This window comes from Bacillus sp. BS1807G30 (assembly GCF_040047675.1).
GTDB lineage: Bacteria > Bacillota > Bacilli > Bacillales > Bacillaceae > Bacillus > Bacillus altitudinis.
Genome location: NZ_CP157353.1, coordinates 3,455,716 through 3,686,401 on the forward strand (window position 1 = coordinate 3,455,716; position 230,686 = coordinate 3,686,401).

A 230,686-nucleotide genomic window follows, 5' to 3' on the forward strand; every position below is an offset into this window, starting at 1 on the left:
CGCAGGTAGAAAAGACATGGATGAGTCAATCCATGTCTTTTAGAGATGAAAGAGCTGCTTTCTCTGACTCGACGAGAGATGTTAGTTCTTCCGCAGCTTTTTTCGGATCAGCGCTTTGGCTAATGGCGCTAATGATGCTAATGCCATCGGCTCCCGCTTGGATGACTGGTGCCGCATTTTCATATGTGATACCGCCGATGCCCACAATAGGAATGTGAAGACCGTGTTGACGTACTTCGTTGATTAAAGAAACACCTTGGACACTGCGTGTATCCTTTTTTGTTTCTGTAGGATAGACTGGACCCATCCCAACGTAATCTGCCCCGTCCTTCATCGCTTGCCTCACTTCATCTAGATTGTGCGTGGACACGCCTAATATTTTATTCCCGATTCTTTGCCGTACATCTTGTGCAAGTGTATCTTCCTGCCCAACATGGACACCATCTGCATCAAGATCGATTGCAAGCTGTACATCATCATTTACGATAAAGGGGATATTCGCTTCTTGGCAAAGTGCTTGAATCTGCCGAGCGATTTTTTTCTTTTCTTCACCTTGCAGAGCACCTTCACCCTTTTCACGAAACTGAAACATCGTGATCCCGCCTTGAATGGCCTCTTTCACCACATCAAGCGGATGCCGGCTTGTATTCGCTGTTCCCATAATAAAATAAACCGATAATTGCTGTTTGATTAGCTGCTGATCAACCTTCGTCATGCAAAATTCCCCCTATTTTTCCTAACGTGATCACATCTTGACCATTTGTATTGGACAGCGCGTTTAGCAATTCGATTTGAAAGGTCCCTGGCCCTTTCTCATCTGTCTGCTGAGCTGCCTTTTCTGCAGCGACACCATAAAACAGCAGAGCTGATGCTGACGCATGAACTGGACGTTCCCCTGTTGCACAAAATGCCCCTATGACAGAGGTGAGTAAACAGCCGGTCCCTGTCACCTTGGTTAACCATTCGTGTCCATTATGAATAGACAGAACCTCTTCTCCATCTGACACGACATCCACTTTCCCTGTAATCGCCACAACGGTTTGAAGTGCTTTTGCCGCCTGCTTTGCTAAAGACGATACATCTCCATTTGCCCCTTTTGCATCAACGCCTTTTGACTGCCAGCCCTCCACTCCAATTAAATGAGCCATTTCAGCAGCATTCCCTCTGACAACAGTGATGTCCACTTGCTGTAACAGCTGTTTCGCCGCACTCGTCCGAAACGTTGTCGCACCAACACCAACAGGATCTAATAGAACTGGTACACCTTTTTCATTGGCCGCTTGTCCAGCAATGACCATTGCCTCCACTGTATCCTTTGTTAGTGTACCGATATTCAGCACAAGTGCATCCGCTAATTGCGCCATTTCTGCCACTTCTTCTTTGGCGTTTGCCATGACTGGAGAAGCACCTAAAGCAAGCAGTCCATTCGCTGTAAAGTTCGTCACAACTTGGTTGGTGATATTATGGACAAGCGGATTTTCCGCTCGAACCTTTTCCAAAAGATGAGACACGCAGCTTAATTTCATCTGTATCGTCCTCCCTTTTACTCTGCATCCCACACATAGGATTTTGTATGCTTTAACCATTCTCTTGCAGCAAAAGACAAGTAGCGGTCCTTTCGCCAAATGACACCCAAATGCCACGGAATAGACGGATTTAAGGAAATGATCCTCACTTTATCAGGATCTAGATCACGGCAAATCCGTTCAGGCAGAAGCCCGATTCCAAGGTTCTCAGCAACCATTTCACTGATGAAATCCCATTGTGACGTTTCATAAATAACGTTCGGCCTGAATCCAGCATTCATACATTCATTTAAGATTCGGCTGTGCAGAACGAAATCTTCTCGAAAGAAAATAAAAGACTCTTCCTTTAAATCAGCCAAATGAACCTCATCACGTCCTGCCATCGGATGTGATGGATGGGTGACAAGCTTCATATTCTCTTTAATGATGGTGTATGTATGAAAAATTTTATCATTTGCAGGCAGAACAATGACACCAATATCTAATGATCCATCCTCTACCCCTTCCTCTACTTTAATGGAGCCGTGCTCCACCAATTGAAAGGTGACATCTGGATACTGCTGGCGGAATTCCCCCATCACATTTGGGAAAAAACTTGATCCAATCATGGGCGGCAGTCCTATTCGGATATGTCCTTTTTTCACATTCATTAAATCATTTAATTCACTCGTTAAGTTCTGAAAGGATTGTGTGATTTCACTCGCCTGTGTATACATGGTTTGTCCAGCATCTGTCATTTCAACCTGTCTGCCATTACGGTAAAACAACTGCACACCTAGCTCATCCTCTAGGTTTTTGACCATCTTGGAAATGGTCGGCTGTGACACATAGAGCGATTGCGATGCTTTCGTAAAACTCTTTAACCGTGCCACTTCTAAGAAATATGTTAAATGTCTGATGTCCACATGGTTCACCCTTTCTATAGACAAAAGGAATACTAACTATTCGATATATGTATTTTACCTATAATAGAACGTGCTGTACACTTTAAAGTAAGCTCACCGATTAGAACGTTGTGTTGTTTTTGTGAAACAGTGAACAATTTATATAGAAAAAGGAGTGAACAGAAAGTGCAATTGCTCAAAACGTCGCTGATTGCTACCCTTCAGATTATGGCTTTATTTGCTTTTGCGAAATTGATGAATGTGCTGGCGGCCTTTTTGCATTTAAGAATTCCGGGCACGATCTTAGGCATTCTTGTCATTTTCTTATTACTTCATTTTAACATCATTAAATTAAAATGGATTGAACTTGGCGCCGTATGGCTGCTCGGAGAACTGCTGCTCTTCTTTATCCCTTCAGCAGTAGGTGTGATTGATTACGGAACATTACTTTCTCAATCTGGCACAAGTATTGTCCTTGTGGTTTTACTTAGTACCTTTGTGGTCATGCTCTCGACTGGCATGATGACGCAGATGATTGCGAAAAGAAAGGAGCGAAAAAAGCTATGTTAGTTGGTGGACTATTTTTGATCTTAACCATTCTGATCTATCTCGGATCAAAAGCGGTTTATAAACGTCATCCGAAAGTCTATGTCTCCCCTTTACTTGTAACACCGGTTGTTCTTGTGGTCTTGCTGTTAATCGTGAACATTCCTTACGATGCTTACAATCAAGGCGGAAAATGGCTGACAAATATGCTTCAACCTGCGACTGTGGCATTTGCCATTCCTTTATATAAGTATTTTCATATTTTGAAGAAGCATGCAGTAGAAATTATTTTGAATGTGGCTTGCGGTTCTATCGTTGCGATTTTATCAACAGCGTTTATCGCTAAATTGTTTCATTTGGACACGAGTCTGATCGAGAGCCTCGTCCCAAGGTCCGTCACAACACCCGTTGCAATGAGTGTGTCTGAAATGATTGGCGGGATGCCGTCCGTTACGGCTGTATTCGTCATTTTAACAGCATTATTTGGTTCAATCATTGGGCCATTGGTTATCCGTTATTTCCGCATTGATAATGACATTGCAATGGGCGTTCTGCTTGGTACAGGAGCACACGGTGCAGGCACATCGAAGGCCTTTGAACTGAGCTCCGTCTCAGGCACGATCTCAAGTGTGTCCATGATCATTTCGGCCATTATTACATTATGTGCAGCGCCTATCCTGATGTCGTTTGCCTTATAGAAAAAGCCATTTCCCCTTATCGGAAAATGGCTTTTTCTTATGCTTGGATGAAGACAACCTTTAAATAGTTCCCCTCAGGATAATTTTTCGTTGTACGGAAGTCCTCAGGAAGTGTATATTCCTCAAGAATACGATACGTTTTCCCAGATTCTTTAAAGGCCTGTGCAATAAATCCTTTAAACTTTTTCATCCCAAATGCACTGCTATTGGTTGACGCCACAATGACGCCGTTCTCAGCTGTGATCTGGATGGCTTCTTTTAATAGTTTCTTATAATCCTTCGCCGCACTGAATGTGTGTTTCTTCGTTCGTGCAAAGGAAGGTGGGTCCAAGATCACAACATCATAGCTCCAGCCTTTTTTCGCCGCAAACGGGAAATATTTAAAGACATCCATGACTTTGATATCCTGCCCGTCTACATCAATGCCATTCACTTCAAACTGCTCGGATGTTTTTTTCAAACTGCGGTTTGCAACATCTACACTTGTCGTACGGCTTGCCCCGCCAAGCGCTGCTGCTACAGAGAAAGCGCCGGTATAAGAGAACGTATTAAGGACGGTCTTTCCTTTTGCATAGCGATCTCGAATTGCTTTTCGCACATGACGCTGATCAAGGAAAATACCTGTCATCGCACCATCATTTAGATAAACCGCCACGTTCATCCCATTTTCTTTGACGATAAGAGGAAATTCACCTTTCTCCCCTTTTACAAAATCGTCATCTTCGATATATTGTCCAGACGTATCAAATCGTTTCTTTTCATAAATGCCTTTATAGTCAGGGTACACCTGCTCAATCGCAGCCAATACATCTTCTTTTAATGTATAAACACCTTCGCTATACCATTGGATGAGATAGAATCCATCATAATAATCAATCGTGATTCCACCAATTCCATCACCTTCTCCATTGAACACACGGAAAGCCGTCGTCTGTGCATCACGAAATAGATGCGTTCTGCTTTTGGATGCCTGTTCAAGTTTAGAAACAAAAAAGGCCTGATCTATTTTTTCGTTAGCGTCAAAGGAAAGCACCCAACCGATGCCTTTATTTTGCACACCATAATATCCTTTCCCTAAAAAAGAGCCTCTTTCATCTACCCATTCAATGAGCTCGCCTTCCTGTACACCGTTCACACGCGACACAGCATCTTTTGAAATAAGCGGATATCCCTTTTTCACTTGTTCTGCAAATGTTTGTTTTAATGAGATTTTTTTCATTTGTGTCATCCTTATCCTAAATTGACTCTCTCTATCCTACCATATGAATGTATACGTTACTTCTATTATGATAAGATGAGGAGAAAAATATCAACTCGACATAGAGGAGGCTCTTTTTTGACAACATTACGCTTAGATCATACAGGGATTATGGTGACAAATATTGATCAGTCCATTGATTTTTATGAAAAAGTGGTGGGCATGAAATTAAAGGATCGCATCACTCATACAAACGGAGTCATTGAACTTGCCTTTCTTGGCTTTAAAGACGAAGCGGAAACGGAAATTGAACTCATTCAAGGGTATAGCAGTGACCTTCCATCTGAAGGAAAGGTCCACCATCTCGCCTTCACAACAGATAATATTCACGCTGAATTCAACCGTATTCAAAAGCTGCAAATTGAGCTAATAGATGAAGAAATCACAACATTGCCCAATGGCTATTGCTACTTCTTTTTCCGAGGGCCAGACCAAGAGTGGATTGAGTTCTTCCAGCGATAATATTTCCTAGGAAATGCATGCGAATCGGTATATTCATTCTCGTCACAAAAGAAAAAGAGTAAGAGCATACCTGCTCTTACTCTTTTTTTATAGCACCTTACTAAGAAATGATTTGGTACGCTCATGCTGAGGGTTTCCAAAGAGTGCTTCTGGTTTGTCTTCTTCGACGATATATCCGCCATCCATAAAGATCACGCGATCTCCCACTTCTCTTGCAAAGCCCATTTCATGTGTGACGACAATCATCGTCATTCCTTCGACTGCTAATTGTTTCATAACAGCTAAAACATCCCCAACGACCTCAGGGTCAAGAGCAGATGTCGGCTCATCGAATAAGAGCACTTTCGGGTCCATCGCCAAGGCTCTTGCAATGGCAACACGCTGTTTTTGTCCACCAGATAATTGGTTAGGGTAACTTTTGGCCTTGTCTTTCAAGCCGACCTTTTCAAGCAAGTCTAATGCTTTATCGACTGCGGCTTTCTTCTCCATCCCTTTTACTTTCACCGGTGCGATCGTGATATTTTCTAACACGGTTTTATGAGGAAATAAATTAAAGTGCTGAAACACCATGCCAACTTCTTGTCGTACTTTATTGATATTCACTTTTGGGTCTGTAATCGTATGTCCGTGGACAACAACTTCCCCAGCCGTAATATCCTCTAATTTATTGAGACATCTTAGAAATGTGCTTTTCCCTGATCCTGAAGGACCAATGACACATACAACCTCTTTTTCCTCGATGACTGCATTAATATCCTTTAAGACTTCGTTATCACCAAAGGATTTCTTCAAGTTTTTCACCGTAATCATACTCATTTCACATCAAATCTCCTTTCTGCGTAGCTAGCCAGTAGAGAAAGTAAATAAATGATCACGAAATAAATGACACCGACAATGAGCCAGACATTCAAAGGATCAAATGTAGCCGATGCTTGAACTTGTCCCCGCTGCATGATATCAGCAATACCGATAATCGATAAGAGAGAGGTGTCCTTCAAACTGATGATGGCTTGGTTCGTAATGGCTGGAAGCATACGGCGGAATGCCTGTGGAAGAACGATAAAACGCATGTTTTGTCCACCTGTGAATCCTAAAGAGCGTGCGGCTTCTGTTTGTCCTTTATCAATGGACTGAATCCCTGCACGAATAATTTCTGAGAAATAAGCCCCTGCATTAATCGCTACTGTAATAATCCCTGCTGGCACTCGATCAAGCGAAATGAATTCAAGTGTATTAAGCCCAAAATAAATGAAGAATAGCTGTACGATAAATGGCGTACCTCGAATGGCATTGACAAAAACGAGTGAAATAAAGTTCAAGATTTTAAATGGTGACAGGCGGAATAGCGCCACAATCAACCCGATGATAAAACCTAAAATGATAGCAACAACAAAGATATATAAAGTGGTTTGCAAACCATCCATTAAATACGGAAATGCATTAACAATCGTATCCATGTTTCTCCCTCCCTAATTCACATACGGTTGACACATAAAGAAAGCGCGCTCTGAGCGCGCCTCGCTTGTGTTATGACTTCAAATATTTCTCAATAATTTTGTCATATTCACCGTTTTTCTTTAGGTTTTCCAGCCCTTTATTGATTTTCTTCAATAAGTCCTGATTTTTCCCCTTCATGACTGAGATCCCGTATTGGTCGCCATTCAAGCGGTCTCCAACTGTTTTCAATTTCAAGTCTTGCTGTGCGATCGCATACGTAATGACAGGATAATCCTCAATTAAAGCATCTGCATTTCCATTAGATACTTCTTGGAACATAGATGGACTGTCATTGAATTGAACTACTTCATACCCATATTTGTCTGCGTTATCTGATGCAAATTTTGCACCTGTTGTCCCATTTTTAACAGCTAGCTTTTTCCCCTTTAAATCATCAATCGATTTGATGCTGCTGTCCTTTTTCACAACAACTGTCAGACCAGCGTCGAAGTATGGATCTGAAAAATCCACTTTCTTTTTACGCTCATCTGTAATACTCATACCACCCATTCCAACATCAAGCTGACCTGCTTGCATCGCTGGAATGATCCCTGAGAAATCCATTGCTTCAAGCTTCACTTTGAAGTCTTGGTCTTTTGCAATTGCGTTAATTAAATCAACGTCTATTCCCTCATATTTACCGCCCTTTTCAAATTCAAATGGCGGATATGTTGTATCTATCCCGATTTTATATGTGCCTTTGCCTTCTCCCGAACCGCTGTCCGATTTTGAACCACAGGCTGCCATGACGAGCACAACAATTAGTCCCATGATCAGTAACATCGATTTCTTCATAAAACACGACCCCCAATTGTCAGTTTTGTCTAAATATTCGCAACAACAATCTTACTATACCACGCTAAAGCTATACTGTGTGATATTTTTTATCAATACCAAAGATCCATACAATTCTAGATCGATAGTCTCTTTAAATTTTACTTTTTTGCGAATAACTCATTTTATTCTGAAAGAAGCATGTTTCACAATATTCATGTGATATAATCTCACAAAAAACCGCGAACACTCCTTTATAAATACCACTTCTTTCTCACCTATGAAAAAACCCTCTTTCACTGTCTCTCTTCCTCTATTGATATCCTGATATATTTTTTTGAACATCCTCTTTTTACCTAAAAAAATGTAAGCGTATACAATTAGATCACTACTCCCTATTTTTTTCACTACTGGTTGAATTTACATCAAAAAACATGTTTTACAAATTGAGATAGACCGCTTAAAATATAAGAAGATACTTAATATGGAAAGATGATTCAGACAAATAAGAATCAGCAGAAATGAATAGGTGAAGAAAGGAGGATACCAATTGGAAGAAACAGGTGTTTTGTCATCCGTTGATGTAGCAAATATGCTAAATGACTGGTATGTCTTGATGAAAAAAAGAGACATACAAGAAGCAATACAGCTAAAAGAAGAGATTCTTCAAGCATTTGATCGAATGGAAGAGAATCAAGATGTCTTACTCTACTATCAACTTTTAGAATACCGTTTCAAAGATTTAGTCGAAGATACAGCTTCGTTAGATCACAGTCTTTTTGTGGATGAAAATGCGATTCGTACAGATGATATGCTCAGCTACTATTTCTATTTCTTTAAAGGCATGTATGAAATGCGCAGAGGGAATCAAGATACAGCATTTCACCATTTGAAATTGGCCGAGGATAAATTAGATCTCGTACATGATGACATTGAAAAGGCAGAATTCCATTATAAAACAGGATGTCTATACTATAATATAAGATCCACACTTCTCTCCATCCACCACTTAAAAAAGGCTTCGTCTATTTACGACGCAGATCCATGTTATGTGAAAAAATCAATCAGCTGTCAAATGATGCTTGCTCTGAATTATGCGGATCAATCTAAATATGATGAGGCAGAAACTTTGTTTCAACAGGTGATTTACTCACTAGAACAGATGGAGGATCCGGATTTACTTGGCCACGCGTATTGCAATGCAGCTTTTATTAAAAGTCTAAGAAATGAATACAGTGAAGCTGTGCCGCTCCTAGAAAAAGCTTTATTGATTGAGTCATTCGAAACTTCTTCCCCAGGCGGCTATTTACTGGCCTTGTATGCCTACACGAAAGCGCTGTTTAAGCTGAAAAAGCCTGGTTTGTTCCACTATTATGTACAGCTTTCACTTCAAAAAGCAGAAAATTTAAAACAACGAAACATTTCACTTAAATTATCCATTTTAGAAACATTGATGCTCCAACCAAACAACATGATTGAGCAGATCATTTCTTATTGTGATCAATTAGAATCTATGAATTTCCTTGTTGATCTTGAGGCTATCTGTCAGGATGTAGCCGCCTACTTAACTGAAAATGGTCTTCCGAAAGAAGCGATTTATTTTCAGAACAAGGCGTTGTCATTCAAAACTTGTTAAGAAGATGGAGTGATGTATGATGAAAAAATGGCTGATCTCAAGTGCGATTTTTACGTTCTTGATTACAGGTGTTTTGATTGGCACTTCTACTCAAAAAGAGAGCCAGTCTGCACAATCGCAAGATGACGGTACGATTATTCAAAAGAGAGATCGAGGCACCAACCCTTAATAAGACTAAAAAGAGTAGCTGTCATTCAAAACAGCTACTCTTTTTTATTGGTTAATCAATTTCTCGTTTGATATTTTGCATTTTTTCATCTAAGTAGTGAGCGATATCTGCCGCTTCCTTTAGTTCATCGGTGAGCTGATGAGGAACATCGTTTTGCAGTTTATAATAGATTTTATGTTCGAGACTCGCCCAGAAATCCATCGCAATGGTCCGCACCTGAATTTCAACCTTCACATGCTCCACACGATTCGTTAAGTAAACAGGAATTTCAACAATTAAATGAAGACTTCGATAGCCATTTGGTTTCGGATGCTGAATATAATCCTTCACTTCAAGGATCTTTAAATCCTCTCTTTGCCTCAGAACATCAATAATGTTATAGATATCTTGAATAAACGAGCAGATGATGCGGACACCAGCGATATCATGTATGTACTCCTTGGCACATTGTGTGGTGATGTCACATCCTTTTCTCGCTAGTTTATTCACGATGCTTTCAAAGGATTTGATCCGTGATTTTGTATGCTCTATTGGGTTGTGTCCATGGATTAAATTATATTCCTGACTAATAATCGAAAACTTTGTATCCATTTCATCTAATGCAAATTTATATACTAATAATTCATTTTTCCAGTCTTCCATGACACTTTTCAAATCTTCTACATGAGTTGCTGACATATTCATTTCTTTTTGTCATCTCCTTTTGGCAAACAGCTGTTACACTGCTTTCCGTTTACTAGACGGAGAGAGAACGCAAATGGTTTTAAAAAAGTACATCTTACCCCCGTTGTTTGTAATAAGTCAGCGCGAGTGCCAGTGCAAGCACAGATCCTTTCACGATATCCATTGCATAATACGGGACAGACATCATCACAAGTCCATTTTGCAAAATACCGATGAGCACCGCACCAATAAACGTACCGAATGCGTTTGGTTTACCTGCTCCCATGACTGAAAACCCAATAAAAGCAGCAGCTACCCCATCCATTAAATATGGCGTTCCTGCGTTAATTTCTGCTGTCATCACCCTTGATGCCAGCACGATACCACCGATCGCCGCAAATAAGGCAGACAACAGATATGCTGCGATTTTGTATTTGTTCACATGAATACCAGATAATCGAGCGGCTTCTTTATTTCCACCAATGATATACATCAATCGCCCATGCTTTGTGTAAGTCATAAAAACATGTGCAAAAAGCACAATGGCCGCCATAATCAAAATGATATAGGGTACCTGCCCAATCTTGCTGAAAAAGGCAGGGATGGTGCCAGTTGAAAAAGTGCCATCAGGCAGCACCATATTTTCAGAAATGGTCGCACCTTTCGTATAGGTTTGTGCCAGCCCTTGAATGATAAACATCATGGCTAGTGTCATGAGCATATCTGGAATCTTCATTTTGACAATCATCCAAGCATTCAGCAAACCGACAATAAGAGAAGCCGCCAGCGCAGAAAGGATCGCAATGAGTGGGTTTTGCGAGAACCATACAAACATGGAGATCACAATTGCATTTGATAACGTAGCAACTGAGCCTACAGATAAATCAAAGCCATTCACTGCTAGTGAGATCGTCAGCCCTACTGCAATGATGGTTACAATCGAGATCGATCGTAAAATATTGATGATATTTCCTGACTGTAAAAATGCCGGATTGGCTGCCGCAAAGACAACAATCAATACGACAATCGTTAAGATGGTGCCATATTGATAAAAGAAATCAAACAGATGAAAGGATGGCCGCTGTTTCTTGATTTGTTGAACTGGGGCTGAAACTTGTCGTTCACTCATGATTGTCCTCCTGTTGAATGATATAAAAGCTCTTCTTCAGTCATTGGTGCCGTCATTTCCCGGGCAATGCTGCCATCATATAAGACGTATACTCGGTCGGCCATTCCTGCAATTTCTGAAAGCTCACTTGAAGCATAAATAACCGCTTTTCCTCTTTCAGCTAGTTCTGCAATGAGAGAGAAAATGTCCTTTTTTGCTCCAACGTCTACACCTTTGGTTGGTTCATCAAAGAGATAGACATCCGCCTCAGCCAACAGCCATTTTCCAATCGCAATCTTTTGCTGATTTCCACCAGATAGATGCTTCACCTTCGCTTCAAGAGAAGGTGTCTTGACGCCAAGCCGCTTGACGATTCCATCTGCTGCCTTCCGTTCCTTAGAACGATGTAAGAAGCTGAACGGCCGTGTAAACGAACGTAGACTTGCAGCTGTTACGTTCCATCCAACAGTTTCTTCTGTTAGAATCCCTTCTTTTCTCCGTTCCTCAGGCACAAGGGCAATACCCGCTCTCACGGCGTGATGAGGCGACTTGATATGAATGGTTTGACCATGCAGCTGCACAGTGCCTGACTTTTTTTCTGAGGCGCCGAATAGGGCTTTGCACAATTCTGTTTTACCAGCACCGACTAGTCCTGCAATCCCGAGAATTTCTCCTTTTTTCACATGAAGATGAATGTTGTTTAATTTATGCTGGTCATGCAACTCTTTCACGTCAAGCACAATCGGTGCATCCTCAAGCGGTGAACGGAATGGGAATTGATCCTCTAATGGCGCGCCAAGCATTTCTTCAATGACCTGCTTTGGATCGGTTTCTTTAATGAGGTGCGCCGCCACATCGGTTCCATTCTTCATCACAGTCAGTTCATCACAGATGTTGAAAATTTCTGGCATGCGATGCGAGATAAAAATGATGCCTGTGCCGTTCTTTTTCAATTGAAGAATCATTGAGAATAGCTTGCTTGTTTCTGCATGACTAAGTGGAGCGGTTGGTTCATCTAAAATTAAAATGCTGCATTTGATCGACACAGCCTTGGCAATGAGCACCATTTGTTTTTCTGCCAGTGTCAAATCACTCACAAGACGCTTCGTCGAGATGTCAATGTCCATCTCTTTTAACAGCTGTCCTGCCTTGCGGTGAATCTCTTTCCAGCGGACGAATGGTTTTTTCTCAATTTCATGGATCATCATATTTTCGCCAACACTTAAATAAGGCACTAGAGCTGTATCCACTTCTTGATGGACGGTCTGCACACCGTATGAGGCCGCATCCTTCGGAGTATGAATGGTCGCCGACTCGCCATTGATGTGGATGGTTCCTTCAAAATGTGAATGAGCACCAGAGAGAACTTTCATTAACGTTGACTTCCCAGCACCGTTAGCCCCAATCAGGGCATGGACTGTGCCTCTTTTTAATGTGAAATTTGCTTGATCTAACGCTTTGACTCCTGGGAATTCAATCGAAATGTTTTTCATATGAACAAGCGGCGTTGTCATAGGTGTCCTCCTTCTCTCCTGATCGTCAATTGAAAAACGAAACACCCTCTATGAAAAGAGAGTGCACGTTGTTTATTTTGCATAATGCTTCTTCAAGGTCTTCATCCAGTCTTCTTCAAAAGCAGTCGATGAACCGAATCCTTTTACTTCATCTGCAAGATTGACCATATTGATGGCCTTTCCTGCATCCTGAAGCTGCTTTTGTGAAATGAGAGAGGCCTCAAGGTCATAGGAAGATGGCGTTTTCTCGCCAGCTAGTTTCTTCGCAAGAATCCTTACGTCGATTGCACCAATGAGCTTCGGATCGACAGCGGCAGTGTACTTCCAAGGACTGTCTTTCGCAGTCATTTCTTGGAGATCGGCATTAGATACATCAATACCGTATATCTTCACTTCGGTTCTCCCTGCTTCTTTTAAAGCTCTTGCGGCACCAATCGCAAATGCATCCCACGTGGCAAAAATCGCATCCAGTTTACCCTTTGGATATTTATTCAGCATAGCCGCAACCGCATTTTGTGTTTGAACTGATGTATCAGAGGCCGCAACGCCAAATCGGTCAAGTTCCTTGATTCCTGTATGCTGTTTGAGCGTTTCTTGGTACACCTTGTTTCGTCTCACCATTGGAGGGAATCCGTCTACCCAAAGATACGCAATATTTGCTTTCCCTTTAAAATCAGCCACTAGCGCGTCTAATGATTTTTTCGCTAATTGTTCATCATCTTGAGACGTCACTGTGACTCCTTTGATATCCTTCAGCTTCGGATTTGAATCAAACGCCACAACTGGAATGCCTTTCGCCGTGATCTTCTTCACATCAGCGACTGTCGCCTCATCATCCCCATGAGAGATGATAAAGCCATCATAGTTTTCTTCTAGTGCTTGAGAAATGGCATCATGAAACTTCGCCGTATCACCATTTGCCGTGTAGACATCTACTGTAAAGCCTAGCGCTTCCCCTTCTGCCTTCGTTCCTGCTAAAAACTGAGCGGTATGATCGTCCCCGCCAATTTTACGGATGACTTTAATTTTTGCTCCCTGTCCTTTTGCAAATCGCTTCGGGACATTGTCAAAGGAGACCTTTTCGTTTGCATTGGCTTTTGAGCCTGCGCTTGATCCCGTACCGCAGCCAGATAATAGCACGGTCAGGACCGTCAATAATACAAGAGATGATGTCCAATATTTACGTTTCATTGCTGTTCCTCCTCAAGTTGTTTTATTTTTCACATCGGAAAACTAGGTAAAAAAGTGGAAATATGCCTGTGAACCCAGTCTTTTGATTCTAAAAAAAGAGATCAAAAAAGCCTCTCTTGATAAAGAGAGGCTTGATCACCGTTGCATGAAACATGTATCGGGAAGTCTTCCTCTCTTATCTGTCAAAGCTGTAACAGCTTTGCAGGAATTAGCACCAATTTCTTAGATAGAAACGGTTGCTGGGCGTCATAGGGCCAGTCCCTCTGCCTCTCTTGATAAGAGATCCGTTATGAAATTTGTTTTAGTTGAAATGTCTTCTTTACTTTAATGTGATGTCTCATCAATGTCAATGACTTTTTTGAAAATTTCTAAAATGATCATTTGCACCGAATGCCTTGTTTAACTGCCGATGATTTTCTTAGCAGGTGATGATGCCTTAAGACGGAAATCATATTTTTTCTCATTCACAAATTGGGGATTGAGGTGTGCTGATCCTTTATCTTGACCGCTTTTCGAGCGATACGTTTTGTAGCCTTCCATCCATTTCTCGCGCCATACCCACTGAGAGGCTTTTGCACCTTTGCGGTCATCGTAGACATTCTTTTGGAATGTATTCTTCTTGTTCACTTCGTAGAGATTCACGACTAAATAATGCGAAGCACTGGCTGTCATGATATTATTCGTGATTCGATTGTTCACCGATTGATATTGCATCAGCAATTGACCGCCTTCTAAGCCGGCTGTGTCATTTTTGTACAAAATGTTATGGGAGATGGTTGTGTTTGTGGTTCCGCCGCGCTTCTTGTCATATCCGCCAATTGAGATGCCTGTATAACGGTTTAAATATACTTGATTGTGCTCAATGCGAATGCGTTCGGCCGTCTTCCCTTTATGTTCACTTGTGACCTCAATCCCAAGGTCATTATGATGGCTGATGTTATGATCGATCACGATGTCTTTCCCGCCATCCACATAAATTCCTCCTGCGGAGATGTCCTTACCGTACGCTGGATTCCCAACACTCGTAATCTCATAAACTTTGTTTCTAGATACGACACCATTTCTCACTTGATCATACTTTTTAGAAGGTGCGACATTCTCAAAACCAATTAAATCAATCCCGATATTGTCCGTATGCCGGACTGTATTATGTGTCACGCGGAATTTTTTAACGTTTCCGTTTAGCACAAGGGCTTCACTAAAACCCAGCTTTAACTTTTCCACAGTGTTTCCTTTGATTTCGATGTCTTCAATGGCTGCTGGTGCTTTCGTTCCATAGACCGCAATCCCATGAGCATTCCCATTTTGATGTGTCGTCTGAATGTCGTACACACGGTTGTTAAGCAGTTTGACGCCTTTTCCGCTGCCTGTGATGAATATACCGATGGGTGTCACATCTTCTTGATTCGTTTTAATATGACCGACTGTCAAACCTTTCAGGGTGACATAGCTTTTTTGATCAATCTTCACAAGACCACCGTCTGCTTGATTTCCTTTAAGAGATGCTCCGCTAATGACAGGCTTCTCTTTTCCATACGCTTGAAAAACAACTGGTGCTTTCTTTGTTCCAGAATGGCGGACAATCAATTTCTCTTTGTATGTACCGCCTCTCATATAAACTGTTGTCCCAGCTTTCGCGATACTTGCCGCTTTTTTCAGCGTACGGAAAGGCTTTTGCTTCGTCCCTGGATGTTTGTCGTTCCCATTTGTTGCGACGTAATAGGCAGTACCTTGCTTCGCACCAGCCTCCTCCGTCATCGCTTGACAGCCAAAACTAATGGCGGTCATCAATAAAATCAAAAAGGCACCTGATATCATTCGTTTCATCTCGTTGTTTGCTCCCTTCCACTCTCTTCTACCTTTATCGGTTTAAAAAAAGAGGATTAAAATATGGCAATGCCCCTTGCAATGTACTAGTCAAAAGGTGTATGGTTGAAAGAATATCTTACAGGAAAATAAATCGCTTTTAAATTGTCAGATTAATCAGTTAATAACGAAATTGGATTTTATTTCTAAGGGGAAACTTCAGTAAAACCACGACAGAGAGGAGGAAAGCGCTTTAACAGATTTTTCTTGTCTGAATTCCAGAAAACCTATTGCTAATATTTTTTGAAGGTATAGAATAGAATCATAATTATTTCATATTATTAGAATTTTCAAATAATCAAACAGCAAGGAGATTTACGATGCCAAAACAACCCATCCGCGTTGAACTTAGTTCAACAAAAAAACCAAAACCTCAATCTGATCAACTTGAATTCGGAAAAATCTTCACAGACCACATGTTTGTGATGGATTATTCAATTGATAAAGGCTGGTATGATCCGAGAATTATTCCTTATCAGGCGATTCCAATGGACCCAGCTTCTATGGTTTATCATTATGGCCAATCTGTTTTTGAAGGCTTGAAGGCGTATGTGTCTGAGGATCAAAAGATTCTCTTATTCCGTCCTGAAAAAAATATGGAACGCTTAAACAGATCAAATGACCGCCTATGTATCCCGCAAATTGATACAGAAACGGTTTTAGAAGGCTTAAATGAACTCATTCGCATTGATAAGGATTGGGTACCTGATGCAGAGGGCACTTCTTTGTATATTCGACCATTCATTATTTCTACTGAGCCCTATTTAGGTGTTGCACCGTCAAGCACCTACAAGCTGATCATCATTTTATCTCCAGTAGGTTCTTATTATAAAGAAGGCATCCATCCGGTCAAAATTGCGGTGGAAAACGAATTTGTCCGCGCTGTTAAAGGCGGAACAGGAAATGCCAAAACAGCTGGAAACTATGCATCAAGTCTGAAAGCACAGCAAGTTGCTGAAACGAAAGGATTTTCACAAGTCCTGTGGCTTGATGGCATCGAGAAAAAGTACATTGAAGAAGTCGGCAGTATGAATATCTTCTTTAAAATCAACGGAGAAATCGTGACGCCTGAACTGAACGGCAGCATTTTAGAAGGGATCACACGGAATTCTGTGCTTGAGCTGTTAAAGCATTGGGAAATCCCTGTAACAGAACGTAAAATTTCAATTGATGAGTTAATTGAAGCACATCAATCAGGTGAACTTGAAGAAATCTTCGGAACAGGAACGGCAGCCGTCATTTCTCCTGTCGGTGAATTAATTTATCACGATCAGCCATACGTCATTCAAAATGGTCAAACAGGTGAAGTATCGAAGAAATTGTACGAAGCGATTACCGGAATCCAAAAAGGAACTCAGCCAGACATCTTCGGCTGGACAGTAGAAGTCGATTCGGTTGTCAAGCAGGCATAAGCAAGCGAAAGAACCTTTCATTTGATGAAGGGTTCTTTTTTTGTTTCTTTATCTCCTCCACTACCTCATAATGGAAAATATGGATCTATTCCACACTTAAGGAGTGATGGTATGTTTTTTACTTATTTACTTGCGTTCTTTGGGATTTGCATCGGATCGATCATCATCGCTACAGGTTTCGACGATTCACCGTTCTTCACCCGTTTTCTATTTAAGTTTCTCGGAATTTCTATCTTTGTTCTTTCCATTACTTTTGTAAAGGTGAGGCGAAAGAGGTTACGCAATAAAAAGGCGAAAAAGACTTAGGTGTCCGTCAGCCTCTCATCAAATCGTGCACCAAAACAAGACCGATATCCCCACAATGGCCCCTGCATATATCCACTGTTTCCCTTTGATACTCCGCTTTCTCTCGATCAGTAAAAAGATCTCTGGTAAAAAGACGATGATGATTTCTAGGATAAAAACAAGATGATAAACTGGCGGCATCGGCTGGAAATCAAAGTCTCTTTCATCTCCACCGATGGTTGCGAAATACATTAACAGATTGGTTACTGGAATGGTAAAACAAACGAGCAAGCGGAGAACATACATCCACACATCCTGTCTATGCCGAATCAGACCAATAAATGAAGCGATGATTCCATACAAAAACAAAACCACTGTGCCGTAACTAAGTAGAGGTTGAACGATAAAGCCGTAAAGCATTAAACCAATTGCCACCATATTCTAACCGTCCTTTCTTTGAAGCAGTACATGTTGTTTTTTCTATCATACACTGCTTTCTCCGGTTTCCATATGAAAAAATCATAAAAAACGACCCCATAAAGGGGCCATTTTATTTTACGCATTTACTGATTTGAAGAACTGCGGTAAATATTCACGGTGCGCTTCAAGCATTTCATCTAAGATTTGCTTTGCAATTTCGTCAGAAGGAACGAGTGGATTGATGGTCATGGCGACAAGAGCCGTCTCGTAATCTCCTGTCACAGCTGCTTCAGCTGCCACACGCTCGAAGGACTTGATTTGTTGAACGAGTCCTCTCACAGCCACAGGCAGATCACCTGTCGCGATTGGTTTTGGTCCGTCCTTTGTAATGATACAGTTCACTTCAACCGCTGATTCGGCCGGAATGCTGGCAATCGCTCCTCTGTTCACTGTGTTTACCGGTTGAATGTCATGTTTATCATTGTAGATGGAACTGATCAAATTACATGCTGCATCGCTGTAATAAGCCCCGCCTCTTTTTTCGAGTTGCGGCGGTTTAATCGATAAATCTGGGTCTTTATATAACTCAAACAATTCATGCTCGACTTGCTGCACAACCTCTGCTCTTGTTCCTTTTTCTTGAGCCGCTTTTTGTTCTTCCTCCAGCATATCTTTCGTTTTATAGTAATAACGATGATACGGACATGGAATGACCCCTAAGCCTTTGACGAAAGAAGGCTCCCAGTTTTTCGCTTCAATATTCCTCATGGACCACTGGCTATTTGGATTTCCTAATTCATCGAGCACTTGATCCATAATGCTGACCCCGTCTAAATACACATCTAAGCCATAGACCATGTGATTGAGGCCTGCAAATTGTACTTCAATGCGTTCGACATCGACATCCAGCGCTTTTGCAATGCCCATTTTGATTCCAATCGGCACATTGCATAGACCGACCACTTTTTTCAGATTCGTGTAGCGTAACACCGCCTCTGTGACCATGCCTGCTGGATTTGTAAAGTTCACCAGCCAAGCATCTGGACAAAGCTCTTCCATATCCTTCACGATGTCTAATATGACTGGAATGGTGCGTAGACCTTTAAATAAACCGCCTGGACCATTCGTTTCCTGTCCAATGACGCCATATTTAAGCGGGATTCTTTCATCCTTGGCTCTGGCTTCGAGCAGTCCTACACGGAATTGTGTCGTGACAAAGTCCGCATCTTTCAAAGCTGCCCGGCGGTCAAGGGTGAGGTGCACTTCAATCGGCAAACCTGCTTTTTCAACCATACGTTTTGCAAGGGCACCCACGATGTTCAACTTTTCCTGACCTGCTTCAATATCCACAAGCCATAATTCCTTTACAGGCAATTCTTGATATCGTTTGATAAACCCTTCGACGAGCTCAGGCGTATAGCTTGATCCACCGCCTATTGTGACAATTTTGATTCCGTCTTTCATGAATTGACACCTCCGAATTGCTTCATTTTTTCATGGAGCTCAATGATTTCAGCTGCAAGCTCCTTGACGGTCATTGCGTTCATCAGATGATCCTGTGCATGAATCATCAAGAGACTGACGTCGGTTTTCTCTCCTCTGATTTCTCCTTGGATCAGCTCTGTCTGTGCGTGATGCGCCTCATTTAACGCGTCTTGTGCTTCCTGCAATTTTTGCTTCGCCTCATCAAAATTGCCTTGCTTTGCACATGTAATGGCCTCCATGGCCGAGCTTCTGCCATTACCACCGTGCAAGATGAGTTGAAACACAATTTGTTCCATTTCCATCGGCCGCATCCCCCTTGTTCCCTCTATTACATGCTGACGACATTTTCATCTGTTGATGCTTTTGCTTCAAGCTCATTTTCTTCTTTCAATTTCTGCTTATCCCACATTCTAAAGAATGGATAGTATAGCGCAAATGACAAGGCAAGGTTAATCAGCTGCATGACCGCGCCAGAGATTTTCCCGCCTGTTGCGAGATAGCCTGAAATGATTGGCGGCATTGTCCACGGGACAGCGATCCCTGCCGGTTTTGCTACAAGTCCTGTGCTCATTCCGATATATGTGGTGATGATCATCATAATTGGCGTAAGGATAAACGGAATGAGAAGCATTGGGTTCATCACAATCGGCATTCCAAAAATGATCGGTTCGTTGATGTTAAAGATGGCTGGCCCAATCGCAAGACGGCCAAGCTGTTTCATTTGTTTACTTCTCGCACGCAAGATCATGGTCAGTACCAAAGCAAGCGTCGCGCCGCTTCCGCCGACATTGATAAAGATTTCAAAGAACTGCGCTGTGAAAATATTCGGCAGCACTTCTCCTGCTTGGAAGGCAAGACGGTTTTCATCCATCGCACCGAGCCAAATCGGACCCATGACTCCGCCGACAATGGTGGCTCCGTGAATACCACATGCCCAGAGGAGCATTTGCACACCGATGGCAACGATACTTCCGCCTAAGCTTCCACCAAGAATGGATAGTGGTGTGCCGATTAAGACCGTGATGATATTATGAATACTCTCAAAAGGTGTCATCTCAATCAGAAGCCTAGCGACCCAGATCAGCGTGATGACCACAAAACCTGGAATAAGTGCGATAAACGATTTACTAACTGCTGGCGGTACACCATCAGGCATTTTGATGACGATATTCCGCTGTACAATAAAGCGGTAAATTTCGGTGGAAAGCATGGCAATAATCATGGCAACGAATAGCCCTTTACTGCCCATCAGTGTGACGGGAATACCGCCATTCACTAGGATAGCTTCTGTTGATCCTTCAGGTGTGAACGGGACTTGATAAGGTGTGGCTAGAAGGAAAGCTGCGACAGCAATTGCACCAGATGACAGTGCATCGACTGCATACTTTTCAGCTAACCTGTACGCGATCCCAAAGGTCGCAACAAGTGCCATAATGTCAAAGGTGGCATTCACAGGATAGGATAGTTTCGTGGCCCATTCGGCTCCGAAGACACTTGCCATAAAATCGCTATATCCTGGAATCGGAAGGTTGGCTAAAATGAGAAACAGTGAACCGACGATAATGAGAGGCATGGTTAAAACAATTCCGTCACGCAATGCTTGTAAATGTCTTTGAGCGGCAATCTTCCCTGCAAACGGCATAACCTTCTCTTCTAGAAATCGGTTGAATCCATTCATCCCTTCCGCCCCCTTTATCCGTTCACTAACTGTTCAGCAGATTTTAAAACCTCAGCACCATTACATACGCCATAATGCACGGTATTAATCACGTCTACTGGAATTCCTTTGTCTTCTCCGAGTTTTTTCATTTGCGGTAATAAATAACGAACTTGAGGTCCTAATAAAAGCACATCGGCTTGATCAATATGATTTTTTGCAGCATCTCCAGATACTGCCCAAATACGATAGTCTTTTCCTTGTTCTTGTGCACTTTTCTCCATTTTTGTGACAAGTAAGCTTGTTGACATACCTGCTGCACAAACTAATAAAATGTTCATTGTAAACGCCCCCTTTTTGAAGTATGAAGCTTTTCTTTACACATTCATCATATTATGAAACCGCTTTCATAAACACCCATACTTTTTCCTTTAGGAAGCGGAAAAAGTTAATATCACACCATTAGTTCTTGTACGAAGGCGCTTTTTTATACATGACATCCAGCATGTCTTCAAAGGTGTCACAGGTGATGAGGTGCTGAATAAATTTCACATGATGGACAAGCTCTCCAAGCAGACGGTACATGCCTTTTAAGTCTTTGGCGTTCTCTTTTTCGACACAAAGCAAGCACACAAATTGAACTTTTTTCTCTCCCCAAATGATCGGTTTTTCTAATGTACAGATCGCCCAAAACGTCTCTTCTGTCAGCGGGGTCATCGGATGCGGAATCGCTGTATAATGTCCAAATGAAGTCGGTGCAGACTCTTCTCTTTCCATCACAGATTGTGTAAGTTCTGCTGGCGCTAAGCCCATGTCAATGACCTTTTGCGTGAGAAAGTGTATGACCTCTTCCTTTGTTTGAAAGGCGCGTTTTGTAAAGACCAATTCCTTTTTCATATATTGCGTGGCTAATGTCACTCTTGTTTCACTTGTCAAAGCTTCTTCTATTTTTAAAAAATCACTGCCTCCTAAAATCGTGTTCACTTGAATGACCGGAATCGGTAAATCCATATGAATGGGAATGGTTGTAATAATTAAATCCAATGCATGTAAAGAGACATGCGGAAGCGAATAAAGCTCTGCTGTGCCTAAAATGGTCAGCTTTGACCCAAATTGTGACCGCAATCGATCTTGAAGTAGCCTTGCACTCCCTGCACCAGACGCACAGACAATCAGGCATCGCTTCGGTGGTATCTCCATTTTCCTGCGCTCTAAGGCCGCACCAAAATGAAGTGCCATATAGCCGATCTCATTTTCATGAATGGACAAACCTGTCTCTTCTTCAATGACCCTGCTCGCCACAATCCCTGCTTCAAAGGCAATTGGATAGCCCGCTTTGATCTCATCAAGCATTGGATTTCTTAAATTCATTCCATACTTACACCGATTGATCGCTGGCTTTAAGTGCAAACTGAGGCCAATCAGCAATTCCGCATCTCCCGCTAAATCCAGCTGCAATTTTTGATCAATGGCTTTCAGCATCAGCTGAACAAGACGGCTCGTGTCATCATCCACAATTTGTTTTTGACCGCCCGTTGAAAAAGACTGTACCATTTTGGCTGTTCCTAGCAAATGAATGGTGATATAAACGATTTCCTCTTGTGGGAATGAGACATCCAGCAACCCTTCAAGACGCTCAACCATTTTTTTGGCTACCTTGTATTCTTTTGCCCTTGGGATTTCGTTGATTTCTTCAGGCAGCACAGATACATAGTTTCCGTGTCTAATCCGTTTACAGGCAATAGCAATATGAACAATTAAATTATTCATGCAAATGTCTGATAGATTCATTTTTTCCTCGTTGATATAATCAATCATGGTTCTCTGAATCAATTCCAGCTCCTGTTTTGGCAAAATCGTAACCGCCGTGTTCAGCATTGTTTGATAGGAACGCCGTTCATTGAATAAATATTCTGACATGCAATAACGGATTTTCATCTCAGATCCTTTGATCCGGCAGCCTTTATTCGGCTTTGCTTCCAGCTTCAGATCAAAGGGTTCGAGCTTACGTTTGACCCATTTCATGTCATTACTCATCGTCGATTTACTAATAAACAGCTGCTCCTGTAAGTCTTCCAGCTTCACATATGATTCCGCTAGAAGCAGCTTTTTCAAAATAAATCGAACTCGTTCTTCTGGAAGAACAGCAAGCGGTTCTTCCTGTTCGACTTCTTCCTTCATAAAACGGCGAAAGGCAATCTCATCGTTGATCAACAGCTCATAGCCAGCGCCCCTAACAGCTGATACAGCTGCTTGATAAGGGGCTAGACGCTCATTCAGTTCCTTGATGTCTGTTCTGATGGTGCGGCTTGTCACTTGTAAACTGACAGAAAGCGCAGCGCTCGTGAGAGGAGTCTCAGCTGCCATCAGCTGACTTAAAATGTGCGCCAGTCTTTTACTCAGCATTAGGTCGGCCTCCTTCATTTAGGGTGGAGAATCTGCCTTGTTTGGACAGGTTGTATACGCTTACAGTTCTCTTCATTACTCATATTCTACTGAAAAGAAATAAAAATTGCCAACTCATTTATATGACAAACGCCCCTATTTATACATCCAACCATATCTAATGACCTATGAATCTTCTTCTAAGATGCTGTTGTGGAAATCATGAAAAAAAGGCGTTACACCTCCGTGTATCCGCCTTTTTCTTATGAGGAAATCAGTTGTGTAAAGACAACCAATCTTTTTTCATGTGTACCGGCTGCATGATCAAAAGTTCCCGTACATGTGATGAAATTGAGATTCCGTGTAAAGGCGTACCCGAAAAAAGCATTTGGTTTCTCTTCGCGCGGATAGCTTTTCACCTTGAGAACCTCAAAGGTTCGCTTTTCCCCTGACGAGGATGTCACAATGACTTTGTCTCCCTTTTTTAGCTCCTTTAGTCGATAAAAAACAGCTGGACCCCATTTATTATCAACATGACCATTTATGACAGCATTCCCTTTATCACCAGGCTTCGGACCATCTTCAAACCAAGCTGTGTGATCTGTATTTTGCGGAACACCCATACTGCCATCCTTTGATAAAGTCGTTTTCTCCACTTTTGCTTGGACATCAATCGCTGGAATGGAGATGTCAGCGGGAACAATACCCGATGGCTCATCTTTTAACATGTCGTGTGAATGAGATTGATTTTTGGCTTGTTTTGCTGTCATTGGCTCAGGAGATGATGCAGTTTCAGAGGATGACTTTTCATCTATTGATTGGGATGCGCAGCCCGTGATGATGAAAAGCGTCAGAATACCAAACAGCCATCTTTTCACGCAAGTCGACCTCCTTTTGAAGAAAGGAACGGCACGATTGTGCACGTTCCCTCTTGTCTTGATATTGTTTAATTTGATGGTTTACGGCGAATGAGGAAGAACGCCCCCACTGCACCTCCGGCTAAGATGAGGCTTGCCATCATCCCAGCAAATGCTTCATATGACATACCTAATGGACCGGCTGTGCCTCCCATACCTGTTTTCGGCATCTCATTTGGCATGTTGGATTTGAACATGTCAGGATGCTGATCGACAATAGCTGATGCGACATCTTGACCAACCATGAACATATGGCCGTATGCTTCTCTGACAGTCGGGTACAGCTGATCATATTCGCCATTGTGATAAGACGTGTACGTTTTGATGAGCTCATCAATATGGGTTTTCAACCCGGCTTCTAAGTCAGCCGCCTTCAAGCGGCCATCTGTCGCTTGATCTAAAAATTTTGCTTGTTTCATACGGTAAGCATCTAAATCTTTAACAGCCTTCTCTTTTGCTTGCTCGTCTCCTGATGCATCCGCTTTAACATAATCAACTAAATATCCGATATGACTTGACCAGATCGTTTTAAATTGTTTTCCTGCATCTTTTCCATAAACAGAAGCGATCGCATCTGATAGATCATTCGTGTTTTCATTTAACGCTGCTGCCGCTTGGTCAAAGTCCTTGCTGCCATCATTCCCTTTTTGCATAGCCACTACCGCGAGTGCCAAATGCTCTGAGAACAAGTAGTTTAAATCCTCACGAAGATCTGCGGCTGGAGTATCCACTGATTTTTGATCAAATTTCCCAGGAAATTGATCTGTAATCGCCCATGATACGCCTTTACCTACTTCAAACATATGATGAATGGATTTTCTGACCGTTTCATAGGTTGTATCAAAATCCTTTTCTGTGTAACTGTCAAAAGCTTTTAGCAGTTCATTGACGTGCATTTTTAAACCTTCTTCAAGTTCACTTGCTTTCAATCTTCCATCCGTTGCTTTATCAAGCATATCAGCTTGTTTCATGCGGTATTGATCAAGCTCTTTGACCGCTTTCTTTTTACCTGCTTCATCTTTTTTCGCTGTTGCTTGTACATAATCAACAAAGTAACCGATATGGCTTGACCAAATCTCTTTGAATTGTTTCCCTGCTTTTTTTCCATACACAGAGGCGATCGCATCTGATAGATCATTCGTGTTTTCATTTAACGCTGCTGCTGCTTGATCAAAATCTTTACTGCCATCAATTCCTTTTTGCATCGTGATCACTGCTAAATAAGCATGCTCTGAGAACAGCTGATCAAGCGCTGCGCGAAGATCCGTTGCTTTATTTGACACCTCTTGTGATGATGACGACTTTTTTGCATCCCCATGCATATGTCCTTCGTGTGCACTTGCCATTTGAGCAGTTGGTAATAATAATGCTGCACTAAGCGGGATCGTTAAAAATGCTTTTTTCATTTTCATCTGTTTTGCCTCCTCTTTCCGTTTGTTATGTACTTAACGGAGAGAGAAGTGAAATGGATCATTCCCACAGCATATTTTTTTGTTTCATTCATTTCATAAAAAAAAGCCGGATTACCCGGCTGATACGTTACGACTTTTGGATGCTTTTCGTTCTTTGTATATTTTCCTCACCACTGGATAAATCACTGGTGCCCATTTGACAATTTGTTTCAGCCACTTTTTCATTTTCTCCCGCGCCTCCTTATTGTCATTCTTACAAGACGATTCCCGATCTTGTCATGAAATAAACAGGTGCGGGAGAGCAGGAGTTAAATGACGCCTTGTGCGATCATGGCATCTGCCACTTTGCGAAATCCTGCAATATTTGCGCCTACCATTAAGTTTCCAGAGTGTCCGTATTCTTCAGCAGTCTCGGTACACTGACGATAAATCGACTGCATCATTTGTTTCAACTGACCATCTACTTCTTCAAAAGTCCAAGACATTCTCGCACTGTTTTGCGCCATTTCTAACGCCGAAACACCCACTCCGCCAGCATTTGCCGCTTTTGCTGGTGCAAACAAAATATCATGTTGTTCAAATACTTTGACGGCCCCAAGTGTGGACGGCATATTGGCCCCTTCTCCTACAGCGATGACACCGTTTGCCACTAGCTGCTGTGCTTGCGACTCTGAAATTTCATTTTGGGTCGCACATGGCAGCGCAATGTCACAAGGGAGAGACCAAATTTGTTCGCAATCTTCAATCAATTCAGCATGCGGGTGAATGTCTATGTAGGCACCAATTCGCTGGTTGTCGACTTCCTTCAGCTGCTTCACTGTCTCAAGTGAAATGCCTTGAGGATCGTAAATGGCTCCGCTTGAATCACTACAAGCCACAACCTTTCCGCCTAATTCCAATACTTTTTCCATCGCATAAATCGATACATTTCCTGACCCAGACACAACAACAGATCGCCCTTCAAATTGCATTCCGTGGGCTTTTAACATTTCTTCCATAAAGTACACCAGTCCATAGCCTGTCGCTTCTTTTCTCGCTAAGCTACCTCCAAAACCAGGACTTTTTCCTGTCAGGACACCTGCTTCATACGCACCACGCATTTTTTTGTACTGGCCGAACATATAGCCAATTTCGCGTGCACCTACACCAATATCTCCTGCCGGTACATCTTGATCAGGTCCAATATAACGACTGAGTTCACTCATAAAACTTTGAACAAAACGCATGATTTCTCCATCAGATTTCCCTTTAGGGTCAAAATCTGATCCACCTTTTCCTCCGCCGATCGGCAAACCTGTCAGTGCGTTTTTAAAGATTTGTTCAAATCCTAAAAACTTGATGATGCTTGCATTGACCGATGGGTGGAAACGAATGCCCCCCTTATAAGGACCGATGGCACTATTAAATTGAACCCTGAATCCTCTGTTCACCTGTACTTTGCCTTCATCGTCTACCCACGGTACACGAAACATCACAAGCCGCTCAGGCTCAATTAAGCGTTCTAAGATCCCCTGTTCTTCATACTCTGGGTGTTTTGCAAAAACCGGGACGAGGGATTCCAGAATTTCTTTCACGGCTTGCTGGAATTCCGCCTCGCCTGGATTTCGTTTTTCTACATCCTCTAGCACACGGTGGATGTAGCTTTGTGCTGTTTGTGCTGCTCGATCTAAGGTCAACATGTCTCATCTGCCTCCTTGTCAATATCTCACTCTTTGGTTGTTAGATTTTCTCACGCATATTGAGATTAATTTAACACCATTTGTAAAAACTGATCAATATTGATAACAGATGAAAACGATGCCGAAATGAGATAGATCAAGCAGGATCACCTTTCATCATGAAGATGACCCGCTCAAAGAATGACTATCGTGCTAGAAATGACGAACTGGACGTTCAACATCCCGCTTTCTTTGACACATTCATGAAACTTTCACTTTTTCTAGATGATGATCATTCAAAAAAAAGGTCAAAAGTTTTACAACGTCTTTCAATCTTTTCTGAGCTTTTCTCCTCTTTTCCGATCAGGTAAGACAACACACAGCCAATATAAAATAGAAGAAGATGGGAAGTTGATTAACCCAATGATGCCCCAGAACCATTTATAACGCCCTCTTTTCTTAGCATCCATAAATAAGAGAAATCCTTGTGCAAACAGTAACGGCAATACGCACAATAAGATGATCATATCTGTCTGACTCATAAGGAGGACCCTCCTTTAATCTGTTGATATTCCTTGATGCCGACAACCACACAGAGCGGCACGCTCACCACTTGGAGAAGAATGAAGATGATGGGCAAATGAGTAATGGCAGCTGCAAAAAGTGTCATGATGGTCAGACTGACGATGATGTACGCCAGCACTTCTTGTTTAAAACGTTTTTTCTCTTTTTCCTTTGCCTGCTTTAGCATCAACATCAAAGCTTGTTCACTCGGCTTTTCTACTTCGATTTGTTCATCGAGCTCCTGCAGCTCCTCTTTTAAACGATCGGCGAAACGGTCTTCTTTCATCAGTCCCACTCCTTTCGAATTTTCTTGATCCCATGATGAACCCTCGATTTCACCGTACCTTCTCTCACCCCGAGTATCGAAGCGATTTCAGGGTAAGTAAAGCCATAATAATAATGGAGAAGGATCGGTGCTCTCTCCTGAGCCTTTAACTCATTTAAAGCATCCCACATGTCATGCCAAGTATGGCCTTTTTGCTGAACATCCCATTTGAACCGGCGGATGGCTTCTTGATTCGCCTTCCCTTCTCTCGTTTGTTCACGTTTTCTTTTCTTTTGATGATCTAAAAATTGTCTAGATGCAATGGACATGAGCCATGTTGAAAATAATGAATCTCCTCTAAAAGAAGAAAGTTTCATGTACGCTTTGAGCATCGTTTCTTGCATGATCTCCTCTGTCAGCTCTTGTTGAAGGGTCAATTTCATCAAATAACGGTAAAGAAACGAATAATGATGCCGATAAAGGGCGGTAAATGCAGCATCATCCCCCTGTTTTGCCCGCTTGATCCATAAAGTCTCCTCGGTCTGCTCCAAACACGTCCCTCCTTCCTTTCTTTCTCTTATTGATTAGACGACACCGGTGATCGCATCGTTTAAAATAGACCTTCTTTTTTTAAATTGGAGCCTTTTCTACCTGCTGTTAAGCGCATGGATCTATTTGATATCCATTTTTTTCTTATGTAATGATTATGACATTTCTTTGTCTCTAACAAAATGACGCTTTTGTAATCATCTTGATTTTCCTTCAAATGGGGAACGTCCTTTTCATAATCACTAGGTTACCCCAATACCTATCGTCAATGATCCTTGTCTCATTTAGATAAATTGAAATAATCATTGCCTTAGTTTCCTTGAAAATCGTGGAATACTTCGTTCCAATTCTTAGCCGATGATACCTTTTTGCGTGCTATGCTCTTCCTACATTCCGAAAGAGGCGATGCTGGCGAAGGAAGGAGGAGCGGTTGAATCGCAGCTTATTTTGGAAACGTTTACATTAAAACAAAATATAGAATGGAGATGTTCATGTTGAAGAAAAAAGTTCCAATGTTAGCTGGTGTGTTAGCGGTTGGTCTCGTGACTTCATTATTTGCGCCAAATGGAGAGGCAAAAGCAGCAACGAAATATCCAGAAAGCCCTTCGATTATGGCCAATTTTAATCAGCAAGGATTCTCCACATTAAATGGCGGTACAACAGGCGGTGAAGGCGGTAAAACGGTGACGGTGAAAACCGGAAATGAACTATTAGCTGCCCTCAAAAGCAAAGGAACAAATGAAAAATTGAAAATCGTGGTAGACGGAACGATTACTCCTTCTAATACTTCAGCCAATAAAATTGATGTGAAAGATACAAACAATGTCTCCATCGTCGGTAAAGGGACAAACGGCGAATTTAACGGGATTGGTATTAAAGTATGGCGCGCCAATAACGTCATCATCCGCAACCTCAAAATCCATCACAGCAAAATCGGTGATAAAGATGCCATCGGAATCGAAGGCGGCTCTAAAAACGTATGGGTCGACCATAATGAACTCTATAACACTTTGAACTCTGGGAAAGATGACTATGATGGGTTATTCGATGTGAAAAATGACTCCGATTACATTACGTTCTCATGGAACTATGTCCATGACAGCTGGAAAACAATGCTGATGGGCAGCTCCGATAACGATAACTACAACAGAAAAATCACGTTCCACAACAACCGTTTTGAAAACTTGAACTCTCGTGTACCGTCTATGCGCTTCGGGGAAGGCCATGTGTATAACAACTATTACAAAAACATCCTAACAACAGCGATTAATTCACGTATGGGCGCGAAAATGAGAATTGAGCACAACGTATTTGAAAACACGAAAAATGCCATCGGGAGCTGGGACAGCAGTAAAGTTGGTACTTGGCATGTCATCAACAACTCTTATATTAACAGCACAGGTAGCCTGCCAACGTCTTCAACAGGTACGTACAACCCTCCTTATAACTACTCTTTGCTTAACGTGAACAATGTGAAATCAGAAGTTGTATCAAATGCGGGTGTAGGAAAAGTAAATCCTTAATCTCAAAAAAACGTTCGGGCAGAAATGTTCTGTCCGAACGTTCTTGTCATCCATTTTTTACACGACCGAAAATGGACGATCCATTTCATACAGGTTTTGATAACGCAGGTTTTCTTTCAGCAAATCATGATGCTGCCCCTGCATCTCAATGCGTCCACCTTCAATAAACATCATACGATCGCATGCCTCACAGCCAGTGAGATGATGGGTGATCCAAATGACTGTTTTTCCTTTTAACACGCGGAAGATCGTTTCAAGCAATTCACGCTCTGTGCGTGGATCAAGCCCGACGGTTGGCTCATCTAATACAACAATCGGTGTGTTTTGCAGCAAAATCCGAGCTAGAGCCATACGCTGCCTTTCTCCACCAGAGAAACGAACCCCTGTCTCTTGTACACCTGTGTGATAACCTTCTGGCAAAGACTCAATGTAATCGTGCAGCTGCACTTGCCGCGCGGCTTCTTTTACTTGCTCTTCTGTCGCTTCTGGTGAGCCTAAACGAATGTTGTTTAAAACAGACGTATCGAATAAATAGGGCTGTTGATTGAGCACAGAAACATAAGAGGAAATCTCCTCTTGAATGCTTTGTACCGGTTTTCCCTGAATGCTGACGACCCCTTGATTTGGCACGACTGCCCCTTCTAACAATTTTAAAATGGTCGATTTGCCTGCACCGCTCTTTCCTAAGAGAGCGAGCGATTCACCTTGCTTCAGGGAAAACGAAAAATGCTTTAATACATGTTGATCTACTTCATATCCGAAGGTGACTTGATCAAAACAGACCGCTTCAGCGCCATAAGAGACGGGTGTCTCGTCTGCTGCCTCCCTCTCAACTAATCCTTCATACGATTGCTTTTCATAATGATTTAATCTGCTGACGGCATGCTGATAAACAGGAATGTCGCCTGCTGCATCTGACAGCGGAAGAAAGGCTTCTGTTAATGGAAACAGCACAAGCACAAAAGCTGCGATCAGCGTGTGCGGCATAGAACCAGCCTGAACGACCGAGCCGCTCCAATACACGAAAAGGACGACTGCTCCTCCAATGACTAGCTGTGCTAAAAATTGGCGCAGACGGATAAACCGATGCTTTGCCGCTTCGAGTGCTAATAGCTTTGCTTCTTTTCGTTCATAGCCTTCAACAAAATCGTTCTGTCTGCCGCTAAACAACCAGTCACTCACGCCCATGACGGCATCTGTTAAATGGCTGTACAGTTCATTTCTGCCTTTCTTCATTTGAATTTGTCTCGCCCGGTTCACAAGTACTGTGATGTATGGGAATACAAATACGAGCAGCGCCATATAAAGCAGCATCAACCCGGCAAATGGCCATGAAAAAAGCCCAAGTGCTCCAATCGAAGCGGCATATAAAAGCAGCGCACCGATAGATGGAAAGATTGTTTTTAGATACGCATCCTGTAATCTCTCCACATCTTCTGACAACAGTCCAAGCATTTCACCTGTTCCCAGCTTAGTCTGTTTGGCACTTCGTTCAGCCATATCATAAAGACGTACCCGCATTTTTTCAATCATCGTCAAAATGAGCTGATGACTCGCCAGTCTTTCTGCATAACGAGCAGCTGAGCGTGAAATACCAAAGGTACGTACTGCCACGATTGGGACATAGACCATCAAGATATTCTCAGGTCTTGTGGCAGCTTTTGAAATGAGGAACCCTGACGTATACATGAGCATAGAAGCAGAAAACACCGCAATCGCCCCTAAAAAAAGCACCAAGGCAAACAGCTTTTGATTCTCCTTGATATAAGGTATAAACCAGCCTTTACTGACCATGTGTGACCGCCCCCATTTGTTCCTGTACCAATTGATAGTACACACCTTTTCTTTCCATTAATGATTCATGAGTCCCCATCTCTGCAATCGTCCCATGATCCATCACAATGATTTCATCCATATCCGTCATCCAATGAAGTCTGTGTGTGGCTAAAAACACAAGTTTATCTTCAAACAATGGAAGCATTGTTTTCTTTAATTCATACTCTGTCTCAATATCCAGATGAGCCGTTGGTTCATCTAACAGCATAATGGATCGCTGGCCGAGCACTGTGCGAGCGAGGGCAATCCGCTGCGCTTGTCCACCGCTCAGTCCTCTGCCCTGTTCGCCAATGACCTCATCCAGTCCATTGGGGAGATCCGCTACGAGCTGAGACAAACCTGCCTCTTTCACCGCTCTTTCGACGTCTTCATCTGTTGCATTCGGTTCATAAAAACGAATGTTTTCTCTCAGTGTCATGTGAAATAAATAAGGATGCTGCGGCATATAAACGACTTCTTTTTGCCATGCCGCCAGCTGTAAATGAGCAAGCGGCTTTCCGTTTAGCATGATTTTACCTGCAGACGGTTCAACAAAACCACCGAGAACATCCGTTAACGTCGATTTCCCCGAACCACTGGCACCGATGATCCCAATCTTTTTCTTTCCTTTCACAATGAGATCGACATCCTGAATCGAATAAGGAGCATGTTCATCATGCAAGACACTGACATCTTGCAGTGTGAGCTCAGATTGCTCATTCCACTCGTTCAGCTGCACGGATTGTGTCTCCTGCTCTCGGAAGCCCTTTTCCTCTAAAATTACTTGAATCGCCTCATTCGCTTCTTTACCGTTTAACGTCGCATGATAATCATTTCCCACTTCACGGACTGGCAAGAAATATTCTGGCGCGAGCATCAGTGCGGTCAAAGCCGGCAATAACAAAAGATCTCCTTCAATTAAGCGCAAGCCGAGAAATACAGCGACAGTCGCAATGGACAGCATAGAAAAGAAATCGAGAGCAAAAGATGAAAGAAAGGCGACTTTCAGTGTGCTCATCGTCGCCTTTCGATAACGCTTTGAGACCTCTGCAATATTGCGAGAATGCTTTTTGCTAATCCCTAAGTAGCGAAGCGTTTCAAGGCCACGGAGAGAATCAGTAAAATGATTGGATAATTTCTCATACGATCTCCATTGTTTGGCCGCTTTACGCTGAGCGACAAGTCCTAGCAAAATCATAAAAACAATTAAAATCGGCAGCGTGACAATCAGAATGACAGCAGATGTTTCATCTAATGTCCAAACATAGACAAGCACCATCACCGGAATAACTGCCATGTTCACCATTTTCGGCAAAAACAGCTGTAAATACTGACGATATTGGGCAATGCCCTCCATCGCCAATGTCACAAGCTTTCCTGTTCCTTTTTTCTTCGTGAAAGCTGGCCCTAAATGAAAAAGTTGGTCTAACAGCTGCTTTCTGACGTCTGCTCCAATTCGGGAAGAATAGGTGAACATGACCTTCTCCCGCATCAAGGTGAGACCGTGCCGCACCAGAAAGGCAGCAAGAAACAGCAAGACATAAGGCGTTGCCTGCATGAGGCTCTTCCCGTCAAACAGCGTTGTTATGGCATGTGCCAGCCACTGTGCTTGAAAAATAATACTTGCTCCTTGGATGATTGACACAATACCTAAGAGGGCAAGAAGCCCCCTCATTCCTTTTAGTTGAAGCAAACGTTTATCCATTAGTAGGTCATTGGCTCCTTACCGCTTACACGTTTACGGAAGACATAGTAGCTCCAGATTTGATACCCAAGCACAAAAGGCAGCAAAGAAATGGCAACAATCGTCATGACCGTCAGTGAATAAGATCCTGATGCAGCATTTTGAATGGTGAGGTCGAATGCATGGTTGATCGAACTAATCATGACACGCGGGAATAATGCTGTGAAAAGCATGGTCACCGTCACCATAATACCTGCACCTGTGAATAAAAATGTCCATCCATCACGCTCTTTTCTCATAAAGAATAGAGCCGCTACATAACAAACCACAATGAGTACAGTTAAAGGGATCGTAATGATCGGACGCACGGTATAAATGTCTGTTTCAAGAATAGACACACCGACAAACACAACAAGAACCGGCAGTGCAATCAATAAAACACGCTGGCCGAGCTTTCTTGCACGATTTCTTAAATCACCCTCAGTGCGGAGTGTGACGAAAATCAATCCATGCAGAAGGCAAAGAACCGTCACGGCTACCCCGCCGATCACTGAATAAAGATTCACAAAGTCTGTAAATCCAGCGTACATATTCATGCTTTGATCAATGGGCATTCCTCGTAAAATACTTGTGAATAGCACGCCTAGTAAAAATGGCGGAAGCAGGCTGCCAAAGAAGATCACCCAGTCCCACGTTTTGATCCATGAAGCCTTCTCGACCTTCCCTCTAAATTCAAAGGCGACCCCCCGCCCAATGAGCGCTAGTAGGAGAACCGTAAACGGAATATAGTATCCGCTGAACATCGTAGCGTACCAGTGAGGAAAAGCGGCAAAAATAGCGCCGCCAGCTGTAATCAGCCAGACCTCATTTGCATCCCAGAAAGGGCCAATCGTATTGATTAAAATGCGTCGCTCATGTGCATCTTTTCCAAGCAGCTGCATGGACATCCCAACACCAAAATCAAATCCTTCTAAGAAGAAAAATCCAACAAACAATACTGCGACAAGAATAAACCAAATCTCGTTAAGATATGCCATGATATGCGCCTCCATCAAATGGATCTGTAGACAGGTCCGTTTCATCCTTTTGATCTGTATTCTCTTCAGAATGTGCACCTTTTTTAATTTCTCGAATGAATAAGTAGGCAAGCACGATGGCAAGAATCAGATAAATGGTCGTAAAGCTAATGACTGAGAATAGCAACATGCCGTAAGATACGTTTGGTGAAATGGATTGTGCGGTTGTCATCATACCAAAGACTGTCCACGGCTGACGCCCGATTTCCGTCATGATCCAGCCCGCTGAGTTTGCAATAAACGGGAACGCAATCATCCATACCATGAAGCGTAAATACCATTTGTTTGATTCTAGTTTTTTTCTAAAGCTCAAATACAAACCAATCATACTAGCAAAAATCATCAACATGCCGGCACCCACCATGATTCTAAAGCTCCAGAAGGTTGTTTTGACTGGAGGAATGTAATCTCCAGGACCAAACTTTGCTTCATATTCTTTTTGAAGGGTCAGCACGCCTGGCACATCTCCACTAAACTTCGAATAAGCCAAGTAACTTAAAGCAAACGGAATATTGATCTCCGCAGAGTTTTCTTTTTTATCTGTGTCAATGTTGGCAAATAGTGTCCAAGCCGCTGGATCTCCACTATCCTTCCAAAGGGCTTCACTTGCTGCCATCTTCATCGGCTGTGATTCCATTAAGTGTTTCGCTTGATCATGTCCAGAGAACGCCACACCTAAGCCAGAAATGAAAGCAAGCACCATGGCAATCTGGAAAGATTTTTTGAAAAAGGCGACTTCTTGTTTTTTGATCATTTTATAGGCACTAACTCCTGCGATAAAGAAAGCACCGGTTGCCAATGCACCAAACAGAACGTGCGGGAACTCTACCCAAAGTTGCGGATTTGTCACGAGCGCCCCAAAGTCATTCATTTCTGCACGGCCATTTTTAATCACAAATCCGACTGGCTCCTGCATAAATGAGTTGGCGAGTAAAATCCAAAACGCCGAAAAGATCGTACCAAGAGAAACAAGCCAAATACATAACAAATGAATTTTTTTCGGCAGACGGTCCCAGCCGAATATCCAAAGACCAATAAAGGTCGATTCAAGGAAAAAGGCCAATAGCGCTTCAATGGCAAGCGGTGCACCAAAGACATCACCGACAAACCTTGAATAATCAGACCAGTTCATCCCAAACTGGAATTCTTGCAGAATCCCTGTCACCACACCTACTGCAAAGTTAATTAAGAAAAGGTGACCCCAAAATTTCGCCATCTTTTTATAAATCTCTTTTTTCTTGACGACATAAAGGGTTTGCATCAATGCAACGATAAATACCAAACCTATAGACATAGGAACAAAAATAAAATGAAATAATGTCGTTGAGGCAAATTGAAATCTTGCTAAAAACAGCTCACTCACAGCCTTACATCCTCCCTTACTTTCGCATGCCGAATGATTCGAGATATTTATGCTCACCATTTCACAAAAAATTCACTATTTGTTCAATGATTCACAAGTAAAAGTCCATTTGATATGGTTCACTCGGTGAAATTTTACTCTTGATTTTCATTCGGTTAGTTATTTATACCTGTACTTTACACCCATACGCTTCAAAAATAAAGTAAATTTTACCTAAAATTTGGATGGGATTGTGTCAGTTGTTTGAATACTTTGTCAAAAATATGTGACGGAAAGAGACAATCACAAAAAAAATAGCGCTGCTTCTTCGCTGCAGCGCTTTTGAATATTTAGGCTTTTTTCTGTAAAGCGGGTCTTGTCACTTGCACTTCATAGTACGTAATTTTGTTTTTTAGCAGGCCTTCTGGTTTCGCCTTTCCATGAGCATGCGCATCACCAAATGCCTGAGATTTTGTCCAATTCACAAAGTCTTCTTTTCGATTCCAGCGGGTGTGAATGGTCACTTCATCGTAATCAGTTGTCTGTTGAGTGACCCATACTTCCATACCTAAAAAGCCTTCCATAAATTCTACTTGTCCCTGCTTGTTAAACCGTTTAACAAGGTGGTCGGCACTGCCTTTTTCTACTCTGACTTGGTTGTTTACAATAATCATGTTTGGTTCATCTCCCTTTTGTTGTTGAATGGAGGCAATGGGGATAATGAGCGGATGCGGTCCGTCTAAGTGAACCTCTGCCTGAATCCCAAAAACCTCCTTGAAAAAGTCTTCTGTTAACACTTCTTTTGGTGAGCCAATTTGATGCACCTGACCTCGCTTCATAGCAATGAGACGGTCACAATATTTTGCGGCCTGCTGCAAGTCATGGAGAACCATTAAAATGGTGATGCCGTGTGTTTGATTCAGCTGTTTGAGCAGCTCCAGTAATTCAAGCTGATGCGCAATGTCTAAATAAGTGGTTGGCTCATCCAGAATGATGGTCTCTGTTTTCTGAGCCAGTGCCATTGCAATATATGCCTTTTGTCTTTCTCCGCCTGATAATGTATGGAGCATTCTGTTTTCATTCATGCGGCTATTCGTCACCTCAAGCGCCCACTCAATCGCTTCATGATCTGACGTGGTGCTTTTTTTCCAGATGGAACGATGCGGACTGCGTCCAAGTGCGACCAGCTCACGTACTGTCATCGATGGAATGGCGGTTCTTGTTTGCATGAGAACCGCCACCTCCTTGGCGATCTCCTGTGCCGTCATCTCTTTTTGCGGGATGTCGTGAATGTAAATCATGCCGCTTTCGATTGAGGTCAGTCGTGCGGCCGCTTTGATAAAAGTCGACTTACCTGACCCATTCGGGCCAATGATTCCGGTCACACTCCCTTTAGGAACAGCTGCTGAAATGGAAGACAGCCGAAAGCCGCCTTGACTGAGACTCACGTCATCCATTGCAATGACATCCAACTTAACCCCTCCCTTTCTTTTTTAATAAATAGAGGAAGAAAGGTGCACCGATGCAGGCAAGCAAGATCCCTACAGGCAATTCAACCGGTGTAAACCAGACCCGTGCCGCTGTATCGGCAAAGACCACAAGCACGCCCCCTCCAAGCATTGAAATCGGTAGCAAATACCGGTAGTCATCTCCGATTAAAAGACGGATAAAATGAGGCACAACAAGCCCGACAAATCCGATTAAACCACTGACACTGACAGCCGCTCCAGCTAAAAGAGCGGCCAGCGCAATGAGAAAAAATCGAGTCCGCTCTACTCGAAGGCCCAATAGCTGAGCCGATTCATCGCCAAGCAAAAGGAGATTGGACGGTTTAATGGCGAAAAAACAAAGACATAATCCAGCCAGCGCATATGGCGACACAAAGCTAAGATGATGCCAGCTCCGTCCGTTTAATCCGCCTGATAGAAAAGGCAAAACAGCCTGCACACGCTCACTATAAAGCACCATAAATCCATTCATCACCGCACCAAGCAACGCATTGACGGCAACACCTGCCAAGATCAATTTAAGCGGTGAAACCCCTTGATCAAATGACAGCATATACACGACAAGAGCTGCTAATAAGGCGCCCAGAAAAGCGGCTGCCGGAAGCAAATACGTGAATTGTGGAAGAACAATCATGCTGAGTACAGCAGCTAACCCGCCGCCCGCAGTCACACCAATGATCCCAGGGTCAGCAAGTGGATTTCGGACAACTCCTTGTAAAATCGCCCCTGATGCTGCGAGACAGGCCCCAACGAGAAAACCAATGAGCACACGCGGCAGCCGTAAATCCATGACAATTTTTTCATGAACAGGCAGACCTGATCCCGTGAAGACAGCCATTAAATCCGTCAGCGATAATTGGACAGAACCTACCGCAAGTCCTAGGCAGACGCCCACACATAAAGAGAGAAACAATCCTGGTAACAGCCATTTTCGTCTTGACTGCCTTTTTTGAAAATCTAGTTCTGCATTCATCTTCATGATGACAATCGCTTCAATTTCTTCTCTAATTCATCGATCGCTCTGATGACTTCTGCGCCTGGATTTGTCCCAAATAGGTCACTTGGTAGAATCTCAACGTGTCCATTTTTGACAGCTGATACATCGTGCCACGCCGCATTTTGCTTCATTTCACTCATAAAGCCTGCTTTGACATCTTCAGGATTGCTGTGTGTCATCAGCAAAATGAGATCTGGATCGGCCTCGATTACCTTTTCTGCATTGATTTGTGCATATTGCGGAAACTTTTCGAGTGCTGGTTCATTTTCAGCAATATTCGCACCACCAGCGATCCGTAGCAGATCACCGCTTAAAGATTGTGGAAGTGCCGCCATATATGTGCCAGGCGCACCGTACACAACGAGCGTCTTTACTTTTTTCTCAGGCTGCTTCACTTGCTTGATCCGCTGATCGATTTGAGCATTGAGCGCTTTGGCCTTTTGCTGCTTTCCAAGTAAATCACCAAATAAAGTAACTTGACGCTGGACGTCCTTCACTGAATTGGCACTTGTCAAAAGAAGCTGTGAACCAATTCCTTCTATAGTAGAGATATCCTTGCTGTTTAATGATTCATTCCCGAGCACCACATCGGGCTTTAAACTCGTGATCAGCTCGACATCAAATTGATGGGTTGTGCCAATTGATTGTACGGACTTTGCCTTTTGTAGATTGTCTGGCAATTCGGCAGTTGGCCGGCCGACAACCTGGCCACCTAAGGCATAAATGATGCTCATGTCGCCAGTTGACAACGAGACGATCCGTTCAGGTGATTCATGAAACGATAATGTTCTGCCGGCAAAATCCTGAATGTTGAGCGCACCTTGCCCGCTCCCATTCTCGGCCGGCGCCGCCTGGCTGCATCCGCCGAGGAGAAGCACGACGACGAGTCCTGCCCAAATCACATGTAAACATTTCAACCGTCTGTCTCTCCTTTTCTAGTAAACTTTCTTTAGCTTCGCCTGTACCACGAGACGCTTGTTTTTAGGTGCCAGCACATGATCACAGGTGGATAATGTGAGAATCAAGTCATCTGTGGATACGTCTGTTTTCGTTTGATAGATGGACTTCTTACGAACAGCTTGCAAGTAGTGTGCATATTCACCAAGATCCTGAAAATCAGTCTGAATATAATCAAAGTCGACTGTCGTTTCATACACAGCAAAAATCTCTGCTTCATAGCTTTGGTACAGCGTATCGTACTGAAATGTGCGATGATCTTGGAAGAAATCTTTTTTTAAATAGTTTGTGAGACCAGCAAACATAGACCCATCCCTCATCCGGTGACCGTACACCACTGTATTGGGACTTTCATGCAAGACGTCATTACGATAATCCATAAAAATACTGCCTGCCCGTGTGTCATCCTTTACATAATTACGAGTTAAATAGAATGCATTATCGTTTGACTGAACAATTGGATACTGAATCATCGTGTCCTTCATATCAATCCAACCGACAATGTCTTGATTCACCTTTCGCAAATCATCAAATGACTGACGGATTTCTCCAGGTTTTCGCTGTTTCATTCCATCCTCGTGTGTGTAAAGTGTCTGAGCCTTTGCAAGCACCTGACGATTTTGATAATAGCCAAAGAGCTCCAAGCCAATGGCAGTACCGCTATATAGAAAAACACCTAAACAGACGATCGTCAGCATTCGCTGCCCGATCCTTTTCCCTCGTTTCACACTGTCTCACCTGCTTTTTGCACAACTTATATGCCTACAGGCACGATATACATCCCTGTTTCTGCATCCTGCTTAATTGTGACGGACACATGATAAATGTGCCGCACCATTTCTTCTGTTAACACATCATTTGGCTGTCCTTCGCGGATAATTTGTCCATCTTTCATGGCGATGATGATATCACTATAGCGAATCGCCTGATTCATATCGTGCAGGACCATCACGATGGTTAATCCATGCTCGACATTGAGCTCTCGAATGAGCTCCAGAATGTCAAATTGATAATACATATCCAAATAAGTCGTCGGTTCATCTAAGAAAAGGATCGGTGTTTTTTGCGCTAAAGCCATCGCAATCCATACACGCTGCCGTTCTCCACCTGACAATGAGGCGAGAGGCACCTTTCGCTTATCCGTCAGCTTTGTACAGGACAGTGCCCACTCAATTGCTTTCTCATCCTCTTCCTTGTCACTGCCGCGCATCGTCTGGTAGGGCGTTCTCCCAAATGCCACGACTCGTTCGATCGTTAAATCGAGCGGCGCTTCATTTTGCTGATGTACGACTGCCAGCTTTCTCGCGAGTTCCCTTGGCTTGAACGCATTCAGCTCTTGCCCATCTAAATGAATCTGTCCTTTATGTGGACAATGGTTATGTGCCATCAAAGAAAGCAGCGTGGATTTGCCCGAGCCATTTGGACCGATAATGGTCGTAATTTTCCCCTTTTCGATGTGCGTGGTGACCGATTGAACAATGTCCCTCTGCCGATCATAGGAAAACGACACCTCACGAATGTCCATGCAGACGATCCCCCCTTCTTAATAAAAAGATCAGAAACGGCCCGCCAATGACAGCCATGATTGTAGAAGCAGGGATTTCATTTGGTGCCACAAGCGTTCTGCCGAGCGTATCAGCCGTCAAAATGAGCAAGGCCCCGCTTAACGCAGAAAATGGAATCAGTACCCGATGGTCCGAACCGACGAGCCTTCTAGAGATATGGGGAATGAGCAAACCGACAAAGGCAATCACACCAGCTACCGCAGCGGTCACCGCTGCTAATAACACCGCCGTGATTGAAATCAAAAGGCGCATTCTGGTCACACGCAATCCTAAGTTTTTCGCCGTCTTATCTTGAAGGGCAAGCAAGTTACACCATCTGCTAAAGAAAAGCGCAACCACAAGCCCAATGAGGCCATAGACACCGATTAAACGGACATCTCCCCACGTTTTCATCGTGAGATTCGACTGTCCCGACTGATTAATGGTGATATTGAAATAGCTGCAAATGGTCACAAACGCTTCTGCCATCCCTGTAAACATGGCATTGATGGCGATCCCCACCAAAATCATTCGAATCGGGCTTAAGCCGCCTTTCCAAGACAACACGTATACAAGGAAGCAGGCAATTGCCCCGCCTAAAACTGAAAATAAAGGAGAGTAGAAATAAAATTGAGGAAGCGCTGTAATTGCCATTAAAGAAAAGAAGCTAGCTCCCGATGAAATACCAATAACACCGGCATCTGCTAATGGATTCCTCATCACAGACTGCAAGAGGACACCGGAGACAGATAAAGCCGCCCCTGTAAACATCGCAATGAGCATGCGGGGGATTCTTAAATCTTTAATGATTTCTACCTGTGCATGTTGACCGGTCATAAGCCCTTCCAATAATTCAATCGGTGTAACATGAATGCTCCCCGTAATGGCGGAATAAATAAATACGCCGGCTAGTAAGAGACTGACTATCAGAAATAAAATCCCTGTTTTTTTCATCTTGAACGTCCTTTTATCATTAAGATTCGCCGCTTATGACGGGTACAACATACGAGTCAATTCATCTAATGCCTCTGCTGCCTTTAAGTTGCCTGTTGTCCCGAATAAGCTTTCTTCGAGGTCGTACACCCGGTCTTGTTTGACCGCATGGAAATGTTTCCAGATGTCATTTGTTTTAAATTCTTGATCAAACATTTTGACGACTTCATCCGGCATCCCATGTGCGGCTCGAAGAATGATATCTGGATTGGCTTTTTGTAAATACTCCGTATTGGATGCCAAATACTCCATTTTCTCACCTTTTACGATGTTCTTTCCTCCTGCAATACGCACAAGATCACCGATATAGGAATTCTCTGTTGCCACTAAATAACTGCCTGGTACACCAAGCAAAATGAGAACGGATGGCTTCGTCTTTCCCTTCGTTCTCTCTTGTATGTCTTTCTTTTTTTGTTCAAAATCATCCACAATGCGTTTCGCTTGTGTCTTTCTATCATATTTTTCTCCAAGCTTTGTGATGGCGTTCTCCATCTTGTCCAGGCTCTCAAGGTTAAGGTATGTCGCAGGGACAGAAGCTTGTTGAAAAGGCGTTTCTAGATCATATTGAAGGGTCGTGACAGACAGGACATCTGTCGGTTGAAGTGATTGGATGATTTCCATGTCCGGGCTCATTGGGTTACCGACTGCTGGGAGTCCTTTGTATCGAGCTGGCAAGGATTTTTGACTTGTTGGCACCCCGACAAGATCCACCTCTAGCGCATCCATGATCTCAGCAGCAGCTACAGTCGTTGCCACAATGCGGGCACTTGATGCTGCGCTTTTTTTGCCTTTCGCTGAGCTTTCAGCTGACTGTGAGCAGCCTGCTAGGAGGACGCACACACATAGAGCAGTAATCAGGGTACATAACATTCGATGCTTCAAAAAACAAAAGCCTCCTTTCGAAAAAAGAGAGTGGGTGCGCCGAGATGAATGGCACACCTCACTTAAAATAGATTCTTTATCTTGTACGAGTTTGATACTTTCTGACGAGCACGAATAGTGACCCGCCGAATAAAAGAATGTACACCCAAAGAAGTGAAGTATCTCCTGTTTTTGGGTTCAGCTGACCTGTCTCAGATTTGGTTTGGTCATCTGATGGTGTAAAGGTCATCTGCTCTGCACCCGTTTCCTCAGGGGCGAGATTCACAAGCTGGCTTGGTTGAGAATCGTGATCATTTGGATTTTTTACAAATCCGATGCTCTCATCGTCTCCGATCACCGTCGCAATTCCGCTTCCTTCACCACTTGCGATGCCTTTCGTATCATAAACAAGTTTGACATCATACTGCTCATGATAATTTGCAGCTGGAATGTCAATTTTTACGCGTGCTGCCTGATCACTGCTTAAACTTTTTGCTTCATATTGAATCACTCGTGTATCTGCTTTTTGATCAGCCTTTGCAACTAGCGTCTCTTCAAATTTACCGCCGGTTCCTACTTGGAACGACGTGATGGCTGAGCTGTTCTTCACAGTGTATGAAACGAAATGGCGGCCATTTTTCACCACCAATGTCGCAGGGCTCACGACGTAATCGTTCATGCGAGAAAGCTCATCTTTGTCTGCTTTCTTCATTGAAAAAGGAAGCTTGTACACCCCGTCTTTTAGCTGAACTGTCTCTTGATTCGTTCCGCCGTTCGTTGTGTCTGGTGCTGGTTTATTTGGTTTTGGTGTTTCTGGTGTAGCCGGTGTTTCTTCCTCTATTTGACCGTCCTTCAGTGGAACGATACTTTTTGAATCAAATTGAAAACGAATATCGTACGTTTGATCATAGTGAGCGGCTGCTACTACAATGTGTACTTTTCCGTTAACTGCTTTTTTCAGATCAGACACTTCAAATGAAACCACTCTTGTGTTCTTTGCTTGATCTGTGCTCACGTTTTTCACTTCTTGATAAGAACCGTTTTTCTCTATTTTCAAAGAATCAACTGACGTATGATCCTTCACCGTAAAGGAAACGGTTTGCGTTCCATTTTTAACGGTTAACGATGCTGGATGTGAGAAGTATTGGCTCATCCGAGATGCCTCATCCTCATCGCCCTTCAGCACACTGTAGTTGATACGATACACACCATCTTTTAATTGGTTCTGAGTCGAATCAACTGGTGTTGTGCCGTTTTGATCATCTGGCTTTGTTTCGCTGTCGCCTGGCGTCGTGCCGCTTTGATCATCCGGCTTTGTTTCGCTGTCGCCTGGCGTCGTACCGTTTTGATCATCTGGTGTTGTTTCGCTGTCGCCTGGCGTCGTACCGTTTTGATCATCAGGTGTTGTTTCACTATCGTCTGGCTTCGCAGGCGTGACAAGTGTGAGACTGCTCTCGTCGAAAGCGAGCTGTACGTCATACGCCTCATCATAAATAAAGCCGCCTAAGTCCCAGTAAATTTTGACCCAGCCATTTAATTTGGCTGATACATCGGCTACATCAAATTTGATCACACGCGTATTTGCTGTCTCATCTTCACTGACCGTTTCAGTGGTGACGAGAGAGCCATTTTGTTCGACCTTGAAATCTGTGATTTCTTTGCTTTGCTTCAGTGTAAGATAGGCAGTCGTCTTACCATTTTCGATGACGAGCTTAGCTGGCTTTTCTGTATACGTATCCATCATGGATGCTTCAGTGCTGCCATTTTTTAAAATGGTGAATCCGGCCGTATATTCACCATCAGCCAATGATGCCGCCTGAGCCGTTCCTTGAGGCAGCTGAAACGCAGTCAACAAACTGAATAAAACGAGCAGAATAGCTGTCTGTAGATGAAAAAGACGTTTCAAAAGATGACACTTCCTTCCGTTAATGCTTGATGATCCACTTTCTCGCTAAAAACCCGCCTGAACATAAGACAAGCACAAGGAGCCATCCCATCTGGCTTGTATCACCAGTTTGAGGATTTTCTTCTTGTTTTGTTTTGGTGGATGAATCAGTTGTTTTGGTTGTTTCTTTTGATGTTTCTTGATGTTTTGCTGCACCTGCTGTTTCTTTTGAACTGTCAGAAGAAAGTGACTTGATGCTGCTTTCATCGAATTTCAGCTGGATGGTATAGTCGTGATCATAATCAGCGGATTTGACTGTGACATGGATTTTTGACTTGATTGGTTTAGACAAACTCTGTGCTTGGAATTGGACAAGCCTTGTATTGGCTTTCTTATTCGTTGATAGAACCGTCGTATCGACATAGCCGCCATTTCCTGGCACTTTAAATTCCGTTACCCAGCTGCTGTTTTTAATGGTCATTTGCACAGTCAGCTTGCCATTTTTCACGATCACTTTTGCCGGCTTCAGCCAGTAATCATTTGCCATCGAAACTGCAGTCCCTTCGGCCTTCATCACAGTGTAATTGACGGAGTATGTACCATCATTTAATGAAGCAGCCTGTGCATTTGAAAAAGGCAGTATAAGTGCCAAAAGCAATGCAGCCATGAAGGCTGGCATCCTGATCCATTTTTTCATCAAATGAATTTCCTCCCTTTTTATTGAACAGTTGCTGCATCAAACTTAACGCGAATGTCGTAATTGCCTGTATATCCAATGACCGGTACAGTCACACTCACTTTTGCTGGTACAACATCTGTCAGGCTGTTGACACTGAACTCTACCGTTCTCTTATTGGCAGCTGTGTTTGTACTGATCACCTTCGCATCTTTGTAGACACCTTGATCCAATGTTTTAAAGCTTGTAATCCAAGAGCTGTTCGTTAACGTGACTTGCGCTTTGATTTTTCCATCCTTCACAACAAGCTTAGCTGGTTTTTCAAAATACGTATTTGCTGTTGATGTTGAATCACTGTCTGCTTTCCATACCACATATTGTGCTGAATATTGACCATCTGCTAAGCCTGCTGCTGAGGCAGAGCTAACCGGGGCTAGAGCAAACAATAGGACAAAGCTAAAGAATAATAAGACGTGTGATGCTGAACGAATTGATTTCATATATATCCTCCTAATTGATATTGATAATTATTCTCAATAGACAATAAAAAAAATAACCTTTATCAGCGTATGAATCACACTCATAAATGATTATGATAATCATTATCAATTGAGTTTAAAAAATAAATCTTTGCTTTCGACAAGTCAAAGATGTCTGCTGCTACATGATGTAGTGATACACGGTTTAGGTAATCTGTCCCATTCATGATACCATGGCATAACCTCCCCATTCCATTACAGGGAAAAGAACCCTCTTCTCCTTGATATTATATGATGAATGAAATTATTGTCAACATCATTTTTCATACTATTGACTTAGATTTCTGGAAAATCACAAAAAAAAATCGATCAGGGACACTGATCGAAGTCGATTAAGAAGGGACATGTTCACCCTTTTCACTATTTTTGCGCTCTAAAGACCAAACATACATTTCCCGTATGACTGGTTCAATTTTCTTTCCTTGTTCTGTTAGTTCATATTCAATCCGCACGGGAATGTCGGGATATACTTTTTTCTCAACAAGGCCTTCAGCTTCTAAATCTTTCAGCCTTTCTGATAATAACCGTCCGCTGATGTTCATTTCATTTTCAAGCTGACAAAAACGTTTTGGCCCTGTCAAAAGCTGATTGATGATGAGAATCACCCACTTCTTCCCTAAAATCTCCATGGCATCTGTAATTGGGCAGCCATCTACTTGAGCCATACTTTACTCCCTCCTGCTTTTCTCTACTTTTTTTCATTATAACATAATTAATTACTTGAAATAAGTTACTAACTATTATATAGTTTAGTTACTAAAAGTAACAAGGTAATCATTTTTATCAATTTTCAATAAACCATTGAACATACAGATGCATATAACATGAAGGAGATGACCGAGCTTTGAATACAATAGAGCAAGTAAGATTAGGTGTAACAGAATTACATGTGTCCAGCTTTGAGCGTTCTTTGCCTTTTTATACAGACATTTTAGGTTTTACTTTATTAGAACAGACGGATTCTACTGTCACGCTTGGCAGCAACGCAAAGGAACCAATCCTTGTGCTGAAAGAAGATGTGCAGCTGAAAGAGAAGCCGGATCATGAGCCAGGACTTTATCATTTTGCGGTTTTATTACCTACCAGAAAAAACCTGGGCACATGGCTGGCGCATGTGATCAAAAAAGGCTATCCTTTAATTGGAGCAAGCGATCACTTTTTCAGTGAAGCCATTTATTTAAGTGATCCAGATGGCATCGGCGTTGAGATTTATGCTGATCGTCCTCAGGACATATGGGTAGGTGAGCATGGAGAGCTGAAAGGTGGCGGAAATGCTCCGCTTGATGGAGATGGTCTCCTGCAAGAAGCCGCTGATTCCACCTGGGAAGGACTCCCGGCTGGTACAGTCATGGGACACTTGCATTTCCATCTCAACCCAGAAGAAGCCGATTCCTTTTATGTGAACACGCTCGGTTTTCATATCCGAATGGCTCCCCCAGCCAGCTTATTCGTTGCTGGTGGCGTCTATCATCACCACCTTGCCTTTAATGCATGGGGACGCGGGAGAAAAGGAGCCATTGATCCACGTTTTTCAGGAATTAGAAGCTATACACTGGTTTTCCCAAAAGAAGACGATAGAACATCCGTCGTCGAACGTCTGACAAAAGCAGGCGCTCACATGAACACGACAGGAAAAAGTAACGAATTTGTTGATCCATTTGGCGTTCTCGTTCGTTTACAGATTGAAGAAACAGACAAAAAAGAAGGTGCAGAATATGGACAAACACACAGAGGTTAAAACAGCCATTTTAAAAGATAAAATCAAACGAGTACAGCAAGAAGACGGATTTATATATATCACTGGACCTATTAAACTGCCAGTGAATTTAGACGGTAGAACGGTCATGTTTAACTGGTATTCATGGTTAAAAGACGATGGGAAAGAACCATTATCAGATGAAGCTTTAATCGAAAGCCTTTCCTCCCGTGAACTTGCAGATCACCAGCAATCAAGCGTCCTTGTTTACGGAGATTTCGAACATGCTGATGAAGCGCTGATCCGCATGCATTCCATCTGCCACACTGGTGATATTTTCGGAAGCAAACGCTGCGATTGCGGGTTCCAATTGAAACAGTCTATGCGGATGATTGAGGACAATGGAGCAGGCGCACTGTTTTATTTAGCCAACCATGAAGGACGCGGGATCGGTCTTTTCAGTAAAGCCATGGCCTACATTTTGCAAGAAAACGGCTACGATACAGTAGAAGCGAACGAAGCACTGGGCTTTGAAGATGATACACGTCAATATGAAGAAGCGATTGCTGTTCTTCAAACACTGCGTACAAAGCCAGTCAGACTCATCACAAATAATCCGAAAAAGACGGATGCCATCAGCCATGCAGGCCTTTCTCTTTCTGGACGGATTCCACTTTGGGGTGATGTCTCTGAGTTCAATGAAAAATACTTGCAGACAAAAATTAACCGCTCAGGTCATATGAAGGCGGACCAAGAGGTGCGTACGATTGCCACATCATGAGCGATATATGAAACTAGCCCTTGAAAATGCTGAAGCAATGAAAGGTCAGACATCTCCCAATCCGCTCGTCGGGGCTGTGATTGTGCGAGAAAATGAAATTGTTGGGGTCGGGGCGCACATGAAGGCCGGCGAACCACATGCAGAAATCCATGCGCTGAAAATGGCTGGAGACAAGGCAAAAGGCGCCACGATCTATGTGACACTAGAGCCTTGTTCCCACCATGGCCGCACAGGCCCATGCGCTGAAGCACTTGTGAAAGCTGGCGTAGAAAAAGTAGTCGTTGCTGCACTGGATCCGAACCCCCTTGTTGCTGGGCGCGGGATTGCCATTTTACAAGATGCAGGCATTCAAGTCATCACAGGCGTCATGGAGCAGGAATCCATTCTCATGAATGAAGTGTTCAACCACTTTATTACGAAAAAAACGCCTTTCGTGACACTCAAAGCAGGTATTACGTTAGACGGAAAAATTGCATCTGCTACGTCTGACAGCAAGTGGATTACATCAGAAACGTCCCGTTATGATGCACATCACATTCGCAGTATCAACGATGCCATCTTAGTCGGTGCCCAAACCGTCATTCACGACGATCCTTCATTAACAGCACGCATTCCAAACGGTCATCATCCGATTCGAATTGTCTTAGACTCTAAACTGTCTATCCCGCTGACAGCAAAGGTGGTCACAGATCAGATGGCACCAACATGGATTTTCACAACAAAACAAGCCGATGAAGAAAAACGAGCCGCTTTAGAAGCAGCTGGCGTCAGTGTCATCATGACGGATAGCGATATCCGGGTGCCCTTACAAGAAGTACTTCAAGTGCTCGGAGAAAGAAATGTCTCCTCCCTGATGATTGAAGGCGGCGGACAAATCAATGCCTCATTTTTGGAGCAGCAGCTTGTCGATAAACTCGTCATCTACATGGCACCTAAGCTCATTGGCGGACGACTCTCTCCTTCTTTTTTCGGAGGCGAAGGCATACGCCTCATGAGTGATGCAATTGAACTGGATCAACTCTCTCTTGAACCGCTGGGAAAAGATATAAAGATAATGGGTTATCCTGTTTATCAATAAACAACAAAGCTTGTAGATTGAGTCTGCAAGCTTTTTTCTCATCATTGAATTTGAGGTGACTAAATTGAACATCAAAGGAATAAACCATTTATTATTTTCTGTTTCTGATTTAGAGACATCTATTGATTTTTACACAAAGGTCTTTAATGCCAAATTGTTAACAAAGGGCAGAACGACAGCTTACTTTGATTTGAACGGCCTGTGGCTTGCCCTCAATGTAGAAAAAGACATTCCTCGTCAAGACATCCATCACTCTTACACACACATCGCTTTTTCTATTGATGAGGAGGATGTAGATCCAATGTATAACAAACTAAAAGATTTGAACGTCAACATCTTACCAAGCAGGCCAAGAGACGAAAGAGATCAGAAGTCGATTTATTTCACAGACCCTGATGGACATAAATTTGAATTTCATACAGGAACCTTGAAAGATCGATTGGATTATTACAAACTAGAGAAAACACATATGGAGTTTTATGAATGAAACGCAAAGAAAAACAGAGAGGAAACAACAAGGTGCTATTCGTCATTAAATAGGAAAGATGGTAAAATATACATAGAAACGTGTTGCAAACGATAGTCCTCCCCCCTTCCATACTAAAGGTGTTTTTATGCCTAGAAAGGAGGGGTCAGTTTGAGAACAAAACTTGTGCGTTCACGCGTTGAGAGACGCAAAAACAAAAAGAAAAAAGCTTGTACCTGTAAGTACAAGCTTTGGTTCCTTATCTTAAATTCAATCCGAACTCTAGTCCAGTTCATCATATGGATTTTAGATAAGAGAACGTTCTGAATGAACCCTTAAGATGATAATGAAAAATAAAGCGGCACCTTCATTACCCCTAGTCAAGGTAATGCTGGTTCTATCTCGTTTCTGTTTTTTGGAGGGCTGCTTTATTTTTTCATATTATTTCAGTGTATTCCTCACATTTTAAATTTATACATAGAAAAAGCACACGGTAGTCAGCCGAGTGCCCAAATTAAATTTCTTTTCAGTTGTATGGTGAACGTTCAAGAAATTCACCTTGAAGCTCTCGTGCTTCAGTTTGAAAACTAGTTCAACTTAGTCCGAGTTGAACAAAAAACTTGTGCAACAATATGTTACCATAAGTAACAATTTGTTACCATAGTTAAGCTTATTTTTTAATCTTACTGATTCATTTCAAATGCAGAATTTTCATTATTTCAAATAAATTATACAGCTTTTTGTTATGCAATGAATCAAATAAACTGAACAACACTCAAAATAACTTTCAAGTATAATAACCTGTACTTTTCTTCTAAGCCCTCCTACTTTCTATTGGCAACTGTAAGACCTTATTTAGTTAAATAAAAAAGAATCAGTATATAAAAACTGATTCTTTCTGCATACATTTATCTCAAACAAATCGTATTTAATCCATGAAACGTGTCGTAAAATGTTTCATGTGAAACATCTGTGATCTAATATTGATCAATTTCCCTCTATCAGCCTGCCAAAGCTTTCGGGTGAAAGTCCCGGTGAAATGCGCAGGCGGTGTAAGGACATCATGCCTTGTTCCTTTTTCGCATGTCCTGGTTCAGTGGTCACAGCCATTTCATATCCTGCTTCCTTCGCCAGCTTCAGTGTGTCTTCGTTATAGCGACCGACCGGATAGCTGACCATGATCGTTTGTTGAGAAAAACGCTGGTCAAAGAATACCTTCGATCCTTTTAATTCTTCTTCCTGCTGCTTCTGTGTTAAACGATTGAGTTCTAAATGATGAATGGTGTGACTCTCTATTGAAATACCATGCGCCACCATATCATCCATTTGGGCATCGGTTAAATGATGCGGACGGCCGATGGACTGCTCGATCATAAAAATCGTGGCTTTCATTCCATATTCCTTTAAAATCGGAAATGCCTTTGTGTAGTTATCCGTATATCCATCGTCAAATGTGATAAGAACATACTTTTCACTTGGTGTCGAATTGGTCGCGAGAACTTGATATGCCTCTTTCGGCGACAGCGTGACATAGCCGTTGTCTTTCAGCCATTTCATATGAGCCGCAAATTCGCTTTTTGGCACACGTAACGAATTACCGCTAGAGATACTGTGATACATCAAGATTGGAAGCGCAACGGGTTCCTTTTGCTGAATCCAGTTTTGTTTGTCTATCTCTGCCGCTTCAATTTGCTGCGTTTCTGTTGTTTCTTTCGTTTGTCCTTGACCCTTTACCTCTTTGACGGCTTGCTGGTTTCCTTCTGTTTGCTGTTTCGTACCCATACAGCCCGAAATGAGCAGCATGACTAAACCAACTGCAAGCCACATACATGTTTTTTTCATTCACCAATCCTGCTTTCTCTTTATCTACCGAATGATTATAACAGAAATTGGTTAATAACTGATATCTATTTTGACAGGGTATTCATTTTTTTACACATTTCGATCATTTCAATGGCAAGCAGATGGATGGTCTCTGTTGTGAGCATTTGGTCTTCTGCATGTATGAGCAGTAAAGAAAAGGGAAGCTGTTCCCCTGCCGCCTCTTTTTGTATCAGTGACAAGTGCAGGTCATGGATGCTTCGAAACGCTTCCTCCCCTTTTTCAATCAACTGCTGCGCTGCTTCAAAGTCATCCGCTCTTGCTAGACGAATGGCTTCTACATAATGGCTTCGTGCCTCACCTGCATGGGCAATGATTTGAAAGGCTGCTCCCTGCATTTCCTCTAATACCGTCATCTGCTTCTCCTCCGATTGCTCAAGATTCATTTGCTAGTTTCAGTGCATGTTCTAGAATTTTTTCTCCATTCGCTGTTCCATATAATCTTACATTTACCACATCGACAGGTATATGATAAGGTGCCGCTGTTTTTTCTGCTGCCTTTCTCATAAAGCTAACTTGCGGTCCTAGCAAAATGACCTTTACATCGTCCCCATGCTCTTCTAGTTCATCCGCAATGGCCCCTTCAGGTATCGCATAAATTTCATAATCCAGCCCTTTTCCTTCTGCGGCTGCCTTCATTTTAGATACCACAATCGACGTTGACATTCCTGCTGCACAAGCGAGAATGATTCGCTTCATATCCCATCACTCCTATTGATAAATAAAATCTGGTTCATCCCTTAATTTCCTCGTTTGGATTAATGTCTTGTACCAGTATCCTGACGCTTTCATCTGACGATTCCGTTCATTCTCCAGCTGGATCTCTACTAATCCGTAGCGATTCTTGAATGCATTCATCGGTGAGACATTATCCGTAAAAGCCCACAGCATATATCCCTTGCAGTTTGAACCTTCTTTTTTCGCTTGAAGGGCTTTTTTTAAATGCTGACTGATAAATGAAATTCGGTACTGATCATCAATGATGCCGTCTTCGTTTTTAAACCGTTCTTCCTGCTCGACCCCCATACCGTTTTCAGCCACAAACCACTCGATATTCCCGTATTCCTCTTTTATTCTCATACCCATATCATAGACAATATTCGGATAGATTTCCCAACCTCTGAATGGATTCATTTTTCTCCCTGGGAGCTCAAATAGATCGTAATAATAAGATGGATGAAACGGTGTATTTTCGTTCCAAGCCTTGCTAGGTGCCTTAACGCGATGCGGATAGTATAAATTAAGACCGACCACATCGACTGTATGATCTTTAATGATCTGAAGCTCTTCTTCCGTTGCATCGAAAAGAATGTCATGCTTTTTCAATACATCAAGCAGTTCTTCTGGATACTCGCCTTTAATGGAGGGATCTAAGAACACTCGATTAAAAAACAAATCATACATGCGGGCAGCTTCTTGATCATGCGAGGCAGTCGATCTCGCATACGTCACTTCTGGATTGAGAATGACCCCGATTTTTGCACCGGCTGATTCCTTCAAGCCCATTTCCTGAAACAGCTTCACCACTTTTGCTGTCGCCAAGGCTTTATGATAGTTCCACTGCATCCATTTCTTCGTATTTTGCTCGAAAGGATAACGAATAGCATCTAGATACACACGAGTTTGAACAACAATTGGTTCATTAAAGGTAAACCAATGTTTGACCCGGTCTCCATAGCGTTCAAACACCTTTTCTGCATAGAGAACAAACAGATCGACAACATGTTTAGATGACCAGCCGCCGTACTTTTCAAGCAAAACGGCAGGAAGCTCATAATGCTCTAAGCAAAACATCGGCTCTACACCCGCTTCAAGTAATTCATTGATGAAATTATCAATATAACGAGCATAGGCCTCATCTACAATTCCATTCTCGTAATCTGTGAGAAACCTCGACCAATTGATCGATGTCCGGTAATGAGATAACCCAATTTCCTTCATAAGGGCTACATCTTCAGGATAGCGCTCGTAAAAATTCGTTGCTCCCGCTGGTCCGTATCCTTCGTGCCATACGTGATACCCCTCCTTATACCAAAGGTCTATATACGAATCCTGATGCGGTTTCTTCCCTTTCCAACCCTCTGTCTGCCAAGCAGAAGCCGCAGCACCTAGAATAAAGTCATTGGGTATGTCGATTTTGTTCATGTTGCCACCTGACCTTTCTTCGTGTGAATTTGAAGTCCTTCCCACATCCCTTGTAAATACATAGCTCCAAGTGCCCGGTCGTATAATCCATAGCCAGGTCTGCCCGTCTCACCAAAGATCATTCGTCCATGATCTGGCCGGACATAGCCAGCAAATCCTTCCTTAAACAATGCGTTCACAATCGCTCCCATATCGAGGCTGCCTGCTGACGACAGGTGTGCCGACTCTTCAAAATCACCGTTTTCATACAAATTGACATTGCGTAAATGAGCAAAGTGTATACGCCCTTTTTGGGCATACTTTCTCGCAAGTGCAGGAACATCATTTTTCGCATTACAGCCTAGGGAACCGGAACAAAAGGTCAGTCCATGCTGTGAGCGTTCATCGAGCTGAAGGATACGATCTATTTGTTCTTCACAACTGACAATGCGGGGTAGACCAAATATGTTCCAAGGAGGGTCATCTGGATGCAATGCCATGTTCATGTTCTCTTCCGCTGCAACTGGAAGGATATTTCCCAAGAAATAGTCTAGGTTCTCAAACAACCCTTCCGCACCCAATGCCCTGTATGCAGCCATCAACTTTCTCATTTCTTCCTGCGTATAAGACGTATCCCACCCTGGTAAGGAAAGTTGATCTTTTTCTATATCCATCTGTTCAAGCTGATGCTGAAAATAAACAAGAGTCGTCGATTGATCAGCTAGTGGGAAATCGAGCTGTGTTCGTGTCCAATCAAGGGCTGGCATGAAGTTATAACAAATGACCTTCACACCATGCCTTGCTAATCGCCGGATATTTTCTTGATAATGCTCGATATAAACATCCCGGCTAGGCTTTCCCAGCTTAATATCTTCATGGACCGGGAGACTTTCTACGACTTCAAAAGCAAGATCGTGACGTTCGATTTCCGCTTTTAAATGAGCAATACTTTCCTCAGGCCACAGATCGCCAGCCGGCACATCATAGACGGCACTGACAATCCCTTTCAAGCCGGGAATTTGCCGAATATATGAAAGGGAGACAGGATCTTCTTTGCCATACCATCTAAATTGCATGTTCATTCATGAGCCCTCCTTCTATTCTGAATCAGGTGCTGCTTCTGGCTTCCGGTTGGACAAGAGGACAAAAGGCAAATAGATGAAAACAGCGACAACAATACAGATAAGCTGTGTGATGACAGCCCCCATACTGCCAGCGGTAGACAGCCAAGCATTCACAATCGGAGGTGTCGTCCACGGCACCATCACCACCGCTTTCCCGGCAAAACCTGTAGCGGTTGCGATATAGCCAATCGTACCTGTCACGAGTGGTGTAACAATAAACGGAATCGCCATCACAGGGTTCAGCATGACAGGTAATCCGAAAATAACTGGTTCATTGATGTTAAACAGTCCAGGTCCCGATGAAAGCTTGGCAATGCTACGCATCTCTTCCCTTCTACCCGCTATAAAAATGGCGATCAACAGACCAATCGTCACACCCGAACCACCAATGCTCATATACACATCCCAAAATGGCATCGTGATAATATTTGGAATCTCTTTGCCCTCTTGAAATGCTGTCATATTCACTGCAATTGATCCTAATAAGAGCGGCTCGCGAATCGGTTTAATCATTTGGTTGCCATGTATACCGATCACCCAGAAAAATTGAGCCACAAACATTAACGTTAAAATACCAGGCAGTCCCTGCACAACACTTTCAAGCGGACGCTGCACGACGTTATACACCGCTTCATGCAAATAAATGCCTGTCAGACGGTGAAACGCAAATCCGAATGAACTAATGATTGTAATCGTAATAATTGATGGGAAAAGTGAAGAAAAAGATGTCGCCACATTTGATGGAACAGAATCTGGCATCTTAATTTGCAGCCACTTCACCTCGGTAAGCTTACAAAAGATCTCTACAGAGACGATGGCAATGATCATACCCAAAAATAAGCTTTTTGGATCGGAGAATTGCCTCGCCAACACATCGACAACCTCACGCATTGATCCATCGACTTCAAGAAGAAGTGTCGTCGGAATAACGGATATAAATGAAATCAATGCCATTAATCCTGGGAACAATGATTTGTGTCCATTGATTTTCCCGAGCTCAATCCCGATAAGGAACACAGCCCCGATCGTTAAAAAGTTCAGCGTGGCATAATTGATTGCCTTCATAATTGGCTGAAGCTCTGCTAAAAACCTGAATATCTCAAAATGGGCAAGCCCCGTTTCCGGGCTCATGATCATATTTGCGACCAGTACAGCAAATGCCCCCGTAATGATAATTGGCATTAATGTGACAAATGCTTGCTTAATCGCCATAATATATTTCTGATTTGTAATACGATAAGCGACATGTCCCATGACGTCGGCCGCTCTCTCTTTAAAGCTCATGATCCGTCTCCCCCTTTACAAAAACTCGTGATCATCCTCCTTTTTGATGTTATTTTAAAAGCGCTTTCATTAACATCCAATCTTTTTCCTCACTGATGCGGAAATGGGTGTCCTTTTTTTTCATCTGGCTGTTCCAACACGTGCAGCGCCGCCGTCAGTTCTTCAAATGAAGCAGCTTTGATGATTTGCTCCACCACTTCCTTCTGCTCTGTCAAACGCACAAGAAATTGATAAAGTGACTGCAATTCTTTCTGATACGTCTTCTGTATACTTAACAAACAGACGACCTGTACCCGATCGTCGCCCCACAGCACTGGTTTCCTCAACGTACAGATCGCACAAAACGTATCATCTGTTGCCGGTTTGATTGGGTGAGGGATCGCGACCAAATGACCGAACGACGTAGGTGACACTTCCTCTCTTTCCAACAATAGCTGTTCAAAATCATCCGGGATTCGGTTTTGTTCCTGCAATACAGTCACGAAAAATTGAAGCACCTCTTCCCTTGTTTGTAGATCTTGCTGAAAAAAAGTCATCTTTGGACTGATATATCGCACGACCCCCATTTCTTGTGACCCCTGCACAAATCGTTTCAGCCTCGACATATCATCTTCACTGAGGATCGTATGTACATCAATCACTGGCACGGGTAGTGTGTTCTGAAGAGGGATGGTACTAATAATGAAATCGATACTTCTCAAGTCATACGACAAAAGGTCACTGACACTTGCAGTTCCAGCAATCTCTAGCCTTTCGCTAAAGGCGGCCTTCAGCTTATGGAGAAGAAGCTGACTGCTCGCAACACCCGTTGCACACACAATCAAGCATTTTTTTCTCACAGTCTGAGTTTTTGTCCGCTCTATGGCAGCACCAATATGCAGCGCCAAATATCCGATTTCATCTTCATGAATCTCTACATTCTCTTTTTCCTTCAGCCATCTTCCCATATAGACACCCGCTTCAAAGGCAATCGGATAATGCCTTTTTATGTCTGATAAATAGGGGTTACGGATGTTCATATCATATCGGAACCGATGAATCGCTGATCTCAGGTGAAGACTTAGTCCCACAATCAATTCCTTGTCTGTCTGAATATTAAGTGACATGTGCTCTTCGACATAACCAAGTAATTGGTGAGTTAAACGGAAATGCTCTTCATCAAGCATGTGAAATAGCGTGTGGCCCGTTTCTCCATACGCCATCATTTTTGCCCCCATTAAATGAATCGCAATATAGGCCATTTCAGATAATGGAAAATCTATACCGAGCACATGACGCATATCTTCTGCCATTTGCCTCGCCACTTGAAAAGCGGGCTGTGTTTGAATGTCTTTGAGTTCTCCTTCCGGCATCATGACCAATTTTTTCTCTTCAATTCGTTTGCACGCAATGGCGATATGTGTCACTAAGTTGCTTAAACCGATCTCTGACACATGAAGACCGCTTGCCTTTGTACGTGAACGCACCATATCTTGAATCAATTGAAACGTTTCTTCAGGTAAAAGGGCAGGGTTCGGATGCTCCTGCTGAAACACATGCTCAGCTAGACAATATCTTAATCTCATTTCATCTCCAGTCAGCCTCAGTCCATATTTAGGTCGGTGTGCAACAGAGAGTCCATGTAAAGAAAATATATGCTTGACTGCTTTCAGGTCATTTTTCACAGTAGATTCACTCACAAATAATTCCTCGGCTAATTCATCTAATTTCATATAGTCTTCAGACAATAAAAGCCTTCTCAATAAATAAGAGATACGATCCTCCGGCTGATTGGGAATGACTTGATTCTTTTTTTCATTTCTTTCTCTCATTGAGTTTTTCAAAAAAGTACGAAATGCTCCATAATCTTCGACAGTCAATGTATACCCTGCTCCACGTTTCATATGAAGTGTTGCCCCATGTGCTTCTAATATTGTTTTAAGCGCTTTCATATCTGTTCGAACTGTTCGTGATGTGACGCCTATCAGGCGTGCAATTTCTTCACCTGTCAGCTCCTGCTCTGCCTGCATTAACCGCCTCAACAGCTCCTCCTGACGTAGAGATAACATAGACTCCCCTCCTTTGGTCAATTACTTTTGCCTATCATCATAAACGAAAATAGAACTCTTTGCCCAGTTTTTCTTTCCGGCCGGGAACTTTGTTATGGCTCAAACGTATGAATATGAAACAAGAGGAGGGATACATCATGTTTGTGATCATGATCATACTAGCTTCTTTAGGCGCCATTGCCGCCCACATGTTTACACCAAAAGATAAGCGTTCATCTTCTAAGCATTCTGCACATCACAGTTCAACAACCAGTAACTATACTGATTCGTATACACATCACGCTTCTGATGCCTCCTGCGGTGGTGATTCAGGTGGTAGCGGCGGATGTGACTAAACCAAAAAAACAGCCGCTTGTTCAGCCGGCTGTTTCGTTTATTTTATTAAAGAGCTTTCCAGCCCCGTTCAATTAAATGTTTGACATCCTTTGCAAAATCCTCGCCTTTTTCCATCACATCTTGGGCTCTTCCTGCAAAATTACTAGCGACAGCGAGTTCCATTTTTTTTAACTCAAAGTGCATAATTTTTTGGTCTATCTCCGTAATATAGGTTTCATACTCATTGTTCACAATGTCGTGTAGCACGTGATAGGCTTCTTTCCGATGACGGTGAAAGTCCGTTCCTCTCTCACCTTTCCATGACGAATCTAGAGCAGGCTTCTTGATTTCCTTTATGTCAGACTGCGCAAGATCTTGTTCTGTTCGAATATTAATTTTGGCTGTCTTTAACCGAGAGATCATTTCGTCAAATTCTGCACGTTTGTTTTCAATCCCCATATGCAGATGGTGCAGCATCTCGGATAAACTCATGTCATCCACCTCTATTAGACCTCATAAGAAAGCACGGCGTCAGAGTTTTTGAAACCGAGCAGATCATCTGCTTTTTCCAGTCCTGACATTTCTATCGTTCGCTTTCATTAAGTATAGTATAAGGTGAAAAGCCTTAGGCTTAAATAGGGAAAAGGTGTCCTTTTAACATGGTGTTTGGAAGAAAAACGGAATAATATAAGGTCATAAATCCTGGATTATATATGAGTCTTTACGACTATATTTTACATCGTACTCAGCTACGTTATCAATAAAACGATTGGGGCTTATGATTTTGCCGCAATCGCTTCATCCTGTTCTTTTAGCGTCTTCACATTTGAGCGTGTATCCTGAACGTTTTTGATCAAGGCTTCTTTAAAACTTGAGACCATTTCTCCCACCTCAGCTTCACGTGCCGTCCACTTGGTCACAAATTCAAGGCTGTTTTCACCAGCTTTATCTGCTGCTTTTTTCATTGTTAAAGCTTCAACTGCTTGGGAGACTTCATCTAGTTTATCCATAACTGTTTGGTAGTTTAACTTAATTTGTCCCATTGTGATATCCTCCAGATTTAGTCAGCATGAAGCTCGCTTACAAGCTGCTCCATGCTTTTGAGATCAAGCGTTTTGCGTCTTCTACTGCGTCTTCTCCTTTTTCAGCCAAACGTGCTGCATCTCCAGCTAAAGAGCTGGCAAAGGATAAGGCAGCCTGCTCTGCTTCTAGTGTACTGATTTTGAATTCGATTCGGCTCACGTAGCGTGGATATTTATCGCTTACGATCGTTTGCAGCGCATCATGCGCTTCATTTCGCTCTGATTTGAAATCTTGGCTCCGCTCACCTTTCCAAGAGGCCCCAAGCTTTGGCTGCTTGATTTGTTTTAGGTCTGTTTCTGCCGCATCTTGTTCACGTTCAACCTTACTTTTTGCCTTTTTGAGTCGAGCAATTTTCTCTTCGATCTCTGCCTTTTTATTTGAAATGCCACCGTTAAGGGCAGACAGCATATCCGATAAGCTCATATGGGTTCCTCCTCCTGTCAAAAATAAAAACGCTGCTTAGAGTCCCTCTAAACGAGCGTAATGGTGAATCGCGCTTTTTCCAATATTGTTATTATAAGGTTCAAAGACTCATGTTTGAATAGGGATTTGTGCCCTTTTTATGGTATAAATATGCTTTCAATCTGCTTCATACCACACCTTAAGCCCTCTTTTATAGGGGGTCAAAATACACAACCACCCTTCTGGAAACACACATAGTCTTACGGTCCTAGGACAAACAAAAGCCGCCCAGGGGAGGGGCGGCTTTTGCAACGGCTTATGATGCCGATTCTTCGTTTTCTTGTTGATTTTTCACGTACCAAATGAATTTCCCTGTATATCCGTAGATGATGGCAAGACCAATGGCAACAAAGCTCAACCACATAAATGGTAAGTACGAGAATGTAGACACACCGAGAATCCCTGCCATGTAAATTCCGTTATCTGACCATGGAACCATACCAGACGTCATTGTTCCACCGACTTCAGCGTTTCTAGATAGAACGCGTCTGTCTATTTTTAATTTATCATAGCTTTTTTCCATAATTTTCGGTGTGAGAATTAATGAAACGTACATCGCACAGCCGAAGATATTTGCGAAGAATGCAACAACAAGTGTAGATAGGGTTACATTTCCTGCATTATATAATTTCTTCTCGAAAGTAGCGACAATTACTTTTAAGACGCCGAGATATTCAAGTACGCCACCAAAACCAAGTCCGAGAATAATGACCACTAGAGATCCAAGCATATTCACAATACCGCCACGATTTAACAGCGTATTTAAGAAATCTACATCTGAATTAATAGAGAAGCCATTGTATGCTGAACCAATCGCATCTGCTGGATTCATTCCTTGGAAAGCCATCGCCCAAATGGCTCCTAAAAGTGCACCAATCGCAATAACTGGCATTGAAGGTTTCTTAAATACGAGCAGTAATACAACCACTACTGCTGGGATGACCATCCAAATGTTGATTGTGAATGTATCATGAAGGGCATTTTTCAAAAATTCTACTTTACCTTGATCAATGTTGCGTCCGCCATACATAAAGCCTGTAACCGTAAACATTATCGCTGTAATCACAAAGGCTGGTATGGATAAAACCATCATTGCTCGAACATGCGCCAGCACGTCCACTTTTGAAAGAGAGGAAGCGAGCACTGTACTATCTGATAATGGGGATAATTTATCTCCAAAATAAGCACCGGATAAGACGGCCCCTGCAACAATCGGAAGTGGAATACCAAGACCTTCACCAATTGCGATCATCGCAATCCCTGCCGTTCCAACTGTACCCCAAGAGGTTCCTGTTGCAACAGACATAATCGCACAGATGACAAGTGTAGCTAATAAGAAAATATTAGGATGAATGAATTCTAGACCATAGTAGATGAGCGTAGGAACAACTCCACCTGCAATCCATGTTCCAACAAGTGCACCTACTGCAATTAAGATCAAAATGGCTTCTAACCCATTCGATATCCCTTTTGTGATCGCATTTTGGAGATCCTTATAGGAATGCCCTAAACGAATTCCTAATGCAATAACCATAAACCATGAGATGAACAATGCTAGCTGAATATCTAATTTGAAGTAAAGAGTGAATGATAAAACAATTGCTAAAAATAAGCCAAGTACAGACACGACTTCTAAAATAGACGGTAGACGTGGTGTTTTCATTTTGTTTCCTCCCTTTGTGCGTGCGTTAAGCGTTTTCAAAATATTGTGAAAAAAGTGTGTCAATTCGAAAGAAAGTGAATTGCCTGTTTTTCTCTTTTTCACAGGCAATTCAACATATTAATAAAATAAAATTTTTGATATTATTATCGCTCTAGGAGCTCTGCACCCGCAATGCCAGGCTTTGTCATCTCGTAAGGATTCAAAATAATATCAAGTTCTTCTTCTGTTAACACATCATTTTGCAGGCAAAGATCTCTGATCGATTGTCCTGTTAAAATGGCTTCTCTTGCGATTCTAGCCGCAGCTTCATAGCCTAAGTGAGGGTTTACCGCAGTAATGACACCTGCACTTTTTTCGACATATTCTTTCAAACGTTTTTCATTTGCTTCGATGTCCGCTAAACAGTGATCTGTGAATGAGCGGAATCCGTTATTCATTATACTAATAGATTGAAGCAAGTTAAAGACCAGAACAGGCTCCATCACATTTAACTCAAGCTGGCCTGCTTCAGAAGCAAGACAGATGGTGTGGTCGTTCCCAATGACCTGGAATGCGATTTGGTTAATGAGCTCTGCCATGACTGGATTGACTTTCCCAGGCATAATGGATGATCCCGGCTGACGGGCTGGCAATGCAATCTCAGCAAGACCTGCACGTGGGCCAGATGCCATTAAGCGAAGGTCATTCGCAATTTTAGACATGTTCATCATGCATACTTTTAAGGCAGCAGATACTTCTGTGTATGCATCTGTATTTTGCGTCGCATCTACGAGGTGCTCTGCGCCTACTAATGGCAGTCCAGAAATATCAGCAAGCTTCTTCACGACGATTTCGATGTAGCGAGGATCTGCATTGAGGCCTGTCCCAACAGCTGTCGCACCCATATTCACTTCATATAAATGCTGTTTTGATTGGTTGATTCGTTTAATATCACGGCTGAGCACACGGCTGTATGCTTCAAACTCTTGTCCTAAACGGATCGGAACAGCGTCTTGTAAATGAGTACGCCCCATTTTGATGACATGATCGAATTCTTTTGCTTTCTTTTGAAATACGTCCTGCATGGCCTGCATCGTCTCAAGTAAAATGTCTAACTGCTTGAGCACTGCAATATGGATCGCCGTTGGGAACGAATCATTTGTCGATTGTGACATGTTCACATGTGTGTTTGGACTTAAATGAATGTATTCGCCCTTTTGATGTCCCATGATCTCGAGGGCTCTGTTTCCAATGACCTCATTGGCATTCATATTCATAGACGTTCCTGCGCCGCCTTGAATCGGGTCTACGATGAAATATTCATGGAATTTGCCTTCAATGACTTCATCTGAAGCTTGAACGATCGCATTTCCAATTCCTTCATATAAACGTCCGACTTCCATGTTGGCTTGAGCTGCTGCTTTTTTGACAATGGCAAATGCTCGAATGAGTTCTTCATGCATGCGATATCCTGTAATCGGGAAATTCTCTTTTGCACGAAGCGTTTGAACACCATAATACACGTCTGCGGGAATTTCTTTTTCACCTAGAAAATCCTTCTCGTAACGATAAGTTGCTTGAACCATCTCGTATGACCTGCTTTCTATAGAATAGTTAAATCACTAAATCTTCTGCGATTGGCGTTTCCATAATCTTTTTCACTTCTCGTGGATCTGTTGTTTTACCTAATGCCCACATGAGCTTTGGCACGATGGCTTCTGTGTTCATGTTTCTTGAACGAGCAACCAGTTCTTGATTGATTTTACGTCCTACTTCATACACACTCATGTCTTCTCCTTCTTCGAGACACTGAGTGGTGATCACAACAGAAATGCCTTCTTCCAGCAATTCGTTGATTTTTTCTAAAAGGTTTCTTCCTTCGAAAGGAATTCCGCCGCTGCCGTAGCTTTCAATGACGACCCCTTTGTACAAACCTTTGATTGAATCTAAAAACTCAGGCTTCAGTCCTGGATGCAGTTTTAATAAACAAACGTCTGTGTTCAAGGATGCATCTAATTTAAGCGGTTTCATTGATGATCTTTTTACTTTGCTATTGTATTCAATTTGATGATTTTCAATCGATGCAATATATGGGTAGTTAATACTTTCAAATGCATCGTAGCTTTTCGTTCTTAGTTTGATTGCGCGAGTTCCTTGAATGACTCTGCCATCAAATACGACGTATACGCCGCCAACACCGTCACATGCAAAACGAATCGCATCTGTAATGTTTTTCTTCGCATCTGTTTTCTTAAACGTAATTGGAATTTGTGACCCTGTAATGACAATTGGCTTATCAGGATTTTGCAGCATATACGATAGTGCTGCTGATGTATAGGCCATTGTGTCTGTTCCATGCGTGACGACAAATCCGTCATATTGGTCATAATTTTCATAAATGGCTGTTGCGATATCAACCCAGTATTCAGGCTGCATATTGGTACTATCTATACTCATTAGGGACTTTGTGTCCATTGTGTAGTCTGCATTAATTTCGTTTAAATAGCTTAAAAGGTCCTCAGCTTTAACACCTGGAGCTAAACCATTTTCACTCTCTACAGATGCAATCGTCCCACCAGTGGTTAAAAGCAATAATTTCTTCAACAGGTCCACCTCTTTCAGTAAAATTACTTCGTTTGTCACACATATTATAAGCCAGCTTGTGCTATTCTATAATATACGCTTTACGCGTACCTTCATTGCCATTATAGTCACATAACGCGAATTAATCAAGAAATTATTACGCATAACGCGTACACTCTTTGTCAAAATATGATATACTGTTGTTGTATATAAAGGAGCGTTCATGTATGATACTCGATCGTTTAACCACCCTTAGAAAAAAGAAAAAATGGTCTCTCCAGCATACGGCAGATCGCCTAGGTATCGCCAAAAGCACCTATGCCGGTTACGAATCTGGGTACCGACGACCTTCGCTTGAAGCAGTGAAACTGCTGGCTGATTTGTATGATACGTCCATTGATTTTTTACTTGGTAGAACGGACGAGCCAGAGATCCAACGCAAAATCTCTGATATCAAAATTGAGCTGACGGAAGCAAAAGAAGGAACCATCCATGTAGACGGCGTTCCACTAACAGATGAAGAAATCAAACAGCTTGTTGCCTTTATTCGGGCGAAAAACACTCTGAAAGTATAAACAACACAAAAAAGAGAGGTCCCTGTCATAGAGGGACCTCTCTTTTTCTGCTTACGACAGCTCACTTAATTCCTCTAACCGCCGCTTCGCTTCTTCTTTATTAAAGGAACTATAATAGCGATAATTCTCATCATCTAAGATGCGGTAATGCTGGCTTAGTACATTCTGCTGAAGACGAAACGTACCTTTTTTCACAGACGTCCGCCACCAAACCTTTCCGCCAATCGTACGTTCAACAGATAAATGCAATTCATCGTGGGCGACGACTTCCAAAATCTCAAGCGGATCATCCCCAAGTGTCCCTTTTAAAATGTCACTATCCCTGAATAATGCACATACGGCCGCAGATTGCGTCCAGTTGAGGCGAAGACGATTCTTTTCTACCTGCTGCAAATGCCGCTTGGATAGACCAAGCACCTCAGCCATACGGTCCTGCGTATAGTCTTTTTCTTTTCGAATTCGTGCCATTTGTTCTGTGACGAGGTCGATTACCATTTCTTTGTCCATCTCTCATCACCTCTTGATTGTTCAGTCTTTACTGACATCATACACGATTTCTTAAAAAAAGTGGCGTCTCACCTCATGGAATGATGGCGAAAACATCTATTGATTCTGCTTTTCACCATGACCATGCTGCTGTTTCCAATTCTCTTGGGCGTTCTCATGTAAATATGGATAAATGTCTTGTTTCACCGTTTGCTCAAATACTTCTTCATCTAAAATACTGTACGCCGGAATCTTGATCAATTTCCCATCTATTTTACGAATGAGCACATCCATGAACAGAAATCCCCTAATACTGTAACGATGCCTGCGCATATCAATAGATTGTATGTCTTGAAAAGGGATTGTTTGTTGCCGGTATAAAACAGCGCCATTCTCTCCACGCTGAATGCGAAAAATCACATTTCCCCTCTTCGTAAAAGCCGGAAGAATCATCAAAAAAGAGATCCACCCATAGACAATGCCTAATAATCCGCCTAAAAATAAAAACAACGTATAATTCGATTCAAATGTAAGAGCTTCTGAAAATAACCAAATACCGATGATGCCAAACCCGCCCGTTGCTAAGAATGCCCATACTCTTAGAAAGGGTCTGCTCCTCACTTCTATTACTTCACTTGGATTCAAGCGCCATTCTCCTTTTCTCCATTAGAATATAGAACGTAATCCGTCCCTATGAGCCGTCTCTATCCGAAATTCATTTTCCTTCATGCCCGACACTAGCCAAGAATGCTTCTGCCCCGGAATAACAAATATCATAGACTCTACATCCGGCGTATTATTTTTATCATAAGTGACCTTCATCAAAGAATCCATTTTTCCTCTTCTGACCCTTACATCAGAAACAAATGCCCGCACAAGCTCTTGGTTCTCGGCTTTATTTAGAAAAGAAGGCCAATCATCATTCCCTTGACTGGCTTGTTCTAACAGCAGTTCAAATTCTTCCGCCTGCAAATTGATGACTGGTGTGAGGTGTTCACTCATGTGTATGTTCAAAAAGGTTGTCACTTGCTCCACAGTCTGCTGATCGTCTTTTAGTTTGTGAATCTGATGCACTTGTTGATCATAAAGCGTATGGTGTGAATACACACCTGCCTGAGTCGTATGAAAGGACGTACTGATCTCTTCATCTAATGCACCAAACCTTGAAGCTTTCACGGTATGTGATGCATCGTTCATGGCCTGAATAAAATGCCGGTATTTTTCTTTATAACGGTATTGTCTATTTCGAAATTCCAGCACGTCTTTTGCCAGCAAAGAGCGACATGCAATTTCAAATAAAAATCCAAGACGTTCATCCTCTACATCTGGATAATAGGCTTCCTTTAAAGACATCCCTTGCTCAAAATAGCCTTCACTGTAAAAACTAAAGATGAGTTCCTCGATACTTAGACTTAGCTGATCCAACTTGATCTCTCCTTATCCAAAAGAAAATGCGCCCTTCAAGAAATCACCTGCACCTTTCAACAGCGAATCTGCGGTTTCTTTTGTTTTTTCTATTCCTTTATGTATCACCTGATTTGCTTGATCAATGGTGTCATTGACTGCTTTAACACCTTGACCTGCCAGTTCAAATGCTTTTTTTCCTTTATCGACAACCGCATGAATTGGGTCTTTTAATTTCACTGCGACCTGTTCTGCAAAACCAGAAGTAAGCTTGGCGACTTTTTCACCAATAAAGCCACCTACTGCTGATCCTATCGCACCGCCAACCACTGTTCCAATCGGTCCTGCAAAGCTTCCAAGAGCGCCGCCCACAACAGCACCTGCAACAGATCCGCCTGCAATAAAGACCGTATTATTCACTGCATTTCCAACAGCCTTTGCATTTTCACGCTTGAGAACTTCTGGCTGATCCCCAAATTCCGCATAGTTCTCCGCAATTTTCAGACCGCAGCCAACCGTTTCTGTTGCACCCGTGACGACCGTTGCAATGATGGCATTTCCTTTCGCAAACCTTGCACCATTTTTCAGAACAGACTTGATGCCAGCTGTGTCCTTCCAATTGATACTTCCTTTTGTGAAATCACGTACACTGTTCGTGAACGCAACTGTATCGCTAGGATAAAATTTCGTAAATTTCTTATGGACCAGGTCAGCCATCGACCAATTGGATCGTTTTAATAATTCTTTTTTACTCAGCCAAATCCTTGCCAGCCGGTCAAATCTCGTACCTTCTACCCGTCCGGTCACATCAAGAAGGAGCTTTGAATGCTGCGCAGCATATCGGCCATTTTCTTTAATAAAAGTCGTCATTCCAAGCCCATAGTATTTTGCCTGCATCATCACAATACCAGCTAGGCTCGTGAGTGTACCATATTGATCATACAGACTGTACATTTTCCTTAAAATATCATCAGCTTCGACCATTTTATCCGTTGCATGACGAATGGCAATGTCGTCACTGCTCAATTTGCTCATTAAGGCTTGTCCAGAACCCCATGCATCTCCTACTCCAGAAAAACAGCTTCGATAACGGGGATCACAGCCTAGGATGAGGCCATCCAGTTCACTATGTAAATCGTGGTGCTTTGTTTCGATGGCCGAAAGCTCTCCTACAAAATCATTCGCCAGCCCTGTCAACTGATCTGGATCTACTACAATGTCACGCGCCATCACATCATCTCCCTTCTCGGTTTCTTTCTCTCCGTTCTTCTCGCCTTTTTCGCTCAAGCTCTTCCATTCTGGCGATTTCAGCTTTACGTTCCTCGATTTTAACAGCAGCATCTCGCAGTTCCTGACTTGTTTCAAGCAAGTCCTTTTCAAATTGATCATAGCGTACCGCTGTTTCCTCAAAGCTTTGATCAAATTTATCTCTTGCTTCCCCTTGCCAGCCTGATCCAACTGCCTTCAGCCGATTCTCAAGCAGCTGCTTCGACTGCCGAATGCCATCAGCGGCTTCCTGGAACTTTTGAGCGAGTGCAAGTGTTTGACTAGAATCCAACTTTCGCACCCCTTTCTCCCAAATTAACGTACAAATGGATGATTTTATATGTCCTCATTATAAATAAAAAGACACCCAAAAAAATCACCCTAAAGAACCATTCAGCACATCACAAAATAAAAGTAGGTCTTTTTCCTCTCTAATTGTCAGAGAAAGCCTTTCTTGTTATGAAGCGCATTCAAGACATGATAAAATGAACATATTCTACAAAAGGAGTGACGTATTGATGAAAGAGGAAATGATCCAGCGATTCACAAGTTATGTAAAAGTGGATACACAGTCTGATGCAGACATAGAGAGCTGCCCATCCACTGAAGGACAGCTGAACTTAGCAAGGCAGCTTGTTGAAGAGATGAAATCCATCGGCATTCAAGAAGTGACAATGGATGAAAACGGTTATGTCATGGGCACGATCCCATCTAACACAGACAAAGAAGTGCCAACCATTGGCTTCCTGGCTCATATCGACACAGCCACTGACTTCACTGGCAAGAACGTGAAACCGCAGATTCATGAGAACTATCAAGGCGGGGACATCACGTTAAACGAAGATCTACATATCGTACTATCTCCAGCACAGTTTCCAAATTTACAAAAATACCAAGGACATACGCTCATCACGACTGATGGCACGACCCTGCTTGGTGCAGATAACAAAGCAGGTATCGCAGAAATTATGACCGCCATGCATTACCTGATTGAGCATCCAGAAATCAAACATGGAAAAATTCGTGTCGCCTTCACACCAGATGAAGAGATCGGCAGAGGACCTCACAAATTCGATGTTGATGCCTTTGGCGCTTCTTATGCTTATACGATTGACGGTGGCCCGCTAGGAGAGCTTCAATATGAAAGCTTCAACGCCGCAGGTGCAAAAGTATCAATTAAAGGAAACAACGTCCATCCAGGGACAGCAAAAGACAAAATGGTCAGTGCTGCAAAGATCGGCATGCTCTTTCACAACAAACTTCCTTCAGATGAATCTCCAGAATACACAGAAGGATACGAAGGCTTTTTCCACCTCACAAGATTTGTAGGAGAAGTAGAAGAAGCAGAGTTGCAATATATTATTCGTGATTTTGATAAAGAGAAATTCAACAAGCGCAAAGCACTATTTGAAAAAATCGCAAACGACTTAAAAGCGGTCTACGGCGAAAACAGCATCACCCTTAGCATTCAGGATCAATATTACAATATGAGAGAAAAAATTGAGCCAGTCAAACATATCGTAGACATCGCTCATGAAGCCATGGAAAACCGCTCAGTGACACCTGTCATTGAACCAATCCGCGGCGGTACAGATGGCTCACAGCTTTCATATAAAGGACTTCCAACGCCAAACATCTTTACTGGCGGGGAAAACTTCCACGGTAAATATGAATTCATCTCTGTAGAGAACATGCTGAAAGCGTCAGAAGTGATCGTGGAAATTGCACGTTTATTTGAAGAAAAAGCATAAACATGTTTACAACCGTTCCTGTTCGGGAACGGTTTTTTAATAAAAGTTTACAATTTTCTGAAACTTTTATGACACTTAATCGTACTAATAGAGACAACCCCAGAAAAATTCTTCTTGACGAGTGAAATAACTGGAAATATAATAGTTAAAAACAACCAGTATTTTAGACCTAAAAAAACAGCTAGAATAAACCTTTAGAACTAAACGCTATTTGCTAACTATTTTCAGTTATAAACATCACTCACCCTGTCTACACTTAAAGAATAGGATGAATTGGAGGAATGTCATATGATGATTTTATTGATTATCGCTTCACTTTGCTGCTACTTACTATTCTCTTTCAAAAAAGATAACCGCACCCAAAAACGAAAAAGCGCAGAGCTTTCGGAGTTTGAAATCTTTCGTATGCGCCGCCACTACAACGGCAAACGCCGTCACCCACTAAACGATGCACCCAAACAAGTATAAATGTAAAAGAAGAGCCTCATCATCAGGGGCTCTTTTTATGTATAAAAAAACGACCAAATTCATGGCCGTTTCTCTTGTTTATTTATACACCTTCGCAGGTACTTGAATCATAGGAATTCCTACATAGTACGGTGAAATTTCATATGGCTGGAAGACAACAGCGATTCCCTTTTTCGTGAAGTAGTACTGCGTGTCGTAGCCGATTTGAATATCGCTTTTTTTCAGATTCGCATAGAATTTACTTTTATGCTTCTTTGTGTAGTTATAGATATAATCTCTTACTTTTGTACGCTTTTTCTTTGTTTTTACCACATCTGTAAAGTACAGTTGCTTTGTTTTTTTCTTTGTTAACACATAGTTCATGCTCGTAACCATCGTATCCCCGTGCATACTACCGTCATTCATGTAATCATAGTTTAGAATACTTAGTTTCTTCCCATTATTAAATTTCGTTTTAAACGATCTCTCGTATGTGATCTTCCCAATACCTTCTTTTTTCGCTTCGTCCTTTAAGAACAAATACGTAGAGTAGGAAAATGCGATATCTTCTTTTAAATCATGATTGATGGTTTTCATATGCGCTTTACTAAGGTTTTTCACCTGTGCATATTTAAACGTTTTTTTCTTTTTATAATAGTGTGTGCTTACTTTTGCTTTTTTCACTTGTTTGGCATCCGCAGATCCAACTGGCGCAAACATTGAAACAATCAGCGAAAAAATGAGCAGGCTGATCGTTAGGCCTTTTTTCATTGTCATAGTAAAAACCCCCATTTTTGTCTATTACCAATTGAGTATACCATGACAAAAGAACCAAAAGAAGTGTTTTCTTCCATATTATTCTTTATTTTTCATGTGAGGTTTGTTTACCGTTTTCATAAGTTCCTGTATGCTTAAGATAGAATGTTAGATGAAGTGTGGTGTTTATCATAGAAGAGAATATTTTTAGTCATATCCGGACAACATTTCATAGTTTGTCCCCTACCCAGAAAAAGATTGCCAATTACATTTTACAAAACCCTCAGAAAGTTGTGCTTCATTCGATTAGTGCACTCGCTGCTGAATGCAACACAAGTGAAACGACGATCTTTCGTTTTCTGCGAAAAATTGGCTATGAGTCCTATCAAGTGTTTCGTGTCCATGTCGCGCAGGATATTGCGACCAATACGCCTCAATCCATATACGGTGAGATCGAAGCATCTGATAGTGTCGCAGATATTAAACATAAGGTCATAGAATTAACAACCAACTCTATTCAGGATATGAAACATATTTTAGAAGACCAAGCTGTGACACAATTTATTGAGCAAATGAAACAGGCTCATAAAACCGTCTTCTTTGGAGCAGGTGCCTCCAGTTTTATTGCCGGAGATGCCTATCATAAGTTTCTCCAACTTGGCTTTGAAGTGAGTCTATGTAGTGATCCTCATATGATGAATATGATTGCAACACATGCAACGGAACATGATTTTATCGTCGCGATCTCACATTCAGGGGAAAGTAGAGAAATCCTTGATGCCGTGCAATTTGCAAAGGAAAAAGGTGCAACGGTCGCCTCGATCACGAGCTATCCGAAATCAGAGCTCGCCAAGAAATCCGACTTTCATCTGCTCAGTTCATCGAGAGAAACAACCTATCGTTCTGACTCAATGATTTCTCGTATTAATCAGCTTGTGATTATTGATGTTTTGTACGTCGCAGCTGTTTTAGAATTAGGATCAAATGCAATCGACAACGTCAAACGTTCTCGATTAGCTGTAGCTAAAAATAAAACATAATCGACCATAGACCGGAGCTGTTTCCGGTCTTTTTTTTGTGACTTTTCTCATATTTTCCGTTGACACATTCCTATTTCGTCATGTACATTAAATGAACAATAGTTTATTTCCTACTATTAAATTAAAAAGATAGTATATATACTAACAAAAAGAAAAGAAAGCGCTTTTTGTAAGGGGTTTCTAAATAGGAGGCGGACAAAATGGCAAAGCAAATTGGATTCATTGGATTAGGCATTATGGGGAAACCTATGGCACTCAATCTATTAAAAGCCGGTCATACTGTGACTGTTTTCGATATTCATACAGAAGCTGTTCTAGCATTAAAAGAAGTGGGCGCAAATGCCGCTGCATCAGCTGCTGAGGCAGCATCTGAAAGCGATATCATCATCACGATGCTTCCAAAAGGTGAGCATGTAGAAGCAGTCGTAGCAGGTGAACAAGGCATATTGGCTGCAGCAAAACCTGGCACGATCATTATAGATATGAGCTCTATTTCACCTGTTACTTCTAGAGCATTAGCGGCACTGGCAAAACAGCATCAGGTCGAATTTATCGATGCTCCTGTCAGTGGCGGAGAGCCAAAGGCGATAGACGGGACACTTGCGATTATGGCGGGCGGAGAAGAAGAGATCTTTGAACAAGTAAAGGATGTCCTCTATGCGATGGGCACAGATGTCGTATTAGTTGGATCAAATGGAAGCGGGACAACCGCTAAGCTTGCGAATCAAATCATCGTCAACTTAAATATCGCTGCCATGTCCGAGGCACTCGTTCTTGCCGCTAAGTCTGGCATTGCGATTGATAAAATGTATGAAGCCATCCGAGGTGGACTGGCAGGAAGTGCTGTCCTCGATGCGAAGGTTCCCCTCATTTTAGAACGAAACTTTGAGCCTGGTGGACGTATTGACATCAACTTAAAGGATTTAACCAATGTCATGGAAACCGCCCATGATATCTGCGTTCCTCTCCCGCTTTCTAGTCAGCTGCTGGAAATCTTCCACGCCCTCAAAGCGGACGGAAAGTCTGGACTTGATCACGGCGGGATCGTTCAATATTACGAAAAAATGGCTCATGTTGAAGTGAAGAAAGGATGAGGTTCTATGAAACAAAGCATTGAGATACTAAATGCCATTCCGAAAGCGGATTCAGACCGCATTCAATCAGCATACGAACAAGCACTAAACCATTTTCACCATAAAGTGATTGTATTAGACGATGACCCAACAGGCATTCAAACCGTGCACGGCGTCTCTGTTTTCACCGATTGGTCAGAGAAAAGCATTGAGGCTGGTTTTCTTGAAGACAGCCGTATGTTCTTTATCTTAACCAACTCTCGCAGTATGACAGAGAAAGAAACGGCGGTTCTTCATGAAACGATCGCATCAACGATTGTGAAAACGGCTGAACAGCTTGATCAAGATTTCATCATTGTCAGCCGGGGGGATTCCACCCTGCGTGGACATTTCCCACTGGAGACTGAAATTCTCAGAACGACCATTGAACAGCAAAGCTCCCGCCAATTTGACGGCGAAATTCTTCTTCCCTTTTTTAAAGAAGGCGGCCGCTTTACGATTGGCAATATTCACTACGTACAGGAAGGTCACGAATTAATTCCTGCTGGTGACACAGAATTTGCATTGGATCGTACATTCGGATTTCAATCTTCTCACCTCGGAGAATGGATCGAAGAGAAATCAAACGGATCGTTCACTAAGGAAAACACTACTTATATTTCTTTAGAAGATATCCGGGCTTTACGTATTGAACAAATCAAGGATCAGCTGATGACCGTGAAGGATTTTCAAAAAGTAGTTGTAAATGCAGTGGACTATGACGATGTCAAAGTCTTTGTCGTTGCCCTCATAGATGCTATCAAAGCAGGTCAGCACTTTCTATTTAGAAGTGCGGCAGCTCTCACAAAAGTGCTTGGCGGTGTTGAGGATCAAGTACTATTAACTAGACAAGACTTAATACAGGAAGAAAGCACGCACGGTGGCCTCATCATGGTCGGTTCCCATGTCAAAAAAACAACCGAACAATTGCGAGCGCTGCAGCAAAATGAAGACATCGCATTTATTGAATTTGATACACACCTCGTGTTAGAACCTGAAGCATTTCAAGAGGAAATTGACCGCGTGATTCAACAAACTGAAAGGCTTTTAACAACCGGGCAATCGGTTGCTGTTTATACAAGGAGAGAACGGCTTGATCTTGGGGACGATCGTCAAGAGGAAGAATTGAAGCTGTCTGTTCAGATTAGTGATGCTGTGACAAGCATTGTTCAGCGACTCTCCATTCGCCCTAAGTACCTTATTGCCAAAGGTGGAATCACCTCAAGTGATATTGGAACAAGAGGACTCAGCGTCAAACGTGCGACTGTCGCAGGTCAAATCAGACCAGGTATTCCCGTTTGGCAAACAGGAGAAGAAAGTAAATTCCCATTCATGTCTTATGTGATTTTCCCGGGAAATGTTGGCTCAAAGGATACGTTAAAAGAAGCAGTAGACATACTTGAAGGATAAAGCAGAGGGAGCGTTCACGCTCCCTTATGCAGCACAAAGGAGGAAAGATCATGTCGTTAGTTTTTATCGGACTTGGCGTTTTGTTATTACTTTTACTCATGGTTGTCTTTAAGTTAAACGCTTTCATTTCGTTGATTATTGTCTCTTTAATCGTTGCCGTTTTAGAAGGCATGTCACCACTTGAAGCGATTGCTTCAGTCGAAAAAGGGCTTGGAAGTACACTCGGCCATCTGGCGTTGGTTCTTGGCTTTGGAGCGATGCTTGGTAAATTGATGGCTGATTCTGGCGGTGCTCAGCGTATTGCCATGACACTCATCGACCGCTTTGGTATCGGGAAAATTCAATGGGCGACGATGCTGACTGGATTTGTTATCGGAATTGCTCTATTTTATGAAACCGGATTCATTATTCTTATTCCATTAGTCTTTACCATTGCTCAAGCCGCAAGACTCCCTGTGTTGTATGTGGGAATGCCGCTCGTCGCTGCACTCATTACAACACATGGCTTCCTCCCTCCTCACCCAGGGCCAACAGCCATTGCCAATGTATTTCAAGCCAACATGGGACAAACCTTATTGGTTGGAATTATTTTAGCCATTCCTGCTGTTTTAGTAGGCGGACTTTTGTTTACGAAACTATTTAAGAAAGATCAACTGCATGCACACATTCCAAAGGACTTGTTTAATCCAAAGGAATTTACAGAAGAGGAAATGCCAAGCTTCGGCATTAGTATTTTCACCGCTATTTTACCTGTATTGCTCATGACATTCAGAGCATGTTTAGAAATTTTCTTCCCGTCCTCTCCACTGCTACCGGCGGCTGAGTTTTTAGGTGAGCCGGCGATTGCCCTATTAATCTCTGTGCTGCTTGCCATCTACACATTTGGTCTTGGCAGAGGAAAGAGCATGCAGGACGTCATGAAGTCGATTACGGATTCAATTGGCTCCATTGCGATGATTCTATTGATCATTGCAGGTGGCGGCGCCTTTAAACAGGTGCTCATTGACAGCGGCGTTGATCAATACATTGCAGGGATTATGCAAGGAAGCACACTGTCTCCTCTGCTCCTCACTTGGCTGATTGCAGCTGTCCTTCGTGTCTCTTTAGGGTCAGCGACTGTTGCGGGTCTCACAGCAGCTGGCATTTCTGCACCGCTGATTGGTTTGACGGGAGTCAGCCCAGAATTAATGGTGATTGCAACAGGCGCCGGCAGTATAACATTCTCTCATGTGAATGATGCAGGTTTCTGGATTTACAAAGAATACTTTAATTTGTCGATGGCTCAAACTTTTAAAACGTGGACATTAATGGTGACTGTTCTATCACTTGTTGGATTAGCAGGTGTTCTCGTCGCTGATTTGTTTATGTAGGAAAATAAATAGTAAAAACCATTGACTTTTTCTCGAAAAGATTGAATAATTGTGTTTATTAAGAAAATTGAATCAAAGGTAACCTTATTAAGAGTGGTGGAGGGACTGGCCCTGTGAAACCCGGCAACCGCTGTTCCTAGGAACAGAATGGTGCTAATTCCTTAAGCAAGCTGATGCTTGTTTGAAGATAAGGCAGAGATCTCACAGTATATGATGCTCTTCCTTATCCAAGGAAGAGCTTTTTTATTTGATTTATAACCTGAAGAAAGAAGGGATTCAGCATGACACAAGTACAAACCATTGGTAAGAAAACAATAAAGCCGCCATTTCGCGCAGATCAAGTAGGGAGTTTACTTCGTTCTGATCGCATCAAAGAAGCTCGTAAGCAAAAGGCAGACGGTACACTGATAGCAGAACAGCTCAGACAAATTGAAAACGAAGAAATCACTCGTATTGTAGAGAAGCAAAAGGAAATTGGATTAGAGGTTGTCACAGATGGAGAATTCAGACGTGCATGGTGGCATTTTGACTTTCTAGAAGGGCTTGATGGGGTCGAAGGATTTGAAGCAGACCAAGGCATTCAATTCCACAATACGACGACAAAAGCGAGAGGCATCAAAGTAACAGGTAAGATTGATTTTACTGATCATCCAATGCTAGAGGATTATCGCTTCCTTCACAGCATCGCGGGTGATCATACGGCTAAAATGACGATTCCAAGTCCGAATATGCTCTTTTTCCGTGGAAAGCTTGAAGAAGGTGTGTACGACAGCTTAGATGATTTTCACCATGACGTGGCACAAGCTTATAAAAAAGCCATCCGTGCTTTTTATGATGCAGGCTGCCGTTACTTACAGCTAGATGATACAGCTTGGGCTGTGTTCTTTTCTGAAAAAGGACATGAACAAATCAAAGCTTTTGGCCGCGAGGAAGATGAACTGCGTGAATCGTTTGCGAAAACAATCAATGAAGCGGTTGCCGATCGACCAGATGATTTAGTGATCACCATGCACATTTGCCGTGGTAACTTTAAATCAACTTGGGCAGCCGAAGGTGGTTATGAGGCAGCGGCAGAAACGATTTTTGCCGGTCTGGATTTGGATGGTCTCTTTTTAGAATTCGACGATGACCGTTCTGGCGGATTTGAACCCCTGCGTTATGTGAAGAATCCAAACCTTCAAATCGTACTAGGTCTTGTCACTTCAAAGTACGGCGAACTTGAACCCGTCGAACAGATCAAAAGACGAATCGAGGAAGCAGCTCAATATGTGGACATCAACCAAATCTGTTTGAGCCCACAATGCGGATTTGCCTCAACAGAGGAAGGGAACTTGTTAACAGAAGAACAGCAATGGGAAAAGCTGCGTCATGTGATTGAGATTGCGGATCAAGTGTGGAAATAACACATCTAGTTCTAAGCTCTCAAAGCCTAGGGGTTAAAAAAAGAACTGCCAATAAGCAGTTCTTTTTTAGTTACGTAATCTTGATACGATATTTTCTTGTGACAGTTCTTTCTTCATACGTTTTGTGATAATGTATCGCACAAACCATTTATTTAATAGAACCAAGACAAGTAGAAGTCCAACAGCTGTTCCGCCAATCCATAGAATGATCTCTCCCGGTAATTGTCCTAGCAGGAAAGCACCCAAGACAGCAATGAATAGTAACGCAACAATATACACTTTTAGGTTCATCTTATCTATACTACGATAGAATTGCTTGATCATATCCTTTGATGACATCCCATTTAAATACAAGGACAACAAATCTCGATTCAAAATACTAATCAGTGTATGCATCTGGCCTCGATAAATAAAAGTAATCACCACAAATAAAATGATCTGAAATACGACAAGCAGCAAAAATGACAATTTTGAATTAGCAACTAGTTTCTCTAGCCCTTGCGCTTGATAGTATACAAAAACATCTTCTTCATCAAACATTCGATCAAACTGGTTCACAAATTCATAAATATCCTCGGTTTTATTTAAATTAACAATGAGTGTTCTAACACCATCGTAGTTCTCACCAATCTTAATTTGATTACTTAGCTTTTTATACAGATCAGGTGATAAGTAACTGTAATCTTTTAAGAAATAGTTCCCTTCTCCTTTGTAGTAATCAATATTCGCTTTTAATGGTTCCACTTCACCATCAAAAACTTTTATTTTTTTACCTTTAAATCTTTCTGGAAGCAGGATAGTGTTTTCTTTTAGATCTCCTTCATAACTAACAGCCTCTTTTGTTGTCGGATTGAATGATAAAGCCGACAATATATCCGTTTCTCCATTTGCTTCAATAGATAACGAGACGTCATATTCATAGACAATGTCTTTGACATTCGGCATACGCTTAATTTTATCTGTATCGTACTGATACTCACCAGTTTTCGAATATCCATTAATTAAAACCATTGATAGACGATCATTAGTCAATACGTTTTTATAAATATTATCAGCTGAGATCAGGATAGTAAATATAGAAAAAAAGATTAACATCAGTAAAACAAAATTCAAAACAGCTAATTTTCTCAGGGTCGGTCGATGTTTCTTTTTTAAATACTCAAAGACGAATGTTGTTTTCATATGGATTGGTCCTTTTTATTCAAGTCTTCAAATCGAAGGACGACATCAGCATGTTGCACAACGGTATCAGAATGTGTAACGACTAAAATGGTCCTCGTTTTCTTCAATTCAGATAACATACCAAGCATCATCTGAATATTATCTTTATCAAGGTTATTTGTTGGTTCATCTAATAGAATCAATGAATAATCAAACAGCATGATTTTCAAAAAAGCCGCGCGCTGCCTTTCTCCCCCTGATAAGTTGCTCACTGTGACATCAATTTTCTCGCTCATTTTGAGCTTCGCAGCCTGTTCTTCTAATCTTTCATTTGAGATTTCTTGTTCGTTAATTAATGAGATAACGTGTAGATTTTCTCTGACAGTTAAAGACTCAATCAAGTTCAAATCCTGAAAAAAATAGGCGATTTTTTTGCGGTAATTATCAATCTGTTCTTGATTTGTAAAATCAATGGGCTGATTGAACAACGTCATCTTCCCAGTACTCGGTTTTTGAATCAATGCAATAATATTAATAAATGTCGTCTTCCCACTACCACTTTCTCCATGAAGGGCATAAAGGCCAGAGCCTTGAATATGTAAAGACAAATTTTTTAAGATGGTTGCATTCCCATATTGAAAGCTAAGATTGTCGACCTTTAAAATCGACGTATCTTCCTTATTATCTAAGTTCACTTGCCATCTCAATCCCTTCTAAATAAATTAAGTGTGTGATTTCCATCAACACCTAATTCAAAATCGTAACTTCCTTTAGATATGCAATAACCTAAGACACATTGAGAAGCTTCTATTTTCCTCCATCAAGATTCTATTAAAAAAGACTCACACAAAACGGAAGATACCACCATTAAACGACTAACTATACATGCTAATTTACCATTATATACACAGTACTTGTTTACAATATCATACATCAATAATGGTTGTTAATAAATATTCTAGTCATTACTTTAAACTATATTAATAACTTTAAACCGTAAAAAACAAAACCACTCATGTAGTTGAGTGGTTTTGTTCTTATATATTTTTTATGCGTCTAAATGCTTTCCATTTGTCTCAATCACTTGTTTATACCAATCAAAGCTTTTCTTTTTCTTTCTATCTAATGTACCGTTGCCTTCATTGTCGCGGTCGACATAAATGAAGCCGTAGCGTTTTTTCATTTCAGCTGTTGATGCACTGACAAGGTCAATTGGGCCCCAGCTTGTATAGCCGATCAGATCAACGCCGTCTGCGATCGCTTCTCTTGCCTCAAGCAAATGACTTCTGAGGTAATCAATTCGGTAATCGTCTTGAATGGAGCCGTCTTCTTCTACTTGATCCACAGCACCCAATCCATTTTCTACGATAAACAATGGTTTTTGGTAGCGGTCATATAGTTGGTTTAGTGTTGTACGAAGTCCTTTTGGATCAATTTGCCAGCCCCAATCACTTGCTTCTAGATAAGGGTTTTTCACGCCTTCAAATAGGTTTCCACCAGTAACTTGTCCAAGAACCTCTGGATCTGTACTTGTCACAAAACTCATATAATAGCTGAAGCCAATATAGTCGACTGTATGGTTTCTTAGAATGTCTTCGTCACCGTCTTGGAATTCAATGTTGATATTATTTTCCAGGAAATAACGTTTCATGTATCCAGGGTAATAGCCTCTTGCCTGTACATCTGAGAAGAACAATGTTTTACGATCTTGATCAATCGCAGCAAACATATCTTCAGGTCTTGAGCTGTACGGATATGTGGTCATCGCTGCAATCATACAACCGATTTTCGCATCTGGAATGATTTCGTGTCCTGCTTTAACAGCTAGAGCACTTGCAACAAACTGATGATGCGCTGCTTGATATTGAATGCTCTTCTCGTCTTCGCCTTCTTCAAATACAAGGCCACCCCCTGTGAAAGGAGCATGTAACACAACGTTGATTTCATTAAAAGTCATCCAATATTTCACTTTATCTTTAAAGCGAGTGAACAATGTTTTAGCGTATGTTTCATAAAGACCCACAAGCTTACGGTTTCTCCATCCGCCGTAGTTTTTCACAAGTGCAAGTGGCATTTCATAGTGAGAGATCGTGACAACTGGCTCAATTCCATGCTTATGCAGTTCATCAAATACTTTTTCATAGAAAGCGAGGCCCGCTTCATTCGGTTCCGCATCGTCGCCATTTGGGAAAATACGTGGCCAAGAAATGGATAGTCTGAAGCACTTGAATCCCATTTCTGCAAACAGGGCAATATCTTCTTTGTAGCGATGATAGAAGTCGATCGCATCATGATATAAGTTAAGGTCTTTCATTGATTCATTGAATGGGTGCATAATACCGTGTGGTGATATATCGGCTGTCGACAAGCCTTTTCCATCTTTGTTATAAGCGCCTTCAATTTGGTTGGCGGCTACCGCGCCGCCCCATAAGAAACCTTTAGGAAATGTTTTTTCTAAATTCGTCATGTTGAATGCCCTCCTCATTTTCTTCTACACTGACTGTAAGCAATGTCTCTTTTACTGTAATCGCCCCATCTGTTTTCGCATCAACTTGTGCAAAATCATTTGTGTTGGTGACGATAATTGGCGTTGTTACATCATAGCCATCTTGCTGAATGCCCTTGATATCAAATTCAACTAGCAGATCTCCTGCTTGAACGAGATCACCTGACTGCACATGACTTGTGAAATGTTTACCGCCAAGTTTTACTGTATCAATCCCCACATGGATGAGAAGTTCTGTGCCTTGATCACTCTTTAAACCAATGGCATGTTTTGTTTGGAAAATGGTTTCAACCCTGCCATTGAAAGGTGCTACTACACGTCCAACTGTTGGGACAATGGCTGTTCCTTTACCCATGATTTCATTAGAGAATGTTGCATCATTTACTTGATTGAGCGGCTTTAGTTGACCTTCAAGCGGGCTTTGTACCACTTCATTTTGAAGCGCTACTGTGTCTTTCTTTTCTTCTGGTTTGTCTGCTTTTGTATCATCTTTCACTGGTACATCTTTGAACCCTAGAACAAGTGTCATGATGGTTGCTACAACAAAGCCGATCACTAATCCAATGATGGAGTAAACAAATGTCGGTCCAATGAACGTTGGGAGACCTGGAAGACCTGCTGACCCTGATATCACATATGACTTTACTTTGAAGATAGACATGAACACGCCGCCTGCTGCTGCACCAATGAGGGCTGCAAGGAACGGTTTTTTCAATCGCATGTTCACACCATACATAGCAGGTTCAGTAATACCCATTAACGCAGTGATACTTGTAGACATCGCCAATGATTTGAATGTTTTGTTTTTTGATCTTAAGAAGACACCGAATGCTGCGCCTGCTTGTGCCATATTCGCTACAAACATCATTGGAAGAATGAAGTCAAAACCGTTTAATGTAATGTTGTTGATCATGATTGGAAGTAGTGCATAGTGCATGCCCGTAATGATCAATGGTGACATAAAGCCACCGATTAAGAGTCCGGCCAAAATACCTGCATGTTTGAACAATAAATCAATTCCACCTGAAAGACCATTTCCGATAATCCCACCAAGCGGTCCAACCGCGATGAGCATAACTGGTACCACGACAAGAAGTGTAACTGTTGGAACAAGAATGATTTTTAGTGATTTCGGACTGTATTTTTCTGCGAATCTTTCCACATATGAGCCGAGCCAGATAGTGAGTAGAATTGGAATCACCGATGAAGAGTACACAACGGCAACCACTGGCAAGCCTAGAAATTCTGTATTTCCTGCACCTAGTAAAGCAGTGAGCTGCGGGTGCAGTGCGGCTGCTGCAATGGCAGCAGCGATATACTGATTTGTGCCAATTTTTTTGGCTACGCTTACAGCGAGCAGAATCGGTAAGAAGTAAAAGGCTCCGTCTCCGATAGCTGTTAAAATCGCATATGTGCTGCTTTTACCTGAGATCCATTGGAACGTCAGCATTAATGCCAAGATTCCTTTGATCATACCAGCTCCAGCGATGGCTGGAAGAATCGGTGTGAAGACACCAGAGATAAAATCGAAAAGCTTTGAAATCACATTTTGTTTTGATGCTTCTTCTGAATCGCCTGACTTTACATCTGTTGATAACCCAGAATCAGCAATCATTGCTTGATAGACGTTTGATACGTCGTTGCCAATAATGACATGGTATTGACCGCCGCTTTGATTCACGCCCATGACGCCGTCTGTTGATTGCAGCTTCTCTTTATCCGCTTTGCTTTCATCGTATAGGTTAAAGCGGAGTCTTGTCATACAGTGCGTGACATGCTTAACATTCTTTTCACCGCCGACAAGCTCTAGAACTTCTTTTGCTGTTTGTTTGTGGTTCATTGTGTTACCCTCCAATCGTTGATTTCATCTTGATATAGAAAAAACCTAAACATCCATTAATGCCCGAAAAATAGCGATTCAGACATTAATCGATATTTAGGTTTTGCCTGCTTAACCAGTAACAATCCTTCATAGCGATTGATCGTTATTCAATTTTATAAGCCTTTAGATACAAAAAAACCTAAATCATGCCTTATCAAAGATAGGGACAATGATTTAGGTTTTGCCTGCTTGACCAGTAACAATCCTAAAAGATTGTGGGTTATTGAGTTTATAGTTATAAATTAGCATGTTAATTTTGATATGTCAACGCTTTCTTTTTGATTTATTTTCTTTTTATGACTCGATCGATGTGCAAAGTTAAGTATAACATCTCATCTTCTATGAGACTTCGGTTGTATTCTTTTTGAACATAGTCATTAATTTTCTCCGCACATTGAAAAGCGGCTGTATTTTTTTCCTTTACCACTTCATACAGAAACTCATTTTGATTTTCCATTTGTGTTTCGTTAAACAGACGCTGTCCAAAAAACTTCAAATGCGTGACAAAACGGAAATAATTTAATGATTCTTCGTCCAAATCAATTTGGAAATGATACTTTACGATGTTCAAAATATCTTGAATCAGTTTTGTAATTTGAATGACATTCGGCATTTCCTCATTCAGTTCTGCATTGACAATATGCATCGCAATAAAGCCTGCTTCATCCTCGGGAAGATGGATGTTGAGCTTGTCCTGTATGATCCGAATCGCTTCTACACCACACATGAATTCCTCTTTGTACAGCCGTTTGATTTCCCAAAGCAAGGCATTTTTTATGTCCATTCCTTTTTGATGACGTTCAATAGCAAAGGTAATATGATCCGTTAATGTGACATAGATGCTGTCATTTAAATTTTTGTTAAGGGTCGTTCTCGCGTAATCGATAATTGCCTCACACACTTGCATATACTCGATCGGAATATCATAAAGCAGGGTTTTGAATTTTTCTGATATATCTTTATTTTGAATGGAAAATACTTTTTCGATACGTTCTTCGTCAATTGGGTCTCCGCTTTTCTTTTGAAACGCAATCCCTCTGCCCATAATGACCAGCTCATGCTGCTCGTCATCATACGCACTGACCACATTATTGTTGATTACTTTCGAAATGATCAATTGATCCCCCCCAGTACATTCCGCTTTTTCGAGCATTTCATTGTTGATTGATATGTCATTTTATTATTATTTTCAAAAAAGAGGACTTTAAGATGATTTTACATTTTTTTTTGATACGGTCAACTAGAAAGAATGACATATTACCTCTCAGAAATGACGATTTAGGGGCAAAAAGGCTAAAAATAGACAAAAAACACTCTTCAAAAAGAGTGTTTTTTACAAAATTAGGAGCAATCCCAGTTATAGACGACATTCTCGAAATGTTTTCGTTTGAGGTCTTCTGGTTTGATAAAAAAGTTAGCAATGCCGCAATCTCCCCACAACATGTCCACTTCATCATCTGAGTCAATTTGCAATAATAGCACAGTATGTTCTTGGTCTACATAGGTACGCGGGTCTTCTTGTGTAAAACCTGGGTATCCGCCAACTTTATGGCCAAAACCACTTGCTGTCTCATAAAATTCATCTAGCAATTGATCTGCTTCATCACCATCAATACCAACAGCATCTTCGAATAGATCCCAGCTTCGCTTTCCTGTGACTTTTTCAAAGCGGAAATCTTCTACACTGATCGTTTCGCTTGATAATTCACCTGTAATCGCGCCTTCCTTCGTAACTGGAAAATAAAAATCGTCAGGAATTTTCACGAATGAAAAATCAGTCAATAAGTCTTCTTCAGCTAAGAAAGGTTCCTCAATAAATTTGATCCGAAAATCTTTTTGCTCTGTTTTATGGTCAATATTCATCCCATAAAGATCATCATGTACAGAAATAAACACTTGCAAAAGTCCTGTTTCTGGGTAATCTTTCAGCTTTGGCAGCTGGCCGAAATTGATTTGTGCCAGCAGCTTCATAGGATGGCCTTCTCCATCAACGGGATATTCGTCGTTTTTTGGGAAATAAGGATCACCTGATATTTTGCTGTCATATGGTCCTGTTTTTCCTTGTTTTATCTGTAATTGAATCAGTGGTTTTTCAGTTTGATCTAACAATGGACGGTAAGGCGCAAGTACTTCTTGCAGCTTTGCTGATTGTGTCAAGATGGGCTTCCTCCTTATGTATAGGTCTAATGATCAAAACAGGTCTCTCTTTTTCTATCATACAGAAGTGTAACTTCCCTGTCAGTGAAAAACCGGTCAATATCATGACAAAAAACTCACTCCAACACGTTAAAAAACCTCCGATACGGCTGGAGGTTTTGTGATTCGTTTATTTATTTCACTTGATAATTCACTAAGTCTGTTGCCAATGTTTTCATCGTTTCGTTCGTTTCGTGCAGCCCCTCAATAATTTTTGTGAAAGTGCCAACGAGTTCTGCTTGATGTTCAGATGAAGCCACGATTTGTGCTATTTCTTCTTCCATTCCTTTGATAGAGCCTTGCACATCTTTTAGCGCTGTTTCAATATCAGTCGTTGCTTGCTTCGCGTGAGTAGACAGCTTTCTCACTTCCGTAGCAACCACCCCAAAGCCTGCACCTGCTTCACCGACTCTTGCAGCCTCAATGGATGCATTGAGTCCAAGTAAGTTCGTTTGATCAGAGATACCTTTGATGAGATTAGACACTTGATTGATTTTAGAGGAATTTTCGACAGTGGTTTTTGTATTTTGTAGAATTTGTTCACTTGTCGCTTGTAGTTCCTCTGAATGTGCAGCCACTTGCTGTACCATCGCGACCAGTTTTTCGGAAGCATCGTTACTTTCCGTCATAATGTGTTCTAATCGTTGTTGATTCGTTTGGTCATATGCTACACAGAAGGCAGCGATTACTTGACCATTGTCATCTTTAATCGGGACGGCGACGATGTCCATAGGAATACCGTACACCTCTTTAGGAATCTGGATAAATGATGGCTCTCTCCCATTTTTCAACATCGAAAAGTTTTGGAACCCGGGAGCTACAACGTCCCCTGCTTTAAACCCTAAGTCAATGTTCCCGTGCTGCTGATAATAAAGAACCTTCTCTTTCCCTAATACAGAAAAGGTTAGCTGCTCTCTCATAGCTAGTCCAACGATTGGTAAAGCGTCTATTATGTTATCAATTCTCTGTGACATTCGCTCACGTTCATCCTCTCTTTTTCTCAGTACACTCTCTTTATCGGTTCTTTATATGATCTATTACAGCCTGCAATGTGTACTAATATCAACCAAATGACCTAAGACATATAAAACAGCCACATTCTATTAAGAGAATGTGGCTGTTTTTAAAAAAAGAACATGCATATCAACACACTGATGACGATGAAAAAAAGATACATGCAGTCGATCCATGAAGTGCTGATGACATGATAATATGTTCTCTCCCTCGTCCCTGTGAAGCCTCTTGCTTCCATCGCAATGGCTAGTCGTTCAGATTTCCGTACGCCTTGCGTGAAAAGGGGGAGTGCATAACGTATAAAGGCTTTCCAGCTGTTTTTTTGCTTGTAACCTCTAATTTTATGTGCAGCCTTCATTTGCTTCAATTCACTTTGAAACAACGGGATAAACCGGAAGCCTGCCAGCATCCCATATGCCCATTTGGGTGACATTCGGCATTGATGGATTAAGCTCATCATAAAGGCCGTCAAATCAGTTGTTGATGTAAAAAGGAGACCAAATGTTACAAAGCCAAGCATTCTAAAAGAAATGGTCAGCCCATTTCTTAAACTCTCCTCTGTGATATGAAACCATGCCCACTTCCAAACTGTATGATCTCCCTTGCCAAAGGCCGCCATCATCCAAAACACGAGAATGAAAAAGAGCAGATAAGGTACAAGTCTGGTGATGAGGTATTTCAAATTCCAGCCGCCTAGGACAAGTCCAATTCCAAGTGCAAACAGCCAGATGATGAACGTCGTTTTAGGATCAGAAATCGCCATCAGACAGCACATCGCAAGGAGATGGGCGAGTAATTTCATGACTGGATTTACAGTGGATAGAAAGGAGTGATTACTTTGCAATCGTCATCACTTCCTTTCTTTCAGCCATATAGCGATAATGTAACGGCACTCTCAGCTCACACGAAGTGACAAGTTCCTGATGAGAAAATAAATCAAAAGGCGAACCATCATATACATGCTCCCCTTGATGAAAAACAAGCACCTGATCAGCGCACTCATCGACGAGTTCCATATCATGTGTGACCATGATAATGGTGGTGCCTTGTCGTTGACGTTCTTTTAAACGCCGGATTAACTCCCTCGCCGTTTTCTCATCCTGCCCGAAGGTCGGCTCATCTAAAATGAGAACATCCTGATCAAAAAGAAGCATCGTGGCAACACTTAATCTTCTTTTTTGTCCTAAACTTAAGGTGAAAGGATGCACGTCTCTATGCTTCTCTAGGCCGAACTCTGCCAATAGCTGATTCGTTTTTTCTTGCACCACAGACTCTGGCCAATTTCGCTGTCTCCCACCAAATGCGATTTCATCAAACACTGTGTCCTGTATAAATTGAAGTTCTGGATTTTGAAATACAAAGCCGGCTTTTTCATATAATGTTCGGTCAGACCACTTTTTCAGGTGTTTTCCTTTTAAGAAAATGTGACCTTTCTTTATTGGTTCTAAACGTATGACATGTTTAAGAAACGTACTTTTTCCGCTTCCATTTTCACCGATGATCGCAACCCAATCTCCTGCTTTTATATCCAGATGCAGGTCATCTATAATGCTTTTTTTTCCGTAGCTTAGTTGTAGATGATCTGTGCGAATGATTGTCTCTCGATCTGTTGATGACACTTTCTCATGCCGTACTTTTCTCGCCTCAAAGGTTTGCAAGAGTGTTTGACTCAATGGATGAAACGGATTTTGTACGACAGTGGACCATTTCTCGGGAAATATTTTCGGACGCCAAATGCCGGCCTCTTTCATTTCTCCCTCAAATGTGTTCATCACATCTTTTGGCGTTCCATCTGCTATGATACAGCCTTGATGATCTAATAAGATCACCCGATCCATCCACTCGATGACACCGTCTAACACATGCTCCACAAAAATCATCGTCTGGTTCTGTTCAGCCGAAAGCTGCTGAAGCAATTGAAATATCTCCATTCTTCCTGCTGGATCAAGCTGTGCAGTCGGTTCATCAAAGAACAGGACATCTGGCTCTAATGCTAGTAAACAAGCAAGCGCCAACCGCTGCTTCATGCCGCCAGATAAGGTATGAATATCTGTATTTGGGTCAATATCCAGCTGTACCTTTTTCATGAGATGCTGAATGATATTATCCATTTGTTCACGAGGGACAGATCGATTCTCTAAGCTAAACGCAATTTCTTCATTGACTCGGTGCATACAAAACTGCGAATCTGGGTCTTGAAACATGACACCAGTATGCCTTTGCCGCATCACTTCTCCCTGTACTTCAGCTTCCATATGCTCTGGAATAATGCCAGCAAGCACAGAAATCAGCGTAGATTTCCCGCTTCCACTTGGTCCTAATATCAGCACCTTTTCCCCCTTTTGAATAGAAAGAGATACTTGATGAAGAACGGGATTCGGCTGTTCATAAAAACGGACAGTGAGATTACTGCACGCGAGAAATGAATCCATGCTGGTCACCCTTACTTCGTTTTTCTTTCATGATGGCATATTGATTCAGCACACCCGTTTTAGATAAGGCATCCACCACCACTTTTGCTAAGCAACCACCGAGTAACATCCCGCTAATGACTTGAGTGACAAGTGTCATGAGTAACACTTGAGGCGTGTAATAGCCGAATCCATTGGCAATGAGGCTATATGCCATTGCCCCTACTGCTGCAAAGGCACCAGACAACATGAGTGTCCACATGCGATATCGCTTATAGCCAAATAGAGCGAAGGCGATTTCTGCTCCAAGTCCTTGGCATACACCAATCAAAAGCGCAGAAAGACCGAAGTGGCTGCCTGTCAGTAATTCCACGGCGGCGGCAGCTGTTTCTGCGATGAGGGCAGCTCCTGGCTTTTGGATAATGTAAGCAACGATTGGACTGGCAATGACCCAAATTCCGAACATGATGTTGCCTCCTGCTGGACCGACAAGGGCTGTAATCGGTAAATAAAGCGTCGACCACCCTAAATAGATAACTCCGCATGCCACTGATAAAATGACAGCGAGAACGACTTCTTTCATCTTCCATGTCATGAAGAATGCACCTCCATTTGGACAGGCCACTCTTCGACAGTAAAGGCCATGTCCCAGAATTTATACTCAAGCTGACAGCTTAAGATGAAGTGCTGTTTCATTTTCTCCTTTTCCTTCTCACTTGCTCCTTCCGCCCACTGATCAAGCCGTTTGCAAAGCTCCACTGTAACAGAGTCCGTTAACCCGCCATAAAACGTGATCCACTCATAGAATGGATGGGCAGGATCGGGCTCTACATCTCTGAGCATTCGTTTGCCTATTTCCCAATAGGTCCAAGGGCAAGGGAGCAAAACCGCAATGATTTCTCCTAGCGTCCCTTCCTCGGCGACTTGCAGCATGTGATGAATATAGTGATGAGCACTTGGCGCCAAAGATGCACCTTGCAGTTCATCATAAGCGACACCTGCCACCCGGCAAAGGTTTTGATGAGGATGTGTCTCACTATCAAGGACAAAAGCCATTTGTTGATGGAAAAAGGTAATGTCCTCTCTGTCTGTACATCTGCTAATGGCTGCCGCATAAATTTTAATAAAGGCATTTAAATATTCTGCATCCTGTTTGACATAATGAATGATCTGTTCCTTTTCGAGTTCTCCTGCTGCAAGTCCTCTCACAAACGGATGCTGATAAATCGCTTCAAATAATGGTTCTGCTTCTTGCCTTAATTGCGTTGAAAATGTCATAAAAAAAGCCTCCTCTTTTTCAGTTGAATAAATGAAAAAGCCACCCCAAATGGAGCGGCCTTCTTATCGATTCAATCATGAATAAGACAAGGTCCTGCTCCACTTCCCTCCGCTAGTACAAACTAGATCAGGTTCAAAGGGTCCAAGATTTCCTCTTGTCTCAGTCATACATGACTCCCCTAGTGGACTTTTGTCATTTAATTATCTTTACTCTACACATGTGGCGATTTGATGTCAACCGCCGATCTTAATTCAATGTATTGATCGTTGGCAGCTTCTCGATCCCTGCTGCATAGTAGAAATTAAGGACACTGAAGAAATCAATTGGCTTTCCTGTCTTTATATCAACAGCCAAAATATGATCGCCATAATTGGTCAGATCATCAATGTCTAAACGCCTTGGCGTTGTCTTTCCGAGAGTATCAACAAAGCTGCTATGGTAGTACTGCCCACTAGCAAACGATGATTCATGATACATAAATAATGTCTCCACATCTAAGTATACAAGAATGGCCTCAGAGGAACTTGCATATGGAGCAGAGTACGATACTGGTGCCGAAATACTTTTCACTTTTACACTGTCAACAGAATGCGTTCTCTGTTGATATTTTCCATCATATGAGAAATAAAATACACGCTCCCATTTATAATCGGCGGTCTTAGATTGTTTGTTATACACTTTTGTACCATTTGCGAAAACATCCCCATTGGCATACGCAGCAACAAAGTATTGCAATGTTGATGATAGGGATTCAGCACCTGTGAAATTTGGTGGGTTTTTTGCGTTCACCTGTAATGTATATGAGTCTCCAAAGTCTCCACCGCTAGTAATACCAAACGCATAATCCCCCGCTGGTAAATTGCTTAACGCAAGCAGACTGCCTGCTGGTTGAATCAGATCCGTTGGATAAGCTTGTCCTTCTTCATAATCAATAACAAATAACTGAACGAAATAATCAGTATTTGGAGAGGTAATCCGGCTGATGAGCGCCTGAGGAGACGATGTACTTAAGAACCATAAATCAACTGGATCTTCCTCGTTTAAAACTGCCGATTGATTAATGGCTAGTCCATCAATAGAGCGAACGGCAGACGTACGCATCTTTCCATCTGCAGCCGCTTTTCGTTTAATACTTATTCCCTTTTTCTTATCTACTTTAAATGATTTTTTTACTTCCTTCTGTTGAACCGCAGTCCCTTTATCCTGTTTTTCAAACGACTCTTGCACTTGCTGAATGGCTTTTTCAGTCAGTGGCGATACTTTTTCACTTGATTTTGGTGTATCTTCTGCTTTGATTGCTGGTGAAAATAAACCTGTTGTGACCAATAAAATAGACAGTAAGGCGGCGGTGATTTTGACATAAAATGCTCTCACAGGAACATCCCCTTTTCCCTAATTTGGGTTTTTTACCCTGTGATTATTTTACCATTTTTCTAATACTTGTTTTGGACTTTTTTAGGAAATTTTTATAACAAAAAACCAGCCGTATGAGTCACGACTGGTTTTTTAATGATTTATGCAATGGTTTTGACAAATAAGCGTGCTGTTTCTGCACTTGATCCTGGATTTTGTCCAGTAATGATTTGTCCGTCTACAACAGCGAATGGCGCAAATGCATCGCCTTTTTCAAATGCTGCCCCTTGCTCGCGCAGTTTTGTTTCCAATAAAAATGGAACTTTAGATGTCAGCTGAACAGCATCCTCTTCCTCATTTGTGAATCCTGTTATTTTCTTGCCGTCGATAAATGATTTTCCATCACGATCCTTCACATCAACAAAGGCAGAAACGCCATGGCAAACTGCCCCAACGGCTCCATTTTTGTCTGAAATCGCTAAGATCGCATCGGCAACCAGTTGATTGGAGGCAAAGTCGATCATTGGCCCATGTCCTCCAGCAAAGAAAATGCCATCATACTCAGCTGGGTTTACATCTGTCAGTGCCTTTGTGTCTTGAAGTAATTCATACACATCTTGATATTGTGCTGGAACTCCTTCAGGAATTGAATTTTTATCGATCGGTACTGTTCCACCTTTTATTGAAACGATTTGCACGTTTAGTCCATTTTCTTTAAAAATATGAAATGGCTCGGCCAATTCTTCTAGCCATAAGCCTGTTGGGTGTCCGTTCATTTCTGAGCTGCTTGTTGATACTAATAAAACGTTCTTGCTCAACTTGATCATCCTTTCTATTTATCATGTGGCTATTTTACATTTTGCACAATTAAATAACAAGCAATCAGACTTAGATACAACTCTTTATGTTATACCCGATTTTTCAAAAAATATAGCCTCACTTCAAATCTAATCATTCTGTCACATTCTATTGACAGGGAATTTCATGTAAAATTGTGATGAAATGATATAATATGAGAAACAATTGACAGACCTCTTGCGCTAGAGGGAATTTAAAAGGAGTGGAAAAAGAGATGAAAACCTATTCGATTGTGATGATTATCATCACGCTCTGTATCATATTGGCTGTCTTTTTAATGAATCTTACGGGCGTCATGTATGGAAAAATCATATTGGCTGTCGCTGTTGCCCTTTGTCTTACGTCCATTATTCGTTTGATGGGAATGCGTAAAAGATAAAAGCCGCCCTCTGGGGCGGCTTTACTGTGTAGACAAACCCTCGCATTCGGTGTCAGTCCTGCGCTTCGGTGCTCACCAATGTCAAATTCGCTCCGATGCTCGTCCTTCCTAAACTGCAAAGGTTTTCTATCACGCTGATAGGATTATATAGCCAGGATAAGTGCAATTAATGCAAGAAAAGCTGGTAACCCTTGTTTGATGATAATCGATTTATTAGACGTCACACCGCCAAATACTGCTGCGATGAACACACAAAGAACGAAAAATAGCTGAATCATATATCCTACGGTATTCGAACCAAGAATGAGCCCCCAAATGAGTCCAGCAGCTAGAAAGCCATTGTATAGCCCTTGATTAGCAAACATCACTTTCACATTTGGATCCTTTTGTAAGTGTTCAGGCAGATTGAAAGATCTTTTCGCCATTTTTGATTCCATAAAAAACATTTCTAGTAACATGATGACAATGTGCTCTAAAGCGACAATTCCTACTAAAATCATTGCTAAAATATTCAATTTAGTGAATTCCTTTCTGATAGACGGTCTCGTATTTGTATTTTGTCCGTGTATAAATCAAAGTCTTGGATTAGCTCTAACGCCTCATGAAAACGACTTTGTGGAATGTCTTTCATTTTTCTTACACCAAATTCCTTTTTAATAAAAGCCATGATGGTATTAATATGAAGCTTACCGTGGCCATCATACTCTAAATGGCTGCAAAAAGTCTGCATCGTCCCTCGAATCACCTTTAATTGCTTGGCAGTGACACAACTCATTGGTAACGCTCATCCTTTCTTGGTTTTTTAACAACTAAAAAGAACATTGAATGAAAGAAAAACCTTCCAATCTCTATTATATAATGGTTTCATTCGGATATCAAAATAAAAAAGAACAAACATTCGATCAAAGACGAGTCATACGCTAAAAATCCATGTCTTAACGTATCAAAAAGCCGGATTCATGGATAGAATCCGGCTTTTTGTTTAGTTGTTTTTGGAAATTAATACCTTTCCAACAGAACGGTCCTTACTTTGTCCGACGACTTTAAAGGATAGGCCGTATGTTGGCACATCACGTCCTGCATCCGGGTTATTTGGATTCACATAGTTCTTTTTATCACTAAATGTACGCGTTGGGCGGATATAGCGATCCTCTAAGGTTAAGCCTGTTGTCGCTGTATAATCAATATTCAGCTTCGTGCTTGGATTCAAAGAGAATGCTGCATCATGTACTTGGAAACCTGTCGCTGCAATAGAGCCGTCACTCCATTTCAACACTTGTTGATCTGCATCTACGACTCCAAGGAAGCCGTTCCCTGGATGTTTTCCAACCCAGTTATCACTGTACGATTGATCGACGTACCACACGACCAAACCGTTATTATAGCTCATCAGACTTGCTCCTCGTTTGATATGCTTTAAGCCTTTATCGACATCAGCATAAGAGCGCCATTCTAGTAAATAATACTGAGCGGCATATTGTTTTCCATTAGATTGAGAGAATCCATTAAAAGTGAACGTGGACGTTCCTTCGGCATCATCTGACCACACTTTTGTTCCATCTGCTGTAATCTTTAGATCATCTACAAATAAACCTGGCAGTGAATATCCTGCATCGGTTGTATAGCGGAATTGCAGATCGATCTTCTTCCCTGCATAAGCAGAAAGGTCAAAGGATGCATCTACCCATCCATCTGATTTTCCATCGATGCCATTGCCTTCATTCGCTCCTGCCTCATTTCGATCATTCGTAATATTACCAGCAATGGTTGTCCATTTGTCTGTCCCAGTTTCACGAACTTCTACATACGCATAGTCATAATCTTCTTCGATATCGTACCATGCTTTAAACGTAAGCTCGGCTTTGCTTCCCTTCGACAAATCAATCCCTGATGTCGTCATGGTAGCATTCAAATTGTCACCTGTTCCGCTGAAGTATGAATATTGCCCTTGTGCAGGCTGAGTGACCACAATCTCTTTATCTGGCAAATCGACTCGAACCGCATCATGGTTGGTTCCTTTTGTTGCTGCTTCATCGATTAAAACTGTTTTGCTTTTTGTTAATGTCTTACCATCAATGGTTTTTCCAGAAAGCCAATTGCCGCCATGCAGGTTTTGAAGCATTTCTTTTGCATATGGACTAAAACCTGTTGGTTCCGTACCAGGTACTTTACCTGCCCAGCTTCCGCTTGACATGATAGACCAATAAGAAACGGGCTCTCCTCTGCCTGTGTATTGTGTATCGTATTCATCAGGTAGACCAAGATCATGTCCAAATTCATGTGTGAACACGCCTGCTGCGCCATCTTCAGGCTCAATCGTATAATCTAGAGCGCCTAACTTTCCGCCTTGACCCACTTCTGATTCAGTGTTTGGAATCTCAAATACATCACCAAGTGACCAGCGATGCGACCAAATCGCGTCAGAGCCAAGCTGTCCGCCGCCAGCTTCTTCACCTACGCCAGCGTGTACAACCATGAGGTGGTCAATGATACCGTCCGGCTCATTATAAACACCGTCCCCATCCATATCATAGCGGTCCCATTGATCATATTCACCAAGGTCAATGTTTGGATCCTTTGCCGCTGCTTCGAGGGCTTCTTTCACCAATTCGCGCGGTCTGCCGTCACTGCCTGATTCGTCTGGTACGTTCCCACCATAATATGCTGCTTCATGCTTGGCTGTATACCATCCAGCTACTGTTCCACTAATCGTGTAGCTTCCACCAGACTGCTTTTCATAATATTGTTTCATAGATACTTTTCTTTTACCATCTGGACCGATGTAGCCATTTTTTCCGAAAAGCATATCTTGGTAATGCTGCTGATCGTACTTGTCATAGTACATATCAGTCTCTTCTTTTTTAATACTATTATGCTTATAATCTTTAAAATCTACTAATAATACCAAAACTTTATCATTACGGACGTCGCCTTTATATTTTTCCTTTTTCACCGGCTTTACTTGATTGCCTTCTTTTCCTTTATGCTTCTTTAACTTTTTCTTTTTGGCTAATTTATTATGTACATTTTGTTTGTATTCTTTTAGGAATTCAGGTTCTTCTGTTAAGGTACTTGCGCTTTGTTTCATCGCTGCTTCTTCTTTTTTCTTTAGGTAGTTTTTTAATGCTTTTTGGGTTTCTGCCTCATTGGCATTCTTTTTGATCTTTCCTTGTTTTTTCAAGGCTTTGATGAGGCGGTCTTCATTGACAACACTTGCGTCGAATGGAATACCTGAATAATGACCGCCATCTGAGGATGTTGACTTTTCTGAGGTGTGGGCAGATAGAGGGGTGCTGAAAGCTGTCAATGTGCCTAAACTGAGGACAGCTGTTAGTGCGATGCTCGTCCATTTCCCTTTTTTCATATTGGTTCCTCCCTAATTTGGTAATAAATAATATCTAATTCTAGCATATTCCAATATACTTAAGTCGAAAAACATTTTATTTTCAGAAACTTTGTGGAAAATGCACAATACGAGATTGAAATAGGTGGAACGAATTGTCGAAAATAAAAGAACCCTAGGCTATAAATGCCTAGGGTGTTTGTTGTTTTTCTATGAAAGCTGCTCTCCTTGATATGCAACAACATCAAGTGGAGCGGCTAAAAATTCTTTTGCCTTTGCGACGAAAGCTTGGAAATGTGCACTTGCATTATGGCTTTGAACCGCTGCTTCATCTTTCCACACTTCGACCATTAAAAAGGTGTTTTCTTTCTCTGTATCCTTGAAAAGCTTGTAGGACACATTGCCTTCTTCTTCCTGTGAAGCTTTCATTAAACCGTTGATTTCTTCTAGAAATACGTTTTCTTTCTCTGGATGAATGGTCATCCCTGCATGAATAATAATCATATGATCGTCTCCCTTTTTTTAAAAATTATTTCCACTCTGTGATGCGATCGATCGGTAAACGGTAAGAAGCATACCCTTCGTCAGCTGCTTTCCCAATGGATAGAAGCATAACTGGTACATAGCGCTCTTTATCCCAGCCGAATGTTTCAGCGATGACTTCTTTGTCATATCCGCCAATTGGGTTTGTATCATAGCCATGCGCACGAGCAGCAAGCATCAGCTGCATTGACACAAGTCCACCGTCAATTAAGATCGTTTCACGATTCACTTGCTCTGGAAGAGCTTCAAAATGTGCAGTTAATGCAGCAATTTGTCTTTCTTTTACTTCCTGCGGCATGTAGCCATTTTCTACTGCTTTTGAATAAATTTCTTCTAAGTATTCATTGTTTTTCATATCTGCAAACACAGCGATGACAGCTGATGATGTAGCTACTTGTGTTTGGTTGAATTTTGCGAGTGGTGCAAGCTTTTCTTTTCCTTCTGGGCTGTCAATGACCATGAAGCGCCAAGGCTGTGCATTCACTGATGATGGTGCTGTGGTTGCCTCTTCTAAAATCTCTGTCATTTCTTCTTTGCTAATTTTCACTGCTGGATCATAGTTACGAATGGAGCGGCGCCCTTTCATAATATCCATAAAATCGTTTGTTTTTAAAGTTGTAGCCATGTGTAACACTCCTTTAGGTTGTTTGAATCTTTTCGATGTTTTGTTGTATACGGATGAGCACATCAGTGAGAAGCTTTCGTTCTTCATCACTTACGTTTTCAAGCATTTCTGAGATAAATCGTTCTTTTTCTTTTTTAGAAGCTTCGATTCTTGTTCTGCCTTCATCTGTCAGACGAACAAGCGTGACTCGATTATCTTCCGGCTTTCTTCTGCGCGTGACCATTCCTTTTGTTTCTAACTGTTTTAAGTGACGCGTCACAGCCGCACTATCAATATTTACTTTTTTCTGCAAATCGGATTGGCTGATTTCGTCGGCTTGGAATAACAGTGATAGCAACTCCAGTCTTGATTGGCTGATGCCCGTGCATGCTTCGAACTTCACACCCATCATACGGTTCACGCACTGCAAACGATATAATACCTCTGCTTCTTCAGAGCAAAATGCAGTCAATGCCATCCCCTCTTTTCTATTCAGATCAATTAGTTGATATATCAATCATTGACTCGTCAACTAATATACACCCATTGTTTCATGATTGCAAGAGGTTTGTTTCATAAAGTGAAATTTTTTATTTCAATCAAAAAAGACGAGCTTTTGCTCGTCTCAGACCGTAGACAAAGGGCTAAAATGTAATTTATTTTAGCCCTTTGTCTTCTTTTCAGCGTGAAAGAAAACCTTTGCAGTCTAGGAAGGACGAGCAATGGAGCGGAGCGAATTTGACATTCGTGAGCACCAGCGCGCAGGACTGACAACGAATGCGAGGGTTTGTCTTCACGCTGGGACGAGCTTTTGCTCGTCTTAAGAACTTGGTGTTGTTGTTGGTCCCACATAGTAGCTGATAAATCCAATGATCATCAAGACAACAAAAATAAAGAGAATGAGTTTGAGCATTCTCATGGTTTATCCCCTCCCACTCATCTAACTTATCATATCTAGAAGAAGCGCTACCTAAAATTTACATAAAAAAGACAAAAGCGATTCATCACTTTTGTCTTTTTCTCTTTATTCTGTAATCACTGTATGAATCAAAGTCGGAGCATCGGCATGGTCATCAATGCGGATGTTGTCATAAATTTTCTCCATGACATTCGCAACATCTTCACGGTTTGCATGCAGCGTCACGAGAGATTCACCTTTTTCTACACGATCGCCTACTTTTTTGTTGAGCATAATGCCAACAGATAGGTCGATTTCGTCTTCTTTTGTTGCACGTCCTGCTCCAAGAATCATCGCTGCAACACCGATTTCGTCTGCGACGATTTCAGCGATCACACCTGATTCTTTTGCCGGCACTTCGATTTGATAAGGTGCTTGTGGCAGTTTTTCCGGTTGATCTACAATCGAGCCGTCTCCACCTTGGTTTTCTAAAAATTCCTTGAATTTCTCAAGTGCTTTGCCGTTTTTCATGACTTCAATTAGCTTTTCTCTTGCTTCATCAAGTGTCTCTGCTTTTTTCGCAAGAACGACCATTTGACTTCCTAATGTGAGCACAAGCTCGTTTAAGTCTTCAGGGCCTTCACCTTTAAGCGTGTCAATCGCCTCTTTCACTTCAAGGGAATTTCCAATCGCTAATCCTAACGGCTGAGACATGTCTGAGATGACAGCCATCGTTTGTCTGCCAACATTATTTCCGATACGAACCATTGCTTTTGCAAGCTTCTCAGAGTCTTCAGGTGTTTTCATGAAAGCACCTGCACCTGTTTTCACATCTAATACGATTGCATCTGCGCCAGCAGCGATTTTCTTACTCATAATAGAGCTTGCAATGAGCGGAATTGAGTTAACAGTTCCTGTCACATCACGAAGGGCATACAGTTTTTTATCAGCAGGTGTCAGGTTGCCTGATTGTCCAATGACCGCTACTTTATGACGGTTCACCAGCTCGATGAACTCGTCTTTTGTAATTTCAACGTGGAAGCCTTTGACTGCCTCTAGCTTGTCGACTGTTCCACCCGTATGTCCAAGACCACGCCCAGACATTTTTGCAACAGGTACATCAAGTGCTGCAACAAGAGGAGCGAGTACAAGCGTTGTTGTATCGCCTACACCACCTGTTGAATGCTTGTCTACTTTAATACCGTCGATAGCAGACAGGTCAATTGTGTCCCCTGAGTTTGCCATAGCAAGTGTTAAATCTGCACGTTCTTGATCCGTCATATCTTGGAAGAAAATCGCCATCGCCAAGGCACTTGCTTGGTAGTCAGGAATTGTTCCGTCCGTATAACCTTTGACAAAGAAAGAAATTTCCTCTGAAGATAATTCTTTTCCGTCACGTTTTTTCGCAATGATATCTACCATTCTCATTGTTTTCACCATTCCTTCTTTAGTTTAGTAAATCAAACCGACAACGCCTGCTGTTAAGAAGCTGACAAGTGTTGCACCGAATAACAGCTTTAATCCAAAGCGTGCGACAACGTTTCCTTGTTTTTCATTCAAGCCCTTAACGGCTCCAGCAATGATACCGATAGACGAGAAGTTCGCAAATGACACAAGGAATACAGAAATGATCGCTTCTGTACGAGCAGTGAAATGGAAGGCATCGCCAGAAAGAATTTGCATCGCCACAAATTCGTTAGACACCATCTTGGTCGCCATAATACTTCCTGCTTGTACTGCTTCGCTCCATGGTACACCAACAATAAACGCAAATGGTGCAAACACATATCCAAGTACATCTTGGAAAGAAACACCGATGGCAGCTGTGAAAATGCCATTAATCATCGCAATTAATGCAACGAATCCAATCAACATCGCAGCCACAACAATGGCTACTTTGAAACCATCCATAATGTATTCGCCGAGCATTTCGAAGAAAGATTGTCTTTCCTCTTCTACGACTTCAAGCATGTCTTCGTCTTTAGACACTTCATATGGATTGATGATAGACGCAATAATAAATCCACCAAATAGGTTCAGCACAAGTGCTGTAACAACGTACTCCGGTTTAATCATTTGCATATACGCACCGACAATGGACATTGATACAGTCGACATCGCAGATGCACACAATGTATAAAGACGCTGTTGAGGTAATAATCCAAGCTGTTTCTTAATGGAAATGAACACTTCGGATTGACCTAAAATCGCTGACGCTACGGCGTTGTAAGATTCTAGTTTCCCCATTCCATTGACTTTACTAAGCAAATACCCAATTCCGCGTACGATCAGCGGAAGGATACGCCAATGCTGCAGGATACCAATCAAGGCAGAAATGAAGACGATCGGCAGCAAGACATTGATAAAGAAAGTTGACGCATTATCATTCATTAAACCGCCAAATACGAAGTTGATCCCTTCACCAGCATAGCCTAGAAGCATTTGGAATCCTTTTGCAAAGCCACCGACTAGGAAGTTCCCAACACCTGTATTGAGCAGAATATAACCTAAAATAAATTGCAGTACAATCATGACAATGACTGGACGGAATTTCACTCGCTTTTTCCCGTTACTTGCCAGCCATGCAATGGCGAGAATCACCAGCAAACCGATAATACCAATGACGTATTTCATGTTTTTCCTCCTTGAATGAATTCGTTTACATTAATGTGCTTGTATAGAACAAACCCTATTTCGCAAACAAATTGCGGAAGAAAATCCCAGAAATGAGATCCTTCCGCATATGACTTTTTCATCATCTAATGAGTCATGAATGTTATCCTACCATAGGATCGTATGAATTAATAGTCTTTAGAAGGAGCTGATTGATCCCCTTTAATAATGGAAACGCCTGCACTGGCACCGATGCGGGTTGCGCCTGCAGCTGTCATCGCTTCTACGTCTTCTTTTGTTCTTACGCCGCCTGATGCTTTGACACCGATGTCAGGTCCAACTGTTTTACGCATTAATGCGATGTCCTCAGCTGTTGCACCGCCTGTACTAAATCCAGTCGATGTTTTGACGAAATCAGCGCCAGCTTTTACAGAAAGTTCACAAGCTCGTACTTTCTCTTCATCTGTGAGTAGACAAGTTTCAATGATGACTTTCACTAAGGCTTTGCCTTTTGCTGCGTCTACAACGGCACGAATATCTTGTTCAACTGCATCATATTCGCCATCTTTCAATGCCGCAATATTGATGACCATGTCCACTTCAGTTGCACCGTTTTCAATGGCATCCTTTGTTTCAAATGCTTTCACTGCTGTTGTGTTTGCACCTAACGGGAAACCGATAACTGTACATACATCAACGCCTGTTCCTTCTAGTTCTTTCGCCGCAAGAGATACCCAAGTTGGGTTCACACAAACGGAAGCAAATTGATATGTCTTTGCTTCTTCTAGTAACTGCATGATCGCAGCTTTAGATGTATCTGGTTTTAGTGCTGTATGATCAATGAGCTTTGCTATTGTCATGGTTCACACTTCCTTTTAATTATGATACTTTCATCATAAATGACTGTTGAACAATTGTAAACATAGTTATGAAATTTTGTTCATCTATTTTGTGACATTTAAAAGAGCTCTTGCTGTGTGCTGATCGATCATCAATACGTTCGCATATTTTCCTCTCAGCGCCCCATGGATAGAAGCAACCTTTCGATGTCCACCAGCAACAAGAATGGAGCGCTCTTTTGTTCTCAAATCATCAAGCTCCACCCCGATTGTGCGATTGTTAATCGCTTCACTGCAAATGCGTCCTTCTTGATCATAAAAACGCGAACAGATATCTCCAACACTGGATGTCTTGAGTAGCGCCTTTTCTTCTTCACGGAAATAACCGAGTCTAAACAAAAGCGCCTCATCTCTTACCGTCCCAACAGTAAACACAGCGATATTTGCCTGTTTGCCCATTTCAATAATGCGCTGGATATGTCTGTCCTGTTCGACCATCTCTTTAACGGCGGCACTATCGAACACAACAGGCAGCGGCAAATAGCGTGGTGCCGTTTGAAAAGCTGATGCAAACAGCTGGATCGTTTCCGCAGAATATGTATTCACATGTGAATGGCTGATTCCACCTTTCAGCTGAACAACTTCTACCCCTTTTACCTGTTTAGGTTGCATCTTTTGAGCAATTTGATACATCGTGGTGCCCCAGCTCACTCCAACGATATCGCCGTCTTTCACCGTATTCTGAAGATAATCTGCACCAAACCGGCTCAAGTAATCAGTAATCGTTGGATAATCGTCCTTTGGTGAAAATACCACATGAGCCTCGAGCAGATCATATTTTTCTTTCAGCAATGAGGACAGCTCATTTAAATCCTCAAATGGGTCCATCACTGTAATTTGGACGTACCCTTTTTCCTTCGCATACTGAAGCAGACGAGACACCGTTGGCCTCGACAGGTCAAGCTGCTTAGCGATTTCCTGCTGACTGTAATCAGATAAGTAATAGAGCCTTGCTGCTTCAATACTTAATTGCTGTTTCTCCCGATCCATTCGTACGCCTCCTTTTTTCCTCTATCATAACAAATTGTTCACTTCACCATGCACAAATGTTCATTTAAAGAAAATGGTGTAGGCTGCGTGAAAGGTCTCTTGCTTCTCTAAAGTTTGAATGCCGAATTTCTCCTTATACTGCCCATTCGTCCCTTCCATATCAGCGATCCCATACCAAGGCTCAATACAAACAAAAGGAGCCATTGTTCCCTTTTCTTGATCATATGGAGACCAAATACCAACGAACGGAAAACCACTGAGATCGACCTCAATGCCGTGACCTGCTTGAGAAGTCAATGATACTTGATGAATATGACTAAAGATCATTGCATCGTTCTGAAAAAGTTCTGGGCGAAGTTGAATCGGCTCAAACTCAACACCTTTCTCCTTCTCTCTCACAAGTGAATCATGAAGTTCATATTGGACTGGATCATGTTCGGTGGAAGGTGCCAATGTGAGTGAATAATCAGCTGTCTGCTCACCTTCAACAAGCGGAACATGAAATGCCGGATGCCCGCCAATTGAGAAATACATCGTGCCATCTCCTTCATGAACAATTTCCCAGGAAATCGTTAGTCCATTTTCCGACAGTGCATAACTGATGCGCGCTGTAAATTCATACGGATATTGTGACGTGTGACGGCCATTTGATTGATATTGAAAAACCACCTGATCTTTTGCTTCTTCAAATAGTTCAAAATCAACATCACGCAAAAATCCATGCTGCGAGAGTTGATACGTTTGATCGTCTATCTTGTATTGATCATCCTTCAACCGTCCGACAATCGGAAATAAGACGGGCGACACCCTGCCCCAATAAGCAGGGTCACCAGACCACATATATTGACGTCCACTTTCTTTATGAAGCACCTCTCTCACCTCGGCACCTCTCTCATTGATTTGAACCAATAACAGATCATTTTCAATCGTTCTCATTCAACACATCCCCTTTCCTTCTTCTTTTATTATGACAGGGATTTTCGGTTTGAGTATAAAAATAAGAATCCCTCAATCCTTAGAAAGTTTCTTCATATAAAAAAATTTTAAAAAAGACAGAAATTCGCCAACAAAATGTAATGCTGATTCGTCTAATCTTATATAAAATAAAAGAATCGTTGTTCTTTTGGAGTGACAACAAAAAAGACGCGTTTGACATTGATGGGGGATTCTTTTTCATGAACAGCAAGGAAAACCGTTTACGTTACATATTAGGATTAGATGGGCTGAGAGCTGTTGCCGTATTGGCGGTCATTGCTTATCACTTACATATTGAACCCGCAAGCGGCGGGTTTCTTGGCGTTGATTTGTTTTTTGTGATTTCTGGTTACTTGATTACAACCATCTTGCTGCATAAGCAGGATTTGGGTTATCAAGAGCTTCTGCCTTTTTGGATGGGCCGCATCAGAAGGCTGCTTCCAGCTGCCTACGTCATGATTTTTTTAATCGTTAGCTGGTGCGCCATTGCTGGTTCAAATGCATTAATGTCCATTCGTGGCGATGCCTTATCGTCCTTTTTTTATGTGAGTAACTGGTGGTACATTTTTCATCAGCTCTCTTACTTTGACAGCTTCAATGCTGTATCTCCACTAAAAAATTTATGGTCTTTGGCGATTGAAGAGCAATTTTATCTCATTTGGCCGGTACTGTTGATTGCTGGACTGAAATGGGTGAAAAATAGATCCCATCTTCCTATGATCACCTTTGGTCTGGCACTTGTATCTGCGTTATGGATGGCCATTCTCTATTCACCGGATACTGACCCGAGCAGGATCTATTATGGAACAGACACACGTGCGTTTGCACTCCTCATCGGGTGCAGTCTTGCATTTGTCTGGCCCATGCACAGACTTTCCAGCAGAAAATTACTTCCTGTCGGCAGACGTATACTACATATAGCCGGATTCGGTTCGATGGTCATTTTCCTCTTATGTGTTTATGCAGTCGATGAATTTGACGGCTTTCTCTACCAAGGCGGTATGCTTTTATTCTGTCTGAATGCAGCGATCTTAATTGCGTGTGTCTGCCATCCTGCCAGTCTTATTGGGAAATGGATGTCTTTTCAACCACTCGTTTGGCTCGGGAAGCGGTCTTATGGCATCTACTTATGGCATTATCCAATTATCGTGCTAACCACACCGGTCATTGAGATTGGACAGCCTTCCATGGGACGTGTCACATTACAGCTCATCGCAATTCTACTCATATCAGAGGCTTCCTATCGTTTGATCGAACAGCCGATTCGTAAACTCGGGTTTAGACACTATTTTGCCTCTTGGTCGATTTGGAAAACAGGAATCAAGCAATGGTCTATGTCCAATAAAGTGCTTCTTGGGATTGCCGCAGTCCTTTTGATTTTATTTACCATTGGTATGTCTAGCTCGTCTCATACATCCCCGCATGCGCAAGAAGTAACACAAATTAAGACAGCGCCCCAAAAGGCAGGCAGTCAGACAGAATCAAAAGTGAAGAAAAAGAAAGACAAACATGAGAAAAAAGCAGCGGATCCTAAACAATTTCACCAAGTTCTTGCCATTGGTGATTCCGTCATGTTAGACATTGCTTCAAATTTAGAAAAGGCCTATGAACCCATCACCATTGACGCAAGGGTCGGAAGGCAAATGAACGAAGCCATCCGCATCGCCCCTCAATATGCTTCTTTTAACAAGGCTGATGCCGCTGTTATTATTGAGCTTGGCACAAATGGTTATTTTACAGAGGGGACTTTGACCTCATTCATTCAACATTTCTCGAAGGCTCATATTTTTCTTGTGAACACTCGCGTTCCAAGATCTTGGGAAAATGATGTGAATGCAGTCATTGAGCGTGTGGCCAATCAACATCACAATGTGAGCTTAGTCGATTGGCATTCAGCTGCCACAGGACAGCCATCCTATTTTCAGCCAGATGGCGTTCATCTTTCCACAAAAGGCTCTGACACATTGACTCAGCTCATTAAAGCCAGTATCAAGAAAAAAGGAGATGTGTCCTCAGCATCATAAGAAAGCTAGCATCCTGTGAAGACATGTGTGCAGTTGCTCTGCGTATTTTGATAGAAGATTCAAAAAAAGACATGCTTTCCAATGATTGGAGGCATGTCTTTTTTTGTGATGGATGAGCACGGAGCTGCATTATGTTTTACTTTTAAAAGACCAAACGATGACAGGGATGAGAATTAACGATAAAATTCCTCCGCTTAAAGATAATGTAGCATAACTCGTATTCGCTACGACCATTCCTGAAAGGGCACCGCCAGAAGCACCTGCTAACGCAACAAAAACATCGAGTGTTCCTTGGGTTTTTGCCCGGGTTGATGGATCTGTAGAATCCACTATTTGAGCAGTACCACTAATTAAACCAAAGTTCCATCCCAATCCAAGTAAAGACAAAGCAATGATTAATAGAATCATTGAATCACTTGGTGCGAATGCTGCTAATAAACCAGCAAGTAACAATGTGATGCCCGACGCTATGCTCATAGCTGTTCGTCCTAGTTTATCTACAAGTACACCCGTGATAGGTGAAGGAAGATACATGGCCCCTATATGAAAACCAATTACAATGCCCACTTCGGCTAATCCATGACCATGATGCTGCATATGCACCGGTGTCATGGTCATGAGTGCCACCATGACAATTTGAGTTAAGATCATAACCGTGGCACCTACTGTAAGCCCTTTTTTATCTGTTTTTGTATCAGCAGCATCTCGTTTATTTCCATGCCCATGTTCTGCTTTGTAAGCTGCTATTCTTCGGGCAATGTCTAACGGATCAGGACGCAGTAGAATAAAAAGGACAAGACCAGCTACAATTAGTGATGCTGCTGATAAAATAAAGGGACCAGCAAGTGCTGGAACACCAATTGATACTGCAAATTTACCCATCACTTCAACTAAATTCGGACCTGCTACTGCTCCAAATGTTGTCATGACCATTGTTGTACTAATTGCAGTTGCACGCTGTTTAGAATTCGCTAAGTCCGTTCCCGCATAACGCGCTTGTAAGTTTGTGGATGTTCCTGCGCCGTAAATGAAGAGCGATGCAAATAATAAAATGACACTATTCATCATAGCTGCCAGCACAACGCCAATTGCTCCGAGCCCTCCAGCAACAAAACCTGTCGATAAACCGATGCGTCGTCCATAACGTTGCGAAAGCTTTCCTACAATGAATGCTGACCCAGCTGACCCCAAAGTAAATAAAGCGATTGGAACTCCTGCATACGCTTCAGTCCCAAGCATTTGTTGCGCTAAAAGGGCACCTACCGTAATTCCTGCGGCTATTCCAGCCCCTCCAAATATTTGCGATAGACTGACAACGAACAATACTCGTTTATATAATTTTTTCAATTTTTGGGGTGAATCTATATAATTCTTCACTACATCTTGTTCTGTATCTAGCACTTGTAAACACCCACTTGAGATTTATTTTCCAAATATAATCATTATGTCAGTTCAGTCTACAATCCTCGATTTGAATCTCTTTCACCTCTCGGCCATTTACATGGAGAGCAAGCTGTTGTTTTCGGATCATAGACACCTTGTTTTTAAATGGATCATGAATAAAGCGCCCACATGACTGACCTGTACTTTTGAGCTGACGCGTATCTTTTGTCGTTTTCTTTTATACCGTTAAAAGGCTGGCTCTCAATGCTAATGCGTGCTTTTCCTTCGTTTTTTGATCCACCAACGCAAAATCACCATTCTCATACGCTAATGAAAATAATTCTTCAATATGAAAGACACCTGCCTGAAACTGCCTGCTCAATACATGCAGTGCCGCAGCACTTGCGACTTGAGCCGTTGCTTGAGACTCATCGCGACCTTTTATTCCAAGCGCTGCCTGATGAATTTCGTTACCCTTCATTCCTACCGCTTCCACTTTCACTGCATATTGATCTGTACCCATTTGAGCAGATTGAATCAGTGAAATGGCTCGTTCCTTGATTTTCGGCATCGTGAGAAGGGACGTCATTCCGAGTTTCCTTGTGAGAGCAAATGCACGTGTCGCTACGCCAGAATCAAAACAGAGCCTTGTTGTCACAGAAGGCACATGGAGCGTCGAAGGCAATGTTTGCTGGTCAGAGAAAGGGAACTGATAGGCTTGCCGCTTTCCAAGCGTTTTGCCAAAATCAATGCGTTTCCCTCCAGTAAAACTTTTGACTTTCTTTCGCTGATAATTCTTCGTCAGCTCATAATCCGTATGCACATGATCAAGCGTCCATTCAATAGCTGCTTTTCCATGCTGGTCGCCTAACCCAAGCATGATACTAATATCAATTTGCTCCACAGAGGTCAGAATAGATGCCGCCTTCGCTGCAAGCAAATTGGTGAGACCAGGTGCAAGACCTACGCTCAGCACAGCCGTTGCGTTCAATGGTTGCTGTACCTTTGCCAGCTGCTCAATATAGGCTCCTTTTGCCGAAATATCTAGATAATCAATGCCTGATCGTAAGCATGTTTCAGCAAATGACGTGTCATCTTGATCAAGACACATGATCACGAGTTTCGTTTCATCCATCCAGTCCGTATCCACTGGTTGTCTTACGTCTATCTGAAATGGACGTACACGCCCATTCGTTTGGCGTGAAAATTGTTCAGCCTTCTCATAACTTCGGCCAGCCGCAAAGACTTGCCCTGGATACACGTCACTTAATTGAAGACATATTTGCTGCCCCACATGTCCATAGCCGCCTATCACCATCACTTTTGACCTCATTTTCCAACCGCCTTTCTATTGCCTCTTTTACAAACAATCCCTTTGATCATGCCAGCTTGAAAATAAGGTCTGATGTCTTGAAATCCTGCTTCGGTTAATTGTGCTGTCATCTTTTCTTCAGACACGGGATATGTTGTGACACCCAGCCTTTCTCGGAAGGACGTAAACACTTCCTTTCCCAAGCCTTGACGCTTCATGAAGAGAGAAAGCATATGAAGCTCCTGCTGAGATGCAGGCGTTTCTGGGTCTCCTTGAATAAACGCCAGCACGAGCGGTCCCCCTGGCTGAAGCCGGCGGGCGATCTCCTGTAAAAAGGGCAGCTGATCTTTTACAAAATGAATGACAAGCAAACTTACTGCTGCATCGTACGACTTTTCAACCGGCACTTTGTCTAAGGCCATCTCATACCATGTGACGCGTTCTTGCATATGAAGCTGTGCCACTCTGCGCTTGGCCATATCAAGCATAGTTGGAGATGGATCAACCCCTGTGATATGCCAGTCTTTATTTCTTTGAAGCATGTTGATGATCTCTTCGCCCCCACCTGCTCCGACTGTTAACATGCGAGAAGCCGCTCCCATTAATTCGATTTCTACTCTATCCACTGTCAGCTCATGCAAAAGATGATAGCCCGGTACTTTATGTGCAATTGTCGCCGCATAGGATTCAGCAACAGGATCATGCCAATGTTGATTTACACTCATATGTCTTCTCCTCCAGTTTCCGCTTTGCTTCGTTTCCTTTACACTAACGGTATGTTATCTTCATTGTAAGAAGATAGATGAGAAAAAACGATCCCTAAAAGTGGGGATATTGAGGAGGAGATCAAATGAACAATCCAGCCGCTCATTTTCAGCAGCTGAGAAAAAACATTCGAGATGAACTTGCTGCTATCTGTGATTTTGATGCTGCCTGTATCACAACCATTGATCCAGCTACTCTCCTCTCGACGGGTTCTTTTACAGATGAGCCGATTGAAGCCATACATAACGAGCTGTTTCAAAATGAATATTTAAAAAAAGATGTGCACCAGCATGAAGATCTAGCGAAAGGTCCTGTCCACGCTGCCAGTCTCGTCCAAAGCGGAGAATACACCAATAGTGGTCGATACCAGCACATTTTGTTACCTAACGGATGGGCAGATGAATTGCGGGCAGCCCTTGTGATTCAAGGTGAATGCTGGGGAATTGCCAGCCTTTATCGGAAAAAGGAGAAGGAACCTTTTCATGAACAAGATATACAAGCGGTTAGTCGCCAAACACCAGCACTAGCTGCCAAGCTGAGAGATGAACTTTTTAAAAGAAGAGAAACGGAAGAAGATGAAACGGCGGAACACCAAGGCTTTCTCATTCTTTCACACGATTACCATCTTCTTTATGGAAATGAAACCGGACTTCATTGGCTTCACACCTTCCAAACCTTTGAGCAAATTCATGACGGTGCCATCATGCCCCGTCCGTTTAGAGCATTAGGTGCTAAGCTTTTATATGGCGGCGGTGACCAAACAGCGGTCAGCATCACCAGAATGCCGACAGGGCGTTTTCTCTCTCTTCAAGCATTTCGATTAGCACAGGCAGCCGGGCAGGAAGAGGCTGTCATGATTCATATTAAACGAGCTCAAACAAGTGACATCCTTCCTTATATAGCGAAAACATATCGGCTGACAGAAAGAGAAATGAACGTCCTTGACTGCTTAATCAAAGGACAATCCACAAAGGAAATTGCCAGTACGTTATTTATCTCGCCTCATACGGTGCATGACCATGTAAAGGCGATGCTCGAAAAAACAAATTTGAACAGCAGACGTATGCTCGTTTACTTTTTCTCACACATATAAAAAAGCGGCTACCTCATTGGTAGACCGCTCTTTCTTTATTTTCCGATGACTCGCTCATGCAGAACATGTGCGACTCCTGCTTCGTTATTGGATTTTGTCACAACATCCGCAACTGCTTTGACATCTTCAATGGCATTTCCCATCGCAACGCCACAGCCCGCAAATTCTAGCATCGACACGTCGTTCCCATTGTCACCAATCGCCATCACTTCTTCACGAGAAATCCCCAGTTCATGCGCTAGAAGCTTCACAGCATTCCCTTTGCTCACATCAGGATGAAGAATTTCTAGGAAGAAATCTGTGCTTTTTACCATCATGTACTGATCCTTCACTTCAGATGGAATGGCTTGTATCGTCTTTTCCAAACGTTCCGGCTGATCAATATACATCATCTTCGGAAGTCTCATGGATGGGTCTGCCTCTTCGACAGGTAAATACTTGAGCGGCAATTTCGTTAAGTACGATTCAAGTACCGTGTATTCACTAATATCCCGATTTGGTGTGTATAGATGAGCTGAATCGAAATAATGCATAGGTGTATCCAGCTGACGGCTCAGTTCATATAAAGAAGTCAAATCATCATAGGATAAAGTTAATTCTGATACGACTTCATTTGTATGGCTGTTTTGTACAAGCGCTCCATTATAGGCGATGACATAATCCCCCTCTTGATCGAGCTGCAGCTCTTTTAAGTAGCGATGCACCCCGCCAATCGGCCGGCCTGTACATAAGACAATTTTAACGCCTTCTGCCTTCGCCTGTTGAATCGCAGCAAACACCTCATCCGGCACCATATGCTGATCATTTAATAACGTACCATCCATATCAATTGCGACTAATTTATACATTCACTGCTCCCCTTTTCTCAGCAAAACGTGCTGTCACTATTTTGAGTGATCATCTACATGATCACATGCTGTTCATCATACTATGTACCTATTTTAGCCTATCGTTTTTTTCTCACACTGTCTACTTGTTCATATCTGTAACAAAAAATCACTTCATCCTCATCTATTATAACCTATTCTATGAAATCCGCTGTGAATAGAACAGATCTCTCATTTTAACAGTATGAAAAGGAACAAATGTTCATCGGAGAATATTTTGAAACTAGCAAATCTAATTGTATGATGGATAGCAAAGAAAGGAGGTGCAGGGAATGATTACATTTACGAGAGGAAAATTGTCAAAAATGTCTGGTGTACATATTGAAACCATTCGTTTTTATGAAAATGAGGGTGTGCTCCCCGAGCCTAAGAGAGCACATAACGGCTATCGTTTATATGATAAAAAATATGTACTCATGCTATCCTTTATCACTGAAGCAAGAAAGCTAGATTTCTCACTCAAAGAAATTCGAGAAATTATCTCGTCACTATTCGAGAAACAGTCGAAAACAGAAGCGGAACAGCTGCTCGAACAAAAAGTAGAAGATATTCAAAAATCCATTCAAGAGTTAAAAAAGAGGAAGGCGGCCATTCAATTGTTAACAAAACAAACATTAGCTAACATTAGTTAATTGTAAGGGCTGCCAAAGATGTGCCGGTATTTTTTACTGGCACCCCTCTGCGACTAGCTGTTAAGTACACGTTGTATGAAAACATCAGGTATACTAGAGACAGCTTGACGTGACATCAATCGTATGAAAGGGGTTATGAATAGAATGAGAATAGCAACCATTGGAACAGGTGTGATTGTGGAAGGTTTCCTCCAGGCAATTGAACAGCTTGAAGGGGCTTCTTGCCACGCTGTCTATTCAAGAAAGGAAGCTACGGCAAAGAAACTCGCAGATCAATTTGGGGTGCAAACGACTTATACGGATTTAACCACTATGTTAGAAGATCCCCACATAGAAGCGGTATATATCGCATCACCCAATCGTTTACATAGCGAGCATGCCACGGCTGCATTGAAACACGGAAAACATGTGATTTGCGAAAAGCCTTTTACCTCTAATGTGAAAGAGCTAGAAGCCTTAATCGCTCTCGCAAAGGAAAAGCAGCTCTTCCTATTTGAAGCCATTACGACCGTTCATATGCCCAACTATCATTTAATCAAAAAACACCTTCATCAATTAGGCAGAATCAAACTCGTTCAATGCAACTATAGTCAATATTCAAGTAAATATAATCAGCTGCTCGCCGGGGAAACACCGAATGTCTTTAACCCAGAGTTTTCTGGCGGTGCCCTCATGGATATTAACATTTACAATGTTCATTTCATTATGAATCTATTTGGTTCACCGAAAGACGTTCGTTACCAGGCCAACCGCCATCCAAACGGCATCGACACATCTGGTGTTTTAACTTTTACTTACAATGATTTCATCGCCACAAGTGTTGGCAGCAAAGATACAAGCAGTATGAATTTCGCTTTGATTCAAGGGGAAAAAGGGTTCCTACATGTGAAAAATGGTGCGAATGGCTGTGAGGAAGTGTTGCTGCATATAGGAGACCAAGTCACTTCACTCAATGCACAAACCAATTCAAACCGCCTGTTTTATGAAGCAGAAGCATTTCAGCATATCATTGAAACCGGAAATGTCGAAAAGTGTTATGAATGGCTTGATGACAGTCTTTCTGTCATGAAGGTTCTTGAAGCCGCTAGGAAAGACGCCGATATTGTTTTCCCAGCGGATCATGCTTAAATAAAAAAACCGCCTTCTGATGAAAAGGCGGTTTTTTGTGACATTAGATACTCTTTGAATATGCCACCAGACGCTGAGACATATGATTCACTTCATCAACTGAAGCGTTCACTTGCTCTGTTAAAGCAGCCTGTGTTTGCGTAAGAGCTGTCATATTAGAGATATTTTCAAGAATTTGATCGATTTGTGTTTTCATTTCAGTTAAACTAGATTCGATATTTTCTGTCGCATTGGCACTATGAAGCGCTAGCTTACGCACTTCATCGGCAACGACTGAGAAACCGCGGCCCTGCTCGCCTGCTCTTGCCGCTTCAATTGCGGCATTCAAACCAAGCAGATTCGTTTGGTTTGCCACTTCTTTGATCAAGTCTGAAATGTTCTTCGTCTCATCTGCACTGTTTTTCGCCAGATTAGCAGCAGACGTTGACTGCTCTTGAGCGACAGCAAGCTCCTGTGCTTGGTTTGTCACAGAGCTGATGCCAGATACCATTTCACTAATAGAACTTGAAAGCTGCTCTACTTGAGAAGCCATTTCATTCGCTGTTTTTTCTTTATTTTTTTCTAACGTAATATCACGAATCGTTCCTGCAACACGTAAAGGGACACCCTTCTCATCACGAATGGTCTCACCGCCCGCATGATACCAGCGGTACTCGCCATTTTTACTCTGCAATCTATAATCAATGTCAAATGGTGTGCGGCCAGAATGGTCATTTAAGTGATCCGAAAAGGCCTGGAGAGCCGATTCTTTATCTTCAGGATGCAAACGATCACTCCAGCTGCTCAACACGTTCGGGAAATCCTTTTCATCTGTAAAACCAAGCGTTTTTCTAAACTGTGGAGACCACCAGAATTCATTGTTTGGATTGACAGAATCACCAGCCTCTACAACCATATCCCAAGGAGCTTCCACAAGCGCACGGTTGATCAAGTCATATCTTGTCACGAATGCTTGCAGCTCTTCTTCTTTCAATTTCTGATCATGAATATCAAAAAGAGCCCCTGCCACACGAAGAGGTACCCCATTTCGATCTCGAATCGTCGTTCCAGTTGCTTTGAACCAGCGATACTCGCCATTTTTCAACTTCAGACGATACTCGATATCATACGGTGTACGGCCAGAATGATCCAATAAATGCGTAGAGAATGCATTCAAGGTGTATTCCTGCTCATCTGGATGAATTCGAGATGCCCAGCTGTCTAAGACATTCGGAAAATCGTTTTCATTTTGAAAACCTAGCATTCTGCGGAAATCATCTGTCCATGTGAATTCGTTTTTTGGATTCACAGGATCTCCTGCTACAACCGTCATATCCCATAGACCCACTTTAATCGCTTTTGTCACTAAATTCATACGCATATGAATATCTTCTTGCGCTTCTTGCATCTTTTGCAACGCTTCATTTATTTGAGCCACTGCTTCTATTGTTTGACTAGAAGAGAATGCAGCAGTATCAATTCTGGCTGAAAAATCTCCCTTCTCAATTCGTTCAACTAATTGACTGCTTTCACTAAGAAGGGCCCCCGACGATGAATCACTTGCTTTTCTCATAAACATCTTCAATAACTCCTTTCATTCTTCCATACTTTTTTGAAATATTTTACAGTTATAAATAATTCTTTATTAGGACTTTAGTAATACAAAAGATATATCGACAAAAACTGAAAATTGTTTATGTCAGAATGAAGGCAAATGTTCATTTTTTCACGAAGTTTCAGATTTTGGGGATGGGTCATGGAAAGGATTTATGGAAGAAAACGGCTCATTTGATAGAATCAACCGCCTATTTTGTCTGAAAAATCTCTTTTTTTATATTGACACTGACCGCTCGAAAAAAGAAAATGGAACATAAGCATTTTAAAAAAGGAGAACGTCATGAGCGCGAATCAGGAACAACACGAATTAAAAAAGCTTTTATCGCCGCGTCATATTCGCATGATTGCGATGGGCGGGGTCATTGGTACAGGAATCTTTAAAGGAAGTGCCGATACAATCGGCTTAGCAGGTCCTGGAGTCATCTTTTCCTATGTATTTGCTGGATTGCTTCTTCTCATTGTCATGGCGGCTTTAGCTGAAATGGCCATCGTCTACCCGGGGAATAACCTTCGCGACCTCATACAGATTGCGCTTGGTCAACGTTTTTCATTTGTTGTCGGATGGGTTTACTGTTTTATGTGGCTCACTGTATGTGTCATTGAAATCATTGCAGCGGGGAGTTTACTTCAATATTGGATGCCAAACGTACCTTTATGGTCTTTATGTTTACTTTGCTCGCTCTTAGTCATCGGAATTAATTTAAATAATGTAAAATACTTTGGTGAAATTGAGTTTTGGTTCGCTGGAATGAAGATTTTCGTTATTATTGTGTTTATTATTCTCGGTGCTGCATTATTATTTGGAATCATTCCGAGCGAACAAAGCACGCCTGTTCTCACCAATTACCAAAACTTTGTCCCGAACGGATGGGGTGCTGTCTTTGCCTCATTATTAGTGGTGATCTTCTCGTATGGAGGCTCTGAATTGATCGGGCTGACCATTACAGAAACAAAGGATGCAGAAAAGGTACTACCTGGTGTTGTCAAAAGTATGATGTGGCGCATCATCTTGTTTTACACACTGCCGATTTTGATTATTTGCGGACTCATTCCTTGGAATCAAATCGATCCGAATAACAGTCCTTTTGTCCAAGTCTTTTCAGCAGCTGGCATGCAGGGTGCCTCTCACTTCATTAATTTCGTCTTAATTACAGCCGTTCTATCTGCCGCCAACTCTGGTATTTACGGCACGACGAGAATGATTCATTCTCTATCTAAATCAGACGGCGGTCCAAAAAAGCTGGCACAGGTCAACAAAAGAGGTGTACCTATTTTAAGTTTATGGGTGACCGTTCTGTTTCTTTTAATCGGAACATTCTTTGCTTACTTGTATCCAGATCAAATTTTCAGCTATATGCTGGCTATCCCTGGTTTTGCGGTTTCTCTTATTTGGATCAGCATCTGTCTGGCACATTTGAAACTGCGTCCAAGATATCCGCAGGAACCGTATTTCAAAGTTTGGTTATTTCCGTATTTCACTTTATTTGCTGGTCTTGTACTCAGTGTCAGTTTTGTTCTGTTCCTATTCAGACCAGAGAACTTACCTAGCTCGATTATCAGCATCGGTTTCTTAGCAGCCGCCATCATTGCTTCATTTTTAATGAAAAAGAAAGCTTAGAAACGAAGCAAAAACCCGCCTCAGTGGCGGGTATCAAATTGTTGACAAAGGGCTAAAATGAACTTGATTTTAGCCCTTTGTCTTCTTTTCAGCGTGATAGAAAACCTTTGCAGTCTAGGAAGGACGAGTACTGGCGCGGAGCGAATTTGACATTCGTGAGCACCAGCGCGCAGGACTGACACCGAATGCGAGGGTTTGTCTACACGCTGAAACCCGCCTCAGTGGCGGGTTTTTTCATGAGCAGCTGCTGCGACTTCGAAATCAACAGACGCTTTTGGGATGCCGTTGATGATGATGGTTAATGTATGAATGCCCTCATAGTGCTTTCTCGTTGTCATATTTTGAAACGACTGTGACCGGACAAATTCTCTATGCAGCGCCGATCCTGTTTCAAATTCTGTGATTTTAAATACCTTTTGATTGCGTGTACCACGAGCTTTCACGTAATCAACGGCATACTCTACGCGCAGCTTTAATGGCTTATCTGCCTGAAGAATAAAATGAAAGGTCAGCTTCTCTCCAATACGAACGGGGTCTTGCGTCACCTTCAAATCCGTTACTTGGATAGACGGATCATCTCCATAGCCAAATAAAGCCATGATATCTGGATCGCCTTTTTTCAATAACGTACGGGATGCATGTTTGACAATCCAGTTTGTATGTTCATTGGTTCCATACCAGCTTTTGACCATTTGCTTCATGAGGTCTGGCTGAATTGCAGAAATATCATTTAAATGATTCGCTACACTTTTTTGCACATACTTGGCCGAATCTGACTTCAAATTTTCTAAAATGGGCAGCGTGACAGAAGGGTCCTTTTTCAGCGCAGGGACGGATAATCCCCACGGCAAACGAGGCCTGCATCCTTCACTAGCGAGACGGCGAATATGTTCATTTTGATCCTGTGACCACACAAGCATCTGCGCCAGCATTTTCTCTTGATCTCGAATGAGAAAAGGTCGAACGGCAAATTCAGCAGTGGAAAACGGTGTAAAGAATTCAAGTGCTTTGATCGAGATATCCCAATGGTCAACACCATATGTCTCGACGTAGTCTGGAAATACAAGCGCACTGAGCCCTGTAAAATGCGGTGCTGTCTGACGCAGTACATCGATTGCCTTCTCATAATCCTCAGGCAGACAGGCGTACATCGATTCAGTTACTCTTCTCATTCGTCCTTTCAACTCGAGCTGCTCCCAATCCTCTTGAAACACAAGCTGCTGAAAGTGATCAGCATCAAATACAGTTGACGCTTGCGCAAGTTTTTCTGCTAAATGTTGAATAAATGGTTTATTATATACATGTTTTAAAGGTTCGATCGTGTCCGCCTCCCATAGCTCAATATCATTATTTTATCCTAAATTGTCAAAAGCGGCATAACAACAAACCAAAAACAGCCCAATCCCGAAGAATTGAGCTGTTGTGCCGTTATATAAACATATTAATGATCATAATAAATGCAATGGCGCTAACGGAAATGATGGTCTCCATAGCCGTCCATGTCAAGAACGTCTCTTTAATGGTCATACCAAAATACTCTTTGATCAACCAAAAACCAGAATCATTGACATGAGACAAAATCAGTGAACCCGCTCCTGTTGCTAAAACAAGCAGCTCTCTGCTCACATCCGGCATGGATGCAGCGATTGGGGCTACAATTCCGGCCGCTGTCATCATGGATACTGTAGCAGATCCTGTTGCCACACGAATAACCGCAGCAATCAGCCAGCTAAGTAAAATCGGTGAGATTGGGGAGTGTTTGGCTAAATCAGCAATATAATCCCCAACGCCTGAATCGATCAATACATTATTGAACGCTCCGCCTGCACCAATCACAAGCAGAATGGAAGCGATCGGTCCCAAACATTCATTACTAAATGACAGCACTCGGTCACGGCTCATCCCTTGTATAAAGCCAAGGCTAAAGAAAGAATACACTGTTGCAATCAATAAAGCTGTTATGGGATCTCCAATGTACTTGAACATCTGATACCACATACTATCCTCTGGCAAAATAATATCCGCCAACGTGGCAAGCAGCATAAGAATGACCGGCACCAAAATGGTAAACATCGTATTCGCAAAACCAGGAAGCTTCCGATCAGCATGTCGTTCCGTGAATTGCTTTCTGAGCATCTCTGGAACTGGTTTATGTATTCGTTTTCCAATCCACTTACCATACAACGGTCCAGCAATAATAGCTGTTGGCAAACCGACGATGATTGAAAAGAAAATCGTTTTCCCCACATTGGCATGATAGATGCCTACTGCTGCCATTGCAGCTGGATGAGGCGGGACTAGCCCATGCACAACAGACAAGCCTGCGATTAATGAAATCCCAATCGTCACGAGCGAAATGCCCGTTTCAATCGCAATGGTAAAGAGTAAGGGAATGAGAAGAACAAATCCGACCTGGAAAAAGACAGGTATCCCCACGATAAAGGCTACAAACATCATCGCCCAATGCACATTCTTCGTCCCAAAACGACTGATGAGTGTTTGAGCGATCCGCTCAGCACCCCCTGACTCAGCCATCATTTTCCCAAGCATGGTCCCAAGCGCTAGCACAATCGCCAGTAACGATAACGTGTTCCCTAATCCCGTTTTAATCGATTGAATGATTTCCTGTAAATCCATTCCTGTAGCAAAACCTACTAGCATAGAGGTAATAATCAAACTCACAAACGGATTCAACTTAGCGACTGTAATGAGAATGAGTAAAAGGACAATCGCCGCAATCACAATGAATAAAAGCATGTTCTCCCACCTTTTCCCCGATGTTTAACGATTTTGTTTTAATTGCAACGCACTAATGACATCAAATTCATCCTTCAGTTTGTCATAGAGACGCTCATATAAATAAAATAGCTCTATGTATGTTTCGTTGTTCTCCATATTTGGTTCATGGCGAGCAGAAATACGAATCCATTCCTGTACTTCTTCTATCTCTTCCATATGACCTAAACTATGAAGTGCAAGGACAGCCGCCCCAAGTGCGGAAGCCTCGTAGCTTTCTGGAACGAGCACTTCTCTGCCCATCGTATCCGCCAAAATCTGCCTCCATAGCGGGGATCTCGCAAATCCACCAGAAGCCCGGACATCCTTCGCTGGACCTGTTAAATCTCTTAGTGCCACACCGATCGAGAAAACACTCATAATGACGCCTTCTAACACGGCTCTAATAAAGTGCTCGCGCTTATGCTGAAGACCAATCCCGAAGAACGTGCCTCTTGCGTTTGGATTCCAATAAGGTGCACGCTCACCTGTTAAAAATGGTAGAAACAGCAGTCCTTCTGAGCCAGCTGGAACCTTCTCTGCAATATCAATCATCAGATCGTAAGGGTCTACACCTAGACGCTTCGCTACCTCCACCTCTGACGACCCAAATTCATCCTTCAGCCATCTCAGCATAATCCCGCCGTTATTGGTCGGTCCTCCGACTACCCAGTGCTTGTCCGTCAATGCATAGCAAAATGTTCTTGATTGCTCATCTGTAATCGGCTGATCTACGACTGTACGTACTGCACCACTTGTCCCAATCGTGACTGCTACCTCACCTTTGCCAATCGCACCAACACCAAGATTCGCTAGGACACCGTCATTCGCACCCACAACAAATGGTGTATCTTCTTCAATGCCCATTCGCAGTGCAATTTCTGGCTGAAGCCCACGCAGCTGATGCGTCGTTGGAACAAGTTCAGACAGCTGATTCACCTGAATTCCTGCAATACGTAGGGCCTCCTCGTCCCATTGAAGCGTTTCCAATCGGAACAGTCCTGTTGCTGATGCAATTGAATAATCGACCACATACTGACCGAAGAAATGATAAAGAACATACTCTTTGATGGAAATGAATTTTGCTGCCTGATTGAAGACGTCAGGTGTCATTTCCTTGATCCATCGTATTTTTGAAAGCGGTGACATTGGATGGATCGGTGTTCCGGTTCTTTTATAAATTTGAAAGCCATCTAAGTCCGTTATGATTCGTTTCGCTTGTTCTGCACTTCTGTTATCAGCCCAAATGATACTGTTTGTTAATGCTTTTCCATTCTCATCCATGACGATTAACGAATGCATCGCCGTACTAATTCCCACACCTATGAGGTTTTTTGCATCAAATGCTGCTTTCGTCAATGCGCCTCTTACACTCGCAATCACAGCATCTAAAATATGTTCAGGGTTCTGCTCAACCCATGCTGGCTGGGGGTGAATGAGGTCATAAGGAACAGAATGTTTTGATATGACTTTCCCCTGTGGTCCAAATAGAACCGCCTTTGTACTTGTTGTTCCAATATCCAAACCAATTACCGCCTGGTTTCCCTTCATCTGTATCACGCCCAATCATTGATTTGAAATAAAGTGTCGTGGTGCCGGTGTACCTGATAAATCCCATTATAGGAATATTTTTTTCGACATTCAACGATCAAAAAGAAAATAATTTTCATTTAAAACCTTAGAATCGTTACCACAACAGCATTTTTCACTAATAGAAAAATTTATTTTTGAAACCATTACACTCTTTTTTGAGAAATGGTTTCTCTCATTTGCTTTAAGTTTGTTAATGTTTCCTGCTGCCTTAAATGTGCAAGCGCAAAATATAGCACATCAATCACAGTAAGCTGGGCAAGCCTAGCAGACATCGCTTCCGTTCGGAAAGCCGTTTCTTGCGTTGATGTATACAGCGTGACATCTGCAAGCTGACTCAATGGAGAACGCTGATAGCTTGTAATGCCAATGGTTTTCGCTCCTTTTTCCTTGGCTGTTTTCATCGCATCCAGCAAATCCTTATTTCGACCAGAATGAGATATACCAAGCACTGTGCTCTTTTGATCAAGCAGACCTGCCGACATCGCTTGAAAGTGAGAATCTGTATGAACAATACAGTTGATGCCTGTTCTCATAAATTTGTGAAAAGCATCTGTGGCGATGAGGCCAGACCCACCGCTGCCATAAAACTCTAAGCGCTCTGCTTCATGGATTAATTGTACGGCTTTTTCTACATCTTTTGGATTCAACAATTGAAAACTATCCTTTAATGCAGTGATGTTTGCCTGAAATACCTTTTGCATAAAAACGGCAGTATCATCGTCAAGACTCATCTCTTCATCTACATAATCAGGCTTCGTTTGGTCTATTTCCTGGGCAATAGCAATCTTCAAATCTTGATACCCCTCAAATCCAAGCCTTTTACAAAGACGAAAAATCGTTGCCTCTGAGCTCGCTGTCTTTTTGGCAAGCTCGACAATCGACAAATGGATGATGTCGCGGGGCTCACTTGTAATGTGCTCAGCAATTGCTTTCAGTTTTGGCGGCAATCCTCTGCTTGCTGCCCTTATCTTATCCATACTACTTAAACTGACAGAAGCCAATTGACTTCACTCCTTCCTCATTCATGTGAGCGCATACATTTCCTCATGTTCCCATCTTATAAAAAAGAAGCCTGTTTGCACAGACTTCTTTTTTAAGAATTCAAGACTTTGATCATTAAATCAAAAAACCCTTCAGCATCTACATCCATACACACTTGAAGATTGCGATCTTTTCCCCATTGATGCTGAAAATCACATATCATTTGACCATCGCAGAACTCACTCTTCGTCTCCACTTCTACATGAAAAGCCTGTGTATTCACAAGTTGTTTATCAATTGCAAGACTTACAGCAAGCGGATCATGCATGGCACATGCCCACACCCCATTCCGCTCAAAATAGCGCTGGCGGTAAATGCTTGTGCTCTCTCTGATATAACTGGCTAACGTTTCATTTTGAATGGCATCAATTCTCTCATCCGTTAACAAGACCTGTCTCGTGACATCCAGCCCTACTTGAGTCAATGAAGGGAAACCAGCCTCCAGCACCAATTTCGCCGCTTCTGGATCTGCATATGTATTAAATTCCGCAACCGGTGTGACATTTCCCTGTCCCTGCACGACACCCCCCATAAAAATGACTTCTTTCACATGATGAATCAGCTCAGGGCATTTTTTTACCGCAAGGGCTAAATTCGTTAACGGCCCTGTCAACACGAGCGTAACCTGCTTCGAATACTTCAGCACTTGGTCAATGATAAAATCAGGCGCAAAACCTTCATCTGCGGTCTTCTTAGGCCGGGCGTCCTTTAAAGCGCCGCCAATTCCATCCTCCCCATGCACCCGATGTTCATAATGAGGGGCTCTCAAAAGAGGCGTCGCTGCACCTTTGATGACAGGGATTTCCTCTACCTCAACCAGCTCAAGCACTTTACACGTATTCAACGTAGCCGCTTCAACAGACACATTCCCGCACACCGTTGTGATCCCCAACATATCAAACCGCTTACTTTTCACTGCAAGCAAAATACCAATTGCATCATCAATTCCAGTGTCTACATCCAAGATCAATTTCTTTTTATTTGCCATGTTTGAAGCTCTCCCTTGTTTGTAAGTGTTGTTAGGGGAATGATAGCATATTATTTTGGTCATCGTTTTTGAAAGAACATACGGCTAACGGATATTTTTCACTCTTTTTCTCCAATGTCTCTAAGATACTGTTCTCGTTCCTCCTTAGTAAAACTTTTAAGGTAATTTTCTTTCACTTCCGGCTCATCTTTATATTCTTCCCAATCTATAAAGCGGTCTGATAAGTCAGGGTCATAACTCATTGAACCGATTTTTTTAGCTCTATATTGTAAAGAAGCTGAGAAACCGTACTTTTCCGGTTCATCATTTATATATCCTCTAATTACGATGTAGCCCATTGGATCAATAGTTACCCTCTTCTTAAACGTTATGGTCTTAATAAAGTGATGGATGTCTTCTTTGCGTAAACATTCTTCTATTTTAGGCTTCATTTTTTCTGCGAGCTCTTCTGCTTTTTCTTGATCACTCTTTGCTTTTACCACATCATTTGATTTACTTTGCTTATTGTGCTGAGTGACTAACGAAGTCACTGAGACAATGATGATAACGACCAAAACAGATACAAGTTTTAAAGTATTTTTCATACAACGCAACACTCCTTACAATCAAAACTTCTCAATTAATGATAATAAAAAAATAAAACAGGTGGGTAGACACCTGCTTCACTCTTTTTCTCCAATGTCCTTTAGATATTGCTCTCGTTCTTTTTCAGAGAGTCGTTTAAGATAGTTTTCCTTTAATTCTGGTTCATCTTTAAATTTATCCCAATCTTTAAAACGATATGACAACTCAGGATCATAACTCATTGAACCGATTTTTTTAGCTCTATATTGTAAAGAAGTTGAAAACCCGTACTTCTCCGGTTCATTATTTATATAGCCATCGATTATAATATCCCCCATAGGATTGATGGTCACATCTTTTTCAAACGTTATGGTTTTGATAAAGTGATGAATATCTCTTTTGTGTAAGTGCTCTTCAACCTTAGGTTTCATCTTATTTGCAAAATCTTCTACTTTTTCCTGATCACTTTTCTCTTCCACTACTTCATCTGACAGACTCTTATTAAAGTACTCTACAATAAAAACAGTTACTGAGATGATAACGGCCACAATTATAATAGAAAATTTCATTGTATTTCTCATAAAAAGCAAAACTCCTTAATAAGATTTTTAATCCATCGACTAATGAAATTGACAAAATAAAAACAGGTAGGCATGTACCTGTTTTACTCTTTTTCTCCAATGTCCTTTAGATACTGTTCACGTTCCTTTTTAGAGAGACTATTCAAAAAATCTTCTTTCACTTGCGGATCAAAATCATCCCATTTCTCGAAACGGTCTGATAAATCAGATGAAATGCTCATAGAACCCACCTCTTTAGATCTATATTCTAATGATGCAGAGAACTCAAATCTTTCTGGTTCACCATTCACGTATCCTCTAATTCTTATATATCCCATTGGATTAATGGTTACTCCCTTTTTAAAAGATATGGTTTCGATAAAATTATGAATATCCATTTTACGTAAACGCTTTTCTATATTCGGCTTCATTTCCTCTGCGAATTCTTCGGCCTTTTCTTGATCACTTTTCTCTTGCACTACTTCCTCTGAAAAACTCTGATGAATGTACTCTACAACAAACACAGTTACGGAGATGACGGCGACCACAATTATGATAGAAAATTTCATGATATTTTTCATAAAAAGCAAAACTCCTTGATGAACTTTAATCAGCTGACTATTGAATTTGACAAAATAAAAACAGGTAGGCTAGTACCTGTTTTACTCTTTTTCTCCAATGTCTCTCAGATACTGATCACGTTCCTCCTTAGTAAAACTTTTAAGGTAATTTTCTTTCACTTCCGGCTCATCTTTATATTCTTCCCAATCTATAAAGCGGTCTGATAAATCAGGGTCATAACTCATTGAACCGATTTTTTTAGCTCTATATTGTAAAGAAGCTGAGAAACCGTACTTTTCCGGTTCATCATTTACATAACCATCAATCGTAATATCTCCCATTGGGTTAATGGTCACATCTTTTTCAAACGTGATGGTTTTGATAAAGTTATGAATATCTCTTTTGTGTAAGTGCTCTTCAATCTTGGGTTTCATCTTCTCTGCAAGTTCTTCTGCTTTTGCTTGATCACTCTTTTCCTTGACCGCATTATTAGATTGAATATGCTTGTTAACCTGAACGATTAACGAAGTCACTGCGACAAGGATGACTACAAACAATACAGATAAAAGCTTTATTGTGTTTTTCATGTCTACCGTTGTCACCTTCTTAATAATGAAAAATAAAAAACAGGTAGGTGATTACCTGCTTTATTATTTTTCTCCAATATCTTCAAGATACTGTTCACGTTCTTTTTCGGAGAGTCTTTTAAGATAGTTTTCCTTTAGTTCAGGTTCATCTTTGAATTTATCCCAGTCTTTAAATCGATAAGATAATTCAGGAGAAAAAGTCATGGTACCTACTTCCTTAGATCGATATTCTAATGATGCAGAGAAGTCATACTTTTCTGGGTTACCATTAATATACCCTCTAATTATTATATAACCCATTGGATTAACATTTACTCCCTTATCGAACGTAATGGTTTTAATAAAGTTGTGAATATCTATTTTATGTAAACGTTCCTCTACTTTCGGTTTCATTTCTTCTGCGAATTCTTTTGCTTGTTTTAAATCGTTCTTCTCTTTCACGATTGTTTCACCTTCTGATTCATTCAATTTTTTTTCTTTATCTTTTTGAAAAACAAGTGATAATACTAGAATAAAAACGATAGTAATCAAAACAATCAGTACAACCTTAAATGTATTTTTCACAAAAATTATCCCACCTTTTAAATATTCAATCGATAGGTTTTTATACCTTTTTTTATAGATATTTATCATACAATATCTTATAATATACATGATAATTATTACAGGAGTGTAAATGTTGACCAAAAATTATGCAATTAATCAACTTAGCGATAAAGAATATAATGAAATATCATCAGCATCTTATGATATCTTCAACTATGAAAATTCTAAAGATATACACTTGAAAAATGGTAAAATAATGTATGTTGTTGACCACCAAGAAACAAAAAAAGGTCTTAACTCACTAACCCTTGTATCAGAAGAAGATTTTGAGCGCTCCGATGGCGGCAAAGACCTCACCAAAATCAAAAACGCCGTCATCGCCTACCGCGGGTCAGAACCGATTGGCGCAGGCCAATATAAAGATACCATTAAAAAACATGGAAAAAAAGAGTCAGATGATCTTCTTTCTACCATTTTGACAAAGCTGCCTCCTTTTAGCCAGTCAGAGACGTCAAAGGAAGTGACGACGAAGATGACGACAGGGACAACGACCTATACAAATGAGATTGTACAAGATTGGTTGATTTCAGATACGAAGTATTTAATTAAAAATATCCCTTTTGAACACGGTGCAGAGAATCAAATGGTGCAAGCGGACCGGTATGCGAAAGAGATCCATAAGAAAATGCCGAATGCGAAGATGTATGTGACAGGGCATTCACTTGGCGGGTCAAATGCTTCTTATGTTCTTGTCAAAAATGATTTTATTCAAGGTGGGGTCACCTTTGAGAATCCGAATATTTACCCAAATCTATCGGATGGTCTGCAAGCCAAAGCATTAAAAGGTGATTACCGTAGTAGATTAACAGAATATATCAATCTCAATGACGGGCTTTCTCTCTTAAATCGTCATACGACAGAAATCGGTCGTGTGAAAGTGATGTATGATGCCGCTTTACCTGAAGGCGTCGATTACACTGAGGACTCCTCAAAAGCCGTCCAATTTATGAAAAATCTCCTCAATCGGGCAATGAGTGTGAATCCTTCACTTGATGCGAATTTATTTCTTGAAGCCCTCGCCGGCAGCCATGGCTTAGACCGGTATTCCTTTTCGTCAGATGGCTCCGTTCAAACCATTGATGATATGTTGAGAAAAAACCCTTCTCTCACTACCGCCATGTTACATCAATTGAGCCAATCAAATGTTCATCCGCAAAGTGTGGTAGCGATTTTAATCAAGTCGCATGTTCTCATGAACACAGGTCGTAAATTCTCCACATATGCCGAGCACCATATGCAGCAAATCATTCGCAAAATTGAGAAACTCGATGACAAAGTGGATCAATCGGTAGAACGAGTACGTTCAAGATACAAACAAATTGTCGGTTTTGGCTCGTATGATCAGCTGACGGCTTCAGATGTGGATGCTGTCATTCGCCACTTAAAAACAGAGGGTCTTGACAATGAGTTCTATTCAGTTAAAAAGTATGATGCAGCGATTGATCATGCGATGGATATGAAAAGGTGGATGGACTCAATATCAGATGATATGAGCCAGCTAGGAAAACAATACCACGATGCAGATACAACCCTTGCCAAGAATATGGGTATTTCTTAAGGAGTACGACAAATGGAATTTTCAAAGAAACAACCAACAGACGCAGATCGTTTTTTGCAGAGAGTCACAGATACGCATACATCTAGCTCCATCTTCTCTCAAGCAAACTTTAACACGGAAGACATGACACCAGCAGAGCTAGCTGCTTTGAAGGCAAAGATCAAAGAAGAACAGAAAACAGCGCTGATCAGAGCCATCCGGCATCAACTTCAAAATGAATTTGCAGAGGATCGCCAAGAAGCCAAAAAAATAGTAGATCTGATTGATGACCTTCTGATTAACGTGTACAAACATCAAAGGAACATCCAAACCCATATGTCAGGTGAAGCCATTGACGCCTTAATCGAAAAAATCGAAAAAAGACTCACATTTTTTGAGCTGAAAGAAGATGTTCAATCAGCCATTGATTCAATCGGCATTTAAATGAACCTTCTATCCGGTGAATCTTTTCCCTGTCTCACTCGTATATACTAAAAGAGTGATTGATTTGAAAGGAGATCTGTTTGTGGGATATATGTTGTTATTTTCGGTTGTGATCGGTCTTGTCTTGACCCTTTTGCTCACACCACTCAGGTTGATCGTTAGAAAGAAAGGGACCGAACAACAGGTGCCGCTTATGTGGATTGCAGGACTTGCCCTGCTGTTCATCATCGGGATTTTCGGCTTCTACTACATCACCAATTTAGACCGCAACCCATCATCACTGTGGCTCATTGGACTTGTTGTGACAGCAGCAGGTGCCTTTTTATCAGTGGGATTGGAGCGAAAGATCAAAGGCGTATTATTTCTCATTTTATTGTTGCTCGGTGTTTATATGGCAACAGCTTTTCTATTTAATGCAAATGAGAAATTCGACGTTTCTAAAATGGAGCAAAAAGTCGAAATCAAAGCGTTTGATGAGACAGAAACACCTGCGAGTGTACCACCGCAATTTGCTCGCAATAAGATGAAGAAATCGTTCGGACAGGTGCCAAACACAAGCTACTACGAGCTTGGCAGCTTGCAAATTCAGAAGGTCAATGGTGAGTATGTGTATATCGCACCCGTCGAGTTCTCCGATTTCTTTAAATGGATTCGTTCTGGTAGCACACCGGGTTACTTTACATTAAGTGCTACCGACTCATCTGCCAATCCAAAGTTTGTGAAAACCGAGATGGTCTATACGCCTTCTTCTTATTTCAATAAAGAAATTGAGCGGCATATCCGTCTTCAGTATCCAGATTTGATTTTCTATGGAGACACGCAGCTAGAGATCAATGATGATGGCAAGCCTTATTACATCCAAACATTTGGAGATTTCATCTCTGCACGAAACGGGTTTAAAGCTTCAGGTGTGGTTGTTGTGGATGCCAAAACGGGTGAAACGAAGAAATACGCCTTAGACAAAGTACCAGCCTTTATTGATGGCGCTGTGTCACCAGAGGCCGTCAGTCTGCAGAATAGTTACTTCGGCAACTATGTACATGGTTTCTGGAACAGCCTCTTTGGAAAATCAGATGTGAAGCTGCCTTCTGATGAGGGGACTGAAGCCAATGTAAGTCCGGTGTTTGATTCAAAAGGGGATATGTATTACTTCACAGATTTCACCAGTCCAAAAGAGGGCGTTGATTCCATGCTCGGGTATGCACTAACAAATGCCCGAACAGGAAAAGCCACGTATTATACGGGTAATCTTGAAGAATCCTACATGGATTCACAAGGAGCTTTGCAAATTATTGAGAAACGATTTATCGAGAAGAAATGGAAGGGCCGCATGCCGATTCTTTATAATTTCTATGGGGAAGCAAGCTGGCTTACACCTGTTCTCGATTCAAATGGGTTCCTGCAAAACTACTTTATTGTTTCGGCAGCCAATCCTGAAATCGCCGCATACGCTTCTACACCAAACGAAGCACTAAGAGCCTATAAAACAGCTCTTCAAAAAGGCGGCGGTACCGTCAATAGTTCATCAAAGCAAGAAAAGAAAGAGTCAACAGGTAAAGTGAAGAGGGTGTATAAGGAAAAGACCGGTGATTATACAACCGTCACCTTCTTACTAGACGATGGGAAAAACTACACGATGTCATCTGAAAAAGAGCCTCTTATTATTTATTTAAAAGAAGGCGATCAAGTCAACATGAAGTATACAGATACAGGTGAGATTTTCCTCCCAGTCGATGAAATCAACATCAAAGGATTATAAAAAAAAAGACGTTTCTCCTACTGCGGAGAAGCGTCTTTTTTCTCTTTTCTCAACAACTCAACAAGCAATTCCTTATTTTTATTCCCACCTGTCATCGGGGATTCGACATAGGAAAATGTCCGTTTAAAGTCCATTCCCCTTACAGAAATGACAGCCAATTCTCCGCCAATGCTGCCCCGCTGGAGGACATATTTAGATAAAACAGACAGCCCCATTCCATGAATGACAGCTTCTTTAATCGCTTGATTGCTGCTAAATGTCACAAAGGTCCGCGCTTTCAGTCCATTTGATTTCAGGACATGCTGTAAGTATTCTCCTGTCCCAGATCCTTCTTCTCTTGTGATCCATGTTTCATTTTGCAATTGATCAATGGTGACATCCTTTTTCTTTGCAAACGGATGGTCTAATGGTGCAACGATATACAGTTCATCCTCTAGAAACGTTTCCACAGAGAGTTCTTTGTCATTGGTTTGTCCTTCGATCAGTCCGATGTCGACATGGAATAAGCGAACATGTCTGGCAATCGCCTCTGTATTATCAATGACTACCTCAATATCAACATGCGGATAAAGCTGATGAAATTGTGCCAAAATTTGCGGCAGCACATACTCCCCAATGGTAAAACTCGCTCCAATCGTGAGCTTCCCTCGTGCCAGATGATGATGCTCATAAATATCCTGCTTCGCCTGTTCATATAAACGAATGATTTGTTTTGATCGATGGTACAGCATATCCCCAGTTGGCGTCACCGTTAATTGCTTTGGCGAACGATTGAGCAGAACCGTCTGAAATTCCTGCTCCAAATTCTTAATGTGAAGACTGACACTCGGTTGAGAAATCCGCAGCTTCTGAGCTGCTTTTGTAAAGTTTTTCTCTTCTACCACTGTCACAAATGTCTTCAGTGCATCATAATACATCTGTCCCTCTCCTATCAGAAATCTTAATCCTACATCTTCAATACATATATCTTACTAATTCCTTTCCAACTCGTAAAGAACAGCCTAAACCAATCAATTTAATAAAAATATTTACTAATTTTTTTAAAGACTCTATACTGAAAGGAGATATTTTCTATAGGAGGTGCTGACTTGGCAGCTAAAATAAAGGACATTGCGGAAAAAGCCGGATTATCCATCGCCACCGTGTCTCGCGTACTGAACCAAGATCCCAACCTATCGGTTACGGATCAAACACGTGAGAGAGTATACGCGGCAGCAGAAGCTTTGTCCTATCAAAAAAAGACATTCAAACATTCACTAAAAAAAATTGCCTTTCTCTATTGGATGACAGAAAAAGAAGAGCTTGAAGATATTTATTTTAAATCCATTCGTCTAGGCATTGAGGAACTCACCAATACCAGAAGCTTAAATGTTACCGCTCACAACCCATCTGATGGTCTTCAATCGATTGATCCTTCTACAGAAGGCATCATCGCCATCGGTCGATTTAAAAAAACTGAGCTTGATCAATTATATGCGATCACAAAACATATCGTCTTTATTGATACATCACCAGATGAAGACCGCTTTGATTCTGTGAAACCAAACCTGAAACGAATTGTAGAAAAGATTATTGATTCTTTTATCGAAAAACAGCACACATCCATCGGATTTATTGGCGGGACAGATCTTGATCTCAATACAAATAGGCGTATTCCAGATATTCGTGAAACGACCTTCCGCCAGTACATGACAGCACACAACAAACTGGATGAGCAATTGGTCTATATCGGTCACCATTTCTCTGTAGATGAAGGCTATTCATTGATGATGAAGGCGATCGACGAGCTCGGTGATCACCTGCCAACCGCTTTTTGTGTCGCAAGTGATCCTCTTGCGATAGGCTGTTTACAAGCATTAAATGAACGCGGTTTTTCTTTACCAAATCGAGTGAGTGTCTTTAGTATCAACGATATTCACGTCTCTCAATATGTGTCACCACCGCTCACAACTTATCACATCCATACCTCTTTACTTTGCGAGACAGCTGTCGATTTACTTTTAGAAAGACTTGTTGATGGCAGAACATTACCAAAAACCGTGCTGATTGCCTCAGATCCTGTCTTTCGGAAAAGCACGATATAAACAGCTGGAAGCCCTGCCGTATGTGGCGGGCTTCTTTTCTCTTTATTTCGGTAAAAAATTTTACTTAATAAATTTAATAAAATATGTTTACTTTTTTTACTCAAGTTGATATTCTCACATTAAGAAAGCGTTTTCTTATCATCTGTGAAAAAAGAACGAGAGGGGATTACGAATGAAAAAGGGAAAATGGGCGACATTATCGGCAGTCGTTGGTACTGCTGTGCTGCTGCTGTCAGCATGCGGACCAGGAGATGACAATTCAAGCGGTACACAGCCGGCATCTACAGGTACAAAGACCTTGCTAGTGTGGGAGGATGTCAAAAAGTCGGATGGGATTCAAGACGCCGTCAAAGAATTTGAAAAACAAAACGACGTGAAAGTCAAAGTGGTCGAAAAAGCATATGCCGACCAAATTGAAGCGCTTCGTCTTGATGGCGCAGCCGGCACTGGTCCAGATGTCATCACCATGCCTCACGACCAAATTGGATCAGCTGTCACAGAGGGATTGTTACAAGAAATCAAACCAGATCAAAAAGTAATCAATTCCTTCACAGACGAATCGATTCAATCACAAACGGTAGATGGTAAGCTGTATGGCCTGCCAAAATCCGTTGAAACCACTGTGCTTTTCTATAACAAAGACCTTGTTAAAAAGGCACCAACGACACTCGATGGCTGGTATGACCTTTCGAAAAAGCTGACAAAGGACGGGAAATACGGTTTTGTTGCGAAGTGGGATGAAATTTATTACGCACAAAGTGTATTAGGCGGTTCAGGCGGCTATATTTTCAAACAGAAAAACGATGGGTCTTATGACGTCAATGATATTGGTCTTAATAACGACGGTGCCATCGAAGGCGGAAAATACATTCAGACATTCTTTAGCGAAGGACTTTTCCCGAAAGGCATCATTGGTGAGCAAGGAATCAATGTCCTCAATTCCTTATTCACTGAGAAAAAGGCTGCGGCTGTGATTTCTGGTCCATGGTCATTTGGTCCTTATAAAGAAGCGGGTATCGACTATGGCGTGACGGAATTGCCAACACTCCCTAACGGAAAACATATGAGCTCGTTCTTAGGTGTAAAGAGCTACAACGTCTCCTCTTATTCTAAAAATAAAGAACTTGCCGAAAAATTTGTTGAGTTTATCACGAACGAAAAAAATTCAAAAAAGCGCTTTGAAGTAACAGAGGAAATTCCACCAGTGAAAAAGCTGATGAAAGACCCAGTCATTACTGAAAACGCTAATGCGGATGCTGTTTCAAAGCAAACGAAATATGCCACGCTGACACCGAATAATCCAGAGATGGCAGAGGTGTGGAAGCCGATTGACAGTGCATTAGGACTGATTGCGACTGGCCGTACCGATGTGAAAAAGGCATTTGATGACGCGGTCAAACAAATCGACTCGCAAATTAAAGCGAATCACTCCAAATAAACATCAAGCGCAGGTAGCTGTTCATCTATCATGCTGCCTGCACTTGATCTAATTTCATATGAAGTAGGTGTTAAACGTGACGGGTAACCTTGAACTAGACCGCACACACATAGTGGAATCAAAGACACACCGGAGACGGGCGCTAATGTTCTCTCTTATACCCGGGATGGGGCAAATATACAACAAACAGTATGGCAAAGGGGCACTCTTTTTCCTGTTTGGCGTTTCTTTTCTACTTGTGTTTTATGATTTATTCAATATTGGCTTCTGGGGGCTGTTCACACTTGGTACGATGCTGCCTCGTGACAACTCTGTTTTCCTTTTAGCAAAAGGAATTATTGCACTTTTAACAGCTGGATTTGGCATCGGTTTTTATGTACTCATGATACGAGATGCATTTATGAACGGAAAGAAACGTGATCAAGGGGTTCCGCTTCATTCCATCCGTGCTCAATACCATCAGCTCATCGATCAAGGCTTTCCTTACTTAATGAGCACTCCTGCTTTCTTTTTACTTCTATTCTCTGTTGTCTTTCCTATTATGTTCAGCTTTGCGCTGGCCTTTACAAACTATGATTTATACCACTCGCCTCCTGCCAATCTCATTGATTGGGTAGGCATCAAAAACTTTCAAAATATCTTTTCAATCGATATTTGGAGAGACACATTCATTGATGTACTGGGCTGGACGGTCGTATGGACGTTGGCTGCATCGACCCTTCAATGTGCTGTCGGCATTTTTCTAGCGGTTCTGCTCAATCAAAAAGATTTAAAAGGAAAACGGTTTTTCAGAACGATTTTGATTCTGCCGTGGGCTGTTCCAGGATTTGTGACCATTTTGGTGTTTGCTGGATTGTTTAACGACACGTTTGGTGCGATCAACAATACCCTTTTTGCATCGATTGGAATTGATCCAAAACCATGGCTGACAGATCCATTTTGGAGCAAAATTGCTCTTATTGCGATGCAGACTTGGCTTGGTTTTCCTTTTGTGTTCATTATGACAACCGGCGTTTTGCAGGCCATTCCTGAAGATTTATACGAGGCTGCAACCATTGATGGGGCAAATTTCTTTCAGAAATTCCGTTCCATTACATTACCGCTTGTCCTCTATTCAATTGCACCTATATTAATCACGCAATATACGTTTAACTTTAACAACTTTAATATCATCTACTTATTTAATGGCGGGGGGCCGCCTGTTGCTGGATCCACAGCGGGGGGCACAGACATCTTAGTGTCTTGGATTTACAAACTGACGATGCAGTCTTCTCAATATGCACTCGCTGCCGCTGTTACGATCTTACTGTCAATCTTCGTCATTGCCATTGCACTTTGGCAGTTTAAGAGAACGAATTCATTCAAAGAGGAGGACATGATGTGATATGGGATCAAAACAAAATAAGCTCATTCGTCTGAGTATCACTTATTTCATCCTTTTCATCGCCTCCGTATGTATTCTATATCCACTCCTTTGGACGATCGGTGCTTCCTTTAATCCTGGGAACAGCCTGATGAGCACAAGCATGTTTCCGAAGAATCCAACGTTCAGCCACTTTACAGAACTCTTCTTCGGTCAAGGAGCACTTTATGCAAAATGGTATTGGAACTCAATGAAAATCAGTATTGCGACTATGCTCTTAACGTTGATACTTGTCAGCTTTACAGGTTATGCCTTTTCTAGGTTCCGATTCAAAGGACGCAAGAATGGACTGATGCTCTTTTTGCTGCTGCAAATGATTCCTCAATTTTCAGCACTGATTGCCATATTTGTATTGGCTCAAATGCTTGGACTCATTAACAGCCACCTTGCATTGATTTTGATTTATGCAGGCGGACAAATTCCGATGAATACGTATTTAATGAAAGGCTATCTTGATGCGATTCCAAAGGATCTCGATGAATCAGCCAGAATGGATGGCGCAGGGCATTTCCGGATTTTCATTCAAATTATTATGCCGCTCGCTAAGCCCATCTTAGCCGTTGTCGCGATCAACTCATTTACAGGTCCACTGGGTGATTTCATCATTTCCAGTGTCATTGTCCGCTCACCTGAAATGTATACGCTCCCAATCGGTCTGTACAATCTTGTGTCAGATAAAATGGGTGCCAGCTACACGACCTTTGCAGCCGGGGCTTTACTCATTGCAATTCCAGTCGCTTTATTGTTCCTTGTTTTACAAAAACAATTTGTGTCCGGTCTCACACAAGGCGGGACAAAAGGATAAGGGGAGATTTGATGAAAAAATGGTTGCTTGTCACTGTTGCCTTTTTCTTTCTGATAGGGTTAGGTGTTTTGCCTGAAGCTAAGGCAGATGCGATTTCTGTTCAGCCGATCAATGGACTGCAAGGTGATTTCATCAAGGGAGCCGATATCTCGATGCTTGCAGAAGTGGAGAAAAGCGGCGGCAAATACTACAACCAGAACGGACAGCAGGTTGATCCGCTCAAGCTATTAAAGGATAAAGGCGTCAACTATGTGCGCATCAGACTCTGGAACCATCCATACGACAACCAAGGCCGTGCCTATAACGGCGGGACAAACGATTTAAATACTGCCATTGCTCTATCGAAACGTGCAAAAGCACAAAACATGAAAGTGCTGCTTGATTTTCACTACAGTGATTTCTGGACCGATCCCGGTAAACAGTTCAAACCGAAAGCTTGGACCAATCTCTCGCAAAGCGATTTAGAGAAAGCGGTTGGCACTTACACAAGCGATGTGCTCAAAGCGATGAGAGCACAAAATGCCCTGCCAAATATGGTGCAGGTCGGGAATGAATTGAATTCAGGTATGCTTTGGCCGAACGGAAAAAGCTGGGGTGAAGGCGGCGGTGAATTTGACCGACTCGCTGCTTTGCTAAAAGCGGGAACAAATGCTGTCCGCTCTGTCGATTCAAACATCAAAGTCATGCTTCATCTTGCACATGGAGGGGACAATGGTGCATCTCGCTGGTGGTTTGATGAAATCACCAAACGAGGCGTTTCGTTCGATACGATCGGTTTATCTTACTACCCGTATTGGGACGGCGGATTTAGCGGTCTTACTAACAATATGAATGATATTAGCGCCCGCTATAACAAAGATGTCATCGTGGTAGAAACCGCCTACGGCTTTACAACAGCAAATGGTGACAACCTCGATAACTCATTTAACCAAGATTCAGTCAATACAGCCGGTTATCCAGCATCACCACAAGGGCAGGCATCTTTTATACGAGATCTATCAGAAAAAATTTCACAAGTGAAAAACCATCGCGGGAAAGGGTTCTTTTATTGGGAGCCGCTTTGGATTCCAGCAAAAGGTGCTCCGTGGTCTAGTCAATACGGGCTCGCTTATATTCAAACAACCGGGACAGTCGGGAATGCTTGGGAAAATCAGGCCATGTTTGATTTCAACGGAAAAGCCCTGCCTTCTCTTGATGTATTTAAACAAATGACACCGTAATTAAACAGATAGGACGTGACAAAATGGGAAAGCATTACCCACTCGTTCACCCAAATGTGAAAGGCTTTTTGCATGGTGGCGACTATAATCCTGATCAATGGCTCCATATGCCGGAGATCATTGACGAAGATTTTCGATTAATGAAGCTTGCACACTGTCAAACATTCTCTATCAATATTTTCGCTTGGAGCAAGCTCGAGCCAAAAGAAGGGGAATATGATTTTGCCTGGCTGGATGATATCATGGACCGCTTGGCAGCGCAGGGAGCTCACGCCATTCTCGCCACGCCAAGCGGAGCAAGACCTGCTTGGCTCTCGCAAACATATCCAGAAGTCTTACGCGTTGAAGCAAACCGCCAGCGCAACTTACACGGACTTCGCCATAATCATTGCTTTACCTCACCGGTTTATCGAGAAAAAACGAATACACTCAATCGTTTGCTCGCTGAACGCTACAAGGATCATCCAGCGCTGATCATGTGGCACATTTCAAATGAATACGGCGGTGAATGTCATTGTGATCTTTGCCAAGAAGCATTTAGAGACTATTTGAAAGACAAATACAACCATGACCTTGAAGCTTTGAATCAAGCATGGTGGACGGGATTTTGGAGCCACACCTTTACCGATTGGTCACAAATCGAGTCACCAGCCCCTCATGGCGAGCACATGATTCATGGCATGAACCTAGACTGGAAGCGTTTTGTCACAGCACAAACGATCAATTTTTATCAAAATGAGATTGAACCGCTACGAGAATTAACACCTCATGTGCCAGTAACCACCAATTTTATGGGCGACTATCCGCATATGCGTCCATTCCTTGGACTGGATTATCATCAATTTGCAAAAGAAGTCGACGTGATCTCATGGGATAGCTATCCAGCATGGCATAGCGGCAGAGAAACCACTGCAGAATTAGCGTCAAACGTCGCCTTCGTTCACGATTTGTATCGTTCATTAAAGGGTGGTCAGCCGTTTCTTGTGATGGAAAGCACACCAAGCCTCGTGAACTGGCATGAAGTGAATAAGGTGAAGCATAAAGGAATGGCACACCTCTCTGCCATGCAGGCGATTGCCCACGGGTCCGACTCCGTCCTTTATTTCCAGTGGAGACAAGGTCGAGGCGCCTCTGAAAAATTCCATGGAGCCGTTGTGGATCATTCAGGACATGAACACACGCGTGTGTTTCAAGAAGTCGCTGATTTAGGAAAACAGCTGGAGCAGCTTCAGCCGATTGCGGGTACATCCGTTCAACCAGAGGTCGCCATCATATATGATTGGGAAAACCATTGGGCGATTGATGATGCGCAAGGTTTAAATAATACCAACAAACGCTATGTAGAGGCTTGTCAAACTCATTATCGAAGCTTCTGGAAAAAGGGCATCCCTGTTGATATTGTCGGAATGGAAAAGGATTTCTCATCCTATAAAGTGCTTGTGGGGCCAATGCTCTACATGATCAAACCAGGCGTGGCAGAAAAGATCGAAGCATTTGTCAAAGAGGGAGGCATTTTTGTGGCAACGTACTGGAGCGGCATGGTCGATGAAAACGACCTCTGTTTCCTCGGTGGTTTCCCTGGCCCTCTCCGCCATGTACTTGGTATTTGGGCAGAGGAAATCAACACATTGATGCCAGATGAACACGTCTTAATGACCACAGGAAATGGACGCACTTATCATGTCGGCCAATATTGCGAATCCATTCACCCAGAATCAGCCTCTGTGTTAGGGCATTTTGAGAATGGCTGCTATGAAGGACAGCCCGCCCTTACTGTCCGTCCATTTGGCAAAGGGAAAGCATACTATATGGCTTCTGAAAATGAGCAAGCGTTTTATGATGATTTTTACGAAGATCTCATCACAGGAATAGGCATACAACCGATCCTCTCCTCTTCAATTCCAGAGGGAGTCAGTGTCCAGAAACGAACAGATGGATCGCAGGACTTTGTGTTTATGATGAATTTTACAGAACAGCCACAGAACATTTCACTAGATTCAGCGGAAAGCTATGAAAATATGCTGACTGGACAGCATACATCTCAACAGTTACAACTGAATCCTTACGAATACGTTATTTTGAAAAAATAGCGTGAAAGAAGCGTCCATCCAAAGGGCGCTTCTTACTTTTAAGTGAATCTAAATACCTATAAAATCTCTTCCGGTAGTAGATTATCAATAGAAGTATTATTTTTTATCTAAATTTTTTGACATATTGAACACCGCGCCACGATTGGATTCACCATCCTTTTTTACCATTGTATAGGTATGAAAGCGGTTGCCTAATACTCATATTTTTGATACTCTTTTTTTCAATGCAGATGTGGGACTGCATTGGTATAAAAACAAACAAATGTAAACGGTTTATTGTAGGGGGAGGGGCTTATGTTAACGTTTGTTGGATTGTTGATTATTTTAACGATTGTTGTTTTGCTGATTTGGGGGAAAGCAAGCCCAATTGTCGCCATGGTCATGGTGCCTTTAATAGGGGCATTCATCGCGGGATTTGGTATCAATGACATTCAAACCTTCTTTGAAGAAGGGATTATCAAAGTATTGCCGGTGGCGACCATGTTCATCTTCGCCATTTTATTTTTTGGCATTTTACAAGATACAGGGTTCTTTGAACCTGTAATTAAAACGTTAATCAAGCTGACCAGAGGGAATGTTGTCACAGTTGCGATGGGAACTGCCTTGATTGGAGTCATCGCACACTTAGACGGAGCAGGCGCTACCACCTTTTTATTAACTGTACCTGCACTGCTTCCGCTTTATAAAAAATTACATATGAGTCCTTACTTACTACTATTGTTAATCGGGACAAGTGCTGGATTAACCAATATGGTGCCTTGGGCCGGCCCCACAGGACGGGCAGCGAGTGTCCTTAATATGGACCCATCTGAACTGTGGGTACCGCTCATTCCAATTCAGTTGATCGGGGTCGTGCTCATATTAGGAATGGCATTCATTTTAGGAAAAAGAGAAGAAAAACGAATTCGGGTGAAAGTTGCAGCAAATGAAGTAGCTGCGGTTCAATTAGAAGGCGCTGATTGGGATCGTGCCATTCAATCAATCAGCGAAACAGGCGATGCGTCTTTAAAGCGTTATCACTTAATCTGGGTCAACTTTATTCTATTTTTAGCTGTTGTTGTCCTTCTCGTGCTAAATGTGATTCCTGCTAGTTATATGTTTATGATTGGTCTTTCACTAGCACTTTTGGTGAACTATCCGAATGTGAATGTACAAATGGAGCGAATTAAGGCACATGCTCCAAGTGCACTAATGATGGCGGCTGTTATTTTCTCCGCAGGTTCTTTTTTAGGAATTCTTGAAGGAACGGGCATGCTAAAGGCGATTGCAGTGGACAGTATTCACATTTTGCCAGCTTTCTTACTGCCATTTTTACATATCATTGTGGGGATATTTGGGGTTCCGCTTGATATGCTGACAAGTACAGATGCCTATTATTATGCACTCTTGCCGATTGTCGAATCGATTACATCAGAGGTTGGTGTGTCAGGGACATCTGCGGCATACGCCATGATGATTGGAAATATCATCGGCACCTTTGTCAGCCCCCTTGCGCCTGCTGTATGGCTTGCCATCGGTCTTGCAGGGGTCGATATGGGGAAACATATCCGCTACTCCTTCTTTTGGATGTGGGGGTTCAGTATCGTTTTACTCATCGTCGCCAAACTGATTGGCATCATATAAAAAGAAAGACATGCGCTGATTTGCGCATGTCTTTTTCTTTTGAATTATGAAGGATATTCACTCGTGTGAATGTCTGTTTTCGGTTTTCTAATCAGTGACATCAATCCAACGATTAGCAACAAGATCATCGGAACGAAAGCAAGACCAACAGTTCCAATTAAAAGAGTCACAGCGGAAACCAAGAAAAGAATACCAGAAAGCACGGCACGGCGGTCTGTTTTCAAAACAATCACACCAACAAGGGCTAAAACAGCCGCAATTGCGGAAACAACCATAAACTGAACGCCAAAGGCATGAACCGATGCCTCAAGTGTTTCAACTGGCAAGGCACTGCCTTCCTCTTTTAACACTTCATTCAATTCTTCATAAACTGCTGGGTCCACAGAGAGCATCAATGCCCCAAAACCAACACCAATTACGTTGAGGACAATACTGATAATCCCCATAATTTTTTCACCTTTACGCTTAATCATTGATAGAAACCTCCTAAAAAGTTAAATTAACCTGTTTTTACTTCTCGCTTTTGGAAGACGATTAAAGCAACCGCCAAGAAGATGGCCCAATAAATGACTAGGACCGTTAGTGAGAATCCTAGGGACATGCCTTCGATATAAGTAGGTGTTTCTGCGAAATACTGTACAGGATCGTTGGCAAACAATAAGTATTTCGCCCAATCAAAGAAGAACATCAAAATGCTTGTGATGGATGCTCCGACAACATAGGCTAATACACTAATCGCTATGGAAATGGCCTCGCTTCTAAACACCGTTGAGATAGCAAAAGAAAGTGTCCCTAATACAACAAACATAGCACAATGCGCCAAATAATAAGAGACCATATTTGCAAACTGAGACCGTTCAATGACTTCACCATTTTGATAAGCCAAATACACATAATCATTGTTTAGTCCAAAGAATATCGCACCTAAGATAAAGGATAAGATAAATAGGACAGCGATCAGGAAAAGTGAATATAGTTGAACGGTAAAGTATTTAGACAAAAGAACCTTCAACCTGGATGGCGGACGAATCAGTAATAATTTAATTGTACCATGCTTATATTCAGCCGAGACAATTGTGGCTGCAATAATAATCACAAATACACCGACCAGCTGAAGCAAATTAGCATTTGTTTTCACATAAGTCCATGCATTTTTACCGAATTGATCGGCTGGAGGTAAATCATGTTTGATTCGATACTCATTGATCGCTATTTCGGTTTCAAGGGATCTCTTATAAAAGCTTATATTATCCTCTTTCAATTCTTGCTTCTTTGCTTTATTGATTTCTTGCAACTCAGTTTTCCAATCACCGGATGCTTGATCTCCGTCATTTGTCTTAACAGCAAAAATCAACGTCGCAATCATACCTAAAACAAGAAGCCCAACCATAATCCAAGTACCCACACGATAACTGATTTTCATCCACTCGTTTTGAATGAGGCGAATCATACGTCTGCCTCCTTTTTACCTGTTAAGCTTAAGAACTTATCTTCTAAGGTTTGTTTTTCTATTTTGATTTCGTACAAATGAATAGAAGCTTCGCTCAAATGACGAATCAATTGTGGCATCTTCTCTTCTAGGATGGAGAAGAATAAGTACTGCTCCTCTTCTCTAACTGTGATACCTTCCTCAAATGCTTCAATGAGCTTTTGAGTTTCTTCTAGCTCGCTTGATGCTACTTTCATACGATAGTTGACCAAATCATCCTGCTTCGTCTCTGCACGCTGATCCTCAATCGCAATCAGCTTTCCTTTTTGGATAATGGCGAAACGATCACACATCAATTCCATTTCTGACATGAGGTGACTTGAAACAATGACAGCAAGCCCTTCTTCCTTTGCCAGCCTTCTCAAGTAATCTCGTATCATACGAATTCCCTCTGGATCTAGTCCATTGGTCGGCTCATCTAAGATTAGCAGTTTCGGTTTATGTATCAATGCCTGAGCAATCCCCAAACGCTGCTTCATTCCTAATGAAAACGTACGGACACGCTTATGTTTCACATGCTGCAAACTAACTAGTTCTAGCAGTTCATCAATTCGACCTTCATCCACTTTTCCATTCATTCTGGCAAAATGAACAAGGTTTTGTCTCGCCGTTAAATGATTATACATTTCTGGATTTTCAATAATTGCACCGACATCTTGGATGGCATGCTGATATGAGGTTTGAATACTATGACCATTAATCAGAATGTCACCAGATGTAATGGGAGAAAGACCGACCATCATGCGAATGGTTGTCGTTTTTCCTGCGCCATTCGGCCCTAAGAAGCCAAAGACTTCGCCCGCTTGGACAGAGAAACTCAAGTCTTGAACAATCTTTTTCCCGCGAATATGCCTAGATACATTTTGCAGTTCTAAAACGTTCGTCACGTTACCTCTCCTTCTTTGTCTAAGTATCATCTATCATCTATTTCCTGATAAACACCATGATCCGTCAAAAATAGAAGAACACTTCCATATGGTACAGCAATGCCCAAAAGTTGTGAAGGGGATTAGGCAAAATTTAGAGAATCATCTGCCTTTTTTAAGGTGAGGTTAAGGTAATCATTTTAATAAGATCTTATTGCACGAAAGGGACTCCCCTAAATTTTATAGGAATTAGAACCTAAATCATAAATAGTATATTTTCAAATTCTTTAAGTATGATAAAATATATTAACTTCAGCTACTCCCTCAACATAAAGATATAATAGAGGCAAGCGATAAGATGTAGAGTTAGGTCACCTTGTCTTTTTTCAATACTGACTGTTGCAGGTGGTATTATTTTATCGTATGTAATGTCAGCGATGGTCTGCTTTGAGTCTTCCAATCTAACACGTTTATCTGCGAAACCTTTCTTTAGATAATAGGTAGTATCATTGATGATGAAACGCATCGTTGGATTTGTTTTGATTTTAGTTTTATCTTCGAATATCAACCTTCCTTTCTCCTTACATTCTATGCTCCAATTTGAGCGGTACATAGATCTGAAGGATATATTTTCTGTAGCTTTTACAACAGTATTCAAATTTGCATCCATAACCTCAACATTCACAAAAAACTCATCAAATATATGATCCAAAATTCTCTCAGCTTTATTTTTATAAAATCTTTTTATGAATCCAATGGGGACACCTTCTTTATTGATAATAGGGATGCATTTAGTCGTTTTTTTCATAACAGTTTTTTTGAAATATCCAAATTCCACTTCTACCACCCCATCGATAACTGATCTTCAAAAATAAAAGCTTTATAAAAAATATAAAACACCTAATGAGTAAAGGAATTGAATCCCTTTGACAATTTAGGTGTTTTTTATACGTTAACAACAATCATATACATCATTCTTCTTCAGCATTTATAGTAAGCTTGTCATGACCGAACTCTAATTATGAGAAGAACATTTCTTTGTCATTATACTTTTTTCACAAACTCCGATTTTAACTTCATTGCGCCAAAGCTAGGAATTTTACAATCAATGTTATGATCGCCTTCGACTAAACGAATCCCTTTGACCTTCGTCCCTATTTTTAAAACCGAAGAAGAACCTTTGACTTTTAAATCTTTAATCACAGTGACCGTGTCACCATCACTTAATAGATTTCCATTCGCATCTTTGACAACAAGCTGCTCCTCTGCCACTTGTTCTTGTTCTAGCGACCACTCATGCGCACATTCAGGACAAATAAGCATGCTGCCATCCTCGTATGTATAGGTTGAACTGCACGATGGACAATTCGGTAGATTAGACATTTGTGTTTCCTCCAACTTTCTTTTTCATTTAGAACCATTTTACCACATTTCTATAGAAAGAAATGTGATAGAAAAGGAAACATTTTTCATCATTTACTTATCTCTTCCAAATGTCATGACGGCCGCAATATTCCGCGCTGTTCTCTCTACATGCACACTAGCATCATGCATGGCTTCAGCCAGAGTCGTGACGCCAGGGACAATACTAAAAAGTGCATCAATGCCATGATCATGTACGACTGCACTGTCTTTTGAGAGAGACCCAGCGATGCCAATGACAGGGAGTCCATATTGTTTCGCAGCTTTGGCTACACCGATCGGCGTTTTTCCGTAAATGGTCTGCTGATCAATCCGGCCTTCCCCTGTAATGACTAGGTCAGCATCCTTTAGTACGTCAGCAAAATGGACGGCTTTCAGTACAATATCGATTCCCTTTTGCAGATCAGCCTGTAAAAAGCCTAATAAACTCGCGCCCAGTCCTCCTGCCGCTCCTGCACCTGCCGCATCCCCAAAGGAGACATGAAGATGCTGCTTAGCCACTTGTGCAAAATGAGATAAATTCTTGTCCAACAGTTGAACCATTTCTGTATCTGCTCCCTTTTGAGGACCGAACACAGCAGACGCTCCTCTTTCACCCGTTAAAGGGTTGTCCACATCACACGCTACTTCCAGACGGACTGATTGCAATCTTGGATCCAGTCGAGATAGATCAATAGAAGCTAATTGATTCAGTGATCCACCGCCCGGCATGAGGTCTTGGCCTGCTTTATCGAGAAAAGAAGCACCTAAACCTTGCATCATGCCAACGCCGCCATCATTTGTTGCGCTTCCGCCAAGCCCAATGATTAAATGCTTCGCTCCTTTATCCAGCGCTGCAAGCATTAATTCTCCTGTCCCTCTAGACGTCGTGAATAAGGGGTTCCGTTTTTCTGGCGGGACAAGATGTAATCCTGATGCTGCTGCCATCTCTATGACAGCTGTCTGACCATCTCCCAACATACCAAAAAAGGCATCCACAGGTTTGCCAAGCGGGCCCGTGACCGCTTGCTGGACAATCTTCCCGCCTGTCGCATCCACTAACGATTGAACTGTGCCTTCTCCTCCATCTGCCATTGGGATTTTCATATATTTTGCGTGTGGCAAAATAGAACGAAATCCTCGTTCAATGGCACATGCTGTCTCATAAGCAGATAAACTTTCTTTAAATGAATCTGGTGCGATCACAATCTTCATCCAAAAACCCCTCGTTTCTCATTAAATCCTCAGCCGAACAGCTGGAAAATACCAAAGATAATGGTCGATACAACGGTTAATGTCAAACCAATTAACGATTCAAAGGGCATTAATTTCAACCGTTCTTTTATCTCCATTTGAACACTTCCTGCCGTTGCATGGAAAAAGCTTCCGTGCGGCATATGATCGAGCACAGTTGCGCCAGCGTGAATCATAGCTGCGCCTGAAAGGGCAGATACACCAAGACCAATAAGAGTTCCGCTAAATACACCACTTGCAACTGCCGTCCCTGCAGTTGTCGAAGCTGTGGCAGCCGACATAAAAATTCCAGACGTTGGTGCAAGCAAGTAAGGAGGTAATCCCGAAGCGTCAAGCGCCTGAATAAATACCTCTTTCATGGAAGAATTCGATACAATTCCAGCTAATGTACCTGTCCCTAGTAACATGATCGCTACACCTGACATTTTATGCAGCCCTGACATCGCATAATCATTGAGAAACTTCCCTTTTTTCATGAAAAGAGCGCCAACAATTCCTCCTATTGGTAAGGCAATCATTGGATCAATATTTATTTGAAACAATGGTCTCAAGGCTAACAAGAGAATGGTCACAAGCGGTCCTACAAGCGCTTGTAGAAAACCAGGCACTTGAACCTGGCCTTGGTCAGCTCCCTCTTCCAGAACAGGTGTCCCTTTATTCGCAAGCTTTTTGGCTAATACATATGTGACGGCTATCCCGAAAATAGCCGGTATGACACCTGCCGCCATCAGGGAAGTAAGCGGTACACCAAAGGCATCAGAGGCTGCAATGGCATTCGGATTCGGTGACATGATATTCCCCGCCTTCCCTCCTCCAATCATCGCAAGTAAAATCCCCGTTTTAGAAAGTTTTGCACGCTTGGCAATGGCAAGTGCGATTGGTGCTACTGTAATGACTGCTACATCTACAAAAACACCCACCGTTGTTAAAATCATTGTTGCAAGTGCGAGTGCTAAAAGTGCCCTCGCCTCTCCAAGCTTTTTGACGATGGCCTCCGCAATAGATAGCGCTGCTCCCGACTCAATTAAAACCCCTGCCAGTACACCTGCCGCCATGATTCGAAGGACAGCCGGAATCATGTCCTTTGCGCCTTCCATCATGACATTCACGGTCTGCACAACATCTACACCACCAACCAAACCGCCAATAAATGCACCTGCCAGCATGCCATAAGCAGGTGATACTTTTTTTAAAATGAGAACAATAGCGATCACAAGCGCAGTCAATGCGCCCAATGTACTTACTGTCACATCTCCACCCATTCTCCATCCCTCCTGATTGTCTTTTCTTAATTGTAAGCGTTTACTCATTGGGATCGAGTTGTGAATCTTAATGAACTTCTTTTATTTATTTCTCAATCTAGTTGTGCAAATGCACAATTAAGACAGTTGATTGTCCAATTGTGCTATGTACAGCTCCATCAACTGTTTCACATGACGAGGGTCTTTTCCGGTCAATGCCTGGATTTTATCTAAACGATATCGCAGTGTATTACGGTGAATAAATAGACGATCAACGATTCTTTGTAAATCCCCGCCCTCTTCAATGTAAACCTTTAACGTTTGAACGAGCTCCATTTCTTGTATCAGCGGATGATAAAAATCACTCCACCGTTTGCCCTCTTTGGCGGCTCTCGCTTTTATAAACAAGCTTTCAAGCTGATAAGATTCAAAGACATATATGCTTTCCTCTGGATGGAGCACCTTTCCTAACCGCAGGGCCTCTCTCGCATGCTGAAAGGACAACGGTAATTGACTCATGTCCTCAGCGACAGTTCCTACACCCACTAGCACTTGTCCATCAACTGCACCTGCCATTGTTTGTTGCAGCTGTTCTATCACATGCTTGAATTGATGGTCACATATCGGCTGTCTTAACAGGATCAATTCATGACGGAAGGTCATGCCTAGTAAATCATCCGCATTCTTATCGTATTGAATGGCATGCATCATTTTGTGTACAGTGTCCTCAGACGATGGAATCGGCTGAAAAACAATAGCCATTCGCCGCTTGTCTAAAACCATTCCAAGCCAGTCAGCACGGTGTTTCAGCTGATGATCACCCATGTCAGACTCGGAGATGAGTTGATTCACAATTTCACTCTCTATTCGCTGCCGCCACTGGAAGCGTTCAAGCAGAAAAGATTGCTCTAATACGAGCTCAGCTGCCATTTTCACCAGCTCGGCATGATGACGAATGTCCTCTGGCTCACCCGTAATCCCAATGACACCAACTACTTGTTCCCGAAAGCAAATAGGCAGATTGATTCCAGGTCTCACGCCTTTTAAGCGGCGGGACGTCTCCTGATCAATCTCCACACTATTTCCGCTTGACAGCACTAGACGTGCTCCATCATGTTCTTGTCCAATCCTTTTTCGTTCACCAGACCCAATAATGACACCATCTGCATTCATGACATTGATGTTTTGATGTAAAATATGCATCGTACGTTCAACCATCTCTTGAGCCAATTCACTGGTTAAAAATTGCATTCAGCATCTCTCCTGAAGGGGTTTTCATTCAATGTATCATAGTGTCATTGCACAATAAATGCAAACCTTAAAAAAACAGCCGTTGACAAAGATACGCCAAAAAGTGTTTAATCAAATCAAGGGACCGACCGACAGTCTAGTCAAAAGAAAGGATGGCTTTATGAGAACCGTTAAACATCCTGAGGAACGCAAAAATGACATCTTGAATGCAGCAGAGAAGCTTTTTTCAACCAAAGGCTATCAGCAAACCACAATTATTGACATCCTCAAAGCCGTTGGCATTGCAAAAGGCACATTCTATTATTACTTTACTTCCAAAGAAGAAGTGATGGATGCAATCATTGACCGGATCATAAAAGCAGATATCATCGAGGCAAAGCGTATTGCCGCTGATCCAGATATCTCAGTGGTTGATAAATTATTTCGCATCATCATGGCACAATCTCCTAAACAGGGCAGCCATAAAGAAGGCATGATCGAACAATTTCATCAGCCTGCTAATGCAGAGATGCATCAAAAAAGCTTGATCAAAGCCATTACAGAGCTATCACCCGTTTTAGCAGAAGTCATTCAGCAAGGGGTAGAAGAAGGGATATTTCAAACGGATTACCCGCAAGAGACGGTCGAATTTCTCCTCGCTTCTGCACAGGTTATCTTTGATGAGGGACTTTTTCAATGGACCACAGCGGAAAGCATACAACGAGCTCTAGCATTTATCGCAATCCTTGAAGCCTCATTACATGCAGAAAAGGGAAGTTTCTCCTTCCTTCTCCAACGTTTAACTGGAGAACCGGAAAACAATAATCAGTGATTGGTCACTTCAATACCAATCCTGCATACATTATAGACTGACGGTCGGTCTAAAAGGAGAGTGATTTACATGTCGTCATCAGCCAAAAATGGTTCCACCCACTTTATCTACCTCGTTCTCGGGCAAATTATTTCCGTTTTCGGGTCTTCCTTGATTCGTTTTGTTCTATCTTTACACGTTTTGGATATGACACATCGTGTTGATTTATATGCCCTGCTTTTCGCTTTATCCAATATCCCGCTCCTCCTTTCACCATTAGCAGGAGCAATGGCTGACCGGTTTAACAGAAGAAATTTGATGATTTTATTTGATGTTCTTACTGGCATTATGATTCTGGCTTTTTATTTCTGGTTATTTTCAGGTCATGATTCACTTTATATGATTGGAGCCGTCATGATTCTCCTTGGTGTCATGAGTACGTTTTATGCTCCTGCTGTGATGTCCAGTATTCCTCAGCTAGTGAAAGAAGAAAAATTAGAACAAGCGAATGGCATCGTGAATGGCGTGCAGGCCCTTTCAGGTGTTGTCGCTCCTATCATTGGCGGCGTTTTATACGGACTCATTGGGAGCCAGGTCATCATAGGCGCTAGCAGCATTGTATTTTTTCTATCAGCGTGCATGCTTTTACGGTTAAATATCTCTTTCTCACCTAGCCCACTCGCAGAACCGATGACCAAAGTACTCTTGAAAGATATGAAACAAGGATTTTCCTATATCGGAAGCCAGCCATTTTTAAAAAGAGCCATGCTGCTTGCAGCGCTGCTAAATTTCATCCTCACACCATTTTTTATCGTTGGAGGTCCCATTATTTTAAGGGTCACAATGAAAAGCAGTGACATCATGTATGGAATAGGAATGGGCATCATTGAGTTTGCCGTCATCGCAGGCGCCCTGCTAGTTGGGCTTGTAGCGAAACATTGGCGCATTCCTACTTTGTATCGCTGGTTGCTCGTCATCGCAGTCATTTTGCTACCTGTTGCTTTTTCAACATCCAAGGTGGCTCTTCAATTTGGGACATTTCCAGCCTATTTTCTCTTTTTAGCAGGGTGTCTCCCAATTGCCATGCTGCTCACCATGATTTCGATCGTTGTCATCTCACATGTGCAAAAGAAAACACCCAATGCTCAATTAGGAAAAGTCATGGCCAATCTGACAATGGTCTCTCAATGTGCTGCACCGCTCGGTCAAATGATGTACGGGTTCTTGTTCAACACTTTTTCCGCCAGCATGTATGTGACCGTGTTAATCGTCAGTGCCTTGATGTTTGCACTTGCCTTCCTTACAAAAAATATGCTTCGACATGAAGGAGAATCAGCCTCATGAGATTGACGTTTATCAAGAAAGACCTAACCCGCCACCGTCTCATTTCAATCGGCTTAACCCTTTGCATCATGATGACATCATTTTTAGCAACAAGCGCTGCGCAAATGACAGTCCAGTTGAATGGTGCCATTTCTGATTTACTCCAATCAGCCAAAGCACCAGACTTTGTCCAAATGCACGATGGGAGCTTAGATGAAAAAGCGGTCGATACATTTTCAAGTAAACAGTCGATGGTGAAGGCACATCAAATTGTTCCAATGATTCCGATCGAACATGTCAGCATCAAGTTCGGGCAGGAGCCTGCTCAAGCGGGTGTGATGGATCATTTATTTGTAAAGCAAAATCGCTATTTTGATTTCCTTTTAAACGAACGAAATGAAAAGCTCACTGTAAATAAAGGAGAAGTAGCAGTCCCTATTTATTTTCAACAAAAATACCACTTAAAGATTGGCGAAAGGTTACTCATTACAAAAGGCTCTCATCAATTCTCTTTTCAAATCAAAACGTTCTTACGAGATGCCCAAATGAATCCAAGTCTTGTCAGTTCAAAGAGATTTCTTCTGCATGATGCGGACTGGGCGGCACTGAATCAAGTGTTTCAAAAAAAGGAGTACTTAATTGAATTTTTATTGCATGATGCTGGTCAAGCAGATGCTTTTCAATCACTCTATCAATCATCTGAGCTGCCACAACAGGGGCCTGCTGTCACATTACCCCTGCTTCGCATGCTGAATGCCCTAACAGATGGTATGGTGATCGCCATTCTCCTTCTTGTCTGCTTTCTGCTCATTAGCATTTCTCTCCTCTCTCTTCGTCTCGCTATGACCGCCGCTATAGAAGAGGATGAACGTGAAATTGGAATCTTAAAAGTACTTGGAATCCCTTTATCAAAAATCAAACAATTATACGTTGGGAAATATGCTGTGCTTGCCTGTATAGGGTGTATAGCAGGATATTTAATGACGCTCATGTTTGGTGATTTGTTTACAGCCAATATTCAGCAATATATGGGGAATCGCCTCTCTTTTATTCATCAGGTGATCCCGCTTTTGGTGTCAATTTTGACGGCAATGATCGTCATCTCATTCAGCTATGCTGTCCTAAGGAGATTTGGACAAATATCAGCCGCTCAAGCCATTCAAGGCGGCATAAGCTCACCAAGCCATAAAAAACAAATTCCTATGCACCTCCAGAAAAACAGATTCCTCCCAGTAAATTTTTGGTTTGGTTTGAAAGATCTGTTCTCGCGAATAAAGATGTATTCAACAATTACTTGTATTATCGCGCTTTGTACATTTTTAATGTTGATGCCGATTCAGTTATGGTACACATTACAATCACCAGATTTCATCACATATCTTGGCTCTGGAAAAAGTGACCTTCGAATTGATATTCGGCAGGGAAATCATTTAGAGAAAAGTACAAATAAAATAGAGTCTATGATTAGCGAAGACCAAGACATTCAAACATCTGCCGTCTATGAAACAACTTCTCTACAAGCCAAAACAATGGAGAATACATTAGAAACGCTCTATTTAGAAACAGGTGATTTATCAGCATTCCCTCTCACCTATTTACAAGGAAGGGAACCGTTGAAGGAGGAAGAGATTGCTTTATCGGTGTTGAGTGCTGACTCACTTCAGAAAAAGATAGGCGAAAAAGTCACTCTCGCCACAAATGGGCAGCAAGTTCAAAAAATGGTTACCGGCATTTATCAAGACGTCACCAACGGAGGGAAAACTGCTAAAGCATTATCTCAGCCTTTTCCTCAATCATCCCTTTGGAAAACCATTCAAATACAATTAAAACAAGGAATAGATATGGCAGGAAAAAAAGCAGCACTTGAAACAAATATGTCTCCTGCAAAAGTGACAGATATGAAAGAATATGTGCATCAAACAATAGGAAGCACCGCATCTCTAGTAAAAGTGATTGCATTATTTTCAACCATCGCAGCTTTTGGAACAGCCAGCCTCATGTTAATGATGTTTCTACACATGTTAAGGGCGAAAGATTTAAATCGTACTCACTTGTTAAGGACGATTGGTTTTTCTCAAAAAGATTTAACCTATCAATACTTAACAAGTTTTATCGTCGTTCTCTCTATTGGTGCCTTCATTGGAGCAATCGCTGTTCATACTATTGGTCCGGCGTTAATGAGTGCAGGCGGAGCATCATTAGGAGCATCCAGCCTTCAGTGGTTAGCCCCGAAATGGGTTTGGATCGTGTATCCTCTCCTGCTGTTTATGGTGAATTTAACTGTCATCTCGTGGTTATTGAAGTCCTTTTTTTCTAGTAAAATCAGCCGTCATACACTTTCATAAGGAGATGTTTCACATGGAACAATTAATTGAAGCGAAACAATTGTCTTTACAAATTGATTCATTAAAAGGACAAAAACAGACCATTCTTAGAAATATTCACTTATCAATTAAACGTGGAGAATTTGTCACCATTATGGGACCTTCAGGATGTGGAAAAACCTCTTTGCTTTATCAACTTAGCGGTATAGAGACATCCTCCAGAGGGGAAATCAAATATAAAGGTCAACTGCTATCAGAAATGACAGACAAACAGTTAACAGCTTTGCGCTTATCAGAGATGGGATTCGTCTTTCAACACAGCCACTTACTAAAAAACCTCAATCTATTTGATAACATCATTGCTGCAGCTTACTTAGCGAAGAAAATGCCGAGAAAAGAAGTCAATGAACGAGCAAAATATCTAATGGAGAAACTTGATATTGATCATTTAGCTGATAGATATTTATCAGAAGTATCAGGAGGACAGCTCCAAAGAGCCTCTATCTGTCGAGCTCTTATGAATGAACCAAACATTCTTTTTGCAGATGAGCCCACAGGTGCTCTTAATTCAAGAACCACAAAGGAAGTCATGGATATTTTTTCACAAATCAATTCTGAAGGAACAACTCTGCTTCTCGTCACCCATGATCCAAAAGTGGCCCTTTGCTCTGAAAGAATTTTGTTTATGAATGATGGTGAAATTTCAGCCCACTTAAATTTAGGAAAATACGATCGCTTCACCGCTGAGAAACGAGAGGCCTTGTTAAACAAGTGGTTACAAAACTTAGGGTTTTAATTGGTGTAAAACAGGCAGTTTTCTGCCTGTTTTATTTTTTCTTACACTCAAAGGAGTAATCCATAGTCAAACTATTTGTTTCTAGTATGATTTTGCCGTCTTCTTGTTGACAAGATTCTGTCAGCAACTCAATTTCTTTGCTATAAAAGTATCTCTTTGAGATATAAAGAGTGACTAAAACAAGTAAAAGCGTCGTAATCACAATTGTCATTTGCCAGTTTAACATTTGAAATCTTTTTTTCATTTCAACATCCTTTCTGAAAGGTCAACACTTGTCTCGGATTTTCACCTTTCTCAGTAACTACCAGTTTCTTTCCCAAAATCATCTAGCAACATCATAACTGATTTTCCCTTCTAGATCGACCTTTCATTGTTCTTCTCTCATAGCTAAAATAGCTTTATTTCATATATTCGGCTGGTATTTCCGACCATAAATTTAAAACTAATAGTATCTATCACGTTTTTAGACTTCCAAAAAAAGATTTTAGTCATTTGAATAAACAATCAATCATCGTTACAATATCGTACATCTCATGACATAAGGTCCTTTTTATTACCTCCTGTCAATCACCTCCCTGAAACGATTATATTTTACCAAAAATTGTGATATCGTTTTTTATTGAAACAGGCGAAAGGATGTTAAAGAGGTGAAATTTCCATGACGATCATTTCAACTGAACAGGTGGGGAACCGTTTAAATGATTGGCGAATTGCCATTCGTAAGCATGATGTACACAATGCAAAGACAATCTACACAGAATTAAAGGAATTACTTCAAGAGATGGAAGAGAATCAGGAGGTCTTGACCTACTATTCATTGCTAGAAGGCAAGTTTAAGCTCATGTTATATGAACGAAGGGGTAAAAAACTGAATGAACCGACAGTGCTAGAATACCCTTCTAAAACAAACGACTTAATTGAATACTATTTTTACCTATATAAAGCCCTTTACGCTTCATATAACAGAGACTATGCATCAGCCATCGGACTGTTTAAAATTGCTGAGAAAAAACTGCAAAACATTCCTGATGAAATAGAAGTAGCAGAATTCCATACGAAGGTCGCAAACCTATATATGATGCTTCGCCAAAGCCTGATTTCACTTCATTATATTCAGAATGCCATCGATATTTTCAAAGGTCATGATGGCTATGAAAGAAGACTGGCAGCAGCTTTTGTGATCGCAGCCACCAACTTCATGGATATTGGCGATTTCAAAAGAGCTGAGAATTACTACACAAAAGCATTACACATCTCAAATCAATTAAACGATCATTTTCTAGCATCACAGCTTTATCACAATATCAGTATTCTATATGCCGAAGCTGGAGAATCAAAAAAATGTATTGATGCCCTAGAAAAGGCTCTTAGTGATGATAACTACCTTTCATCTTGTTATTTCGAACACTCCATGTTTATGTTACTAAAAGAGCTGCTCTCCATTGATGAAAAGTCGCAAGCTCTCTATTATTTTGAATTAGTCAAACAAAAACAAGAAATAGACAGAAACCCCATCTATACAGCAAAAATGAATTTTCTCTATCATCTATATTTCACTGAAGACATATCCAAAAAAACTCAAACCTGTTTCGATGACATCAGTATTCTGAAAGAATTAAAGGATGTTGAAGGTGCCCGTGAATTAAGTGCACTAGCTGCCAAACACTTTGAAGAGCTGGGTTCAATTCACCAAGCATATCTCTTTTTGAAGGATGCCTATCAATTGGAACACACTACACTTAACTGGAGGAATTATGATGAAAAAAGTGAGTTTACTCATTTTCGCTTTAGCCATCGTTGTTTTCGGACAAACGGTGTCTTACAATTCGTTAAATGATACAAATCTTAACCCAACAGAACGACCTATCGGAACATAAACCGATACAATACAAATAACCACTTGCCTCATTACAAGGCAAGTGGTCCACATTTATTTTAGTTCTTGATAAGAAATGAGGCGGTGAATATGTACCGCCAGATACGTAAGTTCGTCATTTGGAATAACAATACTGTGCACCTGTTTAATATAATCTTTGATTTTGAAAGCCACATCCATCGCTTGAGGATACAAGTGTGCAATTTGTTCAAACAACTCATTTTCTTGATCTGATAATAATTTATTTGCGTAAAATCTTTCAACAAAGAATTTCACATGTGTAATAAATCGGCTGTAATGAATATTCTCTTGATCCATTTTCATATTCAACGTATAGCGGACGAGATTCACAATACTTCCGATCATCTTGGCATACTTCATTCCATCTTTGGAATCGGACTCTTCACCTAACGCATTAATTAAATGGAAGGCGATATTGGCCGCTTCTTCCTTTGGTAATTGTATGCCCAATGTATTGTTGACTAACTCAAGCGCATAATTACCTACTTCAAATTCTTCGGTATAGTAGTTTTTGATTTCCCAGTATACTCGATTTGTAATATTAATATTCTTCTTGTGCCGTTCTACTGCAAAATTCAAGTGGTCCATCAAGGTAAAATAGACACCAGAATTCAGACTTGAGTTTAAGCGTTTTTCAGCATATTGAACAATATGCTGAGTTAAATCGATAAACTCTTGTGGCATTGAATCTAATAGTTGGAGAAATTCCTTCGCTCTCATGTTATCGACAGACATAAACACTTGATCTGCCTTCTTTTCTTCAATCATTTGACCTGGTTTTTGTCCATAACCAATCCCCCGGCCGAATAGAACCATCTCCTGTTGGTTCTGATCTTCAGCCAGAACCACACTCGAGTTTAAAACTTTTTTGATTTTAAACATCGTCATCACCTGTTTTCATGATTGTGGTTTTTCAATCAAGCGATTCACCATTTGTTTCAATGACCTTTTTGTACCAATAAAATGAGTCTTTACGAGAACGTTTTAATGTACCGTTTCCATCGTCATCTTGATCTACATGAATGAACCCGTATCGTTTTGACATCTGTGATGTACCTGCACTTATAATATCAATTGAGCCCCAGCTCGTATATCCGAAGAGGTCAACGCCTTCTTCCACCGCTTCTCTCATTTGGCAGAAATGCTCTTTGAAATAGTTAATACGATAATCATCGTGAATTGATCCATCACTTTCAACAACATCTTTTGCACCCATGCCGTTTTCTACAATGATCAGTGGTTTTTGATAACGATCATATAATTCTATTAAAGAAATTTTCAGACCAACCGGATCAATTTGCCATCCCCAATCAGTAGATGGAAGGTAAGGATTTTTGACCCCACGGATGGTATTTCCATCCGTTTTTTCTAATCCTTCATCAGCTGATTCAGTTAAAGACATATAGTAGCTGAACGAGATAAAATCTACTGTATTTTCTTTTAAAATAGAAAGATCATCTGATTCCATTTGGATATGAATGTTTTTTCTCTCAAGCATGCGCTTGATAAGCGGCGGGTATTCACCAAATACCTGAACATCTGCATAGAAATAGTTTTCTAAGTTTTGTTTCAATGCCCGCTCCACATCATTCGGATGACAAGTGTGCGGATACGTTGTTAATTTTGTCAGCATACACCCTACTTGACTGCCTGGTATGATGCGATGACAATCTGCTGTTACGAGTGCAGAGGCAATGAATTGATGATGGAGTGCTTGATAAACCGTCTCTTCCTCTTTCCCTTCTGGGCAGCGATCAGGAATAATTCCTGCTGTAATAAAAGAGTGGCGGTGAATACTATCTATTTCATTAAAGGTAAGCCAATATTTCACATCATGTTTATAGCGTTCAAAACATACATTGGCAAATTTAACAAAGAGATCAACGACTTTTCTTTCAACCCAGCCATTATATTTCACGCTCAGTGCTAACGGCATTTCATAGTGTGACAGCGTCACAATCGGTTCTATGTTGTGTTTTTTCATTTCTGCAAATAAACGATCGTAAAATTGGAGTCCTTTTTCATTTGGTTCGTTCTCTTCTCCAGTTGGGAAGATACGGCTCCATGCAATAGAGATGCGAAGAGTTTTAAAACCCATTTCTGCAAATAGAGCCAAATCCTCTTTATAGTGATGATAGAAATCAACACCTCTGCGTTTTGGGTACTTTTTATCATCTGGGTCTTTCATCGCTCGATCTATATTTTCAGAAGTAACAGCTAGATGCCCTTCATAATCTTCTACACTCAAATTAGACCTGTACATCGCAATATCAGCAACAGATGGACCCTTTCCATCTACATTCCAAGCGCCTTCTGCTTGGTTGGCGGCAATGGCGCCGCCCCATAAAAATCCTTTTGGAAAACCTTTTATTGTCGTCATATGTTTAGCCTCCTAATTGGGTGATAACCATCAATGTATCTTGGCGATTGACCTCTTGTAATGGCTGTACCTTAATATCATATTGATCTGTATTCGTGATGACAGCAAGCGTAACTGGATCGTATCCTGCTTCCATGATTTTTTCTACATCAAATTCAATGAGTAAATCCCCTGCTTGTACACGATCTCCTGCCTGCACTTTTGGATAAAAATACTGTCCTTCCAACTGTACAGTATCAATGCCAATGTGGAATAATACTTCCACCCCTTTATCCGTTTTCATACCAAGTGCATGGTTTGTTTCGAACAGCAAGGTGACCTCACCATCTACTGGTGCATATAACGCTCCTTCTGAAGGAACAATGGCAATTCCGTCTCCCATGACCTTTGAAGAGAAAATATCATCTTTTACTTCAGCTAGAGAGATCATTTGACCAATCACAGGGCTTTTGAAAGTTTCCCCTGCTCCAATTTGTTCAGCAAATGCATCTTGATCATTTGTCTTTTCTTCTACTTTTTTATCCTTACCTAATACAAAAGCAGCGATAAAAGCAACAACGAAGGAAATGACAGCTCCAATGACAGCAAACATTAGATTTCGTGGAAGCTCATCTGATATAAACATCGACATACTTGCTAATCCAGGGCCAACAAGTACAAATGCTTGTATACCAACTAATCCAATGAATATCCCACCAACAAATGAACCAATCATGACACTTCCAAGTACGCGTTTATTTTGAAGTGTCACACCATACAAAGCAGGCTCTGTGATGCCAAAAAATGCTGAAATTCCTGCCGAAATGGCTGTTGATCTGAGTACCTTGTCTTTCGTGCGTAGTGCCACTGCGAAACATGCTCCACTTTCCGCAATATTATGCGCAAGTGATGCTGGTAAATAAAGTGCTTCTTTCCCGAGGTTCCCCATCGTTGTCACTGCATAAGGGACCATTGCTTTGTGCATGCCTGATGCAACCATAAACGGGAGTACCGCTGCTAAAATTGCGACAGCTACCCAGCCTACTGTATTAAACATCGCAAGAATAACGGATGAAAACCCTTGTCCTGCTGTAAAACCAAGTGGTCCTAATAACAGTAACGTAACGGGTACAGTAATGACTAATGACATCATTGGGACAAAGAAAATCCGAATTGGTTTTGGTGAAAATCGTGTGAAGAATTTTTCCATTTGAGCGTAAAGCAATACAGAAAGGATTGCTGGAAACACTTGATACGCATAAGCTATATTTTTTACGTCGAATGACATTAATTGCGCACCTTCAGTAAGCATGGCTGTCATGTTCGGAAGAAGGAGTGCACCGACTGCTGATAATGCGACCAGTGGGTTTACCTTTAGTTTATTTGCCGTTGTGACAGCGACTAGTAATGGCAGGAAGTATAGTGGTGCGTCACCCACCATGTTCAGTATTTGATAGGTTTGCCCTTTTGCATCCACCCAGCCTAATAAAGAGAAAAGGAGAAGAAATGATTTTAAAATCCCTCCGCCTGCGATAGCCGGAACAAGCGGCTGGAAGACACCCACAATGAAATCTAATAGAACTGTGCCTGCTTTTCTTTTTTCTTTTGGCTGATTGGATGGCACGCCTTGCCCAGACGAGCTGCCGCCCATTAAATTTGTTACCTGTTGATACACTTCAATCACGTCATTCCCAATGACTACTTGGCATTGTCCTGACATTCTAACTGCTATGACACCTGGTGTTTTTTCTAATGCCTGTACATCTGCTTTTTTCTGATCAATTAGTGTGAAGCGAAGTCTTGTTGAGCAGTGCTCAAGGTGCGCAATGTTTTCTTTACCACCTACATGCTGTAAAACGTCTTTGGCGACTTGTGTGTAATCCATTTTTTCTCCTCCTTTTCTCATACATGTGACCTATATTTTGGCAATAAAAAAAGGATCTAAAACGACAAATTAAAGAAATTCATCGTTTTTAGATCCTGCCTGCATGACCAGTCACATGTCTAATTTATTTATATTGGATTTGTTTTTAGTATATATTGATTATATGAAAGCGTCAACATTTATTTTTCTGAAATTTATTAAGGTCTATATACCTAAAATACTTTTCTCTATTTACTTAAAGCAACTCTTTTGTTCCTTCTATCATCAATCAACAAAATGTTTCTCCATAAAAAACCAGATAAGTTGATTCACTCATCTGGTTTAAGATCACCTATTTTCTCTTTTCTTCTGCCTTCTTTCTAAATGCTTTCGCTTGTTTTTCATATTCCTTTTTCGTGACAGCTTTTAACTCTACCGAATCGCCTGTCATGATATATGGTTTAGGGAGTTTTTTATATTCCTGACGCGTGAAAGCTCTTAACTCTATTGTACCGTTGGTCTTTTTAACTGGCAGTTTGATTGATTTTGCATCTCGATCAGTCGAACCTATAAGTACACCTTGTTCAATTATAGGATCATAGCTCATGTCTAAAAATCCTCCACCATCCGTAAAGCCCCCGACTTCTAATTTCATTTCTTTATAGGGCTTACAGCCATCTTCAGAAACAGTAGTTATTAGAAAAGAGCCGAGCCATCCATTCTCAATATGCATGCTTTCCACTTGTAAAAATAGTTGTTTGTCCTCTGCCGTATATAGAAAACCATATACCTTCGCCACTTTATCCCTGAAGTGTCTCATATTGTCATAAAATCTAGTTTCTGATGTATCAACTAGATGTTCATGTCGATCTTGAATTTTTTTGTGATACGAATCTAGCTTTTTTCGATTGATTGCTTTATATATCCTGCTTTTCTTATCACCTTGTTTTTTTACAGATAGGTCTTTCCCAGACATTTGAACTTCGTATATGATTGTTTCTCTGCCTTGTTTGACTCGAAATTCATAACCGTTTTCCTTTGAACTCCCGGACACTACATATTGTTTTTTATATATTTGGGGATCCCACCATATTTCTTCTATATACTTTTCATTCAAATACCCCGTTACTTTGCCTTTATCCTCAGATATTTCAAACCAGCTCATTTTATCCTTCGTTTTATACGCAAATGCATAGGCATGATTCAATGAATTCTTTTGTGCGATTGCTTGATATGCTGTCCAGCCGCCTCCACCTAAGACGAGTACTGCCAGGATAGACACGACCCACATTTTCAATTTACTCATAGGTACCTCCACTAATATATGATTTAAAAAATCTTCATGATCCCTATTTATTCAACTAAATTCTGATCGTCCTGAAATGCCATTCACAACAATCATCTGTTCCAACACGATCTACTTTTGCAATTCTTTCGCCTTCTTTTTGAATGCTTCCGTTTGTTCTTGATATTCCTCTTTCGTGACCGCTTTAAATTCTATGATCCCGCCTGCCATTTTAAAAGGAAATTTAATGTATGTTGCGTCTCGGTCAGTTTCACCTAAAATAAAACCCTTTTCAATTGCAGGATAAGTACTCAAATCAAACATCATCCCATCTGAAACTCCACCGGCTGTATGTTTCGTTTCTTTATAAGGTTCACCACCATCTCCTGGGACCTTTCTCATTAGAAAAGAACCTGCCCATTCAGACTGCATATACATTCGTTTTACTTTTAGAAATAGTTGGTACGAACCATCCTCTGCCGTATACAGATAACCATAAGCGCCTGTTACTTTCTTAATGAAGTTTCGTACATAATCATGAAATCTATTTTCCGTGTCATCCATCAGTTTCTCATATCGAGTATGAATGTCCTGTTGAACAGCACGTAGGTTTTTTTGATCAACTGCTTTGTATGTGATGCTGTGCTTTTCACCTTGTTTTTTCACAGAAAGATCTTTTTCGGCAAGGTGAACTTCATATGTGACCGTTTCTTTCCCTTGCTTCACATAAAATTCGTAACCGTTTTCAATTGATTTCCCAGTTAATTGATATTTGTTGATAAATAGATTGGGATCATAATGCCTTTTCGGGTTTTCCTCTAAAATGGTTTCATTCAGATGACCTGTTACTTTTCCGTTTCTCTCCGTTACCTTGAACCAGTTCACACGATCATGAGTCTTATATGCAAAGGCGTAGGGATGATTCAATACACTCTTTTTTGCGATTGCTTGATAGGCTATCCAGCCGCCTCCACCAATCAGTAGTACCGCCAGAATAGTCATGATCCAGATTTTCGATTTACTCATATGTCCCCTCCAAACTATGATCGTTCAATCTATATGAAGGATTCCTCTCATTGATTAACAAATCAGTGATCTCTTCACCTCCTTTCTAGCATTTATTTTTTTCTCATACCTCTTGTATCTGCAGTTATACATCGTTTATTATATATCTAAATGATATATCTTTTAGATAGGTGTGTTGATCAATGAAAAAATACAATGATACGACGTATGCGATTTTGGGGATTTTAACGACAGATTGTAAGTCTGGGTATGAAGTGAAGCAATTAATTGATAGGAGCTTGCATCACTTTTGGAAAATTAGTTATGGACAAATTTATCCAGCTTTAAAGTTAATAGTCGAGGAAGGGCTTGCGAAGGTTTCACCCACTTCTACAACTGGGCGCTCAGACAAGCGGGAGTATCATCTGACTGAAAAAGGGCTGGACACGTTAAGGCAATGGCTGGCGCAGCCGCTCGATCAAGTACCATCAGAACGAAATGAAGTGTTATTAAAGTTATTTTTTGGTCAATATCTTTCGTTTGAGAAAAAATTGGTGCTTTTACAGGATTATGAGAGGCAGCTCCGTATCCGTTATGAGACATATGTTGCGATTGAACAAAACATTCAAGAGCTGTATCCAGATGAAGCTGATGCGAAGTATTGGCTGTATACGTTAGATTACGGAAAGAAAGTGGCGCAGGCTGGAATTGATTGGTGCGTGGAGACCTGTGAATCGATGAAGAAAGAAGGGTGAACAAATGAAAAAAAATATACGTGCTGGCAGGTATACAACAGACAATTCTGAGCCGATTGTTGTGTTCATTATCGGAATGAGAATCAATAAACGCTGGGCTGTCCATCAATGGCTGCCAGTATTTAAGGCGATGCCGGGGATGATCAAAGAACTTTATACACATCAAGAAGAACTTGGTTTTCTCGGGACAGAAAATTACTTCGGTTTACGCACCACCACCATGATCCAATATTGGAAATCAACAGAGGACCTCCTTGCCTACGCCAAGATGGAGAAGCATTTGGCTGCTTGGAAAGGATTTAACCAAAGAGCACGAAATAATGACGCGGTCGGAATTTATCATGAAACGTATCAAATTCAAGCCGGCTCATATGAATCTATCTACGTGAACATGCCTTCATATGGATTGAGCCAAGCGAAAGCGCCCATCCTAATTGGAAAAGGGAAAGGAAAAGAAACCGCAAAAGAACGCCTTTCCACAACAAATTCCTAGAGCTGATTCTCTAGGAATTTCTTTTTGCAACCATCACAAAATGTTTTAATATGCGGGCAGTTAATCCCCAAATGGTGTAACGATTGTAATCATAAAACCACTCCTCAATCGAACGACTCCCCCAGCTGTATTTTTCACCATTCATGATTTTTTCATAAGGAAAGTCCTCTCCTGGTGTTGGCTGCACCGATACATGGTGTAAGTACGGTTCGTATTGGCTGAGCCATGATAGAGGCACAGTAAAGGTCTCCTCTACTTCTTCTTGATTAAAGGAATGTTTGACCTGCTGTTCATCAATGATCCCGACAAATGGATATACCACAAAGGATGGTGAGGCAATATAAGGGCTGAGCTGTCCTAAAACCTTGACGGATTCGGGCGGAATCCCTAGTTCTTCATATGTTTCCCGCAGTGCAGCTTCTTGTGCGGTTTCGCCGCCGTCGAGTTTGCCTCCTGGGAAGCTAATATCGCCAGGCTGTTTTCTCATCGTCAGTGATCGCACTTCAAATAAAACATGCCATTCCCCGTTTACTTGCACCAAAGGGACAAGGACTGCCGCTTTGAACGCTGTCTCTTCTCCGATAAATAGCGGCTGTGATTGATGTAAGTCACTTTTTAATTGATCAATGAACATGGGCATCACCTATTTTCTGTTTCTCTTTTCTTTAGCGTATCATTGATTCTCTTTTGAATAAAGGCGATCTTTCTGACAATTACTTTTATCATTTTGACAACTATACTTGTCAAAATGAATATAATACTTTACAATCAAGATAACATTTTGATCAGAGTTGAGGTGACAGAATGAAAAATCGGCTAAAAGAGCTGCGGGCACGTGATGGTTTAAACCAAACGGAGCTTGCGAAACGGGCAAAGGTTTCCCGCCAGACGATCAGCTTAATGGAACGAGATGAATTAATGCCGTCTCTCTTACTTGCTATGAGGCTTTCACGTATTTTTCAAGAACCCATTGAACATATTTTTCTATTCGAGGAGGATGAACTCACATGAAAACTGTATACAAAATGCTCTTAGGTGCTCTCCTTGGTTTTCTCGGTGCTTACTGTTTGCTGGCAGCCGAATTTGAGCTGACACTTCTGCAAGCTTCATTTGAAGCGACTCTTGTCATCACTGGCTTGACAGTTCTATTCATCATTTATTGTTTTTCAGGCATTTCACGCATGAAGAAAAGAGTCTATCTTTCAGTATCTGGTGATGAGGAAGATGAACTAGAGGCAAAACAGTACCGAACCTTTACTGATGTAACGTTAGCTAATACGGTGAGTACCATTTTATCGATTATTGCGATTGGTATTTCCATCGTAACTGAGCAGCCACTCTGGCTGATTCTCGCAAATGCTGCCTTATTTTTGATCACCGTCATTCTTTCTTATGCATCGATCTCTGTCCTAAAACTCGTCTATCCTAATCGTCACCTACCTAGTCCAACCGATAAAGATTATGGCAAAAAACTGCTCGCCATTTCTGATGAAGGCGAAAAGCATGTGATGCTCGATGGGCTTTTTCACACTTTTCAAATGATGAATATTTTATTGACCGGTGCCATGTTTATTTTGATTGTCTATTCTCTTGGCGCCAATCACTCTCAGCTCTTCTCCATCATCGTCGTTGGACTTGTTCTGATCATTCTTAATGCATACTATATGTTGAAGATTCGAAATCGTTAAATAAGCAAAAGCACAGCCATTTAAAAAGGCTGTGCTTTTTTCGTTCATTATGCTGAACGTCGTTTCTTTCGTGCATAAATCAAAAATAGGAACCCAAACCATACAGGTGTCAATAACAGGGCTGGACGTGTAGCATCAGCGAAAAGCATGATGACAAGAATGGCAGCAAAGAGCACAAGAACCGCTATATTCACAAAAGGTGTAAATGGCGCTTTAAAGGTAGACGCCTTATGAAGTTCAGGACGTGTTTTCTTATATTTCAGATGGCATATTAAAATAATACTCCATACCCAAATGAAACAAATGGCACTAATCGTAGTCACAATACCAAAGGCTTGTTCAGGAATCAGCTTGCTTAAAAGAGCCCCTACTGACACCACAATCGTCGACACAAACAGGGCATTACTTGGAACAGCATGCTTATTTAGACGGCCAAAGGATGCCGGTCCTTGTTTTTGATGACTGAGATTATACAAAATTCGGCTCGTTGAAAACATACCGCTATTACAAGCAGAAGCCGCAGATGTCAGGACGACAAAGTTGATGAGTCCCGCCGCTACTGGTATCCCAATGAGCCCAAAAGTTTTCACAAAAGGACTTTCTGATGCACTGAGTTCTGTCCATGGGTTGATGCATAGTAATACAAAAATCGCACCTACATAGAAAAATAGAATTCTTAATGGAATTTTATTAATCGCAGACGGGATATTTTTTTGCGGATTCGCTGTTTCTGCTGCTGACACACCGACAAGTTCCACGCCCACATACGCAAAAATTACCATCTGGAATGACAATAAGAAGCCTGTCACACCATTTGGAAATAATCCTCCGTGTGACCACAGATTCGTTACCGTCACGGGTCCTGCATCTGTTTGAAAACCAATGATTAACAGCACAATTCCAACGCCAATCAACAGTAATATCGTAATCACTTTAATAAGTGCAAACCAAAATTCCATTTCTCCAAAAAGCTTCACCGTTAATAAATTAAATCCTAGCAAAATCAATAAACAAATAATAGCAGGAATCCACTGCGGAATATCAAACCAGTACTGCACATACACCCCGACCGCAATAACATCCGCCATCGCTGTCATAATCCAACAAAACCAATACGTCCACCCTGTCACAAAGGAAGCCCATGGTCCAAGATAATCCTCTGCTATATCCGTTAAAGACTGATAGCCCGTCTTAGATAAGAGCAATTCTCCAAGTGCCCTCATGACAAAAAAGATGGCCATTCCGACAATTAAGTACGCAAAAATGATCGATGGTCCTGCCAATTGAATAGCCTTTCCAGACCCTAAAAACAGCCCAGTTCCAATCGTTCCGCCAATCGCAATTAATTGAACATGACGGTTTGATAAATCTCGCTTTAACTCTTGTTGTGCCAATTTCAACACCCTCCTACGACACGATCCTATACTGAAATAATGAACTCTCAAAAAGTCCATAAAAAAAGAGATTGGATGCGCTCCAATCTCACGGTCATAAAAGAATAGCAAAATAGAGAAAAGCAATACACAGTATGATCTATGCATCACAAATACAATATTTCGTACTCTTCTGTCCTTTTGCCTGAGATTGTGAACCCTTCGGCGCCGCACATACATGCGGTCTCTCCAGAAGCTGCTCCTGCCATAGTGTGACCCACAGCAATCATAGCCTTCGATATTTACTTTAAATGTTGCTATTTCTGAATAATTTTATATTTTACGCCTCTAAAAGAAAGCTGTCAATGGTAATCTTTTAAGATGTTGTTTCCTCCTTATCTGAAGCTGATATGACATCACTTCATCAACACCCCTTGATTAAGGTATAATGAAACAAAGAATGTTCGGCTCGTTTGGTGGAGACATCCATCTTGATGATGAACCATAGTTAGGCAATCCAATGAAGTTGGTGAAGACAAATGAAAAAAATGAACAAACAGCGTGTGACATTACAAGAAGTCGCCCGGCATGCCGGTGTATCGACTTCAACGGCCTCACTCGTTGTTCGCAACAACCCTAGGATCTCTGAAGCCACCCGGAAAAAAGTGCTGCAATCCATGGAGGATTTGGGATACGTGTACGATCGCGTCGCTGCCAACATGCGGTCGAAAAGTTCAAATATTGTAGGTGTGATCGTCACGGATATTTCAAACACCTTTATTTCTGAATTTTTAATTGGTGTGCAAACCACACTTGAGTCACTTGGCTATACCGTTTTACTTGGGACAACCTTTGATAGTGTGGATAAGCAGGAACGGCTCATTTCCACAATGGTAGAGCACCGAGTGGGTGGAATCATCTTAAATCTAGCATCGAAGAGCTCGACACGAACGGTGAAACAATTAAACAACATTCGCACACCAAAAGTATTGGCAAATCGTGAATTAGCAGATGTCCATTGTGATTATGTCGGCGTTGATTATGAACAAGGCACTTGGATGGCGGTCCGTCATCTTCTTCAAAAAGGGCATCGCCGCATCGCCTTCTTAGGTGGAATCAAATCCTCCTCGACTTGGATTGAACGGATGAAAGGGTTCAAAAGAGCCCATGATGATGAGGACCTGGCGATGGATGAATCTCTTATTATCGATATGGTGCCTACCCGTGAAGGCGGGAAAGAAGCCCTTGCCCAAGTGATTGACCTTCCCGAACCACCTACTGCTATTTTTTGCTTCAGTGATTTAGTGGCGTTTGGGGTGATTCAAGAATTGGCAGCGCGTGACATCAAGCCTGGTGAAGACATTGATGTAGTTGGATTCGATAACATCCCTGAAGCGGAGATGTATCACCCGCCGCTCACCACAGTCTCATCTTTTCCACGATCCATTGGAGTCAAAGCAGCCAACCTTTTGTATCATAAAATGAACGAGCAGGATGAAGAACTGCAGCGATTGATATTAAAGCCTCAACTTCATATTCGAGAAACCTCGACATGATCATGAAAAGGAGAATTGCAAAGCGATTCTCCCTTTCAGATTGTTGACAAAGGGCTAAAATGAACTTTATTTTAGCCCTTTGTCTTCTTTTCAGCGTGATAGAAAACCTTTGCAGTCTAGGAAGGACGAGCACCGGAGCAGAGCGAATTTGACATTCGTGAGCACCGGAGCGCAGGACTGACAAAGAATGCGAGGGTTTGTCTACACGCTGAAAGGAGAATTGCAAAGCGATTCTCCTTTTTTTATTGAGCAAGTCAACTATTTCTTTATTACATTTTTCTTTTTTTAAATCGCAAAGTCATAAACTTGACACATTTTAAACGCAGGAGTATATTTATCTCGTTGCTTCTTTTAGTATATCGTTATACCTTTTGTGAACATATCGTTATTTATGATATCAACTACAGTTAAAGATGGATCTTTTGATTCTGATCAAATCGAGAAAGTCCATCAACTTATGATAACTGTTATTATTTTTAATTATTTAGTAGAACGATGTACTTATTTGAAGAACAGATGAATATTCATTATTTTTTCATCAATCACACAAGGGGTGTTGTGATGGACTTAATATTATTTACGTTTAAGGAAATAACAAAGGGTAACAAGAATTTGGCCCGAACAGGGTTTCAAATATAGGAGTGGGAACATGAAAAATCCATACATTAAATCATCACTTGGCATGTACTTAAACTATTTCATGCTAGGCATGATCAATATTATTGTGGCATCAAACATGGAAAGCTTATCTGAACGCTACCATGTAGATATTCCAAAAATCAGCTTGCTTGTATCAGCAATCGGTATCGGTAAATTAATTGCTCTCTTTTTCTCTGGTAGGCTGGCAGACAGCTGGGGGCGAAAACCTGTCATTATTACAGGTAACTTTCTTTACTTATTATTCTTAATTGGGATTCCAACGACGACCAATTATACATTGGCTTTCATTTTTGCCATTTCCGCAGGGATTGCAAACTCATTGCTTGATTCAGGGACATATCCTGCTTTGACAGAGTCATTTCCTAAAAAAGCAAGTTCAGCTTCTGTATTAGTGAAGGCGTCTGTATCAATTGGTGCGACTGTTCTTCCATTTATCTTGGCATTCCTTATCGCACATGACATCTTCTGGGGCTGGGCATTCTTTGGTCTAGGACTTCTTTATTTACTTGTAGGCATTTACTTGATCTTTATGCCGTTCCCAAATCATAAGCAAACGGCTTCTCAAAACGATCTTCCCGTTCAAGAGCAAATGAAGGAAGAACCGAAAATGTTTGGTGAAGGTTTAGCTGTTGTACTTATGGGATTCACGTCTACTGCATTATTTGTCGTATGGCAAACTTGGCTTCCACAGCTCGGGTTGAAATTGATTGGGCTTGGCTCAGGACAAGCGACACAGCTTCTTTCTTATTTTAGTATTGGTGCACTCGTATCTGTTCTATTGCTTTCAATCGTATTAGATAAATTCATTTCACCAATTATGGTCGCTATTATTTACCCAATCGGGGCATTCCTTGCCATGCTTTCACTATTTCAAATCGAAACATACGGCATTGTCATTGTTAGTACCTTTTTCTTAGGATTATTTACAGCCGGCATTTTCCAGTTGGCGATGAGTATTATGATGAAATTATTCCCTACAAACAAAGCAACGGCTTCATCATATGTCAACATTGCGGCAAGCTCAGCGTTTATCTTTGTTCCGCTGATTACAAGCGGACTCGTTAGCACGTACGATATTAAAATGACTTTATTCTTCGATATGATCATTGCGGTCATCAGCGTATTGTTAGCAGTCTTTGTTTTACGACGCATGAAAAAATTGTTTAGATAATTAAAGGAGATGTCAATCATGACAAACATACATGAACGTAATATTGATGGAAAAACAAAATTAGTCGGTCTTCTTGCAACACCAATCGGGCACAGCCTGTCACCACGGATGCACAACCTTGGCTATACACTAACAGGAATCAACTATGCTTACCTTGCTTTTGAGGTAGGAAATGATGAACTAGAAGCAGCAGTAAACGGGATGAAAGCAATGGGTGCAGCTGGGTTTAACGTATCCATGCCGAACAAAATGAAAGTGCTCGATTACTTAGATGAACTAGATGATTCTGCAAAATATACTCGTGCAAGCAACACAGTTGTGAACAAAGATGGCAAGCTGGTTGGTTACAACACAGATGGTCTTGGTTACGTAAGAAACTTAATTGAACACGGCGTTGAATTAGCTGGGCAAAAGGTCACACTCGTTGGATCTGGCGGCGCTGCAACTCCGATTGCCATTCAGCTTGCACAATCAGGTATTCGTGAAATTAGTATTTTTGCTCGTAATGACCAATACTTTGTTCAAGCAGAAGAAAATGTAAATTACATCAACAACGAAATGAAATCATTCGGTGTCAAAGCGAATATTTTCCCACTTGAAGACAAAGACGCTTTCCGTCGTGAAGTAGCTGAAAGTGCGATCTTAGCAAACGGGACAAGCCTTGGCATGAAACCATTAGATGAGCTCAGCATTATTGACGATACACTTGATGTATTACGCAAAGACTTAATCGTGACAGATGTCGTCTACAACCCGCAAAAAACAAAACTTCTTGCTCAAGCACAAGAAGCGGGTGCCAAAACGATTAACGGTCTTGGCATGATGCTATGGCAAGGTGCCCTTGCGTACAAACTCTTTACTGGCGAGGATATGCCGGTTGAACAAGTGAAACAAATTCTATTTGAAAATGACCGTTTCTAAACGAAACACATAAAAAAGACGACCTCCGCTTTGGAAGTCGTCTTTTTTATTCGTGTATCATCACACGGCGATATCGATAAAGGATATACATCGCCCCGATGATCGCAACAACAGCCACACCCGCATCAAATATAAAGATTTGCAAAATCGTCGAGTGGGTTTCGATCAAACCAGTGACGACCGGAATCACAATGGCGGACACTCCGCCTGCTGTTGAGATAATTCCTGTCATCGTCCCTTTGTTTTTCCAGAAGAACTCAGCCATTACGGTTAACGTCAGCTGAAAGACACCAGCTGTTGAAAAGCCCAATACAAATGCATTGACGGTCCCGATGACTGGAGACTTCACGACCAATAGCACACAGATAGAGGCTAATGTAATAATCGGATAGAGTAGCAGCACGGTGACCGGACGAACAATGCGGCGCAAAAGAAATGCGAGCAATAAGACAGACAGCAAACCGCCCATGCTATAGTAACTAAGCAGCTTCACAGCACTGCCAGAAGCCATCCCCAAAATTTCCTCACCGTACGTAGGCAGCCAAATTTGCGGCAAGGCGTACAGACCATTTGATGTAAAACTGATCACAATCAGTGCGACCCCTTCTCTCCAAAACGTAGGCTCTGATGAGAAGCGCGGAAGTCCATCATGCTCCGTCACCTGAACTTGCTCCACCTTGCGATGATTCGGAAATGGCAATGTCCACAACATCATCACATTCACTAAATAGATAAAAGCAGGTACAAAAAACGCAAATCCATAAAACAGATCATGCTCTGCTAAAAAGAAAATAGCGAGCGGCAGAATGGTCGCCCCAATCGAAATAAACGCCTTCACCATCACATTTGCAGATCCCGAGTTTTGAGGAAAAGCTTCCATTAAAGCCGGATACGTCCCTGCATCCATCGCCGAATTCGCCACCCCTGCCAAAATCGCAAACGCAAACGCGATTTGATAATTCGGAGACAATGGGATTCCAATGAGGAACACTGCCATCAGCACCCCCGAAACCAAAATGACCGGCTTTCGTCCAAAACGATCTGACAGTACACCCGATAGACCATACGTGAGCACCCTGCCAATACCGAGTGCAGATATCATATAACTAATCCCCGCACTATTTGTATCTAATTGTTTGATCAAAAATGGCATATTAGAAGCCAAAATAATATTGACCATACCTAATAAAAAATAATTGATATAAAGACTAGAAGCCGTTCTCAAATACGGATTCCTCATGCTGACACACCCCTCAACACATTGCAATGAAGTGACAAATAATGGTTACGCTTACAAGATTCATGCGTGAGGAGAAACAGCTTTGCAACCTTCACGTACTTGAAACATCTCATCATTTCATGCGGCTCACAGCTTACATGCCCTTCATTTATCAAGCATCTCTTCAAATTTTCACTAGCTCTTATTTTATATGAATGTGAAAGGTAATGATAGTGAATTGCTTAAATTTGAGGGAAATGGTTATAGAGAAAAATCCCTGTCATTTTTTGAAATGAAGCTTGATCTAAACTCACATTCCCCAAAAACTAAACTCATAAAAATATTCTGTACGCTCTATGCATAATCCAAAATGAAAATCCTCTGCTATTAAAATGAAATCTCCGTATCCACTTAAAAATTTGGTTTGCTCAAGAAGTTGATTTAAATGATGAAACACTTCATCCACATTCACTAAAAGCGCTTCAATTTCATGATCTCGGAAAAAAAGCAATCTCCCTTGTTCAGGAGTCTCTTTTATCCTCCCGACCATTTCATTTAACATTTGTGTAGACTTTTCAATATGCTCTAGATAGTTGTCTCCATGTATTTGACTTTTATGTTCTCTCGATTGCAGGAAAGTAAATACCTTCTGACAAAAAAATTGATTCTCTTCGACCTCCAAAAAAGGGGGTTCTGGAAGTGTCATATAACTTAATTCGTTTATTAAGTGCTTTCTTCTGCTTTTTCTTTTTAAGGTTTCGAGTTTTGTTTTTTGGTTTTTATTCATATTAGCCAGTTCAACATCTCCTTTCCATTTTGTATTTATCCTTACGATAAATACCTTATTAGATAATCAATTAATTTGTTAAAATGCATCTTCATTCATAGATGTGAACAACTCACAACAGACTTGCAGCTAACCTTTTATTATAAGCTAGGAATTAAGAATATTACACATTATGGGGAGCATCATCGCTTTCATAAACAAGTTGCCCACATCGAAACCTTCCACTCCAATTTAAAATCAGAAGGGTTCTATCATCTTCACCACCTGACAATCACTACGCAGCGATTTTATAAAATACATATACCAATATTCGAGTTCAATGGAAATGAAACAACCAGTCACCGAAAGAGTTTCGACAACTGGCTGTTTCATACGGTGTTTTGCTCCCAGTCTCACAAAAACGGGAGGGCAAGTCCCAAATGTGGGGATTGTTTAAAATATTACGGATTATTCTCTTTTAGAGATACTATGAATGGCTTTGTATTCGCTCCTGTATTTTCTGGGTATGATCTTGATTTAAAATCATTGCCAATTCGGCCTCATTTAGAACAGATCCCCATCTAAAGATAATTTCACTATTCAAACCATACTTCAAAAAAAGCGCTTGATAATCTACTTCATGACTATTCTGATCCAATCCTGAGTAAAACAAATCTTTTATAGATTCCTCTGAGAGCATAGAATCCCTTCTACTGGCAATCATGAAACTAGATTGATACTGATCCATTATTCGCAATGCCTTATCTAAATCAGGTTGAGGTACTTTGGCCATACTGACATAAAATTGATTTTCTTGTTCATCTAAAAGTAATTCTGGCCCCTTTTCAAAACCTGAAGTATTTATTTCCGAATCAATCGATTTCCATACTTTTCGGTATCTCTCTATTCGCGAATGTACATCATTTACTTTCTTACTTAGAAAGATATAAAAATGGTAATTAGTTAATTGACCGCTAAAAATTTCGATTAGTTCATTTTGACAATAACTTTGAAAAGTCTTAATTCCACCATCATCTAAAAAGTGATATCCATTAATACTATATACACTTAACTGTTTAAGTTCATTTATTTTTTGATCTAACCACTTATAGTAGTTTGTAACTTTTTGTTCGAATTCAAGTTCTATTTTCATTTATAATCCTCCAGTGATAACTATTTTTCATAGTCATAGTGGTTTCCATAAATATCATTAAAGTGAGCATCTCTATTCTGATTTAAGTCGTCTGGATAGTAATGGCCTCCTGCATGATCTCTAACCACTTTATCATTTTTAAAGAAATAATCCTTACCAGGGATAGGGTTACCTCTTTTGTCCACTGCTGGTCTAACTTCTATGGGTTGTTCACTTACTGGTATACCACTTGCTCTTTTAGATTCTCGATAAGCCCCTCTCCTTTTGGCACCTTCGGGTGAAAAATTAGGAGGACGCTGCCCATTTTCAGCTTTCACATATCTTTGATAATTTTCTTTTTTAGTTATTATTTCTTTTGGTTTATGTTTAAATTGAAGTTGTTTTAAACGCTTACTTCCAAACGGCAAAAGCATCCCCAGCGCCGCATTCATACTGGCTTCTTGCTGTTCTTTCGAGACTTTATTTCCAAACATATCTCGACCCGTAATCGCTTCGCTGAAGCCGTTAGTTGCGGTGAGTCCATATAAGCCTTTTTGAGACGTTTTCAGGGCGTCAAAAGACTTCTGTGATGTCTTGTAAATGTCGACGGCTTTGACTGCGGCGGACGTGGCTTGAGTTGTTTTATAAACGGCTTTACCGCCTTTGAAAATGCGTCCTGCCCAACCGACGATCGGGATGTATCCTGCTGCTGCCATGCCACCTGCGGCGACTCGCTGTCCTGCGGTGAGTTCTTCACCTGTGATCGGATCAACGCCCGTTGCGGCACGTTTTGCATCGTTCACGCCTGTCAGTTCATTGACGATATTTCCTCCGTAATCAAGAGCTTTTTCATACCAAGGACGGTTGGCGAGCGCTTCTTGTTCCTTTGCGATCTTGCGGGCTTCTTCTTGATCTTTTTTGATTTTTAGATATTCAGAAGTTTGCTTCTCAATATCGCTTTTTGCCTTGTAGATTTCGCTATTTTGATACGCTTTCTTGTCAAAATTCATAGGCGAAATGGATTTTCCGTCATTTGTGGCATTGATCATTTCTGCGTACAATGCCATTGTAGCCTGCTGCTCCGTCTCTGACAAAGCATATTCATCTTTTAGATTTTGATCAAGCTCTCTTAGGTCTTTCACTGTCTTTTTTCGCTCGTCTTCCGCATCTTCTATTTTTTCATCAAAAGTTTGGCTATCAAATACTTCTAGTGAAATGAGGTCGTCGATGTCTTGAAAAATGGTTTTGAGAGCATTTTTTTGATCCTTTACAATACTTTTGGCATTTTTGATTCCCATATGTACAGTGTTGTCTAAAAAGTGTTCTTCTACAAAGGTATCGCCGCCAAAGTTTGTATCATCAAGCGTTCCAGAAACACCTTCATGAAAGGCTTTTTGCTTATCAATAAAGCTGATGAACATGTCCACATTTCCGGCGAGTTCTTTGTAGAAGCTTTTAATGTTATCGGCACCTTTTCCAGTGAAGTCGTCACCGAGGGTGGCAACACCTTGTAATGCCTTTTTTAAATCTATCATTTGTTCGCGGAGTTCCTGATAGTGTTTTGCCCTTGTATCCATGGCACTGGTTAGTGCTTTTGCATCAAGTATCTTGCCCAGAAGAAACCACTCCCTCCATTATTGATCATAAAGTCTATTTTACCGTGGCCTTCAAAACGGAAAAATAGGCTAAATGACATAAAAAATGGAATGAACTCTCTATCCAATTTACCCGCTAATTCGGATAAACGAGTTTATTAATTGTAGGATATAGAAAAAGCCAGACAGTTCATTATACTCTGTCTAGCCACATGTTCACGTTACTTATAGTCATTGATTGGTCCTTTATCCATCAAAACATCGATCTCATTTGAATATTTCATTTTTAACTTCGGTCTACGCTCAGAGTTTGGTTTACTGTAAAGCTCTAGTGGACGGATGATCACACCATCATTCGTGTTTTGAAGAATACCTGGAACACAAGAATAAATTCGATCATTGTCATTTGCATGTTTCGCGTGAATCGTGACAGACGTTCCTTGATGATTATCGATACTCATAGACACTCTATATCTATAGAAAGAACCTGTTCCATTTGATTGAGCAGAGTAAACAACGGGTACCACCGCAAGGATATCATCATTTAACCTTAGTTTAATGACTTCTGTTTTCATTGATTCACGATCTCTACCGACATCTCCCATATGCTCAACAGCCCCGTTAGCGTAATTTTTGAGAGCGGGAACACCTTTTGCGCCAAACATGGCCACATCTATTTGTTTTCCTGACTTCGTATAGACCAATGCGTAGATATCATAATCGGTTCCAGACTCCCAAGATACTGTAGCCGTAATCTCTGGTGTTTTTTCAATGATGATCGGTTTATGACCTTTGTCTAGACTAATTTTACCTTGAACCTTCTCTAAGCTAATAGGTGCAGAGACTTTCTCTTTAGCGGCTGTGTTCATTGGAGCAGGCTCATTAATTTGTTTTTCAGAAACCATTGGAGGAGGTGTAGAAACATCCTGTTCATCAGGTTCAACCTCCACCCCATAAAGCTTGCATAGCCCTTCCAATCCAGAATCGAAGCCACGCCAGATGGATCGTGCTTTCGTTTCACTATTTCTTATGTATAGCTCTACTACGACAATACCCTTTTCATTTGTAAAGCTTACTGGTGTTAAGTATAGCACCTCATCACCTGTTCGAATTTCTGCTTGCAGATTCTTCACATGAGAAAAGCCGATTCCTCGATCCTCTGTTAGTGTAATAGCCATCTTTGTGATTCCAACGGGCACTTTGCTCATATCAAAATTCAATTGATGCCTTTTCAACTGACCTGATATCTCTGCTGGTAAAAGTGTCGCGACACCCGTTGCACTCTCCGGCTGATTGTAAAAAATAATGCCATTATCTCCTTGAACTAGATCTGAATCTGTTAAGAGAAACGCTGTTAAAGAAATATCAATTGCAGATGATACTTCATAACTGATGGATACTTGTCCCTTTGGAGAGTTTAGTACGGTATTGGCACCCATTTGCAGAGTTTGATTCATTTCAACAACTCCTATTCTTTATCTCCCATTTATCGTTTTTATAGACCAATTATACCAAATTACGTAATAGAACCTATTAATATCTTTCTCTCTTTTCATCTCTTCAATGATATGAGACAATGCCATCTAAAAAGAAACTACTCTCGAAAGGGGAATCAACGTGTATAAAAAAATCATTCCTGCTGTTATGGTGATATTCGGATTTTGGATTCTTCTTCAATTAGCATTTAGCATCAATATCTTTCACAATCCAATGAATTATTTCATTGTGATTACTCTCTTTTTTCTTTGTATTCAGGCTGCATTGAAGCACAGGCAATAAAAAACCCGAACAAGCGCATCCCACGCTCATCCGGGCCAGTCATTTCTGTATTACACTTCTTCACCATTCGTTGCAATGACGTTTTGGTACCAAGTAAATGAATCTTTTTTGAGTCTCTTCATTGAACCATTACCTTCGTTATCGCGGTCAACATAGATCATGCCGTAGCGTTTTTTCATTTCACCGGTTGTGAATGACACGATATCAATGATGCCCCAAGGTGTGTAGCCGATGAGGTCCACACCGTCATATTCAATCGCTTTTTTCAGTGCTTGAATATGAGAAGCGAGATATTGAATTCGCTCTGGGTCATGAATAGAGCCGTCTTCTTCCACTTGATCAATGGCACCAAAGCCATTTTCCACAATGAATAGCGGGATTTGATAGCGATCGTAAAAACGATTCAATGTATACCTTAAACCTGTCGGATCAATGGACCAACCCCAGTCACTTGATTTGATATACGGATTTTCCACACCATGTGGCAGTGCTCCATTGACAATGTCTCCGTTGTGATCAGATACCGCATCGCTTTTGACCGTTGTTGACATATAGTAGCTAAAGCCAAGGTAATCTACTTTTCCTTTTCTTAAGCTTTCTTCATCGCCTTCTTCAAAAGGAATGTGATAGCCTTCGCGCTCAAATTCTTTTAACGCGTAGCTTGGATAGTAGCCACGCACCTGGACATCTGGGAAGAAATAGCGCTGTCTCATATATTCTTCTGCCAGCATGACATCCTCTGGGTTTGAGGAATATGGATAAATTGGCACGTGGGACACCATCGCTCCAATTTGAAAGGACGGATTGATCTCTTTTCCTTTTGCCACTGCCCATGCACTTGCAAGCAATTCATGATGTCCCGCTTGATACATGATTTCTTTGGCATTTTCGCCTTCTTTGACAGATACCCCTGAATTTGTCCAAAGGAACAACGGGTTGTTGACGTCCATTTTGTTATTGATTTCATTAAATGTCATCCAGTACGTGACCTTGTCCTTGTAACGATTGAAGCATACTTCCGCGAATTTCGCGAAATATTCAGCGACTTTTCTGCTACGGAATCCGCCGTATTCTCTTGCCAAATGGAGGGGCATTTCAAAGTGAGACAGTGTAATGACAGGCTCGATGCCATGTTTAATCAGTTCATCAAACACATCATCATAAAACTGTAAGCCTGCTTCATTCGGCTCGTCTTCATCCCCTTTAGGGAAAATTCGGCTCCAGCCGATCGATGTTCGTAAGCATTTTAATCCCATTTCAGCAAACATGGCGATATCCTCTTTGTAACGATGGTAGAAATCAATGGCTTCATGGTTTGGATAAAAAGTTCCTTCTTCTATCGTTTCCGTGATCTGTCTTGGTACACCATGAGCACCTGCTGTCATCACATCTACAACACTCGGCCCTTTGCCAGCTGCATTCCATCCACCTTCGAATTGATGAGCGGCTAATGCCCCGCCCCATAAGAAATCTTTTGGTAAAGTCATTATCTATTCCTCCTATTTCACAATTGTCAACATGACGTCAGTTGGCTGACATGTTGAACGTTTCTCTACAATCACATCTTCGTATGCTTGGGTATTGGTAATGATAACAGGTGTGATTGTTTGTAATCCTTTGCTTTCAATTGCTTCCTGATCAAATGTCATCAACAAGTCACCCTTTTTCACCTTGTCGCCTTCTTTGATATTGAGTGTAAATGCCGATCCATCTAGAGAAACCGTATCAATTCCTACATGAACAAGTAACTCTACACCAAATTTAGAACGCAAACCAATCGCATGTTTTGTTGGTGCAAGCATGACGACACTGCCATCAAACGGTGCAAACAGTTTGTTATCGGTCGGATGAACGGCAAAGCCTTTCCCCATCGCACCAGAGCTAAATACGGCATCTGGTACTTCAGATAACGAAAGCACCTTTCCTGTAAATGGAGCCGTAATCATTTCTTCATTGTTCATAGAAGCTTGTGTCGTTTCTCCGTCTTGATCTTTAACAGGTGTTTCACCAGCTGGCTGGTCTACCGTATCTTCCCCATAACCGAACAATTGAATAAGCACAACTGGTAAAATCAGCGCAATCGCCACACCAATCAAAATACCAATGATAGACGTTGGATAATCTGCACTGATTCCGTTCACAATCGTCAACGGACCCGGCAGCCCTGCATATGCAAAGTAATAGGGCGTAAAGAAACTGGCCACAATGGCACCGACCGCTCCAGAAATACACCCAAAAATAAACGGCTTTTTAAAACGTAAGGTGACACCGTAAATCGCAGGCTCCGTAATACCGAAGAGTCCTGTGATTCCAGCTGAAACCCCAACTTTCCGTGTTTCCCGATTTCTTGCTTTTAAAATAACTCCCAGCACCGCACCGACTTGAGCGATAACAGCGATGGTTTGATATGCCTGAAAGGAGTCACGTCCATATTGTTCAAAGTTCGCAAGTACCATTGGCGTAATGCCCCAGTGAACACCGAAAATCACGAGTACTTGCCAGAAACCACCGATAATGGCCCCTGCCAGAGCTGGTACATTTTCAGCTAAGATATTGTATCCGTTTGCAATCCCATTTGCACCTGCTGTCGAAAGAGGACCGATTAATAGAATGGTTAACGGAACCATGACGACCATACATAGAAATGGGACAAATAGCGGTTTGACAACCTCATGAATTCGTTTGTTTAAGAATTTTTCTACATAAGAAAGAATCCATACTAAGAAAAGCGGTGGCAAGACGGATGATGTATAAACCGTTTCAGATAACGCAATCCCTAAAAAGGTCACACCTTCCCCTGATGCTACACGTCCGGCAATCTCTGTCCAAGCTGGACTGACAAGTGCTGCTGTACAAGCAACCGCGATATACATATTCGTTTTGAAATGATTGGCTGCAGTTATCGCAATAAAAATGGGCAAGAACGTAAACGGTGCCCAAGAAATAAAGCTAAACACTTCATAAGTTCCTGTTTTCGAGAAGCTTGGAAATATCAAATTTATTAAGATAAGTGCACCTTGCAAAATACCAGCTGCGGCTAAAATATACACAAATGGCGCAAACACAGCGGACATGGTCGCAATGACCCGATTCAGTATCGTTCCTTTGTGTTCATTCGGCTGGTCATCATCCGAGGTTTGAAGCTGAACAAGGTTGGAAAAATGCTCATATACCTCACCTACATGCTGACCGATCACAACCTGAAACTGACCACCGTTTTCCACCACTGTAATGACGCCAGGCATGGCGTTGATTGCTTCTTTTGCCTTTGGATTAGAACGCTTCAGCACCAAACGCAGCCTCGTGGCGCATCTTGTGGCACTCACCACATTTCCCTCTCCGCCAACTGCTTCTAAGATGTCTTCTGCAAGCTTTTGATAATCCCTCACTTTTGACATATAAACCCCCCCTTTATCACCACTAGTATATGTACATTATAATTATACCGGTACAATTTATCAATGCCTATATAATTTAAGTTTGCATATCAAAGAGAAATCGGGATGTGCTATAATACAAAGACAATAAATCGTGAAAACAAAGAGGAATGGCTATGTTAAAGTATCAACAAATTGCGAGCGATATTGAAAAATATATTGTCACACATGAGCTACAGCAAGGAGACAAACTTCCTGTGCTTGAGACGCTCATGAATCAATTTGCTGTGAGCAAAAGTACAATTATCAAATCATTAGATTTACTCGAAAGAAAAGGGATTGTCTATCAGGTGAGGGGCAGCGGCATCTTTGTGAGAAGGCACAGGCGCAAAGGCTATATCAGCCTTTTATCCAACCAAGGATTTAAAAAAGATTTAGAGGAATTTCAACTGACATCAGAAGTTCTCACGTTAGATACCGTCAAACCGCCAGAAGAAGCTGCGCTGAATTTAAACATTGAACCAGATGAGGATGTTTTCTACCTTAAACGCATTCGTTACATCAATGGACAAACTTTATGTTTAGAAGAGTCCTATTATCGGAAAACCATTATTCCTTACCTCAACACAGAAATTGCAGCCGATTCTGTATTTAAATTCATTAGTGAAGGCCTTGGTCTTAAAGTGGGCTTTTCTGACATGTACCTGCAAGTTGGCAAACTAAACGAAACTGAAGCGAAGCACCTCGGACTTAAGCAAAATGATCCTGCTCTTCGCGTCGAAACCGTCTTTCATCTCACAAACGGCCAGCCTTTCGACTTCTCGAAAATCACTTATAACTACATGCAATCCCAATTTTTTATTCAGGCGAATAATTATTATGGGTGATGAAAGGAAAAAGCCCCTCATTTTTGAGGAGCTTTTTTTAATGCTGGTATCATTTGTAGTAGTTATAGTCATTGAATGTTGCCATCATATCTTCTTGTGTCCCTTTTTTCCCACGATTCGTATTAAAATATAACGTTCCGTCATCGAAATCAACAGCTTCTATCTCAAAAAGAGTAAATGCACTGCTCGTTATTCGGAAAGATAGGTCATTTCTAGTAAACAACTCTTTTGAAAAATCTTTTGTTGTTGTTCCCTTTTGCTCTTTGATCATTTGGTTGATATTTAACGGATACGTGAGAATAACACTCACATTAGAAGCCCCTCCGTTGGGATCTGGCTTAGATAAAGGGACATATAATGTTCCTTGGTAAAAAGAAATTCCTTGAAGAATGTACTTCGAAACATCTACCACTGATTGATGGATCACTGCTTTTGTATAATTTAATGTAAATGTGGCCTCATACTCAAATTTTCCTGTTTGATCATTAAAATCTCCAATGAAAAAGCGATTGCCAGACCTCACAATAAATTTGTCTGCTCCAACAGAATACGTGATGCCGCTAACTGATAAATTCGTTCCCTGGTACTGAAGGACATAGGCTTTAGCCACTTTGTATGTACTTTTTTTCGTGTTCACTTGTAGCTTCACGATCTTTTTTACATACTTGACACCATCGGTCATAGGGGCTACATAAATACTAACTTGCTCATCTCCTTTTTGGGCTTTGACAGCTAAGTCATTGGCATGTCCTAAATCATAGCTAGTACTATTCGTGTCAGAGTTTTTAAGAAGCTTCACTGTTCTATTGCTTGACGAGCTGTTCATTTTAATAGAGTACAATTGTGTCAGCTGGGTTGAAGTATTTATTTTTGCAGCATAAATCATGTTATTGTTACGGTCGACACACATTCCTTGCATAGAGGTGTAGAATCCAGAGCCTGACATTCCAGTATACGTTGTATATGTGTTGAAATAACCGGATTGAGCTTGAACACTTGAAGACCACATACTGCAACAAAAGATAATAGCCGTTAGGACGACATATTTTATTTTTTTCAAGATTGGCACCATCCTATGATTGGAGTTATTTTGAAAATACGATCTGAACATAAAATCGTCACCCTTAAAATGAATGACGATTGTTATAGAAATTAAGTGTGATCATTTATTAGGAAAATCTACTTTTCAGCCTTAAACGTCTTTACTATCTTACTACTCTCTGACATTCCTTTTCCTGTAACGGTAACGTAGATCTTTCCGCCCTTAGCGCCTAGTTGTTTGATGGTCACCTTTACAACCTTACCTTTAGAGACCGTTGACTGACCAATTAATTTTCCTGATTGGTTATAGATTTTAACAAGGTCCTGTTTCGCTAATTTACTGACGGTGATCACGTCATTTTTCTTCTTGTTGTTGACGATGTTGATTTGGCTGCCTTTTAATGCAGAGGATGGCTCACCTTTAAAAGAAACAGCCTGTTTTCCGCTTTCCAACATCTTGTCACTGCTTCGTGTAACAAATACTTTTCCGCTCTTAGCCCCAACTTGTTTGACGTACAATTTGATGGATGAACTGTTAGCCGGTTTTGATGCGGCTAGTAGTTTGCCGTTTGTTGAATAAACTTTGATGACGTCTTTTTTCTTAAGCTTACTCACTGTAATGACGTCATTTTTATTTTTAAGATTATTGATTTTGATCTGGTTGACTTTTAGAGCGTCTGATTTTTCACCCTGATAGCGAATTGGTACTCGATTTCCCTCTTTTAGACCAGGTTCTTTCATGCTGATATAAAGCGTTCCACTTGTTTGACCCAATTGTTTCATGGAAATCGTCATGTTCGAGCTCGATGCAATTTGCTGGGCAATCGCTGTTCCACCAGAAGCTTGTTTAAAGATTTTGATGACGGATTGTTTTTTGATTCCTTTTATCGTCACCGTATCGTTGTTACCTTTATTGTTCGTCACCTTCACTTGGGATGCTGCAAGCGGAGATGTGACGATTTTTTTGACGGTTACGACTGGGAGGGAAACCTTCCTCTTCCCGCTTTGCAACGTGATCGTTACTTTAGATCCTTTTGTTAATTTTCCCGTTTTTAATTTAAAATTTTTCCCTGGAGTGATTGGAAATGGGCCATATTTCTTTTTTGTGGAACTTGTGCTGAGCTTGGACATGGCTTTTATTGTACTACTTGTAGAATCTGATTGTACTTCTACAACAGCATTAGACCCAAAGGTGCTGAAACCATTAATTGTATCACTCGAATCATCTATATCTTCTACATAAACTTTCTGTACATCTTCTTGAGATTGATCTGTTTCACTTGGGTTATCTGCCATGAACGTCTTTACTGTAATTAAGTCACCACCGATTAATTTTGAAACAGGAACGTCATAGACGCCATTAGAGTCTGTCTGACCTTCTCCAATTACTCTGCCTTCTCCATCTAAAATATGAATTATACTTTCAGGAGCTGCGGTCCCACCCACTGAAGTTGAAAGCTGAGTAAATGGATTAATAGTTGGAGTTGTTGCTGTAATTTGGAAGATCTTCTCATGCAAAGCATTATTATAAGAGGGTTCTATCACTTGAAAATAACTTTGATCTAATGCTTTGATGGTGTTTTTGTCTACACTCAATTCAAAGTTGCCATCATCATCAGCAGTAAGCGTTTGAATGACTTCCTTTTGTTTTTTAAAAATAACCTTTGCATAAGGAATTCCCGTTTTGCCTTTAACAGATTTAGACCATTTTGTTGTAGGAATAAGTGAAATCTGCTTAGGATTAACAATTTTTTTGTAAACGTCGATATTGCTGCCAGTCGTCAGCTTTACAGTTAGAAATGTCCCAGCAGTTAAATCAGGCAGCTTTAAGTGGATAGCATCGTTGAATGTACCTGAGGCAATAACCTTACCATCTTTCATGACCTCTACTTTTGTGTTCTTCACAGTTTTCCCAGTTAGCTCCTGAGAAGTATCATATATCGGATCTAATGAGGTAAACGATTCCTTGAAAACATACACTTTGTTTGAAGAAAGCTTTGTCCCATTTTGGTCATACGTATCTAGCTCTATCGTTTGGCCTGAACTAAAATTTGAAGAGAACAACTTAAAGTTTCCGTTACTATCTGCTGTTGCGTAGTGCATATATTTAGATTTCCAATTAGCAGGAACACCCCAATCTGCAAATGCGACAATCGCATTTGGCGTTGTTTTACCCGTCAAATAGTTATCACCATATTGATAACGATCAACCGTTGTTTTCGTTCCACCCTCTGCGGCACTTACATTTTCTTGTATATTCAAACTCAACATCATCATACAAAGAATAGAAGCTACTACTTTCAGGACTATTTTCATAAAGATATCCTCTCTTTTCCTATTAATGTTTTTATATACAAATATTATACATTTTAACCAATATAGGTACAAGGTTTAATGTTAAGCCTAAAGACTTATAAAAATCCATATTCATAGATATACAGACTGATTTCGATCGTTTTTTCATCTTACATGAACAATTCCAATTCATCACATTCAAAAGATTCATTTTACGAATGCATCATACAAACTTATGATGAACATAACAACATGTTTAGGAGGATTCGTCAGATGAAAGATATTAGAGTGTATCATGTCGATGCGTTTACAACTGAGAAATTTGGAGGTAATGCCGCTGGGGTGGTGTTGGATGGGGAATGGTTAACGGAGGATGAGATGCAGAATATCGCCAAGGAGTTGAACTTACCCGAGTCCGTTTTCTTACTGCCGGCACATGATGAGAAAGCTGATTATCGAGTGAAATATTTCACTCCAACGGAAGAGGTCAATTTCTGCGGGCATGCGACGGTTGGGTTGACTTGGCTTTTAGCGACGGAGCTAGGGATGGCTAAAGAAAAATCAGGGGTTGTGTTAGAAACAAAGATCGGCCATGTTCCCGTTATATGGCACGAGGAAAATGGCAAAGTTGTGGATGTGGAGATGACACAGGTCACGCCAAAGACGCGAGATTTTATCATCGATGTAGAAGAGCTTAGTGACATGCTCGGTATAAGCAGTGACAGGATTGATCCATCCTATCCTATAAAATTAGCAAACACCGGAAACTGGCATCTCCTGGTTCCGCTGAAACATCAGGATGACATTGATCAAGCGGCACCAAACTTAGCAGCTTTAGGGAAAATGAATAAAGCGCAGGGTATCACAACGACTCATCTTTATACGTTTCAAGCCACAAAGGACTGTGATCTTTATACAAGGGATTTTGCACCTGGCATTGGTATACCCGAAGATCCGGTAACCGGAGCAGCAAACGGAGCATTAGCCGGATATCTGTATTTGGAAGGGATCATTCCTCAGCAAGAAACCACTCATCTGCGCATTGCTCAAGGTGATGCCATCGGCAGACCAGGATTGCTTCGTATCACGGTCATTCCGAATGAAGCAAAGCCGGTGATTAAAGTAGCAGGTGCAGCGGTTATTACCATTCGTGGGGTGATCACGCTATAAATTGATCAGCTTGAATAGAGACTCTCGTTCAAGCTGAATCTATTTAAAATGATCTTTGACCACTTCAATCCATCTTTTAGTAGAGGGAGAGGCTGCGTTAAAAGATTTAAACGCCATATTGATTTCGCGATAAACACTGGTCTCAAGTGGAATTACGTTCGCCTGAGGCACCTGAGGCGGCAAAATCAACTTCGGAATGATCGTGAGCCCAAGGCCTTCCTGAACCATAGAGATGAGCGTATTGTTGTCCCCAATCTCAAATAAAACATGGGGTTTTACGCCTCTTTCTTTTAATATTTTCTTAATGAGTTGATCACAGCCCGCTTTTGGCATAATAAATGGTTCATCTTGGAACGAAGCCACTTCCATCACCTGCTTTGTATGGAAACGATGACTCTCTTGCATGAGCACTACCAATTCATCTTGAAACAGTGGAACAGTTTCCAAATCTCTAGATGGCTGTGTTAAAAACCCAAGATCAACTGTGCCAGACGTGATCCACTCTTCAATCTCTTCATAGCCGCCTTCGTATAACTCCAATTGGATATTGGGATAACTTTTCGTAAAACGATGAATCAGCTGCGGAAGCATTTTTGAAGAAAAACTAGAAAACGTGCCGATTTTAATGCTCCCCACTTCCATCCCTTGAATCAACGCCGCCTCCTGCTCAAGCAATGACGCATGATGAATGATTTGGCGAATATGCGGCATCACCCGCTCACCTGCATCTGTCAGCGACAGCCCGTTTCGATTCCGATGAAGCAGCACAATCCCAAGTTCTGACTCAAGCTTCGCCATATTATGACTCACCCCAGACTGCGTCAGCCCAAGCTTCTCACCAGCTTTTGTAAAACTGCCGCATTCGACGACTGTTTGAAATACTTTGTATGGGAATGTCATTCGTTTGCTCACCTCACTTTAGATCTTGGCAAAACCTACTGTTAGACATGTCTGTGATTTTTCGATTTAATTGTTGTTCGACCAATTGAAAACATGCCTGCTGAATCCATAAACGTTTAAATGTATAGAGTTGTTCTTTTTCATCGCCATGCATCTCTTCATCTTTTTCTAACTGAAAATCTGTCAATTCGATTTTGTCATGAACATGCATGTGAATAAAAACATGCGCATTGTGAAAATCATGCATATGCTCTACTAAAGCTGAGATATTGGTGATAAAGTCATCAAATATATCTTCTTCTAGCGTTTTCTTGAGATCTAGATGGCTGTGCACATCCATTGATATGTAATTATCTCTTTCATCCAGTTCTTCTTGAGTGGCCAGAGGGTTATCATGAATCGTTGCTTTTCTATTTAAATCTATAATCGAGAAATAGACGATGATGTCTCTATTATCGAGAAATTCATACGCCCATATCTCTGCATCTCTTAATCTTAAAATGCGGGTGAGGTTGTCCAACTTTTTAAACCCTCCAATTAATTATTCATCGTCGTCGACGAAGACCTAGACGCTGCTTCATCCGCTTTCACACAATCAATCGCAACAACCAATGCAATCATCACAGGCTCCATCTCTTCTTTCAAAATATCCACCTTGTAGCTATCCCCCCAAGTAAACCATTCCTTTTTTACCTGACCAATCACTTCACCGCTTTGCAGCACTTGGAAATTCATATCCCACCAGTTCCCTTGTACTTCGATTCCAGCAGCATCAATTGAATATTTTGCTTTGAAGAACGTAAACTCTTTTTTGATCGTCAATACCTCTTGTCCATCGACTTCTACTAAAAACTTTGGTAAAAAGCTAAACATTTTCTTCGTAATTACAGCGATGACTTCTCGTTCTGTATTCAAAATGGTAAACGTCTTTGGCACCTTCAAAAAGCTGCCTTCGACCACATATACATCATTCTCCTGTTGGTCCTTTACCGTAAACCTGCCGCTCAGACTAAATACTTTTTGCTTCATGTAAAGCTGTTTCATATGTACCTCCGATTCAGTTCAAAAATTTATCCGTTCTTCCCTTACCCCTGATTATACCAAAAGATAGAATGTGCAAAAAACCACCTGATAGCAGGTGGTTTTCGATTACTGATCCATTTTCAGAGATTCTTTTTCATATGTTTGAAAAGCATCTTCCATTCCCATGATGACCTCTTTAATTTTGACATAACCACTTGTGTAAGGAATAGAATCTCTAATCTCTTCCCACATAAAATGATAGAACTTCAGGTCATCTGTTTCACACATCACAAAATCTGTGTAATCCTTACCTGGAAGAGCTTCAGCATCAAAAAAGCGCACCGTCACATGTTCCTCATATTTCTGCATCAACTCTTGCAGCGAAGCCGCATGGGTTCTCCGCTCCTCTCGTGGTAAAGCAAGCCAAGATGGATAGAACTCTAATAAAACAACCATCATATATTTCATCATCATGCCCCTCGATTCTTCTATGATGTGATGATTGTACGCCAGATCTAGAGAATGTGCATTAACATAGGTTAATGTTCAGCAGGATGTAGCAGCCTGCTCAGCGAAACCGGAGAAATACCGATATATGAGGCAATATGATATTGAGCGATACGTTGATGTAACCCGGGATATTTCAATAAAAACGCCTGATATCGCTCAATGGCTGGCAAATAGAGCAGTTCCCTCTCACGCTCTTCCTTTCTCGTATACAGCCTTTCTACACTCACCCGAACAAACCGCTCCCACATATGACTGCTGTCCATCAACATTTGAAGCAGATCATACGGAATTTCAATCACGATAGAATCCTCCATCGCTTCAATCGAATAAGGAGAAGGCTGCCCGTTGATCATACTTGCATAAGAAGTAGCAAAATCATCTTCCAACGTAAAAGCCACATTATACTCCCTTCCATCCGGTAACAAATAGAACAGACGGAAGAGCCCCGTTATGCAGAAATAAGCATGCTTCACTGGATCGCCAGCCTTGATCAGGCATGTACCCGCTTTTAATGGTTTAATCGTTGTTCCATCTTTGAAGGCTTGCCAATCATTTTGTTCAATTGGATATTTCGATATTTTGGTTTTGAACGTGTCGTATAGGTCAGTTATGTTGTCCATCTGTAAGTAACCTCTCGATTAATAGAAGAATTGATAAAAAATGGTGTCAGAAAACACTCAGGTTATAATGGAAATATAAGCGAAGATGAGGGGAGAAACAATGAAAAAAATCACTTTTTTTGAGTGGACCATCCATTTACAAGCAGACTTAACAGCGATTACAGATCATTATGAAAAGAAAATGGTCATTTTAGAGCCATCTATTGAACTAAATAGCATCATCTGGTTGGATGACAACAACGAGCTACAAATCAAACCTACTTGGGATTGTGTCATTTCAATTGATCCAACCAATAAATCACTGACAATCCGGCAAACAAAAGAAGTATTCGGAGATGTGTACGAATGAAAATAGGAGGAACTATGAAGAAAACCGCTTTTTATGATTGGACGATTCACTATCCTGAACATTTAACAGCCGTCAAAGATGATACAGAAAAGAAAATGGTCTTTCTAGAACAGACTGTTGAATTTAAAGGAATTATTCGTATTGATGAGAATGATGAACTGCAAATAAAACCCACTTGGGATTGTGTCATTATTATTAATGCAAAACAGATGTCTGTCACAGTTCGTGATGCAGAAGACTTTGTAGGTTTACCATAAACGTTAAAAAGAAAAGTCTCATTTGACACACGCAAACGAGACTTTTCTCAAATGCTATTTCTTTGGAAAAACCGTCGTAAAGATCGTTCCTTCTTTTTCATTGCTTTCTACTTCAATAGAAGCATTGTGATACGACAGGACTTCTTGCACAATGGATAATCCAAGACCCATTCCCTCTTTATTTCGTGCCTGATCTACCCGGTAAAAGCGTTCAAATATTTTTTCTAATGTGTGTTGTTCTATGCCAATCCCCGTATCTCTAATCGTCACAACCGCTTCCGATTCATTTTCATTACAATGAATACTGATTTCCCCAAACTCTTTGTTGTACTTAATGGCATTGCCAATTAAATTCTCCCATACATTGATCAGCAAGGTCCGATCCGCATATACCGAAACAGGCTGTAGATCCAACTTAATTTCTAAACCTTTTTCTTCTATTCGCCATAGCATCGAATGGACCACTTGATGAAGCTGCTCATCTACTCTGACGATTTGTTTATTCGTTGGATATGTCCCTTGATCAATAGAGGTTAAAATGAGAAGTTGTTTCGTTAAGTTAGATAATCGCTTTGCTTCTGTTTGAATAATGTGGTTGTATTTTTTCCCTTCGCTTGATGAAATCTCTCCATTTAGTAATTCAGAATACCCTCGTATATTTAATAGTGGTGACTGAAAATCGTGCGAGACGTTATTCACAAATTTCTTCCTTGCTTGATCGGTATTCTCTAATTTCTGCTGCATCATCCGAAAACGATCAGCGAGCTGACCAATTTCATCTTTTCGATTGATCATTAATGGATACTGAAAATTATGGTTTGCCATCTCTTGCGTCGCACTCGTCAATTCTGAAAGAGATTGGGTGACCTTTCGAGACATGAATAAAATGCCAATGATACTGCTCACAAAAACGGCGAAGATAAATCCAAAAATAATCAAATGGAACTCTGTAAAGAAACTGATATTATTCGGGCGTAAAAATAAGCCCCATTCTTCCCCGTCAATTTCTATTTTCGTACCCACCGTATTTTTTATATCATTTGCGAAATGACTCATGATTAAGTATGAATTTTTAAAGGATTTGATCCCGTTGTACGCTTTACCGCCTTCAAATAAGGCGTGCATTTGGTCATTCCATTTTTCCGTTTTAAATGGTTCGCCAAACATCTTCATCTCCCCGTCTTCTTTAACCAAAGCGATTTGGTACCCTAGATCGCTCATGGTTTGCAAAAAATCAGAAGAGGCCCGCAAGGTAATTTCATGTTCTTTGATTTGTTTAGATAACTGCTCGGCAATGGCTAAATATCGATCATTCATTTGCTCTTTGACAACATGATTGTAGATCAAGTTAGAACAAATAAATCCAATGAAGATGCTAATCAAAACAATCAAACACGTATATAGCATAAAACGTTGTTGTAGTTTCATTCTTTTACCTCAAGTTGATAGCCGAAACCACGTATTGTGACAATCTCAATCGTCGCTTCCGCTCTTTTTAAACGTTCTCGTATGCGGTTAATATGCGTGTTTAATGTGAATTCGGGTTGATCTAACGTATCCCCCCAAATGTCATCAATTAAATCCCAGCGGCTTACATTGCGGTTTGCCCGCTGCAGCAGATAATACAGAATTTCTAATTCCCTCATGGGCCAGATATATTGCTGATTGGCAATCGTTAATTCCCAACGGTTCGTATCAATTTGAACATTTCCCGCAGTCGTTATAGCTTCTATGGATTTACGATATCGTCGTAAAATTGCATTTACACGGAATAGCAGTTCTTTCGTTTCAAATGGTTTGACGATATAATCATCAATCCCTTGTTCAAATCCTTGTTGCTTATCTTCAATCTGCCCTTTCGCTGTCAGCATAATGACCGGCAGTTCATATTGTTTCGTCACAATGTTCGCCAGCTGAAAGCCATCCATCCCAGGCATCATCACATCAATAATCATGAGATCAAATGACTGATGTTGCAAAAAAGCAAGCGCTGCCTCAGCATTGCTTGCTTTTGTCACTTGGTATCCCGCCTGCTCTAAATGGATGGACACTAATTGCAAAATGGCTTCATCATCATCCACAACCAATACATGCAATTATCCTTCCTCCTTTATTTCCTTAGCTTTGTCTTTTTCAAAGAATAATATGAGTGACGGCAACAACATTCCTCGCACGAAGAATGTATCGATGATAATCCCAATAGCGACAATAAAACCAAAGATAAATAAATCGGTAATCGGCATGGTCATTAATGCGGCAAACGTTGCAGCAAGAATGATCCCCGCTGAAGAAATCACCCCACCTGTGTTTCGTATCGCTACTTCTAATGCAGCTTTGACGTGTAACGTTTGACGTTCTTCTAAGAAACGGCTCACAAGGATGATGTTATAATCAATGCCCAATGCCACGAGAAAGATAAAGGCATACACAGGGGCACGAGTTGAAATCGCATCATATCCAAATAACACATCGACTAAGAAAACACCTAAACCTAAGGCAGATACAAATGAGATTAAAATCGTCGCCATCATATAAATCGACATTTTCATGGAACGTGTCAAAGCGAGTAACAAGACAAGAATGAGTAATGTTTCCAGTAATACGATCTTTTTAATATCGGATTGATTCACTTGTTGCTCATCCACTAATTTAGCTGTTGTGCCAGCAAAAGATAGCTGAACCTTTTGACCATCTGATAATCGATAGGTGGCTTGATCTGTACGGAAATCTCCTAAAAATTCAATGGCCTCTATACTGTATGGATTCACTTTTAATGATAAAGTCATTTTGCCGTGCTCTCCATCTTTCGTTACCCCCGAAGGACGAGCCGAGCCGATCTCTTCATTTTCTGAGAATTGGGCGGAGATTTCTTGTAAATGTTCCTGAGTTAGCTTTTGACCAGTCACAAGTACTGTTGTCTGGGCTAGATCACCTTTATTAAATTTTTCCTCGACGATTTCAAATGCGACACGAGAAGGTAAATCCTTCGGGAAATTTTTCACCGAGTTAAATTCATAATGTAAATTGAAAATATTCGCACCTGTCACAAGTAAAAACAGTAAGACCGCACCACCAATTAATCCTGGTTTTCGAACCACGAATTTGGCAAGAGGTCCCCAAATGCCATGTTTTGCTTCTTTTGCTTCACCATATGTCGGCACTTTCGGCCAAAATGCTTTGCGGCCAAATAATGCAAACAAGGCTGGAATCAGTGTGACAGAAGCCATCATAATGACCACCATCGCAGCACCAAAGATTGGCGCAAAGTTTTGATAATCACGGAAATCCGCCACAAATAATATGATCATCGCCGCAAATACTGTACCGCCTGCAAATAAGACCGGTTTGGCTGTTGAACGCATCGCCACTTTCATCGCTTCAAATTGATTTTCATGATGTTGTAACTCCTCACGATAACGCGAGAAAACAAACAATGAATAATCAATCACAGCAGCAAATAATAAAATACTCATAATCGAGGTGGTCGAGTTATTGATTTCAAGTCCACCCACACCAAGTAAAGCCACAACTTGATTCACCACTTGATAGACAATGACCGTTGCGAACAATGGAATGATCGCTAATAACGGAGAACGGTAAATGACAATTAATAAAACCAAAATGATTGCAACAGTAGCTAATAGCAGCTTCAAGTCGGCAGATTGAAACAGCTTCACCGTATCCCCCGCTATACCTGCTGGACCCGTAATATAAAAATCAGCATCTAGCCCTTTCGCTATGTTTGTACCGACTTCTGTTGTCTCATCATTAATCTTTGCATAATCAGCATTGCCTAATCCCGCTTTCAAATTCATTGGCACAATCATCGTCGTTTCATCTTCTGATAAAAAAGCGGATAACGCTTGAGGAGGCAATGCGGACACATCGACAATATCTTCAATCCCCTCAATCTTTGCCTCTTTGATTCCTTGAATGATCGTTTTTACATCTTGAATAGCCAGCTTTCCATTAGGGTGATGGAACACATATAATCCCGGAGTTCCTTTATCATTTGGGAAATACTGATCTAACTTCTTTTGTGTCACGATGGACTGAGCATCACTAGGTAAAGATTGAAAATTGCTCACTTTATGATCGCCCAATTTAGGACCAGCACTCAACCCGATCATAAGAACAAGCCAAATGATAACAGTCAGCCAAGCCCCTTTTTTTGTCGACATTTTATCCATAAATGATCTGAATACTTTCATTAATCGTTCTCCTCCTTTTCTCACCGGTACGAGTATATCGCTCGTATATAAACTTGAAATAAACTCTGGGAAAAGGAAGAGCCATGAAAATAAAAAAAGCAGAGGTTTATCCCTCTGCTAATCCTTCATAACCATTTACAAAATAAGCGATCGTCTCTAACTCATCTTCTTTTAGCTCTCTGTTCACATGTGTTTGATATTCACTCTTGATTCTCTCCTGATCTCCACCACAAAGATCCGTGTATTTCGCAATCATCCGAAGCTTGTCTCTTTCCTGACGAAACTCCTCTTTTGTCCATGGTCTTTGGTGTGAAGGAATATACGTTTCAGCATCAAATGCATCTAACTCATCTAAAAGACGCAAGATTTCTTTTACCGTATAATGTACTTTTTCAGCATACATTTTCGGATAAATGCAATCAGCAAGAAACAGGATTTTTTCCTCTTTCACATACACGATCACTGAATCTGCGGCATGATCGCCTCCAACATGCTGCACAACACAAGTGACCCCGCCAAGATCAATCTCCATCCGACGATCAAACGTCACATCCGGTAAAACGACCTGAATTTCTCGATGATTCTTATATTCTTCTTTTATCGCCTTCGCACAAAACTCAATCTCCGTTCCTTCCCTCACCCGCTCATCAATCGCCTCATCTGACCAAGAAAACGGAAGAAGCATCTCCATTTCCTTTCTGGTTTTTGCAGAAGCAATTGAAACCGCATGGGGCAGCGCAGGCAGACCAAAAATATGATCCCAATGCCAATGCGTGAGGACAACCATATCCGGCGTGGCGTTCTCTTGTTTTAAGGTCTTTTGGATAAAATAGTTCGCATGATCTTCTGAATTACCGGCATCGATCATTAATGTTTTGTTATTGCCTACGACCATGCCTAGGATGGGGCGGTCGGTGAGTGATACTGGTGTGATGTAGGAGAAGGTTTGGCCTATTTTTTTGATTGTGTGCATGGTGTGCCTGCTTTCTTTAATGTATATTGAACTACTTATGTCTTCTAAATACGCCCCTAAGCGTGGTTCAGTTGTACATATATATTATAAGCTCGGAAATTCACTTATTATTATAGTCATTAATTATTGATATAGTCTTGTTTGCAACTTCACTTCCAAGAGATGCATACAATTTCTTATCACCAATAATATAAAATTCTTCTTTAGCTCGAGTGGCCGCAACATTCATTATATTGGGCTCTGAAACAGCCCATTTTGCTGCCCCACTGCTATTGGAATCTGCTCCTAGGACAAAATAGACAATTTTCGCTTCTTTTCCTTGAAAAGTATGAACAGTTCCTACATTTGTAGCCTTACCATCTTGACTCTTAGTAAAATCAATTTCTTCTAAAACTTTTGCAACTTGGTAAGCCACGTTTTTAAATGGAGAAATCACATAGATTTCATCAGCTAAATCTGAATTCACTTGTAATCGCTCAGTAATTTGTTTTTTTAGTAAATCCGCTTGTTCTTTAACATATTTATCATTGGCTTTTCCAGTAGAATGAAGCCACTCTGATGTCCCTTGTACCTCATCTTTATTTTTACCCTGTACCATTAAACCATCATAAGATATTTCATTAGAAATAGTGAACATCGGATAGTTTGAACGTCTATGTACCCACAGTGGAATACCAACCCATTCGTCTCCGTTTTTTTGGAATCCATACTGACTAGTATCGTCTACTATTGTTTGAGTGGATGCATCAGCAGAGACAAACTTTTCGTCTACATTATAGTGTCTTCCAATCAAAGTTAAAACATTTGGATCTAAAGTTAATACTGGCTTTATTTGTGAGGGGTCCCCAACAACCATTACTTTTTTACTTCTAAAAATGGCTCCAACACTAGCCTGTGGTAGTGCTTGACCAGCCTCGTCAATGAATAAATTGCCTATGGAATTTTCCCTCAGGTTTTTAAACATTCGACCAAAACTTGCAAAAGTAGTACTGATAACTGGCACAGCGAAATTGATCCATTGCCATGCTTCTGAAATTAACTCATGGCCATTCTCTTTCGCAATGTAATTTGATTGTTTATTCCAGATAATCCTTGCCGCTTTTAAATTTCTTACGTTCTCATTGAGGAATTGCTTTCTAACTTTTAAAGCCGAAATAAATAATTCTGATTGTAAAATACGAAACTCCTTTGTAAACCAAGGATTAGACTTTTGAAGTTCTTCGTATGATAGAGAAAAATCTATTTCCTTAATTCCACTTTGTGATTTGACCTTTTCAAATGAATCAATTTCTTTTTTCATTTTTCCCAGATCATTATTCTTAGCATTCACCCATCGTTCAAAGGTAGATTTTCTTTCCGTCATTTGTTTTTGAGTATGCTCTTTTTTAACAGCATTTTTCGCTTGATGATTTTCAAGCTGTCTATAATCATTTGTAAGTGTTGTTTTTTGTTGAGTTAGATCATTTAAGTGTTCATTCACGCTGCTTAGCTTTTTGAAATAATGTTCAACTTTAGATTTATTAAATATTTTCTGAAACCATAAAAAACTAGGTTTTTGTGAAGTAAGAACATGATAATTTCGTTCAGCTTGTACTTCTGCCCTTGATAAATTTTCAAGTTCAACCGAAACATTAGATAAAACTTTTTGAAACTTTAATTCCTCTTCTCTAAGCCTCTCTAATTCAGCTTTTGCTTCTTTTTCATTACTAGTCAAAACTGTATGTTTTTCTTTTTTCTCATTTTCAAATTCTTTAACTTGATTGATATATTTGATATTTAGTTTTCGGATTTCATAAAATTTTCGACTATATTTTTCTACTTTGTCTCTTTCAACTTTTAATTTATTATAAAGCCGTTTGAATTCCTGATATACTCCAGTATTCGATTGATCATCTTCCTCTAAATCTTTTTCAATCGCCTCTATATTGAGAAGCAATTTATTCATGTTGATTGAATTTCCACCTTCTAATGAAAAAACACCCCAATTTTTATCATTGAGCAGTTCACTTATAATGTATCGATCTTTTCCAAATCCTTCTCCTGTTAGTTGAGAATTAGAAATATCTTTGAAATAATTTACTTTCTCTAATTGATCTTGAAAACATTTTGGAATCTCTTCTTTCACCGGTAATTCATTAACGATATTTTGGACTGCTCCATTATTTGAACTTGCCACAATAATATTTTTATCAGAAATAGATCGTGGTAAAACGCCAAGCTTAGCATTTTGCCAATAGGTCAGACTGCCTTGAATCACTTTATTAGAAAGATTTGAAATAGCTAGTGCCTGTTTTACGACTAAATCGGCAAAAATATCCTTCAACAATGTTGTCTTGCCTGTTCCTGGTGGCCCGTTAATACTTCGGATATCGTTTTTGTCGTTTAAAGCTAAATTGACAGCAACTTGTTGCATAAAGTAGAGAGCATAATCAGGATTTGATGGAAAGCGCCCTAACGGATAATATTTTGGTTTTAAAGCAATCTCCTCAAAAATATAACCATTAAAATGCTCAGACTCTTTATGACTGTCTAGATTTCTTCTATTTCCAGTAAATCCGTTAAAATATCTGTTTATATTTTCAGTATTAATTAACTTTGCCATTTTTAAATCTTCAATAAAGAAGGAATGTAGATTAATATTCTCATTATCCAGATGTCGTATGAATTTATAACGGAAATTATCTACTGACACATGATACTTTTGTATAAGTTCAGAGAACACATGATGAAAACCCTCTTCAAATTTTCGATCTAATTCTTCTCTAAATAAAGTTTCAACTTTTAAAAAATCATCAGGTAAATGGCCATGTTCGCGGATAAAACCGCTCATTGTTAAAAACAATTTATCAGCCACCAGGTTGAGTTGATGATCAAAATATAAAGCGAAAGTAAATTTTTCCGAATGACTGATTTCCTCATAAGTTTTCTCAATATTATATTTTTCTCTCAAAATATCAACAACTTCTTGGAAATTGAAAATACCAAAGTAAAATACGATTCCAGACTTTTTAAAGGCTTTATCTGACATATTATTTTGTTGTTTTTGATGAGATAAAAAATTCATAAAGAATTGTTGCCAATCTTTTTCAATACGATGAAATGTCTTTAATAATCTGCCACTTTTATTAATTGAACCTTCTGCTAACTGCTCTATTGTAATCCATGCATTTAGAATATCTTCCTTTTTATTCATGCTATATCTCCTGTTATCGAGCATATTTAAATACCGACAATTATACTTTTGAATAGTCTTTGAGTCTTTAATATTAAATAATAACATACTTTTCCAGTGTCGCTCAATTCCATATTGCAGTTAATATAAAGCTGCAAAATACCAACTAAACATATTTCACAATTTTTTTATAATAACCTTTCTATAGATGGTTTTATTACGCCATTAAATAAATAAAGCGTCATTCAATATGATTGAATGACGCTTGCTAGATCTATAAATGAACTAATTCTGTTCTCTTTTTTTGAGCAGATAAACCATCCATTCCAACAGAACCATAATAAATAGCTAATTTATCTATTTTACCAATTATACCCACCGGATAATCAGCTTCTCCAATGAAATCTTCAAAATCATCTGGGTGGACATCAACTTCAATTTCGTGACCAATGAACGCATGATGATAAGATATATCTTGATAAAGTTCAATTAAAAATTGAAGTATTTGATTTTGCAGATTAAATACTTCTTGAGAGGCTACTTCTTCCCAATTAAAATCTAGTAAGAAACCAAAGTATCCATCTTCTATATGAATTGTTAATCTTACTGGTTTAGAGCTATTTAATAGATTTAATACTTCAAATTCTGTATAGTGACCAGACAAATATGAATCTTCAATGATATTTTTACTTATACTTTGTTCAATCCAATTTTCTCCATCTGCATCTATACTATACTTTACTTTTTTAAAGGATACATCCCTTTTTTTTAAGGAATTTACGAAAGACTGAAAAATTTGAATATGATCATTTTCACGGAAAACAACACCAACATTTACAGATCCACCTATACCCATTATTAATCACCTCTTAACTATTAACTCACCGATTCTAACATAGTTATTTTTTTGTTTCGTTGAGAGCTTATAACCAGTAATAAATTCACCGTTCTGCTTGAAAAATGCAGCTTTATTCCCCTTTAAATGCATCATAACGTAACCTGATTGTCCACTATGCTTTGTTCTATATACATGACTTGAACGACTTACGTGGTTTCTTAGAGCTGTTTCAAATTTTTTTGCATTTGCCTTGCTATAAGATCCTTTTACACCAAAATCAACAGCATGTTTAAATTTCTTTTGTAGCTGCACAGATTTAAACGTAACTGCAGTAACAGCTCTTAAAATTTGACTTCTTGTATACATCTTAAAAGCAATCTTAGCAGAAGTTCTGATAATCACACCTAAAATAATAGCTGGTAAAATAGAAGCCTCAATTTCTTCAGAATTAACAGTGTATTTTTCACCAGAGTCTTTATCTGTTAAGGTAGCTTTAAACGTTTCATTATCCGCCTCTTCAACAGCAATGTCATATTTTTTGTTAATATGTTTACCATTTTCATCAATAATAGATGACGTAAAGTTCATTTCTTCTGTTTCTAAGCTCATTTCAAGGTCACCCTTAACTTCAAGATCTTCTGAGTTAAAGGTAGTTTCAATATGAAGTGATTCTTCTTCTAAATCAATTAAATTAATATCCAATTCATCAGTATAATCAATATTTAATTCATCATAGACTTCTTGCTTAATCTCATCAAACTGATTTTCTAACAATTGATTATTTACTTCATTAGTTTCACTAATTGCTTCGACTTGATTTATTGGTAAATTTACAATTACCATCGCAGTCACTATTAATATAGTTATTATTTTTTTATACTTCATTTTAGGCTCCTTTATGATTATAGATTATTAATCCGTTCCCTTGCTCATCATCATTTAAAGATTGAACTTTTCGGGATTCTTGTTTCAACTTTTTCGTAAGTTCATCAACATTTAACTTCTTAGATTTACTCAAGTAATCCTGAACATACAGTGAAATTACACCAGTAACATGTCCGGCTGCAAAGGAGGTTCCAGTAAACAAACTATATTCCCCCCTATGATTAGTAGAGAGTATATCAACTCCTGGTGCAATATAATCTATCTTTCCTCTTGCCGCTGAGCTTGGCCTTTTAAGATTTTTTTTAATAGAATTAACTGATATCACATTTGTGTATTTCGCTGGATACTCTACACCAGTTCCATATGTATTACCTGCTGCAGCTACTATAATTATTCCATGTGACACTGCTTTATCAATGGATGACTTTAATTTAGCTTTATTAGTAACTACACCTGAACTGATATTGATTATATGTACACCTTCTTTTATGCTCCATTCAATACCCTTTATTAAAGAATCAACATCTCCTTTACCTTGTTGATTTAAAACCTTAACATCATAAAGCTCCACACCTGAATGATTGTAACTTGTTATACCTTTATTAGATTGTCTTGCTCCAATGATCCCTGCAACGGCAGTCCCATGACCAAAATCATCGGTGACTGGTCTTTTTGGAGTAACAGCATTATATTCCTTTTTAACAGTACCTTTTAAATCCTGATGTTGTTGATTAATACCGCTGTCTAAGATAGCTATTTTAACTTTAGTTCTTCCTTCGCTTCTTCCACTGTTTATATATGGATCAAGAAACTTAATATTCCATTGGACTTTTATGTCTTCACTGAAGTTAGCTTTCTCACTCTCTTTATTCGTATTGTTTAAGTTATTAAATACAAAAAAAACAATTAAGAAAACTAACACTATTATACTAATTATAAACGTGTAAATTTTTATTCTTATATATAAAACCTCCTATTCATGACTTAAGAATCACTTAAATTCAAATATATGATAACTTATTATAATGGAAAATTCAATATTTTTATCCATAATTAGTTATTTAACAAACATAATTATTAACTTAATTACTTTTAATTTTAAACAAAGGCTTTGGACAATTTCCTTTGTTTGTAGCTGTCATTAATCAAACATAAAAAGATGTTCAGAAGCTTTGAAAAACTCCTGAACATCTTTATAGTTTATTTAAAACTTTTTCCTTTGATTATTGAGATAATTCTTTTGAAGGAATAGACATAAGCATTTTTAAAACTAATAAAATTCACTCACTTATGATAAGGCTCTCCCTGTTGTATCTAAATGCAGTTTCCAGCTCAAAACAACTACAAATTAAATCCTTCAAAAATTGGTTCTGTCAAAATTACACTTTCTGGTGAACCAGACCATATATAGAAACTCGATTCAGGAAATACACCTTGTGAAGAAATTAATGATTCAAATTCATTCTCAATTCCAGATTCCTTAGCCATCTCACCTAAAATACTAATTGTATCAGCATAGAAAAAACCTGTTCTTAAACGTCCTTTAGACCTTTCTAAGGAAAAATCCTCTAAAATACTATGTCCGTTTTCTTTACTTTGTGCCCACTTCTGAAGGGCTTTAGAAGAAGCAAGTACTTCATTTACTGCATTTGATGACACAACCCATTTCCAAGCATCACTAAGAGTTCTAAAATTCCCACGCTCTTTTAAAGCTTCGCAAATATAAACAAAAAGCCTAATAGTTAGTAAAGCATTCCTGAATACATTAACTGGAATTAAAGTGCCGAGGATTGCTTTCGCTCCATTTCGATGTAGCAAATCAGTAACTGTGACGGCTCCAGCACCACGTGGTGCTACATGACAAGCACTTAATATCACAATAGGCGGAACTACTATTTCATTATCAGCAGCAAACCAAATTTCACTCCCAATCCATAGTCCTGAGAGATTGTGTTTGTCATCATAATATCCATGTGCCGAAATAATTAATATGTCTGCATCAAAATTTTCTGTTAGAAATTTTTTAAGCTCCAAGACATTACCTATTTCAGAATACGACACTTCAACATTTTGATTAGAATTAAGCATATCCACTGCCATCTTCCATGCATTATCAGAAGCATTTTTTATAGGGTCATCCGGTAATAAACACTCAGCAATTACAACTTTAAAACCTTTACCAATATAAATTTCACCTACTCGAGGAAGTTCCATTTGAAGAGCACGAGTTAATGGAGTTAAAGATTTATAAGAAATAGACTTTATACAACACAAAGGGTCATCATATCCAGGTAATACAGCGATACCAATTGGAAAATCAGTAAATGCTGTTATATGAGAAGCTCGACCTAATATTTTTAAACCCTCTTCTCCTAAATGAGATGACAGTATTCTACCAATTCTTTTCATAGAATTCCATACGTATTTATTTGATATATTAATTTCTTGGCAATGTTTTTCCAATTGATTTAGTTCAATAAATATCTCTTTAGGTAAGTAACCACTATCAAGCCAATATCCATTTCTAGCTGTAGCTCTGTGAATGCCCAATAAATCGACTACGTTTTTTTCAGTGTTTTCTAATTTATTATCCTTAATATTACGTGGTCTATGGCGATTAGCTATTCCTGTAAGAGTAATTATTATTGGAATCGATGCTAAACTCATTTGTTTGTAGAGTACCTCAAGAAACTCTTCTTCCGATGGGGAATAGTTTTCTTCTTTCTCAAAGTACGCGATTGCATTTATATGCGAATTGAGTTGGATGGTTTGAAAAAATACACTTTCTTTAGAAAAGTCATTTCTTTTTATTGATTCAAAGATATTATCAAAAGCAACTAATTGGTTTGCATTATAGAATAATGGAATCGTAGATTTCGCTTTACCACTAAGGAGTTTTGCTTTCGAATTAAGTGGTGCTTTTTTATTATCATCGAGCTTATTCATTAATTTTGTAATAGTTTCCCAATGATAAGAAAGTGAATCATTCGATAAATCCGTTATTTTTATGTGACCCAATAGGGTTTCACATCCTGCCGTAAGTTTCCTGGCACTCTCAATAAAATTGTCTTCACTAATAAATAATGTGGGAGGATATTGTACTACCATTGGACTTTTGACCACTTCTGATAAATTATATGAAGGAATAAGAATAATACTATGTGGTACTTCATATCCCTTCTCAATTACTATCGGAGGCAGATCTAATGTATCTAAACCGTTCCGAGGAAGATGCAAACAATACTCAATAGCAGGAAGCACATTTTCTAATTCAGGGTCAAAACCATGTATAGCGCCCTCATAAAATTTTGTAAACGGTTGGTCAGTAATCGGCAAATATTCTTCTGATGGTTTTTCTGCATTAAAAATTACATAATAATTTAGATTAAATTGATTTATTTTTGAAATATCCATGAATTTTCTAAATTCTCCTTTTCGAAAATCTCGGTAAGGTCAGGTTAATTCAACTAAATCTATACCCAATCCTCAACCAACCGATACTTAAAATGGCTATAAAAACATTATTTGTGGGTTCTATAATATCCCTCACCTCAAATAGAGATGTAAAAATTTACATATTTTATTATGCATTAATTTATCTTTCTATGAACGGTAAGGGAGTATTTTTCTACTTTACACTCTTAAATCACGCGTACTGATTCTTTTCGACAACTGTAACTGGTCAAATAACACGGAAAGTGTGGTAAACTGGTTCATAAAAAACACCTTTCTGTGATGTGGATTTTGTCGCTTAACATCGTATCAGAAATGGTGTTTTCTTTTTATGTTTAAGTGATAAATATTAGCTGTTTGACACGCGTGAAATAAATAGTGATCAAATCTACACTACCATGGGTTAAATAACCCTTTTCATAAAATCTTTAATATAAATTAAATAATTTCTATAAATAAATTCTTTAATTCATTTACAGTCTTTGGGCGTAAAGCAAAATCATGATTAAGTCCGGCATCTATAAATTGATTCAAACTTTCGTTGCTTGTTCTCTTTATAGTAGTCTTTCCAGTCATAACGAAATACACCACATAGGTAAGAGCATAAATCTCATGATGTATAGCATAATTTTTAAATCCTACATGTTTTAATGCGGGATCATTGAATCTTCCTTTAAAATCTGTGTCTAGCGACGTTAACTGACTATCTTCTAATTTGACTAAACCAAAATCTGAAACCTTTACCACGAGTGCATCTTCGTACTCATTTAAAAGAATGTTATTAGGGCTGATGTCACGATGAAGAAGACTTTTGCTATGAATATATTCAAATGCTTTGAAGATTTGATAGACTATTTTTTTCCTTACACCAGCTGAAAGTATAGTGTTTTTTGAAAGAATAAATTTATGTAGGTTCCAATTCATATACTCCATTACATACTGATTCTTATCGTCATCATAGGTGAAAACTTCGGCGATGTAAGGAGAACTTAATGATTTTAGTGTCTCATATTCAAGTTTAAACCTCTCTATTTCTTTACTGTTCAAATCCTTCTTTGCTTTTTTGACTATAAAATGTTTATTGTAAAACGGATCTTTGTACTTAAAAATATTAGCGTACGAACCCTCATCAAAACTTTTCATCACAATCTGACTATTAATTGTAGGAGATTTAATTTGGATATTATGAGCCAAGGAATAGATCGGTATTTTATAATATATATCAATTTTTTCCATATTTGAAGGTATGGTACTTCCTCCACTAGAGCTCAAAAATTCCCCACATTGCTGAAACAAATTTCTATAATAATCATTAATTTGGATGGGAGTTTTGGTATCTTTTAACTTGTAGTAAAGTCTTTCAGATATTTCAATGCATTTAAGCAATGTACGACTTGGATCAGCCCAAAAATGAGCTGTTTCATTTGTTGTAGGTAATCTGGTGTTCATTGTCTTGAATGATTCAGAAATGTTTGAGTGAAGCTTCGTGAGGAGTTCTCTTAATTCTTCATGTTCAATATTATTATAAATATCAGAATACTTAGGATGTACTTCCAAATAATCTATTTCATCTAATACAGTTATTATGAGATTATCTACCTCGACTGACAATTATTTCACCTCTTAGGATATTAGTTTGCTACCTGTAGGGGATGATAATTATATGGAAGACATTAGTGATAGCCCCCAACACTTTTTTATTGGCTAGTGGTATCACTAATCTACCAAAACCTCACTTACTTATGATAAGGCTCCCCCCGAACAATCCGAAACGCCCGATAAATCTGCTCCACCAACACCAATCTCATCAACTGATGCGGAAACGTCATCTTCGAAAACGACAGCTTCTCATTCGCCCGCTGCATCACAGCATCGCTTAACCCAAGGGATCCGCCTATGACAAAACACACCTTACTTTTTCCGTATGTTGCCAGCTTATCTATTGTATCGGCTAATTCTTCGGAACTTTTCATTTTTCCTTCGATGGCGAGGGCGATGACGTGAGCGTCTCGGTTGATTTTGCTTAGGATGCGTTCGCCTTCTTTGTCTTTGATGATTTTCATGTCTTGCTCGCTGAGATTCTCGGGTGCTTTTTCGTCTGCGAGCTCAATGATCTCGATTTTTGCGTATGCTTGTAATCGTTTTGTGTATTCGGCTATGCCTTGCTTTAAATATTTCTCTTTTAATTTTCCTACTGTGATAATTGATATATTCACAGGTCATCCCCACCTTAAGAACAAGTTATTCATATAAGTTATCAACAATTGTGGATAAAATTTGTGTATTTTGTGTCCGATCATTCGTTCCCCACTATATATATTGCAGGTTCATCGCACAATTCACAGGTTGTGGATAAGCTGTGTGTATGTTCGATTTTTCTGAATTCTGGCGGTGTTTCGTGATCATCTATGTACATGTCTAGTACGGTTTCTATATGTTCTGCACAAGCATAAAGTGATTTGTTCATAAGTTTCTAATTCCTCCAATATATTATCTGGTTATTCACAAGTATTTCGCTCATTGTTCAATATAACCGATTTATTCACATGTTAATAGTCTTTTACCATTTTCCACACCTTTTATCCACAAACCAAATAAAAAAGCCTCCACTCCTGTGAAGGCTTCCTTCTATCAAAACGGATTATAAAATCTCGTTCCTCTAACAAATGTAATCACTAGCGACACGATCAATACCACACCAACAAACAATAACGCCGCATAATCTGCTTTTTGAAAGTCTTTCGCCGTAAACCATGTACGCTTTTTATGTTTCCCAAACCCGCGCAGCTCCATCGCATTGCTGATGGTCTCGATCCGCTCTAGGCTAGAAAATATCAACGGCATTACAATCGACAGCGCATTTTTAATTCGTTTTCCCAGTTTTTCATTCTTCGATAAATCAATGCCTCTTGCTTGCTGAGAAATGGCAATCGTGCGAAAATCACGCTGAATATCTGGAATATAGCGCAAAGCAATCGCTACCGCATAGGAAATCCGGTAGCTGACCCCAATTCGGCTGAGCGATGAGGCGAATTCGCTTGGATTTGTTGTCACGATAAATAAAAGCGCCGCTGGCATCACGGTCACGTATTTCAGTGTAATGTTCAGTTGATAGAAAAGCTGTTCAAGTGTGACATTGTACCAGCCTGCAATATGAAACAGCTCGTGCTTCGCTCCATAGATGGCGACACCTTGCTGAGGCGCAAAGACGTAAATGGCGATGTTATTGATCACAAGGAATATCGCCAGGACGATCACCACGAAGGAGATATCACGAAATCGCACATTCGACAGTTGAAAGAACACGATACTGGCTACTAACATAAACACTAATACGCCTGTATCATATGTGAGCATCGCTGCGGATGACCAGAGGATAAAGCAAATGAGTTTGGTGGCACCTGTCAGCCGGTGAATCGGCGACGGGCGATCGATATAGGACAGCATGTCTACAGCCATGTCATTCGTTCCTTTCTGTCAACCTCAATGAAGCGATCCACGAGTTCATTTGGATTTGGCCAGTCTGCTTTTAGCGCCAGTTCATAGAGCGACGTTTCCTTTAAGCTCGCCTTTTGGACTAGAAGCTGATCTGTCAGCACTTTGGCTGGTGTATCATCTGCGATTTTTTCTCCATCTGAAATGACAATGGTTCTTGTTGTGTATTCGAGCATCAAATGCATATCATGGGTGATCATCAAAATCGTGACTCCCTGCTGATTTAATTGCTCTAAAAACGTCATCATCTCTGTGTAATGTCTAAAATCTTGACCGGCCGTTGGCTCATCTAAAATGATGATTTCTGGCTCTAACACAAGAATGGATGCAATGGTGACGCGTTTTTTCTGTCCAAAACTGAGTGCTGAGATCGGCCAATTTCGAAATGGATACAGCCCGCACACTTTTAAAACCCGCTCTACACGATCCTTGATGTCGTCTTCCTTTACGCCCCTTAAAACGAGACCTAGTGCGACTTCATCAAAAATCATTTGTTTAGAAATCATTTGATTTGGGTTTTGCATGACGACACCGATTCGTTCGGAGCGCTGTTTGATGGTGTCTGCGGTGATGTCATCGCCATTTAAAAGGATTGTCCCTTTTGTTGGCTTTTCAAATGCGCAGAGCACCTTGGATAGTGTCGTCTTGCCTGCGCCATTGGCACCGGCGATGCTGATCATTTCTCCTTTTTTGACGGTAAAAGAGATGTTGTTCAGTGTGTTAGGTCTTGTTGGATAATCAAAACTCAGCTCGCGCACTTCTAGTAAATCCGGCGCTGCATTCTGCTCGACTAACGGCTCAGATGCTTCCATCCATTGTTCGATTTTCTCTTTTGCCTCGTCATTTAAGGTGAGATGCTGTAAATTAGCGATCTGATCTCCTGCTGCAATCGGAATTCCTGCATATTTCATCGCTCTCACATATAAAGGCTCACGTAAATACGCGGCTTCTAACACATTTGAGGCGAGCAATTCATCTGGTGTCATATCCGCTGCAATCGTGCCGTCATTGACAACGATGATGCGGTCGACATGGCGGAAGAGGACGTCTTCCAATCGATGTTCCACCACCACGACCGTTTTTTTCGTTTCTTTTTGCAGACGGTCAATGAGGTCGATCACTTCTTTACCTGTTGCGGGATCAAGGCTTGCCAGTGGTTCATCAAACAGCAAAATGTCGACATCGTTGACAAGTACGCCTGCAATAGCGACACGTTGTTTTTGACCGCCTGACAGCTCATGCACGGATGATGCCAGTTTGCCGTCTACCTCTGTTAATTTTGCCGCTTTCTCGACACGTGTTTTCATTTCTTCGCGTGTGACTTGATCATTTTCAAGTGTGAACGCGATATCTTCTCCTACAGTCAGCCCGATAAATTGTCCATCAGGATCTTGCAGCACCGTTCCGACGAGCTGTGAAAGAGAGAAAATGTTCTCTTTCTCTGCATTTTTCCCGCCGATGTGAAGACTTCCTTCCATAGAACCTTTATAAGACGCAGGAACTAGCCCATTGATACAATGGGCTAGTGTGCTTTTTCCCGATCCAGACGGGCCTGCGATGAGGACTTTTTCTCCTTCATAGATGGTCAGGTTGATATCTTTCAATGTTGGTTCTGCCTGACTGCGATACTTGAATCCGAAATGTTCGAATTGAATCATCGGTTTCTTCATTTATGTGTTCCACCTTGCTTCATGATGTTTCTTTCGATAGACTGCCGCTTTTGCTTCTTGTTTTCGCATAAGCCGCAATGATGATGGTGCCTAGGACACCGACTGTGATGATGTTTGAGATTCCTGCTACGATTCCTTGAACAAACACTTTATTTGCAGGTTCTGCATAGATCACAATGTCGAGTACCGGCGCAATGACAAACCAGCCTAATGCTTGTGCGCCGGCTTGGACGGCGTTGAAGAACGCGATTTTTTTCCAGCCAAAGTCGCCCTCTTCTACTTTTAAACGGTTAGAAATGAAGCCGATCAATAAACCAACAACACCCGAAACGATAATCCAGCTCCACCAAGGTCCAAATGTGGTGGCATCTTTAATGAGATGACCAATAAATCCAATCAATGCGCCTGCAATAGGACCAAATAGCACGGCCATTAACGCAAGGAACGCGTACGATGTTTCAATTTGTGTATTCGGAATTCCAGTTGGAATGGAGACGAAGCGTCCTAAAATGACAAAGACGGCTGCGCCAATCCCGATGGCAACGACAGTTTTCGTTGAAAGTTGTTTACCTGCCATGATGTTTCCTCCTCTTATTCGTATATAATGCGCGGAGCTTTGCGAATCGAAAGGCGCCAGCCTGTGCCTGTACCGATGTTATAAGCCTTTGCAAATGACCCTTGATTGATCGCCACGCCTAAATGATCGAGTGAATTGACATATACGAGTGGTTCGCCTACCTTTAAATCGGCAAAAGATCGTCCATAGGTCATGATATTTTTATACACATTTTTTGGCCCGTTGGCAATGGTAACTTCTATTGCATCCCCATAATTGATTGAAAGCTGTTCAAATAACGTATGATGAATGTTTGTCCATAGGTTTCCGAACCGCACATCTAAAATATCAATCGTCCCTGTGATCACTTCTTCTTCCGCATAAGCTTGTACGACTGGAAGGTGAATAATGTCCTCTATATTCGCCTTTGGCCCGACCTCTTCAAAAGAAATCACACCTGAAGCAATTCTCGCGCCTGTATAGGCGTAAATGTCTCTACCATGGAATGTATGTGATTTGCCTGACTTCGGCAGACGGTTGATGGTTTCATCTAAATACCGAGCCTCCACGATGCCAATATCCTGTGCGACATGCGTAAGTGTCCCATTATCAGGTGTGATGATGTAGTGTGAGCTTGTTGTTTTGACGACAAGGCTCTTTCGCTCTGATCCAACGCCTGGATCAACAACGGAGACAAATACCGTTTCTTCCGGCCAATATGTGACCGTCTGAAGCAAGCGATAAGACGCTTCCCAAATGTCGTATTGGGGAATGTTGTGAGTTAAATCAAAAATGCGGATGCCACTCCTCACTGTATTGGCTACGCCGTACATTGCGCTGACCGCTCCATCATCAATACCGAAATCTGATTGCAAAACCAATGCATGTTCACTCATGTTAATCTCCCTTTCATTTGAAAAAATGGTTGTGGTGTTTCACGTGGAACATTTGAACATTTGTATGAAAAAAAGTGGACAATAAAAAATACCCCATCCTTATCTATGAATCATAAGGACGAGGTATTTGTCTCGTGGTACCACCTTTATTTACTGTTTGCTCGCGCTAAACAGCCTCTACAAGTACAAAGCTCCAATTTGGCTCATATACTGTGGTTTTGATAACGAGTACCAACTCTCGTCGTCACCTACTAATATCATGGATATGTTCAGCACGAGGCTCAGAGACCATTTTTCGAATCATTATTTTTGCTTCTTTTCAGCTGCCGAAGCTCTCTGTGGAAAAATTGATGATTGTACTTTCTCTCGTCATTGCCTGTTTAACTATCTTGAATTAAAGCTATCATACATGATGTTTTTTGATAAATCAAGATATTTTTCTGAACATTTTTAAAAATGAGTTAACTGTTCTGGAAGAGTCTTCTTTTTTATAAAATTTAAGCAAATGTTAAAGAGCGAGATATGGTGTCTTTCTTTTCTAGCGGTATAATAAAGATGAAGGGAGGTACAGTGTGTGTGGACCATCTGTATGAATGAATTTAAGCAGCTCTTCAAAAGCACAAAATCCATCTTAACTATTGTTATTATTTTCATTTTATCTACTTTTGTATCAAGTCTTCCATTTATAGCTGCTTATCAAGGGAAGTGGGAACAGGCAAAGGACCCTTATTCCATTGGGAATGAACTAGTGATTTCGTTATTTGGTTTCTTCCTTATTTTTTTATTATCTCATGATATTTTGAGCCGCGAAATTCATTTGAAAACCATTCGTTTTCTCGTCAGCAAAACGACCCGTTTAAACATTGTCATCGGGAAATATCTTGGGCTGATGCTGTTTTGGCTCAGTTGCATTATAACCACATATATTTTAAATATGGTGATTTCACATCGTTTTCTGTTCTCAGATGCCTTAAAAATATTAACGTTTATCAGTGTCGGCATCTCCTGTGCTTTGTTTTTGTCCATGCTCTTTCCAACACCACAGAAATCGATGTTTGTTGGCATGTTGTTTTCCTTTCTATTTCCAACCATGAGCATGATGTCTGTTCTTTCTTCAGAACGGTTGATTCACTGGTTTCAATACGTGACGCCTTATTATTATGCGCGCTGGAGTGAACCGCTAACCTATGTACTGATGAATGCCGCATTGACAGTTGTCTTACTCGTTGGAACTGCACTACTGTTTCAGAGGAGGGATGTCTAAGTGCTTCACACAAAAGGGCTGACAAAAAAATATCGGACAAAAGTCGCGATAGATCATATTGACCTTGATATCCATCCAGGGGATATCTTCGGCCTCATTGGACCGAAGGGTGCTGGTAAGACAACCTTTTTTAATATCATTACAGGGATCTCCCGCCCCACCTCTGGCACGTTTATCATGATGAACATGACGTCGTTAAAAAAAGTACGTCATCATATCGGTGTTCTGCCTGAATATACAGATTTATATGAAGGGCTGACTGCTATTGAGCATATTGCCTATTTATCGAAAATTACGGGTACTCGCCAGAAAACGAGCTATTATGAAGAATTACTCGAATTTGTTGGCTTACATCGTTATCATCAAGAGAAAGTCGGTGCCTTTACACCTGGGATGAAGAAGCGGCTCGGAATGGCTCAGGCCATCGCTCATCAGCCTGACTTTATTTTACTCGATGAGCCTTTTGCGGATATTGATGCAGATTCTATCTTACATATCCAGCGGGTGATTGAATCGTTAAAATTCGAAGGAAAAACCGTCTTTTTAACAGCAGACGAGCCAAGGTTCACCCAGCCTATTTGTACCAAAACAGCTTTCATATCTGAAGGAAAAATCGTGTCCTCAAGTACTCATCCTCAAGAGAAAACCATCACGTCCTCAACCATTCGTGCCACCTTCAAGCATGCATGGATTGATGATGAGGTGAAGCCTGTTCTCACGCAGTACTTACAAAGTGTGGGAACAGACCTTGTGATCAGAGATGACGAGACCTCATTGTTGATTCGTTCAGAAGCTCAAGTCCCAGCCATCATCCGTGCGTTTGTGAAATGCAAAGTCGACCTATACCGAGTCACGACGCAAGATGCCATGATGTCCACATAAAAAAGTACCGTACGCTCGCCGCACGGTACTTCTCTTTTTTTATAAAGGCTTGCTCATGTAAATTCCAGTCTCAGCAAATCCCGTTTTCTCATAAAGTGAGCGGGCGATTTGATTATGGGCAAAGACATGCAGCGATAGTTTTTTCACACCTAATGACTTTGCCTGCTCTTCTAATGTCGTCATGGCCTGTTTTGCCAAGCCTTTTCCTCGATACGCTTCAAACAAAATAAAATTATAAATAAAGCCTTCATGCTGAGGATGATCTCGGTCATAGCAAAGCCATACCCACCCAATGGATTCGTCTCCATGCATGAATGTCCACAGCTCATGATCCTCTGTCTGAAGACCTTCAGGTAGCAGCCGCTCAAATTGTTCCTCTGCGTTCTTTTGCGCTTCTTCCTGACCCCACGTCCCTGCGAGTATCTTTTCTTCTGCGTACCTCTTAATGGATGCCTCTATCAAGACGTCATAATCCGTTTGTGACATCGGCTGTAATGTGACCAAACGTATCTCCCCCTTTCCTTTAATCATATGCCGAGCATGTCAAAAAAGCCAGTCCCCTATAGGAACTGGCTAGCCTCCGAACCGATCGGTTTGGGAGAGTTTGATCTCGACTGATTTTTTCTTTCCGCTTCGGTAAAATTGCACCTTTACCTTGTCGCCGACTTTCTTTTGATAAAGATATTTACGCAGATCGACGATATTTTGTACTTCCTTGCCGTCAAACGACGTCACGACATCCAGCTCTTTTAACCCCGCTTTTCCTGCTGGAGATAAAGGCTCGACACTCATCACGACGACTCCGGTTGTGACCTTTGATGGTAGTTTTAACGTTTCCTGCCAATGATAGCTCGCAATATCTGCTAGTGATTTCATCCCAACACCAAGGTACGGACGCTTCACCTCTCCATAGCGCTCTAAATCCTCTATGACAGGGATCACCAGATTCGCAGGAATAGACAGCCCAATCCCTTCCACCTCTGACTCAGCAATCTTCATTGAATTGATACCGATCACTTTGCCGTCCATATTAATCAAGGCTCCGCCGCTGTTCCCAGGATTAATGGCGGCATCCGTTTGCAAAACTTCCGCATTCCAATCCGTCTGTCCATCACCATTAGAATCAACAGGGATCGCACGCTCTGTTCCAGAAATCACACCTTGTGTGACGGAGCCAGCAAATTCAAGGCCTAATGGATTTCCAATGGCGATGACAGGCTCACCTGGTTTGACATGGTCTGAATTGCCGAAGGCGGCGGTTTTCTTAATCTTATCACTTTTGACCGTGAGTACCGCTAAATCCATCAGCTGATCACTTCCGACAAGATTTGCCCCGATCCTTGTCCCGTCCTGAAGGCTCACTTCAAGCTGGTTTGCGCCTTTGATGACATGATGGTTGGTCACGATATAAAAGGTGTCACCCCTTTTTTTATAAATCACACCTGACCCGCTGCCTGCTTCACCGCCTTCTTCCCAAAAGCTCGACTTTTGAATGTTAATGACGCCGACAACTGTATCTGACATACTCGACACCACTTTTGTGACCGCATCATTCACGTTCACATTGACGGTCTTTAAAGGGCCATCTGATGCCTGCTGATCTCCAGCTGACTGCCAGCCAAAGGGGCTGCCGCTCTGTCCAGACACATAGGGGAAAAAGAATCCCATTAAAAAAGCTCCTACCAATACACCGATCAGACCAGATAGGAAATATCCTTTTCTGCTTCGTCTCGGCTTCCACTCTACATCGCGATAATCCACTATGTTTCCTTCCTTTCAGTGAATAGATGATGTATATAGTGTTGGTAAGAAGCTCTTATCTTAATCATACGATTGTAAAAATCATACGGCGCAAAGCGGGGTTGCTTTTTTAGGGTCCGTATCATATAAATCAAAGCCGTCCCCTACAACAAAGCCCTTCATTTCAAGCGTCTGCTGGACCGCCATACGGGCTAAGTCCTTCATGTTGTTGTCTTGACTCAAGTGGGCCAAATAAATGCGTGAGGTGGCATCTCCAATCACGTCTGTCATAGCAAGAGCCGCATCTTCATTGGATACGTGTCCGACATCGCTCAAAATTCTGCGTTTAATGCTCCATGGGTAGCGCCCCATTTGCAGCATGCCGACATCATGGTTGCTCTCAAATACGAACGTATTGGCTGATTTAATAATTCCTTTCATTCGATCACTCACATAGCCTGTATCCGTCATAAGGGCAAGTTTACGCCCGCCATAATGGAATACGTAAAACATGGGCTCTGCCGCATCATGTGATACGCCAAATGATTCAACATCGAGACCGCCGAATGATTGAACCGTCTCTATATCAAAGTGGAATTTCTGCTCCGTATCCACTTTCCCTATATGTGACTCCATCGCCTTCCATGTTTTCGCATTTGCATAGACAGGAAGCTTGTACTTTCTTGCCATCACACCTAGTCCTTTAATATGATCTGAGTGCTCGTGTGTGACAAAAATTCCGTCCAAGTCTTCCGGCTTACGATCGATTTGACCAAGCAGCTCTACCATCTGTTTGCCGCTTAAGCCCGCATCTACTAAAAAAGCATGCTCGTCTGTTTCTAAATAAAAAGCGTTCCCCGTACTTCCGCTCGCTAGTACACTGAACTGCAAGCTCATGTTCTCTCACTCCAATGAAGATTTGTCTTCTTTCTCTATATGATCAAGGGTTGAGCCATCAATGGCATTGATCAAATATTCTTCCTCTGTCTTTTTCTTTGAACCAGTTGCCACGCCTTCAATCTCTACTCGCCATACAGGAACCATGACTTGAGTGCTTGCACCTGGGTATTGCGTGTAGTAGCCAAGCTCCACTTTTTTCACTGTCGTGTTTTGGCTCAGCATATTTTGTGTATATAGGTCCTTCACCGTTTCAAGCGCTGGGACAAGGGTTTCTTTTCTCACTTCATTAATCGATGTCACCATCGACTGCCGATACGATACGACCTCGTTTTGATCGTTCACATCCAATGTGATCTTCCCGATGGTTTCGGTGTCATCAAGACCTTCTTGGAAGATGTATTTTCCTTTATACGTTTGGAAAAAGACAATTTCACCTGTTTCTTCATCGATGCTCCAGAGCTTATAATTCTTGCCATCCAGTAAACGCTGGCTCACAAGATTGGTCGCTGCTGTTTTCATATCTTTTTTCGGCAGTGCGACTGGTTTATTGAAGGTCATTTCAAGCAGGGTGACAGGATCATCTTTCTCGGTTTTTGGGAATGTGCTTTTCGTCTTTTGATCAGCTAATCCGTCGACATCCTTTTTCGTATATTGCTTTTTCTCAGCTGTAATGCGATATCCAATCTTCGCTTCATCTGATAGATTGCCATATTTGATTCCGTCTGCCTTCATTTCTTCCAGCGTATCTGTTTTTTCGATAATCGCAAAATGATCGGTCGATCGCTTTTCAAAGTATTGAAAACCTAGAAAGATATCGAGAACGAGAAAGGCTAGGATAAAGATCGTTTTGGTCTTATTCCACTCCATGATTCTCGCTCCCCTCTGTCAGCAAATCATTCGATAAAATGACGGTTTTTCCGTTATATTTCATACACCATACCGGCTCTAGCCAGACAAACATCGCTTGATCCTGATCTGATGCCGTGGATGTCGCTTGATAGGCAGGGAAAATCTGTTCAATTTTCTCTAAATCATCATACTTCGTCTGCTTGATGATCAAGTTTTTCAGCTCTGTCCCATTCATCAGTTTGACCTGTTCACTCTGACTCGCTTTGTTGCCAAGAATGTAGTTTGGACGCTTATAACTCAAGATGTCATCATTCGCCCATTGCACTTCAAGTGATGTCATACCAAATGGATGCTTTGTGCTGTTGACGATCGGCAGTCCATCCATAAACATATTAAAGGACAGCTGCTGGTTGCTGTTGATGCCGAAGTATTGATAATTATCGGTAAAACTTCCGTTATCATTGAAATATTTCACGCTTCGCTTGATCAAATCTCCCGTTTGGAATACGGTACTAGAATTGATATTACGATGCTGATATTGGATGCGGTGGTCTTTTTGATTTGCTTCAAGACGACTCGTTCCATCTGTATACACCGTCCGGTTTAAATTAGACTCCTCCCCAACTAGACTTGGGTCTGTAAACAAAGCGTCCTTGAATTTGCTTGTCTTAATCGTTTCGATAAAGAACATTTTCGCTTCAAGCTGCTTTTGCTTCTGCGGCAGAAGGAAATCTCGTTTTGAATTTGTAGAGAAAGTATATAGATCATAGCGCGGCATCTCGTTTTGAGCGGCTGCAATACTATCCATCAGATTACGATAGTTGGCAGATTCAATCGTCAGCTCAAGCACCGATTCCTTGCTATATGAAACCAAATAGACTTTCTTATTGGCCTTATCCGGCTGAGCGAACGGCACAATCATCCGGTCAAACGAGTTGTATTCAATGGATTTATTCGGCCATTTAAACAGCGCTTGGAAAATATCAATCGGAATCGGATCATTGAACACAAGATCCAATGTTTTACCTTGCCCCTCGCGTCCATAGAAGAAATTCTTAAATTTCTGCTCGGAATATTGGTCCGACACATCAGCAATTTCTTTGACATCCCACAGGCTCACATCATTCCAAAAGTTTTGGAAGAGTTCCTTTTGATCCACTTTGAAATGCTCACCATTGGAATGGATGAACATCTCACGCGGCTTCACGACATCAATGAGACTCCGAGGCTCGTCGCTTGAAATCTTCTTCGTTTCCACGACCTTTGTGCCGGCATCCGCCTGATCCTGCATGACGGGCTGGAACATCCAAATATTCCACGTAAACACAAGACTGATCGCAATTAGGATTGTCAATATAATGGTTTTAAAGGTCTCACGCTTCATCCCAATCATCCTCTTGTTCTTCATTGTACGGAAGGGTAAAGGTTACCGTTGTGCCTTTTCCTTCGATGCTGTCAGCCCAAATATCTCCGCCATGAGCCTGAACCATTTCTTTTGCAATCGCAAGGCCTAGGCCGGTTCCGCCAAGCTTTCTTGTTCTTGCCTTATCCACTCGATAAAAACGTTCAAAGATTTTATCCATATCCTTCTTCGGAATACCGATTCCTTCATCTTTGACACTGAATAACACAAGACCTTGCTCCTCATCCAAATCGACAGTGAACGTAATGTGTCCACCCTCTGGCGAGTATTTCATGGCATTGGAAATGATATTATCGAGCACCTGGGTGATTTTATCTTGATCAATTTCCACATATATTTCACGCTGCGGCAGGTTCCGGATGAAATCGACATGCTGCTCCTTCGTCATTTCAAAACGATCAATGACGAGCGAGATAAACCTGATAAAATTCGTCCACTCACGATTGAATTGATAATCCTTGCTGTCGAACTTAGACAGCTGGAGCAGGTCATTCACAAGTCTAATCATGCGCTCTGTTTCATTTTGCGTGACACTGAGGAACCTTGGCGCAAGCTCTTTATCACCAATCGCACCTTCAGCGAGTGCCTCAAGATAGCTTCGCATCGTCGTTAGCGGTGTACGCAGTTCATGCGATACGTTCGCCACGAATTCGCGGCGTTCAGCATCAATTTTTTCTTGCTCTGTCACGTCATAAATGACCGCGATCAAGCCATCAATTTTCCCATGCTCTTTCTGGATGACTGAGAAATTGACACGCAAAACAGACAACTGATCTTCGCGTTCAATTTCTAGTAGCATGGAGTCTTGATTTTCGACTAAATCTTCAAATGTATGAGTTTCCTCTAAGCCGAGCAAGGACGTGATCGGCATCTCTAGAGCTGTTTCACGTGAAACATTCAAAAGCTCTAGTGCCGGGCTGTTTAATAGAATAATGGCCCCGTTTTGATTCGTGGCAATGACGCCATCTGTCATATAAGCGATCACAGAAGAAAGCTTTTTCCTCTCGCCCTCTGTCATCAGCTGCGCTTCCTCCAGCTCTCTCGTCAGATGGTTAAATGTCGTTGCTAGCTGACCAATCTCATCATGTCCATACTTTCGGACCTTTCTGGAAAAGTTCCCTTTGGCGAGCTCTATCGCTTGCTTTCTCATATCCGAAATTGGGTGTGTAATGGTTCTGAATATGAATATACCAAGTAGAGCGGTTATCACAAGGGCAAGCAGCGTTCCCGTTGCCAAAATCGTATTAATGGTTCGCATTTGGTTAAAAACACTTTCCATGGATGAGACCACATAAATGACACCAACGGTTTCTTGGTTCTCATTTTTCACGGCTGTCGCTGATATGCGGACTCGTTTATTCGATTCTGGGTCATAGAATTTTTTCTCGTAGTCTTTGCCAACCGCGAAAATACGGCTAATGATTTGATCTGTGATTTTCTTCCCGGCAATCTCTTGACTGCCGTTATTCACAGAGGCAATGACCTCTCTGCTTTCGTCAATATAGCTGACTTCAGAAATTTCATTAGACTCATCTTTGTTGTTAAAATCGTTTAATATCTTTTGAGCATCCTCTTTTAATTCTGCCTTGCTTTTCGATGAATCTTGTTCTAGGTAATACGATAACGAGTAGATTCGCTGATTCAAGGAATTATCATATGAATTAATTAAGGACTGCTCTAGCTGCTTCACAAAGTACACGCCAATAATCTGCATGGCGACAATGATCAGCAGCACATAAATCAAGGTCAATTTAAAGTGAATCGAGCGAAAAAAACCTACTTTACTCATAAGAATCTTAGTCCTGCTCTGGGTTTCTTAAATAGTAGCCGACGCCTCGTCTTGTTACGATCCAGCTCGGGTGGCTAGGGTTGTCTTCAATTTTTTCACGAAGACGGCGGACTGTCACGTCTACTGTACGGACATCTCCGAAGTAATCGTAGCCCCAAACCGTTTGCAGTAAGTGCTCACGTGTCATGACTTGTCCAATATGTTTCGCTAAGTAATGAAGCAATTCGAACTCACGATGCGTTAACTCAATCGTTTCGTCACGCTTAGACACGACATACGCATCTGGGTAGATCACAAGTGAACCAATCTCGATATCATTTGATTCAGATTCTTCCTCTGATTGCGGAGCAGCCGTCTGTCTTCTTAAATTTGCTTTTACACGTGCAAGCAGCTCGCGTGTACTGAATGGCTTTGTGACATAATCGTCTGCGCCAAGCTCAAGACCAATGACTTTATCGATTTCAGAGTCTTTTGCTGTCAGCATGATAATCGGCATGTCATATTTCTTTCTCACTTCACGGCATACTTCAACGCCATCTTTGTTCGGCAGCATAATGTCGAGCAAAATAATGTCTGGCTTAATTTCTTCTACCATTTCAAGGGCCTCATTTCCATCATACGCACAATGAACCTCGTAGCCCTCTTTTCTTAAGTTAAATTCCAATATATCCGCAATCGGCTTTTCATCATCTACGACAAGAATCTTTTTTTCCATTGTGATTTCCTCCTGCATTTTTAGCATCTATGTCATTCCATTTTGCATGTCTCATTACGCCTTCTTCATTTACGAAAAAAAGGCTCACTGTCTATTATAACGTTTTACGAGGCAAAGATAAAAATAATAACGGCTTTCTTTGCTAGTAAACGTTGGATAGAAGAACTTCACCCAAAAAATTTGATGACTTTACCTTTTTTATTGAAACTTTTCCAATCACCAAACGTCTATATACATGTAACGTCTTCTTCTTATGGAGCCGGGCCCTACCTAGGTCCGGCTTCTCCCTTTTTATGCCTTCTTTTCATAATAAAAACGCACCTGCGATTGCAGATGCGTTTGGAAGTGGCTCGGGACGGAATCGAACCGCCGACACACGGATTTTCAGTCCGTTGCTCTACCAACTGAGCTACCGAGCCATCATCAAAAGATGAATATGTATAAATGGCGGTCCGGACGGGACTCGAACCCGCGACCTCCTGCGTGACAGGCAGGCATTCTAACCAACTGAACTACCGGACCTCAGTAACTTGCCCGAAAAAGCAATCGTGGTGCTCCTTCAAGCAAGTGAGGAAAAATTAGCTTAACGCTAAAGTAAATCAATGACCCGTACGGGATTCGAACCCGTGTTACCGCCGTGAAAGGGCGGTGTCTTAACCGCTTGACCAACGGGCCAAAACATGGTGAGCCATGAAGGACTCGAACCTTCGACCCTCTGATTAAAAGTCAGATGCTCTACCAACTGAGCTAATGGCTCTCGGTTTGTGAAAAGTGAATCTGAAGAAGCTGTATTGCGTCAAACCAATCGCTTTAAAAGCTGGAAAATCGCATCTTAACAAGTTTCAGAGACCTTTGCAACAACGAGATTTATAATATCATAGAGTAATTACATATGGCAATACGTTTTTCGACATTTTTTTTAAAAAAGTGTCGGATTTGATATCTTCTGTTATATCGCCTAAATCCGAAAGCGCCTTCATTCAATCAATGGCTACTGCCCAATCCAGCACACAGAAACGTTTGATTCCGACCAATATTGGTTATACAAGAAACAAACAGCATGATGATTGAAAAAGGAGGAAGCATAGGATGAGTTCATTTAAATTAGGAGATAAAATGCCCGATTTTTCACTGCCAACAGTGCAGGGCGATCACATTGATTTTTACAAACATTTAGAGGAGCATCAAAGCTGGCACCTTATCGTTTTCTTTAGAGGATCATGGTGCCCAGTATGTGTCGAGGAATTAAAAGAGCTGGAAAAACAGCAATCCTATTTTCAAGACAAGGATATTCACTTAATGACGATTTCAACGGATAACCCTGAAGACTTGAAAGAATTTGCAGACAAAGAGGGACTTTCTTTCCCCATCATGTCTGACCAAGACCTCACATCATTGAAAGCCTATGAAGTCTTCTATCACGGGGAAGATGCCCCATACGAAGATCATGGGGTGCACGGAGAACCTGCCTATTTCTTATTAAATGAAAAAGGTCAAGTCCTCTATCAGCAAAGACAAACAAGTCCATTTGGTAGACCGCATGCCAACGAACTGCGCAAAATCATTCAATACATTCGTAAAAATTTAAAAGGCCAATATAAAAGCCTAAAATAAAAAAGAAGCTCTCGTCAGAGGGCTTCTTCAATTGATGACAAAGGGATAAAATGAACTTTATTTTATCCCTTTGTCTTCTTTTCAGCGTAGTTGAAAACCTTTGAAGTCTAGGAAAGACGAGTACCGGCGCGGAGCGAATTTGACATTCGTGAGCACCGGCACGCAGGACTGACAACGAATGCGAGGGTTTGTCTACACGCTGAGAAGCTCTCGTCAGAGGGCTTCTTTTTTTATGAATGTTTTTTATTGTATAGCCAATCTGCGGTGAAAAACACAAGGAGACCTGTCATTAAAATCACAAAAGTGACGGGTGGTCTGTCATCTTGGAAAAACGCATACAACGCGTGTCCTCCTAATGCTAGAAGATAAAAGACAAACGCCGATCCTGCTGCTTTTTGTGCATTGGCTTGTTCTCTTTTCGTCGTTTTTTTGAAAAACATTGAATCTATTCCCCTTTAAGATGCTTTCTTCATTGTCACCCGGCGAAGTGCCTGTGATCGGATATACTCCATTGGTCCAATCCGCCAGACGTTTAAGCAAAGGGCTGAAATGGCAATTTGCAGAAGTGAAATGAACAGCCATGACAAGACGATAAGGGGGGCGTTGATTTGCCCGCCAAGACCCAATCCCCAGCTATAAAAAAGAAGCGAGCAGATGACATTTTGCAGGATATAGCAGCTAAGCGCCATTTTTCCTACATATTCAAACCAAGTCCACATGAACCATGATTCCGTCCGTTCTAAAAGCTTCGCCACAACAGCAATATAGAATATAGAGAGGAATGGTGAAAACACATAACGCACCACAAATTCTACTATTTCATTTGGTACGAAGACGAGCGCATTCAGCGGCAGTCCAATCCACAAACCCATTCTGAATAATGTTTTCCGCAGAGTTTGCCCACGCTCATTTGCATAAAATACACCGGCTCTCATCATCCGCACACCTAATAAAAACAAAAAGGTATTCATTGGGATAATAAAGATCGCTTCTTCTCGGTACATCAAAAAGTGCTGTAATCGGTCTTGAACTTGAGATATCCATGTCTCCGGCAGTTGTTCTTCGTACGCTGGTTCACTGCTCTCGTCATAGGATTCATTTTCCAATTCAGAGAAAGAAAATACAACGAGAAAAGCCGTCACCAACAAATGAATGACACCCGAGACAATCATGCCTTTTTTGATGCGCCGACTTCCTCCACGGACAATAAACGCCACAAGTAAACCCGTAACGGCGTAACTCATGAGCACATCATATTCCATCACTAGCGCAAAATGGACTAAGCCTTCAATCAATAAGAATAAAAGAATCCATAAATATGTACCCGGCCAAGTCATATTTTTTCTTTTCGCCTGCTGGTATTTCAGCTCTAGCCCTACACCAAACATGATCGTAAGCAGCGATAGCATTTTGCCATAAACGAACATAGAGACAAGACTTTCAAGAAAACTGCCATTTTCATATTCATCCGCAATCTGATCTGTCGCAAAGGTATCCCCTGCGTACGCAAAAAACCAGACGTTTGTACCCAATGTGCCTAATATCGCAAAACCTCGTAAAATATCTAATAATCGTATTCTTTCTTTCACTAGAACGCTCCTTCCCTTTTATACAGTTATCACATTTTGGTAATGACAGGAAGAGCGTTCCGTAGAAATTAAGGAATATTTAAACAAAAAAAGACACCAGTAAAATGTGTGATTTTACTGGTGTCTGATCAGTCTATAATGATGGACGGTACACGCTGCGGACAACGTTCGTTTGGGAACGGTCTGGTCCGACTGAGAAAATAGAAAGTGGAATACCTGTTAATTGTGAAATGCGCTCTAAGTAATGACGGGCATTTGCAGGCAGTTCACTTAAATTCTTCACGCCTGTAATATCCTCTGTCCAACCTGGCATTTCTTCGTAGACAGGTTCACATTTCGCTAATTCATTTAGACTTGCTGGGAATTCTTCAGTGATTTCTCCGTTCAATTTATAAGCAACACAGATTTTCAATTTCTCAATCCCTGTCAGTACATCAATGGAGTTAAGAGATAAATCTGTAATTCCACTCACACGGCGTGCATGACGGACAACAACACTGTCAAACCAACCAACACGGCGCGGGCGGCCAGTTGTCGTACCGTATTCACGGCCAACTTCACGGATTTGATCGCCAATTTCATCATGGAGTTCTGTCGGGAATGGGCCATCACCTACACGAGTTGTGTAAGCTTTTGATACGCCGACCACATGTTGAATTTTCGTAGGACCTACACCAGAACCAATCGTCACGCCTCCAGCCACTGGGTTAGATGACGTCACGAACGGATATGTCCCTTGATCGATATCAAGCATAACGCCTTGTGCCCCTTCAAAAAGAACACGGCGGCCTTCATCTAGAGCATCGTTCAATACAACAGATGTGTCCACGACATATTTTTTCACTTGCTGACCATATTCATAATACTCATCTAAAATATCTTCAATTTTGAAGCCTTCTGTGTCGTACATTTTCTCTAAAAGACGATTTTTCTCTTCTAGATTACGTGCAAGCTTCTCTTCAAATACTTCACGATCTAATAAATCTGCGATACGGATTCCGACGCGGGCAGCTTTGTCCATATAAGCTGGTCCGATTCCTTTTTTCGTCGTACCGATCTTGTTAGCCCCTTTCCGCTCTTCTTCTACCTCGTCCAATTTTAAGTGATAAGGCAGAATGACATGGGCTCTATTGCTGATTCTGAGGTTATCTGTACTCACATTCCGTTCGTGAAGATACGCAAGCTCAGTGACCAACGCTTTAGGATCAACCACCATTCCATTACCGATGACACAAGTTTTCTCTTTGTAAAAAATACCGGACGGAATGAGGTGTAGCTTGTAAGTCACTCCATCAAATTTGATTGTGTGACCTGCATTGTTTCCCCCTTGATAACGGGCAATCACCTCTGCATTTTCTGAAAGGAAATCGGTAATTTTCCCTTTCCCTTCGTCACCCCACTGCGTACCTACTACGACTACTGAAGACATATCGTGCACCTCCGTTAACCTTTCAAAACGTTATCTCTTTCAAACACATTTATTTTATCAATGCACAATGAAAAAGTCAACGTGAAATCCGAACATTAATATCTCGAAATCAAATTTTGTTCGTTTTACATGTGAGGAAAAGCGCTTTAATTGCTCATTCTACGCTTAAACAAGAAGATTTCGATCAAAATTACTGTTTTTCTCATTTCCGTTTTTTCAGTGATTTTCAATCAATTGAATCATCGAACTTGCCATAAAGTCGGGTGAGTATGGTCTGCCTTTTCTCAGCCACCACTCAGCTGTTCCAACATAAGCAGAAATGACAAATTGCTTCTGCATCTCGAGAGGAACGTGTTGTGGATCAGGTGTTGAACCTGTGACTTCTTCTAGCCCCAAAGTAAAGCTTTCTTCAAAAAAAGCACTGGCCGTCTGATGAATATTAAGCTCTCTTCCCCTTTTCAAGAGAATCTGATACTCCTCTTCATGTTCCTGCAAATGCTGATAAAAGCGGTAAATATACACATATGCTGCATGATCGCTCTTCCACTCACTTTCATGTACAGGAGCAAAAATAGCGGTTTTCATGACATCAAACATCTCATCCATGACCTGCTGAGCTAGGTCAAACTTATCCTCATAATGCTGATAAAAGGTGGTGCGATGGATTCCTGCCTTGTTCGTCAAATCTTGTACAGAAATCTTCCCCCATTCCTTCTCCTTTAATAACTGAAATAACGCTTTTCTTAATTGTTGCTTTGATTCAGTTGCGCGCTTATCCCCTCTGTAGCAGTCCGCCACAAGCCGCTCTCCCCTTCCCATTTTCTTCAACAGATTTCACCTTTCTGTTGGTTGAATCCTTTCTACTGATGAATTACCTTTAAATCTAACACAGTGAAAAAAAGGAATCATCTGACAACCCATAAGGAGTGATGATCATGGAAACAACAACACCTAGTGCCGTTCAGAAAGCGTTATTAAGAGGGAAAAATAAGCAGGACCCGTATCACCCATTTGATTGGTACGCCAAAATGCGTCAAGAATCCCCTGTTCATTTTGATGAACACAGCCAAACATGGAGCGTCTTCACCTATGAAGAAGCAAAGCGAGTCACCATCGATAAAGATACCTTTTCTAGTCAACCTCCTCAAGACCACCGGAAACATTCACTGATGAAAACAATGGTCATGATGGACCCGCCAAAACATACACGAATCCGTTCCATTGTGAGCAAAGCCTTTACACCCCGGGTGATGAAATTGTGGGAACCACGCATTCAAGAGTTAATGGATGATCTCATTGCACAAATAGAAGGTAAGGAAGAGATTGATCTTGTTCAAGACATCTCCTATCCGCTTCCTGTCATAGTCATTGCAGAGCTTTTAGGTGTGCCAACAGAACATAAACAATCCTTTAAAAAATGGTCCGATATTCTCGTCAGCATGCCTAAAAGTGAACATGAAAAAGATGTCGTTGAATGGCAGAAAACACGGGATCAAAGCGAAGCGGACATGATGGCGTTTTTTGCTGACATCATTGAAGAGAAGCGGCAGAACCTTAGTGATGATTTGATTTCTCTTTTAATTCAAGCGGAGGAAGATGGAGACAAGCTGTCCGCAGACGAATTAATTCCTTTCTGCAATCTTCTCCTGTTAGCAGGCAACGAAACGACCACCAACCTGATCTCCAATATGATCTTTAGTTTGTTAGAAAATCCGGGGTCGTATGAAGCGCTCGCTCAATCACCTGACCTCATTCCTCGAGCTGTGGAGGAGGCTGTCCGTTTTCGTGCCCCTGCGCCTACCATCGTCCGGTATGTCACAGAAGACACCGAACTTGGAGGAAAAGTCTTGAAAAAGGGAGACAGTGTGATTGTCTTTCTTGCTTCTGCGAACCGGGATGAGCGTCAATTTCCAAACGCACATGAGTACGATATACACCGGCACCCTAATCCTCATATTGGCTTTGGCCACGGCATTCATTTCTGCCTAGGCGCACCACTTGCTCGCCTGGAAGCATACACTGCCATCAAAGCCATACAGTCACGATATGAATCACTAGAGCTTCTCTCCTACGTCCCAATGACAAGCAGCGGTATGTATGGACTAAAAGCACTGAAGCTCCGTGTCACGCCTCGTTCCTAACAATCTGAGACTCTCACAAGATGGGAGTCTCAGGTTGTTGACAAAGGGCTAAAATGGTGTTGATTTTAGCCCTTTATCTTCTTTTCAGCGTGATAGAAAACCTTTGCAGCCCGAGGAAGGACGAGTACTGGCGCGGAGCGAATTTTTCATTCGTGAGCACCAGCACGCAGGACTGACACCGAATGCGAGGGTTTGTCTACACGCTGGGACTCCCACTAGATGGGAGTCTTTCTTAATCAGGTGTAATTCCTTCTGTATTCATGAGCACCACTCGATATCCATCTGGATCTTCAATCGTCACGCCTCCTCGATCCCAGTACGGGTTCGTAGAGGTGACATGCCGTCCACCAAATGCGATCAGTCTCTTTTTCATCTGCTGAAATTCCTCTTCATCCGGAATATAGAATACAAGCAGCTGCTCTGGGTGGGGAACAGGCAAGCTTTCGTCTTCTTCATGTTTGGTGATTTCCAGATGAACATGCTGGTGAGGAAGCCCAAGCATGACACCATCATACCCTTCATGCTGATCAAATGAGCCTATTCGTTTAAGCCCTAAACCTTCTTCATAAAAAGAAACAACCTCTTTCATGTTGACGGTCGGACGTGCGATGCGTAATTGAGCGGCTTCGAATTGTTGAAACTTCATCAGTCATCACTCCTTTTCTCTCCCTTTAGTATACGCTCTCTTTTTCTCCCACTCCTCCTCATTTCGACTGTTTTTCAGTCATTCTTTCGATGTAGATGGATCAAAAAAAAGCCCAGCTTCTTGAGCTGGGCTTTAAGCACCGGGCGGAACACCCGCATCATCAAATCTTCTTTCTAAGTTGACGAATTTGTTATATTCTTTCACGAAAGCCAGTGACACCGTTCCAACTGGACCGTTACGCTGTTTTGCAATAATAATTTCAATAATGTTCTTATTCTCTGATTCTTTGTCATAGTAATCATCACGATAAAGGAACGCCACAATATCGGCATCCTGCTCAATACTTCCTGATTCACGAATATCAGACATCATCGGACGTTTGTCCTGACGCTGCTCTACCCCACGAGAAAGCTGTGATAAGGCAATGACCGGCACTTCAAGTTCTCTTGCTAGTGACTTTAAAGCCCTAGAAATTTCAGATACCTCTTGCTGACGGTTATCGCTTGATCGTCCACTCCCTTGGATGAGCTGTAAGTAGTCAATCAGGATCATACCAAGCCCATTTTCTTGCTTCAAACGGCGGCATTTCGAGCGAATTTCACTGACTCTAATGCCAGGTGTATCATCAATGAAAATCCCACTGTTTGATAGCGAACCCATCGCCATTGTCAGCTTACCCCAGTCCTCTTCTGTGAGATTACCGGTTCTTAGGTTTTGTGCATTGATATTTCCCTCGGCACAAAGCATACGCATGACCAGCTGCTCAGCACCCATCTCTAAACTAAAGATGGCGACACTTTCATCCGTCTTGGTCGCGACGTTTTGGGCAATATTTAACGCGAAGGCTGTTTTCCCTACGGACGGACGAGCGGCTACAATAATCAAGTCATTTCGCTGGAAGCCAGCTGTCATCCGGTCAAGCTCTGAGAAACCCGTTGGAATCCCAGTGATATCACCTTTTCGATTATGAAGCTGTTCAATATTATCATATGTCTGAACAAGAACGTCTTTAATGTTTTGGAAAGCTCCTGAGTTTTTACGCTGAGCCACTTCCATAATGGTTTTTTCAGCATCACTCAATAGATCTTCTACTTCATCCTCACGCGTATATCCATCTTGTGCAATGGTTGTCGCTGTACGGATCAGACGTCTTAAAATGGATTTTTCTTCCACGATTTTTGCATAATATTCAATGTTTGCGGCAGTTGGGACAGAGTTCGCAATATCGGTTAAATACGAAATCCCGCCTACCTCTTCTAGTAAGTCTGTATTGGCAAGTTCTGATGTCACCGTGACAAGGTCAACCGGTTCCCCTCTATCACCAAGTACAAGCATCGCATTGTAAATCTTTTGATGCGACATTCTATAGAAATCCTCTGGAATTAATACTTCAGAAGCGAGCGTTAGCGCAGATGGTTCTAAAAAAACAGCACCTAATACGGCCTGCTCGGCTTCTATATTTTGCGGCGGCAGCCGGTCATCGAGAAGTTCCGTCATGCCAAGCACCGTCCTTTCATAAAAAAATACGCTACTCATCATTTTAACATTTTCATCAATAAAAAAGTGAAAAACATCAACTATAGTCAAAATTACCATGTCGATGTTTTGTTGAACAGCGAAACAACACACTTCAAATAGAAAAGACTCTGTAACATAAATTGTTATAGAGTCCTTTGTATCGCTAATAGAATTTGTAGCTGTTGTTCACACATGTGATCGATACTCCAACATGGCATGTACACGCACATGATCAAACCTTGCAAATATCAGGTGCGTTTTTTAATCTATCTTTTTCTTAACTCCGTAATTCACCTTTTGTCCAATGTCATATAAAGACCCGTTTTCATACCCAATAGATAACACCAAATCGGGAATAGAATCATATCCGTTTTTGGCTAAGTCAAAGAGCTGTGCACCATAATGTGATGCAGCAATGCGGGCATTTTCTGCTGTGTATGGATTTTTCAGAAGTTCTTCTTTGTAGATATCGAAAATATTCGCTCCGGTATCCGTTACAAATTGACCGTTTACAATGCTTAAATCTTTTAAGTCGTAGCCTGTCACCGTTTTGATTTGATTGACAAGGTGGAACTTTGCAAGTGAATCCGGCGTGAATTGAGTCGAATCATCATTTCTACTTTTCATAATATGAAAAAATAGTTCTCTTGTATTGTTGCTCGTATTCAATATGTCCTCTATTTGTTTGACCAGGGTTTCGTCTGTTGATCCACTCACCACTAATTTAAAATGATTGGGGTCAATGGTAAAAGTTAAATTAGCATTTTTAGGAATGTTCAAACCATTGGTAGAAAACAAAGCTTGCAGTTGTTCGTTCACCTTTTGACGATTCAATAGTTTCTTTTCTACACTTTCTTGGGTAGGGTCGTACCGATTTTCATTACGGAAGGCGGCATCATTAAAATTATAATACCCTCCTCTCCCATGGTTAGCCCAACCAATTTCCATAGAGTAAGCAGCATCTCTTTCTGGTTTGGTTAGGTCACTTCTGAAATAAGGAGAGTATGGATTTCGATACTTATCAAATATATGACCATGAGGATCTTTGAATCGTTTGTTTTGTTCATTTATTTTTTCGTATTTTTCATCTAATATTTTCATCCGTCTATCAGATTCGGTCATCACTTCATTTGTACTTTTAATAGCTGATTGACCTTTAGAATCTATTTGGTTCAGATTGTTCGAAGAACTAGCTGTATATGACGTATTAATATTCATTTTGATTCTCCTTTTTTAAGAAAATAGTGATTATTAAATATATCGGCAATTCAGTTAAAATTTGTTAGTTTAATGTCGATATAGTAATTATTACAAGGAGGGTTAATATATGACAAATACTATCTTTAAACGTTTATTATTACCAGCATTATTATTGGCGCTTGTTACTAGTTTTTTTGCACCTAAGTCAGCGGAAGCAGTAATTACGGGGAATAACAGTCCTAACACTGCAAGTTCAATGGGATATTGGAAAAATAGTCGTTCAGACACGACAATCTTACCTGAAGGTGAAAATGAAGCGTATTATCAATTTACGATCAATAAAGGTGAAAGAGTTTATGTCAGAAGTTCGTATAATAAGCAATATACTGGGATGAAAATCGAGGTTTATAACTCAAAATATTCTGATGCGAAAACAGAAGTAATTAATCCTGATTCAGTCACACCCTTTATTTTTGCAAATACTGGTGACGTGACTTCAACTTCAGAAACTTATTTTGTGAAAGTAACCCGTGGTACATATACCGGAGACATGTATTTTTCTGTTTCCATTCAAGATCGTATCAAATCTGGAAATGGGACATTCAATTTTACGGGGACGGCTACAAACTTGGGGAATTCTTCTTTAAATTTTTTAGGGGTTGATTCTTCTGTCATTACAATGGATTTAACGAACAATTCTTCTATTCCTAAAAGTGCAATTGTCAAATCGATTACGACAACTAGCACTCAAACACCCAACCAAGGGAATGTCACACACAAACTAATGGCTAGTGATAGTAACATTTGGTATCAATCACTTTTCTCCTCTGCAACAAGTGGTTCTTATCGTATATCTCTGGATGATCAATTAAGAGTCGCTCAAAAATGGAGCTTTAAGTACAACGCAAAAGCTACCGCGAGATCTACTATGAGCAATGTCAAAGCCGATATCCGTTACGAATATGATGTCACAGATGGATTTTAAGTGAATGATGTTAACAGATATGTACACCAATTGATCAAAGAGTAAGGGCACATCCCTTACTTTTTTTATTGCCTCATTTTTGATGATATATGTTATTTCGTCACTCTACAGTGCTTGTCATGATTGCTTCACTTCATGATATTCCTCCACTGTAAACGTATTTTTCAGTTTGGGCTGATTTTCAAGCAGATTTAGCCTCAGTTTTCCTAATGGGGGTTTCATTCTACCTACATTCCCTGCAATCTTGTCTTCCATAGAAAATTGTCTATGAATTTAAGCATCATATTGAATAAGTTGTGAATTAAAAACACTAACTTCCCCCAAAATCCACCTCTTTTTTTCTAAAAATACAAGAAGGTCTATAGACTTATTTTACTCAAAATTATTTCAAGAAGAAAAACCTATATTTAATCCTGATTCAAACAGAAGAAAATGGTAAATATTTTGAGACTGTCAAGGTTTTTTGGCATTTCTACTCTGTTTTAATGACACAATCCGGCATTCTCTATTTCCAATCATTTGGTAGTTAGTTAGTCCTTTATTTTCTGAATATTTAGATCAAATTATGGATTATACAACTTTATGAACATTTGACTTCCTAATTGATAAACATTATCATTTGATTTGCTTGCGTGATAATTGAGAATCATTTTCATTTAAATTTTATTACTACACTCATCCAATATCCGCAAGCCTGCCTTTATCATCATATGAGGTCAATTTGAGAAAGGGGATTTTTCACATATGGCCAAACGCACTGAAGGAATGGGTACTGATGATTCACTTTTTGGAGAAAGCCGTCCTTTTTTTATACATGGGACGGAGCAACTAGATATCACAACACACCCATACAGACTTTTTATATTTAAACCGAATACCACTCCTCCCGAAACTGGTTTTCCAGTCATGTATGTGCTTGATGGGAATTCACTTTTTGGCACAATGGTCGAAGCCATCCGTTTACAGTCAAGAAGACCTGAAAAAACAGGTGTCGTACCTGCTATTATTGTTGGAATTGGCTATCAGACAGAAGCGCCCTATCATCCGCTTAGGCATTATGATCTCACTCTTACCGGCCCTGACGTTTCCATTGGGGGTAAAAGAAAGGACTTCTCCATCCATACATATGGCGGCGCCTCTGCTTTCTTTTCTTTTTTAGAAAAGACGGTTAAGCCATACATTGAACAGCGCTTTCCAATTAATCAGAGTCGTCAAACACTATTTGGCCATTCTCTTGGCGGGCTTTTTGTATTACACACACTATTTGAGCACCCTGACGCTTATCAGACATATATTGCGGGCAGTCCATCTATCCACTGGAACAAAGAATTATTTCTAGAAAA

216 protein-coding genes, 4 tRNA genes, 1 pseudogene, 4 riboswitches and 1 other annotated feature (1 of these 226 cut by a window edge) are annotated in these 230,686 nt (G+C 41.1%); of the genes and pseudogenes, 59 read left to right on the forward strand and 162 right to left on the reverse strand.

The genetic code is table 11. The features are described 5' to 3' along the window. Nucleotides 1-25: 25 nt before the first annotated feature. The 3 genes from thiE to ABG082_RS17850 are packed head-to-tail and all read right to left on the reverse strand — an operon-like array spanning nt 26 to nt 2,431. Nucleotides 26-715 carry a thiamine phosphate synthase gene (thiE, locus tag ABG082_RS17840; protein WP_191219021.1) on the reverse strand — a complete coding sequence of 230 codons (690 nt, stop codon included), beginning with the start codon at nt 713-715 and terminating at the stop codon, nt 26-28. Beyond that, nucleotides 702-1,526, reverse strand: a complete 825-nt coding sequence (gene thiM, locus ABG082_RS17845; protein WP_348936337.1) for a hydroxyethylthiazole kinase — start codon at nt 1,524-1,526, stop codon at nt 702-704. Before thiM ends, thiE begins: the two co-directional genes overlap by 14 nt. A 17-nt stretch (nt 1,527-1,543) precedes the next feature. Beyond that, complete coding sequence (locus ABG082_RS17850) at nt 1,544-2,431, reverse strand: LysR family transcriptional regulator (RefSeq protein ID WP_008345526.1); 888 nt, start codon at nt 2,429-2,431, stop codon at nt 1,544-1,546. A gap of 165 nt (nt 2,432-2,596) precedes the next feature. Between ABG082_RS17850 and ABG082_RS17855 the strand changes: the two genes are divergently transcribed. Both ABG082_RS17855 and ABG082_RS17860 read left to right on the forward strand, forming a co-directional pair. Then, complete coding sequence (locus ABG082_RS17855; RefSeq protein ID WP_008345527.1) at nt 2,597-2,980, forward strand: CidA/LrgA family holin-like protein; 384 nt, start codon at nt 2,597-2,599, stop codon at nt 2,978-2,980. Further along, the gene (locus tag ABG082_RS17860) at nt 2,974-3,654 is read left to right on the forward strand and encodes a CidB/LrgB family autolysis modulator (RefSeq protein WP_007497850.1); all 681 of its coding nucleotides are present in this window, start codon (nt 2,974-2,976) and stop codon (nt 3,652-3,654) included. Before ABG082_RS17855 ends, ABG082_RS17860 begins: the two co-directional genes overlap by 7 nt. Nucleotides 3,655-3,691: 37 nt before the next feature. On the opposite strand, the gene ABG082_RS17865 is transcribed toward ABG082_RS17860, so the two are convergent. Beyond that, on the reverse strand, nt 3,692-4,873 hold the full coding sequence (locus ABG082_RS17865) for a class I SAM-dependent rRNA methyltransferase (RefSeq protein ID WP_019743483.1): 1,182 nt from the start codon (nt 4,871-4,873) through the stop codon (nt 3,692-3,694). A 117-nt stretch (nt 4,874-4,990) separates the two neighbouring features. Between ABG082_RS17865 and ABG082_RS17870 the strand changes: the two genes are divergently transcribed. After that, on the forward strand, nt 4,991-5,374 hold the full coding sequence (locus ABG082_RS17870) for a VOC family protein (protein ID WP_008345541.1): 384 nt from the start codon (nt 4,991-4,993) through the stop codon (nt 5,372-5,374). Nucleotides 5,375-5,461: 87 nt separating this feature from the next. Here ABG082_RS17870 and ABG082_RS17875 read toward each other — a convergent pair whose 3' ends face one another. The 3 genes from ABG082_RS17875 to ABG082_RS17885 form a co-directional block, all read right to left on the reverse strand. Beyond that, nucleotides 5,462-6,190, reverse strand: a complete 729-nt coding sequence (locus ABG082_RS17875; RefSeq protein WP_025208197.1) for an amino acid ABC transporter ATP-binding protein — start codon at nt 6,188-6,190, stop codon at nt 5,462-5,464. Further along, nucleotides 6,187-6,831: an amino acid ABC transporter permease gene (locus ABG082_RS17880; RefSeq protein WP_007497860.1), complete on the reverse strand. Its 645-nt coding sequence runs from the start codon at nt 6,829-6,831 to the stop codon at nt 6,187-6,189. The genes ABG082_RS17875 and ABG082_RS17880 overlap by 4 nt, the downstream gene beginning before the upstream one ends. A 70-nt stretch (nt 6,832-6,901) precedes the next feature. Further along, on the reverse strand, nt 6,902-7,666 hold the full coding sequence (locus ABG082_RS17885; RefSeq protein WP_045033805.1) for a transporter substrate-binding domain-containing protein: 765 nt from the start codon (nt 7,664-7,666) through the stop codon (nt 6,902-6,904). A gap of 529 nt (nt 7,667-8,195) precedes the next feature. Here ABG082_RS17885 and ABG082_RS17890 point away from each other — a divergent pair. Beyond that, the gene (locus ABG082_RS17890; RefSeq protein WP_254000875.1) at nt 8,196-9,281 is read left to right on the forward strand and encodes a Rap family tetratricopeptide repeat protein; all 1,086 of its coding nucleotides are present in this window, start codon (nt 8,196-8,198) and stop codon (nt 9,279-9,281) included. Between the two features lie 19 nt (nt 9,282-9,300). Further along, on the forward strand, nt 9,301-9,450 hold the full coding sequence (locus ABG082_RS17895) for a hypothetical protein (RefSeq protein WP_017358698.1): 150 nt from the start codon (nt 9,301-9,303) through the stop codon (nt 9,448-9,450). A 51-nt stretch (nt 9,451-9,501) separates the two neighbouring features. Here the strand turns inward: ABG082_RS17895 and ABG082_RS17900 are convergent, their stop codons facing one another. From ABG082_RS17900 to ABG082_RS17920, 5 genes are all read right to left on the reverse strand, one after another. Further along, complete coding sequence (locus ABG082_RS17900; protein ID WP_007497867.1) at nt 9,502-10,134, reverse strand: GTP pyrophosphokinase family protein; 633 nt, start codon at nt 10,132-10,134, stop codon at nt 9,502-9,504. A gap of 94 nt (nt 10,135-10,228) precedes the next feature. Then, nucleotides 10,229-11,242: an ABC transporter permease gene (locus ABG082_RS17905; RefSeq protein ID WP_017368303.1), complete on the reverse strand. Its 1,014-nt coding sequence runs from the start codon at nt 11,240-11,242 to the stop codon at nt 10,229-10,231. Beyond that, complete coding sequence (locus ABG082_RS17910; protein WP_348936338.1) at nt 11,239-12,735, reverse strand: sugar ABC transporter ATP-binding protein; 1,497 nt, start codon at nt 12,733-12,735, stop codon at nt 11,239-11,241. Before ABG082_RS17910 ends, ABG082_RS17905 begins: the two co-directional genes overlap by 4 nt. A gap of 72 nt (nt 12,736-12,807) precedes the next feature. Continuing rightward, nucleotides 12,808-13,926 carry a sugar ABC transporter substrate-binding protein gene (locus tag ABG082_RS17915; protein ID WP_007497873.1) on the reverse strand — a complete coding sequence of 373 codons (1,119 nt, stop codon included), beginning with the start codon at nt 13,924-13,926 and terminating at the stop codon, nt 12,808-12,810. Between the two features lie 172 nt (nt 13,927-14,098). Further along, a riboswitch (SAM riboswitch) is annotated at nt 14,099-14,208 on the reverse strand. Between the two features lie 117 nt (nt 14,209-14,325). Next, nucleotides 14,326-15,753 carry a right-handed parallel beta-helix repeat-containing protein gene (locus ABG082_RS17920; RefSeq protein WP_348936339.1) on the reverse strand — a complete coding sequence of 476 codons (1,428 nt, stop codon included), beginning with the start codon at nt 15,751-15,753 and terminating at the stop codon, nt 14,326-14,328. A gap of 359 nt (nt 15,754-16,112) precedes the next feature. Here ABG082_RS17920 and ABG082_RS17925 point away from each other — a divergent pair, with 359 nt between their 5' ends. Further along, nucleotides 16,113-17,204: a branched-chain amino acid aminotransferase gene (locus tag ABG082_RS17925; protein WP_008345553.1), complete on the forward strand. Its 1,092-nt coding sequence runs from the start codon at nt 16,113-16,115 to the stop codon at nt 17,202-17,204. 324 nt (nt 17,205-17,528) lie between these two features. Here ABG082_RS17925 and ABG082_RS17930 read toward each other — a convergent pair whose 3' ends face one another. The 13 genes from ABG082_RS17930 to sigY form a co-directional block, all read right to left on the reverse strand. After that, entirely contained in the window at nt 17,529-17,927 is a 399-nt protein-coding gene (locus tag ABG082_RS17930; RefSeq protein WP_025208200.1) for a hypothetical protein, read from the reverse strand. A gap of 117 nt (nt 17,928-18,044) precedes the next feature. Next, nucleotides 18,045-19,373, reverse strand: a complete 1,329-nt coding sequence (locus ABG082_RS17935) for a 6-phospho-beta-glucosidase (protein ID WP_007497885.1) — start codon at nt 19,371-19,373, stop codon at nt 18,045-18,047. Further along, nucleotides 19,370-19,696: a PTS lactose/cellobiose transporter subunit IIA gene (locus tag ABG082_RS17940; RefSeq protein ID WP_008345561.1), complete on the reverse strand. Its 327-nt coding sequence runs from the start codon at nt 19,694-19,696 to the stop codon at nt 19,370-19,372. Before ABG082_RS17940 ends, ABG082_RS17935 begins: the two co-directional genes overlap by 4 nt. A gap of 26 nt (nt 19,697-19,722) precedes the next feature. After that, nucleotides 19,723-21,072 (reverse strand): PTS cellobiose transporter subunit IIC, encoded by a 1,350-nt coding sequence (gene celB / locus ABG082_RS17945; protein WP_007497888.1) that lies wholly within the window; start codon nt 21,070-21,072, stop codon nt 19,723-19,725. 14 nt (nt 21,073-21,086) lie between these two features. Beyond that, nucleotides 21,087-21,392: a PTS sugar transporter subunit IIB gene (locus ABG082_RS17950; protein WP_007497889.1), complete on the reverse strand. Its 306-nt coding sequence runs from the start codon at nt 21,390-21,392 to the stop codon at nt 21,087-21,089. A 121-nt stretch (nt 21,393-21,513) separates the two neighbouring features. Beyond that, nucleotides 21,514-23,457: a BglG family transcription antiterminator gene (locus ABG082_RS17955; RefSeq protein ID WP_348936340.1), complete on the reverse strand. Its 1,944-nt coding sequence runs from the start codon at nt 23,455-23,457 to the stop codon at nt 21,514-21,516. Nucleotides 23,458-23,699: 242 nt separating this feature from the next. Further along, nucleotides 23,700-24,314, reverse strand: a complete 615-nt coding sequence (locus ABG082_RS17960; protein WP_348936341.1) for a class F sortase — start codon at nt 24,312-24,314, stop codon at nt 23,700-23,702. Between the two features lie 68 nt (nt 24,315-24,382). Then, nucleotides 24,383-25,765, reverse strand: a complete 1,383-nt coding sequence (locus ABG082_RS17965) for a hypothetical protein (protein ID WP_060781549.1) — start codon at nt 25,763-25,765, stop codon at nt 24,383-24,385. Between the two features lie 111 nt (nt 25,766-25,876). Beyond that, the gene (locus tag ABG082_RS17970) at nt 25,877-25,990 is read right to left on the reverse strand and encodes a hypothetical protein (RefSeq protein ID WP_008345567.1); all 114 of its coding nucleotides are present in this window, start codon (nt 25,988-25,990) and stop codon (nt 25,877-25,879) included. 83 nt (nt 25,991-26,073) lie between these two features. Then, nucleotides 26,074-27,444, reverse strand: a complete 1,371-nt coding sequence (gene gdhA / locus ABG082_RS17975; RefSeq protein WP_081114251.1) for an NADP-specific glutamate dehydrogenase — start codon at nt 27,442-27,444, stop codon at nt 26,074-26,076. Between the two features lie 308 nt (nt 27,445-27,752). Further along, entirely contained in the window at nt 27,753-27,965 is a 213-nt protein-coding gene (locus tag ABG082_RS17980) for a hypothetical protein (RefSeq protein ID WP_017368315.1), read from the reverse strand. Continuing rightward, the gene (locus ABG082_RS17985; protein WP_008345570.1) at nt 27,962-28,273 is read right to left on the reverse strand and encodes a YxlC family protein; all 312 of its coding nucleotides are present in this window, start codon (nt 28,271-28,273) and stop codon (nt 27,962-27,964) included. The genes ABG082_RS17980 and ABG082_RS17985 overlap by 4 nt, the downstream gene beginning before the upstream one ends. Then, entirely contained in the window at nt 28,273-28,803 is a 531-nt protein-coding gene (gene sigY / locus ABG082_RS17990; protein ID WP_241511627.1) for an RNA polymerase sigma factor SigY, read from the reverse strand. The genes ABG082_RS17985 and sigY overlap by 1 nt, the downstream gene beginning before the upstream one ends. 489 nt (nt 28,804-29,292) lie before the next feature. On the opposite strand from sigY, the gene ABG082_RS17995 reads away from it, so the two are divergent. Next, the gene (locus ABG082_RS17995) at nt 29,293-30,324 is read left to right on the forward strand and encodes a pectate lyase (protein ID WP_138826679.1); all 1,032 of its coding nucleotides are present in this window, start codon (nt 29,293-29,295) and stop codon (nt 30,322-30,324) included. Nucleotides 30,325-30,381: 57 nt separating this feature from the next. Here ABG082_RS17995 and cydC read toward each other — a convergent pair whose 3' ends face one another. The 15 genes from cydC to ABG082_RS18070 form a co-directional block, all read right to left on the reverse strand. Then, on the reverse strand, nt 30,382-32,118 hold the full coding sequence (gene cydC / locus ABG082_RS18000; protein ID WP_272511242.1) for a thiol reductant ABC exporter subunit CydC: 1,737 nt from the start codon (nt 32,116-32,118) through the stop codon (nt 30,382-30,384). Then, entirely contained in the window at nt 32,108-33,844 is a 1,737-nt protein-coding gene (cydD, locus tag ABG082_RS18005; RefSeq protein WP_348936342.1) for a thiol reductant ABC exporter subunit CydD, read from the reverse strand. Before cydD ends, cydC begins: the two co-directional genes overlap by 11 nt. Next, entirely contained in the window at nt 33,844-34,860 is a 1,017-nt protein-coding gene (gene cydB, locus ABG082_RS18010; RefSeq protein ID WP_017368319.1) for a cytochrome d ubiquinol oxidase subunit II, read from the reverse strand. Before cydB ends, cydD begins: the two co-directional genes overlap by 1 nt. Beyond that, on the reverse strand, nt 34,847-36,262 hold the full coding sequence (locus ABG082_RS18015) for a cytochrome ubiquinol oxidase subunit I (protein ID WP_348936343.1): 1,416 nt from the start codon (nt 36,260-36,262) through the stop codon (nt 34,847-34,849). The genes cydB and ABG082_RS18015 overlap by 14 nt, the downstream gene beginning before the upstream one ends. A 329-nt stretch (nt 36,263-36,591) precedes the next feature. Further along, nucleotides 36,592-37,713, reverse strand: a complete 1,122-nt coding sequence (gene isdG / locus ABG082_RS18020) for a heme oxygenase (RefSeq protein ID WP_035702523.1) — start codon at nt 37,711-37,713, stop codon at nt 36,592-36,594. A 1-nt stretch (nt 37,714) separates the two neighbouring features. Beyond that, a complete protein-coding gene (locus ABG082_RS18025; RefSeq protein ID WP_008345586.1) occupies nt 37,715-38,728 on the reverse strand; it encodes an iron ABC transporter permease in 1,014 nt (337 codons plus the stop codon). Further along, the gene (locus ABG082_RS18030) at nt 38,725-39,663 is read right to left on the reverse strand and encodes an ABC transporter substrate-binding protein (RefSeq protein ID WP_348936344.1); all 939 of its coding nucleotides are present in this window, start codon (nt 39,661-39,663) and stop codon (nt 38,725-38,727) included. The genes ABG082_RS18025 and ABG082_RS18030 overlap by 4 nt, the downstream gene beginning before the upstream one ends. A gap of 18 nt (nt 39,664-39,681) precedes the next feature. Beyond that, nucleotides 39,682-40,431 (reverse strand): class B sortase, encoded by a 750-nt coding sequence (gene srtB / locus ABG082_RS18035; protein WP_058213457.1) that lies wholly within the window; start codon nt 40,429-40,431, stop codon nt 39,682-39,684. Between the two features lie 26 nt (nt 40,432-40,457). After that, nucleotides 40,458-41,228: an ABC transporter ATP-binding protein gene (locus ABG082_RS18040; RefSeq protein WP_348936345.1), complete on the reverse strand. Its 771-nt coding sequence runs from the start codon at nt 41,226-41,228 to the stop codon at nt 40,458-40,460. Continuing rightward, complete coding sequence (locus tag ABG082_RS18045; protein WP_017368325.1) at nt 41,215-42,201, reverse strand: iron ABC transporter permease; 987 nt, start codon at nt 42,199-42,201, stop codon at nt 41,215-41,217. Before ABG082_RS18045 ends, ABG082_RS18040 begins: the two co-directional genes overlap by 14 nt. A 33-nt stretch (nt 42,202-42,234) precedes the next feature. Continuing rightward, nucleotides 42,235-43,122 carry a heme ABC transporter substrate-binding protein IsdE gene (gene isdE, locus ABG082_RS18050; protein ID WP_348936346.1) on the reverse strand — a complete coding sequence of 296 codons (888 nt, stop codon included), beginning with the start codon at nt 43,120-43,122 and terminating at the stop codon, nt 42,235-42,237. A gap of 76 nt (nt 43,123-43,198) precedes the next feature. Then, entirely contained in the window at nt 43,199-45,007 is a 1,809-nt protein-coding gene (locus ABG082_RS18055; protein ID WP_348936347.1) for an NEAT domain-containing protein, read from the reverse strand. Nucleotides 45,008-45,026: 19 nt separating this feature from the next. Next, nucleotides 45,027-45,683 (reverse strand): heme uptake protein IsdC, encoded by a 657-nt coding sequence (isdC, locus tag ABG082_RS18060; RefSeq protein WP_024719526.1) that lies wholly within the window; start codon nt 45,681-45,683, stop codon nt 45,027-45,029. A 20-nt stretch (nt 45,684-45,703) separates the two neighbouring features. Continuing rightward, on the reverse strand, nt 45,704-46,162 hold the full coding sequence (locus ABG082_RS18065) for an NEAT domain-containing protein (RefSeq protein WP_348936348.1): 459 nt from the start codon (nt 46,160-46,162) through the stop codon (nt 45,704-45,706). A 371-nt stretch (nt 46,163-46,533) separates the two neighbouring features. Next, on the reverse strand, nt 46,534-46,866 hold the full coding sequence (locus tag ABG082_RS18070; protein WP_348936349.1) for a helix-turn-helix domain-containing protein: 333 nt from the start codon (nt 46,864-46,866) through the stop codon (nt 46,534-46,536). 179 nt (nt 46,867-47,045) lie between these two features. On the opposite strand from ABG082_RS18070, the gene ABG082_RS18075 reads away from it, so the two are divergent. The 4 genes from ABG082_RS18075 (at nt 47,046) to fosM (ending at nt 50,243) form a co-directional block, all read left to right on the forward strand. Beyond that, on the forward strand, nt 47,046-47,939 hold the full coding sequence (locus ABG082_RS18075) for a VOC family protein (protein ID WP_008345604.1): 894 nt from the start codon (nt 47,046-47,048) through the stop codon (nt 47,937-47,939). Further along, entirely contained in the window at nt 47,917-48,678 is a 762-nt protein-coding gene (locus ABG082_RS18080) for a GTP cyclohydrolase II (RefSeq protein ID WP_008345606.1), read from the forward strand. Before ABG082_RS18075 ends, ABG082_RS18080 begins: the two co-directional genes overlap by 23 nt. Beyond that, nucleotides 48,665-49,756: a bifunctional diaminohydroxyphosphoribosylaminopyrimidine deaminase/5-amino-6-(5-phosphoribosylamino)uracil reductase RibD gene (gene ribD / locus ABG082_RS18085; RefSeq protein WP_348936350.1), complete on the forward strand. Its 1,092-nt coding sequence runs from the start codon at nt 48,665-48,667 to the stop codon at nt 49,754-49,756. The genes ABG082_RS18080 and ribD overlap by 14 nt, the downstream gene beginning before the upstream one ends. A gap of 64 nt (nt 49,757-49,820) precedes the next feature. Beyond that, complete coding sequence (gene fosM / locus ABG082_RS18090; RefSeq protein ID WP_041091552.1) at nt 49,821-50,243, forward strand: FosM family fosfomycin resistance protein; 423 nt, start codon at nt 49,821-49,823, stop codon at nt 50,241-50,243. Between the two features lie 966 nt (nt 50,244-51,209). Here the strand turns inward: fosM and ABG082_RS18095 are convergent. The 7 genes from ABG082_RS18095 to ABG082_RS18125 form a co-directional block, all read right to left on the reverse strand. Beyond that, a complete protein-coding gene (locus tag ABG082_RS18095) occupies nt 51,210-52,064 on the reverse strand; it encodes a polysaccharide deacetylase family protein (protein ID WP_348936351.1) in 855 nt (284 codons plus the stop codon). A gap of 65 nt (nt 52,065-52,129) precedes the next feature. Continuing rightward, nucleotides 52,130-52,459 (reverse strand): PTS lactose/cellobiose transporter subunit IIA, encoded by a 330-nt coding sequence (locus tag ABG082_RS18100; protein WP_008345614.1) that lies wholly within the window; start codon nt 52,457-52,459, stop codon nt 52,130-52,132. A gap of 19 nt (nt 52,460-52,478) precedes the next feature. Beyond that, nucleotides 52,479-52,802 (reverse strand): PTS sugar transporter subunit IIB, encoded by a 324-nt coding sequence (locus ABG082_RS18105; RefSeq protein WP_008345616.1) that lies wholly within the window; start codon nt 52,800-52,802, stop codon nt 52,479-52,481. A 12-nt stretch (nt 52,803-52,814) separates the two neighbouring features. Then, nucleotides 52,815-54,248, reverse strand: coding sequence for a glycoside hydrolase family 1 protein (locus tag ABG082_RS18110; RefSeq protein WP_348936352.1), 1,434 nt, complete (start codon nt 54,246-54,248; stop codon nt 52,815-52,817). Then, nucleotides 54,245-55,309, reverse strand: coding sequence for a mannonate dehydratase (gene uxuA / locus ABG082_RS18115; protein ID WP_348936353.1), 1,065 nt, complete (start codon nt 55,307-55,309; stop codon nt 54,245-54,247). The genes ABG082_RS18110 and uxuA overlap by 4 nt, the downstream gene beginning before the upstream one ends. Nucleotides 55,310-55,324: 15 nt before the next feature. Further along, nucleotides 55,325-56,635 carry a PTS transporter subunit EIIC gene (locus ABG082_RS18120; RefSeq protein ID WP_007497945.1) on the reverse strand — a complete coding sequence of 437 codons (1,311 nt, stop codon included), beginning with the start codon at nt 56,633-56,635 and terminating at the stop codon, nt 55,325-55,327. An 89-nt stretch (nt 56,636-56,724) separates the two neighbouring features. After that, nucleotides 56,725-58,683 (reverse strand): BglG family transcription antiterminator, encoded by a 1,959-nt coding sequence (locus ABG082_RS18125; protein ID WP_348936354.1) that lies wholly within the window; start codon nt 58,681-58,683, stop codon nt 56,725-56,727. A gap of 137 nt (nt 58,684-58,820) precedes the next feature. On the opposite strand from ABG082_RS18125, the gene ABG082_RS18130 reads away from it, so the two are divergent. Then, nucleotides 58,821-59,018, forward strand: a complete 198-nt coding sequence (locus tag ABG082_RS18130) for a hypothetical protein (RefSeq protein ID WP_008345626.1) — start codon at nt 58,821-58,823, stop codon at nt 59,016-59,018. 46 nt (nt 59,019-59,064) lie between these two features. Here the strand turns inward: ABG082_RS18130 and ABG082_RS18135 are convergent, their stop codons facing one another. From ABG082_RS18135 to ABG082_RS18160, 6 genes are all read right to left on the reverse strand, one after another. Next, nucleotides 59,065-59,490 (reverse strand): DUF5082 family protein, encoded by a 426-nt coding sequence (locus ABG082_RS18135; RefSeq protein ID WP_019743647.1) that lies wholly within the window; start codon nt 59,488-59,490, stop codon nt 59,065-59,067. A 284-nt stretch (nt 59,491-59,774) separates the two neighbouring features. Further along, nucleotides 59,775-60,041: a YwqI/YxiC family protein gene (locus ABG082_RS18140; RefSeq protein WP_008345634.1), complete on the reverse strand. Its 267-nt coding sequence runs from the start codon at nt 60,039-60,041 to the stop codon at nt 59,775-59,777. A gap of 37 nt (nt 60,042-60,078) precedes the next feature. After that, on the reverse strand, nt 60,079-60,504 hold the full coding sequence (locus tag ABG082_RS18145) for a DUF5082 family protein (RefSeq protein WP_008345637.1): 426 nt from the start codon (nt 60,502-60,504) through the stop codon (nt 60,079-60,081). Nucleotides 60,505-60,799: 295 nt separating this feature from the next. Continuing rightward, nucleotides 60,800-62,206: a Na+/H+ antiporter NhaC gene (gene nhaC, locus ABG082_RS18150; RefSeq protein ID WP_272511252.1), complete on the reverse strand. Its 1,407-nt coding sequence runs from the start codon at nt 62,204-62,206 to the stop codon at nt 60,800-60,802. 143 nt (nt 62,207-62,349) lie between these two features. Further along, a complete protein-coding gene (gene aspA, locus ABG082_RS18155) occupies nt 62,350-63,771 on the reverse strand; it encodes an aspartate ammonia-lyase (protein ID WP_007497957.1) in 1,422 nt (473 codons plus the stop codon). A gap of 28 nt (nt 63,772-63,799) precedes the next feature. Further along, the gene (locus ABG082_RS18160) at nt 63,800-64,789 is read right to left on the reverse strand and encodes an asparaginase (RefSeq protein WP_017358664.1); all 990 of its coding nucleotides are present in this window, start codon (nt 64,787-64,789) and stop codon (nt 63,800-63,802) included. Between the two features lie 206 nt (nt 64,790-64,995). Here ABG082_RS18160 and ABG082_RS18165 point away from each other — a divergent pair, with 206 nt between their 5' ends. Then, nucleotides 64,996-65,343: a helix-turn-helix transcriptional regulator gene (locus ABG082_RS18165; RefSeq protein ID WP_017368336.1), complete on the forward strand. Its 348-nt coding sequence runs from the start codon at nt 64,996-64,998 to the stop codon at nt 65,341-65,343. Between the two features lie 51 nt (nt 65,344-65,394). Here the strand turns inward: ABG082_RS18165 and ABG082_RS18170 are convergent, their stop codons facing one another. From ABG082_RS18170 to ABG082_RS18190, 5 genes are all read right to left on the reverse strand, one after another. After that, nucleotides 65,395-65,850, reverse strand: a complete 456-nt coding sequence (locus ABG082_RS18170; RefSeq protein WP_017368337.1) for a helix-turn-helix transcriptional regulator — start codon at nt 65,848-65,850, stop codon at nt 65,395-65,397. 96 nt (nt 65,851-65,946) lie between these two features. Then, nucleotides 65,947-66,474: a YfjD family protein gene (locus ABG082_RS18175; protein WP_348936355.1), complete on the reverse strand. Its 528-nt coding sequence runs from the start codon at nt 66,472-66,474 to the stop codon at nt 65,947-65,949. Nucleotides 66,475-66,495: 21 nt separating this feature from the next. Continuing rightward, nucleotides 66,496-67,254: a hypothetical protein gene (locus ABG082_RS18180; RefSeq protein ID WP_348936356.1), complete on the reverse strand. Its 759-nt coding sequence runs from the start codon at nt 67,252-67,254 to the stop codon at nt 66,496-66,498. A gap of 12 nt (nt 67,255-67,266) precedes the next feature. Beyond that, nucleotides 67,267-68,463 carry a glycine zipper domain-containing protein gene (locus tag ABG082_RS18185; RefSeq protein WP_017358662.1) on the reverse strand — a complete coding sequence of 399 codons (1,197 nt, stop codon included), beginning with the start codon at nt 68,461-68,463 and terminating at the stop codon, nt 67,267-67,269. A 4-nt stretch (nt 68,464-68,467) separates the two neighbouring features. Continuing rightward, complete coding sequence (locus tag ABG082_RS18190) at nt 68,468-68,791, reverse strand: WXG100 family type VII secretion target (protein ID WP_019743650.1); 324 nt, start codon at nt 68,789-68,791, stop codon at nt 68,468-68,470. A gap of 226 nt (nt 68,792-69,017) precedes the next feature. Here ABG082_RS18190 and pepT point away from each other — a divergent pair, with 226 nt between their 5' ends. Beyond that, a complete protein-coding gene (gene pepT / locus ABG082_RS18195) occupies nt 69,018-70,250 on the forward strand; it encodes a peptidase T (protein WP_008345662.1) in 1,233 nt (410 codons plus the stop codon). A gap of 288 nt (nt 70,251-70,538) precedes the next feature. After that, nucleotides 70,539-70,718 carry a hypothetical protein gene (locus tag ABG082_RS18200; RefSeq protein ID WP_008345664.1) on the forward strand — a complete coding sequence of 60 codons (180 nt, stop codon included), beginning with the start codon at nt 70,539-70,541 and terminating at the stop codon, nt 70,716-70,718. A gap of 78 nt (nt 70,719-70,796) precedes the next feature. Here ABG082_RS18200 and ABG082_RS18205 read toward each other — a convergent pair whose 3' ends face one another. Beyond that, entirely contained in the window at nt 70,797-71,474 is a 678-nt protein-coding gene (locus ABG082_RS18205; RefSeq protein WP_348936357.1) for a DUF3298 domain-containing protein, read from the reverse strand. 161 nt (nt 71,475-71,635) lie between these two features. Between ABG082_RS18205 and ABG082_RS18210 the strand changes: the two genes are divergently transcribed. From ABG082_RS18210 to ABG082_RS18230, 5 genes are all read left to right on the forward strand, one after another. Further along, nucleotides 71,636-72,493, forward strand: coding sequence for a MurR/RpiR family transcriptional regulator (locus ABG082_RS18210; protein ID WP_017368342.1), 858 nt, complete (start codon nt 71,636-71,638; stop codon nt 72,491-72,493). A 200-nt stretch (nt 72,494-72,693) separates the two neighbouring features. After that, nucleotides 72,694-73,587, forward strand: a complete 894-nt coding sequence (garR, locus tag ABG082_RS18215; RefSeq protein ID WP_348936358.1) for a 2-hydroxy-3-oxopropionate reductase — start codon at nt 72,694-72,696, stop codon at nt 73,585-73,587. Between the two features lie 6 nt (nt 73,588-73,593). Beyond that, complete coding sequence (locus ABG082_RS18220; protein WP_348936359.1) at nt 73,594-75,015, forward strand: four-carbon acid sugar kinase family protein; 1,422 nt, start codon at nt 73,594-73,596, stop codon at nt 75,013-75,015. 50 nt (nt 75,016-75,065) lie between these two features. Beyond that, nucleotides 75,066-76,385 (forward strand): gluconate:H+ symporter, encoded by a 1,320-nt coding sequence (locus ABG082_RS18225; RefSeq protein ID WP_008345676.1) that lies wholly within the window; start codon nt 75,066-75,068, stop codon nt 76,383-76,385. An 81-nt stretch (nt 76,386-76,466) separates the two neighbouring features. Beyond that, nucleotides 76,467-76,579: riboswitch (SAM riboswitch) on the forward strand. An 87-nt stretch (nt 76,580-76,666) separates the two neighbouring features. Further along, nucleotides 76,667-77,788: a 5-methyltetrahydropteroyltriglutamate--homocysteine S-methyltransferase gene (locus ABG082_RS18230; protein ID WP_348936360.1), complete on the forward strand. Its 1,122-nt coding sequence runs from the start codon at nt 76,667-76,669 to the stop codon at nt 77,786-77,788. A 66-nt stretch (nt 77,789-77,854) separates the two neighbouring features. Here ABG082_RS18230 and ABG082_RS18235 read toward each other — a convergent pair whose 3' ends face one another. From ABG082_RS18235 to ABG082_RS18295, 13 genes are all read right to left on the reverse strand, one after another. Beyond that, nucleotides 77,855-78,799: a hypothetical protein gene (locus tag ABG082_RS18235; RefSeq protein ID WP_008345681.1), complete on the reverse strand. Its 945-nt coding sequence runs from the start codon at nt 78,797-78,799 to the stop codon at nt 77,855-77,857. A gap of 167 nt (nt 78,800-78,966) precedes the next feature. Then, a complete protein-coding gene (locus tag ABG082_RS18240) occupies nt 78,967-79,656 on the reverse strand; it encodes an ATP-binding cassette domain-containing protein (RefSeq protein WP_348936361.1) in 690 nt (229 codons plus the stop codon). Between the two features lie 341 nt (nt 79,657-79,997). Next, a complete protein-coding gene (locus ABG082_RS18245; protein WP_348936362.1) occupies nt 79,998-81,416 on the reverse strand; it encodes a glycoside hydrolase family 1 protein in 1,419 nt (472 codons plus the stop codon). Beyond that, on the reverse strand, nt 81,388-83,295 hold the full coding sequence (locus ABG082_RS18250; RefSeq protein ID WP_348936363.1) for a beta-glucoside-specific PTS transporter subunit IIABC: 1,908 nt from the start codon (nt 83,293-83,295) through the stop codon (nt 81,388-81,390). Before ABG082_RS18250 ends, ABG082_RS18245 begins: the two co-directional genes overlap by 29 nt. A gap of 325 nt (nt 83,296-83,620) precedes the next feature. Next, a complete protein-coding gene (locus ABG082_RS18255; RefSeq protein ID WP_017358647.1) occupies nt 83,621-84,454 on the reverse strand; it encodes a PRD domain-containing protein in 834 nt (277 codons plus the stop codon). 224 nt (nt 84,455-84,678) lie between these two features. After that, nucleotides 84,679-85,494: a YwqG family protein gene (locus tag ABG082_RS18260; RefSeq protein ID WP_035702594.1), complete on the reverse strand. Its 816-nt coding sequence runs from the start codon at nt 85,492-85,494 to the stop codon at nt 84,679-84,681. Nucleotides 85,495-85,667: 173 nt separating this feature from the next. Further along, nucleotides 85,668-86,507 (reverse strand): methyl-accepting chemotaxis protein, encoded by an 840-nt coding sequence (locus ABG082_RS18265; RefSeq protein ID WP_008345693.1) that lies wholly within the window; start codon nt 86,505-86,507, stop codon nt 85,668-85,670. Between the two features lie 149 nt (nt 86,508-86,656). After that, on the reverse strand, nt 86,657-87,391 hold the full coding sequence (locus tag ABG082_RS18270) for an energy-coupling factor transporter transmembrane component T (RefSeq protein ID WP_045033732.1): 735 nt from the start codon (nt 87,389-87,391) through the stop codon (nt 86,657-86,659). Beyond that, a complete protein-coding gene (locus tag ABG082_RS18275) occupies nt 87,381-88,979 on the reverse strand; it encodes an energy-coupling factor transporter ATPase (protein WP_348936364.1) in 1,599 nt (532 codons plus the stop codon). The genes ABG082_RS18270 and ABG082_RS18275 overlap by 11 nt, the downstream gene beginning before the upstream one ends. Next, nucleotides 88,954-89,553, reverse strand: a complete 600-nt coding sequence (locus tag ABG082_RS18280) for an ECF transporter S component (RefSeq protein WP_019743666.1) — start codon at nt 89,551-89,553, stop codon at nt 88,954-88,956. The genes ABG082_RS18275 and ABG082_RS18280 overlap by 26 nt, the downstream gene beginning before the upstream one ends. Then, entirely contained in the window at nt 89,550-90,236 is a 687-nt protein-coding gene (gene tenA, locus ABG082_RS18285) for a thiaminase II (protein ID WP_017368356.1), read from the reverse strand. The genes ABG082_RS18280 and tenA overlap by 4 nt, the downstream gene beginning before the upstream one ends. Before the next feature lie 87 nt (nt 90,237-90,323). Further along, a riboswitch (TPP riboswitch) is annotated at nt 90,324-90,427 on the reverse strand. Nucleotides 90,428-90,483: 56 nt separating this feature from the next. After that, a complete protein-coding gene (locus tag ABG082_RS18290) occupies nt 90,484-91,611 on the reverse strand; it encodes a hypothetical protein (RefSeq protein ID WP_348936365.1) in 1,128 nt (375 codons plus the stop codon). A gap of 140 nt (nt 91,612-91,751) precedes the next feature. Beyond that, entirely contained in the window at nt 91,752-92,408 is a 657-nt protein-coding gene (locus ABG082_RS18295) for a type 1 glutamine amidotransferase domain-containing protein (RefSeq protein WP_017358640.1), read from the reverse strand. Nucleotides 92,409-92,632: 224 nt separating this feature from the next. Here ABG082_RS18295 and ABG082_RS18300 point away from each other — a divergent pair. Beyond that, a pseudogene (locus ABG082_RS18300) lies at nt 92,633-92,827 on the forward strand (hypothetical protein); the annotation flags it as partial. 143 nt (nt 92,828-92,970) lie between these two features. Here ABG082_RS18300 and ABG082_RS18305 read toward each other — a convergent pair. The 11 genes from ABG082_RS18305 to ABG082_RS18355 form a co-directional block, all read right to left on the reverse strand. After that, nucleotides 92,971-93,342: a DUF1304 domain-containing protein gene (locus tag ABG082_RS18305; RefSeq protein WP_007498006.1), complete on the reverse strand. Its 372-nt coding sequence runs from the start codon at nt 93,340-93,342 to the stop codon at nt 92,971-92,973. Next, nucleotides 93,339-93,602 (reverse strand): ORF6C domain-containing protein, encoded by a 264-nt coding sequence (locus ABG082_RS18310; protein WP_008345710.1) that lies wholly within the window; start codon nt 93,600-93,602, stop codon nt 93,339-93,341. Before ABG082_RS18310 ends, ABG082_RS18305 begins: the two co-directional genes overlap by 4 nt. A 207-nt stretch (nt 93,603-93,809) precedes the next feature. Then, nucleotides 93,810-96,191, reverse strand: coding sequence for an immune inhibitor A domain-containing protein (locus ABG082_RS18315; RefSeq protein WP_348936366.1), 2,382 nt, complete (start codon nt 96,189-96,191; stop codon nt 93,810-93,812). A 189-nt stretch (nt 96,192-96,380) separates the two neighbouring features. Beyond that, complete coding sequence (locus ABG082_RS18320) at nt 96,381-96,674, reverse strand: putative quinol monooxygenase (RefSeq protein WP_017368359.1); 294 nt, start codon at nt 96,672-96,674, stop codon at nt 96,381-96,383. Nucleotides 96,675-96,699: 25 nt separating this feature from the next. After that, nucleotides 96,700-97,338 (reverse strand): nitroreductase family protein, encoded by a 639-nt coding sequence (locus tag ABG082_RS18325; protein ID WP_017368360.1) that lies wholly within the window; start codon nt 97,336-97,338, stop codon nt 96,700-96,702. A 13-nt stretch (nt 97,339-97,351) separates the two neighbouring features. Next, a complete protein-coding gene (locus ABG082_RS18330) occupies nt 97,352-97,795 on the reverse strand; it encodes a MarR family transcriptional regulator (RefSeq protein ID WP_045033720.1) in 444 nt (147 codons plus the stop codon). Nucleotides 97,796-98,341: 546 nt separating this feature from the next. Beyond that, nucleotides 98,342-99,643, reverse strand: coding sequence for a pyrimidine-nucleoside phosphorylase (locus ABG082_RS18335; RefSeq protein WP_026050178.1), 1,302 nt, complete (start codon nt 99,641-99,643; stop codon nt 98,342-98,344). A 24-nt stretch (nt 99,644-99,667) separates the two neighbouring features. Beyond that, nucleotides 99,668-100,849: a NupC/NupG family nucleoside CNT transporter gene (locus ABG082_RS18340; protein ID WP_019743592.1), complete on the reverse strand. Its 1,182-nt coding sequence runs from the start codon at nt 100,847-100,849 to the stop codon at nt 99,668-99,670. 167 nt (nt 100,850-101,016) lie between these two features. Further along, complete coding sequence (gene deoC, locus ABG082_RS18345; RefSeq protein ID WP_007498018.1) at nt 101,017-101,688, reverse strand: deoxyribose-phosphate aldolase; 672 nt, start codon at nt 101,686-101,688, stop codon at nt 101,017-101,019. An 84-nt stretch (nt 101,689-101,772) separates the two neighbouring features. Then, nucleotides 101,773-102,717: a sugar-binding transcriptional regulator gene (locus tag ABG082_RS18350; protein ID WP_019743593.1), complete on the reverse strand. Its 945-nt coding sequence runs from the start codon at nt 102,715-102,717 to the stop codon at nt 101,773-101,775. Between the two features lie 60 nt (nt 102,718-102,777). Then, a complete protein-coding gene (locus ABG082_RS18355; RefSeq protein ID WP_342498725.1) occupies nt 102,778-103,653 on the reverse strand; it encodes an aldose 1-epimerase family protein in 876 nt (291 codons plus the stop codon). A gap of 239 nt (nt 103,654-103,892) precedes the next feature. Here ABG082_RS18355 and ABG082_RS18360 point away from each other — a divergent pair, with 239 nt between their 5' ends. Beyond that, nucleotides 103,893-105,716 (forward strand): acyltransferase family protein, encoded by a 1,824-nt coding sequence (locus ABG082_RS18360; RefSeq protein WP_348936367.1) that lies wholly within the window; start codon nt 103,893-103,895, stop codon nt 105,714-105,716. A gap of 129 nt (nt 105,717-105,845) precedes the next feature. On the opposite strand, the gene ABG082_RS18365 is transcribed toward ABG082_RS18360, so the two are convergent. From ABG082_RS18365 to ABG082_RS18375, 3 genes are all read right to left on the reverse strand, one after another. Next, nucleotides 105,846-107,117, reverse strand: a complete 1,272-nt coding sequence (locus ABG082_RS18365) for an MFS transporter (protein ID WP_348936368.1) — start codon at nt 107,115-107,117, stop codon at nt 105,846-105,848. A gap of 220 nt (nt 107,118-107,337) precedes the next feature. Next, nucleotides 107,338-108,432 (reverse strand): saccharopine dehydrogenase NADP-binding domain-containing protein, encoded by a 1,095-nt coding sequence (locus ABG082_RS18370; protein WP_348936369.1) that lies wholly within the window; start codon nt 108,430-108,432, stop codon nt 107,338-107,340. After that, on the reverse strand, nt 108,429-109,136 hold the full coding sequence (locus ABG082_RS18375) for a class I SAM-dependent methyltransferase (RefSeq protein WP_348936370.1): 708 nt from the start codon (nt 109,134-109,136) through the stop codon (nt 108,429-108,431). The genes ABG082_RS18370 and ABG082_RS18375 overlap by 4 nt, the downstream gene beginning before the upstream one ends. Before the next feature lie 125 nt (nt 109,137-109,261). Here ABG082_RS18375 and ABG082_RS18380 point away from each other — a divergent pair, with 125 nt between their 5' ends. Then, nucleotides 109,262-110,269 (forward strand): LuxR C-terminal-related transcriptional regulator, encoded by a 1,008-nt coding sequence (locus tag ABG082_RS18380; RefSeq protein WP_142153279.1) that lies wholly within the window; start codon nt 109,262-109,264, stop codon nt 110,267-110,269. A 35-nt stretch (nt 110,270-110,304) separates the two neighbouring features. Here ABG082_RS18380 and yidA read toward each other — a convergent pair whose 3' ends face one another. Further along, entirely contained in the window at nt 110,305-111,117 is an 813-nt protein-coding gene (gene yidA / locus ABG082_RS18385) for a sugar-phosphatase (protein ID WP_024719208.1), read from the reverse strand. A gap of 311 nt (nt 111,118-111,428) precedes the next feature. On the opposite strand from yidA, the gene ABG082_RS18390 reads away from it, so the two are divergent. Both ABG082_RS18390 and ABG082_RS18395 read left to right on the forward strand, forming a co-directional pair. After that, nucleotides 111,429-111,788 (forward strand): MerR family transcriptional regulator, encoded by a 360-nt coding sequence (locus ABG082_RS18390; RefSeq protein ID WP_061420697.1) that lies wholly within the window; start codon nt 111,429-111,431, stop codon nt 111,786-111,788. Nucleotides 111,789-111,932: 144 nt separating this feature from the next. After that, nucleotides 111,933-112,916 (forward strand): Gfo/Idh/MocA family oxidoreductase, encoded by a 984-nt coding sequence (locus tag ABG082_RS18395; protein ID WP_348936371.1) that lies wholly within the window; start codon nt 111,933-111,935, stop codon nt 112,914-112,916. 43 nt (nt 112,917-112,959) lie between these two features. Here ABG082_RS18395 and ABG082_RS18400 read toward each other — a convergent pair whose 3' ends face one another. After that, nucleotides 112,960-114,474 carry a PAS domain-containing protein gene (locus ABG082_RS18400; protein WP_216895395.1) on the reverse strand — a complete coding sequence of 505 codons (1,515 nt, stop codon included), beginning with the start codon at nt 114,472-114,474 and terminating at the stop codon, nt 112,960-112,962. Nucleotides 114,475-114,792: 318 nt separating this feature from the next. Between ABG082_RS18400 and ABG082_RS18405 the strand changes: the two genes are divergently transcribed. Continuing rightward, complete coding sequence (locus ABG082_RS18405; RefSeq protein ID WP_007498042.1) at nt 114,793-116,130, forward strand: amino acid permease; 1,338 nt, start codon at nt 114,793-114,795, stop codon at nt 116,128-116,130. 218 nt (nt 116,131-116,348) lie between these two features. Here ABG082_RS18405 and ABG082_RS18410 read toward each other — a convergent pair whose 3' ends face one another. The 10 genes from ABG082_RS18410 to ABG082_RS18455 form a co-directional block, all read right to left on the reverse strand. Further along, nucleotides 116,349-117,281 carry a DNA alkylation repair protein gene (locus ABG082_RS18410; RefSeq protein ID WP_348936831.1) on the reverse strand — a complete coding sequence of 311 codons (933 nt, stop codon included), beginning with the start codon at nt 117,279-117,281 and terminating at the stop codon, nt 116,349-116,351. Between the two features lie 277 nt (nt 117,282-117,558). Further along, nucleotides 117,559-118,887: a GntP family permease gene (locus ABG082_RS18415; protein WP_048002495.1), complete on the reverse strand. Its 1,329-nt coding sequence runs from the start codon at nt 118,885-118,887 to the stop codon at nt 117,559-117,561. Between the two features lie 24 nt (nt 118,888-118,911). Beyond that, a complete protein-coding gene (gntK, locus tag ABG082_RS18420; protein WP_048002496.1) occupies nt 118,912-120,456 on the reverse strand; it encodes a gluconokinase in 1,545 nt (514 codons plus the stop codon). Between the two features lie 185 nt (nt 120,457-120,641). Beyond that, nucleotides 120,642-121,475, reverse strand: a complete 834-nt coding sequence (locus tag ABG082_RS18425) for a MurR/RpiR family transcriptional regulator (RefSeq protein ID WP_048002518.1) — start codon at nt 121,473-121,475, stop codon at nt 120,642-120,644. Nucleotides 121,476-121,591: 116 nt separating this feature from the next. Next, entirely contained in the window at nt 121,592-122,527 is a 936-nt protein-coding gene (locus ABG082_RS18430) for a nucleoside hydrolase (protein WP_048002497.1), read from the reverse strand. 98 nt (nt 122,528-122,625) lie between these two features. Then, nucleotides 122,626-123,111: a hypothetical protein gene (locus ABG082_RS18435; RefSeq protein WP_017368376.1), complete on the reverse strand. Its 486-nt coding sequence runs from the start codon at nt 123,109-123,111 to the stop codon at nt 122,626-122,628. 78 nt (nt 123,112-123,189) lie between these two features. Next, entirely contained in the window at nt 123,190-123,672 is a 483-nt protein-coding gene (locus tag ABG082_RS18440) for a DUF1433 domain-containing protein (protein ID WP_348936372.1), read from the reverse strand. Nucleotides 123,673-123,755: 83 nt separating this feature from the next. Beyond that, complete coding sequence (locus ABG082_RS18445; RefSeq protein ID WP_348936373.1) at nt 123,756-124,232, reverse strand: DUF1433 domain-containing protein; 477 nt, start codon at nt 124,230-124,232, stop codon at nt 123,756-123,758. A gap of 81 nt (nt 124,233-124,313) precedes the next feature. Then, a complete protein-coding gene (locus tag ABG082_RS18450; protein WP_206114110.1) occupies nt 124,314-124,799 on the reverse strand; it encodes a DUF1433 domain-containing protein in 486 nt (161 codons plus the stop codon). 63 nt (nt 124,800-124,862) lie between these two features. Beyond that, the gene (locus ABG082_RS18455) at nt 124,863-125,363 is read right to left on the reverse strand and encodes a DUF1433 domain-containing protein (protein WP_206114111.1); all 501 of its coding nucleotides are present in this window, start codon (nt 125,361-125,363) and stop codon (nt 124,863-124,865) included. A gap of 115 nt (nt 125,364-125,478) precedes the next feature. Here ABG082_RS18455 and ABG082_RS18460 point away from each other — a divergent pair, with 115 nt between their 5' ends. From ABG082_RS18460 to ABG082_RS18470, 3 genes are all read left to right on the forward strand, one after another. Continuing rightward, nucleotides 125,479-126,963, forward strand: a complete 1,485-nt coding sequence (locus tag ABG082_RS18460) for a lipase (protein ID WP_348936374.1) — start codon at nt 125,479-125,481, stop codon at nt 126,961-126,963. Nucleotides 126,964-126,975: 12 nt separating this feature from the next. After that, entirely contained in the window at nt 126,976-127,386 is a 411-nt protein-coding gene (locus tag ABG082_RS18465; protein ID WP_024720438.1) for a hypothetical protein, read from the forward strand. A gap of 82 nt (nt 127,387-127,468) precedes the next feature. Continuing rightward, the gene (locus ABG082_RS18470) at nt 127,469-129,145 is read left to right on the forward strand and encodes a hypothetical protein (RefSeq protein WP_203143868.1); all 1,677 of its coding nucleotides are present in this window, start codon (nt 127,469-127,471) and stop codon (nt 129,143-129,145) included. Nucleotides 129,146-129,162: 17 nt separating this feature from the next. Here ABG082_RS18470 and ABG082_RS18475 read toward each other — a convergent pair whose 3' ends face one another. After that, nucleotides 129,163-130,062 (reverse strand): LysR family transcriptional regulator, encoded by a 900-nt coding sequence (locus ABG082_RS18475; protein ID WP_025208260.1) that lies wholly within the window; start codon nt 130,060-130,062, stop codon nt 129,163-129,165. Between the two features lie 171 nt (nt 130,063-130,233). Here ABG082_RS18475 and ABG082_RS18480 point away from each other — a divergent pair, with 171 nt between their 5' ends. The 7 genes from ABG082_RS18480 (at nt 130,234) to ABG082_RS18510 (ending at nt 139,828) form a co-directional block, all read left to right on the forward strand. After that, nucleotides 130,234-131,229, forward strand: a complete 996-nt coding sequence (locus ABG082_RS18480; RefSeq protein WP_348936375.1) for a LacI family DNA-binding transcriptional regulator — start codon at nt 130,234-130,236, stop codon at nt 131,227-131,229. Nucleotides 131,230-131,401: 172 nt separating this feature from the next. Next, a complete protein-coding gene (locus ABG082_RS18485; protein ID WP_008347347.1) occupies nt 131,402-132,667 on the forward strand; it encodes an extracellular solute-binding protein in 1,266 nt (421 codons plus the stop codon). Nucleotides 132,668-132,812: 145 nt separating this feature from the next. Next, a complete protein-coding gene (locus tag ABG082_RS18490) occupies nt 132,813-134,051 on the forward strand; it encodes a sugar ABC transporter permease (protein WP_045033662.1) in 1,239 nt (412 codons plus the stop codon). Between the two features lies 1 nt (nt 134,052). Continuing rightward, nucleotides 134,053-134,895, forward strand: a complete 843-nt coding sequence (locus ABG082_RS18495) for a sugar ABC transporter permease (RefSeq protein ID WP_007497274.1) — start codon at nt 134,053-134,055, stop codon at nt 134,893-134,895. A gap of 11 nt (nt 134,896-134,906) precedes the next feature. Then, nucleotides 134,907-136,115: a glycosyl hydrolase 53 family protein gene (locus ABG082_RS18500; RefSeq protein ID WP_348936376.1), complete on the forward strand. Its 1,209-nt coding sequence runs from the start codon at nt 134,907-134,909 to the stop codon at nt 136,113-136,115. Between the two features lie 23 nt (nt 136,116-136,138). Then, entirely contained in the window at nt 136,139-138,205 is a 2,067-nt protein-coding gene (locus ABG082_RS18505; protein WP_348936377.1) for a beta-galactosidase, read from the forward strand. A gap of 294 nt (nt 138,206-138,499) precedes the next feature. Then, the gene (locus ABG082_RS18510; RefSeq protein ID WP_348936378.1) at nt 138,500-139,828 is read left to right on the forward strand and encodes a citrate:proton symporter; all 1,329 of its coding nucleotides are present in this window, start codon (nt 138,500-138,502) and stop codon (nt 139,826-139,828) included. 44 nt (nt 139,829-139,872) lie between these two features. Here the strand turns inward: ABG082_RS18510 and ABG082_RS18515 are convergent, their stop codons facing one another. From ABG082_RS18515 to ABG082_RS18550, 8 genes are all read right to left on the reverse strand, one after another. Beyond that, a complete protein-coding gene (locus tag ABG082_RS18515) occupies nt 139,873-140,301 on the reverse strand; it encodes a DUF4064 domain-containing protein (RefSeq protein WP_024720447.1) in 429 nt (142 codons plus the stop codon). 26 nt (nt 140,302-140,327) lie between these two features. Continuing rightward, nucleotides 140,328-141,278 (reverse strand): ABC transporter permease subunit, encoded by a 951-nt coding sequence (locus tag ABG082_RS18520; RefSeq protein WP_250027077.1) that lies wholly within the window; start codon nt 141,276-141,278, stop codon nt 140,328-140,330. Continuing rightward, nucleotides 141,275-142,204 carry an ABC transporter ATP-binding protein gene (locus ABG082_RS18525; protein ID WP_082136066.1) on the reverse strand — a complete coding sequence of 310 codons (930 nt, stop codon included), beginning with the start codon at nt 142,202-142,204 and terminating at the stop codon, nt 141,275-141,277. The genes ABG082_RS18520 and ABG082_RS18525 overlap by 4 nt, the downstream gene beginning before the upstream one ends. Nucleotides 142,205-142,499: 295 nt before the next feature. Next, nucleotides 142,500-143,021, reverse strand: coding sequence for a hypothetical protein (locus tag ABG082_RS18530; protein WP_348936379.1), 522 nt, complete (start codon nt 143,019-143,021; stop codon nt 142,500-142,502). Nucleotides 143,022-143,227: 206 nt separating this feature from the next. Further along, a complete protein-coding gene (locus ABG082_RS18535) occupies nt 143,228-143,566 on the reverse strand; it encodes a zinc ribbon domain-containing protein YjdM (RefSeq protein ID WP_039962846.1) in 339 nt (112 codons plus the stop codon). Nucleotides 143,567-143,659: 93 nt separating this feature from the next. After that, nucleotides 143,660-144,799, reverse strand: coding sequence for a glycerate kinase (locus ABG082_RS18540; RefSeq protein WP_348936380.1), 1,140 nt, complete (start codon nt 144,797-144,799; stop codon nt 143,660-143,662). A gap of 29 nt (nt 144,800-144,828) precedes the next feature. Next, nucleotides 144,829-146,100 (reverse strand): GntP family permease, encoded by a 1,272-nt coding sequence (locus ABG082_RS18545; protein WP_116306540.1) that lies wholly within the window; start codon nt 146,098-146,100, stop codon nt 144,829-144,831. Nucleotides 146,101-146,217: 117 nt separating this feature from the next. After that, complete coding sequence (locus ABG082_RS18550) at nt 146,218-147,330, reverse strand: sugar diacid recognition domain-containing protein (protein ID WP_272511275.1); 1,113 nt, start codon at nt 147,328-147,330, stop codon at nt 146,218-146,220. Nucleotides 147,331-147,490: 160 nt separating this feature from the next. On the opposite strand from ABG082_RS18550, the gene ABG082_RS18555 reads away from it, so the two are divergent. From ABG082_RS18555 to ABG082_RS18575, 5 genes are all read left to right on the forward strand, one after another. Then, nucleotides 147,491-148,141, forward strand: a complete 651-nt coding sequence (locus ABG082_RS18555; protein ID WP_317328332.1) for a TetR/AcrR family transcriptional regulator — start codon at nt 147,491-147,493, stop codon at nt 148,139-148,141. A 69-nt stretch (nt 148,142-148,210) separates the two neighbouring features. Continuing rightward, complete coding sequence (locus ABG082_RS18560; RefSeq protein WP_348936381.1) at nt 148,211-149,464, forward strand: MFS transporter; 1,254 nt, start codon at nt 148,211-148,213, stop codon at nt 149,462-149,464. Further along, nucleotides 149,461-151,788: an ABC transporter permease gene (locus ABG082_RS18565; protein WP_348936382.1), complete on the forward strand. Its 2,328-nt coding sequence runs from the start codon at nt 149,461-149,463 to the stop codon at nt 151,786-151,788. The genes ABG082_RS18560 and ABG082_RS18565 overlap by 4 nt, the downstream gene beginning before the upstream one ends. A 13-nt stretch (nt 151,789-151,801) precedes the next feature. Further along, nucleotides 151,802-152,563: an ABC transporter ATP-binding protein gene (locus ABG082_RS18570; RefSeq protein WP_008347378.1), complete on the forward strand. Its 762-nt coding sequence runs from the start codon at nt 151,802-151,804 to the stop codon at nt 152,561-152,563. A 658-nt stretch (nt 152,564-153,221) separates the two neighbouring features. Then, nucleotides 153,222-154,400, forward strand: a complete 1,179-nt coding sequence (locus ABG082_RS18575) for a Rap family tetratricopeptide repeat protein (protein WP_348936383.1) — start codon at nt 153,222-153,224, stop codon at nt 154,398-154,400. Nucleotides 154,401-154,493: 93 nt separating this feature from the next. Here ABG082_RS18575 and ABG082_RS18580 read toward each other — a convergent pair whose 3' ends face one another. The 5 genes from ABG082_RS18580 to ABG082_RS18600 form a co-directional block, all read right to left on the reverse strand. Next, on the reverse strand, nt 154,494-155,342 hold the full coding sequence (locus ABG082_RS18580) for a PRD domain-containing protein (protein WP_008347382.1): 849 nt from the start codon (nt 155,340-155,342) through the stop codon (nt 154,494-154,496). A 31-nt stretch (nt 155,343-155,373) separates the two neighbouring features. Further along, complete coding sequence (locus ABG082_RS18585) at nt 155,374-156,840, reverse strand: glycoside hydrolase family 1 protein (protein ID WP_348936384.1); 1,467 nt, start codon at nt 156,838-156,840, stop codon at nt 155,374-155,376. Nucleotides 156,841-156,844: 4 nt separating this feature from the next. Beyond that, the gene (locus tag ABG082_RS18590; protein ID WP_348936385.1) at nt 156,845-158,704 is read right to left on the reverse strand and encodes a beta-glucoside-specific PTS transporter subunit IIABC; all 1,860 of its coding nucleotides are present in this window, start codon (nt 158,702-158,704) and stop codon (nt 156,845-156,847) included. A gap of 331 nt (nt 158,705-159,035) precedes the next feature. Next, complete coding sequence (locus tag ABG082_RS18595; protein WP_348936386.1) at nt 159,036-159,989, reverse strand: hypothetical protein; 954 nt, start codon at nt 159,987-159,989, stop codon at nt 159,036-159,038. Nucleotides 159,990-160,100: 111 nt separating this feature from the next. Next, entirely contained in the window at nt 160,101-160,994 is an 894-nt protein-coding gene (locus ABG082_RS18600) for a hypothetical protein (RefSeq protein WP_019743646.1), read from the reverse strand. Between the two features lie 182 nt (nt 160,995-161,176). Between ABG082_RS18600 and ABG082_RS18605 the strand changes: the two genes are divergently transcribed. Together ABG082_RS18605 and ABG082_RS18610 are read left to right on the forward strand one after the other, a co-directional pair. Beyond that, entirely contained in the window at nt 161,177-161,728 is a 552-nt protein-coding gene (locus ABG082_RS18605; protein WP_060832788.1) for a PadR family transcriptional regulator, read from the forward strand. A 4-nt stretch (nt 161,729-161,732) separates the two neighbouring features. Then, nucleotides 161,733-162,221: a DUF4188 domain-containing protein gene (locus ABG082_RS18610; protein WP_008347392.1), complete on the forward strand. Its 489-nt coding sequence runs from the start codon at nt 161,733-161,735 to the stop codon at nt 162,219-162,221. 10 nt (nt 162,222-162,231) lie between these two features. Here the strand turns inward: ABG082_RS18610 and ABG082_RS18615 are convergent, their stop codons facing one another. Further along, nucleotides 162,232-162,855 carry a CoA pyrophosphatase gene (locus ABG082_RS18615; protein WP_017368402.1) on the reverse strand — a complete coding sequence of 208 codons (624 nt, stop codon included), beginning with the start codon at nt 162,853-162,855 and terminating at the stop codon, nt 162,232-162,234. A gap of 170 nt (nt 162,856-163,025) precedes the next feature. Between ABG082_RS18615 and ABG082_RS18620 the strand changes: the two genes are divergently transcribed. Both ABG082_RS18620 and ABG082_RS18625 read left to right on the forward strand, forming a co-directional pair. Next, a complete protein-coding gene (locus ABG082_RS18620) occupies nt 163,026-163,232 on the forward strand; it encodes a helix-turn-helix transcriptional regulator (protein ID WP_008347396.1) in 207 nt (68 codons plus the stop codon). Then, a complete protein-coding gene (locus ABG082_RS18625) occupies nt 163,229-163,909 on the forward strand; it encodes a DUF3169 family protein (RefSeq protein WP_348936387.1) in 681 nt (226 codons plus the stop codon). Before ABG082_RS18620 ends, ABG082_RS18625 begins: the two co-directional genes overlap by 4 nt. A 47-nt stretch (nt 163,910-163,956) precedes the next feature. On the opposite strand, the gene ABG082_RS18630 is transcribed toward ABG082_RS18625, so the two are convergent. After that, a complete protein-coding gene (locus ABG082_RS18630) occupies nt 163,957-165,303 on the reverse strand; it encodes an amino acid permease (protein WP_017359936.1) in 1,347 nt (448 codons plus the stop codon). Between the two features lie 162 nt (nt 165,304-165,465). Next, a riboswitch (glycine riboswitch) is annotated at nt 165,466-165,545 on the reverse strand. A gap of 276 nt (nt 165,546-165,821) precedes the next feature. Here ABG082_RS18630 and ABG082_RS18635 point away from each other — a divergent pair. From ABG082_RS18635 to ABG082_RS18645, 3 genes are all read left to right on the forward strand, one after another. Then, nucleotides 165,822-166,838: a LacI family DNA-binding transcriptional regulator gene (locus ABG082_RS18635; RefSeq protein ID WP_008347412.1), complete on the forward strand. Its 1,017-nt coding sequence runs from the start codon at nt 165,822-165,824 to the stop codon at nt 166,836-166,838. Between the two features lie 649 nt (nt 166,839-167,487). Continuing rightward, a complete protein-coding gene (locus tag ABG082_RS18640) occupies nt 167,488-168,669 on the forward strand; it encodes an MFS transporter (RefSeq protein ID WP_348936388.1) in 1,182 nt (393 codons plus the stop codon). An 18-nt stretch (nt 168,670-168,687) separates the two neighbouring features. Then, nucleotides 168,688-169,590 (forward strand): shikimate 5-dehydrogenase, encoded by a 903-nt coding sequence (locus ABG082_RS18645; protein ID WP_008344408.1) that lies wholly within the window; start codon nt 168,688-168,690, stop codon nt 169,588-169,590. Nucleotides 169,591-169,636: 46 nt separating this feature from the next. Here the strand turns inward: ABG082_RS18645 and ABG082_RS18650 are convergent, their stop codons facing one another. The 5 genes from ABG082_RS18650 to ABG082_RS18670 all read right to left on the reverse strand — a co-directional run bounded on the left by ABG082_RS18650 (nt 169,637) and on the right by ABG082_RS18670 (nt 175,759). Further along, entirely contained in the window at nt 169,637-170,830 is a 1,194-nt protein-coding gene (locus tag ABG082_RS18650) for an MFS transporter (protein ID WP_017368408.1), read from the reverse strand. A gap of 289 nt (nt 170,831-171,119) precedes the next feature. Beyond that, entirely contained in the window at nt 171,120-171,596 is a 477-nt protein-coding gene (locus ABG082_RS18655; protein ID WP_272511286.1) for a hypothetical protein, read from the reverse strand. 466 nt (nt 171,597-172,062) lie between these two features. Continuing rightward, nucleotides 172,063-172,728, reverse strand: coding sequence for a hypothetical protein (locus ABG082_RS18660; RefSeq protein WP_272511287.1), 666 nt, complete (start codon nt 172,726-172,728; stop codon nt 172,063-172,065). Nucleotides 172,729-172,748: 20 nt separating this feature from the next. Next, nucleotides 172,749-174,323 (reverse strand): T7SS effector LXG polymorphic toxin, encoded by a 1,575-nt coding sequence (locus ABG082_RS18665; protein ID WP_272511329.1) that lies wholly within the window; start codon nt 174,321-174,323, stop codon nt 172,749-172,751. A gap of 200 nt (nt 174,324-174,523) precedes the next feature. Continuing rightward, nucleotides 174,524-175,759 (reverse strand): TerD family protein, encoded by a 1,236-nt coding sequence (locus ABG082_RS18670; RefSeq protein ID WP_272511288.1) that lies wholly within the window; start codon nt 175,757-175,759, stop codon nt 174,524-174,526. A 160-nt stretch (nt 175,760-175,919) separates the two neighbouring features. Between ABG082_RS18670 and ABG082_RS18675 the strand changes: the two genes are divergently transcribed. Beyond that, nucleotides 175,920-176,081, forward strand: coding sequence for a hypothetical protein (locus ABG082_RS18675; protein ID WP_272511289.1), 162 nt, complete (start codon nt 175,920-175,922; stop codon nt 176,079-176,081). Nucleotides 176,082-176,131: 50 nt separating this feature from the next. Here the strand turns inward: ABG082_RS18675 and bglA are convergent, their stop codons facing one another. Both bglA and ABG082_RS18685 read right to left on the reverse strand, forming a co-directional pair. Further along, nucleotides 176,132-177,571 (reverse strand): 6-phospho-beta-glucosidase BglA, encoded by a 1,440-nt coding sequence (gene bglA, locus ABG082_RS18680; protein WP_272511330.1) that lies wholly within the window; start codon nt 177,569-177,571, stop codon nt 176,132-176,134. A 9-nt stretch (nt 177,572-177,580) separates the two neighbouring features. Then, on the reverse strand, nt 177,581-179,479 hold the full coding sequence (locus ABG082_RS18685) for a beta-glucoside-specific PTS transporter subunit IIABC (protein WP_272511290.1): 1,899 nt from the start codon (nt 179,477-179,479) through the stop codon (nt 177,581-177,583). Between the two features lie 155 nt (nt 179,480-179,634). Between ABG082_RS18685 and ABG082_RS18690 the strand changes: the two genes are divergently transcribed. Further along, nucleotides 179,635-180,345, forward strand: coding sequence for a GntR family transcriptional regulator (locus ABG082_RS18690; protein WP_046527583.1), 711 nt, complete (start codon nt 179,635-179,637; stop codon nt 180,343-180,345). Between the two features lie 49 nt (nt 180,346-180,394). On the opposite strand, the gene ABG082_RS18695 is transcribed toward ABG082_RS18690, so the two are convergent. Beyond that, nucleotides 180,395-181,405, reverse strand: coding sequence for a hypothetical protein (locus tag ABG082_RS18695; RefSeq protein ID WP_272511291.1), 1,011 nt, complete (start codon nt 181,403-181,405; stop codon nt 180,395-180,397). Nucleotides 181,406-181,524: 119 nt separating this feature from the next. Further along, nucleotides 181,525-183,702, reverse strand: coding sequence for an Ig-like domain-containing protein (locus tag ABG082_RS18700; protein WP_272511292.1), 2,178 nt, complete (start codon nt 183,700-183,702; stop codon nt 181,525-181,527). A gap of 252 nt (nt 183,703-183,954) precedes the next feature. On the opposite strand from ABG082_RS18700, the gene ABG082_RS18705 reads away from it, so the two are divergent. Next, entirely contained in the window at nt 183,955-184,851 is an 897-nt protein-coding gene (locus tag ABG082_RS18705) for a PhzF family phenazine biosynthesis protein (protein ID WP_035704147.1), read from the forward strand. 39 nt (nt 184,852-184,890) lie between these two features. Here the strand turns inward: ABG082_RS18705 and ABG082_RS18710 are convergent, their stop codons facing one another. The 5 genes from ABG082_RS18710 to ABG082_RS18730 all read right to left on the reverse strand — a co-directional run bounded on the left by ABG082_RS18710 (nt 184,891) and on the right by ABG082_RS18730 (nt 187,904). Further along, complete coding sequence (locus tag ABG082_RS18710; protein WP_348936389.1) at nt 184,891-185,751, reverse strand: LysR family transcriptional regulator; 861 nt, start codon at nt 185,749-185,751, stop codon at nt 184,891-184,893. A 13-nt stretch (nt 185,752-185,764) separates the two neighbouring features. After that, nucleotides 185,765-186,271 carry a hypothetical protein gene (locus ABG082_RS18715; RefSeq protein ID WP_057078825.1) on the reverse strand — a complete coding sequence of 169 codons (507 nt, stop codon included), beginning with the start codon at nt 186,269-186,271 and terminating at the stop codon, nt 185,765-185,767. Nucleotides 186,272-186,288: 17 nt separating this feature from the next. Then, entirely contained in the window at nt 186,289-186,795 is a 507-nt protein-coding gene (locus ABG082_RS18720; RefSeq protein WP_100325709.1) for an LURP-one-related family protein, read from the reverse strand. A 105-nt stretch (nt 186,796-186,900) separates the two neighbouring features. After that, a complete protein-coding gene (locus tag ABG082_RS18725) occupies nt 186,901-187,242 on the reverse strand; it encodes a darcynin family protein (RefSeq protein WP_008347446.1) in 342 nt (113 codons plus the stop codon). A 71-nt stretch (nt 187,243-187,313) separates the two neighbouring features. Beyond that, nucleotides 187,314-187,904, reverse strand: a complete 591-nt coding sequence (locus ABG082_RS18730) for a Crp/Fnr family transcriptional regulator (RefSeq protein WP_348936390.1) — start codon at nt 187,902-187,904, stop codon at nt 187,314-187,316. Nucleotides 187,905-188,004: 100 nt separating this feature from the next. Between ABG082_RS18730 and ABG082_RS18735 the strand changes: the two genes are divergently transcribed. Continuing rightward, nucleotides 188,005-188,253, forward strand: coding sequence for a hypothetical protein (locus ABG082_RS18735; RefSeq protein WP_008347450.1), 249 nt, complete (start codon nt 188,005-188,007; stop codon nt 188,251-188,253). Between the two features lie 14 nt (nt 188,254-188,267). Further along, on the forward strand, nt 188,268-188,510 hold the full coding sequence (locus ABG082_RS18740) for a hypothetical protein (protein ID WP_008347452.1): 243 nt from the start codon (nt 188,268-188,270) through the stop codon (nt 188,508-188,510). A 54-nt stretch (nt 188,511-188,564) separates the two neighbouring features. Here the strand turns inward: ABG082_RS18740 and ABG082_RS18745 are convergent, their stop codons facing one another. From ABG082_RS18745 to ABG082_RS18820, 16 genes are all read right to left on the reverse strand, one after another. Continuing rightward, nucleotides 188,565-189,938 carry an ATP-binding protein gene (locus tag ABG082_RS18745; protein WP_348936391.1) on the reverse strand — a complete coding sequence of 458 codons (1,374 nt, stop codon included), beginning with the start codon at nt 189,936-189,938 and terminating at the stop codon, nt 188,565-188,567. Further along, a complete protein-coding gene (locus tag ABG082_RS18750) occupies nt 189,935-190,606 on the reverse strand; it encodes a response regulator transcription factor (RefSeq protein ID WP_212362119.1) in 672 nt (223 codons plus the stop codon). Before ABG082_RS18750 ends, ABG082_RS18745 begins: the two co-directional genes overlap by 4 nt. Further along, nucleotides 190,607-192,721 carry an MMPL family transporter gene (locus tag ABG082_RS18755; protein WP_348936392.1) on the reverse strand — a complete coding sequence of 705 codons (2,115 nt, stop codon included), beginning with the start codon at nt 192,719-192,721 and terminating at the stop codon, nt 190,607-190,609. A gap of 106 nt (nt 192,722-192,827) precedes the next feature. Next, nucleotides 192,828-193,694 (reverse strand): MBL fold metallo-hydrolase, encoded by an 867-nt coding sequence (locus ABG082_RS18760; protein WP_348936393.1) that lies wholly within the window; start codon nt 193,692-193,694, stop codon nt 192,828-192,830. 100 nt (nt 193,695-193,794) lie between these two features. Beyond that, nucleotides 193,795-196,887 carry an AAA domain-containing protein gene (locus ABG082_RS18765; RefSeq protein ID WP_348936394.1) on the reverse strand — a complete coding sequence of 1,031 codons (3,093 nt, stop codon included), beginning with the start codon at nt 196,885-196,887 and terminating at the stop codon, nt 193,795-193,797. Nucleotides 196,888-197,140: 253 nt separating this feature from the next. Then, on the reverse strand, nt 197,141-197,722 hold the full coding sequence (locus ABG082_RS18770; protein ID WP_317328367.1) for an Imm64 family immunity protein: 582 nt from the start codon (nt 197,720-197,722) through the stop codon (nt 197,141-197,143). A 6-nt stretch (nt 197,723-197,728) separates the two neighbouring features. Next, nucleotides 197,729-198,589, reverse strand: a complete 861-nt coding sequence (locus ABG082_RS18775) for an SAR2788 family putative toxin (protein WP_317328368.1) — start codon at nt 198,587-198,589, stop codon at nt 197,729-197,731. A 1-nt stretch (nt 198,590) separates the two neighbouring features. Then, entirely contained in the window at nt 198,591-199,511 is a 921-nt protein-coding gene (locus tag ABG082_RS18780; protein WP_348936395.1) for a S8 family serine peptidase, read from the reverse strand. A 419-nt stretch (nt 199,512-199,930) separates the two neighbouring features. Continuing rightward, a complete protein-coding gene (locus ABG082_RS18785) occupies nt 199,931-202,003 on the reverse strand; it encodes a hypothetical protein (RefSeq protein WP_348936396.1) in 2,073 nt (690 codons plus the stop codon). Nucleotides 202,004-202,480: 477 nt separating this feature from the next. Then, on the reverse strand, nt 202,481-203,653 hold the full coding sequence (locus tag ABG082_RS18790; protein WP_348936397.1) for a protein kinase family protein: 1,173 nt from the start codon (nt 203,651-203,653) through the stop codon (nt 202,481-202,483). Between the two features lie 125 nt (nt 203,654-203,778). Further along, the gene (rlmH, locus tag ABG082_RS18795) at nt 203,779-204,258 is read right to left on the reverse strand and encodes a 23S rRNA (pseudouridine(1915)-N(3))-methyltransferase RlmH (protein ID WP_342494416.1); all 480 of its coding nucleotides are present in this window, start codon (nt 204,256-204,258) and stop codon (nt 203,779-203,781) included. 80 nt (nt 204,259-204,338) lie between these two features. Continuing rightward, the gene (locus ABG082_RS18800; RefSeq protein ID WP_008360116.1) at nt 204,339-204,509 is read right to left on the reverse strand and encodes a CxxH/CxxC protein; all 171 of its coding nucleotides are present in this window, start codon (nt 204,507-204,509) and stop codon (nt 204,339-204,341) included. Nucleotides 204,510-204,673: 164 nt separating this feature from the next. Then, nucleotides 204,674-205,501 carry an energy-coupling factor transporter transmembrane component T gene (locus ABG082_RS18805; RefSeq protein WP_035390091.1) on the reverse strand — a complete coding sequence of 276 codons (828 nt, stop codon included), beginning with the start codon at nt 205,499-205,501 and terminating at the stop codon, nt 204,674-204,676. Next, on the reverse strand, nt 205,492-207,207 hold the full coding sequence (locus tag ABG082_RS18810) for an ABC transporter ATP-binding protein (protein ID WP_348936398.1): 1,716 nt from the start codon (nt 207,205-207,207) through the stop codon (nt 205,492-205,494). Before ABG082_RS18810 ends, ABG082_RS18805 begins: the two co-directional genes overlap by 10 nt. Nucleotides 207,208-207,226: 19 nt before the next feature. Next, nucleotides 207,227-207,784, reverse strand: coding sequence for an ECF-type riboflavin transporter substrate-binding protein (locus tag ABG082_RS18815; protein WP_348936399.1), 558 nt, complete (start codon nt 207,782-207,784; stop codon nt 207,227-207,229). Nucleotides 207,785-207,798: 14 nt separating this feature from the next. Beyond that, nucleotides 207,799-208,659, reverse strand: coding sequence for an S-adenosyl-l-methionine hydroxide adenosyltransferase family protein (locus tag ABG082_RS18820; RefSeq protein WP_017368438.1), 861 nt, complete (start codon nt 208,657-208,659; stop codon nt 207,799-207,801). Between the two features lie 111 nt (nt 208,660-208,770). Then, nucleotides 208,771-209,041, reverse strand: a binding site (T-box leader). 192 nt (nt 209,042-209,233) lie between these two features. Between ABG082_RS18820 and ABG082_RS18825 the strand changes: the two genes are divergently transcribed. Next, nucleotides 209,234-209,923, forward strand: a complete 690-nt coding sequence (locus tag ABG082_RS18825) for an ABC transporter permease subunit (RefSeq protein WP_348936400.1) — start codon at nt 209,234-209,236, stop codon at nt 209,921-209,923. Then, nucleotides 209,924-210,805 (forward strand): ABC transporter ATP-binding protein, encoded by an 882-nt coding sequence (locus tag ABG082_RS18830; RefSeq protein ID WP_156061152.1) that lies wholly within the window; start codon nt 209,924-209,926, stop codon nt 210,803-210,805. It abuts the gene before it with no gap. 39 nt (nt 210,806-210,844) lie between these two features. Here the strand turns inward: ABG082_RS18830 and ABG082_RS18835 are convergent, their stop codons facing one another. From ABG082_RS18835 to ABG082_RS18885, 11 genes are all read right to left on the reverse strand, one after another. After that, a complete protein-coding gene (locus ABG082_RS18835; RefSeq protein WP_348936401.1) occupies nt 210,845-211,309 on the reverse strand; it encodes a GNAT family N-acetyltransferase in 465 nt (154 codons plus the stop codon). A 69-nt stretch (nt 211,310-211,378) separates the two neighbouring features. Next, nucleotides 211,379-212,566: a S1C family serine protease gene (locus tag ABG082_RS18840; RefSeq protein WP_317328383.1), complete on the reverse strand. Its 1,188-nt coding sequence runs from the start codon at nt 212,564-212,566 to the stop codon at nt 211,379-211,381. 81 nt (nt 212,567-212,647) lie between these two features. Beyond that, the gene (locus ABG082_RS18845) at nt 212,648-213,442 is read right to left on the reverse strand and encodes an MBL fold metallo-hydrolase (protein WP_138279235.1); all 795 of its coding nucleotides are present in this window, start codon (nt 213,440-213,442) and stop codon (nt 212,648-212,650) included. Nucleotides 213,443-213,448: 6 nt separating this feature from the next. Beyond that, nucleotides 213,449-214,312, reverse strand: a complete 864-nt coding sequence (yycI, locus tag ABG082_RS18850; RefSeq protein WP_024718467.1) for a two-component system regulatory protein YycI — start codon at nt 214,310-214,312, stop codon at nt 213,449-213,451. Next, nucleotides 214,299-215,678 (reverse strand): two-component system activity regulator YycH, encoded by a 1,380-nt coding sequence (gene yycH / locus ABG082_RS18855; RefSeq protein WP_348936402.1) that lies wholly within the window; start codon nt 215,676-215,678, stop codon nt 214,299-214,301. Before yycH ends, yycI begins: the two co-directional genes overlap by 14 nt. After that, nucleotides 215,668-217,506, reverse strand: a complete 1,839-nt coding sequence (gene walK / locus ABG082_RS18860; protein ID WP_048002616.1) for a cell wall metabolism sensor histidine kinase WalK — start codon at nt 217,504-217,506, stop codon at nt 215,668-215,670. The genes yycH and walK overlap by 11 nt, the downstream gene beginning before the upstream one ends. Before the next feature lie 7 nt (nt 217,507-217,513). Next, nucleotides 217,514-218,221 carry a response regulator YycF gene (gene yycF, locus ABG082_RS18865; RefSeq protein WP_017359978.1) on the reverse strand — a complete coding sequence of 236 codons (708 nt, stop codon included), beginning with the start codon at nt 218,219-218,221 and terminating at the stop codon, nt 217,514-217,516. A 346-nt stretch (nt 218,222-218,567) separates the two neighbouring features. Further along, nucleotides 218,568-218,640, reverse strand: a tRNA-Phe gene (locus tag ABG082_RS18870). Between the two features lie 26 nt (nt 218,641-218,666). Then, nucleotides 218,667-218,743: transfer RNA gene (locus ABG082_RS18875), tRNA-Asp, on the reverse strand. Between the two features lie 81 nt (nt 218,744-218,824). Then, nucleotides 218,825-218,896 (reverse strand) — tRNA-Glu (locus tag ABG082_RS18880). 6 nt (nt 218,897-218,902) lie between these two features. Next, nucleotides 218,903-218,978: transfer RNA gene (locus ABG082_RS18885), tRNA-Lys, on the reverse strand. Between the two features lie 332 nt (nt 218,979-219,310). Between ABG082_RS18885 and ABG082_RS18890 the strand changes: the two genes are divergently transcribed. Further along, the gene (locus ABG082_RS18890) at nt 219,311-219,835 is read left to right on the forward strand and encodes a redoxin domain-containing protein (protein WP_226650533.1); all 525 of its coding nucleotides are present in this window, start codon (nt 219,311-219,313) and stop codon (nt 219,833-219,835) included. A 230-nt stretch (nt 219,836-220,065) separates the two neighbouring features. On the opposite strand, the gene ABG082_RS18895 is transcribed toward ABG082_RS18890, so the two are convergent. The 4 genes from ABG082_RS18895 to ABG082_RS18910 all read right to left on the reverse strand — a co-directional run bounded on the left by ABG082_RS18895 (nt 220,066) and on the right by ABG082_RS18910 (nt 223,672). After that, nucleotides 220,066-220,275 (reverse strand): hypothetical protein, encoded by a 210-nt coding sequence (locus tag ABG082_RS18895; RefSeq protein ID WP_035390108.1) that lies wholly within the window; start codon nt 220,273-220,275, stop codon nt 220,066-220,068. 15 nt (nt 220,276-220,290) lie between these two features. Continuing rightward, nucleotides 220,291-221,424 carry a DUF418 domain-containing protein gene (locus ABG082_RS18900; RefSeq protein ID WP_348936403.1) on the reverse strand — a complete coding sequence of 378 codons (1,134 nt, stop codon included), beginning with the start codon at nt 221,422-221,424 and terminating at the stop codon, nt 220,291-220,293. 133 nt (nt 221,425-221,557) lie between these two features. Continuing rightward, nucleotides 221,558-222,853: an adenylosuccinate synthase gene (locus ABG082_RS18905; protein ID WP_007497400.1), complete on the reverse strand. Its 1,296-nt coding sequence runs from the start codon at nt 222,851-222,853 to the stop codon at nt 221,558-221,560. A 216-nt stretch (nt 222,854-223,069) separates the two neighbouring features. Then, complete coding sequence (locus tag ABG082_RS18910) at nt 223,070-223,672, reverse strand: TetR/AcrR family transcriptional regulator (protein ID WP_282833467.1); 603 nt, start codon at nt 223,670-223,672, stop codon at nt 223,070-223,072. Nucleotides 223,673-223,788: 116 nt separating this feature from the next. Here ABG082_RS18910 and ABG082_RS18915 point away from each other — a divergent pair, with 116 nt between their 5' ends. Further along, the gene (locus tag ABG082_RS18915; protein ID WP_348936404.1) at nt 223,789-224,994 is read left to right on the forward strand and encodes a cytochrome P450; all 1,206 of its coding nucleotides are present in this window, start codon (nt 223,789-223,791) and stop codon (nt 224,992-224,994) included. 232 nt (nt 224,995-225,226) lie between these two features. Here ABG082_RS18915 and ABG082_RS18920 read toward each other — a convergent pair whose 3' ends face one another. From ABG082_RS18920 to ABG082_RS18930, 3 genes are all read right to left on the reverse strand, one after another. Further along, nucleotides 225,227-225,640: a VOC family protein gene (locus tag ABG082_RS18920; protein ID WP_017359894.1), complete on the reverse strand. Its 414-nt coding sequence runs from the start codon at nt 225,638-225,640 to the stop codon at nt 225,227-225,229. A 132-nt stretch (nt 225,641-225,772) separates the two neighbouring features. Beyond that, complete coding sequence (dnaB, locus tag ABG082_RS18925) at nt 225,773-227,137, reverse strand: replicative DNA helicase (protein WP_003214779.1); 1,365 nt, start codon at nt 227,135-227,137, stop codon at nt 225,773-225,775. Nucleotides 227,138-227,419: 282 nt separating this feature from the next. After that, nucleotides 227,420-228,376, reverse strand: coding sequence for a DUF4885 family protein (locus ABG082_RS18930; RefSeq protein ID WP_348936405.1), 957 nt, complete (start codon nt 228,374-228,376; stop codon nt 227,420-227,422). Nucleotides 228,377-228,485: 109 nt separating this feature from the next. Here ABG082_RS18930 and ABG082_RS18935 point away from each other — a divergent pair, with 109 nt between their 5' ends. Beyond that, nucleotides 228,486-229,343 (forward strand): hypothetical protein, encoded by an 858-nt coding sequence (locus ABG082_RS18935; RefSeq protein ID WP_317328389.1) that lies wholly within the window; start codon nt 228,486-228,488, stop codon nt 229,341-229,343. Between the two features lie 744 nt (nt 229,344-230,087). After that, nucleotides 230,088-230,686 carry the 5' portion of an alpha/beta hydrolase-fold protein gene (locus ABG082_RS18940; RefSeq protein ID WP_348936406.1) on the forward strand. The gene runs 283 nt beyond the window's last position, so only the first 599 of its 882 coding nucleotides appear in the window; it begins with the start codon at nt 230,088-230,090; the stop codon falls past the right edge of the window.

Excerpts from the sequence above, each read along its gene's own strand:
- thiE (WP_191219021.1), bottom strand. The coding sequence starts at position 715 with ATGACGAAGGTTGATCAGCAGCTAATCAAACAGCAATTATCGGTTTAT.
- thiM (WP_348936337.1), bottom strand. The coding sequence starts at position 1,526 with ATGAAATTAAGCTGCGTGTCTCATCTTTTGGAAAAGGTTCGAGCGGAA.
- ABG082_RS17860 (WP_007497850.1), top strand. The coding sequence starts at position 2,974 with ATGTTAGTTGGTGGACTATTTTTGATCTTAACCATTCTGATCTATCTC.
- ABG082_RS17865 (WP_019743483.1), bottom strand. The coding sequence starts at position 4,873 with ATGAAAAAAATCTCATTAAAACAAACATTTGCAGAACAAGTGAAAAAG.
- ABG082_RS17875 (WP_025208197.1), bottom strand. The coding sequence starts at position 6,190 with ATGAGTATGATTACGGTGAAAAACTTGAAGAAATCCTTTGGTGATAAC.
- ABG082_RS17880 (WP_007497860.1), bottom strand. The coding sequence starts at position 6,831 with ATGGATACGATTGTTAATGCATTTCCGTATTTAATGGATGGTTTGCAA.
- ABG082_RS17885 (WP_045033805.1), bottom strand. The coding sequence starts at position 7,666 with ATGAAGAAATCGATGTTACTGATCATGGGACTAATTGTTGTGCTCGTC.
- ABG082_RS17895 (WP_017358698.1), top strand. The coding sequence starts at position 9,301 with ATGAAAAAATGGCTGATCTCAAGTGCGATTTTTACGTTCTTGATTACA.
- ABG082_RS17900 (WP_007497867.1), bottom strand. The coding sequence starts at position 10,134 with ATGAATATGTCAGCAACTCATGTAGAAGATTTGAAAAGTGTCATGGAA.
- ABG082_RS17905 (WP_017368303.1), bottom strand. The coding sequence starts at position 11,242 with ATGAGTGAACGACAAGTTTCAGCCCCAGTTCAACAAATCAAGAAACAG.
- ABG082_RS17910 (WP_348936338.1), bottom strand. The coding sequence starts at position 12,735 with ATGACAACGCCGCTTGTTCATATGAAAAACATTTCGATTGAATTCCCA.
- ABG082_RS17915 (WP_007497873.1), bottom strand. The coding sequence starts at position 13,926 with ATGAAACGTAAATATTGGACATCATCTCTTGTATTATTGACGGTCCTG.
- ABG082_RS17920 (WP_348936339.1), bottom strand. The coding sequence starts at position 15,753 with ATGAAACGAATGATATCAGGTGCCTTTTTGATTTTATTGATGACCGCC.
- ABG082_RS17925 (WP_008345553.1), top strand. The coding sequence starts at position 16,113 with ATGCCAAAACAACCCATCCGCGTTGAACTTAGTTCAACAAAAAAACCA.
- ABG082_RS17930 (WP_025208200.1), bottom strand. The coding sequence starts at position 17,927 with ATGGTGGCAATTGGTTTAATGCTTTACGGCTTTATCGTTCAACCTCTA.
- ABG082_RS17935 (WP_007497885.1), bottom strand. The coding sequence starts at position 19,373 with ATGAAAGACGGAATCAAAATTGTCACAATAGGCGGTGGATCAAGCTAT.
- ABG082_RS17940 (WP_008345561.1), bottom strand. The coding sequence starts at position 19,696 with ATGGAAATGGAACAAATTGTGTTTCAACTCATCTTGCACGGTGGTAAT.
- celB (WP_007497888.1), bottom strand. The coding sequence starts at position 21,072 with ATGAATGGATTCAACCGATTTCTAGAAGAGAAGGTTATGCCGTTTGCA.
- ABG082_RS17950 (WP_007497889.1), bottom strand. The coding sequence starts at position 21,392 with ATGAACATTTTATTAGTTTGTGCAGCAGGTATGTCAACAAGCTTACTT.
- ABG082_RS17955 (WP_348936340.1), bottom strand. The coding sequence starts at position 23,457 with ATGCTGAGTAAAAGACTGGCGCACATTTTAAGTCAGCTGATGGCAGCT.
- ABG082_RS17965 (WP_060781549.1), bottom strand. The coding sequence starts at position 25,765 with ATGAAAATGAAAAAAGCATTTTTAACGATCCCGCTTAGTGCAGCATTA.
- ABG082_RS17970 (WP_008345567.1), bottom strand. The coding sequence starts at position 25,990 with ATGAAAAAGTGGCTGAAACAAATTGTCAAATGGGCACCAGTGATTTAT.
- gdhA (WP_081114251.1), bottom strand. The coding sequence starts at position 27,444 with ATGTTGACCTTAGATCGAGCAGCACAAACAGCACAAAGCTACATCCAC.
- ABG082_RS17980 (WP_017368315.1), bottom strand. The coding sequence starts at position 27,965 with ATGAGTCAGACAGATATGATCATCTTATTGTGCGTATTGCCGTTACTG.
- ABG082_RS17985 (WP_008345570.1), bottom strand. The coding sequence starts at position 28,273 with ATGAAAGAAGACCGTTTCGCCGATCGTTTAAAAGAGGAGCTGCAGGAG.
- ABG082_RS17995 (WP_138826679.1), top strand. The coding sequence starts at position 29,293 with ATGTTGAAGAAAAAAGTTCCAATGTTAGCTGGTGTGTTAGCGGTTGGT.
- cydC (WP_272511242.1), bottom strand. The coding sequence starts at position 32,118 with ATGGTCAGTAAAGGCTGGTTTATACCTTATATCAAGGAGAATCAAAAG.
- cydD (WP_348936342.1), bottom strand. The coding sequence starts at position 33,844 with ATGGATAAACGTTTGCTTCAACTAAAAGGAATGAGGGGGCTTCTTGCC.
- cydB (WP_017368319.1), bottom strand. The coding sequence starts at position 34,860 with ATGGCATATCTTAACGAGATTTGGTTTATTCTTGTCGCAGTATTGTTT.
- ABG082_RS18025 (WP_008345586.1), bottom strand. The coding sequence starts at position 38,728 with ATGAAGATGAATGCAGAACTAGATTTTCAAAAAAGGCAGTCAAGACGA.
- ABG082_RS18040 (WP_348936345.1), bottom strand. The coding sequence starts at position 41,228 with ATGGACATTCGTGAGGTGTCGTTTTCCTATGATCGGCAGAGGGACATT.
- ABG082_RS18045 (WP_017368325.1), bottom strand. The coding sequence starts at position 42,201 with ATGAAAAAAACAGGGATTTTATTTCTGATAGTCAGTCTCTTACTAGCC.
- isdC (WP_024719526.1), bottom strand. The coding sequence starts at position 45,683 with ATGAAAAAATGGATCAGGATGCCAGCCTTCATGGCTGCATTGCTTTTG.
- ABG082_RS18065 (WP_348936348.1), bottom strand. The coding sequence starts at position 46,162 with ATGAAATCAATTCGTTCAGCATCACACGTCTTATTATTCTTTAGCTTT.
- ABG082_RS18070 (WP_348936349.1), bottom strand. The coding sequence starts at position 46,866 with ATGGCTCAAGTAGATGGCTGCCCAATTACAGATGCCATGGAGATTTTA.
- ABG082_RS18080 (WP_008345606.1), top strand. The coding sequence starts at position 47,917 with ATGGACAAACACACAGAGGTTAAAACAGCCATTTTAAAAGATAAAATC.
- ABG082_RS18095 (WP_348936351.1), bottom strand. The coding sequence starts at position 52,064 with ATGAAAAAAACATGTATGTGGCTTGCAGTTGGTTTAGTCATGCTGCTC.
- ABG082_RS18100 (WP_008345614.1), bottom strand. The coding sequence starts at position 52,459 with ATGACGGTATTAGAGGAAATGCAGGGAGCAGCCTTTCAAATCATTGCC.
- ABG082_RS18105 (WP_008345616.1), bottom strand. The coding sequence starts at position 52,802 with ATGAAGCGAATCATTCTCGCTTGTGCAGCAGGAATGTCAACGTCGATT.
- ABG082_RS18110 (WP_348936352.1), bottom strand. The coding sequence starts at position 54,248 with ATGAACAAAATCGACATACCCAATGACTTTATTCTAGGTGCTGCGGCT.
- uxuA (WP_348936353.1), bottom strand. The coding sequence starts at position 55,309 with ATGAACATGCAATTTAGATGGTATGGCAAAGAAGATCCTGTCTCCCTT.
- ABG082_RS18120 (WP_007497945.1), bottom strand. The coding sequence starts at position 56,635 with ATGAGCTTTAAAGAGAGAGCGGCCGACGTCATGGGACATGTCGCTTAT.
- ABG082_RS18125 (WP_348936354.1), bottom strand. The coding sequence starts at position 58,683 with ATGTTATCTCTACGTCAGGAGGAGCTGTTGAGGCGGTTAATGCAGGCA.
- ABG082_RS18130 (WP_008345626.1), top strand. The coding sequence starts at position 58,821 with ATGTTTGTGATCATGATCATACTAGCTTCTTTAGGCGCCATTGCCGCC.
- ABG082_RS18135 (WP_019743647.1), bottom strand. The coding sequence starts at position 59,490 with ATGAGTTTATCCGAGATGCTGCACCATCTGCATATGGGGATTGAAAAC.
- ABG082_RS18140 (WP_008345634.1), bottom strand. The coding sequence starts at position 60,041 with ATGGGACAAATTAAGTTAAACTACCAAACAGTTATGGATAAACTAGAT.
- ABG082_RS18145 (WP_008345637.1), bottom strand. The coding sequence starts at position 60,504 with ATGAGCTTATCGGATATGCTGTCTGCCCTTAACGGTGGCATTTCAAAT.
- nhaC (WP_272511252.1), bottom strand. The coding sequence starts at position 62,206 with ATGAAAACACCACGTCTACCGTCTATTTTAGAAGTCGTGTCTGTACTT.
- aspA (WP_007497957.1), bottom strand. The coding sequence starts at position 63,771 with ATGGTTCAAGCAACTTATCGTTACGAGAAGGATTTTCTAGGTGAAAAA.
- ABG082_RS18165 (WP_017368336.1), top strand. The coding sequence starts at position 64,996 with ATGATACTCGATCGTTTAACCACCCTTAGAAAAAAGAAAAAATGGTCT.
- ABG082_RS18170 (WP_017368337.1), bottom strand. The coding sequence starts at position 65,850 with ATGGACAAAGAAATGGTAATCGACCTCGTCACAGAACAAATGGCACGA.
- ABG082_RS18185 (WP_017358662.1), bottom strand. The coding sequence starts at position 68,463 with ATGGCGCGTGACATTGTAGTAGATCCAGATCAGTTGACAGGGCTGGCG.
- pepT (WP_008345662.1), top strand. The coding sequence starts at position 69,018 with ATGAAAGAGGAAATGATCCAGCGATTCACAAGTTATGTAAAAGTGGAT.
- ABG082_RS18200 (WP_008345664.1), top strand. The coding sequence starts at position 70,539 with ATGATGATTTTATTGATTATCGCTTCACTTTGCTGCTACTTACTATTC.
- ABG082_RS18205 (WP_348936357.1), bottom strand. The coding sequence starts at position 71,474 with ATGACAATGAAAAAAGGCCTAACGATCAGCCTGCTCATTTTTTCGCTG.
- garR (WP_348936358.1), top strand. The coding sequence starts at position 72,694 with ATGGCAAAGCAAATTGGATTCATTGGATTAGGCATTATGGGGAAACCT.
- ABG082_RS18220 (WP_348936359.1), top strand. The coding sequence starts at position 73,594 with ATGAAACAAAGCATTGAGATACTAAATGCCATTCCGAAAGCGGATTCA.
- ABG082_RS18225 (WP_008345676.1), top strand. The coding sequence starts at position 75,066 with ATGTCGTTAGTTTTTATCGGACTTGGCGTTTTGTTATTACTTTTACTC.
- ABG082_RS18230 (WP_348936360.1), top strand. The coding sequence starts at position 76,667 with ATGACACAAGTACAAACCATTGGTAAGAAAACAATAAAGCCGCCATTT.
- ABG082_RS18235 (WP_008345681.1), bottom strand. The coding sequence starts at position 78,799 with ATGGTTTTAATTAATGGATATTCGAAAACTGGTGAGTATCAGTACGAT.
- ABG082_RS18245 (WP_348936362.1), bottom strand. The coding sequence starts at position 81,416 with ATGACGAATTTAGAAAAAACATTTCCTAAAGGTTTCTTATGGGGCGGC.
- ABG082_RS18250 (WP_348936363.1), bottom strand. The coding sequence starts at position 83,295 with ATGAACCACAAACAAACAGCAAAAGAAGTTCTAGAGCTTGTCGGCGGT.
- ABG082_RS18265 (WP_008345693.1), bottom strand. The coding sequence starts at position 86,507 with ATGTCACAGAGAATTGATAACATAATAGACGCTTTACCAATCGTTGGA.
- ABG082_RS18275 (WP_348936364.1), bottom strand. The coding sequence starts at position 88,979 with ATGGATTCATTTCTCGCGTGCAGTAATCTCACTGTCCGTTTTTATGAA.
- ABG082_RS18280 (WP_019743666.1), bottom strand. The coding sequence starts at position 89,553 with ATGACATGGAAGATGAAAGAAGTCGTTCTCGCTGTCATTTTATCAGTG.
- tenA (WP_017368356.1), bottom strand. The coding sequence starts at position 90,236 with ATGACATTTTCAACGCAATTAAGGCAAGAAGCAGAACCATTATTTGAA.
- ABG082_RS18310 (WP_008345710.1), bottom strand. The coding sequence starts at position 93,602 with ATGAGTTGTGTCACTGCCAAGCAATTAAAGGTGATTCGAGGGACGATG.
- ABG082_RS18315 (WP_348936366.1), bottom strand. The coding sequence starts at position 96,191 with ATGAAAAAAGGGAAATGGACGAGCATCGCACTAACAGCTGTCCTCAGT.
- ABG082_RS18320 (WP_017368359.1), bottom strand. The coding sequence starts at position 96,674 with ATGATTATTATTCATGCAGGGATGACCATTCATCCAGAGAAAGAAAAC.
- ABG082_RS18325 (WP_017368360.1), bottom strand. The coding sequence starts at position 97,338 with ATGGCTACAACTTTAAAAACAAACGATTTTATGGATATTATGAAAGGG.
- ABG082_RS18330 (WP_045033720.1), bottom strand. The coding sequence starts at position 97,795 with ATGGCATTGACTGCATTTTGCTCTGAAGAAGCAGAGGTATTATATCGT.
- ABG082_RS18335 (WP_026050178.1), bottom strand. The coding sequence starts at position 99,643 with ATGAGAATGGTAGATATCATTGCGAAAAAACGTGACGGAAAAGAATTA.
- ABG082_RS18340 (WP_019743592.1), bottom strand. The coding sequence starts at position 100,849 with ATGAAATACGTCATTGGTATTATCGGTTTGCTGGTGATTCTCGCCATT.
- deoC (WP_007498018.1), bottom strand. The coding sequence starts at position 101,688 with ATGACAATAGCAAAGCTCATTGATCATACAGCACTAAAACCAGATACA.
- ABG082_RS18350 (WP_019743593.1), bottom strand. The coding sequence starts at position 102,717 with ATGGATCGGGAGAAACAGCAATTAAGTATTGAAGCAGCAAGGCTCTAT.
- ABG082_RS18355 (WP_342498725.1), bottom strand. The coding sequence starts at position 103,653 with ATGAGAACGATTGAAAATGATCTGTTATTGGTTCAAATCAATGAGAGA.
- ABG082_RS18360 (WP_348936367.1), top strand. The coding sequence starts at position 103,893 with ATGAACAGCAAGGAAAACCGTTTACGTTACATATTAGGATTAGATGGG.
- ABG082_RS18370 (WP_348936369.1), bottom strand. The coding sequence starts at position 108,432 with ATGAGGTCAAAAGTGATGGTGATAGGCGGCTATGGACATGTGGGGCAG.
- ABG082_RS18375 (WP_348936370.1), bottom strand. The coding sequence starts at position 109,136 with ATGAGTGTAAATCAACATTGGCATGATCCTGTTGCTGAATCCTATGCG.
- ABG082_RS18380 (WP_142153279.1), top strand. The coding sequence starts at position 109,262 with ATGAACAATCCAGCCGCTCATTTTCAGCAGCTGAGAAAAAACATTCGA.
- yidA (WP_024719208.1), bottom strand. The coding sequence starts at position 111,117 with ATGTATAAATTAGTCGCAATTGATATGGATGGTACGTTATTAAATGAT.
- ABG082_RS18390 (WP_061420697.1), top strand. The coding sequence starts at position 111,429 with ATGATTACATTTACGAGAGGAAAATTGTCAAAAATGTCTGGTGTACAT.
- ABG082_RS18395 (WP_348936371.1), top strand. The coding sequence starts at position 111,933 with ATGAGAATAGCAACCATTGGAACAGGTGTGATTGTGGAAGGTTTCCTC.
- ABG082_RS18400 (WP_216895395.1), bottom strand. The coding sequence starts at position 114,474 with ATGTTTATGAGAAAAGCAAGTGATTCATCGTCGGGGGCCCTTCTTAGT.
- ABG082_RS18405 (WP_007498042.1), top strand. The coding sequence starts at position 114,793 with ATGAGCGCGAATCAGGAACAACACGAATTAAAAAAGCTTTTATCGCCG.
- ABG082_RS18410 (WP_348936831.1), bottom strand. The coding sequence starts at position 117,281 with ATGTACGCCTGTCTGCCTGAGGATTATGAGAAGGCAATCGATGTACTG.
- ABG082_RS18415 (WP_048002495.1), bottom strand. The coding sequence starts at position 118,887 with ATGCTTTTATTCATTGTGATTGCGGCGATTGTCCTTTTACTCATTCTC.
- gntK (WP_048002496.1), bottom strand. The coding sequence starts at position 120,456 with ATGAAGGGAAACCAGGCGGTAATTGGTTTGGATATTGGAACAACAAGT.
- ABG082_RS18425 (WP_048002518.1), bottom strand. The coding sequence starts at position 121,475 with ATGGATAAGATAAGGGCAGCAAGCAGAGGATTGCCGCCAAAACTGAAA.
- ABG082_RS18430 (WP_048002497.1), bottom strand. The coding sequence starts at position 122,527 with ATGGCAAATAAAAAGAAATTGATCTTGGATGTAGACACTGGAATTGAT.
- ABG082_RS18435 (WP_017368376.1), bottom strand. The coding sequence starts at position 123,111 with ATGAAAAATACTTTAAAACTTGTATCTGTTTTGGTCGTTATCATCATT.
- ABG082_RS18440 (WP_348936372.1), bottom strand. The coding sequence starts at position 123,672 with ATGAGAAATACAATGAAATTTTCTATTATAATTGTGGCCGTTATCATC.
- ABG082_RS18445 (WP_348936373.1), bottom strand. The coding sequence starts at position 124,232 with ATGAAAAATATCATGAAATTTTCTATCATAATTGTGGTCGCCGTCATC.
- ABG082_RS18450 (WP_206114110.1), bottom strand. The coding sequence starts at position 124,799 with ATGAAAAACACAATAAAGCTTTTATCTGTATTGTTTGTAGTCATCCTT.
- ABG082_RS18465 (WP_024720438.1), top strand. The coding sequence starts at position 126,976 with ATGGAATTTTCAAAGAAACAACCAACAGACGCAGATCGTTTTTTGCAG.
- ABG082_RS18475 (WP_025208260.1), bottom strand. The coding sequence starts at position 130,062 with ATGTATTATGATGCACTGAAGACATTTGTGACAGTGGTAGAAGAGAAA.
- ABG082_RS18485 (WP_008347347.1), top strand. The coding sequence starts at position 131,402 with ATGAAAAAGGGAAAATGGGCGACATTATCGGCAGTCGTTGGTACTGCT.
- ABG082_RS18490 (WP_045033662.1), top strand. The coding sequence starts at position 132,813 with ATGTTCTCTCTTATACCCGGGATGGGGCAAATATACAACAAACAGTAT.
- ABG082_RS18495 (WP_007497274.1), top strand. The coding sequence starts at position 134,053 with ATGGGATCAAAACAAAATAAGCTCATTCGTCTGAGTATCACTTATTTC.
- ABG082_RS18500 (WP_348936376.1), top strand. The coding sequence starts at position 134,907 with ATGAAAAAATGGTTGCTTGTCACTGTTGCCTTTTTCTTTCTGATAGGG.
- ABG082_RS18505 (WP_348936377.1), top strand. The coding sequence starts at position 136,139 with ATGGGAAAGCATTACCCACTCGTTCACCCAAATGTGAAAGGCTTTTTG.
- ABG082_RS18510 (WP_348936378.1), top strand. The coding sequence starts at position 138,500 with ATGTTAACGTTTGTTGGATTGTTGATTATTTTAACGATTGTTGTTTTG.
- ABG082_RS18515 (WP_024720447.1), bottom strand. The coding sequence starts at position 140,301 with ATGATTAAGCGTAAAGGTGAAAAAATTATGGGGATTATCAGTATTGTC.
- ABG082_RS18520 (WP_250027077.1), bottom strand. The coding sequence starts at position 141,278 with ATGATTCGCCTCATTCAAAACGAGTGGATGAAAATCAGTTATCGTGTG.
- ABG082_RS18535 (WP_039962846.1), bottom strand. The coding sequence starts at position 143,566 with ATGTCTAATCTACCGAATTGTCCATCGTGCAGTTCAACCTATACATAC.
- ABG082_RS18540 (WP_348936380.1), bottom strand. The coding sequence starts at position 144,799 with ATGAAGATTGTGATCGCACCAGATTCATTTAAAGAAAGTTTATCTGCT.
- ABG082_RS18545 (WP_116306540.1), bottom strand. The coding sequence starts at position 146,100 with ATGGGTGGAGATGTGACAGTAAGTACATTGGGCGCATTGACTGCGCTT.
- ABG082_RS18550 (WP_272511275.1), bottom strand. The coding sequence starts at position 147,330 with ATGCAATTTTTAACCAGTGAATTGGCTCAAGAGATGGTTGAACGTACG.
- ABG082_RS18555 (WP_317328332.1), top strand. The coding sequence starts at position 147,491 with ATGAGAACCGTTAAACATCCTGAGGAACGCAAAAATGACATCTTGAAT.
- ABG082_RS18560 (WP_348936381.1), top strand. The coding sequence starts at position 148,211 with ATGTCGTCATCAGCCAAAAATGGTTCCACCCACTTTATCTACCTCGTT.
- ABG082_RS18565 (WP_348936382.1), top strand. The coding sequence starts at position 149,461 with ATGAGATTGACGTTTATCAAGAAAGACCTAACCCGCCACCGTCTCATT.
- ABG082_RS18570 (WP_008347378.1), top strand. The coding sequence starts at position 151,802 with ATGGAACAATTAATTGAAGCGAAACAATTGTCTTTACAAATTGATTCA.
- ABG082_RS18575 (WP_348936383.1), top strand. The coding sequence starts at position 153,222 with ATGACGATCATTTCAACTGAACAGGTGGGGAACCGTTTAAATGATTGG.
- ABG082_RS18580 (WP_008347382.1), bottom strand. The coding sequence starts at position 155,342 with ATGTTTAAAATCAAAAAAGTTTTAAACTCGAGTGTGGTTCTGGCTGAA.
- ABG082_RS18585 (WP_348936384.1), bottom strand. The coding sequence starts at position 156,840 with ATGACGACAATAAAAGGTTTTCCAAAAGGATTTTTATGGGGCGGCGCC.
- ABG082_RS18590 (WP_348936385.1), bottom strand. The coding sequence starts at position 158,704 with ATGGATTACACACAAGTCGCCAAAGACGTTTTACAGCATGTAGGTGGT.
- ABG082_RS18595 (WP_348936386.1), bottom strand. The coding sequence starts at position 159,989 with ATGAGTAAATTGAAAATGTGGGTCGTGTCTATCCTGGCAGTACTCGTC.
- ABG082_RS18600 (WP_019743646.1), bottom strand. The coding sequence starts at position 160,994 with ATGAGTAAATCGAAAATCTGGATCATGACTATTCTGGCGGTACTACTG.
- ABG082_RS18605 (WP_060832788.1), top strand. The coding sequence starts at position 161,177 with ATGAAAAAATACAATGATACGACGTATGCGATTTTGGGGATTTTAACG.
- ABG082_RS18610 (WP_008347392.1), top strand. The coding sequence starts at position 161,733 with ATGAAAAAAAATATACGTGCTGGCAGGTATACAACAGACAATTCTGAG.
- ABG082_RS18615 (WP_017368402.1), bottom strand. The coding sequence starts at position 162,855 with ATGTTCATTGATCAATTAAAAAGTGACTTACATCAATCACAGCCGCTA.
- ABG082_RS18620 (WP_008347396.1), top strand. The coding sequence starts at position 163,026 with ATGAAAAATCGGCTAAAAGAGCTGCGGGCACGTGATGGTTTAAACCAA.
- ABG082_RS18625 (WP_348936387.1), top strand. The coding sequence starts at position 163,229 with ATGAAAACTGTATACAAAATGCTCTTAGGTGCTCTCCTTGGTTTTCTC.
- ABG082_RS18635 (WP_008347412.1), top strand. The coding sequence starts at position 165,822 with ATGAAAAAAATGAACAAACAGCGTGTGACATTACAAGAAGTCGCCCGG.
- ABG082_RS18640 (WP_348936388.1), top strand. The coding sequence starts at position 167,488 with ATGAAAAATCCATACATTAAATCATCACTTGGCATGTACTTAAACTAT.
- ABG082_RS18645 (WP_008344408.1), top strand. The coding sequence starts at position 168,688 with ATGACAAACATACATGAACGTAATATTGATGGAAAAACAAAATTAGTC.
- ABG082_RS18650 (WP_017368408.1), bottom strand. The coding sequence starts at position 170,830 with ATGAGGAATCCGTATTTGAGAACGGCTTCTAGTCTTTATATCAATTAT.
- ABG082_RS18655 (WP_272511286.1), bottom strand. The coding sequence starts at position 171,596 with ATGAATAAAAACCAAAAAACAAAACTCGAAACCTTAAAAAGAAAAAGC.
- ABG082_RS18660 (WP_272511287.1), bottom strand. The coding sequence starts at position 172,728 with ATGAAAATAGAACTTGAATTCGAACAAAAAGTTACAAACTACTATAAG.
- ABG082_RS18670 (WP_272511288.1), bottom strand. The coding sequence starts at position 175,759 with ATGAATCAAACTCTGCAAATGGGTGCCAATACCGTACTAAACTCTCCA.
- ABG082_RS18685 (WP_272511290.1), bottom strand. The coding sequence starts at position 179,479 with ATGTCAAAAGTGAGGGATTATCAAAAGCTTGCAGAAGACATCTTAGAA.
- ABG082_RS18690 (WP_046527583.1), top strand. The coding sequence starts at position 179,635 with ATGTTAAAGTATCAACAAATTGCGAGCGATATTGAAAAATATATTGTC.
- ABG082_RS18700 (WP_272511292.1), bottom strand. The coding sequence starts at position 183,702 with ATGAAAATAGTCCTGAAAGTAGTAGCTTCTATTCTTTGTATGATGATG.
- ABG082_RS18705 (WP_035704147.1), top strand. The coding sequence starts at position 183,955 with ATGAAAGATATTAGAGTGTATCATGTCGATGCGTTTACAACTGAGAAA.
- ABG082_RS18710 (WP_348936389.1), bottom strand. The coding sequence starts at position 185,751 with ATGACATTCCCATACAAAGTATTTCAAACAGTCGTCGAATGCGGCAGT.
- ABG082_RS18720 (WP_100325709.1), bottom strand. The coding sequence starts at position 186,795 with ATGAAACAGCTTTACATGAAGCAAAAAGTATTTAGTCTGAGCGGCAGG.
- ABG082_RS18725 (WP_008347446.1), bottom strand. The coding sequence starts at position 187,242 with ATGAAATATATGATGGTTGTTTTATTAGAGTTCTATCCATCTTGGCTT.
- ABG082_RS18730 (WP_348936390.1), bottom strand. The coding sequence starts at position 187,904 with ATGGACAACATAACTGACCTATACGACACGTTCAAAACCAAAATATCG.
- ABG082_RS18735 (WP_008347450.1), top strand. The coding sequence starts at position 188,005 with ATGAAAAAAATCACTTTTTTTGAGTGGACCATCCATTTACAAGCAGAC.
- ABG082_RS18740 (WP_008347452.1), top strand. The coding sequence starts at position 188,268 with ATGAAGAAAACCGCTTTTTATGATTGGACGATTCACTATCCTGAACAT.
- ABG082_RS18745 (WP_348936391.1), bottom strand. The coding sequence starts at position 189,938 with ATGAAACTACAACAACGTTTTATGCTATATACGTGTTTGATTGTTTTG.
- ABG082_RS18755 (WP_348936392.1), bottom strand. The coding sequence starts at position 192,721 with ATGAAAGTATTCAGATCATTTATGGATAAAATGTCGACAAAAAAAGGG.
- ABG082_RS18760 (WP_348936393.1), bottom strand. The coding sequence starts at position 193,694 with ATGCACACAATCAAAAAAATAGGCCAAACCTTCTCCTACATCACACCA.
- ABG082_RS18765 (WP_348936394.1), bottom strand. The coding sequence starts at position 196,887 with ATGAATAAAAAGGAAGATATTCTAAATGCATGGATTACAATAGAGCAG.
- ABG082_RS18770 (WP_317328367.1), bottom strand. The coding sequence starts at position 197,722 with ATGGGTATAGGTGGATCTGTAAATGTTGGTGTTGTTTTCCGTGAAAAT.
- ABG082_RS18775 (WP_317328368.1), bottom strand. The coding sequence starts at position 198,589 with ATGAAGTATAAAAAAATAATAACTATATTAATAGTGACTGCGATGGTA.
- ABG082_RS18785 (WP_348936396.1), bottom strand. The coding sequence starts at position 202,003 with ATGGATATTTCAAAAATAAATCAATTTAATCTAAATTATTATGTAATT.
- ABG082_RS18800 (WP_008360116.1), bottom strand. The coding sequence starts at position 204,509 with ATGAACAAATCACTTTATGCTTGTGCAGAACATATAGAAACCGTACTA.
- ABG082_RS18805 (WP_035390091.1), bottom strand. The coding sequence starts at position 205,501 with ATGGCTGTAGACATGCTGTCCTATATCGATCGCCCGTCGCCGATTCAC.
- ABG082_RS18810 (WP_348936398.1), bottom strand. The coding sequence starts at position 207,207 with ATGAAGAAACCGATGATTCAATTCGAACATTTCGGATTCAAGTATCGC.
- ABG082_RS18815 (WP_348936399.1), bottom strand. The coding sequence starts at position 207,784 with ATGGCAGGTAAACAACTTTCAACGAAAACTGTCGTTGCCATCGGGATT.
- ABG082_RS18820 (WP_017368438.1), bottom strand. The coding sequence starts at position 208,659 with ATGAGTGAACATGCATTGGTTTTGCAATCAGATTTCGGTATTGATGAT.
- ABG082_RS18845 (WP_138279235.1), bottom strand. The coding sequence starts at position 213,442 with ATGAGCTTGCAGTTCAGTGTACTAGCGAGCGGAAGTACGGGGAACGCT.
- yycI (WP_024718467.1), bottom strand. The coding sequence starts at position 214,312 with ATGGAGTGGAATAAGACCAAAACGATCTTTATCCTAGCCTTTCTCGTT.
- yycH (WP_348936402.1), bottom strand. The coding sequence starts at position 215,678 with ATGAAGCGTGAGACCTTTAAAACCATTATATTGACAATCCTAATTGCG.
- walK (WP_048002616.1), bottom strand. The coding sequence starts at position 217,506 with ATGAGTAAAGTAGGTTTTTTTCGCTCGATTCACTTTAAATTGACCTTG.
- yycF (WP_017359978.1), bottom strand. The coding sequence starts at position 218,221 with ATGGAAAAAAAGATTCTTGTCGTAGATGATGAAAAGCCGATTGCGGAT.
- ABG082_RS18890 (WP_226650533.1), top strand. The coding sequence starts at position 219,311 with ATGAGTTCATTTAAATTAGGAGATAAAATGCCCGATTTTTCACTGCCA.
- ABG082_RS18895 (WP_035390108.1), bottom strand. The coding sequence starts at position 220,275 with ATGTTTTTCAAAAAAACGACGAAAAGAGAACAAGCCAATGCACAAAAA.
- ABG082_RS18905 (WP_007497400.1), bottom strand. The coding sequence starts at position 222,853 with ATGTCTTCAGTAGTCGTAGTAGGTACGCAGTGGGGTGACGAAGGGAAA.
- ABG082_RS18910 (WP_282833467.1), bottom strand. The coding sequence starts at position 223,672 with ATGGGAAGGGGAGAGCGGCTTGTGGCGGACTGCTACAGAGGGGATAAG.
- ABG082_RS18915 (WP_348936404.1), top strand. The coding sequence starts at position 223,789 with ATGGAAACAACAACACCTAGTGCCGTTCAGAAAGCGTTATTAAGAGGG.
- ABG082_RS18920 (WP_017359894.1), bottom strand. The coding sequence starts at position 225,640 with ATGAAGTTTCAACAATTCGAAGCCGCTCAATTACGCATCGCACGTCCG.
- dnaB (WP_003214779.1), bottom strand. The coding sequence starts at position 227,137 with ATGACGGAACTTCTCGATGACCGGCTGCCGCCGCAAAATATAGAAGCC.
- ABG082_RS18930 (WP_348936405.1), bottom strand. The coding sequence starts at position 228,376 with ATGAATATTAATACGTCATATACAGCTAGTTCTTCGAACAATCTGAAC.
- ABG082_RS18935 (WP_317328389.1), top strand. The coding sequence starts at position 228,486 with ATGACAAATACTATCTTTAAACGTTTATTATTACCAGCATTATTATTG.